The following is a 219,371-nucleotide window of genomic DNA, read 5'->3' as shown; positions in this document are numbered from 1 at the left end:
GGTGGTGTTGGTGGCGATCAGCCCGTCCACGCCGCTGTCCAGCACCACGGAGGCAAGTTCGGCCAGCGCCGCGTCGTCCATGTCGGGGGCGATCTTGACGAAGACGGGCGGACGCGCGCCCGATCGTTCGCGCGCCGTCAGGACGCCCGAAAGCAGCGCGGCGAGCGCCTGCGCGCCCTGCAGGTCGCGCAGCTTTTCGGTGTTGGGCGAGCTGACGTTCACCGTCAGGAAATCGGCGACCGGGGCGCAAAGGCGCGTCACCTCGGCGAAGTCGGCGGCGCGGTCGGTGCTGTCCTTGTTGGCGCCTATGTTGAGGCCGACGGGCACGCCGCCGCGCTTGCGGGCGGCGAGGCGGTCACGGATCGCGGCCGCGCCTTCGTTGTTGAAGCCGAAGCGGTTGATGATCGCGCGGTCGCCGGGCAGCCGGAACAGGCGCGGCTGGGGGTTGCCGGGCTGCGGGCGCGGGGTGGCGGCCCCAACCTCGACAAACCCGAACCCGGCGCGGGCGAGCGTGTCGACCGCGCGCGCGTTCTTGTCGTAGCCCGCCGCAAGGCCCACCGGGTTCGGCAGGTGCAGCCCGGCGAGGCTGGTGGACAGGCGGGGCGAGGTCACGGGCGCGTTCGGCAGCGGCACCAGCCCGCGCGCCAGCAGCGTCAGCGACAGGTCGTGCGCGCGTTCGGGCGGCAGGCGGTGCAGGGCGGCAAGCCCCAGGCGTTCGACCACGCTCATGCCAGGGGTCCGGTGTCGTGGGTGCCCTCGGCGGCCATCGTCACGGGGCGGTCGAAGCGCACGTCGGACAGCCGGAGCGGGCGGTAAAGGTGGGGAAAGAGCGCGCCGCCGCGCGACGGCTCCCACCTGAGGGCGTCGCCCATCGCGTCCGCGTCGCATGCCAGCAGGTGCAGGCCGGCCTCGCCCGCGAAATGACGGCGCAGGGTTTCGTGCACCTGCGGCGCGGTCGAGAAGTGGACGAAGCCGTCCGCCACGTCCACCGGCGCGCCGGCGGTTTCGCCCTGTGCGCGAAGGTCGGCCCATTCGTCGGCCCGCAGGATCTTGTAGATCATCATCGCGCGGTTGTGCGGTGCATCGCCGAGGCGGTCAAGCGGGCAGGACGGCGGCTGTCACAAACGGTTCGCGGCCACTATGGTAGGAGGTGCCTTTCAGCCGGATTGGAGCGAACCATGTCCCCCACCCTGTTCCGCACCCCAACGCAGTTTCGCACCGCCGCCCCGTCTCGCACGGCCGCCCCGTCGTGCACGCGGGTCGGCCTGCGCCGCGCGGTCGGCGCGCTGTCGAGCGGCGCGGCCGCGCTGGCGCTGTCGGCCGGGCTTGCCCATGCGGACGTCACGCTGCACGTCCTTCACACCAACGACTTTCACAGCCGTGTCGAGCCGGTGAACAAGTACGACAGCACCTGCGACGCCGAGACCCAGGCCAAGAACGAGTGCTTCGGCGGGTCGGCCCGCCTTGCGACCGCCATCGCGCAGATCCGCAAGGACGCCGAGGCCAAGGGCGAGCCGGTGATCCTGCTGGACGCGGGCGACCAGTACCAGGGGTCGCTGTTCTACACGACCTACAAGGGCAAGGACACGGTACAGCTGATGACCCTGCTGGGCTATGACGCGATGACCGTGGGCAACCACGAGTTCGACGACGGCCCCGAGGGGCTGGCCGTGCTGCTGGACGGGGTCGAGTTCCCGGTCGTGTCGGCCAACATCGACGTGTCGCAGTCGAACGTGCTGAAGGGCAAGCTGCCCAAGACCGCGGTAATCGAGGTGGGGGGCGAGAAGATAGGGATCGTGGGCCTGACCACGACCGAGACGGCCGAGATCGCCTCGCCCGGGCCGACGGTGGTCTTTCAGGACGAGGCCGAAAGCCTTGCCGCCGGCGCGGCCGAACTGGCCGAGCAGGGCGTGGACAAGGTCATCGCGCTGACGCATGTGGGCTACGACCGGGACCAGGAGCTTGCGAAGGTCGCGGGCATCGACGCGGTCGTGGGCGGGCATTCGCACACCTATCTTAAGACCGGGGACGAGGACGCGGCGGGCGATTATCCGACGATGATCGCGGGCGCGGACGGGGCGAAGGTTCCGGTGGTGCAGGCGGGAACGGCGGGGCGCTATCTCGGCCATCTCGTCCTGACGTTCGACGACAAGGGGCGGGTGACGGCGGCCACTGGCGAGCCGGTGCTGCTGGACGCCAGCGTCCCCGAGGACGAGGCGATCAAGGGGCGCGTCGCGGAGCTTGCCAAGCCGCTCGAGGAGCTGCGCCAGAAGCAGGTCGCCGAGACATCGGCGCCGATCGGGGCGGACCGCGATCAGTGCCGCGCCCGCGAATGCGAAATGGGCGACGTCGTGACCGACGCCATGCTCGAGCGGGTTCGCGAGCAGGGCGTTTCCATCGCGATCCAGAACGGCGGCGGGCTGCGCGCCGCGATAGACGCAGGTCCGGTCACGATGGGCGAGGTCATCAGCGTCCTGCCGTTCCAGAACACGCTCGCCACCTTCCGCCTGAAGGGTGCCGACGTGGTCGCGGCGCTGGAAAACGGTGCAAGCCAGTACGAGGAAGGCGCGGGCCGGTTCGCGCAGGTGTCGGGGCTGAAATACACCGTTGATCCGGCGGCGGTGGCGGGCGGACGCATTTCCGACGTGATGGTGAAGGACGGCGACAACTGGGTGCCGATCGACCCGGCCGCAACCTATGGCGTGGTGTCAAACAACTACATGCGCAACGGCGGCGACGGCTACACCGCGTTCGAGGCGAACGCGACCGACGTCTACGACTTCGGACCGGACCTTGCCGACGTGCTGGCCGAATACCTGGCCGGCAAGGGTCCGGGCTTCGCGCCTGCGCTGGACGGGCGCATCACGGTTCGCTGAGCCATCCATCCTGAGCCATCCGTCCGGGGCGAGGGGCCGGGACAACCGGCCCCGACCTTCGGGCGATACGGTCGTCAGTCCCACGCCCCGATCAGCGACGCGTTGGTCCGGGCGTGGTGGCGCGCGATCCGCCGCCCCTCGCGGCCCGTGACGAACGGGCGGGCGGGGACGTTGCGGGACGTGTCCGACTGCGCCAGCTCGGGGAACAGGCGCAGGATCTCGCGCTGCGCGCCGCTGTCAAGCGACTTCATCGCCTCGGGCCCGGCATAGAGCGATTCGGTCCATGCGCCGTTCGACCGCACCAGCTCGTGCCCGTCGAACAGCATGTGCCAGTAGGTCACGGTGGTGGCGTCGCGCACCACGTCGATCCCGTCCAAGTCGGTCAGGTGCTTGGCCGCGACGAGGACCTGCCATTCGCCGCTCAGCTTGCGGGTCAGGTCGGACTGCACCAGCACCCGGTGCTGCGGCGAGACGATCAGGTCGGCTTCCGGCAGGCCGTTCCCGAGCGCGCCGGCGCGGATGCGGATCGGGCGGAAGGCGGGGTTCAGGTCCAGGTCGGCGGCGTCGAGCGTGCGCGATCCGATCCAGCGGATGCGGCGCATGCCGTTGTCGCGGGTGCAGACGAGATCGTCGCGCTCGAGCGTCTCGATCGCCCGGTAGCCGCTGTCGCAGGCGATGAGCGTGCCGGTGGTGAAGCAGGTCGGGGCGGCAAGCTGGGCGTTGCTGCGATAGGGAATCCAGGGCTGCACGCTGTAGATCGGCGCGTTGTCGACCCACTTGTAGTTCGCTTCGGTATCGAACTTCGGGAAGTACGTGTTGCCCTCGGCATCGGTGCGTTCGACAGCGAACAGGAACACCGTGCTGTTGTCGCCCATGACATCCGCATCGAAGTCCTTCATCGTGTGCGGTGCGTGGATGCGGAAGAAGTTCCCTGTCTTTTCGCCGTTCGGTCCAAGCTGTTCGAACAGTCCGCCGTGATACACCGAGATGCTTTGCCCGGCCGAATAGGGCACCCCGCCGATCGTCGTGTCCTCGCCGAGCCGCTGCGTCAGTTCATGGCGGTAGTTGTATTCCGGGTCGTCGACGCCGCTTTCGGTGAACTCGTACTCACCGTCATCGTCGACGATGGCCGTCTTGGAGTAGCTGGCGATCTTGGCCGAGAAGCTCGAACGGTAGAACGGCGTGCTTTCCGCCAGATCGCCGCTCCACGATCCCAGCTTGAGAGGATGGGGAAAGGTGAGGGTGGTGATGTAGTAGGTGGTGTCTGCCATGTCTCTGCCCCTTGCCAGCGGCCGTTCTGACCGCGTTTGGGGGCACGCTAGGAACGATGTGGTTAATCACTCCTTAACGGCAGCAAGATTTGTCTAAAGTTCTCGGCGCCTTATGTCGTTCTGTCCACAGATTCGCCCACAGACAGGCGGGCGACGGCGGCAGCGACGGCGCGGTCATGGTCCGATTCAGGGCCCGACGCTCCCGGCCGGAACCGCAGGCGGAACGCGGACAGCCGCGTTTCGGGATCGACAGGCGGGTAGCCGATAAGGTCCAGGCTGGCGGCAAGCGGCAGGTCGTTGTCGCCCGGGCTGATCCGGTCCGCCCACAACGCCAGCCCGGCAAATCCGAGCCGGCGCCAGTCGAAGCGCGGGCCGGGGTCGATCTTGCGGCCGGGCGCCATGTCCGAATGGGCGATCACGCCCGCCGGCCCGATCCCCCAGCGCGCCATGACCCCGCGCAGCAGATCCTCAAGCACCGTCATCTGCGCCGCGGCGAAGGGGCGGTCGCCGGGGTTCGCGATCTCGATCCCGATGGAATGCGAGTTCACGTCCTCGCGCCCGCGCCACGACCCCGCGCCGGCGTGCCAGGCGCGGCGATCCTCGGCGACCAGCGCCTCGGCGGTGCCATCCTCCAGAATCAGCCAGTGGGCCGACACCTCGGACGACGGGTCGCACAGCCGCGCGCGGGCGGACGCGCCATCGGCCATGCCGGTGTAGTGCAGGACGATCAGGTCCGGGCGCTGCGTCCCCCGGCGCTCCCCGTGGTTCGGGGAGGGCGGGATCACCTCGCGGCGGCGCGGTAGGGCGCGGGGTCCCAGCCGCAGACGAAGCCGTCGCCGTCGGGGTCGAGGCCAAGCGGATCGACCGCCGGGCCGCCCCTGGCGATGAACGCGGCCTGAGCGGCGGCCGGGTCGGCGTAGGACGCGCAAAGCTGCGGGTCGGCGGCGACGCGGCCGTAGCCCACCGGGCGGGCATAGACCCGCGTGCCGGGGCGGTGGGCGTTCGCGACCGCATAGGCCTGAAGCGTCGTGCCCCCAGGGGCGGCGACGACGGCGACGGGGGCCACCACCACCGCGCCCGCCGCGACCGTCTTTCTGGAGGCCAGCACCGGCTCGCTCGGGTAGGGGTCGATCGACGGCGCGCCCGCGGGCTTGCGGGTCCGCGCCAGCGTCGCCTCGGGCACCGGGCGCATCGAGTGGCCGCTGATCTGTTCGGGCGTCGGTGCCTTGACCGGCAGCGTCACCGGGACGATCCGCGGCGGATCCTCGCGCCGGCCCATCAGCGCGCTTTCGCGGGCGCGCAGGTAGTCGCCGTAGGGTGTGGCCTTGGCGCGGTAGTTCGGGTTCCAGCCCGCGTTTTCCCCGCAGGCCGCAAGCGCCAGCAGCGCACCCATCACCATGATCTGTCGACGCATCACTCTCTCCTCGCGCGGCGCGCGGTTATGGACGCTTCAGCCTACCACCAGCGCGACGGTTTGGCCGCAAAGCCCGCCGCCCGTTCAAGGACGGCGCCGTGGTTCAGAAGATTGCCTTCGTCCCACGGGCGCCCGATCAGTTGCAGCCCCAGCGGCAGGCCGTCCCCGTTCAGCCCCACCGGCACGGCAAGGCCCGGCAGCCCGGCCAGGTTCACCGTCACCGTGAACACGTCGTTGAGATACATCTCGACCGGGTCGGCGTCCTGCATCGAGCCCAGCGGGAATGCCGGCGAGGGCGTGGCGGGGGTCAGGATCGTGTCGATCCCGTCCGCGAACGCCTGGTCGAAGTCGCGCTTGATCAGCGCGCGGACCTTGCGGGCGCGGTTGTAATAGGCGTCGTAAAAGCCCGCCGACAGGACGTAGGTGCCGACCATCACGCGGCGCTGCACCTCGGGGCCGAAGCCCTCGGCGCGGGTGCGCTCATACATCTCGGTCACGCCGTCGCCCGCGGCTAGCGCGGCGCGGCGCCCGTAGCGGACCCCGTCGTAGCGGGCGAGGTTCGAGGACGCCTCGGCCGGGGCGATGACGTAATAGGCCGGCAGCGCGTATTTCGTGTGCGGCAGGCTGATGTCCACGATCTCGGCGCCGGCATCGCGCAGCATCTCGGCGCCCCGTTTCCACAGCGCGTCGATTTCGGGCGACATGCCGTCCATCCGGTATTCGCGCGGGATGCCGACGCGCTTGCCCCGGATGTCGCCGGTCAGCGCCGCCTCGTAGTCGGGCACCGGACGGTCGGCGCTGGTCGAATCCTTGGGATCGACCGATGCCATCGCGCCCAGCATGATCGCGGCGTCGCGCACGCTGCGCGTCATCGGACCGGCCTGGTCCAGCGAGGATGCGAAGGCGATCGTTCCCCAGCGCGACACCCGGCCGTAGGTCGGTTTCAGCCCGACGATGCCGGTAAAGGCGGCGGGCTGACGGATCGAGCCGCCGGTGTCGGTGCCGGTCGCGGCAAGGCACAGGTCGGCCGCCACGGCGGCGGACGACCCGCCCGACGATCCGCCCGGCGTCAGCGGCGCGTCGCCCGACTTCCACGGGTTCACGGCGTTGCCATAGACGCTGGTCTCGTTCGACGAGCCCATCGCGAACTCGTCCATGTTCAGCTTGCCCAGCATCACCGCGCCCGCGTCGAACAGGTTCTGGGTGACGGTGGATTCGTATTCGGGCAAGAACCCTTCAAGGATCCGGGACGCCGCCTGCGACGGCACGCCCCGCGTGCAGAACAGGTCCTTGATCCCGACCGGAATCCCGCACATCGACGGCGCGTCGCCCGCGCGCAGGCGCTTGTCGGCGGCTTCCGCCTGCGCCAGCGCGATGTCGGGCGTATGGTGGACGAAAGCGTTCAGCGGTGACCCTGCGTCGATCGCCGACAGGCAGGCGTGGGTCAGGTCGGTCGCGGTCACGTCGCCCGCGCGCAAGGCGTCCCGCGCCTCGGCGATCGTCAGCTGGTTCAGGGTCATTCCACCACCTTGGGCACGGCAAAGAACCCCTCGCGCGCGTCCGGCGCGTTGCGCAGCACCCGGTCCTGCATGTCGCCGTCGGTGACGACATCCTCGCGCCGCTTCAGGCGCATCGGCTCGACCCCGGTCATGGGTTCGATCCCGGTCACGTCGACCTCGTTCAGCTGTTCCATGAAATGCAGGATGCCGTTCAGCTCGGCGGCAAGCGCCGGCAGCGCCTCGTCGCGAACCGCGATCCGCGCCAGATGCGCGACCTTGCGGGCCTCGGAGGGGTCAATCGACATTCGGTTTTCCTTTCGCTTGGCCCGCGTTTACCGTCCGGGGCGAGACCCTGCAAGCCGCGCGGACCCGCGACCGTGAACGCCCGCCGCGCCCCGAAAAGGACCGGACGATGAAACTGACCTGGCTTGGCCACGGCAGCTGGCGGATCGAGATCGAAAAGGCGGTGATCCTGGTGGACCCCGCGCTGGATGCGAACCCGTCCTTTCCCGAGGACCGGCGCGACGAGGCGGTCGCGGGCACGACCCACATCCTGATCACCCACGGGCACGGCGACCACACCTCGGGCGTCCCGGCGCTTGCCAAGCGGCTGGGGGTGCCGGTGGTGGGGATCGCGGACCTCGTCACCTTCTGGTCCGAAAGCGAGGGGCTGGACGGCACCGGCTTCAACAAGGGCGGGACCGTGGACCTGAACGGCGCGAAGGTGACGATGGTCGCGGCCAGCCATTCCTCGGCGATGGAAGGGCGGGGCGGCCAGCCCATCTATGCCGGTCACGAGTCGGGCTACATGATCGCGGGCGAGGGGCACGTCGTCTATTTCAGCGGCGACACCGACATCATGGCCGACATGGACTGGATGGGCGACCTGCACAAACCCGACATCGGCATCCTGTGCGCGGGCGGGCACTACACCATGGACATGGCGCGCGCGGGCTATGCCGCCAGACGGTATTTCGACTTCAAGACCGTGATCCCCAGCCACTACCGCAGCTTCGCCGTGCTGGCGACGGACGCGGCCCCCCTGCGCGTCGCGCTGCCCGGCGTCGAGGTGATCGAGCCCGAGGTGCTGAACCCGATCGAGATCGCGCCCCGGACCGGAGCCACAGCATGAGCGAGCCACAGGTCTTTCCCACCGGCCCCGACCCCGACATGACCGAGGTGGACGCCGCCTGCCACTGCGGCGCCGTGCGAATGCGGGTGCGGCTGTCGGACGGGCTGCGCACCGCCCGGCGCTGCGACTGTTCGTTCTGCCGGATGCGCGGGGCCGTCGCGGTCAGCGCGCCGCTGGACGGGATCGAGATCCTGTCGGGGCAGGACGCCTTGGGCGAATACCGCTTCAACACCGGCACGGCGGTCCACCACTTCTGCAAGGTCTGCGGCATCTACACCCACCACCAGCGCCGCTCGAACCCCAGCCAGTACGGGGTCAACGTCGCCTGCCTGGACGGGGTGAGCCCGTTCGACTTCGCCGAGGTGCCGGTGATGAACGGCCGCGTACACCCCGGGGACGGCGGCGGCGGGCAGGCGGGCACGCTGGTTTATCGCCCCGACGCATGAGGGGCGCGGTGCCTGACGGCGCGCGCATGATTTCACGCGACGCCGCGCATGACGAGCTGTCCCGCGTGCTGGGGCTGCCCGCGTTCTATGGGCGCAACCTCGACGCCTTGGCCGACTGCCTGCGCGACGCGCGGCCCGACGCCGTGACGTGGCGCGACTTTGACGCCGCGGAACGTTCCCTGGGGGACCATGCGGCCGGGATCGCGCGGGTGCTGCGGGACGCGGGCGTGGCGCTGACGGTCGCCTGAGCGTCAGGCCGCGAACAGGCGGGCCAGCCGCGCCGCCTCGTCGGCAAGGCCGAAGGGCGGGTTGATCACGAACATCCCCGAGCCGGCCATGCCGTGCCCCGCCCGCGCGGGCGGAAACCGCACCTCGGACGCCAGCGCCCCGGCGCCCGCCGTTTCTGTCAGCTCACGCGCCATCGCCGCCTGCCGGTCGTCGCCGAGGATCGGATACCAGACGGCGATCACCCCCACGTTCCACTTGCGCGCCAGCCTGCCGACGATGCCCGGAATGCGGTCGTAGTCGGCCTTGACCTCGTAGCTGGGGTCGATCAGCAGCATGCCCCGGCGCGGCGTGGGCGGCAGGATCGCGTTCGCCATCTCGAAGCCGTCCTGACGGTGCAGATGCGCGAACCCCGCCACGTCGGCCAGCGCCGCGTGTTCCTGCGGGTGCAGTTCGGCCAGATGCGCCACGTCGCCGGGCCGCAGGAAGTGGCGCGCGATCAGCGGCGATCCGGGATAGGTGTCGGGTCCGTGGCGCGTCCGCGTCGCCGCCAGCGCGGCGCGGAGCGGATGGTCGTAGGGAAACCAGCCCCGGTCCAGCGCCCGGACGATGCCCGCGCGCGCCTCGCCGGTGCGCGCCGCCTCGGGCGCGGTCAGGTCGTAAAGGCCGCGCCCGGCGTGGGTTTCGGCGTAGGTGAAGGGCTTGTCCTTGCCCGCCAGCCGCGCCAGCGCCACCGCCAGCAGCGCATGCTTGTGGACGTCGGCCGCGTTTCCGGCGTGAAAACTGTGCTGGTAGGACAACATCCCCGACCCATAGCGCGCGCGGATGCCGTGCGGAAGCGGGGCGAAAGGACGCGGCGGCGCCAAGGGGGGAGGGGAGGAGGCGCCGCCGCACAACGCTGGCCCGGGGGAGGAGGAGGGCCGCGTATGAGGTGCGATGCAGACCGGGGAGGAGTGGCCGGCACCGCTGACGAACGACCCCGGGGAGGAGGAGGGGCCGCCGTGTTCCGTCGTGACCTTCGCCGCCCCGGGGGGCGGAAAGGTAGGCGGCGGCCCCAGGGAGGAGGAGTGGGCCGCCGCCTGATCCGCGTCGATCCGGGGAGGAGGATCGGATCGTCGCGTAACTGGTTGGCGGCACCCCAGGGGAGGGGAGGAGGGGTGCCGCCCAAGCCTGATCCCCAGGGAGGAGGAAGGGGTCAGGATCCGTGCTGCCCTTGCGGGGCCCGTTCGCTTCGTGTGCCAGACGCGGCACCGTGGCGTTCGTCTTGTCCCGAACATGGGCCAAATGCTGCAGCTGCACAATGGCGGAAAAGGTCTATGAGCCATGCGTCTGTTGCATGGAACGGATCCGCTCGCTGCCCCGCAAATGGCAGCGTCATAACGGCAACTGCTCGCACACAGCGAATGTTCAAGGTCTCTCCGGCGCGTCAGTCATGCAAATGACGCAACGTCCGTCGCTGCGCTCGCGCGCTTTACGCCACGTTCCCCGCCTGCGATGCTGCAATGCAACCCTGCCAGGACCGGAGCCCGCCCCATGACCATCGACGACCGTGTTCGTGACGTTCTTGCGACGATTTCGGTTCCGGGCGGCAAGACCCTGATCTCCGCCGATCTGGTTCGCGCCTTGCAGGTGACCGACGGCGCGGTCCGATTCGTGATCGAGGCGCCGGACGCGCAGTTCGCCCGCGCGCTGGAACCGGCGCGCGCACAGGCCGAGGCGCTTCTCAAGGCGCTTCCCGGCGTCAGCTCGGTCCAGATCGTGACAACCGCGCCCGCCGGACGCGCATCGCCCGTCGCGGCCCAAAGCGGCGCTTCGCCGTCAGCACCCGGCGCCGCGCCGAACCTCAAGATCGGCCGCCACCCAACGCCGCAGGCGGGTCCGCTCGCCATCCCCGGCGTGGACCGGATCGTCGCCATCGGGTCGGGCAAGGGCGGGGTCGGCAAATCCACCCTCACCACCAACCTCGCCGTCGCGCTGGCGCGCGAGGGGCGGCGCGTGGGCGTGCTGGACGCCGACATCTACGGCCCCAGCCAGCCGCGCATGCTGGGCGTGACCCAGCGCCCGACGAGCGAGGGCGACCGCATCCAGCCGGTGCGCGCGCATGGTCTGGTGATGATGTCGATCGGGTTGATGATGAAGGAAGGCGAGGCGCTGGTCTGGCGCGGGCCGATGCTGATGGGCGCGCTGCAGCAGATGCTGAACCAGGTGGACTGGGGAGATCTGGACGTCTTGCTGGTGGACCTGCCGCCCGGCACCGGCGACGTGCAGCTGAGCCTGTGCCAGAAGGCGCAGGTCACGGGCGCGATCATCGTCTCCACGCCCCAGGACGTGGCGATGATCGACGCGCGGCGCGCGATCGACATGTTCGACAAGCTGCGGACCCCGGTGCTGGGGCTGGTCGAGAACATGTCCGTCCATGTCTGCCGCAATTGCGGCCACGAGGAACATCTGTTCGGCCACGGCGGCGTCGCGGCCGAGGCGCAGGCGCGCGGCCTGCCGTTCCTGGGCGAGATCCCGCTGGACCTGTCGGTGCGGCTGGGCGGGGACGAGGGACGCCCGGTCGCGGCCGGACAGGGGCCGGTCGCCGACGCCTATATCCGCCTTGCCCGCCGGCTGGTCGCGGGCGGCATGGGCTGAACGGTTCTTTTCTGGTGGCTGATGTGGCGGGCGGTCCTGGTGGGCCGCCCGTTGTGACTCAAAGGCTGGGAAAAGGCGGGAACAGGCAGCCATCCTGCGAATCAACCCCCCGTGAATGGGCGTGAGGACGGCCGCTATTCTGTCCATCGCCCGACCGCTTTCCCGTGAGTCGGCGGAACGCCTCGGCGGATTTCTGCAACTTTGGGAATTGGTGGCACCGATCTGCCACAGCTCGCCCACGCACCACATATGGTGCTGGCGATATCCTCAGTCTCTACAGGTTCCATCTCTTCCGCAGCGCATCAGCTATGTTCTTGATCGGTTCTAACAACCGCACCGCCTGTCACCCGTTTTCACTCTCAACAATTCCGTTGCTTCCCATGAAATCCCATGGCATCCCTTTACTCACGGAAGGCGGATCAAGGGGCACCCAAGACCCCACGCCATAGGCAGGCTTCATACAGGCAGCCGTTCTTCCGAAAAACGACCCGGTCGCGTGCGAGCAGCATCTTCCCCAGGTGGCGCGACGAGCCGGGCGATCCCCGAAACTTCGGGGCCCAGGAATGGGAACGAGGGCGGCGGATCGGGCAGTGGCAGCGGCCCGATCCGCCCTTTCCCGTTTGGTGGCCCGGTACGGGTGGCCAGGCGGGCGGACAGTGGAAGGACGCGGGCTTGGCGCGCAGGTTCAGAGGCTCGGAAGAGGTCAAGGTCGACGCCAAGGGGCGCGTCTCGATCCCGGCCAAGTTCCGCCGCGTGTTCGAAAGCTGCGATCCCGACTGGGAAACCGGCAAGCGCCCGCAACTCGTCATTGTCTACGGCCGCACCGACTGGCGCCATCTCGAATTGTACACGCTGGAAGCGATCGAGGAAATCGACGCCCAGATCGACCAGATGCAGCGCGGCAGCCCGGAACGGCGACTGCTCGAATCCATCATGCACGGCGCCGCCGAGGAAGCCGAGATCGACCCCGACGGGCGGCTCGTCCTGCCGCAGAAGCTGCGCGAAAAGATCGGGCTGGACGAGCGCGCGTTCTTCGTGGCCGCGGGCGACTATCTCAAGGTCTGGCGCCCCGAAACCTATGACGAGGCCGAGGGCGACGAGGTCGAGGCGCTGGTGGCCGAGCTTGGCGAAGGCTTCGACCCCCGTTCGCTTCTGCCGCCAATCGCCCCCGTGCGCCGGATCGAATCGAGGGCCGACGACTGATGCCGGTCGCGGCACCCCATGTGCCGGTGCTGCTCGGTCCGTTGCTCGCGGCCGTGGCACCCGTGCGCGGCACCTGGATCGACGGCACCTTTGGCGCGGGCGGCTATGCGCGCGGCCTGCTGGACGCGGGCGCGGACCGGGTGATCGGCATCGACCGCGATCCGTCGGTGTTCCGCATGGCGCAGGCCTGGGCGGACGATCACGGCGACCGGCTGCGGCTGGTAGAAGGCACGTTTTCCGACCTCGACACCCTCGCGGGCGGGCCGGTGGACGGCGTGGTGCTGGATCTCGGCGTCAGCTCCATGCAGCTTGACCAGGCCGAGCGCGGCTTTTCCTTCCTGCGCGACGGTCCGCTGGACATGCGGATGGGCGGCGACGGGCCCTCCGCGGCGGACCTGCTGAACACGTCGGACGAAGGCCGCATCGCCGACGTGCTGTATCACTATGGCGAGGAACGCGCGGCCCGCCGGATCGCCCGCGCGATCGTCAAGGCACGCCCGCTGACCCGCACCGCCCAGCTGGCCGACGTGGTCCAGTCCTGCCTGCCGCGCCCGAAACCGGGACAAAGCCACCCCGCCACCCGCGCCTTCCAGGCGATCCGCATCTGGGTCAACGACGAGTTCGGTCAGCTTGTCGCGGGCCTTGCCGCCGCCGAACGCGCGCTGGTGCCGGGGGGCAGGCTGGCTGTCGTCAGCTTCCATTCGCTCGAGGACCGGATCGTCAAGCGCTTCATGCAGGGCCGCGCCAATGCGGCGGGCGGCGGCAGCCGCTACGCGCCCGAGGCGCCGCAGGACGCGCCCGCCTTCACGCTGCCCTTCCGCCGCGCGATCGGCGCGGACGAGGACGAGCTTGCCGCGAACCCCCGCGCCCGCTCGGCCTATCTGCGCGTCGCCGTGCGGACGGACGCACCGGCGGGCGAGGCCGACGACCGCACGCTGGGCCTGCCGCAACTGCCGGGGGGCGGCTGATGCGCGCGCTTCTGTATGTGATGACCGTCGCGGCGGTGATGGGTCTCGCCTTCTGGGCCTACCGCGAGAATTACCGCACCCAGGCCGCCATCGACGAGATGAACGGGATCCAGAACGAGATCGGGGGCCTGCGCGAGCAGCTGGGCGTCCTGCGCGCCGAATGGGCCTATCTGAACCGGCCCGAGCGGCTGCGCGACCTGGTGGACCTGAACTTCGAGCGGTTGCAGCTGGTGCCGGTGCAGTCGGGCCAGTTCGTGGACGTGGACCACGTCGATTACCCGAAGATCCGCGAGTTCCAGGGCCCGCCCGCGCCCGACGCCTTCACCGACCCCCAACCCGGGACGCCGACCGGGACACCCCCCGGAACGCAGCCCGGCGCCGCAGCACCCGCCGCCGCCGCACCCATCGCCCGCCCCGCATCCCGCCCCGCCGAAAGGGAGACTCAGCCGTGATCCGCACCCCCCTGCGCCCGCTGGCCCGCATCCTCCGCGCCCGCGAGGCGGGCGAGAACCCCGACGACATCGAGGCGGAAAACCGCGCCCGCCGCCATGCCGAGATCCAGGACAAGTCGCGCAAGCGGGCGTCGTTCCGGCTGTGGCTGATGGCATTCGCTTTTACCGCCGCGTTCGGCGCGGTCGGCATGCGGATGGGCGCGCTCGCGTCGTCAGACCCCACCGAGCCGCGGGCGCAGGCGACCGGCGCGCGCATCATCTCGCAGCGCGCCGACATCGTGGACCGGCGGGGGCGGGTGCTGGCCACGAACCTGTCCACCCACGCGCTGTACGCCCACCCCCACCAGATGGTCGATCCGCGCCGCGCGGCGACCGAGCTGGCGGCGATCTTTCCCGACCTCGACGAAAAGCAGCTGACCAAGGACTTCACCGGCAAGCGCACCTTCGTCTGGATCAAGAAGAAGCTCTCGCCCGAGCAGATGCAGGCCGTCCACGACATTGGCGAGCCCGGCCTTCTGTTCGGCCCGCGCGAGATGCGGCTTTATCCGAACGGCCAGCTGGCGAGCCACATCCTTGGCGGTTCGACCTTTGGCGCCGAGGGCGTGAGCAGCGCCGAGGTGCTGGGCATGGCGGGCGTGGAAAAGGCCTTCGACAACTGGCTGCGCGATCCCGCGAACGCGGGCGCGCCCCTGACGCTGTCGATCGACCTGACCGCGCAGGCCGCGATGGAGGAGGTGCTGTCCAACGGCATGAAGGTGATGAGCGCCAAGGGCGCCGCCGGCGTGCTGATGGAGGTTTCGACCGGCGAGGTGCTGGCGATGGCGAGCCTGCCCGACTTCGACCCGAACGACCGCCCGCGCCCGGCGCTCAAGGGCGATCCGTCCGACAGCCCGCTTTTCAACCGCGCGGTGCAGGGGCAGTACGAGCTGGGATCGACCTTCAAGCTGTTCCCGGTCGCGCAGGCGCTGGACGAAAAGCTCATCAACCCCAACACGATGATCAACGCCAGCTCGCCGATGAAGATCGGCAAGTACCTTATCCACGACTTCCACAACTACGGCGGCAGCCTGTCGGTCGCCGACATCCTGGCCAAGTCGTCGAACGTCGGCACGGTGCGGATCGCGCAGATGCTGGGCCCCGAGCGGCAGCAGAAGTTCCTCAAGGACCTCGGCCTCTTCGAGGCGACGCAGATCGAGATGACCGAGGCGCCGACCGGCAAGCCGCTGGTCCCGCAGCGCTGGCCCGCCGTCACGGCGGCGACGGTCGCGTTCGGCCACGGCCTTGCGGCGAGCCCGCTGCACCTCGCCTCGGCCTACGCCACCATCGCCAATGATGGGCACCGGGTGCGCCCGACGCTGGTCCATCGCCGCGACCATCCGCAGGGCGAACAGATCCTGTCGGCGCAGGCGGCGCAGACCGCGCGCATGATGCTGCGCGGCGTCGTCACCCGCGGCACCGCGCGCGCGGCCGAGGTCGAAGGCTATGACGTGGCCGGCAAGACCGGGACCGCCGACAAGCCCCGCCCCGGCGGCGGCTATTACGAAAGCAAGGTGATCTCGAACTTTGCCGCGATGTTCCCGGTCGAATCCCCGAAATACGTGCTGGTCGTGACGCTGGACGAACCCTCGGTCACCAACGCGGGCGGGGGAACCGCGCGGACCGCCGGCCTGACGGCCGCCCCGGTCGCGGCCGAGATGGTGCGCCGCCTTGCGCCCATCGTGGGCCTGCGGCCCGCCGCCGACGCGGACCTGCCCGTCATTGAAAACCGGACCCCGGCTGATCTAAAGCTCGTGACGAACTGAAGATGCGACGGTCCCGCGAAGGGACCGGCGCGCGAACAAGGGCGAGGTGACGGGTGACGGCGACGGGTGACGGCAAGCTTCTGTCCCGGCTGGGATTGCGGGCAAGGGACGGGCGCGACCCGACCATCACCGGCCTGTCGGTCGACAGCCGCTCGGTGCGCGACGGCCATCTGTTCGCCGCGCTGCCCGGATCGACCGCCCACGGGGGGGAGTTCATCACCTATGCGCTGCGCCAGGGCGCGGGCGCGATCCTGACCGACCGCCGCGGCGCGCAGATCGCCGCCGACGCGCTTGCGGCGTCGGACGCGGCCGTTGTGGTGGCCGAGGATCCGCGCGCCGCGCTTGCCGGCGCCGCCGCGCTGTGGTTCGCGGCCCAGCCCGAAACGGTCGTCGCGGTCACGGGCACGTCGGGCAAGACCTCGGTCGCGACCTTTACCCGCCAGATCTGGCAGGCGCTCGGCCACAAGGCGATCAGCCTTGGCACCATGGGCGTGCAGGGCGACTATGCCGCGAAGCTCGCCCACACCACGCCCGAGCCGGTGACGCTGCACCGCGTGCTGGCCGAGGCGGCTGCGGCCGGCGTCACCCACGCGGCGATGGAGGCGTCGTCCCACGGCCTTGACCAGCGGCGGCTGGACGGGGTGCGGGTGCGCGCCGGGGCGTTCACGAACTTCAGCCAGGACCACCTGGACTACCACGCGGATTTCGACGACTACTTTGCCGCCAAGGCGCTGCTGTTCGACCGCATCCTGCAGCCGGGCGACTCGGCCGTCATCAACATCGACGGCGATCGCGGCCAGCAGATGGCCGAAATCGCGGTGGACGGCGACCTGCGCCTGACGGCCGTAGGCCACGGCGACGCCTGCGACCTGCGCATCCTCGGCCAGCGCTACGACGCGACGGGCCAGGACCTGCGCTTTTCGCTGGACGGGCGCACGCATCTGGTGCGCCTGAACCTGATCGGCGGCTTTCAGGCGGAAAACGTGCTGGCGGCGGCGGGCCTCTGCATCGCCTCGGGCGACGCGCCCGACCGGGTGCTTGCGACCCTGCCGGGCCTGACCACCGTGCGCGGCCGGATGGAGCTTGCGGCGATGCGCGAGAACGGCGCGGCGGTGTTCGTGGACTATGCCCACAAGCCCGGCGCGGTGGTGGCCGCGCTGCAGTCGCTGCGCCCGCACGTCATGGGGCGGATCGTCATCGTGCTGGGCGCGGGCGGCGACCGCGACCGCGGCAAGCGCCCGCTGATGGGCGAGGCCGCGCGCGACTTTGCCGACGTGGTCTATATCACCGACGACAACCCCCGGACCGAGGATCCGGCCGCGATCCGGGCCGAGGTCATGGCGGGCGCCGGCCCCGAGGCGATCGAGGTCGCCGACCGGGCCGAGGCGATCCTGCGTGCGGTCGATGCGCTGCAACCCGGCGACGCGCTGCTGATCGCGGGCAAGGGGCACGAGACGGGGCAGATCGTCGGCAGCGACGTGTTCCCCTTTGACGACGCCGAACAGGCCTCGGTCGCGGTGGCCGCGCTGGACGGCCGCATATGACGCTGTGGACATCGACCGACGCCGCCACGGCCACCGGCGGGCGCGCCAGCGCCGACTGGGCCGCCACCGGCATTTCCATCGACACCCGCACGATCCGCCCCGGCGACCTGTTCGTCGCGCTGACCGACGTCCGCGACGGCCACGACTTCGTGGCGCAGGCGCTGGACAAGGGCGCGGCCGCCGCGCTGGTCAGCCGGGTGCCGGACGGCGTGGGCGATGACGCGCCGCTGCTGATCGTCCCGGACGTGCTGCCCGCGCTGGAAGCCCTGGGTCGCGCCGGCCGGGCGCGCACGGCTGCGCGGGTGCTGGCGATCACCGGCAGCGTCGGCAAGACCTCGACCAAGGACATGGCCGCCGCCGCGCTTGCGGACCAGGGCCGCGTCCACGCGGCCGAAGCCAGCCTCAACAACCACTGGGGCGTGCCGCTGACGCTGGCGCGGATGCCGCAGGACACCGACTTCGCGATCCTCGAACTGGGCATGAACCACCCCGGCGAGATCGCGCCCCTGTCGCGCATGGCCCGGCCCCACGTCGCGATGATCACCACCGTCGCCCCCGCGCATATGGAGGCGTTCGGCAGCCTTGACGGGATCGCCCGCGAGAAGGGGTCGATCATGGACGGCCTCGCCCCCGCCGGCCACGCGATCCTGCCCGAGGACCTGGACGTGACCCCGATCCTGCGCGACGCGGCCGACGCGGCGGCGGCCATCGTCGTGGGCTTCGGCCGCGACGGCGCGGCGAAGCCCTTGAAGTCCGAGGTGACGGCGGACGGACGGACGCAGGTCCGCGCCCGCATACTGGGAGAGACGGTCGATTTCACGCTGGCGAGCGCGGGCGCGCATTTCGTGATGAACGCCGTGGGCGTCCTCGCCGCCATCGCGGCGCTTGGCGCCGACCTGAAGCGCGCCGCGGCCGACCTTGCCCGCTGGCAGCCCTACAAGGGCCGCGGCGGGGTGGAACGGATCGGCGGCATCACCATCCTTGACGACAGCTACAACGCCAATCCCACCAGCCTCGCGGCGGGGCTGGAGACGCTGGCCCGGCTGGACGGTGCCCGCAAGGTCGCGATCCTGGGCGACATGCTGGAACTCGGCCCCGACGAGAACCGCCTGCACGCCGAGATCGCAGCGTATCCCGCGCTGCGGGACGTGGCGCTGGTCCATGCCTGCGGACCGCGCATGCGCCACCTGATGGACGCGCTGCCGCAAGCGAAACGCGGCATCTGGTCCGACAGCGCCGACGATCTGTGCGCGCGCGCGGCCGACCTCGTGCGCGCGGGGGACGTGGTGTTCGTCAAGGGCTCCAAGGGGTCGCGCGTCGCCCGCGTGGTTGACGCGATCCGCGAAACCCGCCAGACGCCGCCGCTCGACGCCCACAAGGGCGACCATTCCGCACCGCCCCCCGCCGCACCGCCCGCCACCGCGACCCCGGCCGAAACGAGAGCGACCACACCAAGGTCGCCCGCACCGAAAGGTTAATCCATGCTTTACTGGCTCACCAACCTGTCGCCCGATGGCAGCGGCGGCCTGTTCAACCTTTTCCGCTATATCACCTTTCGCGCGGGCGCCGCGTTCTTCACCGCCCTCGTGTTCGGCTTCATCTTCGGCCGCCCGCTCATCAACTGGCTGCGCCTGAAGCAGAAAAAGGGCCAGCCCCTGCGCGAGATCGGTCCCGACCACGTCCACAAGGGCGGCACCCCCACGATGGGCGGGATCCTGATCCTGTCGTCGCTCGGCATCTCGACGCTGCTGTGGGCGCGGCTCGACAACGCCTATGTCTGGATCGTGCTGCTGGTGACGATGGCCTTCGCCGCGATCGGGTTCGCGGACGACTACGCCAAGGTCAAGAAATACACCCACGCCGGCGTCTCGGGCCGGGTGCGGATGCTGCTGGGCATCGGCGTGGGGGTGCTGGCCGCGCTGGCGGTGATGTGGGTCAACCCGCCCGAGCTGTCGGGCCAGCTGGCGCTGCCGTTCTTCAAGCGGGCGCTCATCGACATGGGGCTGTTCTTCATCCCCTTCGCGATGCTCGTGATCGTGGGCGCGGCCAACGCAGTGAACCTGACCGACGGGCTGGACGGGCTGGCGATCGGGCCGGTGATGATCGCGGCCGGCACCTTCGGCGTCATCGCCTATCTGGTCGGCAACAAGGTCTTTGCCGACTACCTCGGCGTCCACTTCGTGCCGGGCACGGGGGAGCTTCTGGTGTTCGTCTCGGCGCTGATCGGCGGGGGGCTGGGATTTCTGTGGTACAACGCGCCGCCCGCGGCGGTGTTCATGGGCGACACCGGCTCGCTCGCGCTCGGCGGCGCGCTGGGGGCAATCGCGATCTGCGTCAAGCACGAGGTCGTGCTGGCCATCGTCGGCGGCCTGTTCGTGGTCGAGGCGCTGAGCGTCATGATCCAGGTCTTCTACTTCAAGCGCACCGGAAAGCGGGTGTTCCTGATGGCCCCGATTCACCACCACTTCGAAAAGAAGGGCTGGGCCGAGCCGCAAATCGTGATCCGCTTCTGGATCATCGCGCTGATCCTGGCGCTGATCGGGTTGAGCACGCTGAAGTTGAGGTGATGCGATGAGATTGCATGATCGACCAGCTTTTCGAGCATTTGCTGATTACGTTTATCGGGCGCTAAGTTGCGCGGCGATCGTTGTTGTAGTAGCTGTTATCGTCGCTCGTGTGCCGTTTGCGTGGTCCGGGACTTATCCTCTGACCATCGGTTGCTTGGTCGCGGCGGCCTTAGTGTCCCTTTTCGATGCCATCTCCACCTTGGCTGACGTTGTGAAGCTCAATTGGCCGACGGCTGTCATTGCCGCCATGATGACGCTTTCGCTAGTGGTGATGGTCGTAGTAGCGACATTGCACTCATGATCCCCGTCCAAGGCGTCACCGGTCAGACCATCGCCGTCCTTGGCCTCGGCCGCTCCGGGCGGGCCACCGCCGCTGCGCTCGCCGCCGGCGGGGCGGACGTCGTTGCCTGGGATGACAGCGCCGACACCCGCGCCGCGGCCGAGGGCGAGGGGCTGGCGCTCGTCGATCTGACCCGCGACCGGGGGTGGGAGCGGGCGATCGACGCGCTCGTCACCTCGCCCGGAATCCCGCATCTCTATCCCGCGCCGCACCCCGCGATCGCGCAGGCGTATGCGCGCGGCGTGCCGGTGGACAACGACATCGGCCTGTTCTTCCGCAGCTTCGCGAGCGAGGGGTGGGACGCGTTCGACACGCCCCCGCGCGTGATCTGCGTCACCGGGTCGAACGGCAAGTCCACCACCACCGCGCTGATCCATCACATCCTGACGCAAGCCGGGCGGCCGTCGCAGATGGGGGGCAACATCGGCACCGGGGTCCTGTCGCTCGATCCGCCGCAGGACGGCGAGGTGGTGGTGCTGGAACTGTCGAGCTACCAGACCGACCTGGCCCGCGCGCTGACCCCGGACGTCGCGGTGTTCACCAACCTTTCGCCCGACCATCTGGACCGGCACGGCGGAATGGGCGGCTATTTCGCGGCCAAGCGGCGGCTTTTTTCCGAGGGCGGGCCGGATCGCTGCGTGATCGGCGTGGACGAGGCCGAGGGGCGCTACCTTGCGGGCCAGATGGCGCAGTCGCCGCAGGATGACCGGGTGATCCGCATTTCCGTGGACGAGAAGCTCGAGCGTTTCGGCTGGTCGGTGTTCGCGCTAAAGGGCTTCCTGTCCGAATACCGCAAGGGGCGGCAGGTCACCTCGATCGACCTGCGGGGGGTGCGCGGCCTGCCCGGCGCGCATAACCACCAGAATGCCTGCGCCGCCTATGCCGCCGCCCGCGCGGTGGGCATCGCCCCGCGCGAGATCGAGGCCGCGTTCGCCAGCTTCGCGGGTCTGCCGCATCGCAGCCAGACGGTGGCCGAGATCGGCGGCGTGGCTTTCGTCAACGACAGCAAGGCCACCAACGCCGACGCCGCCGAAAAGGCGCTGCTGGCGTTCGACAACATCCGCTGGATCGCGGGCGGGATGGGCAAGGAGGGCGGGATCGCCGCGCTGTCGCCGCTGTTTTCCCGGGTGAAGAAGGCCTATCTCATCGGCCATTCGGCCCGCGACTTTGCGTTGCAGTTGTCGGGAACGCCGCACGAGGTGGTGGAGACGATGGACGCGGCCGTCGCCCGCGCCGCGGCCGAGGCCGAGCCTGGCGACACGGTGCTGCTGGCGCCTGCGTCCGCCAGCTTCGACCAGTATCCGAACTTCGAAAAGCGCGGCGAGCATTTCGCGGCGCTGGTGGCGGCGTTGCAGGGGTGAGCGGCGCGCCCGCCGATCCGCCCGGCATGGTGCCCCCGGACCTGCATCCCGATCCCCGCCGCCAACAGGCGGTCCTTGTCGAGAGCCTGCGCCGGTACGGGGCGGTCCACGCCGACCTGATGCGGTCCTTCGCCGAGCATCTGACGCTTCATCCGATCGACGCGACGGCGCTGAGCGAGATCCTGTTCGCCGAGGACGGGGGTGCGCCGCTGACGCCCGCCGCGCTTGCCCGCCGGATCGGGCGATCGCGCCCGGCCACCACGGCGCTGGTCGGCCGGCTCGTGGCGCAGGGATATGTCGAGCGGGTGCCGCACCCCGACGACGGCCGCGCGGTGATCCTGAAAGGCGCCGCCCGCGTGGGCGAGGCGACGGCCACGTTCTTCATCCCCTATGCGGCCGCGCTGGACCGTGTTCTGGCGGCGCACGACCCGGCGGCGGTGGACCGGTCGGTCGCGCTGCTGGACGAGGTGACGGCGGCGATCCGCGATCTGGTGAAAAGATAGTTCCATCATGGAACCATTCGTGCGATGATCGCGGGGCCAAACGAAATTGTTCCCACATGGCCGACTTCACGTCCATCGTCATCGACCACCTCAACATCGGCGTGTCCGACCTCGACCGGGCCCTGCCGATCTACGAGGCGGCGCTGGCGCCGCTGGGGCTGGTCGTGCAGTTCCGGCCGCGTGCCGAGGACGCCCAGTCCCGCACGCGGATGATCGGGTTCGGACGGACGAAAGATCGCCCCGTCCTGTGGCTGGTGGACGCACAGCCCGTCGGCGGCCACACCCACGTCGCCTTCGCGGCCGAGACCCGCGCGCAGGTGGATGCCTTCCACCGCGCCGCGCTTGCCGCCGGGGCGCGCGACAACGGCGCGCCGGGCCTGCGCCCCTATCACCCCGATTACTACGGAGCGTTCGTCCACGACCCCGAAGGGATCAACCTGGAAGCGGTCTGCCACCGCCCGGTCGCCGCGCCGCACACCGGGTCCTGATCGGGGCGGCGTCAAGCCGGTCGGCCCTGCATGCTCAGGGCGCGCGACCACCCTCCCACGATGCGAGGTCGGACAGAAGCCGGGCCAGCGCCGCTCCGTCCGCCGTCAGCGCATAAAGCGGTCGCGCCTCCGGCCCGCGCCGTTCGACCAGGCGGTCCGCCTCGAGCTCGCGCAGGGCGCGCACCAGCACCCGCTTGGCCGGGGCGGTCAGAGCCGCCCGCAGGTCGGACATCGGGCGCGGGCCGTCGGTCAACGCCATCAGGATCGACGGCTTCCACCGCGCGCGGAACGATTCCACCGCCCGCGACAGGTCGCACCACGCGGCCAGCGCCTCGCGATTGGCGGCGTGGATCGTCGGACGGTCGGCCGCCCCCACAGCACCCGGCCCCCCAGCACCCGGCCCCCCTGCACCTGCGTCCGCGCGGGCGGGCGGGGTGTCAACATTGTCAGCCTTGGTCACGGACACGACGTGGACCATCCTTTCCCCATGAACAGGAGCCGACACATGAATACCCCAGTTTCCGGGCTACACCACATCGCCCTTCGCACGCCGGACGTGGACCGCACGGTCGCCTTCTACGAGGCGCTCGGCTACACCCGCGTCCACGGCTGGTCGCTGCCGCAGATCGACCTCAGGCGCGCGGTGATGATCCAGTCGCCCGACGCCGCCAGCTGGATCGAGATCTTCGACGACCGCGCCCGGGTTCCGATGCAGGGCGATCCGGCGCTGGATGGCCCGGTCGCCACCGGCGCGCTGGTCCATCTGTGCCTGCAGGTGCGCGACGTGACCGCCGCCATCGAAGCGGCGACGGCGGCTGGCGGCAGCCTGCGGTTCGGGCCGGAACGGCTTGACCTCGGGCAGCCGCCGGTTCGGGTCGAGAACGCGATCATCGACGGCACGGCGGGCGAGGTGATCGAACTGCTGGCCCCGCTCCGGTTCCCGGGCGACCGCGACGCCGGGGGCTGATGCCGGCAGGACGGGGCGGTCAGGGGGCTGGGCCAGGCGGTCCGATCAACTGTCCCGGAACGGCGCAATCGCTTGTAGCACCGCCGCCCCATCCACGTTATCCTGCCCCGCAGACCCGGACCAAACCGGGCAGTCCCGTGCGCGGGAACGTGGCAGAGGCAGTGACGGCGGTGATCCCATGACCGAGATGGTCTTCGGCTCGACGCGTGTGCGTTCGGGCGACCCTATCCTTCCGCGCTGGTGGCGCACGCTCGACAAGTGGACGCTGGCCTGCGTGGTCGGGCTGTTCGCGATCGGCATCCTGCTCGGCCTTGCCGCGTCCGTGCCGCTGGCCGAAAAGAACGGGCTGCCTCGGTTCTACTATGTCAACCGGCAGGGGATCTTCGGCGGCGTCGCGCTGGTCGTGATGTTGGTGATCTCCATGATGTCGCCGCGCCAGGTCCGCAGGCTGGGGGTCGTGATCTTCGCCGTCTCGTTCCTGACCGTGCTGGCGCTGCCGGTGATCGGCACCGACTTCGGCAAGGGCGCGACGCGCTGGCTGAGCCTCGGCTTCACCTCGATCCAGCCGTCCGAGTTCCTGAAGCCCGGCTTCGTGGCGCTGGTGGGCTGGTTCATGGCCGCAAGCCAGGAGGTCGGCGGCCCGCCCGGCAAGACGCTGGCGGCAGGCGCCACGATGGTGGTCGTGGTGCTGCTGGCGCTGCAGCCGGACTTCGGGCAGGCGTCGCTGGTGCTGTTTTCGTGGGGCGTGATGTATTTCGTGGCGGGCGCGCCGCTGGTCTATCTGCTGGGCGCCGCGGGCGTGGCGGTGGCGGGCGGCACCTTCGCCTATGCCAATTCCGAACACTTCGCGCGCCGGATCGACGGCTTCCTGTCGCCCGACATCGATCCGCGCACCCAGATCGGCTATGCCACCAACGCGATCCAGGAAGGCGGCTTCTTCGGCGTGGGCGTGGGCGAGGGGTCGGTCAAGTGGTCGCTTCCCGACGCGCATACCGACTTCATCATCGCGGTCGCGGCCGAGGAATACGGCTTCATCATGGTCCTGGCGATCATCCTTCTTTACGCGACCGTCGTGGGGCGCTCGCTGGTGCGGCTGACGGGGGAGCGCGATCCCTTCGTGCGGATCGCGGGCACCGGGCTTGCCTGCGCGTTCGGGGTGCAGGCGCTCATCAACATGGGGGTCGCGGTGCGGCTGCTGCCCGCCAAGGGGATGACGCTGCCGTTCGTGAGCTACGGCGGCTCGTCCATCGTCGCCTCGGCCATCGCGGTGGGGATGCTGCTGGCGCTGACCCGGACCCGGCCGCAGGGCAACATCGCCGACGTGCTGGGGCGGTCCGGGCGGTGAGCGGGCAGCCGGCGCACGGGCGCGGAAGGCTCGCGCTGATCGCCGCGGGCGGCACCGGCGGGCACATGTTCCCCGCCCAGGCGCTGGCCGAGCGGCTGCTGGCCGGGGGCTGGCGCGTCAAGCTGTCCACCGACGATCGCGGCGCGCGCTACGCGGGCGGCTTCCCGGCCGAGGTCGCGCGCGAGATCGTGCCGTCCGCCACCACCGCGCGGGGCGGGGTCGCGGGCAAGCTGGCCGCGCCGTTCAGGATCGGCGCGGGCGTCACCCGAGCGCTGTCGGACCTGCGCCACGACCGGCCCGCGATCGTCGTGGGCTTCGGCGGCTATCCCACCATTCCCGCGATGGGCGCGGCGCTGACGCTGCGGATCCCGCGCATGATCCACGAACAGAACGGCGTGATGGGGCGGGTGAACCGCCTGTTCGCCGCCCGCGTGGACAAGGTCGCCTGCGGGACCTGGCCCACCGTGCTGCCGGACGGCGTGGACGCGGTCCATGTCGGCAACCCGGTGCGGCAGGCGATCCTTGACCGCGCGGCCGCGCCCTACGCGGCCCCCGACGGCGGGCCGCTGCGGCTGCTGGTGATCGGCGGCAGCCAGGGCGCGCGCGTCCTGTCACAGACCGTTCCCGCCGCCGTCGCCGAACTGCCCCGCGACATCCGCGCCCGCCTGCAGGTCAGCCACCAGGCGCGGGCCGAGGACGTGGCCGCCGTCGCCGCCGCCTATGCCGCCGCGGGCGTCGTGGCCGAGGTGCAGCCGTTCTTTTCCGACGTGCCCGAACGCATGGCCCGCTGCCACGTGATCGTCAGCCGCGCGGGCGCATCGTCCCTGGCCGAGATCACCGTGATCGGCCGCCCGGCGATCCTGATCCCCTTCGCGGCGGCGACCGGCGACCACCAGTCCGCGAACGCGCGCGCGCTGGCCGAATCCGACGCCGCCGTGGTGTTGCCCGAATCGGTGCTGGACATTTCCAGCCTGACGCGCGACCTCAACGCGATTCTCACCGACGCCGCCCGTGCAAGCGCGATGGCGTCTGCCGCACTGTCGATGGGCCGCCCCGATGCGGCGGCCCGCCTGTACGACCTCGTCACGGAAATCAGCTCATGAACGCAGCCACCAAGCTTCCCGGGGAACTGGGCCCCATCCACTTCGTCGGGATCGGCGGCATCGGCATGTCGGGGATCGCCGAGGTGCTGATGACGCTGGGCTACGACGTGCAGGGGTCGGACGCCAGGCGGTCCAAGATCACCGACCGGCTGGAAAGCCTGGGCGCGCGCGTGTTCGAGGGGCAGCGGGCGGAAAACATCGGCGACGCGGGCGTGGTCGTCATCTCGACCGCGATCAAGAAGGGCAACCCGGAACTGGAAGAGGCGCGCCTGCGCGGCCTGCCCGTCGTTCGCCGGGCCGAGATGCTGGCCGAGCTGATGCGCCTGAAATCCAACATCGCCATCGCCGGGACCCACGGCAAGACCACCACGACGACGATGGTGGCCACGCTGCTGGACGCGGGCGGGTTCGACCCGACCGTCATCAACGGCGGCGTCATCCACGCCTATGGGTCGAACGCGCGGGCGGGCGCGGGCGAGTGGATGGTGGTCGAGGCCGACGAATCCGACGGCAGCTTCAACCGCCTGCCCGCGACCATCGCCATCGTCACCAACATCGACCCCGAGCACATGGACCACTGGGGCAGCTTCGACCGGCTGCGGCAGGGGTTCCTGGACTTCGCGTCGGGCATCCCGTTCTACGGCCTCGCCGTCTGCTGCACCGACGACGCCGAGGTGCAGGCGCTGGTCGGCAAGCTGACCGACCGCCGGGTGGTGACCTTCGGCTTCAACGCCCAGGCCGACGTGCGCGCGGTGAACCTGCGCTACGAGGCCGGAACCTCGCGCTTCGACGTGGCCTTGCAGGCGGAACGCGGCGACGACGGTGTCGTCCCGCTGATCGAGGGCTGCACCCTGCCGATGCCGGGCGACCACAACGTTTCCAACGCTCTGTCCGCCGTCGCTGTTGCGCGGCACCTGGGAATGAAGAAGGATGAGATTCGCGCGGCCCTCGCCAAGTTCGGCGGGGTCGGGCGGCGGTTCACCAAGGTGGCGGAAATCGACGGCGTGACGATCATCGACGATTACGGCCACCATCCGGTGGAAATCGCCGCCGTCCTCAAGGCGGCCCGGCAGGCCACAAAGGGCCGCGTCATCGCCGTTCACCAGCCGCACCGGTATTCGCGGCTCGCGAACCTCTTCGACGACTTCTGCACCTGCTTCAACGAGGCCGACGTGGTCGCCATCGCCGATGTCTATTCGGCGGGCGAGGAGCCGATCCCCGGCGCCAGCCGCGACGACCTCGTGCAGGGGCTGATCGCCCACGGCCACCGCCACGCCCGCGCGCTTCTGGACGAATCCGAGCTCGCGCGCCTCGTGCGCGAGCAGGCGCGGCCGGGCGACATGGTCGTCTGCCTTGGCGCGGGCACGATCTCGGCCTGGGCCAACGCGCTGCCCGAGCGCCTGCAGGTCAAGGCGGCATGATCGGCCCGCACCCCGAGCTGTGCGCGCTGGCGGCCCTCATGTGGGTGATCGCGGCGGTCACGGCGGCGCGGCTGCGCGGCGACCGGCGCGGGCGGGCGCTGTGGGCGCTGGTGGTGGCGGGGGTGCCGATGCTGGGCTGGCTGACGCTGGCCTGGGGGCCAATCGCGGGGCTTGCGGGCTTCGTCGCGGGCGGCGCGATCCTTGCCCGGCCGCTGCAACGGCTCAACGACACTTGACCCGTTAAGCCTGCCGCCGCTTCCGCCCGGGCCGCCCGCGCCGCGCGGCGGCCTGTCCCTTCGGGCCGGTTGCAAGCGCCCGCCACCTCGACTACGGCCTGCGGCGCGAAGGAGACATCCGCATGACCGACCTGCCCACCGTTCGCGGCACCCTGACCCCGGGGCGCCCGCTTGCCGATTTGACGTGGCTGCGCGTGGGCGGCCCGGCCGACTGGCTGTTCCAGCCCGCCGACATCGAGGACCTGGCCCTGTTCCTGCGCGCCCTCGACCCGCGCGTCGAGGTGTTCCCGATGGGGGTGGGGTCGAACCTGATCGTGCGCGACGGCGGCATCCGCGGCGTCGTGGTCCGGCTGGGGCGCGGTTTCAACGCGATCTCGGTGGACGGCGACCGGGTGACGGCGGGGGCGGGGGCGCTTGGCGCCCATGTCGCCCGCCGCGCGGCCGAGGCGGGGGTGGACCTGACGTTCCTGCGGACCATCCCCGGCAGCGTCGGCGGCGCGGTGCGGATGAACGCGGGCTGCTACGGAACCTATGTCGCCGACGCGCTGTGCGAGGTGCAGGTCGTGGCCCGCGACGGCGCGGTGCTGACGCTGACGCCCGGCGATCTCGACTTTGCCTACCGCTCGACCTCGCTGCCCGAGGGCTGGGTGCTGACATGCGCGACCTTCAGCGGCCCCGCCGGCGATCCGGCCGAACTTCAGGCGCGCATGGACGACCAGCTCGCCCGCCGCGACGCGACCCAGCCGACGAAGGACCGCACCGCCGGATCGACCTTCCGCAACCCGGCCGGCTACAGCTCGACCGGGCGGGCCGACGACACCCACGACCTGAAGGCGTGGAAGCTGATCGACGACGCGGGCCTGCGCGGCCACACCCTGGGCGGCGCGCAGATGAGCGAAAAGCATCCGAACTTCCTCATCAACACCGGGACCGCGACAGCGGCCGACCTCGAGGGCTTGGGCGAGCTGGTCCGCGCGCGGGTGCGCGAGAGGTCGGGGCACAAGCTGACGTGGGAAGTGATCCGGGTAGGCGATCCCCTGCCGCGCTGAGGGGGTCACGGGGCGCACGGCCACAGATGGGCGGACGCCGGTTCGGACCCGACCGTTCCCGAACTAGCCGGCGGGACGGGCCTCGGTAAACCGCGGCGCGGTGCCTTCGCATTCGACGGCGTAGTGCGCGGAAGCCGGCTTTCCGGCCTGCCCGTCGCCTGCGCCCGGCGCGATGTCGCCGATTCCGCCGTCCACGGTATCCAGCAGCGCCATGTCGGCCCGCCGAAGCGCGGCGGTCCGCAGCAGCGGATCGTGGAAATCAGCCTGCGGCGGAGGCTCGAAGCTCAGCGTCACCAGCACGACCCCGGTGCCGCAATATTGCCGTCGCTCCCAGCCTTCGATCTCGGGCGTGATGCCGCCCTCGCTCTCCATCCGGTGCGCGACGGGCGTGCCGCCGGGAGGCGTTGCCGTCAGGACGAAGTGGTCAGACCCGTCCGGCTCGACCATGACCGTCAGGTCCTGGCTCAGAACCGCCGTGCCGCCGGTGCCGTTGCTCAGCAACTGCTCGAGTATGTCGGAACCGGTCTGGGCCATCGCGCCGCTTCCCGCGAGCGCCAGAACCAGCGCCGCGGCAAGCCCGGCGGCGTTCGTCCCGCGCCTCATTTCCCGGCCACTCTGGGCGCCGCGCATTCGCCCCCGAACAACCCGTCCCGCGCGATCCGCTGGACGTGGCCCCAGCGGGCGGCATAGCTGTCGGTGTGGAAATTCACGACCGCCGTGATGCTGTTGGCGGCGGCGCGGGTGATGCCTGCGTCGGCCTTGGCGGGCAGGCCGTTGTCCAGCCAGAATGCCAGCGCCGAGCGGACTGCGTAGGGCGGTTCGGACAGCTTTTCGGGGTGTTTTTCAAAGTCGATCCGCTCGCCGAACAGGCGGGCGTGCGTCTGGGTGAAGGCGCGATAGTTCGCGCGGCCCGTCAGCTGCTTCAGCCCCCGGCCGCGGAACAGCCAGCCGTCGCCGCTTGCCACGTCGCCGTTGCCGTTGCGGTTGGCATAGGCGCGGTTCGCGATCGCCTCGGGATTGGCGGGGTGCTTGTCCGTGCGGCCGTAAAGCTCCGCCTCGGCCGGGTGCTTCGCGAAATAGGAAAACAGCGCCTTGAGCCCGGCGGGCGAGTAGTTCAGGTTCTCGTCCAGGCGGCCGTCGCTGCCGACCTCCTGCCGGACCTGGCCGAAGAAATGCGCGCGCCGGGCCGGGGTGTCGATCTTGCCGGTAAGCTGCCGCGCGGTCAGTTCGGCCGCAAGCCCATCCAGCCGCCGCAGGGGCGCGTCGGGAAACAGCTTGCCGAGATCGGCGGCAGTGATCGGCCCGCAGCCGTGCGGGTCAAGGGTCCTCGCCGCCCCTTGCAGCGGTCCTGCGAGCGCCGCGAGGTGCAGCGCGCCCCGGGGCGCTGCCTGACCGCCACGGCCAAGGGCCGGCGCGGTCGCGCGCGGGGCGCCGGAAGGTGCCGTGTCGGCATATGCGCGAAGCGCGGTTGCTGTCATGTCGCCTGCTCCCTTCCCGTCATCCGATCGCCGGTCGCGTCGTCCCAGCGTTGCAACCTTGATCCTACGGGTCAACCGTGACGTGCAGGTTAAAGCCGGGCGGGGCAGGCGATCGGCGGATTTCCGGCCGCGTCGGGGCAGGGCGCTATTCGCGAGGGGCGCGATAAACACCCTTTCGCGCTGGCCTTCTTTGCGGCTATCATCCGGCCACAAGCGTCGAAAACGGCGCAAGCGACAGGGGGCATGACGCCCCCGGTGCGGAACCCGGATCAACCGGGGGTGAACGAGGCGAAGACGTGGCGGGCGAGTCGAGCAGGACAGCCCACACCGTAGCAGTTCTGATGGGCGGACCCTCGGCCGAGCGCGAGGTGTCGCTGTCGTCGGGGCGCGAATGCGCGCAGGCGCTGCGGGTGGCGGGATATGAGGTCGTCGAGATCATTCTCGGCGCGGATCAGGGCGCGACCCTGCCCGCGCGACTGGCCGACGCACGCGCCGACGTGGTCTTCAACGCGCTGCACGGCAAGATGGGTGAGGATGGCCGCGTCCAGGGGCTGATGGACTGGCTGGGCGTGCGCTACACCCATTCGGGCGTCCTCGCCTCGGCCCTCGCGATGGACAAGACCCGCGCCAAGCAGGTGTTCCGCGACGCGGGCCTGCCGGTGGTGGAAAGCCGCCTTGCCACCGCAGCCGAGGTCCGCGCGCGCCACGTCATGCCCGCGCCCTACGTCGTGAAGCCGAACGACGAGGGCTCGTCGGTCGGCGTCTACATCGTACGCGAGGAAAACAACGGGCCGCCGCAGCTGTCCGGGGACATGCCCGAGCAGGTGATGGTCGAAACCTACGCGCCGGGCCGCGAGCTGACGACCGCCGTGCTGGGCGACCGCGCGCTCGGCGTGACCGAGATCGTCACCGAGGGCTGGTACGACTATGACGCCAAGTATCGCGCCGGCGGGTCGCGCCACGTCATCCCGGCCGCGATCCCGGACGACATCGCCGCCGCCTGCCTCGACTACGCCGTCCGTGCCCACAGGGCGCTGGGGTGCCGGGGCCTCAGCCGCACCGACTTCCGCTGGGACGACTCGCGCGGGCTCGCCGGGCTCGTGCTGCTGGAAACGAACACCCAGCCGGGCATGACGCCCACCTCGCTCGCGCCCGAGCAGGCGGCGCACGCGGGCATGGACTTCCCGGCGCTCTGCCGCTGGATCGTGGAGGATGCGCTGTGCAACAGCTGACCCGCCCCGGCGACCGCCACGCCATGCTGGGCCGCCCGGCGCCCGCGCGCCCCGCGCCCGCCCGCCCGCAGGCGCAGCCTCGCCCCGCGCGCCGCGATCCTGCACCGTCGCGGCTGGCCTATCGCCTGAACCGGATCTGGCTCACGCCGCTTTACCGCCGCATCCTGCGCGTGGGCCTGCCCGCTTTTGCGCTGGCGATGGTCGTGGGGCTGTACCTGTCGGACGAGACCCGCCGGGCCGAGATCAGCGGCGGCGTCACGGCGATGGTCGAAAAGGTCCAGACCCGCGACGAGTTCATGGTCCATTCGATGCGGATCGAGGGCGCGTCGCCGGTCGTGGACAAGGGCCTGCGGGCGATGCTGCCGGTGACGCTGCCCGCCTCCAGCTTCGACATCGACCTTGAGGCGCTGCGGGTCGCGGTCCTGAACCTTGATGCCGTCGAAAAGATCGAACTGCGGATCGAGCCGGGCGGCGTCCTGTCGGCGGTCGTGACCGAGCGCACGCCCGCGATGCTGTGGCGTCACGCGCGCGGGATCGAGCTTCTGGACAAGACCGGCCACCGCGTCGCCTCGGCCACGTCGCGCGACGTGCGCCCGGACCTGCCGATGATCGCGGGCGAGGGCGCGAACGCCGCCGCCGCCGAGGCGATGACGCTGATCGACGCCGCCGGCCCGATCCTGCCCCGCGTGCGCGGCCTGGAACGGATGGGCGCGCGGCGCTGGGATCTGGTGCTGGATCGCGGCCAGCGGATCATGCTGCCCGAGGATCGCGCGGTGCAGGCGCTGGAACACGCCATCGCGCTGGACCGCACCCGCACGCTTCTGTCGCGCGACGTGGCGGTGGTGGACCTTCGCAACGGCGACCGTCCCATCGTGCGGATGGGGCTGACCGCGCAGAACACGCTGCGCCGCGCGCGCGGCGAGCCCGAGATCGGCGCCGACGGCCGCATCATCGAGCCGCCGGAGGACGCGGCCAAGGCCGCCGCCAAGAAAGCGACGACGAAGAAAAACACGACGAACAAATCCACGGCCGCGACGAAGAAGCCTTCGAAGAAGGGCTGAGCGTCGCGGGCGGCACGACCGGCACGGGCAACAGGGACAGGCAGGGGCGACAAGGGCGATGGGCGATCTTTACCACGAGCAACGGGCGATGCGGCAGATGCGCCGGGCGGCGCTGGCGCGCGGGGTGATGGCGGTGCTGGACATCGGCACCTCGAAGATGTCGTGCATCGTCCTGCAGTTCGACGGCCCCGGCCAGTTCCGCGAGGAGGACGGCGTGGGCCCGATGGCCGGGCAGTCGAACTTTCGCGTGATCGGCGCCGCCACCACCCAGTCGCGCGGCATGCGCTACGGCGAGATCGAGACGATGGCCGAGACCGAGCGCGCGGTCCGCACCGTCGTGTCCTCGGCCCAGAAGCGCGCGGGCGTCCGCGTCGATCACGTCATCGCCTGCCTGTCCGGCGCGCGCCCCTCGTCCTACGGGCTTGCGGGCGAGGTCACGCTGGCCAGCGGCAAATGCGCCGACCATGACATCGGCGCGGTGCTGGCGTCCTGCGACGTGCCCGATTTCGGGCGCGGCCGCGAGGTGCTGCACGCGCAGCCCGTGAACTTCGCCGTGGACAGCCGTTCGGGCCTGTCGGACCCGCGCGACCACGTCGGCAACAAGCTGGCGGTCGATGTCCATGCCCTGACGATCGACGGCGACGCCGCCGGCAACCTCGTCCACTGCATCCGCCGCTGTGACCTGGAACTGGCGGGCGTCGCCTCGGCCGCCTATGTCGCGGGGCGCGCGGCGCTGGTCGAGGATGAACAGGAACTGGGCAGCGCCTGCATCGACATGGGCGGCGGCGTCACCGGCGTCTCTATCTTCGTCCGCAAGCACATGATCTTCGCCGACGCCGTGCGGATGGGGGGCGAGCTTGTGACCCAGGACATCGCGCGCGGGCTGCGCGTGTCCACGCAGATGGCCGAATGGCTCAAGACGCGCCACGGCGGCATCGAGGCCACCGGCCGCGACGACCGCGAGATGATCCAGGTCGATGGCGGCGCGGGCGGCCCCGCCCACGAGACCGGCGACTGGGATCACGACCGCCGCACCGTCAGCCGCGCCGACCTGATCGGGATCATGCGCCCGCGTGTCGAAGAGATTCTTGACGAGGTGCGCGCCGTGCTGGACGCCGCAGGCTTCGACTACATGCCCAGCCGCCAGATCGTGCTGACCGGCGGCGGCAGCCAGATCCCCGGTCTGGAAACGCTGGCCGCCCGCATCCTGGGCCAGAACGTGCGGATCGGCCGCCCGCTGCGGATCCAGGGGCTGGCGCAGAACATGACGACGCCGGGACACGCGGCGACGGTGGGCCTCGCGCTGTTCGCGGCGCATCCGCAGGACGAATGGTGGGACTTCGACATGCCCGTCAGCAGCCACGGCGCGCGCAGCGTCCGGCGCGTCGCTCGGTGGTTCCGCAACCACTGGTAAGTCGCCCGCCGCGCTTGGTTGGGGTGGATCACGAACATTCCACCAGATGATGGGGCGTGGGCAACATACCGCCCAAGCACGCCTGCGACCACGCCATATTTTGTGGATAACGCCCGTTTGAAGGTGACGCTGGCCGAGAATCGGACTACGCTGAACCTCGAGATTGGGATTCGACCGGGCGCCCAGACCCGGCGGCAGCGGAAAGGGCAGCGGGGATGTCACTGAACCTCATGATGAACGACGACGACGAGCTTCGTCCGCGCATCACCGTCTTCGGCGTCGGCGGCGCGGGCGGCAACGCGGTCAACAACATGATCGAGAAGCAGCTGGACGGCGTCACCTTCGTCGTCGCCAACACCGACGCGCAGGCGCTGGCGCAAAGCCGGTCGGAATCGCGCGTGCAGCTTGGCCCGAAAGTGACCGAGGGTCTTGGTGCGGGCGCGAAACCGTCGATCGGCGCGAAAGCCGCCGAGGAAACGATCGAGGATATCGTCGATCACCTGATGGGCGCGCACATGTGCTTCATCACCGCGGGCATGGGCGGCGGCACCGGCACCGGCGCCGCCCCGATCATCGCCCAGGCCGCACGCGAGATGGGGATCCTGACAGTCGGCGTGGTCACGAAGCCCTTCCAGTTCGAGGGCAGCAAGCGGATGCGGCAGGCCGACGAAGGCGTCGAGGCGCTGCAGAAGGTCGTCGATACCCTCATCATCATCCCGAACCAGAACCTGTTCCGGCTCGCGAACGAAAAGACCACCTTCACCGAAGCCTTCGCGATGGCCGACGACGTGCTCTACCAGGGCGTTAAGGGCGTGACCGACCTGATGGTCCGTCCGGGCCTCATCAACCTCGACTTCGCCGACGTGCGCGCGGTGATGGACGAGATGGGCAAGGCCATGATGGGCACGGGCGAAGGCACCGGCGACAACCGCGCCGTGGAAGCCGCCGAAAAGGCGATCGCCAACCCGCTGCTGGACGAGATCAGCCTGAACGGCGCCAAGGGCGTTCTCATCAATATCACCGGCGGCTACGACCTGACCCTGTTCGAGATGGACGAGGCGGCCGAGAAGATCCGCGAAAAGGTCGATGCCGACGCCAACATCATCGTCGGCTCGACCCTGGATCCGACCATGGAAGGCGCGGTCCGCGTATCCGTCGTCGCGACCGGCATCGACATGGCCAAGGCCGAGGCGAACCCCCGTCGCGGACTGTCCGAGCCGGTGTCGCGCGTGGCGCCCGCCGCGCACAAGCATGACGACGACCTGCCGGTGCCCGCGCGCCGCAGCCCGATCGTGTCCGAGCAGGCCCCGGCCCGCCCGGCCGTGCGCCATGACGCCGACGCCGAACACGACATGCCTGCGCCGGCCTACAGCCCGCGCGACGCCGAGCCGCGTTCGGAAGCGCGCCCCGATGTTCGGGCCGACGTTCGGGCCGAACCGCGTCACGAGCCGCGTCCCGAGCCCCGGCTTGCGGACCGGCTGAACGAACCGGCCGGCGGCTTCACCGCGCCGACCCGCGCGGCCGGCGGCCAGCGTCCCGAGGTGCAGGACCGCCTGGCCGGCATCCTCGCGCGCGCCGAAAAGGCCCGCGCCGAAAAGGGCGCCGCCCCGCAGCCGCGCGCCGCGGCCGAGCCGCAGCCCGAAGCGCCGCGCGGCCCCTCGCGCATCGCGGGGCTGGGCCGGATGCTGGAACGGATGACCCACCACGGCGACGCGGCCCCCGCCGCGCCCCGCGCCGGTGCCGGGTCGATCGCCGAACGCGTGAGCGACCGCATGAATCGCGCCCGCCCCGCCGAGACCGACTTCGACGACCTCGCGTCGCCCGACTCGGCCTCGGACAACGTGGAAATCCCGGCTTTCCTGCGCCGCCAGGCGAACTGAGACCGCTCTCGCGCGCGGAACACGCGCCGACGCCCGATCACCGATCCGGCACCCGAACGACGCGAAAAGGCCGCTTTCGAGCGGCCTTTCTTTTTGCAAAACAGCGAGTTGCGGCAGCAGCACCCGCGGAACGCCGCCGAGGCCGGGCGTTTGTTACATGCGGTTACAAATCGTTAATTGTTGCAGGACCTTCGCCGTCCTACCTCGGATGCAGACCGGCGTCAGACCGGTCGGCCCTCATCTTGCCCGTTCGGGCGGCCGGGCCACGACGGACGGGACGGACTCGGGAATTGACGGCGATGCAGACGACACTTGCAAGGACGGTGGATTTCAAGGGCGTCGGGCTTCACTCCGGCGCGCCCGCGCGCATGTCGCTGCGTCCGGCCCCGGCGGGGCACGGGATCGTCTTCGTCCGCGTGGACCTGCGCGACGCGGCCCCGGTGCCGGCGCTGTGGGACGCGGTCGTGCCGTCGCAGCTGTGCACGCTGCTGCGCGGCCCCGACGGCACCACGATCTCGACCATCGAACACATCATGGCCGCGCTGGCGGGCACGGGCGTCCATAACGTCCGGATCGAACTGGACGGCCCCGAGGTTCCGATCCTCGACGGCTCGTCCGCGGCCTTCGTGTCGGGCATCCTGGGCGCCGGGCTGGCGCAGCAGGACGCGCCGCTGCGCGCGATCCGCGTCCTGAAACCCGTCGAGGTGCGGCAGGGCGAGGCATTCGCCCGCCTCGTTCCCGCCGATCACCTGGAAATGGAGTTCGCGATCGACTTCGCCGACCCGGCGATCGGGGCGCAGACGAAGCGGCTGGACCTCGCCAACGGCGCTTTCGTGCGCGAGCTGATGGACAGCCGCACCTTCTGCCGCCGCGCCGATGTCGAGGCGATGCAGTCGAACGGGCTGGCGCTCGGCGGCACCTACTTCAACGCGGTCGTGTTTGACGGCGACCGGGTGCTGTCGCCGGGCGGGCTGCGCCACGACGACGAGCCGGTGCGCCACAAGATGCTGGACGCGGTGGGCGACCTTGCGCTGGCCGGCGCGCCGCTGCTGGCGCGCTATGTCGGCAACCGCGCGGGTCATAGCATGACCAACCGGCTGCTGCGGGCGCTGTTCGCGGACCCCACCGCGTGGGAATGGACCGACTGTTCCCCCGATCTCGCGGGGCGACTTCCGGGGGCGGGCGTGATCGCCCATGCCGCCCCCGCGCAGTCCCGGGCGGCGGTCGCCTGATCCCGGCCGGGTTCGGTGCCGACCTGATCGCGTGACACGATTGCAAGAGCGGATTGCGCGGCCCGATCGCGTGGACGACCCCGCCGCGCAGCCGCGTCGCGGGGCCGCCAGCCATTTGCCCGCAAACAGGAAATCGCCAAGCGGTTTGCGCTTTTGCGCCCCCTTGGTATGTGTGCTAGGGACAGCCGAGCCGCGCCTTCGACGCGTCGGCGGTGAATGTCCAGCGGCAGGCAGGAGCGGTATGGCAGGCTTGAAATCGGCAGCCCGGCGCGGGGCTTTGATCCTGACGGTCGCAACGCTGGTCGCCTGCGGCAACGGCTCGCGCCCCGGCAACGGCACCCGCCCGCCGGTCGAGGACTTCACGGCCGAACAGATCTACAAGCGCGGCGAATACGAGCTTGAGAACACCCGCCAGCCGGAATCCGCGATCTACTATTTCAGCGAGATCGAGCGGCTGTATCCCTATTCAGAATGGGCCAAGCGCGCGCTCATCATGCAGGCGTTCAGCCACCACCGCGCCAAGCAGTACGAGGAAGCGCGCGGCGCGGCGCAACGCTTCATCGACACCTATCCGGGCGACCAGGACGAGGCTTATGCCAAGTACCTGCTGGCGCTCAGCTATTACGACCAGATCGACGAGGTCGGCCGCGACCAGGGCCTGACCTTCCAGGCCCTGCAGGCGCTGCGCGAGGTGATCGAGGGCTATCCCGACACCGAATACGCGCGCTCGTCGATCCTCAAGTTCGACCTTGCCTTCGACCATCTCGCGGCCAAGGAGATGGAGATCGGGCGCTACTACCTGAAGCGCGGCAACTACGCGTCGGCCATCAACCGCTTCCGCGTCGTGGTCGAGGATTACCAGACCACGACCCACACGCCCGAGGCGCTGATGCGGCTGGTCGAGGCATATCTCGCCCTCGGCCTGACCGACGAGGCGCAGACCGCCGGCGCGATCCTCGGCCACAACTTCCAGTCGTCGCCGTTCTATCAGGACGCCTATGCGCAGCTGCGCGGGCGCGGCCTCTCGGCGACCCCGGCGGGGGACAACTGGCTGACGACGGTCTATCGGCAGGTCATCCAGGGCAAGTGGCTGTAGGCCGCGCGGCGGCGCGCGCGGCCTTGCCGATCGGGGGCGTCTGACATGCTGCGCGCGATGGACATCCGCGACATGCTGCTGATCGACCGGCTGTCGCTGGATTTCGCGCCCGGGCTGAACGTGCTGACGGGCGAGACCGGGGCGGGCAAGTCGATCCTGCTGGACTGCCTGGGCTTTGTCCTGGGCTGGCGCGGCCGGGCCGAGCTGGTCCGCGCGGGCGCGGCGCAGGGCGAGGTGACGGCGGTGTTCGACCTGCCGCCCGGCCACCCTGCGCGCGCCGTGCTGGCGGATGCGGGGATCGAGGTCGAGGACGACCTGATCCTGCGCCGCGTCAACGCCGCCGACGGCCGCAAGACCGGCTGGGTCAACGACCGCCGCGTGTCGGGCGAGGTGCTGCGGGCGCTGTCGGACAGCCTGGTGGAACTGCACGGCCAGCACGACGACCGGGGCCTGCTGAACCCCCGCGGCCACCGGGCGCTGCTGGACGCCTTTGCCGGGATCGACCTTGCGCCGCTGCGCGAGGCATGGACCGCCCGCCGCCGCGCCGCCGCCGCGCTGGCCGAGGCGGAAGCGGCGCTGGACGCCGCCCGCAAGGAAGAGGATTTCCTGCGCCACGCCGTGGCCGAACTGGAAAAGCTGTCGCCCGAGGCCGGCGAGGACGTGAAGCTGGACACCGAGCGGCGGCAGATGCAGGCGGCCGAGCGCATCCGCAGCGACGTGGACCGGGCGCTGCAGATCCTGTCGGGCGATGGCGCCGAGGGCGCGATGGTCGAGGCGGTGCGCTGGCTGGAAGGCGCGGTCGAGACCGCCGAGGGGCGGCTGGACCAGCCGCTCGAGGCGCTGGCGCGCGCGCTGGTGGAACTGGGCGAGGCGACGGGCGGGATCGAGGACGCGCTGTCGGCGATGTCCTACGACCCCGCCACGCTCGAGGCGACCGAGGAGCGGCTGTTCGCGCTGCGCGCGCTTGCCCGCAAGCACGACGTGCTGCCCGACGATCTGGCGACGTTGGCGGGGGAGTTGTCGGAGCGGCTCGCCGCGCTCGACGCGGGCGAGGCGCGGCTGGACGGGCTGACGCGCGCGGTCCGCGACGCCGATGCCGCCTATGACGCCGCCGCCGCCGCCGTGACCGCCGCGCGGACCGAGGCGGCGGGCCGGCTGGACCAGTCGATGGCCGCCGAACTCGCGCCGCTGAAGATGGAGCGGGCGGTGTTCGAGACCCGGCTGAGCGACGGCGAACCCGGCCCCGAAGGCCGCGACACCGTGGCTTTCACCGTCGCCACCAACCCCGGCGCGCCGTCGGGTCCGCTGGACCGGATCGCGTCGGGGGGCGAGCTGTCGCGGTTCCTGCTGGCGCTCAAGGTCAGCCTTGCGCGCGGCAGCGACACGCTGGTGATGATCTTCGACGAGATCGACCGCGGCGTCGGCGGCGCGACCGCCGACGCGGTGGGGCGGAGGCTGGCGCGGCTGGCCGAGGGCGCGCAGGTGCTGGTCGTCACCCACTCGCCGCAGGTCGCGGCGCTGGGAAGCCGGCATTTCCGGGTGGCGAAGTCGGTGGCGGACGGGATGACCACCTCGCGCGTCGAGGACCTGCCCGAGGCCGAGCGGGTCGAGGAACTGGCGCGGATGCTGGCGGGCGAGCAGGTGACCCCCGCCGCCCGCGACGCCGCGCGGTCGCTGCTGGGGCGGGGGTAGGCGGCGGGCTTGGACCGTCCTCCGCCATTCAGCTTGCGCTCTCAGCCCGCGTTGCGCCCCCGCGCCGCAAGTCGCGGCAGCATCGCCGAGAAATCGCGCCCGCGCCCGTCCTCGGTTTCTACGAAGCTGGTGTAAAGCTCGGTCGCGAGCTGCCCCATCGGCGTGTCCGCATCGACCGAGGTCGCGGCCTGCTGCGACAGGCGCAGGTCCTTCAGCATCAGCTCGGCTGCGAAGCCGGGGCGATAGCCGTTGTCGGCCGGCGACTTCGGCCCCACTCCCGGCACCGGGCAATAGGCGTTGGTGGACCACGACGACCCCGACGAGGTGGACACCACGTCGAACAGCTTTTGCGCGTCGAGATCAAGCTTCTGCGCCAGCGCGAACGCCTCGCAGGTGGCGACCATCGTCGCGCCCAGGATCATGTTGTTGCAGATCTTGGCCGCCTGACCCGCGCCCGCCTCGCCGCAATGGACCGCCTTCTGGCCCATGATCTCGAACAGCGGGCGCACGGTCGCGAACGCATCGTCGCTGCCGCCCGCCATGAAGGTCAGCGTGCCCGCCGCCGCCCCGCCGATGCCGCCCGAGACGGGCGCGTCCAGCGACCCCAGCCCGGCCGCCGCCGCCTGCGCCGCGACCTCGCGCGCGCTGTCCACGTCCACGGTCGAGCAGTCGCACAGGATCGCGCCCGGCTTCATCGCCGGGATCACCTGCGCCGCGACCGACTTCAGGATCTGCCCGTTCGGCAGCATGGTGATGACCACGTCCGCGCCCGCCACAGCCTCGGCCGCGCCGGTCGCCGGGGTCACGCCGTCCACATCCGCCGCTGCCGGATCGAAGCCCGACACCTCGTGCCCGGCCGCCGCCAGGTTGCGCGCCATCGGCGCCCCCATGTTCCCCAGCCCGATGAAGCCGATCTTCATGCCCGATCCTCCCATTCCAGTTCGTCCGCCCCCAGCGGCGCCAGCATCGCATCGACCGCCGCCGGCCCCGCATCCGCCGCCCAGACCGGCAAGCGGTCCTTGTCGATGATCTGCGCCCGCACCCCTTCAAGGAAGTCCGACTGCGCCGTCGCGCGGCGGGTGAAGCGGTATTCGCGGCTCACCGCGTCCTGCATTCGCTGGTCGCCCCGCGCCGCCCGCACCATCGCCAGCGTCGCCGCCATCGACAGGGGGGAGTTCCGGCGCAGCGGCTTCAGCGCCCCCTCGTCGCCCTGCTGTTCCAGCGCGGCCACGATGTCATCGACACCGCGGCCGCCGAAGGCCGACAGGTCGCGGTCTGCCAGCGCCGACGCGGGCGCGGGGCGGCCCTTCAGGCGCGTCACGTCGCCAGTGTCGGCCAGCATCTCCTTGGCCGCGTCCCATTCGGCCTCGGGCAGGTAGATGTCCGCAAACCCCGCGTGGATCGCGTCGCCCGCATCCATCCGCGCGCCGGTCAGGCCCAGATATTCCCCGATCCGCCCCGGCGCGCGGGACAGAAGCCAGGTCCCGCCCACGTCCGGGATCAGCCCGATCCCCGATTCCGGCATCGCCACCTGCGTCGTGTCGCCGACGACCCGGTGCCCGGCATGGCCGCCCACGCCCACGCCCCCGCCCATGACGAAGCCCTGCATAAACGCCACGATGGGCTTGGCAAAATCCGCGATCTCCGCGTTCATCCGGTATTCGTCGGCGAAGAAGTCCTGCCCCACCGCATGATCGCCCGCGCGCCCGGCATGATAGACCGCCGCGATGTCGCCGCCGGCGCAGAACGCGCGGTCCCCCTCGGCGTCGATGATGACCAGCGCCACGCCCGGATCGCCGCGCCAGTCGTCCAGCGCGCGGTGGATCGCCACCGCCATTTCATGCGTCAGCGCATTCAGCGCCTGCGGGCGGGTGAAGGTGATCCGGCCCGCGCGCCGGTCCTTGCGGATGGAAAGATCGCTCATGCCTGCCCCCGCTCGGCCAGAAGCGCGCGGCTGACGATCAGGCGCATGATCTCGTTGGTGCCTTCCAGGATCTGGTGGACGCGCAGGTCGCGCACGATCTTTTCCACCCCGAAATCGGCGAGGTAGCCATAGCCGCCGTGCAGTTGCAGGCAGTCGTTCGCGACCTCGAAGCTGCGGTCGGTGACGTAGAGCTTGGCCATCGCGCAGAACTTGGTGGCGTCCGGCGCCTTCCGGTCCAGCTTCCACGCCGCCTGGCGGAGAAAGACGCGGGCCGATTGCAGGGCGGTTTCCAGCTCGGCCAGCTTGAACTGCAGCGCCTGGAACTGGTCGAGCGTCTTGCCGAAGGCGCGCCGCTCGCCCATGTAGGCGACGGTCCGGTCCAGCGCCGCCTGCGCGCCGCCCAACGCGCTTGCCGCGATGTTCAGCCGCCCGCCGTCCAGCCCCGCCATGGCGTAGCTGAAGCCGCGCCCTTCCTCGCCGATCAGGTTCTCGGCCGGCACGTCGCAGTCGTCGAACTGAACCTCGCTCGTCGGCTGCGCGCGCCAGCCCATCTTGTCCTCGAGCGCGCCGAAGGACAGGCCCGCGGCCCCGTCCTCGACCACCACTGTCGAAATCCCCTTGGGCCCGTCCTCGCCCGTCCGCACCATGCAGACATAGGCGTCCGAATAGCCCCCGCCCGAGATGAAGGCCTTGGTCCCGTTCAATCGCCAGCCTTCGTTCGTGCGCTGTGCGCGCGTCCGCAGCGCGGCCGCGTCCGATCCGCTGCCGGGTTCGGTCAGGCAGTAGGAGAACACCTTTTCCATGCTGCACAGGTCGGGCAGCCAGCGCGCCTTGTCCTCGGGCTTGCCGAACTTGTCGATCATGCCGCCGCACATGTTGTGGATCGACAGGAACGCGCCGACGGCCGGGTCGGCCATCGCCAGCGCCTCGAACACCAGCGTCGCGTCAAGGCGGGTAAGGCCCGAGCCGCCGAAGTCCTCGGACACATACAGGCCGCCGAAGCCCAGCTGCGCGATCCGCGGCCACAGATCCTTCGGGATCGTGCCCGCGCGTTCCCAGTCGCGCGAATGGGGGGCGATATGCTCGGCCCCGAAATCGCGGGCCATGTCGAAGATGGCCTGCTGTTCCTCGGTCAACGCGAAATCCACGGGCGCCCCCTCCATTCGTCCGGCTTCTTCTGCCACGAAGTCATTGCCGAAATGTCACGCGCGGGCCAAGGCCTGCGCGCATCTTCTGTCCACACGTATCCTGCGCTATCCGGGGCGCAAGGCGCCCGGTGCCTGGCGCGCGCCCGGCGGTCCCGTCAGTCCATCGCCTTGAAGTTGAAGGCCGATCCTTCCTTGATCCCCGACGGCCAGCGGCTCGTGACCGTCTTGGTCCGGGTGTAGAAGCGGAAGGCGTCGGGGCCGTGCTGGTTCAGGTCGCCGAAGCCCGACTTCTTCCAGCCGCCAAAGGTGAAATACGCCAGCGGCACCGGGATCGGCACGTTGATCCCGATCATGCCGACGTTGACGCGGCTGGCGAAGTCGCGCGCGGTGTCGCCGTCGCGGGTGAACATGGCGATGCCGTTGCCGTATTCGTGGTCCATCGCCAGCTTCAGCGCCTCTTCGTAGGACGCCGCGCGGACGGTGGACAGGACCGGGCCGAAGATCTCTTTCCGGTAGATGTCCATGTCAGGGGTCACGCGGTCGAAGAGGTGCGGGCCCACGAAGAACCCGTCCTCGTAGCCCTGCAGGCTGAAGTCGCGGCCGTCCACGACCAGCTCGGCCCCCTGGGCCACGCCGGTTTCCACCAGCCGCAGGATGTTTTCCTGCGCGGCCCTGGTCACCACGGGCCCGTAGTCCACGTCGTCGCCGGCCGTCCACGGCCCGACCTTCAGCTTCTCGATCCGGGGCACCAGCTTCTCGATCAGGCGGTCGGCGGTTTCCTCGCCCACCGGCACGGCGACCGAGATCGCCATGCAGCGTTCGCCCGCCGCGCCGTAGCCCGCGCCCACCAGCGCGTCGGCGGCCTGGTCGAGATCGGCGTCGGGCATGATGATCATGTGGTTCTTGGCGCCGCCGAAGCACTGCGCGCGCTTGCCGGTCTGGGCCGCGCGTTCATAGATGTACTGCGCGATCGGGGTCGAGCCGACGAAGCCCACCGCCTGGATCACGTCGCTGTCCAGCAGCGCGTCCACCGCTTCCTTGTCGCCGTGGATGACCTGCAGCACGCCGTCGGGCAGGCCCGCTTCCTTGAACAGCTCGGCGATCATGTTGGGCACGGTCGGGTCGCGCTCGGACGGCTTCAGGATCACGGCGTTCCCGGCCGCGAGGGCGGGTCCCAGCTTCCACAGCGGGATCATGGCCGGGAAGTTGAAGGGCGTGATCGCGGCCACGACGCCCAGGGGCTGGCGCATCGAATACATGTCGATGCCGGGGCCGGCGCCGTCGATGAACTCGCCCTTCATAAAGTGCGGCGCACCGATCGAGAACTCGATCACCTCAAGGCCGCGCTGGATGTCGCCCTTGGCGTCGGGAAAGGTCTTGCCGTGTTCGGACGACAGCATCTCGGCCATCTTGTCCATGTCGCGGTTGATGAGATCGACCATCTTCATCATCACGCGCGCGCGGCGCTGGGGGTTGGTGGCGCCCCAGGCGACCTGCGCCTGCGCGGCCCGCGCGATCGCCGCGTCGATTTCCGCGCGCGAGGCGAGATCGACCCGCGCCTGCACCTCGCCCGTGGCGGGGTTGAAGACGTCGGCGGTGCGGCCCGAGGTGCCGGGCGTGGCCTTGCCGTCGATCCAGTGGTGAATGGCGCGCATGGCGGCCCCCTTGGTTTATGCGATGTCGCGCGGATCATGGCCTTGCGGAACTGCCGGGGTAAAGCGACGATCCGGCAAAAGCGTTTTGCAGGATTGCAGCGGTAGAATGGACTGGGACGACCTGCGCGTGTTTCTGGCGGTGGCGCGGACGGAAAGCCTGTCGCGGGCAGGCGCGCGGCTGGGCATGAACGCATCCACGGTCGGCCGGCGTATCGCCCGGCTGGAAGGCGGTCTGGGACGCGTCCTGTTCGCCAAGACGCCGCAGGGCTACGCCCTTACGCCCGAGGGGCAGCGGCTGGTGCCCCCGGCCGAAGCCGCCGAGCGCGCCGCGCAGGACGCGGGCGAGGCGCTGGCGCTGGCCGGCGGCCTGACCGGGCAACTGCGGATCGGGGCGCCGGACGGTTGCGCGAACTACCTGCTGCCGCAGGTCGCGGCCGGGCTCTGCCGCGATCATCCGGGGCTCGAGGTGCAGATCGTGGCGCTGCCGCGCGTCTTCAACCTGACCCGGCGCGAGGCGGACATGGCGATCGCCGTCAGTCCGCCGCAGACGGGGCGCGCTGTGGTCCAGAAGATCACCGACTACCGCCTGCATCTTGCCGCGCATGACGACTACCTTGCCCGTCACCCGCCCATCACCCGGCGCGCGGACCTGCGCGGGCACCGGATGATCGGCTATATCGCCGACATGATCTTCGACCGGGAACTGGACTACCTGGCCGAGACCGGGGCCGAGGCGGCGGCGCTGACGTCGAACTCGGTCAGCGTGCAGATGCAGGCGATCCGGGCGGGCGGGGGGATCGGCATCGTCCACGACTTCGCCATCCCCTTCGCGCCCGGCGTCCGGCGGGTGCTGGCGGACGAGGTGTCGCTCGGCCGCGCCTTCTGGCTGATCCGCCACGCCGACGACAAGCGGTCGGGCCGACTGTCCCGCCTGACCGAAGAGGTCACGACCGCCATTCGCCGCGAGGTTGCGCGGCTGGAAGCCGAGGTCGCGCGGGCCGAGGCGGGCAGGCCGCCCACCGCTGGGGACTTGACGCAGGGAAAACTCGCGTCAAGCTGAGGGGAACACGCCAATCCCGCCCGCGAGCAAGGAACGCCGCCATGATCGTCAAGCAGATCCTCGCGATGAAGTCCGGCCCGGATCATGTCGAGACGGTGTCGCCCGACGATCCGGTGTCGCGCGCGATCGAACTGCTGGCCAACCGCCGGATCGGGGCGGTGGTGGTGACGTCGGACGGCATCGCGCCCGAGGGGATCCTGTCGGAACGCGACATCGTGCGCGACCTTGCCCGCGGCGGCGACACGCTGTCGCGCAAGGTAAGCGACCTGATGACGCGCGAGGTCGCGACCTGCATCTGCGCCGACGACGCGCTCGCGGTGCTGGAACGCATGACCGAAGGGCGCTTTCGCCACCTGCCGGTCGTCGATGCCGACGGCCGCCTGATCGGCGTGGTGTCGATCGGCGACGCGGTGTCGGCGCGGCTGAAGGAGCTCGCGTCGGAAAAGGACGCGCTGACCGGGATGATCATGGGGGCCTGACGCCCTCGCCGACCTTGGGCCGATCCGCGCCGCGCTGCGGCATCACGCTTGCATGATCGGCGGGTTTGTGGTGCCACTTCGTCCCGGACGACATGGGGAACAGTGATGCGCATCGGCCTTTATCCCGGGACCTTCGACCCGATCACGCTGGGGCATGTCGACATCATCCAGCGCGCGCTGGCGCTCGTGGACCGGCTGGTGATCGGCGTTGCGATCAACCGCGACAAGGGGCCGCTGTTCTCGCTGGAAGAGCGGGTGGACATGGTGCAGGCCGAATGCACCGCCATCACCGCGAAGTTCGGCGGCGAGATCGTCGTCCACCCGTTCGAGAACCTGCTGATCGACTGCGCCCGCGACGTGGGCGCGCAGCTGATCGTGCGCGGGCTGCGCGCGGTCGCGGATTTCGAATACGAGTTCCAGATGGTCGGCATGAACCGGGCGCTCGATGCCAGCGTCGAGACGGTGTTCCTGATGGCCGATGCGCGGCGGCAGGCGATCGCGTCTAAGCTGGTCAAGGAAATTGCCCGGCTCGGCGGCGACGTCAGCAAGTTCGTGACGCCCGCCGTCAACAACGCGATGCGCGCGCGCTTCGACCCGCAGCGCGCCTGATCCCGCCCGTGGGGGCGACCGGAAGGATGTGCCAGATGACGCGCCAGACAAACGGCTACATGATGCCCGGTAACGCGCCCGGTAACGCGCCCAATAACGCGTCCGGTAACGCCCGGACAGGTGCCGCCCCCCTGCGCGAGCCGATGCCGATCCCCGATCCGACCCGCCCGCCGTTGCCCGATCCCGCCCCCGACCCGGGCCCCGGCCCTCGGCCCGCGCCGGCACCACGTCCCGGCGTCTGAAGGGATCGCCGAAAGCGTAAAAGGGCGCCCGAGGGCGCCCTGTGTCGTGGTTCGTGATGACGATACGCGGCGGGCGTCGCTCAGACGTTCTCGTCGGCCGCTTCGTCGCGATAGACGGGTGCGGCGAGCTTCGGCGTCTGGCCGGCGCCCAGCGGGTCTTCCTGGCGCTGGACCGAACCTTCGAAATGCGCGCCGGACTCGATAGCGATGGTCTTGTGGACGATGTCGCCCTCGACCCGCGCGGTAGCCGACAGGCGCACCTTGAGGCCGCGGACCCGGCCGACGACGCGGCCGTTCACAATGATTTCCTCGGCCACGATCTCGCCGCGGATGGTGGCGCTTTCGCCGACCGTCAGCTGGTGGGCGCGGATGTCGCCTTCGACGGTGCCTTCGATCTGGACGTCGCCCTGGGTGTGGATGTCGCCCTTGACCGTCAGGTCGGACGACAGGACCGAGGGTCCGGTGCGGCGGGTCTGGGCAGGCAGGTCGTATCCGGTATCCATCGTGCGGCTGCTTTCCGTTTCGTAGGTGTTCGTCGGTTGGCTACGGGGGCCGGGCTCGGTCACGCGGGTCTTAGAAAACATTCTCTGCAGCCTTGATGAAGCTCATGGGGTTCACGGCCTTCCCGTCCACACGCACCTCGTAGTGCAGATGCGGCCCGGTCGAGCGGCCAGTGTTGCCCATATCACCGATGAGGCTGTTGCGCGACACCTTTTGCCCGACCTTGACCCGAATCTTGGATAGGTGGCCGTAGCGGGTCTCGGTCCCAAGCTCGTGCTTGATCTTGATGAGATTGCCGTAACCGTTCATCCAGCCGGCATAGACGATGACCCCGTCGCCCGTGGCATAGATCGGCGTGCCGACCGGGCCCGCCATGTCGATGCCTTCGTGCTTGCGGTTCCAGCGCGCCCCGAAGCCCGAGGTATAGCGGAACGCCGACTTGATCGGCATCGCCAGCGGCAGCTTGCTGACCGCGATGCGGTAGCGGTTCACCTTGTCCAGCGAGACGACGATTTCCTGCGCCCGCGCCTCGGATTCCGAGATTTCGGCGTTGCCGCGCGACGAATAGCCCATCGGCGTCAGCGGACCGCCCTGGCCCGAATAGCCCTCGCGCACGGTTTCCAGCAGCTTGTCGCCATCGACGCCGACGTTCTGGAACATTTCGTCCAGCGGCTTGACCGACATCTCGACCGCGTCTTCCAGCTGGGCGAAGATCTCGTCGTTGCGGGCGACCAGCTCGTCGCGCTCGGTCGTGGCGGCGTCGGCCAGGCGCTGCGCCTCGGCGGCCTTGTCCTCGGCCTCGGTGCGGCGGACGGCGGCGGATTTCAGCTCGCCCGACAGGATGTCGAGCGCGGCGGTGACTTCCTCGGCGCGGTCGGCCGCGGGGGCGGCACCCGGGGCGGTCGCCTCGTCCGACAGCGCGGCCACGTCGCGGGCCTGTTCCTGCCCCGCCAGCACGTTGTGAAGCGACGCCTGCATGACGCCAAGCCCGGCTTCCAGTTCGCGGCGCTGTTCTTCGGACGCGAGCAGCTGGGTCTGCATCTGCGACACCTGGTCCAGGGCCGCGGCAAAGCGTTCCTGCGCGGCCAGCGCCTCGGCGGCGCGGGCGTCACGTTCGGTCGCAAGCGCGTTCAGCCGGTCCTCGAAGGCGCTGCGGGTGCGGGCGGCCGGATCGGCGGTGGTGCCGACGCTGACCGCGTCGGTCACGAGGATCGAGCTTGCGACGATGGCCCAGGACAGCACGATCGCGGTCCCGCCAAGGGCTGCGGCCTGCGTCATGGGCGAAAGGCGGACGAAGCGGGTGGTCTGGTCGGACTTCAGGAACAGCCGTTGTTCGGGGAGCAGACGCCCGAGGGCGGCGTTCATGCGGTTCGAAAGACTTTGCAGCACGTGTCCTACCTTCCAGAAGGGACGGGAACCGAGCCGCGGAAGGCCGTTCCGATGCCCCGGAATGCAGGCAACCGTGCCCTGTGAGCAACAAAGATTCCTCGCCGGGTCGGACTGTGCGCGATATGTCGCCGGAACCGGCGATATATTGCCGACGCGCGGGAACCAAACCGCATCTAGCGGCGCGCTGTTCCGTCCGGACCGCATGTGGACGTCACGTGCGACTTGACGCGGGTTGCAGGTCGCCCCGACGCGGCGCGGCGTCGGGGCAGCGATTCCGGTGTTGCCGCGACCGGGTCAGACGTGAATCGCGCCGTCGCCGCAGGCCAGCGCCGCCTCGCGCACCGCCTCGCTGACGGTGGGGTGGGCGTGGCAGGTCAGCGCGATGTCCTGCGCGGCCGCGCCGAATTCCATCGCCACGCAGATCTCGTGGATCATCTCGCCCGCGCCCGGCCCGATGATGTGGGCGCCCAGCACGCGGTCGGTCTCGGCGTCCACGACCAGCTTCACGAAGCCCTCGGCCTCAAGCATCGCCTTGGCGCGCGCGTTGCCCATCAGGGGGAACTTGCCGGTCTTGATCTTGCGCCCCGTGGCCTTGGCCGCGGCTTCCGTCAGGCCCACGTTCGCGACCTCGGGCGTGGTGTAGATGACGCCCGGGATCACGTCGTAGTTCACGTGCCCGTGCTTGCCGGCGATCACCTCGGCCACGGCCATGCCCTCGTCCTCGGCCTTGTGGGCGAGCATCGGCCCGGGGATCGCGTCGCCGATGGCGTAGATGCCGGGCACGCTGGTCGCCCAGTGACCGTCCACGTCGATCTGCCCGCGTTCGGTCAGCCTGACCCCCAGCGCGTCGAGCCCGAGCCCGTCGTGATAGGCGCGCCGACCCGTGGCGACCAGCACCACGTCGGTGTCGAGGGCAAAGTCCTCGCCCTTCTTGTTCTTGTAGATCACGCGCGGCCGCTCGCCCGAGGTATCCACGCCCTGCACGGCCGAACCCAGCTGGAAGCCCAGGCCCTGCTTGGACAGGATCTTCTGGAACGCCTTCTGCACCTCGGCGTCCATGCCGGGGGTGATCGCGTCCAGGTATTCCAGCACCGTCACCTGCGTCCCGAGCCGCGCATAGACCGAGCCGAGTTCCAGCCCGATCACGCCCGCGCCGATCACGACCATGGTGTTGGGGATCGCGGGCAGCGCCAGCGCGCCGGTCGAATCGACGACCACCCCGCCGGGGTTGTCGATCTCGATCCCCTTGAGCGCGGTCGGGACCGAGCCGGTGGCGACGACGATGTTTTTGGCCTCGTGTTCGGTGTCGCCCACCATGACCTTGCCCGGCGCGGTGATCCGGGCCCAGCCCTTGATCCAGTCGATCTTGTTCTTCTTGAACAGGAACTCGATGCCCTTGGTGTTGGTGGCGACCGTATCGGCCTTGTAGGACTGCATCTTTTCCCAGTCCACGTCGGCGGTCGCGTTCATCAGGCCCAGCGTGGCGAAGTTCTCGTGCATCTCGTGCAGCATGTGGCTGGAATGCAGCAGCGCCTTGGACGGGATGCAGCCCACGTTGAGGCAGGTGCCGCCCAGCGTCTCGCGCCCCTCGACGCAGGCGACCTTGAGGCCAAGCTGCGCCGCGCGGATCGAGCAGACATAACCGCCGGGGCCGGCGCCGATCACGATGAGGTCATACATCACTTGGTCCTTCGTTCCAGATACGACCGGGAAGCGGCCCCCGGATCATGGCTTCGCTTGGCCGCGCGGGGTCAGATCAGCGCGGCGATTGTCATCGTCATCGTGGCTATCATACCCGCCGCGAAGATCACCGAACGCCACGGCGTCCAGCCAAGCGCATAGGCGGGGACGTACAGCACCCGCGCGCCAAGGTAGATCCAGGCGCAGATGGCGGTCAGAAGGTTGTTCGACAGCGTGAACTCGACCAGCACGACGGCGATGATGAAGAACACCAGCGCCTCGAAGTGGTTGTCCACGGCGCGCCGAAGCCGCCCGGTCAGGTCCGAGAACTGCGGCGGCGCGTCGCGCGGCCCGGCGTTCCACTTCGACATGCCGTCGCGGTTCATCGACCACGCCGCCAGCCCGATCTGCAGCCCCTGCAGGATCGCGGCAAGGCCGAGGGCCAGAAGCTCGGGCGACGGGGCGACCGTCATGCCGTTTTAACCATGTGGAACTCGGACCCCGTGACCCCGCCGGCGGAGGCAAAGACCTGCTGCGCGCCGTCGAGATACGCCCTGGCGCGCGCCGGGTCGGCGACCTGGTACAGCACCCACGCGGTCCCCGCCCCCTCGCGCCAGACCTGAAGCACCGACAGCGAGGCGTGGCCCCGATCCTCGGCATCGGCGTCGAAGGCCGCGCGGAACGTGGCGTCGTCGGCGAAGTCGTAGCGGGCGATGATCTGGTCGGTCATGGGATTATCCTTTCGGTTGCCAAGGAAAACGGGTTCCGCCCGATCCGCTCCCGAGCGCAACAATGACAGCGAACGCAGGAAGCAGCAGGACCAGTTCCGGGGGCAATTTCAACACCACGGTTAGGAGAACAACATCCATCCTGTCGAACCACGCTGCGACAGCGCTTTCAGCAAAGGCACTTTGAGCGATCAAGCCTGCCAGCACGTAGAGCGCCATGATCTGCGTCACGATGTTCAAGAGGCGCGACACCCGGCCGGATTGTACAGGCGCCACCCCCACCTCGCTGGCGAAAACGAAGGCAGCGATGATTGCCAGGATTGCGACGATTGGGGCCCAAGTGCCGGGACGAAGGGGCATTCCGAAAAGGCCGAACAACGGGACCAGTGCCCCCGCGCCGATCAGCGCAAGGGCGATGGTCAACCGGAATGCCAAACGCGGCGTCACCTTGGGATCACAGGTCCATCAGCAGCCGGCGCGGGTCCTCCAGCGCATCCTTCACGCGCACGAGGAACGTCACCGCGCCCTTGCCGTCCACGATCCGGTGGTCGTAGCTGAGCGCCAGATACATCATCGGCCGGATCACGATCTCGCCCTTCACCACGACCGGGCGGTCCTGGATCTTGTGCATCCCGAGGATCCCCGACTGCGGCGGGTTCAGGATCGGCGAGGACATGAGCGAGCCGTAGACGCCCCCGTTCGAGATCGTGAAGGTGCCGCCCTGCATGTCGGCCATGGTCAGCTTGCCGTCGCGCGCCCGCGCGCCAAGCTCGCCGATTTCCTTTTCGATCTGTGCGAACGACTTCTGGTCGGCGTCGCGCACGATCGGCACCACCAGCCCGGTCGGCGTGCCCACCGCGACGCCCATGTGGACGAAGTTCTTGTAGACCACGTCCTGGCCGTCGATCTCGGCGTTGACCTCGGGGACTTCCTTCAGCGCGTGGGTGCAGGCCTTCACGAAGAACGACATGAAGCCGAGCTTCACCTTGTGCTTCTTCTCGAAGGCGTCCTTGTACTCGCCGCGCAGGTCCATGATCGCCGACATGTCCACCTCGTTATAGGTGGTCAGCATCGCGGCGGTGTTCTGGGCGTCTTTCAGGCGGCGGGCGATGGTGGCGCGGAGCCGGGTCATCTTCACCCGCTCCTCGCGCCGGGCATCCTCGGCGCTGGACGGCGCGCGGGGCGCCTGCGCCGGGGCGGCGGTCGGGGCCGGTGAAGCCTGCTGCGCGGCGGGGGCGGGGGCCTGGGTGCCCGCGCGCGCCACGTCTTCCTTCATCACCCGGCCGTCCTTGCCCGATCCCTGCACCTGGTCGCGCGAGACGCCCTTTTCGGCCATCGCCTTCTTCGCCGACGGCGCGTCCTCGATATCGGTGCGCCCGCCCGCGCGCGGCAGCATCTGTTCGGGACCGGCGCCGGGGGATTCGACCTCGCCCGCGGTTACGCCATCCTCGGCCCCTGCGGCCGAGCCGACGGGGTTGCCGCCCTGACGGCCCTCTTCGTAGGACCCGCCGACACCTGCTTCGACGGCCTTGCCCCCGGCGGCCTTGCCCTCAGCGGCCTTTCCAGTGTCGGAGGCGCCGGCGTCAGCGGACTGGCCGCCCGCCGCGCCCTCGGTGATGACGGCGAGCTTGGCCTTGGCGTCCACGGTCGCGCCTTCCTCGGCCAGGATTTCGGCCAGGATGCCGGATGCGGGCGCCGGAACCTCGACCGATACCTTGTCGGTTTCCAGCTCGCACAGCATCTCGTCTTGGGTGACGCTGTCGCCGGCCTTCTTGAACCAGGTGGCCACCGTCGCCTCGGTCACGCTTTCGCCGAGCGAGGGGACCATGACGTCAACCGACTTGCCGGACCCGGCCGCGCCAGATGCAGCAGGCTGGGTGGCAGGTTGCGCGGCCGCCTGCGGGGCAGGCTGGGCCGCCGCGGCCGCCGCCTTGCCCGGCGTCGCTGCGGGTTGCGGGTCGGCCGCGGGTTCTGCCGCAGGGGCGGCAGAAGCGGCGGCGGGGGCGGGGGCGGTTTCGGCACCCGCCTCGCCGATCTGCGCCAGAAGCCCGTTCGGGCCCACGGTCGTGCCTTCGGCCGCGACGATCTCGGCCAGGACGCCGGCGGCGGGCGAGGGGACCTCGACCGTCACCTTGTCGGTTTCCAGCTCGCACAGCATCTCGTCCACGGCGACGCTGTCGCCCGGCTTCTTGAACCAGGTCGCCACGGTGGCTTCGGTAACGCTTTCACCCAGGGCGGGGACGCGGACTTCGGTGGTCATGCTTGCTTCTCCAGTCCGAGCGCGGCGGTCACCAGCGCTTCTTGTTCAGCCTTGTGGCGCGACGCGAGCCCGGTCGCGGGCGATGCCATCGCGCTGCGCCCGGCATAGACGGCGCGCTTGCAGCGCGCGCCGATGCGGTCCAGCACCCATTCAAGGTTCGGCTCGACGAACGACCAGCCGCCCTGGTTCTTGGGCTCTTCCTGGCACCAGATCATGTCGGCGTCCTTGAACCGGTCCAGTTCCTTCGACAGCGTCTGGTTCGGGAACGGGTAGAACTGTTCCAGCCGCAGCAGATAGACGTCGCTCAAGCCCGCTTCGTTCCGTGCCGCCAGCAGATCGTAATAGACCTTGCCCGAGCAGATCACGACGCGGCGGATCCTGTCGTCGGGCGCCAGCTCGAAGTCCGACTTGCCGCGTTCGGCGTCGTCCGGCAGCACCCGGTGGAAGGTCGAGCCGGTCGCGAACTCGTCCACGGTGCTGACGGCGGCCGGGTGGCGCAGCAGCGACTTGGGCGTCATCAGCACCAGCGGCTTCCTGAACTTGCGCAGCAGCTGGCGGCGCAGGATGTGGAAATAGTTGGCGGGCGTCGTCAGGTTGGCGACGATCCAGTTGTCCTCGGCCGACATCTGCAGCCAGCGTTCCAGACGCGCGCTCGAGTGTTCCGGCCCCTGACCCTCGTACCCGTGCGGCATCAGCATCACGAGGCCCGACATCCGCAGCCATTTCTTCTCGCCCGACGAAATGAACTGGTCGAACATGATCTGCGCGCCGTTGGCGAAGTCGCCGAACTGCGCCTCCCACAGGGTCAGGGCGTTCGGTTCGGCCATCGAATAGCCGTATTCGAAGCCCAGCACCGCGTATTCCGACAGCATCGAGTCGATGACTTCGTAGCGCGCCTGCCCCTCGCGGATGGCGTTGAGCGGGTAGTACCGTTCCTCGGTCGTCTGGTCCACGAAGGCGGAATGGCGGTGGCTGAAGGTGCCGCGGGTGGAATCCTGGCCCGACAGGCGCACCGCGTGCCCTTCGACCAGCAGCGACCCGAAGGCCAGCGCCTCGCCGGTGGACCAGTCGAAGCCCGCGCCGCTGTCGAACATGCCGCGCTTGGCCTCCAGAAGCCGCGTCACGGTCTTGTGCATGTCCATGCCGTCGGGCACGCGGGTCAGCGCCGCGCCGATCTGGGCCAGCGTCTCGGGCGCGATGCCGGTGTCGCCCGGCACGTATTCCTTGCTTTCCGGCCCCAGCCCCGACCACTTGCCGTCCAGCCAGTCGGCCTTGTTGGGCTTGAAGTTCTTGCCGGTCTCGAACTCCTCGTTCAGGTGGGCCTGGAACGCGGCCTTCATGTCCTCGATCTCGCCCTCGGGGATCAGGCCGTCCTTGACCAGCCGGTCGGTGTAAAGCTGCAGCGTGGTCTTGTGACCCTTGATCTGCTTGTACATCGCCGGGTTGGTGAACATCGGCTCGTCGCCTTCGTTGTGACCGAAGCGGCGGTAGCAGATGATGTCCAGCACCACGTCCTTGTGGAACTTCTGCCGGAACTCGGTCGCGACGCGCGCGGCGTGCACGACCGCCTCGGGGTCGTCGCCGTTCACGTGGAAGATCGGCGCCTCGACCATCAGCGCGATGTCGGTGCAATAGGGCGAGGTGCGGCTGAAGCTCGGCGCGGTGGTGAAGCCGATCTGGTTGTTCACGACGATGTGGATGCAGCCGCCGGTGCGGTGCCCGCGGATGCCCGACAGCTGCAGGCATTCGGCGACCACGCCCTGGCCCGCGAAGGCCGCGTCGCCATGCAGCAGGATCGGCAGGACCGAGGTGCGGTCGGCGGTGTCGTTCAGCTGGTCCTGCTTGGCGCGGACCTTGCCCAGCACGACCGGGTTCACCGCCTCGAGGTGGCTGGGGTTCGCGGTCAGCGACAGGTGGACGGTGTTGTCGTCGAACTCACGGTCCGACGACGCGCCCAAGTGGTATTTCACGTCGCCCGACCCGTCCACGTCCTCGGGCTTGTAGCTGCCGCCCTGGAACTCGTGAAAGATCGCGCGGAACGGCTTGCCCATGACGTTGGCCAGCACCGACAGGCGGCCGCGGTGGGGCATGCCGATGGTGACTTCCTTGACCCCCAGCGCGCCGCCGCGCTTGATGATCTGTTCCATCGCCGGGATCAGCGCCTCGCCGCCGTCCAGCCCGAAGCGCTTGGTGCCCATGTACTTGACGTGCAGAAACTTCTCGAAGCCCTCGGCCTCGACCAGCTTGTTCAGGATCGCCTTGCGGCCTTCCTGGGTGAAGCCGATCTCCTTGCCGTAGCCTTCGATCCGCTCCTTCAGCCACGATGCCTGCTCGGGGTCCGAGATGTGCATGAATTGCAGCGCGAAGGTGCCGCAATAGGTGCGCTTCATCAGCTCGACGATCTGGCGGATCGAGGCGACCTGCAGGCCCAGCACGTTGTCGATGAAGATCGGCCGGTCCATGTCCGAGGCGTTGAAGCCGTAGGTCGCGGGGTCAAGCTCGCCCAGGGGCGGCATCTCGCGCATCCCCAGCGGGTCGAGATCCGCGAACAGGTGGCCCCGGATCCGGTAGGCGCGGATCAGCATGATCGCGCGGATGCTGTCGAGGACCGCGCGGCGCAGCTGTTCCTCGGTCGCGGTGACGCCCTTTTCGTCGGCCTTTTCGGTGATCTTCTTGATCGCCTCCTTGGCGACGGCCTCGGACGCCATCGGCCATTCGCCGGTCAGCGCGGCGGTGTTTTCATCCGATGGCATCGGCGGCCAGTCGGCCCGCGCCCAGCTCGCCCCCGACGCCTCGCGCGTGACGGCCGTCTGCTCGTCGCCCAGACCCCGGAAGAACTCGTCCCAGGCGGCATCAACCGCCGCCGGATCGTTCGCCCACTGGCCGTAGAGCTGCTCGACATAGGCCGCGTTCGCGCCCTGCAGGAAGGAGCTGTCGCGGAAAGCGTCGTTGGGGGATTGGTCGTTCATTGGGTGACCTCGAGGGGATTGGGTTCGAAGCGGTTCGGGGCGGGCTGGGATGGCGCGGCAAGCATCAGCCCGAGGATAAGTGGCGGTGCGAAGAACACGAGAAGGAGCAGCGATAAAGGCGGCGCCGTTCCGAGAACCAAGCCGACGCCCCCGCTCGCCAGGAGAAGGAGCGGTGGGGCGACGGTCAGCGACAGCCACAAGGCGGAGAAGCCAGCATCGTGAAGCCTGCGCGCCGCAGCCGAAAGAACAGGCATGAAGAAGATGATCGTCACCAGCGCGGAGGCGAAGCCGGGGACCATGAACACGAAGCTGGTGCGAGGAAACTCCATGACGAAGCGGAACAGAGGTGTGTCCCGCACGGACCTGTCCATCCAGACCGCGAGCCAGAATGCGACCAGCCCTACAAGAACAAACTTCCAGAACTCGGCCCGCGGCGCGCGGCCCGAGAACTTTACATAGCTCCGCAGGCAGCGCCGCACCGCATCCGCCATGCTGATGCGCGGGGGCAACCGATAGGGGCGTGCGAAGTCCGTCATGTTCTCATCGTTTTCCGCCTCGCGCCGCCCCGGACCCGCCCGGAAGCGGCGCGCGGTCATCACCTTACCGGCCCATCGCCTTCAGCACGGCCTCGCCGAGACCCGCCGGGCTGTCGGCGACGACGATGCCCGCGGCCTTCATCGCCTCGATCTTGCTTTCCGCGTCGCCCTTGCCGCCCGACACGATCGCGCCGGCATGGCCCATGCGGCGGCCGGGTGGGGCGGTGCGGCCCGCGATGAAGCCCGCGGTGGGCTTCCAGCGCCCGGCCTTCTTCTCGTCGGCCAGGAACTGCGCCGCCATTTCCTCGGCCGCGCCGCCGATCTCGCCGATCATGATGATCGACTCGGTTTCAGGGTCGGCCAGGAACATCTCGAGGACGTCGATATGTTCCATCCCCTTGATCGGGTCGCCGCCGATGCCGACGGCCGACGATTGGCCCAGGCCCACGTCCGAGGTCTGCTTCACCGCCTCGTAGGTCAGCGTGCCCGACCGCGAGACCACGCCGACGCGGCCGCGCTTGAAGATCGAACCGGGCATGATCCCGATCTTGCATTCGTCCGGCGTCATGATGCCGGGGCAGTTCGGCCCGATCAGGCGCGAGGACGACCCTTCGAGCGCGCGCTTGACCTTCATCATGTCAAGGACCGGGATCCCTTCGGTGATGCAGACGATCAGCGGCACCTGGGCGTCGATCGCTTCCAGGATCGAGTCCGCGGCGAAGGGCGGGGGGACGTAGATGACGGAGGCGTTGGCGCCGGTCTTTTCCACCGCCTCGTGGACCGAGTTGTAGACCGGCAGGTCCAGATGCGTCGTGCCGCCCTTGCCGGGGGTCACGCCGCCGACCATCTGCGTGCCGTAGGCGATCGCCTGTTCGGTATGGAAGGTCCCCTGCGAGCCGGTGATGCCCTGGGTGATGACCTTGGTGTTCTTGTCGACGAGAATGGCCATGTGCGGCGTCTCCTTGGCTTGCTTGGTTCCGTCAGTGGATCGTCGCGGCACAGGCGGCGACAACCAGAATGCTTCCGATCGCGGCGATCTTCCAAATTGTCTATATGATGCCCTTCACGACACCATGTCTGTGCCAAGGCGCCGTTGGACCTTGACGATTAGCTTACCGGCCACGTCGACATCTTCCCACAGAACGATCATCCCCGTTTCCCCACCTTCGGTTTCGAAGGTGTAAACGGCGAGCGGGACAGGGGTTCCGGGCGTAACGCTGACCTCGGCCGGAGCGATCGTGCCGTCAGATGCCGCGACAAAATCGTCGAAGGTCTGGACCGCGCGCTTCGCGTCGGCGCCGGACATGTAGACGGCACAGACCGGGTCGTTCGGATCCTCGCGCTCCACGACAATGGCGATATCGGCCTTTTCCTCGAACCATACGTTCGGTTCGACCTCAGGGATGCCTACGGCGTCGGTCACCATATGGATTTCGCCGATGTCGCCGAGATCGACAAACCCGCCGCACGCCACGAACACGTATGTGACGAACTTGCCCAACCGCGTATCCTCTGCCGCAGCGGCAGCCGGGGCAGCCCCCAAGGCGACGGACGACAGAGCCGCCATGGCCACGGCACCTCCGAGGCGATGGAAGGATGTCCTTTTCTTCATTGGTGATGCGCCTTCACGGCTCTGTTCATCCCTTCACCGCCTTCACGATACTGCCTCGCCGCCGGTTTGGTGTCGAAGGTTCCCTGCGAGCCGGTGATGCTCTGGGTGATGACCTTGGTTTTTTTGTCGCCGAGAATGGTCATTACGGCTCCTGTTCGCTGGAAACGTTCACGGCGCGATCCTCAGGACGCGACGGACGATATTGTCTTGACCCCGCGCGCCCGTCGCGCGCGTCGATCTGCAATGAGGGACGATATCAGAACGGCACCTAGCAGGAACGTTCCCAGGTATCCGCCTAGATACACGCCCACGTCGCCCGCGGATTCGCAGCCTTCGGGGATTCTGGTTCCGTCGCCGGCGTCAATGCATTCCGCCAAGCGCTGATGAAACCAGACGGCGTAAATCATCAGGAAGACCGGCAACGCACAAGCAACCGCGACAGCGAGAACAAAGGTTTTCTGACCTTTCCGCGCAGCCCAGGCAGGCGCAAGCACGCTCGCAACTGCAAAAAGCAGAATGGCAGCAAGGATCAGAAAACCTGTCACCGGTCGTTACCCCTTGACCGCCTTCACGATCTTCTCGGCCCCGTCGCGCAGGTCGTCCGCCGCGATCACGTTCAGGCCGCTTTCGGCGATGATCTTCTTGCCCAGCTCGACGTTCGTCCCCTCAAGCCGCACGACCAGCGGGACCTGCAGCCCGACCTCCTTCACCGCGGCGATGATGCCTTCGGCGATGATGTCGCAGCGCATGATGCCGCCGAAGATGTTGACCAGGATGCCCTTCACGTTCGGATCGCTGGTGATGATCTTGAACGCCTCGGTGACCTTTTCCTTGGTCGCGCCGCCGCCGACGTCCAGGAAGTTCGCGGGCTCGGCGCCGTACAGCTTGATGATGTCCATCGTGGCCATCGCAAGGCCCGCGCCGTTCACCATGCAGCCGATCTCGCCGTCCAGCGCGATGTAGTTCAGGTCGTATTTCGACGCCTCGAGTTCCTTGGGGTCTTCCTCGGTCTCGTCGCGCAGCGCGGACACGTCCTTCTGGCGGTACAGCGCGTTGTTGTCGAAGCTGACCTTGGCGTCCAGAACCTTCAGCTGGCCCTGCGTGGTCACGATCAGCGGGTTGATCTCGAGCATCTCCATGTCCTTCTCGACGAAGGCCTTGAAGAGCAGCTTGACCAGCGCGACGCACTGCTTGACCAGGTCGCCTTCCAGCCCGAGGGCGAAGGCCACCCGGCGGCCGTGGAAGTCCGACAGGCCGGACGCGGGATCGACCGAGAAATCGACGATCTTCTCGGGGGTGGCGTGGGCCACTTCCTCGATGTCCATGCCGCCTTCGGTCGAGGCGACGAAGCTGATCCGCGACGAGGCGCGATCGACCAGCAGCGCAAGATACAGCTCGCGCTCGATGTCCGAGCCGTCCTCGACGTAGATGCGGTTCACCTGCTTGCCGGCGGGGCCGGTCTGGTGGGTGACGAGGGTCGCGCCCAGCATCTGGCGCACGTTCTCGGCCACGTCCTCGACCGACTTGGCAAGGCGGACGCCGCCCTTTTCGCCGGCTTCCGCTTCCTTGAACTTGCCCTTGCCGCGACCGCCCGCGTGAATCTGCGATTTCACGACCCAGAGCGGGCCGGGCAGCTCGCGCGCCTTGGCTTCGGCTTCGTCCGCGTTCAGGACGGCACGCCCTTCCGAGACCGGGGCGCCATACTGCTGGAGCAGCGCCTTGGCCTGATATTCATGGATGTTCATCCCGAACCCTCGCTGGAAAATCTGCCGCGACATCGCACATTACGCAACGAAAGCAAACCGCGAAGCGGGATCGCCGGTGGCAGCGGGTGCAAAAACCCGGGCTTGTGATCACGCCATTCAGTGGCGTGATCACAGCGGCTGCGAGCGGCTGCGTTTCGTCTTGCGCGCGGTGCAGGGGGGGCTGAAACGCAAAAGGGCGCCCCGCGGGGCGCCCTCGTCAGCCAGCTTCGGCCGTGTCAGGCCAAGTCAGGCCAAGTCAGGCCAGCGAGTTGTCGATGCCCTTGCAGGCTTCGACCAGGCCCTTGACCGAGTCGATCGACTTCTGCAGCATCGCCTGCTCGTCGTCGTTCAGCGTGATCTCGATCACCTTTTCGATCCCGTTGGCGCCGATGACGGTGGGCACGCCCACATACATCCCGTCAAGCCCGTAGGCGCCCTTCACGAAGGCCGCGCAGGGCAGGACGCGCTTCTGGTCGCGCAGATAGGATTCGGCCATCTCGATCGCCGAGGTGGCGGGGGCGTAGAACGCGCTGCCGGTTTTCAGCAGGCCCACGATCTCGGCGCCGCCGTCGCGGGTGCGCTGGACGATCGCGTCCAGTTTCTCCTGCGTGGTCCAGCCCATCTTGACCAGATCCGGCAGCGGGATTCCGGCAACGGTCGAATACCGGACCAGCGGGACCATCGTGTCGCCGTGGCCGCCCAGCACGAACGCGGTCACGTCGCGCATCGACACGCCGAACTCGAGGCTCAGGAAGTGGCGGAAGCGCGCGCTGTCCAGCACGCCGGCCATGCCCACAACCTTTTCATGCGGCAGGCCCGAGAACTCGCGCAGCGCCCAGACCATCGCGTCGAGCGGGTTGGTGATGCAGATGACGAATGCGTCGGGCGCGTGCGCCTTGATCCCTTCGCCGACCGACTTCATCACCTTCAGGTTGATGCCCAGCAGGTCGTCGCGGCTCATGCCCGGCTTGCGCGGCACGCCGGCGGTCACGATGCACACGTCGGCGCCCGCGATGTCGGCATAGTCGCTGGTGCCCTTGAAGCTACCGTCGAAGCCCTCGGACGGGCCCGACTGCGCAAGGTCGAGCGCCTTGCCCTGCGGCGTGCCCTCGGCGATGTCGAACAGGACGACGTCGCCCAGTTCCTTGATGGCGGCGAGATGCGCCAGCGTGCCGCCGATCTGACCGGCGCCGATCAGGGCAATCTTGGGACGAGCCATTGAAACCTCCGATGGTTGGCTTTGGGTCGCGGGTTAGTCGTTTGCCGGGCCGTCCGCAAGCGACGCGTTACGGACATGCGCGGGGCCTGCCACGGCGAACGGCCCGCCGGGTGGGGCGGGCCGTCGCGTCGGCTGGACAGTCAGGCAGGCGCCGCGATCAGGCGTCCGCTTCTTCCTCGTCCTCGTCGGTGTCGGCCTCGTCCACCTCGCCCGCCGCATCCTCGTTGATGCGGTCCTCGGCCAGGTCCGACAGGGTCTCGTCGGCCGCGACTTCCTGTTCCAGGATGTCGTTGAGCATGTCGGCCACGTCCTCCAGCCCCAGCAGCTCGGCATAGCTGCGCAGGCTGCCGTAGCGCGTGATCTCGTAATGCTCGACCGCCTGCGAGGCGAAGATGATCGCCGCGTCGCCCGCCGCCGTGCCGCCGAACTCCTTCAGCAGCGAGTCGCCTTCTTTCAGGATCCCGTCGATGGCGTCGCATTTCTCGCCCGAGGGCTTCTTGCCCATCGCCTCGAACACGCGTTCCAGCGTCTCGATCTGGCCTTCGGTCTCGTCGCGGTGGCTGGCGATGGCGTCGCGCAGTTCCTCGTCGGCGGCGGCCTCGATCATCTTGGGCAGGGCTTTGTAGATCGCCTTTTCGGCGTAGTAGATGTCTTTCAGGCCGTGTTCGAGAAGATCGGAAAGATCTTTGTCCTGCTGTGCCATGGTCCGGGTTCCTTCGGGGTCAGGGTCAGATTGGGGGACCGCCGTGGCGGCCGCGCGGTCATCAACGGCTCGCCCGCGGCTTCGTTGCAGCGTTGAACAAATATTCGCTGTCGCAAGGGGGCGGTGCCGCGGGATCGGGCAACGTTCCGCCGCTTGCCGCTCGGGGCGATTTCGGCAAGCGTTGGCGCGATCACCAGCGGGATTACCCATGAACCAGTCACGACCCTGCCGCTCGGCACCCTACCGCTCGGCGCTATATCTGCCGGCGTCGAACGCGCGGGCGCTGGACAAGGCGCGCGACCTGCCCGCCGACGCCATCATCTTCGATCTGGAGGATGCGGTCGCGCCCGCCGAAAAGGCGGCGGCGCGGGGTGCGCTGCGGGATGCGCTGGCGCGGGATTACGGCAACCGTGCGCGGATCGTGCGGATCAACGGGTTCGACAGTGAATGGGGCCGCGACGACGCGGCCGCCTTCGCGACCGGGGCCGATGCGGTGCTGGTTCCCAAGGTGAACGGCCCGGCCGATCTGGACGCGGTCGCGGCGGTGGTGCCGGGCACGCCGCTGTGGGCGATGCTCGAGACGGCGGCGGGCGTCCTGAACGCGGCCGCGATCGCGGCCCATCCCCGGCTGGGCGGGCTGGTCATGGGGACGAACGATCTCGCCCGCGAGCTTGGCTGCCGCGACCGCGCCGACCGGCTGCCCTTGCTGCCGGCGCTGGGGATGTGCCTGCTGGCGGCGCGCGCGCGGGGCCGGGTGATCCTCGACGGGGTTTACAACGCCTTTCGCGACGCGGACGGGCTGCGCGCCGAATGCGCGCAGGGGCGCGACATGGGGTTCGACGGCAAGACCCTGATCCACCCGGCGCAGATCGACATCGCGAACGCGGTGTTCGCGCCGACCGAGGACGAGATCGCGCTGTCGCGCCGCCGGATCGAGGCGTTCGACGCGGCCCTGGCCGAGGGGTGGGGCATAGCCGTGCTGGACGGCCGCATCGTCGAGAACCTTCACGTCGAAACCGCGCGCGCGACACTGGACCGCGCGGCCGCGATCGGCGCATTGTCGGGGTAGGGACCGCATCGGCCCCACCCTTCGACCAGTCGCCTTTGACCAGTCGCCCAAACCAGTCGCCTTTTGCCGTCGCCCGAACCAGTCGCCGCAGCCCGCAACAGCCACGGAAAGACCCGCCCATGTTTCTGCTGATCCTCGGAGTCGCGCTTTGGTGGGGCGCGCATCTGTTCAAGCGCATCGCGCCGCATGCCCGCGCCGGAATGGGGCAGGGCGGCAAGGGGGCCGTCGCCGCCGCGCTGATCCTGTCGGTGATCCTGATGGTGATCGGCTACCGCGCCGCCGACCCCGGCACGATCTGGTGGGGTCCGTCGCCGATGCTCAAGGGCATCAACAACCTGATGGTGCTGGTTGCGTTCTACCTGTTCGCGTCGTCGGGGTCGAAGAACCGGATCGGCACGCGGTTCCGGCATCCGCAGCTGACCGGCTTCTCGCTGTGGGCCGCCGCGCACCTGCTGGTGAACGGCGACCTGCCGTCGCTGATCCTGTTCGGCGGGCTGCTGCTGTGGGCTCTGGTCGAGATCGTCGTCATCAACCGCACCGCCCCCTGGGCCGCGCCCGCGCACCCGATCCCGATCCGCAAGGAATGGACGTCGGCGCTGGCGACGCTGGTGGTGTTCGTCGTCGTGGGCCTGATCCACGGCTGGCTCGGCCCCAACCCGTTCGGCATGTAGGGACCCGCGATGGCCACGATCTATCGCCTGCTGACCGAGGACGACACCCCGGATTTCTGCCACAAGGTCAGCCTTGCGCTGTCGAAGGGGTGGGCGCTTCACGGTCCGCCGACGATGGCGTTCGACGCGGCGCGCGGCGTGATGCGCTGCGGGCAGGCCGTTACGAAAGAAACCGCGGCCGAATACGCCCCCGACATGAAGCTGGGCCAGCAGTAGCGCCGGCCCGTGATCACGGGCGGCGGCGGTGCGCGCGGACCTTGTGATCGCAATGGTGGCACCGGTGATCACGCCGCGATCCAATCCGACGGATTTGCCGCATTCCTCTGGCGCAGGGCCGTGACAGCCGCCATAAGACCGCGTTAAGACCGACCGCAATCCCAGCCAGCCCGTACCGCCGCCTCGCGCCGCGCGACCCGGGCGCCAACGACAGGAGCGCCCCATGGGTGACATCCCCCGCGGCAACCGACCGCTGTCCCCGCATCTGCAGGTGTACCGGCTGCCGATCTCGGCGGTGACCTCGATCATGAACCGGATCACCGGGCACGCCATGCTCGCAGGCGTGATCCTGATCGTCTGGTGGCTGGTGGCCGCCGTCACCTCGGACCACGCCTTCGGCTGGGCCGACTGGGTGATGCGGTCGTGGTTCGGCTTCCTCGTGCTGGCGCTGTCGATGTGGGCGCTGTGGTTCCACTTTCTCGCCGGCATCCGCCACTTCTTCTACGACGCCGGCCACATGCTGGAAATCGACGAGGGGCAGAAGTCGAGCTGGGCGATCATCTGGGGGTCGGTGATCCTCACGCTCATCAGCCTGCTGCTGTTCTTCCTGGCCTGAGACCCGAGGTTCCCATGCGCTACATCACCCCCTTGAAGGCCGCCCGGGGCACCGGGGCCGCGGGCCCGTCCACCGGCACGCTGCACCACTGGGTCCTGACCGTGACCTCGGTCGCGCTGGCGATCCTGACGCCCGCGTTCCTGCTGGTCATGAGCCGCGCCGTCGGCCTGCCCCGCGAGGGCGTGCTTGCGTATTTCAGCAAGCCCTATCCCGCCATCGTCACCGCGCTGTTCCTGATCGTGGGCATGTACCACTTCGTGAAGGGCACCCGGAACATGATCGACGACTACCTGAGCCATACCGAGCGCAAGGTCGCGATCATCTTTTCCGAAATCTTCGCGTGGGCCGTCATCGCCGCCGCCGGCTACGCGCTGGCGCGGATGGCGTTGACCGCCGTCATCGTCTGAGGGGCCTTTCATGTCCGCAAACGCCGCATATCCGTACGAAACGCACGACTACGACGTTGTCGTGGTCGGGGCCGGGGGCGCCGGCCTTCGCGCCACGCTGGGCATGGCCGAGCAGGGGCTCAAGACCGCCTGCGTGACCAAGCTGTTCCCGACCCGCAGCCACACCGTCGCGGCCCAGGGCGGCATCGCCGCGAGCCTTGGCAACATGGGCCCCGACAGCTGGCAGTGGCATCTTTACGATACCGTCAAGGGGTCCGACTGGCTGGGCGACACCGACGCGATGGAATACCTGGCGCGCGAGGCGCCGAAGGCCGTGTACGAGCTGGAACACTACGGTGTGCCCTTCTCGCGCACCGAGGAAGGCAAGATCTACCAGCGCCCGTTCGGCGGCCACACGACCCAGTTCGGCGAGGGCCCGCCCGTGCAGCGCACCTGCGCCGCGGCCGACCGGACCGGCCACGCGATCCTGCACACGCTCTACGGCCAAAGCCTCAAGGAAAAGGCCGAGTTCTTCATCGAATACTTCGCGATCGACCTGATCGTCACCGACGGCGCCTGCACCGGCGTCGTCTGCTGGAAGCTCGACGACGGCACGATCCACGTCTTCAACGCCAAGATGGTGGTGCTGGCGACCGGCGGCTACGGCCGCGCCTATTTCAGCGCGACCAGCGCCCACAGCTGCACCGGCGACGGCGGCGGCATGGTGGCGCGCGCGGGCCTGCCCCTGCAGGACATGGAGTTCGTGCAGTTCCACCCGACCGGCATCTACGGCTCGGGCTGCCTCATCACCGAAGGGGCGCGGGGCGAGGGCGGGTACCTGACCAACTCGGAAGGCGAGCGGTTCATGGAACGCTACGCCCCCACCTACAAGGACCTGGCCTCGCGCGACGTGGTCAGCCGCTGCATGACGCTGGAAATCCGCGAGGGGCGCGGCGTCGGCGACGAAAAGGACCACATCTTCCTGCACCTGTCGCACCTGCCGCCCGAGACGCTGCACGAGCGGCTGCCGGGCATCAGCGAAAGCGCGCGGATCTTCGCGGGCGTGGACCTGACGCGCGAGCCGATCCCGGTGCTGCCGACCGTCCACTACAACATGGGGGGCGTGCCCACGAACTACTGGGGCGAGGTGCTAGCGCCGACGCCCGACGACCCCGACCGCATCTTCCCCGGCCTGATGGCGGTGGGCGAGGCGGGCTGCGCGTCGGTCCACGGCGCGAACCGGCTGGGATCGAACAGCCTCATCGACCTGGTGGTGTTCGGCCGCGCCGCGGCGATCCGCGCGGGCGAGGTGATCGACCGCGCGGCATCCATCCCCGGCACCAACATGGCCGAGGTGGATCGGGCGCTGTCGCGCTTTGACGCGCTGCGCCACGCGAACGGCGGCACGCCCGCGGCCAAGCTGCGCAACGACATGCAGCGCACCATGCAGGCGGACGCTGCGGTGTTCCGCACCGACAAGACGCTGGCCGAGGGCGTCGAGAAGATGTCGCGGATCGCGGCGCAGATGGCCGACCTGCGCGTCACCGACCGGACGATGATCTGGAACAGCGACCTGATGGAAACGCTGGAGCTGACGAACCTCATGCCCAATGCGCTTGCGACCATCGTCGCAGCCGAGGCGCGCAAGGAATCGCGCGGCGCCCACGCGCACGAGGACTATCCCGAGCGGGACGACGCCAACTGGCGCAAGCATTCGCTTGCGTGGGTCGAAGGAAATGAAGTCAAACTGGCCTACCGCCCCGTCCACCTCGAGCCGCTGACCACGCTCGACGAAGGCGGGATCGATCCGAAGAAGATAGCTCCCAAAGCGAGGGTTTACTGATGCGCCATTCCTTCCTTGCCGTGACCGCGGCCGCGCTTGCCCTGTCGGGCTGCGTCGCCGCCGTTCCCGTCGCGCCGACGCCGGTCCCGACCGCCCCGATCGTCGTCGCCCCGCCGGCCCCCAGCGTCGCCAGCGGCTCGCGTGCCGCCGCGACCCGCGTCGTCAACATCGAGATGGCCAAGCGCCTGCCGGGCCGCAACGTCGCGCCCTACACCTCGTGCGTGCTGGACAACGCGACCGACGCCGAGATCGCGGACCTGTCCACGCTGTCGGGCCAGGCCAGCGCCGCCGACGCGGTCGCTAACATCGTCCGCCGTTCGGGCACGACCGCCTGCATCGGCCGGGTGGCCGTCGCCTGACATGGGCGCGCGGGCCATCCTCGCCGCGGCATCCCTGTCGCTTGCAGGGTTGGCCGCATGCGCGCCGCCGGTCCCGGTGCCGGTCGAACAGGCGGAACGCGACTGCCTCTACGACGCGGTGTCGGCCCGGTCGCCCCGGACCTCGATCGCGATCGGCATCGGCTCGGGCGGCCGCACGGGCCTGGGCGTGTCGACCGAGTTCTCGCCCGACTACCTGTCGGGCCGCACGCCGTCGCAGGCATTCGACGCCTGCGTCCGGCGGCGGTCGGGGCGGGCGCCCGTGACGCCGCTTGCCGGCCAGCCCGGCTGGGGCGGCTGACGATTTCCACGGCCGGCGGGGTGTCCGCCGGTCGCCTCACCCGAACCGGCGGCCGGTCCGCCGGGCCGCGACCCACGTGATGTCGGACGGGCGCCCGTGCCCGGCCCCCGCAGACCGAAGGACAGGATCATGGTCCAGTTTACGCTTCCCAAGAACAGCCGCATCACGGTCGGCAAGACCTGGCCCAAGCCCGAGGGCGCGACCCGGCTGAAGCGGTTCAACATCTACCGCTACGACCCGGAAAGCGGCCTGAACCCGCGGCTCGACACCTACTGGATCGACCTCGACCGCTGCGGGCCGATGGTTCTGGACGCGCTCATCAAGATCAAGAACGAGATCGACCCGACGCTGACCTTCCGCCGGTCCTGCCGCGAGGGGATCTGCGGGTCCTGCGCCATGGTCATCGGCGGCGGCAACCACCTCGCCTGCATCTACGGCATCGACGAGGTGAAGGGCGACATCAGCATCTACCCGCTGCCGCACATGCCGGTGGTCAAGGACCTGGTGCCGGACCTGACCCATTTCTACGCCCAGCACGCCAGCGTGAACCCGTACCTTATGACGGAAACACCGACGCCGACCAAGGAATGGCGCCAGTCGATCGAGGACCGCAAGAAGCTCGACGGGCTTTACGAATGCATCCTGTGCGCGTCCTGCTCGACGGCGTGCCCGTCCTATTGGTGGAACGGCGACAAGTATCTTGGCCCGGCGGCCCTGCTGCACGCCTATCGCTGGATCATCGATTCGCGCGACGAGGCGACGGGCGACCGGCTGGACGCGCTTGAAGATCCGTTCAAGCTGTATCGCTGCCACACGATCATGAACTGCACCAACACCTGCCCCAAGGGCCTGAACCCGGCCAAGGCGATCGGTGCGATCAAGCACATGATGGTGGACCGCGCGGTCTGAGGGTCGTCGGGCCGCGCGCGGCCCGATTGCGGACGCGGCGCGCTCCATGCAACCTGCGGGTGCCGGTCGGGGTTTTCGTCCCGACGGCACCCGGCTCAGCAAAGGAACACGCCATGTCCAAGCTTTCGCGTCATCTTTTCGGCACGGCACCCGGCCTGGCTCTTGGCATGGTCCTGACGGCCGCCTCGCCGGGATTCGCCCAGACGGCCGCCCAGACGGCCGCACCGGCGCCCGCCGCGCCCGCGGCCCCGGCGCCCGTCGCCGCAGCTGCGGGCGGGTGCGCGGGACTTGCGGCGCTGCAGGCCCGCCGCGCCGACATCGACAAGGTGACGTCGCTGCTGCGCGACGGGCTCGCGCCGGCAACCACCCTCAACTCGCTTTACAGCGACACGGCGGATGAAATGGACACGGCGCTGGCCGGGGCCGATTACGACGCCGCCTGCTACCGCAGCATCGCGGCCGAGGTGACGGCGATGGACGCGGCCGACGGCGACGACGCCTCGCCCGCCGCCTCGGTCGGATCGACGCTGTCGTCGTCGATCGCCAAGTCCTGCGAAAAGCAGACCACGGTCGAGGGGATCAAGACCTGCCTGTCGGACACGGTCGCGTCCGTCGCCGACGGCACCTACCCCGAGGGCTATCTGCTCCGCGTCCTGCGCGCGCTGCCGATCGAGACGGTCAAGCCCGACGACGCCCAGACCCGCGAGATCCTGGAATACGTCAAGGGCGAGGTCGCGGCCGAGCGGATGACGACGAGCCAGCAGGGCGACCTGACCAAGCGGCTTCTGGGGCTTTAAGCGCCCGTTCCGCGCCTAAGCCGCCGGGTCGGGGTCGAACCCCAGCCCGCGCAGCTCGGCCGCCAGGAACCGCTCGAAATCGTCGAGGTCCACCGGGTCGAACTGCCCGAACCCGCGCATCCAGACCGAGGCCGCGCGCATCCCGTCCGGGTCCAGCTTGCACCAGGTGATCCGCCCGCGCCGTTCCTGCACGATCAGCCCGGCGGCCGCCAGCGTGGCCAGATGCTTCGAGATCGCGGCAAGGCTGATCCCGAACGGCTCGGCCACGTCGGTCACGGCCATGTCGTCCTCGAGCAGCATGCCCAGGATCGCGCGGCGGGTCGGATCGGCCAACGCCGAAAAGACGGCGTCAAGCTCGGCCGCGCGGTGGGGCGGGGTGTCGGGGCCGGGGTCGGGATCGGACAGGGCGGGGCCTTCACGTTCAACTGTGCGGTTGAATGATGACGGCTCGGCGGCCGGTCCGCAAGCGGATGCGGCATTGGCCGTTTACGCCGATCCAACGAAATCAGCCACTTACGAGATCGTCCGTTCCGGTTGACTCGTGCGCGCAGCACCCCTATCAGCACCGCAACCGACAGGGGATGCCGCGCGTGGCAGAGGATCGCCAGCACGACGCCGAACGCCGCCGCGACGCCGAGCGCCTGCGCGCGCTCGAGGATCGGCTGGCCCGGACGCGCGGCGTGGAACCGATGTCGCGGGAAGGCGAGAAATACCAGCAGGCCAACCAGGCCTGGCGGATGGTGATCGAGCTGGTGGCCGGTCTGGGGATCGGCTTCGGCATCGGTTACGGGCTTGACCAGCTGTTCGGCACCACGCCGATCCTGCTGGTCCTGTTCATCCTTCTGGGCTTTGCGGCCGGGGTGAAGACGATGATGCGGACGGCGGCCGAGATGACGGGCGCGCCGAAACCCGCGCCGGGACAGCCGGCAGAGATTGCGCCGGCACCGCCGGCAGGGACAACGCCGGCAGAGCCGGCAGGGACAACGCCGGCAGAGCCGGAAGGGACGAAGGGGACGCAGCGTGGCGACTGAAGCGCATGGCGAAGCAACGGGCCTGGTTTTCCACCCGATGGACCAGTTCATCGTCCGGCCGCTGTTCCGCGACATCGTGCCCGGCACCTGCGACGCCGCGACGGGTGTGACCGACGGCTGCCTGCGCTGGTTCGAGCCGACGAACGTGACCCTGTGGCTGATGCTCGCGGTGCTGGCCATCACGGCGCTGTTCGTGCTGGGCACCCGCGGCCGCGCGCTGATCCCGTCGCGGGTCCAGTCGATGGCCGAGCTGAGCTACGGCATGGTCCACAAGATCGTCGAGGACGTGGCGGGCCGCGACGGCCTGAAATACTTCCCCTACGTCTTTACCCTGTTCTGCTTTGTCCTGTTTGCGAACCTGCTCGGCCTGCTGCCGATGTCGTTCTCGACCACCTCGCACATCGCGGTGACGGCGGTGCTGGCGCTGCTGGTGTTCTTCGGCGTGACGATCCTGGGCTTCGTTAAGAACGGGTCGGACTTCCTGGGCCTCTTCTGGGTCAAGTCCGCGCCGCTGGCGATGCGCCCGCTGCTCGCGGTGATCGAGGTGATCTCGTACTTCGTGCGCCCCGTCAGCCACTCGATCCGACTTGCGGGCAACGTCATGGCCGGCCACGCCGTCATCAAGGTGTTCGCCGCCTTTGCCGCGATCGCCGCCGTGTCGCCGGTCACCATCGTCGCCATCACCGGGATGTACGCGCTGGAAGTGCTGGTCGCCGTCATCCAGGCCTATGTGTTCACCATGCTGACCTGCGTCTACCTGAAGGACGCGCTGCATCCCGCCCACTGACGGGCCGCGGTCCGCATCAGTCCACCAATTTCCTTTCCATACCCTCAAGGAGCTTTACGCATGGAAAACGAAGTCGTCGCCGCCGTGGCATCCGCCGACTGGGGCAAGTACATCGGCGCGGGCCTGGCCTGCATCGGCATGGCCGGCGCCGCGATGGGTGTGGGCAACGTTGCCGGCAACTACCTGTCGGGCGCGCTGCGCAACCCGTCGGCCGCCGCCTCGCAGACCGCGACGCTGTTCATCGGCATGGCCTTTGCCGAAGCGCTCGGCATCTTCTCGTTCCTCGTCGCGCTGCTGCTGCTGTTCGCAGCCTGATCCCCGCGCCAACTCCTTGCTTTTGGGTGGGGGCGTCGAAAGACCCCTCACCCGATTGTAATCTGCAGGCCACAACCGCCGGCTAGGGACAGGACATGATCAGCCTTTTGCAGCAGACCGCCCCAGCCGCGGTCGGAACGACCCCCCCGGGTCCGGTCAGCACGTACACCGTGCCCCTGACCGAAGCCCCCGCGGACGCGCCCCCGGCGTCGCCCGTGACCATCACCTATGACTCCACCCCGGCCACGGACGCGGCTGCCGGGTCCGACGCGCCGATCGCCGAGGTTCCCGCACCCGACCTGCCTGCGGCGAACCTGTCCACGACGGGCGCGCCTGTCGTCGTCGACGCACCGGTCGTCGACGCACCGGTCGTCGAAGCGCCTGTCGTCGAAACGCCCGTCGTCGAAGCGCCTGTCGCCGAAGCGCCCGCCGCCGTCGTCACGACCGACCCGCAGGCGCATGCCACCGACGCGATCGTCGTCCCGGACGCGACCGGCGCCGCGACTGCCCCCGCCGTCCCCGAGGTCGGGATGGGCCACGCGCCCGTGGCCGCCGATCACGCCACGACCGCCGTCGTCGACGGCGCGCACGGCGCCGCGACCCACGTCGTGGCTGGCGCCGACGCGCACGGCGCGGCCGCGGCCGGTGCCCACGACGCGGCCGCGTCGGCCGGGATGCCGCAGCTCGACTTCTCGACCTTCGGCAACCAGATCTTCTGGCTGCTGGTCGCGCTGGCGCTGATCTACTTTGCGCTGTCGCGGGTGGCGCTGCCGCGCATCAACCGCATCCTCGCCGACCGGCAGGGGTTGATGACCAACGACCTGATGGCCGCCGAGGACTTCAAGCAGAAGGCCAAGGACGCCGAGGCCGCCTATGACAAGGCGCTGGCCGACGCCCGGGCCGAGGCGAACAAGATCGTCGCCGCGAACCGGGCCGAGATGCAGGGCGAACTGGACGCGGCGATCGCCAAGGCCGATGCCGAAATCTCTGCCCGCACGGTCGAATCCGAACGTCGCATCGGCGAGATCCGCGCGTCCGCCGAAACCGACGCCCGCACGGTGGCTTCGGACGTCGCGGCGGAACTGGTCCGCACCTTCGGCGGCCAGCCCGACGCGGGCACGCTGGGCCAGGCCGTGGACAAACGCATGAAGGGAGCCTCGCAATGATCGCCCGTTCCACCCTGTTGCTGGGCGCTCTCGGCGCGGTTCTCGCGTCGCCGGCGGTTGCGGCGACCGGCCCCTTCGTCTCGCTTCGCAACACCGACTTCGTGGTGCTGCTGGGGTTCCTGCTGTTCGTGGGCATCCTGCTGTATTTCCGCGTCCCCTCGCGGATCGGCAAGATGCTGGACACCCGGGCTGAGGGCATCCGCGCCGACCTGGCCGAGGCGCGCCGCCTGCGCGACGAGGCGCAGGAGATCTATGCCAGCTACGAGCGCCGGCAGCGCGACGTCGCGGGGCAGGCCGACGAGATCGTCGCGAACGCCAAGCGCGAGGCGACGGCCCACGCCGCCAAGGCCAAGACCGACCTCGAGGATTCGATCCAGCGCCGCCTGAAGGCTGCCGAGGATCAGATCGCCTCGGCGGAATCGGACGCGGTCCGCGCGGTGCGCGACCGTGCCGTGCAGGTGGCGATCGCCGCCGCGTCCGAGGTGCTGGCCGCGCAGTCGGGCGCATCCGACCGCAGCGCCGGCATCGACCGGGCCATCGACAACCTCTCGCACCAGCTGAACTGACGTCCTTCGCGCCGACGCGACCGGCGGCGCTGCACGACAAGGAAACCCCGGGCCAGCGGTCCGGGGTTTTCTTGTCGTGCGTAGGCGAACGGGGGCGAACGGGGGCCGGGCGATCCGGCCCCCCGCAGCCGCGTCAGCGGTTCGGGCGGATGATGATTTCCACCCGGCGGTTCTGCGACCGTCCGGCGGGGGTGTCGTTCGACGCGACCGGCTGGCTTTCGCCCTGGCCGCCCGCCGCGATCCGCTGCGACTGCACGCCGCCCGCGATCAGGATGTTGGCGACCGACTGCGCGCGGCGCTGCGACAGCTGCAGGTTATAGGCGGCCTCGCCGGTGCTGTCGGTGTGGCCGATGACCTGCACGGTCGAGTTCGGGTACTGGCGCAGGTTCTGGGCGACGGCCAGCAGGTCCGACTGGGCCGGCCCCGACACGGCGGCGCTGTCGGTGGCGAACAGCACGCCCTCGGGCAGGACCACGTTCAGCGTGGTGCCGGTGTTGACGACCTGCACGCCCGGCGTTGCGATCTGCGACTGCAGCGCGCGCTGCTGCGCATCCAGCGTCGCACCGACCGCCGCGCCGGCCAGACCGCCGACGATGGCGCCCCGCGCCGCGTCGCGCGCCTTGTTGTTGCCGTCGCTGTCGCGCACGGCGCCCAGGATCGCGCCGGTCGCGGCACCCGCGATCGCGCCCTGCTGCGCGCGCGACATGCCGCCGGGGGGCGTGCCCACGGCAGCGGTGCCGCCCGTGGTTCCCATCGGGGTCGTACAGGCGCCGAGCGCAACCATGCTGGCACCTGCGGCCAGAAGCGAGAGGCGAGACATCATGTGGTGGTTCCTTTCCATCCTGCCGCGGCGCATGGCCGCACCATTCCGGACTGAAACTGTGGCCCGGCGATAAGGTTTCGTCACGAAAACAGGATCGGCGGAAATCCGGCCGTCGCGTCAAGGTGTTGGCCCCGGCGCGGTGGCTCCGCGCTTGCGCGGGCGCGCCGCGCGGGGCATCACCGGCAGATGGCCAGCCCCACCCCCGCAAGCCCGCCGTCACCCACCCCGCCGCCGCGCAAGCCGCGCAAGCCGCGCCAGACGCCCGGGGCGCGCCTGCCCGCGCCGCTGCCCTATCCATTGCAGGTCCGCGCGTTCCAGCTGCTGCGCGACACCAACCCGCAGCCGGAAACCGAGCTTCTCTACCATGACGCCTTCACGCTGCTGGTTGCGGTGGCGCTGTCGGCGCAGGCCACGGATGCAGGCGTGAACCGCGCGACGCCCGCGCTTTTCGACGCGGCGCCCGACCCCGCGGCGATGGTGCAGCTGGGCGTCGAGGGCGTGACCGAGCACATCAAGACCATCGGCCTGTTCCGCCAAAAGGCGCGCAACGTCGTCGCACTGTCGCAGCGCCTGCTGGACGACTTCGGCGGGCAGGTGCCATCGTCGCGCGCGGCGCTGATGTCGCTGCCGGGCGTGGGCCGCAAGACGGCGAACGTGGTCCTCAACTGCATCTGGGCAATCCCCGCGCAGGCGGTGGACACCCACATCTTCCGCGTGGGCAATCGCACCCGCCTTGCCCCCGGACGCGACGAGGTCGAGGTCGAGCGCGCGATCGAGGACAACGTGCCGGCCGAGTTCCAGGGCAACGCCCATCACTGGCTGATCCTGCACGGCCGCTACATCTGCCAGGCCCGCCGCCCGCGCTGCCCGATCTGCCCGATCCGCGACATCTGCCCCTACGAGCCCAAGACGACCGACCCCTGACCCGCTTGCCGCGGGGCGCCGCACGCTGCAAAGGTCGGTCGGACACAGCAGGGGTTCATCATGGCGGCACATCAGGTCATCGGCATCGGCAACGCGGTCATGGACGTGATCGGCCCGGCGGACGACGCGAGCCTCGCGGCGCTCGGCGTCCAGAAGGGCATCATGCAGCTGATCGACCAGGCGCGGGCCGAGGTGCTGACCGCCGCGCTCGACGCTGGCCGCGATGCGTCGCGGCTGGTGCCGGGCGGGTCGGTGGCGAACACCTTGGCCGGAATCGGCCGGCTGGGGCAGACGACGGCCTTCATCGGCCGGGTCGCCGACGACGACCTCGGCCGCGGCTATGCCGACGCGACGGCCGCCGACGGCACCGACTTCGTGAACGCCCCGGTGAGCGGGGCGGAGCTTCCGACCTCGCGCTCGATCATCCTCGTCACGGCGGACGGCGAGCGGTCGATGAACACCTATCTCGGCATTTCGGCCGAACTGGACGAGGGGGACGTGGACCCGGCGCTGTTCGCGGGCGGGAGCTGGCTCTTTCTCGAAGGCTACCTGTTCGACAAGCCCAAGGGAAAGGCTGCGTTCCTCAAGGCGGCGTCAGCCTGCCACGCGGCGGGCGGGCAGGCGGGGATCGCGCTCAGCGATCCGTTCTGCGTCGACCGCCACCGCGCCGACTTCCGCCGGCTGGTCGCGGGGCCGATGGACTACGTCATCGGCAACATCCACGAATGGCAGGCGCTCTACCAGGTCGAGGATCTGGACACCGCGCTGGCGCTGGCCGCCGCCGATTGCGGCACGGTGATCTGCACCCGCTCGGGCGAGGACGCGATCCTGATCCGCGAGGGCGAGCGCGTCACCGCCCCGGTCCACCGCATCACGCCGGTGGACGCAACCGGGGCGGGGGACCAGTTCGCGGCGGGGCTGATCTACGGCCTTGCCACCGGCAAGCCGCTGGCGGTCGCGGGCCGCATGGGCTGCATCGCGGCGGCCGAGGTCATCTCCCATCTCGGCGCCCGGCCCGACCGCGACGTGATGGCGCTGTTCCGGGACGAGGGCCTCGTCTGACCCGCAAACGAAAAGCGCGCCCCGGACAACCGCGGCGCGCTTCTTCTTTGCCGAAATATCCCCGCCGGAGGCAGGCCGGGCCGCAGGGCCCGGCCTTTTCCGTAGGGCGGCCTTCGGGGTCAGGCGGCCTGCTTCGCCTGCGGCCCGAAGCGGCCGTAGAAGCTTTCGCCCTTTTCCGCCATCTCGCGCAGCAGCGCCGGCGGGGTGAAGCGGTCGCCGTAGGTGGCGGCCAGCCGTTCGGTCACTTCCACCGCGCGTTCGGCGCCCAGGATGTCCAGCCAGCCGAACGGGCCGCCCGACCACGGCGCGAAGCCCCAGCCCAGGATCGCGCCCACGTCGCCCTCGCGGATGTCGGTCAGCACGCCCTGTTCCAGCGCCCGCACCGCCTCCAGCGCCTGCACGAACATCAGCCGCTGCTGCACATCGGTCAGGTCCGGCTGGCCGTCGGCGCGCGGGAACTGCGCGTCCAGCCCTTCCCACAGGTCCTGCCGCTTGCCGGCCTCGTCATAGGCATAGAAGCCCGACTTGGACTTCTTGCCCATCCGGCCCTGGTCGGCCATCCAGAAGATGACGTCGTCCACGTCCGCATCGACATACTCGCCGCCCATCGCCGCCTTGGTCGCCTTGGCGATCTTCACGCCGAGGTCGATCGAGGTCTCGTCGATCAGTTGCAGCGGCCCCAGCGGCATCCCCATCATCTTGGCCGCGTTCTCGATCAGCGTGGGGTTCACCCCCTCGCCGACCATCCGCACGCCCTCGTTGATGTAGGGGATGATGCAGCGGTTGGCATAGAAGAACCGGGCGTCGTTGACGACGATCGGGGTCTTGCGGATCTGGCGCACGAAGTCGAGCGCCTTGGCCACCGCCACGTCGCCGGTCTGGGCGCCGCGGATGATTTCCACCAGCAGCATCTTGTCGACCGGGCTGAAGAAGTGGATGCCGATGAACTGGTCGGGGCGCGACGACGCCTTGGCCAGCTCGCCGATCGGCAGGGTCGAGGTGTTGGTGGCGAAGATCGCGTCCGCCGGGATCACCGCCTCGGCCTTTTTCGTCACGTCGGCCTTGATGCCCACGTCCTCGAACACGGCTTCCACGATCAGGTCGCAGCCTTCCAGCGCAGCGTAATCGGTCGTCGCGTTGATGCGGCCGAGGACCTGGGCCTTCTTCTCTTCGGTGACCTTCTTGCGGCTGACGCCCTTGTCGAGCAGCCCTTCGGAATAGGCCTTGCCGCGGTCGGCCGCATCCTGGGCCGCGTCGATCAGCACGACCTCGATCCCGGCATTCGCGCTGACATAGGCGATCCCGGCGCCCATCATGCCCGCGCCCAGGATCCCGACTTTTCGCACGGTCTGGTCGGGCACGGAGGGACGGTTCGCGCCTTTTTCCAGCGCGCCCTTGTTGATGAACAGGCTGCGGATCATGTTGCCCGAGGACGGGTTCATCAGCACGTGGGTGAACCAGCGCGCCTCGATCTTCAGCGCGGTGTCGAACGGCACCAGCGAGCCTTCGTAGACCGCGCTCAGCAGCGCGCGGGCCGCCGGATAGACGCCCAGCGTCTTGCCGTGGACCATCGCCGCGGCGCCGAGGAAGGTGGTGAAGCCCGCCGGGTGATAGGGCGTGCCGCCGGGCATCTTGAAGCCCTTGGCGTCCCACGGCTTGACGATGTCGGCGTCGGTCGCCTTCAGCACCCACTCCTTGGCCGCGGCGACCGGATCGTCCGCCACCTCGTCGATCAGCCCCGCCGACTTCGCGGCGGCCGGATCGCTCAGCTTGCCTTCCAGCAGGAACGGCGCGGCCGCCAGCACGCCCAGCTTGCGCGCAAGGCGGGTGGTGCCGCCGCCGCCGGGGAAGATGCCGACGTTGATCTCGGGCAGGCCGATCTTGCCCTTGGGCGCGGCGAAGATGCGGTGCGTGGCCAGCGGCAGTTCCAGCCCGATCCCCAGCGCCGTCCCGGTCAGCGCGGCGGCGACGGGCTTGCCGCCCTTGAGCGTCTTGGGGTCCATGCCCGCGCGCTCGATCTTGCGCAGCAGCGCGTGCAGGCTCATGACCCCGTCGAACACGCCCTGCGCGCCGCCCGCGTCCTTCATGTCGGCGATGGCGTTCAGGTCCATCCCGCCGGCGAAGTCGTCCTTGCCGCTGGTGATGACGATCCCCTTGACGGCATCGTCGGCCAGCGCGTCGTCCATCAGGCGGTCAAGCTCGCCCGCGCCGTCGAAGGACAGCACGTTCATCGACTTGCCGGACACGTCCCAGGTGATGACGGCGACGCCGTCGTCGCCCTTCTGCATGGTGAAATCGGTCATTCGTTCTCTCCCTTCGGCGCGAGGTTCCGGGGTCCGGCCCAGTCGCTGCCGTCATGATAGGTCAGGCGGATCGCGCCGCCCGAAAGGTGCATCTGCATGTCCACGTCGCTGTAGGTCGCGGTCTCCTGCGGGGCGCGGGTGCCCACGACAAGGAAGACGGCCCTAGCGCCCGAGCGGTTGACGAAGCGGTGGCCGTTCGCCACCCCCGCCTTCCACGCGGCGCAATCGCCGGGCCGCATGGGCGTCTCGCCCTCGTCCTCGACCAGCACCAGCTCGCCCTCGGTCACGATGGCGAACTCGTCCTCGTTGAGGTGCCAGTGCCGCAGCGAGGCCGCGGCCCCCGGCTCCAGCGTGACGAGGTTCGCCCCGAACTGCGTGAGCCCGGCAAGATCGCCGAGGCGGCGCGATGAGCGGCCGGCGACCTCGGCCCTGTAGGGGTCGGGATAGCTCGACTCCGTCCGCAGCGGCGCCGCCTCGATGTCGAGCTTCGGCATCAGGCGCCCCCCCGTTTCGGGTAGGGCGTTCCGTCGACATGGGTGTAGCCTTGGGGCGTGGCCAGCATGTCGCAGCCCGGATAGGTGGTGACGTTCTGCGGATCGCGGGTGCCGACGATCAGGTAGGTCGCGGGCTCGGCGGTGTGGTTCTTCAGCGTGTGCGCGACCGGCGTGCCCGCCTTCCAGCAGCAGGCGTCGCCGGGGCCGATCACCGTGCCCTCGCCGTCCTCGATGACGGTGATGCTGCCCGAAAGCATGTAGAGGAACTCGTCCTCATGGCTTTCCCAGTGCATCTGAGAGCTGTGCCCGCCCGGGTGCAGCGTCTCGAACGCGGCGCCGAACTGGGTCAGCCCGCCGGCATCGCCGAGCGCGTGATAGGACAGCTGCCCCGACCCCTGGTTGTAGGGGTCGGGATAGCCCGACACCGCGTCCGTCCGCGCAACGCTGTCCTTGCGGAGGATCGCCATCGTCACACCCGCTCGATGATCGTGCCCGCGCCCATGCCGGACGCGACGCACAGCGTGGCGTAGCCGACCTGCTTGTCCTGGCGTTCCAGCTCGTCCAGCAGCGTCCCGATCAGGATCGCGCCGGTCGCGCCCAGCGGATGGCCCATCGCCATCGCGCCGCCGTTCACGTTGACGATCGCCGGGTCCACGTCGAACGCCTGCATGAAGCGCAGCACGACCGAGGCGAAGGCCTCGTTCACCTCGAACAGGTCGATGTCCGAGATCGCCATGCCGCTTTGGCGCAGGATGCGTTCGGTCACCGGGACCGGGCCGGTCAGCATGATCGTCGGATCGGTGCCGATCCGGGCGGTCGCGCGGATGCGGGCGCGGGGCTTCAGCCCCATCTGCTCGCCCCATTCCTTGGTCCCGATCAGCACCGCCGCCGCGCCGTCCACGATCCCCGACGAGTTGCCCGCATGGTGGATGTGGTTGATGCGGGGCAGGTGCGGGTATTTCAGCATCGCGACCTTGTCGAAGCCCGGCATGACCTCGCCCATGTCCTTGAAGCTGGGCTTCAGCGCCGACAGGCTGTCCATCGTCGTGTCGGGCCGCATGAACTCGTCGCGGTCGAGGATGGTTAGGCCGTTCTGGTCCACCGCCGGGACGATGGACTTGGCGAACCGCCCCTCGTCCCACGCCTGCTTGGCGCGGCGCTGCGATTCCACGGCCAGCGCGTCGGCCTGTTCGCGGGTGAAGCCGTATTCGGTCGCGATGATGTCGGCCGAGATGCCCTGCGGCACGAAATAGGTCTTCATCGCGACGGAGGGATCGACGGCGATGGCGAAACCGTCGCTGCCCATGGCGACGCGGCCCATCATCTCGACCCCGCCGGCAAGGTAGGCCTGGCCCGACCCGCCCTTCAGCTGGTTGGCTGCCATGTTCACGGCCTCGAGGCCGCTGGCGCAGAACCGGTTGATCGAAACGCCGGGGATCGCCTGGTCGAGATCGGACGCGAGCACGGCCGACCGCGCAAGGCAGCCGCCCTGTTCCATGACCTGGGTGACGTTGCCCCAGATCAGGTCCTCGACCGCGTGGCCTTCAAGGCCGTTGCGCTGCTTCATGGCATTGAGCAGCCGCGCCGACAGCGCCATCGAGGTGACCTCGTGCAGGCTGCCGTCGGGGCGGCCCTTGCCGCGCGGGGTGCGGGCGGCGTCAAAGATGTAGGCTTCGGTCATGCGTCCTCTCCTTCACGCCCGGTCGGCAGGGCTGCCGGGCATCAGATCATAGGGATGTTTCCAGCCGGGCAGGGCCGCGATGCGGTCCAGCCAGGCGTCGATATGCGGCCAGTGGGCCCGGTCGAACCCGAAGGGTTCGGGGTAGTACAGATAGCCGCAGCAGGCGAAATCGGCGATCGTGGGGGCGTCGCCTGCGACCCAGTCGCGGGTGGAAAGGCGTCCGTCGAGCAGCTTGTAGGCGGATTTCAGGCGCGCTTGCTGGAACGCGATCACTTCGTCTGGCCGCTTTTCGGCCGGCACGAAGTTGGCGAGAAAGCGCGTCGTTCCCGCCTGGCCCGACAGCTTGTGGTTGTCCCACATCAGCCAGCGCAGCACCTCGTCCGGGTCGGTGCCGCCGAAGCGGCCGGTGCGCCGTGCCACGTGCAGCTGGATCACCGCCGACTGGCTCAGCGTCAGGTCGCCGTCGCGCAGAACCGGCACTTCGCCCATCGGGTTGATCGCCCGGAACTCGGGCGTGCGGGTCTCACCGTTGAAGAAGTCGACGTGGACCGGTTCCCAGTCGAAGCCCGACAGTTCCATCGTCAGCGCCGCCTTGTAGGCGTTGCCGGATTCGCCGAAGCACCAAAGCTGCGCGGTCATCCATCCCTCCCCTGCCGCAAGCCGGGGGCTGCGCGCCCCCGGACCCTGCGGGATATTTTCACAAAGAAGAACGGGCGCGGTAACGCTTCCTCAACCATTCCGCGCGAGGATCGGCGGGCGGGACAGGCTGGGAAGCCGATGGCCGCCAAAGGAGAAAGCCCCGGTTCCGCCACTGATGCCCACGGGCCGCGCGGGATCGGGGCCGCGCCGCTTCTTCTTTGCCCAAATATCCCCGCCGGAGGCGTCGGCACGGTGCCGCAAGCGCGGCGCCGACGCCCTGCGGGGGGGACGATCGCCATGGATCAGAACCGGTCGGCGGCCAGCGCCATCACCGGTTCGGACCCCGACCGGATCCGCGCAAGGTGGGTCGTCGTCATCGGCAGGTGCCGCGCCATGTAGTAGCGCCCCGTGACCAGCTTGTCGCGCAGGAACTCCGCGTCGCCCTCGCCCGCGGTAAGCGCCGCCTGCGCCGCGACCGCCATCCGCGACCACATCAGCCCCAGCGCGGTGTGGCCGAACAGGTGCATGAAATCGTAGCTGCCCGACAGCGCGTCGTTCGGGTTCGACATGCCGCGTTCCATGAAATACGTGGCCGCCGCCTGCAGGTCCTTCGAGGCCGCCTTTAGCGGATCGAGGAACTGCGCCTTCAGCGTCTCGTCGCCCTCGTTTTCCTTGATGAACGACCGGACCATCTCGAAGAAGGCCATGACGTGCTTGCCGCCGTCCTGCGCCAGCTTGCGGCCCACCAGGTCCAGCGCCTGCACGCCGTTCGCGCCCTCGTAGATCATGGTGATGCGGGCGTCGCGGACGAACTGCGACATGCCCCATTCCTCGATGTAGCCGTGGCCGCCATAGACCTGCTGCGCCTGCACCGCGCCGTCGAAGCCCTTGTCGGTCAGGAAGCCCTTGATGACGGGGGTCAGCAGCGAGATCAGCCCGTCCGCGTCCTTGTCGCCGTTATGCGACTTGTCGATCATGTGCGCGGCCCAGAGCGCGAGCGCCCGCGCCCCTTCCAGGAACGAACGCTGGTCCATCAGCATCCGCCGCACGTCCGGGTGGACGATGATCGGGTCGGCCGGGCCCGCCTTGTTCTCGGCCCCGGTGACGGCGCGGCCCTGCAGGCGGTCGCGGGCATAGTCCACCGCGTTCTGATAGGCCGCCTCGGCCGCGGCGTAGCCTTGCAGCCCCACGCCCAGCCGCGCCTCGTTCATCATGGTGAACATCGCGCGCATGCCCTTGTGCAGGTCGCCCAGCAGCCACCCCTTCGCCCCGTCGAAGTTCATGACGCAGGTGGCGTTGCCGTGGATCCCCATCTTTTCTTCAAGCTTGCCGACCGACACCGCCTGGCGGTCGCCCAGCGAGCCGTCGTCGTTGACGAGGAACTTCGGCACGATGAAAAGGCTGATCCCCTTGGTGCTTTCCCCGCCGCCCGGCGCCTTGGCCAGCACCAGGTGGATGACGTTGTCCGACATGTCGTGGTCGCCGGCCGAGATGAAGATCTTCTGGCCGGTGATGGCGTAGCTGCCGTCGTCCTGCGGTTCGGCGCGGGTGCGCAGCATGCCCAGGTCGGTGCCGCAATGCGGCTCGGTCAGATTCATGGTGCCGGTCCATTCGCACGACACCATCTTGGGCAGGTAGGTCTGCTTCTGCTCGGGCGTGCCGTGGGCGTGGATCGCCGAATAGGCGCCGTGGGTCAGGCCCTGGTACATGTTGAAGGCGAGGTTGGCTGACACGAACATCTCGCCAGTGGCCAGCCCGATGATGTGGGGCATGCCCTGGCCGCCGTATTCCGGGTCGCAGTCGAGGCCGGTCCAGCCGCCCTCGCGGACCTGGTCGAACGCGGCCTTGAAGCCCGCGGGCGTGCGGACCACGCCGTTTTCAAGCACGCAGCCCTGCGCGTCGCCGACCTTGTTCAGCGGCTCCAGCACGTCCGAGGCAAGCTGGCCGGCGGCGTCCAGGATCGCGGCGGTGAAGTCGCGGTCCAGCTCGTCATGGCCGGGCAGGCCGGACTGCGACAGCTTGAGGACGTCGTGAAGCAGGAACTGCATGTCCTGGACGGGGGCAACGTAACGGGTCAAGGCGTTCTCCTTCATCGGCGGGGAAGGCGGCGGACCTTGCGCGGCAAATCCCGCGACACCCCCCGCAACGTCCCCGCACGTTCCGATCTCGGGCGGGAATATAAGCACCCGTTCCGCAGCGCCCACCGCAGACGTGGCGTCATCGAACGCGCCGGCCGCGTGCCGTCGCGTCAGCTTCGCAGGCGGGGCGCGCCGCGGCCGCGGGCGGTCACTCGTGCCGCCGCCCTTGCCAGCGTTTTCAGCCGGCCGCCGATCCCTGCGCCGATCCTTGCGCCGACCCTTGCGCCGCGCGCGCGTCGATGTCCGTCACGATCACGGCCGCTTCCTCGCGCAGGCTGCGCAGGTCGGCCATCGCGGCCTCGAGTTCCTGGCGCTGCTTGTCCAGCAGGCCCAGCTGCCGGTCGGCCTGCTCGATCCAGACCGTGTACTGCTCGCGCGTGCCCTTCTGCTGGTAGATCAGCAGCCACTGGCGGATGTCCTCGAGCGAAAAGCCGAAGCGCCGGCCGCGCATGATGAGTTTCATGCGCGCGATCTCGCGCGGCCCGTAAAAGCGGGACCGGCCTTCGCGGCGCGGGTTCAGCAGTTCGATGTATTCGTAATAGCGAAGGGTGCGCGGCGTGACGTCGAAACGCGCGCACATCTCCTTGAAGCTGATGAAGGTTTCTTCGGTCATGCACACTCCACCCGTTCTGGCAAGGATAGTGCGGGCGCGGCCCGGCTTCAACCGCGCTTCAAGCGTGCTTCGACCGCGCTTCAACCGCGCGCGTGCCGGGGGGACGCTGCGCGGTGCGGCTTGCCAGCGTCGGCCACGCGGCGCAAGTTCGGCCCGGATCAACGATACCGGAAGGAACGGGTGGATGGCGCAGGACGACGGGCGCACCAAGGCGGCGCATGATTTCCTGACGGCGCTGCCGCATGTCAAGGCGCTGGGCGGCCGCCTGATCGCGTTCGGCGAGGCGAGCGCCGAGATCGAGATGGACTGGCGCGAGGAACTGGTGGGCGACCCGCGCACCGGCGTCATCCACGGCGGAGTCGTGTCGGCGCTGATGGACACCTGCGGCGGCGCGGCGGTCATGGCCCATCCCGAGAAACCCGTGGGGACCGCGACCATCTCGCTGCGCATCGACTACATGCGGGCGGCGACGCCGCGCCAGAAGCTCAGGGCGCGGGCCGAGTGCTTTCACATGACCCGCAACGTGGCGTTCGTGCGCGCGCTGGCGCTCGACGACGACGAGACGCGGCCGGTGGCCACCGCGACCGGGTCCTTCACGGTGGAGCGCTGAGATGGCCGACCGCAACGAACCGCTGGCGCTGGTCAAGACCCGCCGCGACGCCGCCGTGTCCGCGATCGTCGCGGCGGTGCCCTATATCGCCTGGCTGGGGATCCGCTTCGACCGGCGCGGGGACGAATTGACGGCGGTCATGCCGTTCGCCGACAAGCTGATCGGCAACCCGGTGCTGCCCGCAATCCACGGCGGCGTCACGGCCGCGTTCCTGGAAATCGCGGCCACGGTCGAACTGACCTTCGTGTCGCTGTGGGACGATCTCGAGGCGGGGCGGATGGTGCCCGACGCGGCGGTGCCGATCGCGATCCCGCGGCTCGCCAAGACGATCGACTTCTCGGTGGACTACCTGCGCTCGGGCCTGCCGCGCGACAGCTATGCGCGCGCCCGCGTGGTGCGGCTGGGGCGGCGCTATTCCAGCGTGCAGGTCGAGGCGTGGCAGGACAACCGCGACCGGCCCTTCGCGCAGGCGAACGGCCATTTCCTGATGCCGCAGAGAAGCTGAGCGAATGGCCGAAGCCACCACCCCGGCGGCGGAGCGCGGTTCGGGCCGCAAGGCCATGGGCGAGATCACCAGCCGACGCGTGCTTGCCATCGCGCTGCCGATCGTGCTGTCGAACGCCACCATCCCGCTGCTGGGCATGGTCGATACCGGTGTCGTGGGCCAGCTTGGCCGGGCCGAGCCGATCGGCGCGGTGGCGATCGGCGCGGTGATCCTGACCTCGCTCTACTGGGTGTTCAGTTTTCTGCGGATGGGCACGTCGGGGCTGGTCGCGCAGGCCCACGGCGCGGGCGACGCCCGGGCATCGGGCGCGCATCTGCTGCGCGCGCTCGCCATCGCCGGGGTGGCGGGGGTCGTCCTGATCGCGTTGCAGGGGCCGCTGGTCGGGATCGCCTTCCGGCTGTCGCCCGCGTCGGCCGAGGTCGAGGCGCTGGCCCGCGACTACCTGTCGATCCGCATCTGGGGTGCGCCCGCGACCATCGCCATGTACGCGCTGACCGGCTGGTTGATCGCGGTCGAACGGACGCGGTCGATCCTGGCGGTGCAGATGCTCATCAACCTCGTCAACATCGGGCTGGACCTGTGGTTCGTGATGGGGCTGGGCTGGGGCGTGCCGGGCGTTGCCTGGGCGACGCTGGCAGCGGAATGGTCGGGGGCGATGCTGGCCCTGTGGCTGGCGCGGGCCGCGATCCGCGAGGGGATCGGCGCGGGCGGATTGTGGGCGCGGGCCCACGTCATGCGGCTGCTGCGCGTCAACAGCGACATCATGGTGCGGTCGGTCCTGCTGCAGGCGTCGTTCACCAGCTTCATGTTCCTGGGCGCGGGGCAGGGCGACGTGCCGCTTGCCGCAAACCAGGTGCTGCTGCAGTTCTTGGGCATCATCGCCTATGCGCTGGATGGGCTGGCCTTCGCGGCCGAGTCGCTGGTGGGGCAGGCGGTCGGCGCGCGCCGCCCCGACCTGGTCCGGCGCGCGTCGATCGTGGCGAGCGCCTGGGCCTGCGGCGCCGCCGTGGTGATGGCGGTGCTGTTCGCGGTCGCGGGCGGCGCGCTGATCGACGTGCTGACGACCGCGCCCGAGGTCCGCGAGGTCGCGCGGCGCTATCTGCCCTGGCTGGTCCTGATGCCCGTCGTGGGGGTCGCAAGCTGGATGCTGGACGGCATCTTCATCGGCGCCACCCTGACGCGCGAGATGCGCAACGCCATGCTGCCCGCGGTCGCGATCTTCGGGGTCGCCGCGCTGACGCTGCCGCCGCTGTGGGGCAATCACGGGTTGTGGGTGGCGCTGGGGCTGCTGAACATCGCCCGCGCGGTGATGCTGGGCCGGCAGTATCACCGGGCCGAGGCCGCCGCCGCCTGAGACGGGGGCCTCCGGCGGGGATATTTTCCGGACAGAAGATCGGCCGCGCGGGGTGGCGCGGCCGTGGGGGCGTGGTTCGGCCGTATGGGCGGGGCGGGGCTTACGCCTCGTCGATGACCTGGCGGCGGGCGAGGGCGCGCATTTCCGCCATCTTGGCGCGGATCGCGGCCGCGTCGGTCTTGCCGGCCAGATCCGCCTCGAGCTTGCGGAACACGTCTTCCTCGCCCGGTTCCTCGAAGTCCGAGGTCACGACCGTCAGCGCGTAGGTCCGCGCGTCGTCGCCGGTCTTGCCCAGAAGCCCCGCCGCCCATTCGCCGAGCAGGCGGTTGCGCCGCGCCTCGGCCCGGAAGCGCAGGTCGGCGTCGTGGGCGAACTTCGTCTCGTAGGCGTGCTCGCGGTCGTCGAAGGTGGTCATCTTTGGCCTCCATCAAGGGTCGTGCATGGTATGGCCAGCCGCGCGCCCGCCCGCAACCCTGCTGTTGGCGCGCGCCCCACCGGACCATTGCCCCGGATGGCGCTTCTGGCCTATAGCGCGCATGAAAAGGGGGATCCCGCCATGGCACCACGCCGCAAGAAGATCTACGAAGGCAAGGCCAAGATCCTGTACGAAGGGACCGAGCCCGGCACCCTGATCCAGTATTTCAAGGACGACGCGACCGCGTTCAACGCCCAGAAGAAGGCGGTGATCGAAGGCAAGGGCGTGCTGAACAACCGCCTGAGCGAGTTCTTCATGCAGGGCCTGACCAACATCGGCGTCCCCAACCACTTCATCCGCCGCATCAACATGCGCGAGCAATTGATCCGCCAGGTCGAGATCATCCCGCTGGAGGTGATCGTGCGGAACTTCGCCGCGGGCTCGATCTCGAAGCGGCTGGGGCTGGACGAGGGGACGGCGCTGCCGCGCCCGATCGTCGAATACAGCTACAAGAACGACGAACTCGGCGACCCGATGGTCAGCGAGGAATACATCATCGCCTTCGGCTGGGCCAGCCAGCAGGACATGGACGACATCGTCAGCCTTGCGCTGCGCGTCAACGACTTCCTGTCGGGCGTGTTCTACGGCGTGGGCATCAAGCTGGTGGACTTCAAGATCGAGATCGGGCGGATCTGGGACGGCGACTTCATGCGGCTGATCGTGGCCGACGAAATCTCCCCCGACAGCTGCCGCCTGTGGGACGTCAAGACCGAGCAGAAGCTGGACAAGGACGTGTTCCGCCGCGATCTGGGCAGCCTGACCGACGCCTATACCGAGGTCGCGCGCCGCCTGGGCGTGATGCCCGCCGCGCCGACCCCCAAGCCCACGCTCATCAACTGAAGGGACCGCCGATGAAAGCCCGCGTCACGATCATGCCCAAGGCCGGCGTCCTCGACCCCCAGGGCGAGGCGATCCGCCACGCGCTGGGCGGCCTTGGCTTTCAGGGCGTGGACGGCGTGCGGCAGGGCAAGGTGATCGAGCTGGACCTGGCCGCGACCGACCGCGCCGCGGCCGAGGCGGAGGTCGCGCGCATGTGCGAGCGGCTGCTGGCCAACACCGTCATCGAAAGCTGGCGGGTCGAGCTGGCTTGACCCGTCCCGGCGCCCATTTGCAGACGGGCGCGGCGGGATACCCGGCTTTCCGGCCGACCTACCCGGCAGGGCTTGCCGCCGGACTGGCGGCGCTGGCGCCCGACCGGGCGCTGGCCGTCGATGTGGGGCGCGCCGTGTGACCGGCGTCCCGCTGCGGCGCTGGGACGGGGCCGCGTGGGGTGCGGCGGACGCGCGGCCGATCCCCGAGGAAGCGGCGGTCGCGATCGTCATCGACGGGGCGAGCCAGGCGGTGCTGATGGCGACGCCACACGACCTGCGGGACTTCGCCACCGGCTTCGCGCTGACCGAGGGGCTGATCGCCGCGCCCGCCGACATCACCGGGTTCGAGGAGGTGGCGGTCGCGCCCGCCACGGACCTTGCGTTGGCGGCGGTCGAGGCGCGGCTGTGGCTGCGCCCGGGCCTTGCGGCGGGCCTGGCAGAGCGGCGGCGGGCGATGGTGGGGCCGGTCGGCTGCGGGCTGTGCGGCGTGGACAGCATCGCGGCGGCGCTGCCGGCGGTGGTGCCGGTGCAGTCCGACGCGCGGTTCGGCCCGGGCGACGTGGCGGCGGCGATGGACGCGCTCGCGGCCGGTCAGGTCCTGTGGCGCGCGACGCCCTCGATCCACGCGGCCTGCCTGTGGACCCCCGGCGGGGCGCTGGTGCGCGAGGACGTAGGGCGGCACAACGCGCTCGACAAGCTTGCGGGGGCGGCGGCGCGGGCCGGGGCGGATGCACGCGCGGGGATCGTCGCGATGACCTCGCGCATCTCGGTCGATCTGGTCCAGAAGGCCGCGCGGATGGGCGCGCCGGTGCTGGCCGGGGCCGGGGTGCCGACGCGGCTCGCGGTCGCCTGGGCCGATGCGGCCGGGATGACGCTCATCGGGCGGGCGCGGGACGGCGCGTTCGATCTTTTCACCCATCCCGCCCGCATCGAACCCTGATCGCCCCGGCGCCGTTTGTCCCTGCCGCTTGACCTGCGGGCATGATAGGACCGCGCCATGAACCAGTTGCCCACCCGCCAGCAGATCCTTGACTGGATCGCCGACAATCCCGACGCCACCGCCAAGCGCGACATCGCCAAGGCCTTTGACATCAAGGGCGCCGCGCGGATCGAGCTGAAGCGCATGCTGAAGGACCTTGAGGGCGAGGGGCTGCTTGGCCGCCGCCGCGGGGCCTATCGCGACGCGGGCAAGCTGCCGCCGGTCACGGCGGTCCAGATCCTGCCGCCCGACGCCGACGGCGACATCTTCGCAAAGCCGGTGGAATGGCAGGGCGAGGGCGCTGCGCCGCGCATCCTGTTCGCGCCCCGCGACGGCGACCCGGCCGTGGGTGCGGGCGAGCGCATCCTGGCCCGGCTGGTCGAGACCGGGGGAGAGGATCATCAGTATCAGGCGCGGCTGATCCGCCGGATCGGGACCGTGGCCCACAAGATCGTCGGCATCTTCCGCAAGGAAGCCGAGGGCGGGCGCATCCTGCCCATCGACAAGGGGCAGGACCGGACCTGGCGCGTGCGCGGGGACGCGACGCAGGGCGCGCAGGACGGCGAGCTGGTCGAGGCGGAACAGGCCGGCCCCCGCGACCGCATGGGGTCCGCGCCTTGGGCGCGCGTCACCGACCGGCTGGGCGATCCGTCGGCGCCGCGCGCGGTCAGCCTGATCGCGATCCACCAGCACGGCATCCCCGACGATTTCCCCGACGAGGTGATCGCCGAAGCCGACGCCGCCAAGCCCGCGACCATGACGGGGCGCGAGGACCTGCGCCCGCTGCCCCTGGTCACGATCGACCCGGCCGATGCGCGCGACCATGACGACGCGGTCGCGGCGATGCCCGACGACGATCCGCGCAACGAAGGCGGGATGGTGATCTGGGTCGCCATCGCCGACGTCGCGCATTACGTCCGGCCCGGCACCCCGCTTGACCGCGAGGCGCGGCATCGCGGGAACTCCAGCTATTTTCCCGACCGCGTGGTGCCGATGCTGCCGGACGTGCTGTCGGGCGATCTGTGTTCACTGCACGAGGGCGTGGACCGGCCCGTCATCGCGGTGCGGATGCGGCTGGACGCGAGCGGCGAAAAGATCGCCCACGACTTTCATCGCGGCATGATGCGAAGCGCGGCCTCGCTGTCCTACGAACAGGCGCAGGCGGCGGCGGACGGCAGCCCGGACGCGCAGGCGGCGCCCCTGATGGACGACGTGATCCGCCCGCTTTTCGCCGCCTACGAGCTGCTGAAAAAGGCACGCGCCCGCCGCCAGCCGCTGGACCTCGACCTGCCGGAACGCAAGATCGTCCTGACCGAGGACGGGCGGGTGCAGTCAGTGAACTTCCGCGACCGCTTCGACGCGCACCGGCTGATCGAGGAGTTCATGATCCTCGCCAACGTCGCCGCCGCCGAGGAGCTGACGCGCCTGCGCCGCCCGCTGCTGTTCCGCATTCATGAGGAGCCCAGCCCCGAAAAGCTGGACGCGCTGCGCGAGGTGGCGGAGGCGTCGGGGTTCTCGCTCGCGCGGGGGCAGGTCCTGCAGACAAGCCAGTTGAACCGGCTGCTGGGACAGGCCGAGGGGACGGATTTCGACGAGCTCATCAACATCTCGACCCTGCGGTCGATGACGCAGGCCTACTACCACCCGGCGAACTTCGGGCATTTCGGGCTGGCGCTGAAAAGCTACGCGCATTTCACCTCGCCCATCCGCCGCTATTCGGACCTGATCGTCCACCGGGCGCTGATCTCGGGGCATGACTGGGCGAAATCGGACGGGCTGTCCGCGGCCGACATCGAGATGCTGGAACAGACGGCCGAGCAGATCAGCAACACCGAACGGCGCAGCATGGCGGCCGAACGCGACACGACCGACCGCTACCTCGCCGCCTTTCTGTCGGAACGGATCGGGGCCGAGTTCACGGGCCGGATCAGCGGCATCCAGCGCTTCGGCGCCTTCGTGAAGCTGGACGAGACAGGGGCCGACGGGCTGCTGCCGATCCGCGAGATCGGGAACGAATATTTCCACTATGACCGCGACGCGCAGACGTTGGTGGGGTCCGAAACCGGCACCCGGCTGGGCGTGGGCCAGCGCGTCAAGGTGCGGCTGGCCGAGGCGATCCCGCTGACCGGCGGCCTGACGCTGGAGCTGGTCGAGCTTGACGGCAAGGGGATCGTAGCGGGCGCGAAGGGCAAGCGCGGCAAGGGTCCGCGCCGCAAGCCCGCGCGCGCCGCCCGCGAGGGCGAGGCGCGCGCCCGCAAGCTGCGCCGCATCCGGCACTAGGACGGCGGCGCGGCTGCAGGGTCAGTAGTTCCCGGGCGGGTCGCTGGCGGGGAAGGATTCGTCCAGTTCCTCGTCAAGCCTGGTCCAGCGGCGCGGCCGGTCGCGCATTTCCTCAGGTCCGGCGGCGCGGACGTAGTCGCTGGGGCGCGGGGCGGGCGTAGTTGCAGGGTTGCGGTCGGGGACATCCGGGTCCGCCGCCTCGGCCCGGCTGGCGGCGCCGCTGGCGCAGACCGCGGACCAGACCAGCCATGCGGCCCCCGCGACGACGATCAGGGGCAGAACGGATGGGCTGCGGCGGTATCTGCGATGGCGGTGAGATTGCATCTAGGGTGCGTCCTTGCATGGGCCCGGCGGGCGTTGATCGCTTTCGCAACGCCCGCGCCGCGCCCCGGGTTGCCCGTGCCGCCATGCAGGATAGGATGCGTCGATGCAGCAATCCCTTTCCATGACGACCCCGGCCCCACCCGCCGGCCCCGAGCTGTCCGCCGACCAGGCGGATGCGTGGGATGCCTTGGCCGAGGCGCTGGCGCAGGCGGGCGTGGACCTTGTATCCCAGGAACTCGCGCCGCCGCAGCCGGGCCGCGCGCGGGTCATGGCGGTTCTGGGCAAGGCCGGATCGGGCAAGACGCTGCTGCTGGCGGAACTGACCCGCGCGCTGGTCGCGGCGGGCGTCCATGTCGTCAGCGGCGACTACGAATCCAAGCGCCGCAAGGATGCGCGCACGGTGGCGATCCTCGCCCCCACCAACAAGGCGGCGTTCGTGCTGCGGACGCGCGGCGTGCCCGCGACCACGATCCACCGCATCCTCTACACGCCCGTCTATGACCCGGAATACGAGCGGCTAGCGGAATGGCTGGCCGGCAACGGCGAGCGCCCCGTGATCGAGGGGTTGAGCGACGCGGCGCTGGACCGCGCGCTCGCCTTTTACCAAAGCCACGGCTCGATCCCCGGCGCGCTGGCGGCGGCGGGGTTGCGCGGGTCGGACTTCATCCAGGGCTGGAAGCGGCGCGAGGATGCGCTGGACATCGGCCTGATCGACGAGGCGTCGATGCTGGACCAGCGCCAGTTCGACGACCTGCGCGAGATATTCCCGCTGCTCGTCCTGTTCGGCGACCCCGCGCAGCTGGCCCCCGTGGGGCAGTCGGGCGACATGGTGTTCGACACCTTGGCCGCGCCGCAAAAGCGGATGCTGAGCCGCATCCATCGGCAGGCCGAGGGGAACCCGATCCTCGACCTCGCCCACGCGCTGTCCGATCCGGCGGTGGATTTTGCGGCGTTCGAGCGGCTGGTCCGCGATGCCTCGACCCGCGATCCGCGCGTGGTCTGGGCGGAACGCGTCGAAAGCGACCTGATGGCGCGCAGCCCGGTGCTGGTCTGGCGCAACGCGACCCGGGTGCGGCTGATCTCGGCGTTCCGCGCGGCCCACGGCGCGCCGGGCGACGCGCTGCTGCCGGGCGAGCCGCTGATCTGCGACGGGATCGAACTGCCGCTGAAGCACCGCAAGAAGCGCATCGACCTTGAGGCGCGAGGCCTCATCAAGGGGGCGCAGGTGGTCTATCTGGGGGCGGGCAAGAAGCCGGGCTTCGCGCGGCTGCACGTGATCGGCGCGCCCGAGCCGCGCATCTCGGCCGCGTCGATCATCAAGATCGAGACGCCGGACGTGGACGAGCCGTTCATCCCGTCGGCCGCGCATATGGGGGCCACGTTCCTGCACGGGGCGGCGGTCACCATCCACAAGGCGCAGGGGTCGCAGTGGCCCGACGTGCAGGTGTTCGCCCCCGACATCAGCGCCGCCGCCTGGGCCAACCGGACCGAAGCCGGGCTGCCGCTGTGGAAGCGCCTTGCTTATGTCGCGATCACGCGGGCGCAGGACCGACTTCTGTGGGTGACGAAGGCGCGGCTGGCGCGGCCGCAGGCGGGGCTTGGGACCGAGGACCTGACGGTCGATGCGGCGCCGCTGACGCTGGAAGCGCAGGCCGGGGACGAAACCGCCTGAGCGTTACATGAACCCCAGTTCCAGCCGGGCCTCGTCTGACATCATGTCCATGCCCCATTGCGGCTGGAACGTCATTTCGACGTCCACCTGCCGGACGCCCGGCAGCGGCTCGACCGCGTCGGCGACCCAGCCCGGCATCTCGCCCGCGACGGGGCAGCCGGGGGCGGTCAGGGTCATCACGATGCGGACGGCGTTCCCGGCGTCGATCTGGATCGTGTAGATCAACCCAAGGTCGTAGATGTTGACCGGGATTTCCGGGTCATAGACGGTCCGGCACGCCTCGACCACGCTGTCGTACAGCGGATGGTCGGTCGTCGAGGGCGCGATCAGCGGCGCGCCTTCGGGCAGGGCGGTCGGGGCCGTCTGCGGGGTGTTGGTCGCGTCGTCCATGGTGGCCTTGATCCCGTCGAACTCGACCAAGGATATAGGGTGTCGAACCCGTCAGGAAAAGCCTGACCGCGCCGGGTACTGGGCGAGGTGGCGCCGGGCGGGCCGCTCAGCTCTTCTTGCGGCGTGCGGGCGCGGGGCGAACGCGGCGTTCGATTTCCAGATACACCAGTTCGGCGATGTTGCGGTCCGTCGCGGCCTCGATCCCCTCGAACCCGGGCGAGGAGTTCACTTCCAGGATCTTCGGCCCGTGGGCCGAGCGCAGCATGTCCACGCCCGCCAGCCCTAGCCGGAAGGCGCGGGCGGCGCGGGTGGCGATGTCGCGTTCGGCCGGTTTCAGCTTCACCGCCTCGGCCGTGCCGCCCAGATGCAGGTTCGACCGGAACTCGCCCGCCCGCGCGGTGCGGCGCATGGCGGCCACCACCTTGCCGCCGATGACCAGCGCGCGCACGTCCTCGCCCGCGGCTTCCTTCACGAACTCCTGCACAAGAAACTCGGCCTTGAGGCCGCGGAACGCGGTGATGACCGACGCGGCCGCCTTGCTGGTTTCCGCCAGCACCACGCCCTTGCCTTGCGTCGATTCCAGCAGCTTGAGGACCAGCGGCGCGCCGCCGCCAAGCTCGATCAGGTCCTCGGTGTCGCGGGGGGACGAGGCGACGGCGGTCGTCGGCATCGGCAGGCGGTGGCGGGCGAGCAGCTGGTGGGCGTGCAGCTTGTCGCGGCTGGCCATGATCCCGTCGGCGGGGTTCAGGACAAATGTGCCCATCGCCTCGAACTGGCGCAGGATCGCGGTGCCGTAGCTGGTGACGCTGACGCCGATGCGGGGGATCACGGCGTCGTAGCGCGCCAGCCGCTTGCCGTCATAGAACACCGCCGGTTCCGCCGTGGTGATCGCCATGTACAGCCGGGTCGTGTCCAGCACCTCGACCACGTGGCCGCGCGCCTCGCCTTCTTCGACGATGCGAAGGGTCGAATAGGCGCTTTCCTCCCGCGACAGGACCGCGATCCGCAGGCTGCGGCGGGGGGCGTCGGTGCGGACGGCGGCGCTGGAATAGATCTCGTAGCCGAGCGTCGGTTGCAGGAAGCTGTCGAGCGGCGACACGATCATGTCGGGCGTCAGCGCCTGCCGGCCGATGAGCATCCGGTAAGCCATCTGGCCGCGATCGGTCAACGTCATCTCGACCGGCCAGCGGCGGTCGCCGATCGCGATGTCCGAGCGGATGACGAAGCGGTATTCCATGTCGCCGTTGGACGAGATCACCTCGCGCCGGTCCACGATCTTGGCCGAGCAGGGGATCACGAGGTCCTCGCGCCCCGGGATCGGGTGGATCGCGAAGCGGACGCGGGGGGCGTTGGCTGGGCCGAACGGCTCGATGTCAAAGGCGTGCAGCGCCGAGGTGCGCGCGCCGGTGTCCACCTTGGCCTTGAGCGCGGGCAGGCCGAGGTCGGGCAGGGATACCCATTCTTCCCAGCCAAGGCGGAATGTCATCGCGGTTTTTTCCGTTGGTGGCGGTTGCGGGGCGTCGTCTGGCGATGGGTTTTCGTCGGGCGGGGGGGGGGCGTCTGCCCGGGCAGTTTCTCGCGCCGGGGTGTCTGGCACGGGGCCGTGTCACCAACGCGACAGGTCGGGCAGGCTGCGGCGATCATTGCAGGGAAGTGGCCGACCCGGGGTGCGGCCGATCACCGCACGTCAAGCCGGCGGTTCTGCCCGCGCCGCCGGGAAACGTCGCCGTTCCCGCCGGGCGGCCCTGAGCGGATCAGAAGCGGAAGTTGAAGCGGTGGACGATGCCCAGCCGGACCGAGGGCTGGGTCTCATCCTCGACGATGGGCGAGTCCGCCGCATCGCCGGTCAGCTTGGTGTAGCGCGCCTCGCCCAGCAGCGCGAGGCTGTCGGTCAGGGCGTAGCGCCCTTCCAGCGACAGCGACTGGGCGTAGATGCCGCCGTCAGGCGAATAGGGGACATAGCCGCTGGTGATCGATTCCGCGGGCGAAATGCCGAAATAGGTGTCCACGAACTCCTCGTTCGCGAAATCGGCCTCGGCCCCCGCCCACATGGTCAGGCGTTCGGACGGCTTGAAGCGGTACTTCGCCCCGAACTCGCCCACGACGCCCTCGTGGCCGCCAAAGCCCCGGCGCGCCGCGACGTAGCCCACGGCGTCGCCCATCGAATATTTCAGCCGCAGCCCGACCTCGCCCGAGGCATCGATGTCGTCGAGGCCCGCAAGGCTGTCGCTGTCATCCGCCTCGCGGTCGCCGCGATAGTTCAGCGACGGCAGGATCGCCAGCCCGTCCGCCGACCCGTCCGTGGTCAGCGACTGGCCCGGGCGAACGACGTCGATGTTGCGGAAGATGACCCACGGCGAGGTGTCCATGTCTTCCGAGCCGAGGTAGTCGGGCGCGTGGCTGGCGCCCAGGCCCACATCGGCGCCGACGCCCCAGCCGTCCTGCGCGGCGGCGGGGAGCGCTGCGAAAGCGGCGGCGGCCGCGACAGTTGCGAGGACAAGCGATTTCATGGGCGCGCGACCTTTCCGGCGATTCCCGAGACACATGGACCCGGCGGGCCCGCATGACAACCCGCGGACCGCGCCAATGTTGCACCGAGTTCCACGATTTTCGCCGCCTGTGGCGAAAGCGGAACGATCAGGCTTTTTCGGCCGCTTCCAGCCGCTCAAGCGCCTCCATCCACAGCGCCTCGGCGCGGGGCAGGGCGGCGGTTGCCTCGGCGTGCTTGCGGCCCAGAAGCTTGGCCTCGTGCGGGTCGTTGTATAGCGCGGGATCGGCCATCTTTCTGGCGATCCGGTCCAGCATGTCCGAGATCTTTTCGACCCGCTCCTCGCTGCGGCGCACCTCGGCCCGCAGGTCCAGGATGGCGTCACGGCTGAGGCGCTTGGGCGCGGGCTTCGCCGCCGGCGCGGGCTCGGCCGGCGCGGCCGCCGTGTCCCCCGCCAACAGCGAGCGGCGATAGGTTTCCAGGTCCTCGGCATAGGGCCTCACCGCCCCGTCAGCGACCAGCCAAAGCCGGTCCGCCACCAGTTCCAGCAGGTGCATGTCGTGGCTGACCAGCACCACCGCGCCGGTATAGTCGTTCAGCGCCTCGGTCAGCGCCTCGCGGCTTTCGATGTCCAGGTGGTTGGTCGGCTCGTCGAGGATCAGCAAGTGCGGCGCGTCGATGGTGGCGAGCAGCAGCGACAGCCGCGCCTTCTGCCCGCCCGAGAGCGCGCCGACCCTGGTTTCGGCCTGCGCCTCCATCAGGCCGAAGCCCGCCAGCCGCGCGCGCAGCCGCGCCGGGTTCTCGTCGGGCCTGAGACGGCGGACATGGGCCAGCGGTGTTTCGTCCAGATGCAGCTCGTCCACCTGGTGCTGGGCGAAATAGCCCACGCGCAGCTTGGAGGATCGCGTCACCCGCCCCTCCATCACCGGCAGGCGGTCGGCCAGCAGCTTGGACAGCGTGGACTTGCCCTGCCCGTTGCGGCCCAGAAGGGCGATCCGGTCGTCCTGGTCGATCCGCAGTTCCAGCCGCCGCAGCACGGCGCGGTCGCCGTACCCCACCGCGACGTTGTCGAGCGACAGGATCGGCGGCGACAGCTGGTCGGGCTGGGGAAAGGTGAAGCGGTGGAACTTCGCCTCTTCCGGGGCGGTGATCGGCTCCATCTTGGCCAGGGCCTTGATCCGCGACTGCGCCTGCACGGCCTTGCTGGCCTTGGCGCGAAAGCGGTCCACGAAGCTTTGCAGGTGGGCGCGCCGCGCTTCCTGCTTTTTCGCCTCGGCCGCCTGCAGCGCGCGACGCTCGGCCCGGGCGCGGGCAAAGGCGTCGTAGCCGCCCGAATACAGCGTCAGCTTGCGGTCATCGAGATGCATGATCGCGCCGACGGCGCGGTTCAGCAGGCCGCGATCGTGGCTGATGATGATGACGGTGTGGGGATACCGGGCAAGATAGCCTTCCAGCCACAGCGCCCCTTCGAGATCCAGGTAGTTGGTCGGTTCGTCCAGCAGCAGCAGGTCGGGCTGCGCGAACAGGACGCCCGCGAGCGCCATCCGCATCCGCCAGCCGCCCGAAAAGTCGCCGGTGGGGCGGGCCTGATCCTCGGGCGGGAAGCCAAGGCCCTGAAGGATCGCCGAGGCGCGGCCTTCGGCCGACCAGGCGTCGATGTCGGCGAGCCGGGTCTGGATTTCGGCGATCCGATGCGGGTCGGTCGCGGTCTCGGATTCCGACAGCAGTGCGTGGCGTTCGGTGTCGGCGGCCAGCACCGTGTCCAGCACGCTGCGGTCGGTCGCGGCCGATTCCTGCGCGACGCCGCCGATGCGGGCGCGCGAGGGCAGGGTGATCGACCCGCCGTCCAGCGCCAGTTCGCCCCGGATCAGCTTGAACAGCGTCGTCTTGCCGGCCCCGTTGGGACCGACGAGGCCGACCTTGTGGCCGCCCGGGATCGCCGCCGAGGCGTGTTCGAACAGGGGCCGTCCGGCGATGGAATATGAAAGGACGTCGATGCGCAGCATGGCGGGGGGCTTGCCTCAACCGGGCTGGCGGGTCAATCGCGGGCCGCGTGGAAAGATCGCGCGCCGCGCGGAAACGGTGTCCGACAAAAGACTTGATCGGAAAGGTCGGGCGCACTACATTGCGTCGGCAACGTTTTTCTATCTGCTCTGTCTCCGTCATCGGCTTCAGTATGCTGCTATGACTGACTGCGCCGGGTCATCGCACTTCCGCGGATGACGTTTGAAGGAGAAATCACGATGGCCAACGGCACCGTGAAATGGTTCAACTCGACCAAAGGCTTCGGCTTCATCCAGCCGGAAAACGGCAACCGCGACGTGTTCCTGCACATCTCGGCGCTGGAACGCGCCGGCCTGCAGGCCCCGGCTGACGGTCAGAAAGTCAGCTTCGACCTGGAAACCGGCCGCGACGGCCGCGAATCGGCGTCGAACATCAAGTTCGTCTGAGCCTTCAGTCGATCCGATGACGAAGGGCGGCCCAAGCGGCCGCCCTTTTGCGTTTCGGAGCGTCGGCCGGCAGGCGCCCGGGCGAAGAAGGGGCGGCCGCACGGGCCGCCCCACGTCGTTCCGCCGGCGGGCGCTGCCGCCCGGGCCGGGGTCACATGTTCATGCAGTTGGCATAGTAGGTGACGGTCGCGGGCCAGTCCGAGAAGATGCCCTTCACGCCCACTTCCTGCGCCAGCGTGTCCACGATCTCGTAGACCGCGCCGTCGTCGGTGGCGACGTCGCCGACCGAGCCGTAGTACCAGCCGCCCTTGTTCTCGGCCGTGATCGGGCCCGAACGTTCAAGCGACCAGGTGATCGTGTCCATGCCCGCGGCCTTGATCGCGTCGGCAAAGGCCGACGGAACCATGTCGCGGCCGGTGCCCGGCGTCACCAGCGCGAACAGCGGCGGGGCGACGGTCTTGATGCCCTTGTCGGCCAGCGGCTGCGGCGCGTATTCGCCCCAGGTTTCCGGCTTCTGCACGTCGAAGCCTTCGACGCGGTCGGTGTCGATCAGGTAGACGGCGGTCGCGGCAAACTCGGGCTCGGCCTTGAGCCAGTGGTCCATGTGCTCGATCTCGAACGTCTGCAGATGCACGTCAGAGGCGGGGATGCCCGCAGCCTTGTATTCGTCCACGATCGCCTGAGCGTACATTTCGGTCGTGTAGCCGTCGAACGGCATGTCCACGATCGCTTCCTTCAGCTCGGGCGTGAACTTCGCGTCCAGCGCCTTGAACAGTTGGATCGATTCGGCGTGCGTCATCAGATGCGCGCCGTTGGTGTAAAGATCGGTGCGGAAGGCGGCATTGCCCTTCATGTAGTCCTCGACCGTGGTCGCGGTCGGGTCAGAGCTGTCCATCTTGGGCTTGAGCGTGCGGAACTCGGCCAGCGTCAGGTCCGAGGTGCGGCACTCGGCCGCCGCCTTTTCGCCGCTCGCGGCGGGCGCGAAGGGGGTGGTGCATTTCGCGGCCAGCGGCGTGGACAGGATGTTGGTGGTGGTGTGCAGGTCGTTCTGCGCGTGGCGGCAGACGAGCTGCTTGTCGGCGGTGAAGCTGACGTCGCATTCCAGCACGCCCGCACCCATCGCGGCGGCGGCGAGGTTCGATTCGACCGTGTGTTCGGGGAACATCAGGGGCGCGCCGCGGTGGCCGATCGAGAACGCGGTGACCTTGGGGGTCTGGTCCTTGCAGGACATCAGCTTGTCCTTGAGCGCGCCGGCGGGCAGCTGGTCGATCAGGTAGAACGGGCGCGGACCGTAGGTCGGCGCGGGCCGGGTCGCGCCGGCGAAGTCGTAGGCGGCGGTATTCTCGGCGGTGCCGGCGGCGGCGGCGGTATCGGCGGCCGGGGCGGTCGCCTGCGCGGCGGCGAGGCCGGGCAGCAGGGCGATCAGCGCGGCACCGCGCAGAAGGGCGAGGGACATGGAAGCTCCGGTGACAGGTTGCAGGGACGCGCGCAGGGTATGGCGGTCGTGCAACGGCGCGATCACGGTCCCGTGACAGACGGGCGACAGACGGGCGACGACCGGTTTGCGGGCCGCGTCCCCGGTCGGGCCGGGGTTTCCATCGCCCCGGTCGCGTGATACCGGCCCGGCCAATCGCAATCCGCACCTGACAACACCAAGGACATCATCATGGCCGTCGAACGCACGCTGTCGATCATCAAGCCCGACGCGACCCGCCGCAACCTGACCGGCAAGATCAACCAGAAGTTCGAGGATGCGGGCCTGCGCATCGTCGCGCAAAAGCGCATCCAGCTGTCGCCCGCGCAGGCCGGCAAGTTCTACGAGGTCCACAAGGACCGTCCGTTCTATGGCGAACTGGTCGAGTCGATGGTGTCGGCCCCGGTCGTCGTGCAGGTGCTGGAAGGCGAAGGCGCGATCGCCAAGAACCGCGAAGTGATGGGCGCGACCAACCCGGCCAACGCCGACGAGGGCACCATCCGCAAGGAGTTCGCGGTGTCCGTGGGCGAGAACTCGGTCCACGGCTCGGACGCCGCCGAGACGGCCAAGGAAGAGATCGCGTTCTTCTTCTCGGGGCTCGAACTGGTCGGCTGACCGGGTTCGCCCGCTGGAATGAACAAAGGCGCACCGCCGACGGGCGGTGCGCCTTTTCGTTTGCGGAAGGGGTCGCGTCACATCATCCGCGCGACCATCCACACCGCCATCCCGATCATGACGAGGTTTTCCGTCAGCGACACGAACCCCAGCGGCACGTTCGACTGCCCGCCGACGCAGGCGCATTTCAGTTCGCGCCTGTCCAGATAGACCGCCTTGAACACCGACACCGCGCCGATCCCGCCGATCACCAGCGCCAGCGGCGCCATCAGCCAGACCGCCGCGCCCGAGATCATCAGCAGGCCGACCAGCGCCTCGGCCCACGGATAGACGCGGGCGTAGCGGGGGACGCGCTGCGCGAGCATGTCGTAGCCCAGAAAGCCGTTCACGAAGCCTTCGATGTCGCGCAGTTTCTGCAGCGCGAGCAGCGCCGTCGCAAAGCCCAGGAACAGCTGGACCGCGTGGGCGGTGGCCAGCGCGGCCGCCCCGCCCGTCCCCCAGGCGACGGCCACGGCCAGCGCCGCCGCCATGCCGAAGATCGCGATCACCGGGGCGTAGGTCAGCGCCCTGGGGTCGTGGACCCTGAGGCCGAGATGGCGGCGCAGGTCGTCGTGGCCGCCGATGCGCTCGCCGCCGATCCACACCTGCGGGGTGGTGGGCACGCCGTGGCGGGCCTTGAAGGCGTCGGTTTCCTCGCGGGTGCGAAGGGGCCGGTCCTCGACCTGAAACCCGTTCCGGCGCAGCAGGTCCAAGGCCTTCAGCCCGGACGGGCAGATGTGCTGGGGCGTGACCATGCGGTAGATCACGGCGCGGCGGTCCCCGGTCGTCGCGGCGCTCGGGTCGGCAAGGGTGGTCATTTCAAGATTCCTCTTCTTCAGCGGCGGGCGCGGTCGAACAGCGCGACCAGCTCGTCCACCTTGGCCTGCGTCTCGGTCGCGTCGCCGCCCGTGATCGCGTCGCGGACGCAATGGGCGGCGTGGTCGCGCAGGATCTCGGCCTCGGCCCGCGCCAGGGCGGACTTGACCGCCTGCATCTGCGTCAGGATGTCGATGCAGTAGCGATCCTCGGCCACCATGCGCGAGATGCCCTGCACCTGCCCCGCGATCCGGTTCAGGCGCTTCACCTTGGCCTCGCGGCGTTCCGGGGAATGGTCGTGGTTCATGCCAATACCTACGGGGGGTATATGGCGGCGCGGCGGCGCCGGTTCAAGGGCGGCCCCGCGTCGGTTGCCTGCCGTCACGTCAGGCGGTATCGGATGAACGGACCAAGGGGGAACAGCATCATGCGCGCATTCGTCTTTCCGGGGCAGGGCGCCCAGACCATCGGCATGGGCCGCGAACTGGCCGAGGCCTATCCGGCCGCCAAGGCTGTCTTCGACGAGGTGGACGAGGCGCTGGGCGAAAAGCTGTCGGCGCTGATCTGGTCAGGCGACATCGAGACGCTGACGCTGACCCGCAACGCCCAGCCGGCGCTGATGGCGACCTCGATCGCCGCGCTGCGCGCGCTTGAGGCCGAGGGGTTTTCCATCGCCGACGCGGACTTCGTGGCGGGCCACAGCCTTGGCGAATATTCGGCCTTGTGCGCGGCCGGCGCGATCAGCCTGCCCGACACCGCGCGGCTGTTGCAGATCCGCGGGACCGCGATGCAGGAGGCTGTGCCGGTCGGCGTGGGCGCGATGGCCGCGGTGCTGGGACTGGACTTCGCCGCCGTGGACGAGATCGCCCGCGAGGCGGCCGCTGACGAGGTCTGCGAGGCCGCCAACGACAACGATCCGGCGCAGGTCGTGATCTCCGGGCACAAGGCGGCGGTCGAGCGCGCGGCGGCGCTGGCGAAGGAACGCGGCGCCAAGCGCGCGCTCATGCTGCCGGTGTCGGCGCCGTTCCACTGCGCGCTGATGCAGCCCGCCGCGACCATGATGGCCGACGCGCTGGCGGGGGTCGAGATCGCCGAGCCCGCCGTGCCGCTGGTCGCCAACGTCCGGGCCGAGCCGGTGACGATGCCCGGCGCGATCCGGCAGTTCCTGGTCGAGCAGGTGACCGGCGCCGTGCGCTGGCGCGAATCGGTGGGCTTCATGGCCGCGCAGGGCGTGACCGAGTTCTGGGAGATCGGCGCGGGCAAGGCCCTGTCGGGCATGATCCGGCGCATCGCGCCGGACGCGGCCACCCGCAACGTCGGCGCGCCCGCGGACATTGCGGCGCTGAAGGGCTGAGGACAGGCAGGGGCGCGGCCCCTGACCCCCGGGATATTTCCAGACAGAAGATGAGGCACTGATGTTCGACCTTACGGGAAAGACCGCGCTGATCACCGGCGCCTCGGGCGGGATCGGGGGCGCCGTGGCTGCGGCGCTGCATGCGGCGGGGGCGAGCGTCGCCCTGTCGGGCACGCGCGAGGCGCCGCTGCGCGAACTGGCCGAGAGCCTGGGCGAGCGCGCGCATGTCGTGACCGCGAACCTGGGCGACGCGGCGGCCGTCGAGGCGCTGCCGAAGCAGGCGGCCGAGGCGATGGGGTCCGTGGACATCCTCGTCAACAACGCGGGCATCACCCGCGACAACCTGTTCATGCGGATGTCGGACGAGGAATGGGCGCAGGTCATCGACGTGAACCTGACCTCGTCTTTTCGGCTGGCAAGGGGCGTGCTGCGCGGGATGATGAAGGCGCGCTGGGGCCGGATCGTGACGATCACCAGCGTCGTCGGCACCACCGGCAACCCGGGGCAGGCGAACTATGCCGCCGCCAAGGCGGGTCTGGTCGGAATGTCGAAGAGCCTCGCCTACGAGGTCGCGTCGCGCGGGATCACCGTCAACTGCGTGGCCCCCGGCTTCATCGAGACGGCGATGACCGACAAGCTGAACGACGATCAGAAGGGCCGGATCCTGACCCAGATTCCCGCCGGGCGGATGGGCGGGCCCGACGATATCGCGGCCGCCGTCCTGTATCTGGCAAGCCCGCAGGCGGGCTACGTCACCGGTGCCACGCTGCACGTCAACGGCGGCATGGCGATGATCTGACGCGGCTTCCCGCACGCCTGCGCCCTCGCCCCGAGCGCCGTGACGGCACGGCGCGGAGCGCACGGGAAAGCAGTTGCAGAACGCGCGGCCGTTGCTATATCCCCGGACCAAGGCCGCAGGGGAACCGCCCGCGGCTGTCGTCGGCGACAGCCGGCAACACTGGGCGGATGCCCGCAACTGAGGATGGAACATGAGCGACATCTCTGATCGCGTGAAGAAGATCGTTGTCGAGCACCTGGGCGTCGACGAGGAAAAGGTGACCGAATCCGCGTCGTTCATCGACGACCTGGGCGCGGACTCGCTGGACACGGTCGAGCTGGTCATGGCGTTCGAGGAAGAATTCGGGATCGAGATCCCGGACGACGCCGCCGAGACGATCCAGACCTTCGGCGACGCGGTGAAGTTCATCTCGGGCGCGACCGCCTGATCGGACGAACCTGACTTCGCGCGGTCCCCGGATCGCGTCGGAACGGCGCCCCAAGCGGGCGCCGTTCGCGTTTGCGCGGCCACCGGCCGCCGACTTGCGCCCCGTGCAGGGTCGCGTTGCGCGGCGGAACCCCGACCGTCCCCGCCCGTTGTTCCGACAATGATTTCAGACAGGAGAAGACGCATGTCCGTCAATCTGCAGGGGCTGGAAGACAACGCCCGCAAGACCTCGATCACCGAGCTTCAGGCCGCGATGGCGGACGGCACGTCGCTGTCGATGGCGCTGAAGCAGGCGCACTGGAACATGAAGGGCGCGACCTTCATCGCCGTCCACGAACTGATGGACGAGGTGAAGGACCGGCTGGACGAACAGCTCGACAACATGGCCGAACGGATCCAGCAGCTGGACGGCGTGGCGGTCGGCACGGTCGAGGAGGTCGCGCGCACGACGCAGCTGAAGCCCTATCCGACGGACCTGACCAAGGTCTCGGACCACGTGCGCGAGATCGCGGACCGCCTTCGCAGCTACGGCGTGCGGGTCCGCCACGCGATCGACGCGACCGACGGGGCGGGCGACACGTCCACCGCCGACGTGCTGACCGAAGCGTCGCGCCAGGCCGACAAGGACCTGTGGTTCGTGCAGAGTCACCTGGATTGAGCCGCCTGCATTGAGCCACCTGGACTGACGAACTGAACGCTCAGCGGTGGCCGTCTCGTCGCGGCCGCCGCCTGCGCGTCAGGCCCCAAGCCATCGCCCAGACAACCGCCAGCAGTGGCGCGGTCAGGACGATCCCGGCCATGGCCCACAGCCGCGCGCCGGGCAGCAGCGCCAGCAGCCACAGCGCCGCCGGCAGCATCAGGACCACCCCGGTCAGGGTGCCCGGCAGCACCCGCCGCTGCACGGCCGACGCGACCGCCTGCACGACCGCGTTGGCGGCCAGCGCGCCCGCGATCATCGCCAGCAGCGCCTGCCGCCACCGGGTGTCAGCGGGCCAGGCCACAGCCAGCGCGGCGCACACCACGACCGAGGCGAGGGCGACTGCCACGACCTTCGTCCGGGCCGTCAGTCCGGGCAGGCGCGCGGCGACCGGGGCGGGCAGGTCCGGTCCGCCGCCCCTGACCTCGGCCGCGTTCTGCAGCAGGAACGCCGCCGCGAGCAGCGCGGCCGCAAAGCCGGTCGGGCCGCCAGTCATGCCGCCGTTCCCGCCAAGCCGTCCGAACTGGCGATTGCGCCCACGCGCGGCGCGACTATGTTCCGGTCCATGCCCGACACCTCCCCCCAGTTCATCCATCTTCGCTGCCATTCCGAGCACTCGCTGCTGGAAGGCGCGATCCCGGTCAAGAAGCTCGCGTCCCTCGCCGCCGCCGAAGGGATGCCCGCTGTCGCGCTGACCGACACCAACGCCCTGTTCGCGGCGCTGGAGTTTTCGGTCAAGGCGATGGACGAGGGAGTGCAGCCCATCGTCGGGTGCCAGGTCACGCTGGACGCGGGTCCGGCCTGCGGGCCGGTGGTGCTGCTGGCGCAGGACCAGGGCGGCTGGATGAACCTGATGGCGCTTTCCACGTGCCTATATGTCACCCCGGTCAAGGACGCGCCGCATGTCACGATGGACGAACTTGCCCGCCATGCCGCCGGGCTGATCTGCCTGACCGGCGGGGCGACCGGCCCCTTGGGCCAGCTGGCGGCCGCGGGCAAGCTGGATGACGCCCGCGCCCATGCGGCCGCGCTGCACGCGATCTTCGGCGACCGGGTGTATGTGGAGTTGCAGCGCCACATGCAGGACAACGGCCAGCCGGTCCCGGCCGAGGCCGCGTCCGAAGGGCCGATGATCGACATCGCCTATGACCTGGGCCTGCCGCTGGTCGCCACCAACGACGTGTATTTTCCCAAGCCCGAGATGTTCGGCGCCCACGACGCGCTCATCTGCATCCGCGAACGGGCGATGGTGGACCAGCCGGGGCCGCGCCGCCGCCTGACCGCGCAGCACCACTTCAAGTCCGCCCGCGACATGGCCATGCTGTTCGCGGACCTGCCCGAGGCGGTGGAAAACACCGTCGAGATCGCCCGCCGCTGCGCCTTTGCCGTGGCCAAGCACAAGCCGATCCTGCCCCGCTTTGCCGATGACGAGGTGGACGAGCTGCGCCGGCAGGCGCGCGCGGGCCTTGACGCGCGGCTTGCCGTCATCCCGCACGCCGTCAGCGTCGAGGAATACGGCGCAAGGCTCGACTTCGAGCTGGGGATCATCGAGCAGATGGGGTTCCCCGGCTATTTCCTGATCGTCGCCGACTTCATCAAGTGGGCCAAGACGAACGGGATCCCTGTCGGTCCGGGCCGGGGGTCGGGCGCGGGGTCGCTGGTGGCCTATGCGCTGACGATCACCGACCTCGATCCCCTGCGCTATTCCCTTCTGTTCGAGCGGTTCCTGAACCCCGAGCGGGTGTCGATGCCCGACTTCGACATCGACTTCTGCATGGACCGGCGGGAAGAGGTCATCGACTACGTCTGCCAGAAATACGGGCGCGAGAAGGTGGGGCAGATCATCACCTTCGGCGCGCTTCTGTCCAAGGCGGCGGTTCACGACGTGGGGCGCGTGCTGGGCATGGGCTTCAGCCAGCGCGACAAGCTGTCGAAGATGATCCCGCTGGAAGGGGTCAAGCCCGTCAGCATCGCCAAGGCGCTGGCCGACGAGCCGCGCCTGCGCGAGGCGCGCGACGCCGACGAGAACACCCGACGGATGCTGGAATTCGCGGAAAAGGTCGAAGGGCTGCTGCGCAACGCCTCGACCCACGCCGCCGGGGTGGTGATCGGGGACAGGCCGCTGGACCAGCTGGTGCCGCTGTATCGCGACCCCGGGTCCGACATGCCGGCCACGCAATTCAACATGAAATGGGTGGAACAGGCCGGGCTGGTCAAGTTCGACTTCCTGGGCCTCAAGACCCTGACTGTCATCCAGAATGCGGTGGACCTGATCCGCGCCGGCGGGCGGCACCTTCACATCGCCGCCGACGGGCGGCAGCTGTACGATCCGCCCGCCGGTGCGGTGGACGAGATCAACCTGATTCCGCTGGACGACAAGCGGACCTACGACCTGTTCGCCTCGGCCCGCACGGTAGCGGTGTTCCAGGTGGAATCCTCGGGGATGATGGACGCGCTGCGCCGGATGCGCCCGACCTGCATCGAGGATATCGTCGCGCTGGTGGCCCTGTATCGCCCCGGCCCGATGGAGAACATCCCGACCTATTGCGAGGTCAAGAACGGCCTGCGCCCTCTGGAATCCATCCACCCGACCATCGACCACATCCTGGCCGAAACCCAGGGCATCATCGTCTATCAGGAACAGGTGATGCAGATCGCGCAGGTCATGGCGGGCTATTCGTTGGGCGGCGCGGACCTGCTGCGCCGCGCCATGGGCAAGAAGATCGCCGAAGAAATGGCCAAGGAGCGGCCCAAGTTCGTGGACGGCTGCGTCGCGCAGGGCGTGGACGCGAAGAAGGCCGGCGAGGTCTTCGACCTGCTGGAAAAATTCGCCAACTATGGCTTCAACAAGTCGCACGCGGCGGCCTATGCGGTGGTCAGCTATCAGACCGCCTGGCTCAAGGCGAACCACCCGGTCGAATTCATGGCCGCCGTCATGAACTGCGACATCCACCTGACCGAAAAGCTCGCCGTCTATCGCCGCGAGGTGGACAAGATGGGGATAGAGGTGATCGCGCCATCGGTCAACCGCTCGCAGCCGATGTTCAGCGTGGATCAGGGGCGGATCGTCTATGCGCTCGGCGCGCTCAAGAACGTGGGCGTCGAGGCGATGAAGACGCTGGTCGCGGCCCGGGGGGACCGTCCGTTCTGCGACCTCACCGACTTCGCCCGCCGGGTGCCGCTGCGCCAGGTCGGCAAGCGTGCGCTTGAGATGCTGGCCCGCGCGGGCGCCTTTGACGAGCTGGACGCGAACCGGGCGCGGGTGCTGAAATCGCTCGACACGCTGGTCGCGTGGTCGGCTGCGGTGCAGGACGCGGCGCGGTCCAGCCAGTCCTCGCTCTTTGGCGGCGGCGAGGATCTGCCGCCGCCGCGCCCGGCGCTCGCCAGCGTCTGGATGCCGGCCGAGAAGCTGGCCGAGGAACGTGCCGCGATCGGCTTTTATCTGTCGGGGCACCCGCTCGACGATTACCTTCCCGCGCTGCGGCGCAAGGGCGCGATGACGCTGGCCGAGGTGCAGGCGGCCTCGCTTGGCGGACCCTTGGTCGCGCAGATCGCGGGCACGGTGGCGGCGCGGGCGGAAAAGAAATCCGCCAAGGGCACGCGCTACGCCTTTGTCACGCTGTCGGACCCGACCGGGCTTTACGAGGTGACGGTGTTTTCCGACCTGCTGGACGCCGCGCGCCAGCATCTGGAACCCGGCGAGAACGTGCTGCTGACCGTCAACGTCGAGCCGTCGGGCGAGCAGGTGAAGATGCTTGCCCGCATGGCCCAGCCGCTGGAAGAGGCGGTGGCCGACGCGGGCTCCGGCAAGCTGGCGGTCGAGATCGCGGATGCGGGCACGGCGGTCGCGGTGCTGGACCGGCTGCGCGTGGTCAGCACGGAAATCAGCGCCTCGTCGCGCGGGCGCGGGCCCTTGCTGATGCGGGTGCGCGAGGGGACGGCGGTCTACGACATCGAGGTGGGCCAGAACGTCCCCGTCACCCCGAAGATGCGGCAGGCGCTGCGCGCGGTCGAAGGGGTGATCGACGTGACCGAGGAATAGCGCGGGCCGCCCGCCGAACGGGCCGCCCTTGCGAAATCCGTTGCCCGTTGCGGTTGCGCTTGGCACTGTGGCCGCCACCGCGCCCTTCCCGACGGAGCATGCCGATGAACCGCGCCCCCGCCTGCCTCGACTGCCTGCCTCTCGCCTGCCGCGTCCTGTTGCCCGTGATCGTCCTGTCCCTTGCGGCCTGCGGCGGGTCGTCCCAGCCGGCGGCGCGGTCGGGGGGCGCCAGCGGCGCGCTGGTCGATCCGGCGGCGCTTTATTGCAGCGGCATGGGCGGGTCGGTCATCCAGCGCGTGTCGGGCGGGCGCCGCGCCGATCTGTGCCGGCTGCCCGACGGCCGGACGGTCACGACCGCCGACCTCATCAACAGCCACAACGACCTCTGACGCCGCTTCTTCTTTGCCGAAATATCCCGGGGTCCGGGGCAGCGCCCCGGTTCGGCGACCCGGCTCGGCGCCCCGGTTCACCGTTGTCAGGGCCGATGCCCCGCCCCGTCGAACCCCGCCCCGGTGGCGTCCCGTGTCCGCATAGGTCACAGTCGGCGCGAACCCACGCCGCAACCACCTGGCCGCACAGCAGATGACCGTCACCTCTCAGGTCCAGCCGCCGACGCAGGGCGCGGTCCGCGCGCTTCTCGCCGGGACCGCGCCGCGCGCGGCGTCGTTCATCGTCACTATTTATGGCGACGTGGTCGAGCCGCGCGGCGGGACGCTGGCGATGGCGACGCTTATCGACACCTGCGCCCGGCACGGGATCAGCGAAAGCCTGGTCCGCACCGCCGTCTCGCGCCTCGTGGGCGCGGGGCGGCTGGTGGGCGAGCGGATCGGGCGGCGCAGCTTTTACCGCCTGTCGGACCCCGCTCGGGCGGAGTTCCGGCAGGCGTCGCGGATCATCTTCGCGCCGCCGCCCCCGTCGCAGGGCTGGCTCGTCGCGCTGGTGCAGGCGGGCGCGGTCGCGCCGCCGGGGTGGGTGACGCTGGGGCCGAACGTGATGATCGCGCCGCAGGGCGACGGCGCGGCGCTGCCTGCGGGCGCGGTGATGGCCGCGCACGGGATCGCCGGGCTGGACGCGCTGCCGGGCGTCGCCGCGCAGCACTGGCCGCTGGCCGAGGTCGCCCGCAGCTACCGCGCCTTCGCCGACCGCTTCGCCCGCCACGCGGCGCGGGGGCTGGCCGAGGTGCTGGCAGACGAGGACGCGCTGGCGCTGCGGCTGCGGCTGATCGACGAATACCGCCACGCCGCGCTGGCCGATCCGCGCCTGCCGCGCGACGCGCTCGGCCCCGACTGGCCGGGCGACCGCGCGCGCGACATCTTCCGCCGCATCTACCTTGACCTGTCGCCCGGCGCCGACCGCTTCGTCGGCCGTAGCTTCACCGACGCGACCGGCCTTCTGCCGCAAGCGACGCCCGAGACCGAGCGCCGCGCCGCCGTCATGCGAGCAGACCCGTGAAGCGTCACAAGATTTCTGACCTCGGTCCTTTTCTCGTGACGTTTCCTGCGCTATATTGACCGCACCGGATCAGGGGGAACGCGCCCATGTACGCTCAGATGGTCAAATCCGAAGGCACCGCCGCGGCCGAGATGTCGCCCGAGGAGCGCGCCTTTCAGGACCGCATCGACCGCGGCGAAAAGATCGAGCCGCGCGACTGGATGCCCGACGGCTACCGCAAGACGCTGGTCCGCCAGATGGGCCAGCACGCCCACAGCGAGATCGTGGGCCAGCTGCCCGAAGGCAACTGGATCACCCGCGCCCCCACGCTGGAACGCAAGGCGATCCTGCTGGCCAAGGTGCAGGACGAGGCCGGGCACGGGCTTTACCTTTACAGCGCGGCCGAGACGCTGGGGATCAGCCGCGACGAGCTGTTCGACCGGCTGCATTCCGGGGCGATGAAATACAGCTCGATCTTCAACTATCCGACGCTGACCTGGGCCGACATGGGCGCGGTCGGCTGGCTGGTCGATGGCGCCGCGATCATGAACCAGGTGCCGTTGCAGCGCACCTCGTACGGTCCCTACGCCCGGGCGATGGTCCGCATCTGCAAGGAAGAAAGCTTCCACCAGCGGCAGGGCTACGCGATCATGATGAAGATGGCGCAGGGCATGCCCGAGCAGAAGGAAATGGCGCAGGACGCGCTCAACCGCTTCTGGGGGCCGGCGCTGATGATGTTCGGGCCGTCCGACAAGGACTCGGTCCACTCCGCGCAGTCGATGGCGTGGCGCATCAAGATGAACACCAACGACGAGCTGCGCCAGAAGTTCGTGGACGAGACGGTGCCGCAGGCGGAATACCTTGGCCTGACCGTCCCGGACGAAACCTGCATCTGGAACGCCGGGCGCGGCCATTACGACTTCGCCGAGCCCGACTGGGAGGAGTTCTTCGAGGTGCTGAAGGGGAACGGCCCCTGCAACGCCGAGCGGCTGGAGGCGCGGCGGACCGCGTGGGATCGCGGCGCGTGGTTCCGCGACGGGCTCAACGCTTACGCCGAGAAATCGGCCGCCCGGCGCGCGGCCGCCGCTGTCGCGGCAGAGTGAGGGGGGCGACGATGACCCGCAAGGAATGGCCCCTCTGGGAAGTGTTCATCCGCGGCCAGCACGGGCTGAACCACCGCCATGTCGGCAGCCTGCACGCGCCCGACGCCGAGATGGCGATCAACAACGCCCGCGACGTCTATACGCGGCGCAAGGAAGGCGTCTCGATCTGGGTGGTGCGGTCCGTGGACATCGCCGCATCCAGCCCGTCCGAAAAAGGGCCGCTGTTCGACCCGGCGGAAAGCAAGGTCTATCGCCACCCGACCTTCTACGACATCCCCGACGAAGTGGGCCACATGTAATGCCGTCGCTGCCCGATATGGGGACGCCGGACGTGATGGCGCTGGCCCGCGCCGCCGCCGACGCCCAGCCGCACCACGACGACCCGCACGTCGCCGACCCGCATCTGGCCGACGTGGCGCTGCGGCCCGCGTTCTTCGACTGGCTGTGCCGGATGGGCGACAACGCCCTGATCCTCGGCCACCGCCTGTCGGAATGGTGCGGCCACGGCCCCGCGCTGGAAGAGGACATCGCGATCGCCAACACCGCGCTGGACCTGATCGGCCACGCCCAGCTATGGCTGGGACTGGCGGCCGAGGTCGAGGGGCAGGGGCGCACGGCCGACGACCTCGCCTTTTTGCGCGACACGCTCAGGTTTCGCAACGTGAAGCTGGTCGAGCTGCCGAACGGCGACATGGCCGTGACGCTGGTGCGGCAGTTCCTGTTCGACGCCTGGGCGTTCGGGATGCTGAGGGGGCTGACGGCATCGACAAGCCCGCGCGTGGCCGGGATCGCGGCCAAGGCGCTGAAGGAAGTCAGCTACCACCTCGAACGCTCGTCGGACCTGGTGGTGCGCCTGGGCGACGGGACCGATGAAAGCCACGCCCGGATGCAGGATGCGCTGGACCGGCTGTGGCCCTATGCGGGCGAGCTGTTCGCCGCCGACGCGGTGGACGACGCGGTCGCGGCGGCCGGGATCGCGCCCGCGCTTTCGGACCTGAAGCCCGACTGGCAGCGCACCGTGGACGAGGTGCTGGCCGAGGCGACGCTGACCCGGCCCGAGGTCCGCTTCGACGTTCATCTTGGCGGCAAGCAGGGGCGGCACACCGAGCATCTGGGCTTCATCCTTGCGCCAATGCAGTTCCTGCAGCGCGCCTATCCCGGCGCAAGCTGGTAGGATGCAGACGACCCTGCCTTCCATAGCCGAGGTCTGGGGCTGGCTCGCAGCCGTCCCTGACCCCGAGATCCCGGTGGTGTCCGTCACCGACCTCGGCATCGTCCGCGACGTGCGCTGGCATGACGGCACGCTGGTCGTCGCGGTGACGCCGACCTATTCCGGCTGCCCCGCCACCGCCTTCATCGACCTTGCCATCGAAACCAGCCTGCGCGCCCGCGGGGTGGAACATGTCCGGCTGGAACGCCGCCTGTCGCCGCCCTGGACGACCGACTGGGTGACGCCCGAGGGGCGCGAGAAGCTGCGCGCCTATGGCATCGCCCCGCCCATCGACGGCACCGCGTCGGACGGCGGCACCGCCGCCCGCGCGGCGCGGCTGTCGGGGCGGTCGAACCTGACCGTCGCCTGCCCGCGCTGCGGATCGGGCGCGACGGAACGCATCAGCCAGTTCGGATCGACCCCCTGCAAGGCCAGCTACCGCTGCACCGACTGCCTTGAGCCCTTCGACTATTTCAAGTGCCACTGAAAAGGGCCGAGAACCGCCAATGCCCCGTTTCCACCCCCTTGAAGTGACCGACATCCGTCGCGAGACGCGCGACGCCGTCGTCCTGACCCTGCGCCCCCGGGCCGAGGACGCGGCGGCGTTCGCGTTCACCCAAGGGCAATACCTCACCTTCCGCCGCGACTTCGACGGCGACGAGCTGCGCCGGTCCTATTCGATCTGCGCGGGTCTGGACGAAGGCTGCCTGCGCGTGGGCATCAAGCGGGTCGAGGGCGGCGCGTTCTCGACCTGGGCCAACGAGATGCTGCGCCCCGGCGACACGCTGGACGCGATGCCGCCGCAGGGCCGCTTTCACACCCCGCTCGCCCCCGACGCGGCGCGCAGCTATCTGGGCTTTGCGGGCGGATCGGGGATCACGCCGCTGCTGTCGATCATCAAGACGGTGCTGTCGCGCGAGCCGAGATCCAGCTTCACGCTGGTCTATGCGAACCGGCAGACCGGCTCGATCATGTTCCGCGAGGAGCTGGAGGATCTCAAGAACCTTCACCTCGGCCGCCTGTCCATCGTCCACATCCTGGAAAGCGAGGGGCAGGAGATCGACCTGTTCACCGGCCGCATCGACGCCGAAAAGATGGACATGCTGTTCCGCATGTGGATCGACGCGGACAGCGTGGACACCGCCTTCATCTGCGGGCCCGAGCCGATGATGCTGACCATCGCCGACAGCCTGCGCCGCCACGGCCTTGCCGACGAACAGATCAGGTTCGAGCTGTTCGCGTCGGGCCAGCCCGGCCGCGCCAAGGCCCGCGCCGCCTCGCGCGTGGCGGACGCCGCCGCCCATGCCTGCGAGGTGTCGGTGACGCTGGACGGCACGACGCGGACCTTCACCATGCCGAAGGACGGCACCTTCGTCCTCGACGCCGCCATCGCCCACCACATGGACGCGCCCTATTCCTGCAAGGCGGGCGTCTGTTCGACCTGCCGCGCCAAGGTGCTGGAAGGGCAGGTCGAGATGGAGGTGAACCACGCGCTCGAGGACTACGAGGTGCGCGCGGGCTATGTCCTGTCGTGCCAGTGCATCCCGCTGTCGGACCGTCTGGTGCTCAGCTATGACGAATGAGATGCCGATCGGCGACTACCTCGCGCAGGGCGGGCGGCTGACCTCGCCCGAGAACGCGCCGCCGCGCTACCGGGCGGAACTGCTGCGGCTGATGTCGTCCTTCGTGGACAGCGAGCTTGCCGGGTCGGCCGGATTCGCCGCCGCGATCAACTGGGCGCCGGGGATCAGGGAACGCATCGCCGCCAGCCGGATCACGCTGGAAAAGGCGGACCACGCTGAGCGGGTGCTGGACCTGATGGAAGGCTTCGGTACCGACAAGGCGCTGTACGAACGCGCCCACGACTGGGCCGCCCGCGGCCCGCGCGAAGGCCACGTGGACCCGCGACGGCAGGGCGGCGACATGCGGCTGTCGGTGTTCCACTATCCGCTGACCGGCTGGACCGACGCGGTGGTGATGAACGTGCTGATGGGGTCCGCCACGCTGCATGCCGTGGGCGAACTCGCCGCCTGTTCCTACCAGCCGCTGGCCGAGGTGCTGCGGGGCGTTCTGCCGCGCGAGCGGCGGCACATGGAGCTGGGGCTGGAGGGGCTGGAACGTCTTGCCGCGACCGAACGCGGCGCGGCGGCGGCGTCCGTCGCCTACTGGATGCCGCGCGTGGCCGAGACGTTCGGCCCGGCAGGGTCCGACCGCTTCGACCGGTTGCGGGCGATGGGCCTGCGCCACACCGACAACGAGACATTGCGCCAGCGGTGGCGGGCCGAGACGGCGGCGACGCTTTCCGCGCTGAAGCTGGCCTGAGGAAAGGGACGGACATGCTGGATCGGGCGCACACCGCGCGGCAACTCGAAAGCTACGTGCTGGGCGGCTGGCGCCGCGGCGCGGGCGAGGGCAAGCCGCTGCTCAATGCCGCCACGGGCGAGACGCACGCGACCATCACCTCGGACGGGCTCGACTTCGCGGGTGCGCTCGACTGGGGGCGCGACGTGGGCGGCGCGGCGCTGCGCCGCCACACGATCCACGAACGCGCGCTGATGCTCAAGGCGGTCGGCACCGCGCTGATGGAGATGAAGGACGACTTCCACGCCGAAAGCCTGGCCACCGGCGCGACGCCCAAGGACGCCTGGCCGGACATCGAGGGCGGGATCGGGACGCTTCTGACCTTCGCCAGCCGGGCGCGGCGGGAACTGCCGAACGCCCGGGTCCTGACCGAAGGGCCGGTTGAGCCGTTGTCGAAAGACGGCAGCTTCGCGGCGCAGCACGTCCTGACGCCCCTTCGCGGCGTCGCGATCCATATCAACGCCTTCAACTTTCCCGTCTGGGGAATGCTGGAAAAGATCGCGCCCGCGCTGATCGCGGGCATGCCCTGCCTTGTGAAGCCCGCCTCGCAGACCGCCTACCTCACGGAACTGGTGGTGCGCCGGATCATCGACCTTGGCATCCTGCCGGACGGCGCGCTGCAGCTTGTCTGCGGCGGCGTGGGCGACCTGCTGGACCACGTGATCGGGCAGGACGTGGTGACCTTCACCGGCTCGGCCCACACCGGGCGCAAGCTGCGGACCCACAAGGCGATCGTGGAAAACTCCGTCCGCTTCACGATGGAGGCGGACAGTTTGAACGCCGCGATCCTCGGCCCCGACGCGGGTCCGGGCACGCCCGAGTTCGACCTGTTCGTGCGCGAGGTGCATCGCGAGATGACGTCCAAAGCGGGGCAGAAATGCACCGCGATCCGGCGCGTGCTGGTGCCCGCCGCGCACGAGCGGGCGCTGATCGCGGCGCTGTCGGAAAGGCTGGGGCAGACCGCGATCGGCCTGCCCGGCGACGAGCGTTCGCGGATGGGGGCGCTGGCGTCCGTGGGCGACCGCGACGGCGTGCGCGACATGATCGCCCGCATCGCGGTCGAGGCCGAGATCGTCTTCGGCGATCCCGCGCAGGTCTCGCTTGTGTCGGGCGAAGCCGGGCGCGGCGCGTTCATGGCGCCCGTCCTGCTGCGTTGCGAGAACGCGCTGGACGCGACCGCGCCGCATGATGTCGAGGCGTTCGGCCCGGTCGCCACGGTCATGGCCTACCGCGACCTCGACGAGGCGGCGGAGCTTGCGCGGCGCGGCAAGGGGTCGCTGGTGTCGTCGGTCTTTACCAACGACGGCGACGTCGCCGCCGAACTGGTCGGCGCGATCGCGTCGTTCCACGGCCGGGTGATGATCGGCAACCGCGACAGCGCGAAATCCTCGACCGGCCACGGCGCGCCGCTGGCGCCCCTGGTCCACGGCGGCCCGGGGCGCGCGGGCGGGGGTGAGGAGATGGGGGGCATGCGGGGGGTCAAGCACTTCATGCAACGCACCGCCGTGCAGGGCGCGCCGCGGCTTCTGGCGGCCGTGACCGGCCAGTGGACCGACGGCGCCCCCGTCCGCGCCGACCGGCATCCGTTCCGCAAGTCGCTGGCCGAGCTGCGGATCGGCGACCAGATCGTGACCGCCGCCCGCGAGGTGACGCAGGACGACGTGGAACACTTCGCCCGGTTCACCGGCGACACCTTCTACGCCCACATGGACAGCGCCGCCGCAAAGGCGAACCCGTTCTTCGAGGATCGCGTCGCCCACGGCTACCTGATCGCTTCATTTGCGGCGGGGCTGTTCGTTGACCCCGAACCCGGCCCGGTCCTCGCAAATTACGGCGTTGATGACCTGCGCTTCCTGACGCCGGTCTATTTCGGCAACAGCCTGAAAGTGCGGCTGACCTGCAAGCAGATCAACCCTCGCGAGAACGCGACCTACGGCGAGGTGCGCTGGGACTGCCGCGTGACGAACCAGCGGGACGAGGTGGTGGCGCAGTACGACGTGCTGACGATGGTCGCGAAGACGTGGCCCTTGCCCGCAGCCGACTGATCCGCCCAAAGGCCGGGGGCCGTCCGCCCCCGGACCCCCGGAGGATATTTCGGCCCGCCCGAGTGCGGACGCGCGGCCCTCGGGCGGTCCAAATATCCATCTTCGGGCGGGCCGGCGCCGTCAGCGCGGGCGGTTGTCCACGACGCGCCGGGCCTTGCCGTCGGACCGCGCGACGCCGTTCGGGTCGTGGACCTGGACCGTCGTCGAGATGCCGACCACCGACTTGATCCGGTGGATCAGGTCGCGCTGCGATGCCGCGCGGGCGTCGTCGGACGCATGGTCGGGGGTGCATTCGCAGTGCACGACCAGCGCGGCCATGCGGTCGCGCCGCAGCAGCTCAATCTGGAAATGCGGGGCGAGGCCCGGGCATTTCAGGATCTGTTCCTCGATCTGGGTCGGGAACACGTTGACGCCGCGCAGGATGATCATGTCGTCGCTGCGGCCGGTGATCTTTTCGATCCGCCGCATCGACCGGGCGGTGCCGGGCAGGATGCGGGTCAGGTCGCGGGTCCGGTAGCGGACCATCGGCAGCCCTTCCTTGGTCAGCGTGGTGAACACCAGCTCGCCCATCTGCCCGTCGGGCAGCACCGCGCCGGTGGTCGGGTCGATCACCTCGGGGTAGAAGTGATCTTCCCATACGTGAAGGCCGTCCTTCGTTTCCACGCATTCGTTGGCGACGCCGGGGCCCATGATCTCGCTCAGGCCGTAGATGTCGACCGCGTGCATGTCGAAGGCCTGCTCGATCTCCTCCCGCAGCGCGTTCGTCCAGGGTTCCGCCCCGAAGATCCCGACTTGAAGCGAGCTTTGCCGCGGGTCGAGGCCTTGGCGGTGGAACTCGTCGAGGATCGACAGCATGTAGGACGGCGTCACCATGATGATGCGCGGGCGAAAGTCGTTGATGAGCGTGACCTGCCGTTCCGTCATCCCGCCCGACACGGGGACGACCGTGCAGCCCAGCCGCTCGGCCCCGTAATGCGCGCCCAGGCCGCCAGTGAACAGGCCGTAGCCATAGGCGATGTGGGCGACGTCGCCGGGGCGCCCTCCGCTGGCACGGATCGAGCGGGCGACGAGGTTGGCCCAGTTGTCGATGTCGGTTTTCGTGTAGCCGACGACGGTCGGCTTGCCGGTGGTGCCGGACGAGGCGTGGATGCGGGCCAGCCGTTCGCGCGGGACGGCGAACATGCCGAAGGGGTAGCTGTCGCGCAGGTCCTGCTTCAGCGTGAAGGGGAACTTCGCCAAATCCGCCAGCGTGCGGAAGTCGTCGGGGTGCGCGCCGTGTTCGTCGAAGCGGCGGCGATAGAAGGGCGAGTTGTCGTAGGCGTTGCGCAGCGACCACGCCATCCGGCGCTGCTGAAGGTCGGCGATCTCGTCCCGGCTCGCGGTTTCGATCGGGTCGAGCGTGGCGGGGTCGGGGGTGAGGTCCTTCATTCCGCCCCCTCTGCCGCGGCGGGCAGGAAGGTGCGGTCGATGGTGCGGGAATGGCCGCGGAACTCGGCGATGGTCGTGCCGTCGTCCCGCGTCACCCGCACGTCGTAGATGCCCGAGCGGCCCTTGCGCGTCACCTCGCGCGCGGTGGCGGTCAGGCGGTCGCCCAGCGTGCCGGGCGCGACGTAGGTGACGGAACAGTGCTGCGCCACGGTCATCTGGTTGTAGGTGTTGCAGGCGAAGGCGAATGCGCTGTCGGCCAGCGCGAACAGGTAGCCGCCATGCGCGTTGCCTTGCCCGTTCGTCATGGCGCGGGTCAGGGTCATCGCCAGCGTCGCCTCGCCGGGCGCGACGTGCAGCAGGTCGATCCCAAGCCCCTGCGAGGCGTGGTCGTCCCGCCACATCGCGCGGGCGCAGGCCTCGGCCAGCATCTGCGGGCTCATGGGGCGCGCGTCCTGCACGTCATTCGCCCCGGAACTCGGGCGCGCGCTTGTCGAGAAAGGCGGCGACCCCCTCGGCATAGTCGGCGCTGTTCCCGGCCTGCCGCTGGGCGTCGCGTTCGCGGTCCAGATGCGCGTCGAGGTCGTTGGCCTGCGCGTCCTGGATCAGCCGCTTGGTCAGGGCAAGGCCCAGCGTCGCCCCGGCGGCGAGGCGGTGGGCCAGCGCGGTGGCCTCGGCCATCAGCGCGTCGTCGTCCACGGCCTTCCAGATCAGGCCCCAGTCTGCGGCGGTCTGCGCGGGCAGGGGTTCGGCCGTCATCGTCAGCGCCTTGGCGCGCGGCTCGCCCAGGATGCGGGTCAGCGACCAGCTGCCGCCCGCGTCGGGGATCAGCCCGACCTTCGAGAATGCCTGGACGAAGCGCGCGGATTTCGCGGCCAGCACGATGTCGCAGCCAAAGGCGATGTTCGCGCCCGCGCCCGCCGCGACGCCGTTCACCGCGCAGATCACCGGCTTGTCCAGCGACCGGATCAGCCGCAGCAGGGGGTTGTAGTACGTGTCGATCGTGTGGCCCAGATCGACCTTCGCCCCCTTGCGCGGATCGCGGTCGCCAAGGTCCTGCCCCGCGCAGAAGCCCCGTCCCGCGCCCGTCAGCAGCACCGCGCGCACCGTGCGGTCGTCGCGCGCACGCTCGAACCCGGCGCGCAGCGCGACATGCATTTCCTCGTTGAACGAGTTCAGCTTGTCGGGGCGGTTCAGCGTCAGCTTCAGCACGCCCCGGTCCAGCGCCACCAGCACGGTGTCGGATGTCGTCATTGTTCCCCCGTCCCCCCGGATCGGCCTTGCGGCCTGATGATGCACAAGCGGCCCGGGTGGTCAATGATCGGGCCGTCAGTCCTTGATCGTCCTCAGCACCAGGTGGGTCTGGGCGCTGGCGACGGCGGGAATGGTAAACAGGAAATCCTCGAGAAAGCGGTTGTAGGCGTCGAGGTCTGGGCAGACGACGTGCAGGTGATAGTCCGACCCGCCGGTGGTGGCGTAGCAGGCGCGCACCTCGTCCTTGGTGCGGATCATGCGGACGAAATCCTTGACCAGGCCGCGGTCGTGGCGGGTCATCTGCACGTGGACGATGGCCTTGAACGCCAGCCCCATCGCCGCGTCGTTCACGTCCACGGTGTAGCGCCGGATGACGCCCGCGTCCTCAAGCGCCCTCACCCTTCGCCAGCAGGACGATGCCGACAGGCCCATCCGGGTGGCAAGATCGGCGTTCGAGATGCGGGAGTCGTCGCGCAGGGCCGCGATGATCCTTTGGTCTAACTGGTCGTCGTCCGGCATGTCGTTACAGTATTGGCGATGATGGTGACAGGATCATCCGCACATCGCGCCTAGCAGCGCAAGTTTGAACAAACATTTCATCCGCAAGGGTCCACACTGGCGGGAAAGCCAGATCCTTGGGCAAGGGGACCAGCCATGACCCGTCACGACGCCAGCTTCGCGACCTATCAGCTGTCGGACCGCTACGACCGCGAGGACGGGCGCGTGTTCCTGACCGGCACCCAGGCGCTGGTGCGGATCATGCTGGATCAGGCGCGGCGCGACCGGAAGGCGGGGCTGAACACCGCGGGCTTCGTGTCGGGCTATCGCGGATCGCCGCTGGGCGGGGTCGATCAGGAGCTGTGGCGCATCGGCAAACGCCTTGCGGCCGACCGGATCGAGTTCCTGCCGGCGGTGAACGAGGATCTGGGCGCGACCGCCGTCCTTGGCGCGCAGCAGGCGACGCTGGACCCCGACTGTTCGGTCGAGGGCGTGTTTTCGATGTGGTACGGCAAGGGGCCGGGCGTGGACCGGTCGGGCGACGCGCTCAAGCACGGGAACGCCTATGGCTCGTCGCCGAAAGGGGGCGTGCTGGTGGTCGCGGGCGACGACCATGGCTGCGTGTCGTCGTCGATGCCGCACCAGTCGGACGTGGCCTTCATGGCGTGGTTCATGCCGACGCTGAACCCGGCCTCGATCCGCGAATACCTCGAGTTCGGGGAATACGGCTTTGCCCTGTCGCGCTTTTCGGGCGCATGGGTCGGGTTCAAGGCGATCTCGGAAACGGTCGAGGCGGGGCAGTCGGTCGAGCTGCCGTCCGACCGCAGCTTCGTCCTGCCCGACTTCGCAGGACCCGAGGGCGGGATGCATGTCCGCCGCAGCGACCCGCCCAGTCCGACGATCGAAACCCGGCTTGAACACAAGCTGCGCGCGGTCGAGGCGTTCGTCGAGGCGAACCCGATCGACCGCCGCATCTACGACCTGCCGGAGGCGCGCTTCGGGATCGTCACCACCGGCAAGGCGCATCTCGACACGATGGAGGCGCTGCGGCTGCTGGGCCTTGGCGACGACGACTGCCGGCGTCTGGGCATCGACATCTACAAGGTCGGGATGGTCTGGCCGCTGGCGCGCCGCGATGCGCTGGCCTTCGTCACCGGCAAGGACGAGGTGCTGGTGATCGAGGAAAAGCGCGGCATCATCGAAAGCCAGTTCAAGGAATATTTCTACGACTGGCCCGGCGCGAAGCCCCGCAAGATGGTCGGCAAGCATCGCGCGGCGGGCGATCCGCTGCTGCCGTGGACGGGCGAGATCACGCCCCTGATGCTGGTGTCGGTGCTGGCCGAGCGGCTGGGCCGTTTCTTCCCGGACGAGGGGCTTGAGGACCGGGCGCGCGCGCTGACCGCGACGCCCTCGCCGGTGTTGCAGGTGCCGGGCGCGTCGCGGACGCCGTTCTTCTGTTCGGGCTGTCCGCACAACACCTCGACCAAGATTCCCGACGGATCGGTCGCGGCCAGCGGGATCGGCTGCCACGTCATGTCGGGCTGGATGGGCCGCAGCGACATCGGGTTCGCGCAGATGGGCGCCGAAGGCGTGCCGGTCGCGGTCGGGCAGCGCTGGAACGGCGGCAAGCACGTGTTCCAGAATCTCGGCGACGGGACGTGGTATCACTCGGGCTCGATGGCGATCCGGCAGGCGGTCGCCGCGGGCGCGAACATCACCTACAAGATCCTTTACAACGACGCCGTGGCGATGACCGGCGGGCAGTCGGTCGATGGCCCGGTGAGCGTCGCGGGCATCGCCCACAACTGCCGGGCCGAGGGGATCGCGCGCATCGCGCTGGTGTCGGACGGGCCGGAAAAGTTCGACCTGCGCGACTTTCCCGCCGGCACGACGCTGCATCCGCGCGCCGATCTCGACACCGTGCAGCGCGAGCTGCGCGGGATCGCGGGCGTCACGATCCTGATCTACGAACAGACCTGCGCGACCGAAAAGCGCCGTCGCCGCAAGCGCGGCAAGCTTGCCGACCCGCCCCGCTTTGCGATGATAAACAGCCTCGTCTGCGAGGGGTGCGGCGACTGTTCGGTGGAATCGAACTGCCTCAGCGTCGAGCCGGTGGAAACCCCACTCGGCCGCAAGCGCCGGATCAACCTGTCCAGCTGCAACAAGGACTTCACCTGCCTGAACGGCTTCTGCCCCAGCTTCGTCACGATCGAAGGCGGGCAGCGCCGCAAGCCCAAGCCCGCCGGGCTGGACATCGAGGCGCTGCGCCGCGCCCTGCCGCACCCGGCCGTCCCGGAGCTCGCCCGTCCGTTCGACCTGCTGGTCGCGGGCGTCGGCGGCACCGGGGTCGTCACGGTGAGCCAGCTCATCACAATGGCCGCGCATCTGGAAGGGAAGGGGTCGAGCGTCCTCGACTTCACCGGCTTCGCGCAGAAGTTCGGGACCGTGCTGGGTTACGTCCGCATCGGCCGCACGCCCGACGCGATCAACCAGGTCCGCATCGAACGCGGCCACGCCGACGCCGTGATCGGCTGCGACGCGGTGGTGTGTTCGTCGCCGAAGGCGTCGATTCACTATCGCGACGGCACCCGGATCGTGCTGAACCGGGCCGAGATGCCGACTGGCGATCTGGTCCTGCACCGCGACGCCGACCTTCGCATCGCGGGGCGCGAGGCGCTGATCCGCCGCACCGTGGGCGACGGCAACGTGCTGGGGTTCGACGCCAACGTCGCCTCGGAACGGCTGATGGGGGACGCGGTCTTTGCCAACATCATGCTGATGGGCGCGGCCTGGCAGATGGGTCTCGTGCCGGTCAGCGAGGTGGCGCTGAAACAGGCTATCCTGCTGAACGGCATGGCGGTCGAGAAGAACGGGTTGGCCTTCGACATCGGTCGGGTGCTGGCGGCGGATCCGGCGGCGCTCGACGCGCATCTTCGGGATGCGGCGCCGCCCGCGCCGCAGACGCTGGACGACCTGATCGCGCATCGCGCGCGCTTCCTGACCGGGTATCAGGACGCAGCCTACGCCCGCCGCTTCACCGACCGGATCGCGCGGTTCCGCGCGGCGCTGCCCGCCGGGTCGGACGACACGGTCGCCGAGGCGGCGAAGTCGCTGTTCCGGCTGATGGCCTACAAGGACGAATACGAGGTCGGCCGCCTGTTCACCGACCCCGCCTTCCAGGCCGAGATCGAGAGCCGGTTTGAAGGCGACTATACCGTCCACTACCACCTTGCCCCGCCGATGCTGCCGACCGGCACCGACACGCGCGGCCGCCCGCTCAAGCGGTCGTTCGGGCCGTGGATGGGGCGGGGGATGAAGGCGCTGGCGCGGATGAAAAGGCTGCGCGGCACGATCCTGGACCCGTTCGCACGCAGCGGCGACCGCAAGCTCGACCGCGAGCTGCTGGCGTGGTTCGAAAGCGTGCTGGACCGCGTGGAACGGGACGCCGCCGCGCTGGGGCCCGAACGGGCGATGAAGGCCGTCGCGCTGCCGCAGGAGATCCGCGGCTACGGCCCGGTGCGCCATCAGGCTGCCGACCGCGCGCGGGCGGACATGGCGGCGCTGCTGGGCTGACCCGGGCCCCCGCCGCGCGGATCAGGCCGGGATGCGCGCCCTCTGCGCCAGCACGTTCAGCGCGAACCGCACGAGATAGTCGTTCAGCGCCAGCGACGCGTCGCGCGCCTGCTTGAAGTCGCGGGCCGCGATGGTGGTCAGCACCTGCCGGTGCAGCGCCCGGCCGGTCGCGATCTCTTGCGCCTCGTCGCGCACGTTCATGATCCAGAACCGCCGCGACAGGGTCTGCAGCGGCTTCATCAGCGCCTCGAGATAGGGGTTGTGCGCGGCGCGGATGATGATCCCGTGCGTCAGCCGCACCTCGTCCGAATAGCTGAGCAGGGACGGCGCTGGCTGGGGCTCGGCCTCGGGCTGGGCCACCAGGCCGCGCATCTCGGCGATGTCGCGCGCGCTTGCACGCTCGCACGCCAGCGTCACCGCCAGCACCTCGAGCGAGCGGCGAACCTCGAGCCGGCTCAGCTGATCCTCGACCGAGACCGGCGGGATCTCGACCCCGCGGCCCGGATGGATCCGCAGCATGTGGCTGAGCGCGAGCCGCTGCACCGCCTCGCGCACCGGGGTGCGGCCGAAGCCCGTCAGGTCCATCAACCGCCGCTCGGACAGCATCGCGCCGGGCAGCAGTTCCCCGCGTTCGATCAGGTCCTGCAGGATCGCCACGGTCTGGTCGGATTGGCTTGTCATTCGTCGCGTCCCTGCTCGCTGCCCGGCCCATCGTCAGGCTTATCGGTGGCGTTGCGCCGATTAGCGCAAGAATAGTTTGACACACAGCCGATATATCGGTCGTATACGAATGTTGCCTGTTTGTCACAGAAGAAGCGCCCCATGAAGTATTCACCTCATCTTGAGCCGAGCCCGCTCCCCTTCTCGCCGTTCAAGAGCTGCACCGTCCCGCGCCCGATCGGCTGGCTGTCCAGCGTCAGCACCGAAGGGGTCGAGAATATCGCCCCCTACAGCCAGTGGCAGAACCTGACCTTCGATCCGCCGATGGTCATGTTCTCGGCCAACCAGTACCCGGACGGCCGCCGCAAGGACACGGTGCTGAACGCCGAGGAAACCGGCTGGTTCGTCTGGAACATGGCCACTTACGACCTGCGCGAGGCGGTCAACATCAGCGCGATGGCGCTGCCGCCGAACGAAAGCGAATTCGACCACCTGCCCAACGTGAACCGCGAATACGCCGACAACGCGCGCGTGCCGATGGTCAAGGAAAGCCCGGTCAAGTTCGAGTGCCGCTATCTCAGCACCCACCGGATGAAGGGCGCGTCGCCCATGGGCACGATCGATATCGTGTTCGCGCAGGTCGAAAAGATCCACATCGACGACCGCTTCATCCTGCCCGACGGGCGGCTCGACATCCCCACCATCCGTCCGATCGCCCGGCTGGGCTACTTCGACTACACGGTCGTCGAAAAGACGTTCGAGATGCGCGTGCCCGGATCGGACGGCGACGCGCAGCAGGGACTGGAGGGCCGCGCCTCGCTTACCTGAACCGCAAGAAGAACGGCCATCGCCTTGGGGATGAACCCGCAAGGCAGCTCAACAGGGAAATGCAATGTCAGCGACAACGAACGCGCACCAACCACACGGCGAAAGCCGCAGGCTGAAGGACATCATCGCCGTCAACTTCGGCAACACGCTCGAATGGTTCGACTGGACCATCTACACGATCTTCGCACCCTACTTCGCGGGGCAGTTCTTCCCCTCGGACGACCCCTCGGCGGCGCTGCTGGCGGCGCTGGCCGTGTTCGCGGCCGGGTTCCTCACCCGGCCACTTGGCGGGTTCCTGTTCGGCCTTTATGCCGACCGGGTCGGGCGCAAGCGGGCGCTGACGCTCGCCATGCTCATCACCGCCGGCGGCAGCCTCGTCATCGCGCTGACGCCCACCTTCGCCAGCATCGGCATCCTCGCTTCGGTGGTGCTGTTGCTGGCGCGGCTCCTGCAGGGCATCTCGCATGGCGGCGAGATGGGAACGTCGATCACCTATCTGGTTGAACGCGCGCCCCAGGATCGCCGCGCGCTGTTCGGCAGCACCTCGTGGGTCAGCGTGGTGCTGGGCACGATGCTGGCGACGATCACGGGGCTGGCGCTGAACAGCGTTCTCGACAAGGCGGCGATCGGTGAATGGGGCTGGCGGATCCCGTTTGCCATGGGCGGGCTGCTGGGCCTTTACGGCCTTTACCTGCGCCGCCAGCTGACCGAGAGCGAGACGTTCCACGAAAACAAGGCCAAGGCGCCGATGCAGGAAAGCCGGCTGCGGGCGCTCGCGCGCAACTGGCGCGGGATCGCGGTCGTGTTCGGGCTGTCCGCGGGCGGGTCGATCATGTTCTACACCTGGCTGATCTACAGCCCCACCTTCGCCCAAGTGGGTCGCGGGCTGGACGCCGGATCGGCGCTGTCTGCCAGCCTGATCGCGCAATGCGTGTTCCTGGTGGCGATCCCGGTCGTGGGTTATCTGGCCGACCGGTTCGGGCGGCGGCCGTTCATCATCCTGTTCGGGGTCGGCTTCGTCTGTCTGACCTTCTTCCTCGACGGCACGATCGACGACAGCTTCCGCGGGCTGCTGACCGCGATGGTCATCGCGCTGCTGTTCATCGCCTGCCTGTTCGGCGTGAACACCGCCGTCTGGACCGAGGTGTTCCCGACCGACATCCGCGCCACCGGGGTCGCGGGCACGCTGTCGCTCGCCACCGCGATCTTCGGCGGCACGGCGCCCTACATCAACACGTGGCTTTCGACCCGCGGGCACCACGACTGGTTCCTGATCTACCTGATGGTCGTCGCGGGCATCACGCTGGCAACCGGGCTTCTGATCCCGGAAACGCGGGACCTGCGGCTGAACCGCCCCGACACCGGCCGCCTGAGCAACGACTGAGCGCGCCCCCGACCACGAAAAAGGGCCGGCGCTTCATCGCGCCGGCCCTTCCCGTTCCGTGTGGATCCCGTTCCGTGTGGATCCCGTTCCGTGTGGGTCCCGGTCAGTTGCGGGCGCGGTCCACCATCTTGCCCTTGGAAATCCACGGCATCATCGCCCGCAGCCGCTCGCCCACTTGTTCGATCTGGTGTTCGTCGTTCAGGCGGCGCGTCGCCTTGAAGGACGGCTGGCCGACCGCGTTTTCCTGCATGAAGTCCCGCACGAACTTGCCCGACTGGATGTCGCGCAGCACCGCCTTCATCCGCGCCTTGGTCTCGTCATAGGGCAGGATGCGCGGGCCGCTGACATATTCCCCGTACTCGGCCGTATTCGAGATCGAGTAGTTCATGTTCGCGATCCCGCCCTCGTAGATCAGGTCCACGATCAGCTTCACCTCGTGCAGGCACTCGAAATAGGCCATCTCGGGCTCGTAGCCGGCTTCGACCAGCGTCTCGAACCCCATGCGGATCAGCTCGACAAGGCCGCCGCACAGCACCGCCTGCTCGCCGAACAGGTCCGTCTCGCATTCCTCGCGGAAGTTCGTCTCGATGATGCCCGACCGGCCGCCGCCGATGGCCGAGCAATAGGACAGCCCCAGGTCCATCGCCCGGCCCGACGCGTCCTGGTGAACGGCGACAAGGCAGGGCACGCCGCCGCCCTTGACGTATTCGCCGCGCACGGTGTGGCCCGGACCCTTGGGCGCCATCATGATGACATCGACGCCCTTCTTGGGCTCGATCAGGCCGAAGTGGACGTTGAGCCCGTGCGCGAACGCGATCGCCGCGCCGTCGCGCAGGTTGTCGTGGACGTATTTGCGATAGGTCTCGGCCTGCAGCTCGTCGGGCATGGTGAACATGATGAGGTCGGCCCACTTCGCCGCGTCCGCGATGTCCATGACCTGCAGCCCCTCGGCCTCGGCCTTTGCGCGGCTGGCCGATCCCTCGCGCAGCGCGACGACAAGGTTCCTGGCCCCGCTGTCGCGCAGGTTCAGCGCATGGGCGTGCCCCTGGCTGCCATAGCCGAGGATCGCGATCTTCTTGTCCTTGATCAGGTTCACGTCGCAGTCGCGATCGTAGTAAACGCGCATCGGATTCTCCTTCTCTGCTGAAGGAAAGATAGTCGCCGCCATGCCGGTGGACTTTGCAAACCGATCATGCAAACGAACTTTTCTACGACGATCATGCGCCGAAATCATGCCGAATGAAAAATCCATGCTCGATGACGCCGACCGGCGCATCCTGCGCCAGATGCTGGCTGACCCGGAACTGGACCCCACAACCCTCGCGTCCCGCGCGGGCGTCACCCCGGCCACGCTGTGGCGCAGGCTCGACCGATTGCGCCAGCGCGGCATCCTGCAGGGGATCGAGGCGCGGGTGAACTGGCGCGCGCTCGGCTACGAGGTCGAGGTGTCGCTGCGCTTCACCCTCGACAAGACCGAGCCGCGCGCCTTCGACGCCTTCACCGCCGCCGCGCGCGAGGTGCCCGAGGTGACGGAGATCCAGACCTTCCTCGGGTCGGTCGACATCCGCCTGTCGGTGATCGCGCGCGACATGGCGCACTGGCAGCAGATCTACCGCGACCGCATCCTGCCCCTGCCGCACGTCACCGACATCGAGCCGCTGATGCTGGTGGCGACCCTCAAGGACAGCGCGGAGCTACCGCTGTGACGGACCCCTTTGCCCCCGACGCGACCGACATCGCGATCCTGAAGCTTCTGGCGCGCAACGCCGAACTCAGCGCAGCCGAAGTCGGGCGCGCGGTCGGCCTGACCCAGCCCGCCGCATGGCGGCGGATCAGGCGGCTGAAGGAATCCGGTGCGATCGCCGGGCGCCGTGTGGTCGTGGACCGCGCCGCGCTGGGGTTCGGCGTGACGGTTTTTCTCGGCATCCGCCTTGCCGCCCGCGGCCGCCCCGCGCTCGAGGATTTCGAGCGCGCCGCCGCCGCCGTGCCCGAGGTGCAGACGGTCCAGCACGTCCTTGGCCGCTTCGACTACCGGCTGCGGATCGTGGCCCGCGACATCCCCGACTTCGAGCGCATCCTGCGCCGGCGGATCATGACCCTGCCCGGCGTGGGCCAGGTCGAGGCGAACGTGGTCCTGTCCGAAGAACGCCGTCCCGGGCCGCTGGGCTGAGCGCCCGAAGGACGGGGGCTGTCTGCCCCCGGACCCCCGAGGATACTTGTGCCCGCCCGAGGCGGCGTCGGTCTCGGGCGGGCTGAAATATCCCGCGGGGGTCCGGGGGCGCGAAGCCCCCGGCTGTCCCTTCGCGTGTCTTCAGCGCGTGCCGAGCCCCGCGCGCATCAGCGTCCGCCGCACCGGCGACAGCGCGTAAAGCCCGCCAAGCGCCGCGGCGCGGATGTCGCGCAGCGGGCGCAGGCCCACCATACTGGCGCGGTTCAGCGCGTCGATGCCCATGACGCGCAGCAGCGCCTCGGGGCGGCGGGCGCGGTCGAAGCGGTCCAGCGCGGCCGCGTTGCCGGGATCGTCCTGCATCAGCTCGGCCAGCGCGGCGATGTCGGCCAGGCTCATGTTCAGCCCCTGCGCGCCGATCGGCGGGACGACGTGCGCCGCCTCGGCCACCAGCGCGGTGCGGGGGCCGGTGAAGCGGTCGGCGATCTGGCTGATGATGGGCCATTCGGTCAGCCCCGTCGCCTGCGTCAGCTGCCCGAGGACCCCGGCGGAGCGGGCGTTCAGTTCGGCCTGGAACACGTCTCGGGGAAGGGCGCGCAGGCGCGCGATTTCGGGGCCCCGTTCCATCCATACGACGGCCGAGGCGTGCCGCCCTTCGCGGTCGGGCAGGGGGACCAGCGTGAACGGCCCGCCGGATCGGTGAACCTCGGTCGAGACGTTGTCGTGCGGGCGGTCGTGGGTGACGGCGAAGGCGAGTGCCTTTTGCCCGTAGCGGATCGTGCGCGCGCCGATCCCCAGCATCTCGCGCACCGGCGAGTTGCGGCCGTCGGCCGCCACCACCAGCCGCGCCGCGACCGTCTGCGCGCCGCCGCTGCCGTTGACGTTGCCGGAGGCGAGGCGCACCAGCGCTGCATCCTCACGCACGGTCAGGCCGACCGTGGCGGTGCCGGGGCGGAACTCGACCCCAGGCAGTTCGGCCAGCCGCGCCGCGATCTCGCGCCGCAGAAGCCAGTTGGGCAGGTTCCATCCGAACGGGCGGTCGGAAATGTCGGCGGCGTCAAAGGCGCGGGTCAGGCGCGGCGTGGGCTCGGCCCCGCCCGCATCCACGATCTTCATCACCTGCAGGGGCGTCGCGAAGGGCGCGAGCCGGTCCCACAGGCCGATCCGCGCCAGCAGGTCGGCCGAGGGTTGCAGGAACGCCGTGGTCCTGAGGTCGGCGCCTGCCGCGCCTTCGTCGGTCACCGGCGGGGCGGGGTCCACGCAGAGGACGCGGTGGCCCCCGGCGCCGAACGCCGCCGCCGCGATCAGCCCGGCGATGCCGCCGCCCGAGACGAGGATGTCGATATCGCGGTCGGCCATGATGTTTCGGTCCTCGCGGGGGTCGGCTTTAGCTACGCAGCGCTCAGACTGCCACGTCCGCCAGCGCGGCGGCAAGCCGCGCCAGGAACGCGGGCAGGTCGTCCGTGCGCCAGCCCACATGCGGCCCGTGGACGTGGTCGGGGCCAAGTTCGTCGGGTCCGTGCCGGCCGGCCCCCACCAGAACCGTCCGCATCCCCAGCCTGTGGGGCACCTCGAGGTTGCGGGGGTCGTCCTCGAACATCGCGGCGCGGGCCGGGTCGATCCCGTGCGCGTCCAGCACCGCGGCGAAGGATCGCGGGTCGGGCTTGGGGTGAAAGCCGCATTCCTCGATTCCGTACACCGCCTCGAAGCAGCCAAGCCCGCGCCGGGCGAGGACCTTGGCCGCATAGCCCGCGTCGGCGTTGGTGTGGACGATGCGGCGGCCGGGCAGGGCGAGGATCGCGGCCGACAGCGCCTCGTCGGGGGTGAGCGCGGAAAAGTCGATGTCGTGGACATCCAGCAGATAGCCTGCCGGGTCGATGGCGTGTTCGGCCATCAGCCCGGCCAGCGTGGTGCCGTGGTCGCGCCAGTACTGCGCCCGCAGCGCGTCCGCCGCGTCACGGTCAAGTCCCAGTTCGCGCGCGACCCAAGCCGTCATCCGCAGCTGGATCTGGTCGAACAGCCGCATGTCGGGGGAATATAGCGTGTTGTCGAGATCGAAGATCCACGTGTCCACGCCCGCAAAGGCGCGGCGAAGCGCGCCGGGGGTGGGGCCGGGGTCATGATCGGGCTTGTGCGCGGTGGCGTCCATGCGGGCCACGCTAGCACGGGGTGCGCGGGTTGTCAGGACGAGGGGCGTTCGACGATCACCACGCCGGGCGCGTCCGGCACGGTCATCACCGCCGCGTCCATGAACCCCTGCACACGGTGGTGGCGGATGACCTGGATGGTGCGGCCCGGACCCGCTGCCTTCGGGAACCACGCCGGGGCAAGGTAGTCCGCCGCCTCGGTCGGGCCGTCGCCCATGAGGGCTGCGACCTCTCCCGCCGAGCCGTAGGTCAGCACCGCGCGCAGAAGATAGTCGGTGGGGCCGGGCGGGAAGCTGTCGGGGTTTTCCGGGCCGACAGGTTCCATCGCCCACAGCACCGATCGCGGTTCGCCTGCGATCCGGACGATGCGGCGCAGGTCGTCGATCGAGCGGCTGGTCGCCTGCAAGGAAGCCGTTTCCGCAAGCGACGCCGCAGGGACCGGCAGCGCCATGCAGAGCGCCAGCGCGACCGCCTGAAGGCGGCGTTTGGGCGGCGTGCGCCCGCGTCCGGTCGGTCGGTTGCTCGGCATGATCGGGCGGCCTTTCATCGGGATCACGGCAGTTCTGGCCGGACCGGCGGGCGCCATCAATCCGCCCGCGCGCCCGTCTGCTTGCAAACGCCGCCCGGCAAGGCCAACTCTGCCGCCATGAAGGACGCCTATTCCCTGATCCTGTCGGCGATCGACAACGGCACCTACCGCCCCGGCGACCGGCTGGTCGAATCCGAGCTGGCGGAGCGGTTCGGCGTCAGCCGCACCCCCGTGCGCGAGGCGCTGCAGCGGCTGGAAACGCAGTCGATGCTGACCCGCGACGGGCGCAGCCTTATCGTGTCGGCGCTGGACCACAACCAGCTGACTGAACTTTACGCCGTCCGCACCGAGCTTGAGGCGCTGGCCGCCCGCCTCGCCGCCCGCCACGCCAGCCGCGAAGAGGTGCGCGTCCTTGGCGCGATGGTCGAAGAGGACCGGGAGATCCTTGACGATCCGCACGCGCTCGCCCGCGCGAACCGGCGGTTCCATCACCAGATCCACCTCGCCTCGCACAACCGCTATCTCGTCCAGCAGCTCGACATCGTCCACCGGACGATGGCGCTGATGGCGCATTCCTCGCTTGCGGTGCCGGGGCGGGGCGAGGATTCGCTGGACGAGCACCGCGCGATCGTGAAATCCATCGCCGCCGGCAACCCGGACGAGGCTGACGCGGCGCTGCGCGCGCATATTTCGCTCGCCTACGAGACGCGGCTGCGGCAGGGCGCGCGGGACTGGGCCGCGACCGTGGAACAGGAACGGCAATGACGGGGCTTGCCACGCTGCGGGTGATCGACGCGGATGCCGACATTCAGGAAGGGCTGGCGCATCTGGCCGCCACCGATCCGGTCTGGGCGGCCGTCCTGCCGGAAATCGGCCCGCTGCCGCTGAGGCGGCGCGAGGACGGGTTTGCCGCGATCCTGGGCGCGGTCGTCTCGCAGCAGCTTTCCACCCACGCGGCCGACGCGATCGCGCGCAAGCTTCAGGCGGCGGGGCTGACCGATCCGGTGGCCATCGCCGCCGCCAGCGACGAGGCGCTGCGGGCCTGCGGGCTGTCCGCGCAGAAGATCCGCTACCTGCGCGGGATCGCGGCGGCGTCCCCCGACTGGGCCGCGCTGCGCGCCATGCCCGACGACGAGGTGCTGGACACCCTGGTCGCGCTGCCCGGGATCGGCCGCTGGACGGCGGAAATCTATCTCAAGTTCGCGCTGGGCCGGGCGGATGCGTTCGCGGCGGGCGACCTTGCCCTGCAGGAAGCGGCGCGCATCCTTTACGGGCTGGACGCGCGCCCCACGCCCGCCGCGCTGATCGAGATGGCGGAACCGTGGCGGCCATGGCGGTCGGTCGCGGCGCGGGCGCTGTGGGCGTATTACCGCATCGCGAAAGGGCGCGAGGGCGTCAGGTAGGGCGCGGCGGACGGCTTGGGCGGCCGCGTCGCACAGCAGGAAGGGAACGGACATGGCACGGAAACTGCAATCGGATCGGCGCGGGCCGGACAAGGCGACCTCGGTCGTGGTGCTGCTGCACGGCTACGGCGCGGACAGGGCGGACCTGCTTGGGCTGGCCGATCCGCTGTCGCCGCATCTGCCCGGCACCGCCTTTCACGCCCCCGACGCGCCCGAGCCCTGCGCCAACAATCCGATGGGGCGGCAGTGGTTTCCGATCCCGTGGCTCGACGGATCGACCGAGGACATGGCGCGGGCGTCCATGGCGCAGTCGCTCGACGACCTGAACGCCTTCATTGACGAGGTGCTTGCGCGCGAGGGGGTGGGGCCCGAGCGGCTGGTGCTGGTCGGGTTCTCGCAAGGGACGATGATGGCGCTGCACCTCGCGCCCCGGCGGGACAAGCAGGTGGCGGGGGTCGTCGGCTTCTCGGGCCGGCTGCTTGCGCCCGAACTGCTGCACGAGGCGCGGGTGAAACCGCCGGTGCTGCTCATCCACGGCGACCAGGACCAGATGGTGCCGTTCGCGGACATGGGGCTGGCGGGCGACGCGCTGGTGGGCGCGGGCTTCACCGTCTACAGCCACGTGATGAAGAACACCGGCCACGGCATATCGCCCGACGGTCTTGGCGTCGCGCTGTCCTTTGTGCGCGAGGTGCTGAAGGACGGCTGAGCGCCGCCCTTCGAACCTGATCGCCCGGCTCTGGTCGCTTCGTCCCTGACCGCTTCGGGTCCGACCGTTACTTCGCGACGTGCCAGACGCCGCCGACGCCGTCGCCGGTCGTCTCGCCCGGGGCGGTGTCCTCGGCCCAGGTGTACAGGGGCTTTCCGTCCATCGCCCACTGCATCGACCCGTCGCTGCGGGCGATGGGTGCGAAGGAGCCTTCGGCGGTCGCGCCCTCGGGCGCCATCAGCGGCGGCCACTTGACCGCGCAGTCGCCGTCGCAGTTCGAGGTGCCGGCGCTGTCCTTGTCAAAGGTGTAAAGCGTCATGCCGCGCTGGTCGGCATAGACCTCGCCGCCCGGCGTCTGGACGCGGGTAATGCCCGTATCGGCCAGGGCCGCCGTCGCGCCCGTGCCCAGCAGCGCGCAGGCCAGCATCACGCGGGCAAACATCGCGCGGCCGCGGCCGTGGTGGTGGTGTCTCGTCATGGTAACCTCCCCCGTCGCCCGCCCGTGCCGTACGGGGACGACACAGCTATCCTATCACAGGTGGTGCCGCCGCAAAACTCCGGCGCGGGGGCGGGCGGGGGCCGGCCTGTCATTCGCGCGTCACGATCCGGGCGTATTCGCTGGGGCGAACCATATGCACGGGACTTGCCACCTTGCGACGACCACATATAGTGATCGCAGATGGTGGACCCAGTTGCTGAACGACCGGGCGGGGGCTGCGACGCGCATGCTTGACGACCACAGCGTAGATACCGACTTCCGCACCCAGTTCGTGCGCGATCCCGGCTCGCTTCGCCGCAACCCGGCGCTGGTGCTGAACGCGGACTTCCGGCCGCTGTCCTATTACCCGCTGTCGCTCTGGCCGTGGCAGGAAGCGGTCAAGGCCGTGTTCCTGGACCGGGTGACGATCCTGGCCGAATACGACGACGTGGTCCGAAGCCAGCGATCCGCGATACGGATCCCCTCGGTCGTGGTGCTGAAAGAATTCGTCAAACCCCAGAAGCGCGTGGCATTCACGCGCTTCAATCTTTTTCTGCGGGACGAGTTCTGCTGCCAGTACTGCGGCGCCAAGGGCGACCTGACTTTCGACCACGTGGTCCCGCGCTCGCGCGGCGGGGTGACGAGCTGGGAAAACGTGGTCGCCGCCTGCTCGCCCTGCAACCTGAAGAAGGCCAACAAGAGCCTGCGGAACTCCGGCCTGAAACTGCGCCGCTCGCCCGAACGGCCGACGGCCGAGGAGATGCATGCCGTGGGCCGCCGCTTCCCGCCGAACCACCTGCATCACAGCTGGATGGATTTCCTTTACTGGGATGCCGAGCTGGAAAGCTGACCGGCGGCCCTGTCGCGTCAGCTTCACCACCGAGATTCCTTGCGAGAATCACGCGTCCGTGATCTTATTCGCGGCAGGCACCCGACCCGCCCAAGGCGGCGATCGCCCTGCCGCGCGATGGGGCGCGCAGATAGTCCCCATGTCATCTCGACGGCCCTGACCGTCTTGCCGGGACCGTTTCATCAACGCTCCATCCATCGGTGAACGACATGCCACTTACGTATCACAGCTATTCGGTGGGGACCGGCCCGCGGGTCGCGCTTGCCGCCGGCTACAACGCCGTGGTCACGAACAACGCCACGATCATCTCGACCGACAACTACGCCGTCACCGCGAACAACTCGACCGGCACGAACAGGCTGCAGGTCGATGGCTACGTCGCGGGGTTCTATGGCGCGATCAGCATCTCCGACGCGGCCTCGGCCGTCAGCACCCACTATATCGACCTGGGCAGCGCGGCGATGCTGCGCGGCAGCACCATCGTGACCGCCTCGTATCTTTACTTCAACAACTACGGGGATATGAGCGCCGGCACCAACTACTACGGGATCTACGCGTCGGTCGACGACTTCGCGCAGATCAGGAACTTCGGTGTCATCAACGCCTATTACGGGATCGTTCAATTCGGCACGGCCAACGTGCTGAACATGGGCAGCATCAACTCGGTCGGAGGCTACGCGCTGTATTCCAGCGGCAGCACGGTGCAGAACGTCACCAATGGCGGCGAGATGTACGGCGACGTCCTTCTAGGCAGCGGAAACGACAGCTATACCGCCATGGGCAACGGCTTCGTGATGGGGTCGATCCTGGGCGACACCGGTGACGACAGCTTCACCATCGGCGCGGCCGCGGAAACCATCTTCGGCGGCGACGGGCGCGACCGCATCTATGTCAGCGGACCCGCTGGCGTCCGGCTGACGCTGGGCAACAGCGACGGCACCGGCCTTGCCGCCGGCGACAGCTACACCGGGGTCGAGATCGTGTTCGGCTCGCAGGGGGGCAACGACTACCTGACCGGCGACGAGTTCGCGAACACGCTTCTGGGCCGCGCGGGCGCCGACACGCTGATCGGCGGCGCGGGCGACGACGTGCTGTCGGGCGGGATCGGCCTCGACATGCTTTACGGCAATGCGGGCAACGATTCCTTCGTGTTCAACACGCTGGCCGAGATCGGCGACCGGATCATGGATTTCGGCGCGGCCGCGGGCAACAACGACACGATCCTGGTGTCGGCCGCGGGCTTCGGGGCCGGACTGGTCGCGGGGGCGCTGGGCGCGAACCGCTTCTGGGCCAGCGCGACGGGCCTGTCCCACGACGCCGACGACCGGTTCATGCTGCGCCTGACCGACCGGACGGTGTGGTTCGACGCGGACGGCACCGGGGCTGGCGGCCGGGTGCTGGTGGCCGACCTGCAGGACGGCGCCGCGTTCGGCGTTTCGGACATCTTCATCACCTGACGCGCGGGGCGAAGGCGAACCCCCGGCCTGTCACGGGTCGGGGGTGTGCGATGTCAGAAGGTCGAAAAGTCTAGGCGCCCGGGTTCCGGCGCGAATCGTCGCCGGGGCTCGCGAAATGCAGGACCGCCGCGGCGATCAGCACGACCAGCGCCATCGCCTGCAACGGCACGCCGACCGAAAGGGCAAGGCACAGCGTCACGGCAGCGGCCGCGACCACGGCGGCGAGCATCCAGAGGAAATGCGGCAGGGGCATCGATTCGCTCCTTGGTCTTCCACCGTTCAATATGGGGGCGGAAGGGTGATGAGGAAAGACCCGTCGCCGCGCGCCGAGCTTGCGGAATGTTCCGCATTTGTTCTAAACTGCATCCATGCTTCCCGCCCGTGACCCAGACGAGATCCTGAAAGCGCGTGGCGCCGCGAACCGCCCGGCCGCCCGGTTCGAGCCCTATACGACCCAGATCGAGCACGACGGCTGGGACGGCGAGCCGGACGAGCGCGTCCTGCGGACCGACGTCACGACCGAACAGCCGCGCCGGATCATCACCCGCAACCAGTCGCCCGACGTGCCGTTCGACCGCTCGGTCAACCCCTATCGCGGCTGCGAGCATGGCTGCATCTATTGCTTCGCCCGCCCGACCCACGCCTATCTGGGCCTGTCGCCGGGCCTGGACTTCGAGACGCGGATCACCGCCAAGCCGGACGCCGCCCGCCTGCTCGCGGCCGAGATCGCGCGCCCGGGCTACGCGGTCGGGCCGATCGCCTTCGGCACCAACACCGACCCCTATCAGCCGACCGAGGCGAAGATGGGGATCATGCGCGCCTGCCTGCAGGTGCTGCACGACTGGAACCATCCGGTCAGCATCGTGACGCGCGGCCGCACGATCCTGCGCGACCTCGACCTGATCGGGGCGATGGCGGCGCGGCGGCAGGTCTTCGTTGGCGTGTCGATCACCACGCTGGACCCCGAACTGTCGCGGCAGATGGAGCCGCGCGCGCCCGCACCCGCCACCCGCCTTGCCATGATCCGCGGGCTGGCCCAGGCCGGGGTGCCGGTGCGGGTCATGTGCGCGCCGATGATCCCGGTGCTGACCGCGCACGAGGTCGAAAACATCCTTGCCGCCGCGCGCGACGCGGGCGCCCACACCGCCAGCATGATCCCGGTGCGCCTGCCGCTCGAGGTGGCGCCCCTGTTCCGCGACTGGCTCGCGCGCCACCATCCGGGCAAGGCCGATCACGTCATGACCCGGATCCAGGCGATGCGCGGGGGGCGCGACAACGACCCCCGCTTCGGCACCCGGATGAAGGGCGAGGGGGTCGAGGCCGAGTTGCTGCACCAGCGGTTCCGGCTGGCCCGCAAGCGGCTGGGCTATGCGAGCGAAAGCCCGGCGCTGGACGCCAGCCGCTTCGCGCCGCCGCCGCGCGCGGGCGACCAGCTGTCGCTGTTCTGACGCCTTGCCCGCGCCGAACCGCCTGCTACGGTCGCGGCCATGAAGATCGCCAGTTTCAACATCAACGGCATCAAGGCGCGGCTGCACCAGCTGACCGCCTGGCTGCCCGACGCGCAGCCCGACGTGGTGGTGCTGCAGGAAATCAAGTCGGTGGACGAGGGCTTCCCGTCCGGGGCGATCGAGGATCTCGGCTGGACCGTCCACACCCACGGCCAGAAAAGCTGGAACGGCGTCGCGATCCTGTCGCGCCTGCCGGTCGAGGACGTGAGCCGCGGCCTGCCCGGCGACGACGCCGACGAACAGTCCCGCTTCATCGAGGGCACGGTGATCGGCGCGCGGGGGGCGGTGCGGGTGTCGGGGCTGTATCTGCCCAACGGCAACCCCGCGCCGGGGCCGAAATACGACTACAAGCTTGCGTGGATGGAACGGTTGCGGGTCCATGCGGCGGGCATCCTTGCCGCCGAGCAACCGGCGGTGATGCTGGGCGACTTCAACGTCATTCCCGAACACCGCGACGCCGCCCACCCCGAACGCTGGGTCGAGGACGCGCTGTTCCTACCCGATACCCGCGCCGCCTATCGGCGGATCGTGAACCAGGGTTGGACCGACGCGATCCGCATCCGCACGCCGAACGCGGAACGGGGGCCGTTCACCTTCTGGGACTATCAGCGCCAAGGCTGGGAACGCGACAACGGCATCCGCATCGACCACGCGCTGCTGTCGCCGCAGGCCGCCGATCTGCTGCGCGACGCGGGCATCGACCGCGACCAGCGCGGCACCGAAAAGCCCAGCGACCACGTCCCGATCTGGATCGAACTGGACGCCTGAGGGGCGCGGGGCCGCGGCCGGGATCACGGGACGTGGCGGCGCGGCGCGTTTCGCGCTTGCAGCATCGCGCCCCCGGTGCATAGGCTTTTCGCCATCATGGAACGATCACCCGCCCCGCCAACCTCCCCTGCCTCCGTTTCCGGCCCGGTCACGTCGGCCGCGTCCGGCGCGTCCTTCGACGACATCGTCGAGATCACGCCGACCGCACCGGTCGCGATCCTGGGTCACGGCTGGCGCGCCAAGTGCCTGCAGCGCCTGATCCGCATGGACCTGCCGGTGCCGCGCAGCCATGCGGTGTCGGTGGGCGCGGTGCGGGCGATCGCGGCCGGACGGATGCTGGACCGCGCGGCGCTGAACCGGCTGATCGGCGAAGGCGCGGGCATGGTGGGCGTGCGCCCGTCGCCGGTCGATCCGGGCTGGGGCGGGCCGGGGACGGTCCTCAACATCGGGATCAACGCCGCCTGCCATCAGCACCTGGCCGAGACGCGCGGGCAAGAGGCGGCGGACGCGATCTATCGCGGCTTCGTGCAGTCCTACGCGGTCCACGTCGCGCGACTCGACCCCGACATGTTCTCGGACCCCGACGCGAGCCTTGCCGACGCGCTGGCCGCCTATCGCCATGAAACGGACGAGGAGTTTCCGCAGGATCCGACCCGGCAGCTGGCCGAGGTGCTGCGCTCGATGGCGCGGGCGTGGGACGGGCCGACCGCGCGGCTTCTGCGGCAGGCGAACGGGGCCCCGTCGGACGCGCCACTGGGGCTGATCGTGCAGGACATGGCGCTGGCGCTCGGGCCCGGCGTCACCGGGTCGGGGACGATCCGCTACGTGGACGCCTCGACCGGGTTGCCGGGCATCACCGGGCGCTTTCGCGGCCAGTCGCAGGGGCGCGCGCGCGCGCCGTCGAAGGTCAGGGACGGTGAGCTGTACCTGACGCGCGACCCGCGCGGCCCCTCGCTTGAAGAAGCGGCGCCTGCGGTGTTCGCCGATCTCGTCCGGTTCGGCGCGGCCGCGCGCCAGCGCCTGCGCGAGGAAATGCAGATCGAGTTCGTCGTGTCCGACAGCCAGCTGTCGCTGATCGACGCCACCAAGGTCGAACGGTCGTCGCGCGCCGCCGTGCGGATCGCGGTGGCGCTGGCGCGGGACGGCGTGATCTCGCACGAGGACGCGGTGATGCGGATCCAGCCGCGCACCCTGTCGGACCTGCTGCACCGGCAGGTCGATCCGGGCGCCCGCCGCGACGTGGTCGTGCGCGGCATCGCCGCGAGCCCCGGCGCCGCGACCGGCCGCATCGTCTTCACCCCCGCGGCCGCGCAAGCCTGCGCCGCGCGGGGCGAGCCCTGCATCCTCGTGCGCCGCGAGACCGCGCCCGAGGACGTGCGCGGCATGCACGCGGCCGTCGCCGTGGTGACCGAGCGCGGCGGCATGACCAGCCACGCGGCGGTGATCGCGCGCGGCCTGGGCCTGCCCTGCATCGTGGGCGCGAACGGGCTGGCGATCGACGCCCGCGCGGGCACGATCCGCGCCGGCACCCGCACGCTTCAGGAAGGCGACGAGATCACGGTCGACGGCACCTCGGGCGACGTGCTGATGGGCGCGGCCGAGATGCTGGAACCCGCGCTGGACGAGGGGTTCACCCAGCTTCTCGACTGGGCCGACGGCGCCTGCGCGATCGGCGTGCGCGCCAACGCCGACACGCCCGAGGACGCGCGCACCGCGCGGATGTTCAACGCCCAGGGTATCGGCCTTTGCCGGACCGAGCACATGTTCTTCGACGAGGCGCGGCTGCCCGCCATGCGCGAGATGATCTTCGCCGACCGGGCCGAGGATCGCCGCCTTGCGCTGGACCGGCTGCTGCCGATGCAGCGCGCCGACTTCACCACGCTGTTCCAGATCATGGACGGGCTGCCGGTCACGATCCGCCTGTTCGACCCGCCCCTGCACGAGTTCCTGCCCCACGACCGAGAGGGGATGCGCGAGCTTGCGGAATCGCTCGACCTGCCGCTGTCAGACGTGGTCCGCCGGATCGAGGCGCTGGACGAGTTCAACCCGATGCTGGGCATGCGCGGCGTGCGCCTTGGCATCGTCATCCCGGAAATCTACGACATGCAGGCCCGCGCCATCTTCGAGGCGACGATCGCCGTCGGTCGGCAGGGGATGGGCGTCACCCCGGAAATCATGATCCCGCTGGTCAGCGCCATGCGCGAGGTCGAGCTGGTCCGCAACCGGGTCGAGGCGGTGGCCGCCGCCGTCCGCACGGAAACGCGGTCGAGCTTCGACTATCGGTTGGGTGTGATGGTCGAAACGCCGCGCGCGGCGCTGCGGGCGGGCGACATCGCCGAGCATTGCGCCTTCATGTCGTTCGGCACCAACGACCTGACCCAGATGACCTTCGGCCTGTCGCGCGACGACGCCGGCCGCTTCATGGGCAGCTACGTGGGGCAGGGCGTCTATGACGAGGACCCGTTCCACATCCTCGACCAGGAAGGGGTGGGGGAACTGGTGCTGACGGGCGTCCGCCGCGCGCGCGAGGTCAAGCCCGACATCACCATGTCGGTCTGCGGCGAACATGGTGGCAACGCCGATTCCATCGACTTCTGCCTGCGCGCGGGCGTGGATTACGTGTCCTGCTCGCCCTTCCGGGTGCCGCTGGCGCGGCTGGCGGCGGCGCGGGCGTCGATCGCCATGCGCGCGGAACGGTAAGGCGGGACAATCCAGCGGGCACGACCGGACGGGGAAAGGGGCCGCACGCGCGGCCCCACCGTCATCGCCTTGGCCCGCTCAGTCGTTCGCGTAGGGCTTGCGATACCCCTTGGCGTCCAGATAGGTGATCAGCGCCTCCGGCTCGTCGGTCTGGAAGATCGTGGCGCCGTTCTCGACCCAGTAGCCCCAGCCTTCCTCGGTCAGGCCCGGACCCACGGCGATGGGGTCGCCCCGCCCGCCCGAGATGTTCGCGTCGCCGCCCTGGAACAGCACGTTGATCCACAGATGCGTGTCGTTGGCGTAGGCCAGGGCCCTGGCTTCCGGCGTGAAGTTCAGCCCGCCGTCCACGGTCATCGGCGTGCCCGGCTCCCACCGGTTCAGGACCTCGACCGCCTCGGGCGAAAAGGCGTCGTAGGCCGCGGCGAGGTCGGCCAGCTTGGTGATCTTGCGGTCGTCGAGGATCGGCATGAACAGGACCGGCGCGCCGATCGCCCGAAGCGTTGCGCGCGCGGCCTCGATCTCGTCGGGGGTGCCGGTGCCGTTCTTGATGACCAGCTGGTCGGCACGCCCATGTCGGCGGCGATCCGCATGACGTTGGCCAGTTCCTCGACGCCCAGCTTGATGTCGACGTTCATCAGGATGCGGCCGTCGATGGCCTTGAACGCCTCCTCCAGCGTGGGGACCACCTCGGCGGTCTCTTCGCCCGTGCCCTCGATGACGAGATGGCAGGCCCGCACCGCGTCGAGGGTGGTTTCCGCGACCGTGCCCCGGCACGTCGTGGTGCGGTCGAGCGTCTTGTCGTGCAGGATCACGTAGGCGCCGTCCGAGGTCTTCTGCACGTCCAGTTCGACCATTTCCGCACCGATCCCTACCGCGCGGTCGATGGCGGAGATCGAGTTTTCCGCCAGCACGATCTTGCCATCGTCCCACCAGCTGCCGCGATGCGCCACGACCATGACATGGTCGCGGTTGGCGTTGGCGTTGACGAAGCGCTCGACGATCTCGTCCACCCGCGTCGCGGGCGCGGTGGATGTGGGCGGGGTCGGGACTTGCGCCGTGTCCTGGGCCAGCGCGGCAGACGTCGTGGTGGCGACGGCGACGATGGTGGCGGCGATGGAAACAACGGCCGCTCGGATCGACTTGGGCACCGTGATGTCCTTTCGGGTGAAGGCAGGGCCGGGTTCGCCCGGTGCGGTGCTGCATGAGTTTTGCGCGCGACCACGGCGTGACGCCGCGGTGAAGATTGCCTGACAGCGGCGGCGCGAATCTGTCTCGTAGCTGCGAGTATTTCGCGTTTTGACGGGCAGGCCACCTACGCCGAGCAGCCGCGTTCGGGCCGGATGCCGCCGAAACGCCCGACTCCGTTCGGCGGGTTCCTGCCGGAAAGTGGCGGATTCATGACAAACACGGCCGCTCACGCCCATGCGACTGGCGGCTCCGGTCCCGGTTCCGCATCCAGCCTGCATCTGCCCGGCCACGCCGGGTGTCAGTTTACAGGAACACCATGCCTCAATCTGCTTCGTGGCTGGCGCGCCTTTGTGTGTGTGCAGTTGTGACCGTTCCCCTGTTTTCCGCCCCGGCCGTGGCCGAACCGGGCGACTCCGCCTCCTACCAGGCGCGCGTCGCGCAGTTCCAAAGCCGCAACGCCGAGCGGCTGAACCAGAACCGGGCGGTCACCGGCGGCCCCGAGCGGATCATCAAGACGCGCGCCACCGCAACCGTGTCGGGCCAGGGCGCGGCGGCCACCGCCGGCAAGAACGCGGCGGGCAAGAAGACGGCCAAGGCGACGGACCACGCCGCCCTCGAATGCCTAACCGAGGCGGTCTATTTCGAATCGCGCGGCGAGCCGCTGTCGGGCCAGAAGGCCGTGGCCGAGGTCATCATGAACCGCGTGGACGACCCGCGCTTTCCGAAATCGGTCTGCGGCGTCGTGAACCAGAGCGGGCAGTTCAGCTATCGCGGCAACGTGGGCAAGATGCGCAAGGGCGCGGCCTTCACCACCGCGCAGCGCGTGGCGCAGGAAGCGCTGTCGGGTGCCCCCCGCGCGCTGACCGACGGCGCGACCTATTTCCACACCACCAAGGTCCGCCCGTCGTGGTCCAAGCGGTTCACCCGCACCACGAAGATCGGCGCGCACGTCTTCTACCGCCAGGGCGGCCGCCGCGTGGCGTCGAACTGAGGGCGCACCGAGGGCCATCCGGTCCGCGCGCCCATGCCTTTCCGGCCCCGCATCGTTGCGGGGCCGTTATCGTTTCGACCCCCCGTCAGTCCCACGCGCCATGGGCCTTGCGAAGCCGCGGTTTGTTTTCCATGAGGGGGCGATGGACCAGCCCGACCGCATCCACCTGCGCGATCACGTCGCCCTGACCGAGATCGGCGCCTTCCAGACCGAGCGCGGCGTGACCCAGCGCCTGCGCTTCAACGTGACGGCGGATCTCGCCGCGCCCGTCGGCGGCAGCGGCGATCAGGTGGACCGGATCCTCAGCTACGACGTGCTGACCGGCGCGGTGGCCGCAGGGCTTGCCGATCGCCGCTACGACCTGCTGGAGACGCTGGCGGAACGCATCGCGGCCGAGGTGCTGGCGCATCCGGCCGCCGCGCGGGTCGAGGTATCGGTCGAAAAGCTTGACCGGGTGCCGGGCGCGCTTGGCGTCACCATCGTCCGGCGCGCGGGCGAGGTGGCGGTCGCGGACCGGGCCGGGTCGCCGGGGCCGGTGATCGTGCTGCGGCTGGATGGCGCGCGGCCGGATGCTTCGAACGTCGGGACCGGGCAGGGCGCGGTCGTGATCGTCCCCGACGCGCCGGGGCTGCCCTTGCCGCCGGGCGGCGACGCGCGGCGGGTGGCGCTGCTGGCGCTGGACCAGGCGGCGTGGACGCTGGCCGGGCCGCTGGGGATCACCGTCGCGGACAGCCGGACCGAGCTTGACTGGGCCGTGGCCGAACGCCGCGCGGTCGTCTGGGCGCCCGCGCGGCTGGTGGCCGACGACCCCGGCCTGCCCGCCGATCCGCTGGCGCTGGCGCTGTGGCTTGCCGACAAGCTGCAGGCCGCGCGGCTCGACCTGACGGAGGCGCCGGGCCGGGCGGCGGCGATCCCGGCAGATTTCCGCATCCCCGTCCGCCGGCACGGCGCGTGACGCTTGCCTTGCGCCCCGCCGGGGCAGAAGGTGCCGCCGACATGCCGGCCCGACCATGACCCAGCGCGCCTATTATCGCCCGATCCCCGACCCACAGGGCGGCCGCTGGCCGCTCGCTGGCGGGTGGACGCGGTTCTCCCGCCTCGAACTCCTGGCCCGCGACGCCCCGCCGCGGATCGTGGACGAGGCACCGGACGACGTCATGGCCGCGCTGACCGCGCCCTGCGCGCCGCTGCTGGGCCTTGCGCTGGACCGGCCCCGGCTGATGGGGATCGTCAACGTCACCCCCGACAGCTTTTCCGACGGCGGCCGCCACGACACCGCGCCCGCCGCCATCGCCCACGGCCGGGCGCTGGCCCGTGCAGGCGCAGACCTGATCGACATCGGCGGCGAATCCACCCGTCCCGGCGCGGCCGAGGTCGGCGTCGCGGCCGAGATCGCGCGCGTCGTCCCGGTGATCGAGGGGCTGCCCGGCACGCGTCGCAGCGTGGACACCCGCAAGGCAGATGTGGCGCGCGCGGCCGTCGCGGCAGGCGCGGGGTTCGTCAACGACGTCTCGGGCCTCGACTTCGATCCCGGCATGGCGGCCGAGGTCGCGCGCTCGGGCGCCGCGATCTGCCTGATGCACGCGCAGGGCCTGCCCGCGACCATGCAGGACGACCCGCGCTATGGCGACGTGCTGCTGGACGTCTTTGACGCGCTCGCCGCGCGCATCGCCCGCGCCGTCGCGGCGGGCATCCCGCGCGACCGGATCGTCGTCGATCCGGGCATCGGCTTCGGCAAGACGCAGGCGCACAACCTGGCGATCCTGCGCCGGATCTCGGTCTATCACGGCCTGGGCTGCGGGGTGCTGCTGGGCCTGTCGCGCAAGCGCTTCATCGGCGCGATTGGAGGAACCGACGCGGCGGTGCCGCCTGACGCCCGCGATCCCGGCACGCTTGCGCTGACGCTCGCGGCGGTGGCACAGGGCATCCAGATCCACCGCGTCCACGACGTGGCGGGCGCGCGGCAGGGCCTCGCCCTGTGGCGCGCGATCTTTGACGAGGACACGAGGGCAGAGCGATGACACGAAAACTGTTCGGGACCGACGGCGTGCGTGGCCGCGCCAACACCCATCCGATGACGGCCGAGATGGCGCTGCGCCTGGGCGCCGCCGCCGGGCGATATTTCCGCCGCGACGGGACCAACGGGCACCGGGTGGTGATCGGCAAGGACACGCGGCTGTCGGGCTACATGCTGGAAAACGCGCTGACCGCCGGGCTGACCAGCACCGGAATGAACGTCCTTCTGCTAGGGCCGGTGCCGACGCCTGCGGTCGGGTTCCTGACCCGGTCGATGCGGGCGGATCTGGGCATCATGATCTCGGCCAGCCACAATCCGGCCGAGGATAACGGCATCAAGTTCTTCGGCCCCGACGGCTTCAAGCTGTCGGACGATGCCGAGGCCGAGATCGAGGCGATGGCCTTTGCCGATCCGGTGCTGGCCGCGCCCGGAAACATCGGCCGCGCGCGCCGGATCGACGACGGCCGCGGCCGCTATGTCGAATACGCCAAGACCACCTTCCCGCAGGGGCAGCGGCTCGACGGCCTCAAGGTCGTGATCGACTGCGCCAACGGCGCCGCCTACCGCGCCGCGCCCGACGTGCTGTGGGAGCTTGGGGCCGAGGTGATCCCGCTGGGCGTGGACCCCGACGGGACCAACATCAACGACGGTGTCGGCTCGACCTATCCCGATGCCTGCGCGGCCGCGGTGCGGGCGAACGGGGCGCATCTGGGGATCAGCCTCGACGGCGACGCCGATCGGGTGATGATCGTGGACGAGACCGGCGCGGTCGCCGATGGCGACCAGATCATGGCGCTGCTGGCGGGCCGCTGGGCGTCCGAGGGGCGGCTGCGCGGCGGCGCTCTGGTCGCGACCGTGATGTCGAACCTGGGGCTGGAACGCTATCTGGGCGAGCGCGGGCTGCGGCTGGAACGCACGGCGGTCGGCGACCGCTACGTGGTCGAGCGGATGCGCGGGCAGGGCTTCAACCTGGGCGGCGAGCAGTCGGGCCACATCGTGATGACCGACTATGCCACCACCGGCGACGGGCTCATCGCGGGTCTGCAGTTCCTGGCGGCCATGGCCGACACGGGCCGCCCGGCCAGCGAGCTGGTGCGCCAGTTCACGCCGGTGCCGCAGCTTCTCAAGAACGTGCGCTACGGCGCGGGCGCGGACCCGCTGTCCACCGACGCCGTGCGGGCCGAGATCGCGGCGGCCGAAGTCCGGCTTGCCGGCAGCGGCCGGGTCCTGATCCGCAAGTCCGGCACCGAACCCCTGATCCGCGTCATGGCCGAGGCCGAGGACGAGGCGACGCTGCGCGAGGTCGTGGACGGGATCGTCGCGGCGGTCGAACGGGCGGCCTGAGCGACGGGTGGCCTTAGGGACGCAGGTCCGTCGCGTCGTGGTCGAACACCCAGGCGACCCGGCGGAACAGAAGCGCCGGGGCGAGGGCTGATCCGGCCCTGAGCGCCGCGTGGGCCCCGACCCGTGCGGGCCCGCCCAGATGATAGTTCCGGGCGTTCGCGTTCGACGCCGCGACCACGCGGGCCGCGCGCGAATGGCGCAGCGCCTGATAGCGTTCCAGCGCCGCGCGCTGATCGGCCCTTGCGTCAAGACACGCGGCCAGCACCCACGCATCCTCGATCGCAAGCGCCGCCCCCTGGGCGAGGAACGGCAGCGTCGGATGCGCCGCGTCGCCGAGGATCGCGCGCGTGCCGTCATGCCAGCGCGGCGCGACCTCATGCCGGAAGAGGCCCCACAGCCCGCAGTCGCGGACCTGATCCAGCCAGCCGGGCACCGGCCCGCCGAAGCCCGCAAAGGCCGCGCGCAGCTTGGCCGGGTCGTCGGTCAGCGACCAGCTTTCGGCGGTCCAGCCGCTGCGTTCCTCGACCGCGACGATGTTGCGAAGCCCGTCCGCCAGCGGATAGCTGACGAGGTGCCGCCCCTTGCCCATGAACAGTTGCGCCACCGGGGCGGCGCCCGCTTCCAGCGGAACCAGCGCCCGCCACGCGACCTGGCCGGTGAAGAACGGCGTCTCGGCCCCGTTCAGCGCCGCGCGGACGCGCGAATGCAGCCCGTCCGCGCCGATCAGCAGGGGGGCGGGGGGCAGGTCGGTGACCTGCTGGCCAAGCTCGATCCCGACGCCCAGCTCGCGCGCGGCGCGGGCGAGCGCCTCGATCAGGCGGGAGCGGTGGATCACGCGGAAGGGCGCGGCCGGACGGTGGCGGGCATAGTCGATCCGGGCGACCAGCGCGCCGGTCCTGCCCGAGCGCAGTTCGACGCCGCGCGACGGGGCCGATACCTCGGCGATCCGGTCCCCGATCCCCAGCGCGTCCAGGACGCGCAGCGCGTTGGGGCTGATCTGGATGCCCGCGCCGACCTCGCGCAGCGCGCCCGCGCGTTCCAGCACGGTCACCCGCGCCCCGCGCCGGGCCAAGGCCAGCGCCGCCGTCAGCCCGCCGATCCCCGCGCCGACGATGGTGACGGGCCGTCCCGCCAGATGGTTGCCGGATTGGTCGCTCAGATGGTCGCTCGGATCAACGCTCAGGCGGCTGGCCCCGGCTGACGGCGGGCCCCGTGCTCGGCGCCCAGATAGCCGCGGAACTTGTCCGCATGCGCGGCGGGCAGGCCCGCGACGGCCAGCACCTCGGCGGCGAAGCTGACCGGGGCGGTTCCGGGGGCGGTGACGGTGTCGCCGTCGCGCAGCGCCTGCGGCTGGTCCACGTGCAGGTCAGACCCCGCATAGCCGGGCGCAACGGCGTTCAGCCAGTCGCTGTTGTTGCTGGTGTGGCGCTTGCCGTCCAGAAGGCCCGCGTCGGCCAGAACCCGGACCCCGGCGCAGATGCCGGCGATCGCGGCCCCGTCTGCGCGCGCCTGTCGCAGCGGCGGTCCCATGCGCGCGATCAGTTGCGGCCCGTCTTGGGCCTCGAACCCGACGCCGCCGCAGACGACCACCACCTCGGTGCCGGTGGGCGCAAAACGGTCAACCCCGGTGACGCGCAGGCCGCCCATCGACGTCACCTCGCCGCCGTCAAGCGAGGACAGGCGGACATCGGCGCCGTAATAGTCGGGGGCGGCGGCGGTCAGCAGCGCGATTTCCCAGTCGGCGAACCCATCGGCCACCAGAATCAGGATTGGCCGTGAAAGGCGGATTTCGCCGGCGGGGTCGTGGTCGGTGTCAGTCATCTCGATCCCTCCGCCCGCCTGCACGCCCGCCCGCCGCTGCGATCAGTCGTCGCGGTGCACGCGCTCGCGACGCTCGTGGCGTTCCTGCGCTTCAAGCGTCAGGGTGGCGATGGGGCGCGCGTCCAGCCGCTTGAGGCTGATCGGCTCGCCCGTCATCTCGCAATAGCCGTAGTCGCCGGTCTCGATCCGGCGCAGCGCCGCGTCGATCTTGCTGACCAGCTTGCGCTGGCGGTCGCGGGTGCGAAGCTCGATCGAGCGGTCGGTTTCCTCGGACGCGCGGTCGGCGATGTCGGGAACGTTGCGGGCGCTGTCCTGAAGCACTTCCAGCGTCTCGGCGGACTGGTCCAGAAGTTCCTGTTTCCAGGCGACGAGCTTGCGGCGGAAATATTCGAGCTGCCGGTCGTTCATGAAGGGCTCGTCCTCGGCCGGACGATAGTCTTCGGGCAGGAAAGTCTGGCGCTTCATGGCTCCTCCAGCCTGACGGGGCGTGCCCCGTCTCCAGTTGGCGCCGCAATAGCGGAGATGCCCCTAAATGGGAAGCACTTCTGTCGCATCCGGCAGCTACATTCATGCGACCGGCGTGACCGTGGGGCGTGGACCCGCCGCCGCCATCAACTTGCGGGTGCCCGCCCCCGGCCCTAGTTTGCGCACGCGCCGGTGCCGGTTCGCGCACCCGCCAAGGAGATCCCGCATGCAGTTCAGGTCCACCGATACCTACGTCGCCCCGCCGGATCTGGCGCTTGCGGTGAACGCCGCCGTCACGCTGGAACGGCCGCTGCTGGTCAAGGGCGAGCCCGGCACCGGCAAGACCGAGCTGGCGCGGCAGGTGGCGGCGAGCCTTGGCTTGCCGATGATCGAGTGGAACGTGAAGTCCACCACCAAGGCGCAGCAGGGCCTGTACGAATACGACGCCGTCAGCCGCCTGCGCGACAGCCAGCTGGGCGAGGCGCGCGTCCACGATGTCGCCAACTACATCCGCCGCGGCAAGCTGTGGCAGGCGTTCGACGCGCCCGGAAAGGTCGTCCTGCTGATCGACGAGATCGACAAGGCCGACATCGAGTTCCCGAACGACCTGCTGCAGGAACTCGACCGGATGGAGTTCCACGTCTACGAAACCGGCGAGACGGTCGTGGCACGGCACCGCCCGGTCGTCATCATCACCTCGAACAACGAAAAGGAGCTGCCGGACGCCTTCCTTCGCCGCTGCTTCTTCCACTACATCCGTTTCCCCGACGCCGAGACGCTGAAGAAGATCGTGGACGTGCATTATCCGGGCCTCAAGCCGCGCCTGCTGGACGAGGCGCTGCACCAGTTCTTCGAACTGCGCGAGGCGCCGGGGCTGAAGAAGAAGCCTTCGACCAGCGAGCTCTTGGACTGGCTGAAGCTGATCCTGGCCGAGGACCTGTCGCCCGAGGACCTGAAGAAGCCCGCGGGCGAGGCGCTGCCGAAGCTGCACGGGGCGCTGCTGAAGAACGAACAGGACGTGGCGCTGTTCGAGCGGCTCGCGTTCATGGCGCGGCGGCAGGGGCGCTGACGCCCCGCGCGACCGCCACACACATCGAAGGAGTGACCCGATGAAACTTTACTACAAGCCCGGCGCCTGCTCGCTCGCCTCGCACATCGTCCTGCAGCAGCTGGGCCAGCCTTTCGACCTCGACAAGGTCGATACCGCCGCCAAGAAGACCGAAGCGGGCGACGATTACCTGGCGATCAACCCCAAGGGCGTCGTGCCTGCGATCGAATACGCCGACGGCGAATACCTGACCGAAGGCCCGGCGATCCTGCAGTACCTCGCCGACAGCGCAGGTGACACCACGCTTGCGCCCAAGGCAGGCACGATCGAGCGCGCGCGCGTGCAGGAGATCCTGAACTTCACCGGCACCGGGCTGCACGCGGCGTTCAAGCCGATGTTCAAGCCGGGCACCAGCGACGCCGACAAGGACAAGGCGCGCGAGAACATCGGCCGCAACATGGACTGGCTGGAAGGTCTGCTGGCGGACGGGCGGCCGTTCCTGACCGGCAAGGACTTCACCGTGGCCGACGCCTATGCCTTTGTCGTCGCGGGCTGGTCGCCCCGCGTGAGCGTGGACCTGTCGCGCTGGCCCAACGTCGCGGCCTTCGTCGCGCGGGTGGCCGAGCGTCCGGCCGTGGTCGCGGCGATGAAATCCGAAGGGCTGATTTGAGCGCGCCGGTCCCGGCGCGGAACCGCCCGGCCGTGACGACGCGGCCGGTCGAGCCCGGCGACAGGGCCGGCTGGCAGGCGCTCTACGAGGCCTATCAGCTGTTCTACGACCGCCCCGGGCTGCCGCAGGGTTTCTACGACACCGCCTTCGCGCGCCTCATGTCGGGCGACGCGAAGGACTTTCGCGGGCTGGTCGCCGAGGATGGCGGCCGGATCGTCGGGCTGACGCACTATGTCTTTCACCCCAACCTGTGGCGGCCCGAGGGGGTGTGCTATCTGCAGGACCTGTTCACCGCGCCCGAGGCGCGCGGTCAGGGGGTGGCGCGGGCGCTGATCGAGGCGGTCTATGCGGCGGCCGACGCGGCGGGGGCGCCCAACGTCTATTGGCTGACGGCCGAGGACAACTATGCGGGCCGGATGCTGTACGACCGGGTGGCGGCGAAAACGCCGTTCATCCGCTACAGCCGCAAGGTCTGAAGCTCAGCGCTCAGCGCAGCCCGGTGGCCTTCAGCAGGCCCTTGCGCTTGGCTTCGTAGTAGTAGCCCTTTGAGTACCACTTGACGCTGTCGTTGAAGTCGCCGTCCGCAACCATGTAGGCGCCGCGCAGGTACTTGACGCCGTATTTCAGGTTGGTCTCGGCATCCAGCAGCCCCTCGGCCGGGCCGCGATACCCCATGCCCCGCGCCGTCGCGGGCGAGATCTGCATCAGGCCCATGTATTGGCCGTTGCGGGCCGTGGGCCGGTGCCGGCTTTCGCGGATCACGACGCGGTGGACCAGCGCCTCGGGGACGCCATAGGTGGCGGAGTACTTGTGGATCAGGCGGCGCAGCTCGGGCGTCTCGTTCGGGTGCAGGGCCGCTTGCGACACCGAGGGCGAGCGCAGGTTCATGCGCGGGGTGTTGTTGCCGCCGCCGCACGCGGCCAGGGCCATCAGGACGGCAAGCGCGCCTGCGCGGGAAAGAGCGGTCATCATCACTGCCTCGTCTGGTTGCCGTTGCCGGTTCTTCGTTGTCGTTGAAGTCGACGATAGCGCATCCCGGCCGTTCGCGGCACAGGGACGCGGGATCTCGCCGGTCAGTCGGCGGACAATCGCCGACCGCCGGCGGGCTCGCGGGGCGACCGCATGATCGCCGCGATCGAGACCAGCGATCCCACCGCAGACGCCAGCATGATGACCAAAAGCGGCAGCGCCCCCGCGCCGGGCACCAGGAACACGCCCGCGATGGCCGACAGCCCCGCGCCGCCCGCCAGCGCCATCGCGCCGCCCAGGCCGCTGGCGGTGCCGGCGAGATGCGGAACGACGCCCATCATGCCCGCCGCGCTGTTGGGAAGCACCATGCCGTTCCCCATCCCCATTACCGCGATCGCGCCGAAGAACACGAGGGGGCGGTGGATACCCGCCAGATCGCCCACCGTCGCCACCGCAAGCACCAGCGCGGTCAGGACCGCACCGGCAAGGATCATGTTGTTCGTCCCCACCTTCACCGACAGGCGCCCGGCTAGGAAGTTGCCCAGCATGTAGCCGATCGACGGCGCCGCGAACCAGTAGCCGACCTCGGCCGGGCTCATGTGGAACACCTGCTCGCCCACAAAGGGCGCGCCGCCCACATAGGCGAAGAACGCGCCCGACGCGAAGGTCATGGCCAGCGCGTAGCCCCAGAACCGGCCCGACCGCGCCAGCACGGGGTAATTGGCGACCTGGGTCCGCAGGCTGGTGCCGCCGCCCGCCGCCGTCTCGCCCATGTCGGCGTAGGTCAGCCACAGCATTCCCGCGCCCGCCGCGCCCAGAACCACGAACACCGCGCGCCAGCCCGCCGCCTCGTCGATGAGACCGCCGAGGATCGGGGCGATCATCGGCACGACCGACATGCCCATCGTCACGTATCCGATCCGGCTGGCTGCCGCGTCGCCCGCCACCATGTCGCGCACGACCGCGCGCGACAGCGCAAGCCCCGTCGCCACCGCCGCCTGCGCCATGCGGAACACCAGGAACCACCCGGCGGTCGGCGCCGCGATCGTCCCCACGGTCGCGGCGACGAAGATCGCGAGCGCGCCCAGCATCACCGGCCGCCGGCCCCAGCGGTCGCTCAGCGGGCCGACCAGCAGCTGCACGATGGCCGAGGCGACCAGATAGGCCGACACCGACAGCTGCATGGTGCCGTAATCCACGCCGAAATCCCGCGCCATGCCGGGAAGCGACGGCAGGAACACGTTCATGCTGAGCGCGCCGATCCCCGACAGCAGGATCAGCGTAAGGGTATGCGGCGGGGTGCGGGCCGCGCCGCTAGTTCCAGTCGTGAAAGACAAACCAGGCCCCAAGACAGATGAGCGAAAAGCCGACCGCGTGCTGCCAGCCCAGCCGCTCGCCAAGGTAGAACCACGAGAACCCGGCGAAGATGGTCAGGCTGATGACCTCCTGGATCGTTTTAAGCTGCGCTGCGCTGAAATGGCCGTAGCCGATCCGGTTGGCGGGCACCTGCATGATGTATTCTAAAAGCGCGATCCCCCAGCTGACGGCGATCACCGTGATAAGCGGCGCGGACTTGAACTTGAGATGGCCGTACCACGCCACCGTCATGAACAGGTTGGACAGGATCAAAAGGCCGATGGTCGTGACCGGGACCGGAACCGGCGGCATGGCGCGGATCAGCCCCAACCCTGGGTGTGGTGGGTTTCCAGGTTGCCGAAGCGGGTGAAGCGCCCCTCGAAGCTCAGCTCGACCGTCCCGATCGGGCCGTGTCGCTGCTTGCCCAGGATCACCTCGGCCTTGCCGTGGCAGGCTTCCATGACCTGCTGCCAGGCGGCCATCTTGTCCAGCTCGTGGTCGGCGGGCTTTTCGCGTTCCTTGTAGTATTCCTCGCGGAACACGAACATCACGATGTCGGCGTCCTGTTCGATCGAGCCGGATTCGCGCAGGTCGGACAGCTGCGGGCGCTTGTCCTCGCGGCTTTCGACCTGGCGCGACAGCTGCGACAGGGCGATGACCGGGATGTTGAGCTCCTTAGCGACGGCCTTCAGCCCCTGGGTGATTTCCGACACCTCGTTCACGCGGCTGTCCTTGGCGGACGCGGCGCGCAGAAGCTGCAGGTAGTCCACGATCAGCAGGTCCAGCCCCCGCGTCCGCTTCAGCTTCCTTGCCCGGGCGGCAAGCTGGTTGATCGGCAGCGCGGGCGTGTCGTCGATATACAGCGGGCAGTTCTGCAGGTCGTGGGCGGCGGTGACGAAGCGGCGGAACTCCTCTTCCGTCATGTCGCCGCGGCGGATCAGTTCGCTGGGCACTTCGGACGCTTCCGACAGGATCCGCGCGGCCAGCTGCTCGGCCGACATCTCGAGCGAGAAGAAGCCGACGACGCCACCGTCCACGGTGCCGTGGGTGCCATCGGGCAGTTCGCCCATGCGGTGGGCGCGGGCGATGTTGAAGGCGATGTTGGTGGCAAGCGAGGTCTTTCCCATCGACGGGCGCCCGGCCAGGATGATGAGGTCCGAGTTGTTGAGCCCGCCCATCTTCTGGTCGAGGTCCTTGAGCCCGGTCGAGATCCCCGACAGCTTGCCGCCGCGCTGGAACGCCGCGTTCGCGGTGTGAAGCGCGCCGGTCACCGCCTGCAGGAACGACTGGAAGCCGCGTTCGGCCACGCCCTGTTCGGCCAGCTTGTACAGCGTCTGCTCGGCCGCCTTGATCTGGTCCTCGGCGTTCTCGTGCACGGCGACGGTGGCCGCGCGGGCCGAGATGTCGTTGCCCAGCCCGATCAGTTCGCGGCGCAGCGCGAATTCGCGGATCATCTGCGCGTAATCGCGCGCGGCATAGGACGACACCGCCGCGCCTGCGAGCCGCGCGAGATAGGGTGGCCCGCCCAGTTCCTTCAGCCCCGCGTCCTGTTCCATGAACGCCTTGATCGTCACCGGGCTCGCCAGCGCGTTCCGGGTGATGCGCTCGGCGCAAAGTTCGTAGATGCGGCGGTGGACCGGGTCGAAGAAATGCTCGGCCTTGATGATCCGGGTGATCGAATCGAACACGTCGTTGTTGGTCAGGAGCGCGCCCAGAAGCTGCTGCTCCGCCTCGATCGAGAACGGGATGGAAGGCGTGTCGGCATCGTCACCCTGCGCCGCCTGCAGGGCGGGGCGGGGGGCGAGCGCGCGAAGCTCGGTCATGGGCACGGGTCCGATTCTGGTCTGGCGGCGACTATCTCACGCGGGCGGGGGCGGGGTCCATCTGGATAAGCTGTGGATAACCCGCGATGCGCCAGCCGCCGCCGATGCCGTGGTCAGGCGGTCAGGTGTGAGGCGGGGTTCAGGGATGCGCCGCCTGCCAGGCGCGGGGGTCGGTCAGGAACAGCTCCACCTCGGCCAGCGTCGCGTCGTCGAAGCTGCCCTGCGCGCGCGCCTCGGCCAGCACGTCCCACCAGGTGCAGAGATGATGCAGCCGGACGCCGTGGTCGGCCAGGCGCTGGATCGTGTCGGGGAAGATGCCGTAGTAAAACACCACCGCCGTGTCGGCGCAGGTGGCGCCCGTGTCGCGGATCGCGTCCACGAAGCTCAGCTTGCTGCCGCCGTCCGTCGTCAGATCCTCGACCAGCAGCACCCGCTGGCCTTCGGTCATCGCGCCCTCGATCCGGGCGTTGCGGCCGTAGCCCTTGGGCTTCTTGCGGACATAGGTCATCGGCAGGCCCATCCGTTCGGCCATGAAGGCGGCGAAGGGGATGCCCGCCGTCTCGCCGCCCGCGACGTTGTCGAACGCCTCGAATCCTGCGTCCCGCATGACGGTGGCGGCAAGGAAATCCATCAGCGTGCCCCGGATGCGCGGGTACGAGATAAGCTTGCGGCAGTCGATATAGGTCGGCCCCTTCAGGCCCGAGGCGTAGGTGTAGGGTTCGGCCGCGTTGAAGTGGACGGCCCCGATCTCCAGCAGCATCCGGGCGGTCAGGCGGGCGATTTCCTCGGCCGGGGGGAAGGGAAGCGTCATGCGTCGTCCTCGACATGCCAGTGGATCGGAAAGCCGGGCTCGAAGACGGTGACGGTTTCGTCGCCGGCGGTGATGTGGGTGGGCGCGCTCACGGGTTGGTCGCGGCGGGTGAGCGTGATCCGGCCCTCGGCCGGCGGCAGGCCGTAGAAGGCGGCGCCGTTCAGGCTGACGAAGCCTTCCAGCCGGTCCAGCGCGCCCTCGTCCTGGAACACCTGCGCGACGATCGGCAGCCAGTTCGGCGCGGTGAAGCAGCCCGCGCAGCCGCAGGCGCTTTCCTTGGCGCGGTCGGGGTGCGGGGCGCTGTCGGTGCCGGAAAAGAAGCGCGGATCGCCGCTGGTGGCCGCCCGCCGCAGCGCAAGGCGGTGGCTTTCGCGCTTGGCGACCGGCAGGCAGTAGTAATGCGGCCGGATCCCGCCGACCAGCAGGTGGTTGCGGTTGATGACGAGGTGGTGGGTCGTGATCGTGGCGCCGATGCCGTCGTTGCCGCTGACGTAATCGACGCCGTCGCTGGTGGTCACGTGCTCCATGATGACGCGCAGCCCCGGCGTCGCCCGGCGCACCGGGTCCAGAACGCGGTCGATGAAGACCGCCTCGCGGTCGAAGATGTCGATCCCGGGGTCGGTGACCTCGCCGTGGACGCAGAGCGGAATGCCCGCCTCGGCCATTGCGTCCAGTACCGGGCGCACGCGGTCGAAATCGCGCACCCCGCTGGCGGAGTTCGTGGTGGCCCCGGCGGGATACAGCTTGACCGCCGCGATGATGCCGGCGCGGTGCGCGGCCACGACATCGGCGGGATCGGTCGCCTCGGTCAGGTACAGCGTCATCAGCGGCGTCAGCGTGGCACCCGCGGGCAGCGCCGCGCGGATGCGGTCGCGGTAGGCTGCGGCATCGGCGCCGGTCACCACCGGCGGGACCAGGTTCGGCATGATGATCGCGCGGCCCAGCCGGGCGGACGCGGGCGCAACGGCCGCCAGCATCGCGCCGTCGCGCAGGTGCAGGTGCCAGTCGTCGGGACGGCGGAGCGTAAGCTTTTCGTTCATGCGACGGGTCTATAGTCGCAAGCGGCGCGTTCACCAAGACGGGATCGGACGTGACGCCGGACGTAACGGCATTTCACCCGGCGGTGGTTGGAATTGCTGCGCTGCAGCATGATTATCGTCGATTGCGCCCGTGGCGAAAGGATGAACGATGACGAACGCAGCTTTCGACCCGATGTTCGGCCTGCGACTGTGGGCCGACATGGCCCGCATGGGGATGGAATCGCAATTCGTGATGGGGATGCGCGTGGCCGGGATGATGGGGCTGATGCCCCACGCCGCGGCCGAGAACGCGCGCATGGTGACCGAAAAAGGGGACGCCGCGACCGAATCGATCGGCGCGGCGCTGGCCCAGGTCGCGCGCGGCGCGCGGCCCGACCAGATCATGGCGGCGGCGCTGAAACCCTATGGACGGCGGACCCGCGCGAACGCGCTGCGGCTTTACCGCGCCGTCTGAGGCGCGGGCAGGGCCCATGAAAAAGGCCCGGCGCGATGCCGGGCCTTTCGTCGTCCTGCGACCGGGTGTCCGGTCAGATCAGCTTGCCGATGGCGACGGCGGTGTCGGCCATGCGGTTCGAGAAGCCCCATTCGTTGTCGTACCACGACAGGATGCGGACCATGCGGCTTTCCATGACCTTGGTCTGGTCCATGTGGAACACCGACGAATGCGGATCGTGGTTGAAGTCCGACGAGACGAGCTTTTCGTCGGTATAGCCGAGGATGCTCTTGAGCTTGCCGTCGGCGGCCGAGCGGATCGCGTCGTTGATTTCCTCGACCGAGGTGTCGCGCGCGGCCTCGAACACCAGGTCCACGACCGAGACGTTCGGCGTGGGAACGCGGATCGACACGCCGTCGAGCTTGCCCTTGAGGTCGGGCAGCACCAGCCCCACCGCCTTGGCCGCGCCGGTCGAGGTCGGGATCATCGACAGCGCCGCGGCGCGGGCGCGGTACAGGTCCTTGTGCATCGTGTCCAGCGTCGGCTGGTCGCCGGTGTAGCTGTGGATCGTGGTCATGAAGCCGCGGCTGATGCCCACGGCCTGGTGCAGGACATGCGCGACCGGGGCAAGGCAGTTCGTCGTGCAGGACGCGTTCGAGACGACGTGATCCTCGGCTTCCAGGGTGTCGTGGTTCACGCCGTAGACGATGGTCTTGAGCGCGCGGTCGGTGCTCCACTCGCCCGAGACGGGGGCCGAGACGAGGACCCGTTTGGACCCGTTCTTGAGATGGATGGCGGCCTTCGCGCCTTCGGTGAAGATGCCGGTGCATTCCAGCGCCACGTCCACGTCCTGCCAGGGCAGGGCGGCCGGGTCGCGCTCGGACGTGACGCGGATCGGGCCGCGGCCCGCGTCGATACTGTCGCCGGTGGTCGTCACGGTGCCCGGGAAGCGGCCGTGGACCGAATCGTAGCGCAGCAGGTGGGCGTTGGTTTCCACCGGGCCGAGATCGTTGATCGCGACCACCTCGATGTCGGTGCGGCCGGACTCGATGATCCCGCGCAGCACGTTCCGCCCGATCCGGCCGAAGCCGTTGATTGCAACCTTGACAGCCATCTTCATACTCCCGCTTGAAACTCGCCCGTTCCTTGCCGGAAAGCAGCGGCGACTGCAATTCTGTGAGCGCTACCGGCCGGCAAACGGTCTCGTGTCCGGGGTTGCGGCGGGGCGGTGGGGGTGATCGGCCTGCGCGACGGGGTGGGGCTTGTCCGCGGATGCGGCGTCAGCGCCAGAAGCTCAGCCACTCGACGAACTGCGCGAAGCCGCGCGCGGCCTGCAGGGGCAGGTTCATGTGCAGCACGGTCGCGTCCAGAAGGAAAATGCCCGCGATCAGCACCACCAGCGCCACGGTGATCGAGTTGGTCATCGGCCCGTCCTCCGGTCGCCTTTGTCTGTTGCGCGTGAGCGCGAAGCCCAGCAGCGCGCGTGTCTTCCCTTACCGCTCGCGGATATCCAAGGCGCCCCTGTCGGGCAAGGGCGGGATCGCACGCCTGAGCCGATGGGCGCCACGTCGCGCCGCTTCGCCTGTCGGCGCGGGGACCGGCTGACGCATCAAGGCCGCCTGCCACCGTCACGCCGCCGCCGGCTTCGCGTCGTCTGCACCCCCCGCCGCGCCTCCCGCGTCGTCATCGTCGGCTTCGGGGGCGATCAGGAACAGCTCGCCATCCGCCTCCATCCTGCGGATCGCGGCCACCACCTCGTTCATCGCCTCTTCGGCATCCTTGGCCGCGACCTTGCCCGCCGTCCCGATCTCCTCGCGCATCGTCTCGGCCATGCGCGACGACAGCCCGGCAAGCAGAAACTCCACCGTCGCCGCGTTCTCGCCGTGCGAACCCGCCATCGCCTTGGTGACGGCCCCCGCCTCGGCCGCGCGCATGATCCGCGGCACGTCGCGCGGGTCGATCCGGCGCGGGATGTTGGCCCAGGTGAAGATCGCGCGCCGCACCTCGCCCGCAAAGGCGGCGTCGTCCTGGTCGAGCCCCGCCAGCACCGTGTCGCGGGTGGCCGAGGGCGAATGGTTCAGGATCGCGCCCACGCGTTCCACCGGCGCCTGGTCGATCGCGGGCTGGGGCAGGGCGTCCATCGTCCGCATCATCGCAAGGCCGATCCGGCGCAGTGCGGGCGCCTCGATCGCGCCGGTCATCGACATCGCATAGGCGATCCGGCGGCTGAGTTCGGGATCGAGCAGGCCGAACACCTCGGCCGCGCGGGCGACCGGCAGGCGCTGGAACATCACCGCCGCGATCTCGATCGCTTCGGCGCGGGCGAGGTCGGCCAGCTGCGGCGCGGGCAGCGAGGCGATCCGATCCCACGGGTCGGATGCGCCCGACAGCGCCGCCATCCGGCGCAGGCGGCTCGTGGTGTCATGGGACAGATGCGCGCCCAGGATGTCGAGCGCGCCGTCGATGGTGCCGGGAAAGGCCAGCCCCACCGCTTCCAGCCGGTCGCAGAACTCGTCGACCACGGCGTCGCGCGTGTCGCGGTCGATCAGGTCCATCGATGCCATGTCCTGCGCCAGCCGGGCCTGCGCCTCGACCGGCAGCGACGACAGCTTGAGATCCGCCCCCTCGGCCAGCATCAGCCGCACGATCACCGCCGCCTTCTGGCGCGAGGTCAGCGCCGCCGCGACGCCGACCGGCACCGCCACCCCCGCGGCCATGCCCGCGGCCACCCCCGGCCCCATCCCTGCGGCCATTGTGTTCATCATCATCGACCCGCGCCCGATTCCCTGTCCCGGGCGACCATGGCAGGGCCGGATTAAGAACGGGTTAGCGGTCCCCCTCGGGGCCGAAGACGCGGGCGAAGATCGTGTCCACGTGCTTGGTGTGATAGCCAAGATCGAACTTGTCCTCGATCTCGGAGGGCGACAGCGCGGCCGTCACCTCGGCGTCGGCCAGCAGCTCGGTCTTGAAGTCCGCGCCCTGTTCCCAGACCTTCATCGCGTTGCGCTGGACCAGCCGATAGGCGTCCTCGCGGCTGACGCCTGCCTGCGTTAGCGCCAGCAGCACCCGCTGCGACATCACGAGGCCGCGAAACTTGTTCATGTTCTTCAGCATGTTGTCGGGATAGATCACCAGCTTGTCGATCACCCCGGCAAGGCGGTTCAGCGCGAAGTCCAGCGTGACCGTCGCGTCCGGGCCGATCCCGCGTTCGACCGAGGAATGGCTGATGTCGCGCTCGTGCCACAGCGCCACGTTTTCCATCGCGGGGACCACCGCCATGCGGACCAGCCGGGCAAGCCCGGTCAGGTTTTCCGTCAGCACCGGGTTGCGCTTGTGGGGCATGGCGCTGGACCCCTTCTGGCCGGGGCTGAAGAACTCCTCGGCCTCAAGCACCTCGGTGCGCTGCATGTGGCGGATCTCGATCGCGACGTTCTCGATCGAGCTGGCGATGACGCCCAGCGTGGCGAAGAACATCGCGTGGCGGTCGCGGGGGATGACCTGGGTGCTGATCGGCTCGGGGCGCAGGCCCAGCTTGTCGCAGACATGCGCCTCGACCGCGGGGTCGATGTTGGCGAAGGTGCCGACCGCGCCCGATATCGCGCCGGTCGCGACTTCCTCGCGCGCGGCGTCCAGCCGGCGGCGGTTGCGCGCCATCTCGGCGTAGAAGCGGGCGAAGGTCAGGCCCATCGTGGTGGGTTCGGCGTGGATGCCGTGGCTGCGGCCGATCCGCACGGTGTCCTTGTGCTCGTAGGCGCGGCGTTTCAGCGCGTCGAGCAGGCGGTCCATGTCGCCCAGCAGGATGTCGGCGGCGCGGACCAGCTGGATGTTCAGCGTGGTGTCCAGCACGTCCGACGAGGTCATGCCCTGGTGGACGAAGCGGGCCTGGTCGCTGCCGACATGCTCGGCCAAGTGGGTGAGAAAGGCGATCACGTCGTGCTTGGTCACCGCCTCGATCTCGTCGATGCGGGCCACGTCGAACTCGACGTCGCGCGCCTTCCACACCGTTTCGGCATTCTCGCGCGGGATCACGCCAAGGTCGGCCTGCGCGTCGCAGGCATGCGCCTCGATCTCGTACCAGATGCGGAACTTCGTCTCGGGCGACCAGATGGCCACCATCTCGGGGCGGGAATAGCGGGGGATCATGGCGGGCCTCGGGCTGCGGGGTGGGTCGGGGGTCGTTTAGGCCGGGGCGGGCAGGGGAGCAACCGGTGCGTCGTGCGAGGGCGCTTGCGGTGCCTTCTTGCGGCAGGGGGCTTTGACGGACGTAATCGCGCGGGACCGACCACGGGGGATTTCATGACGCGCTGCCTGATCGTCCTTGCCCATCCGCTGGACCGAAGCCTGTGCAGCTGGCTGACCGACCGGGCACAGGCTGCGGCCGAGGCGCGAGGCTGGGTCGTGGACCGGCTGGATCTTCATGCCGAACGGTTCGACCCCGTCCTGACCGCGGGCGAGCGGGCCGGCTACTACGGCCCGCCCGCTGCGGCGACGGGCGACCCCTTGGCGGCGCGGCTGGCCGAGGCTGACGTGCTGATCCTCGTCTTTCCGACCTGGTGGTTCGGGTTTCCCGCCATTCTCAAGGGATGGTTCGATCGCGTCTGGCGTCCCGGCGTGGCGTTCGACCACGCGCCGGATCTTGGCCGCATGATCCCGCGATTGCAGCGCCTGCAGCGCGTGATCGCGGTCACGACGATGGGCGCGCCGTGGTGGATCGACCGGCTGGTGATGGGCCGGCCGCTGCGGCGGGTCCTGAAACGGGCGATCGTCGGGCCTTGCGCGCCGGCGGCGAAGCTGGACTGGATCGTGCTTTACGGCGCCGAGACCGTGAGCGCCGGGCGGGCGGCATCCTTCGCGAACCGCGTCGATCGCCGGATCGCGGGCGCGGCCCTGCGCTGAGACGGCATCAGGCTGGCGCCGAAGATGATGGAAGCGCCCGCGAGGGGCGCTTCCGTCGGGTTGTGTGACGGCGGCCTCAGCAGCTGTAATACATCGCGTACTCGATCGGGTGCGGGGTGTGTTCAAAGGCGTACACCTCGTCCCACTTCAGCCGGATGTAGCTTTGCAGCTGGTCGCGGGTGAACACGTCGCCCTGCAGGAGGAAGTCCATGTCCTTCTCCAGCTCCTCCAGCGCCTCGCGCAACGAACCGCAGACGGTCGGGATCTCGGCCAGTTCTTCGGGCGGCAGGTCGTAAAGATCCTTGTCCGAGGCGGGGCCGGGGTCGATCTTGTTGCGGATGCCGTCGAGCCCGGCCATCAGCAGCGCCGCGAACGCCAGATAGGGGTTCGCCGCCGGGTCGGGGAAGCGGGCCTCGACGCGCTTGGCTTTCGGCGACTCGGTCCACGGGATGCGGACGCAGCCCGAGCGGTTGCGCGCCGAATAGGCCCGCAGCACCGGCGCCTCGAACCCCGGGATCAGCCGCTTGTAGCTGTTGGTCGAGGGGTTGGTGATGGCGTTCAGCGCCTTGGCGTGCTTCAGGATGCCGCCGATGAAATACAGCGCCTCCTGGCTGAGATCGGCGTATTTGTCGCCCGCGAACAGGGGCTTGCCGTCCTTCCAGATCGACATGTTGACGTGCATGCCCGAGCCGTTGTCGCCCTTCATCGGCTTCGGCATGAAGGTCGCCGACTTGCCGTAGGCGTGGGCCACGTTGTGGATCACGTACTTGTATTTCTGGATGTTGTCGGCCTGCTCGACCAGCCCGCCGAAGATCAGCCCCAGCTCGTGCTGGCCCGACGCCACCTCGTGGTGGTGCTTGTCGGTCCGCATCCCCATGCGCTTCATGGTAGTCAGCATCTCGCCGCGCAGGTCCTGGCCCGCGTCGATCGGGTTCACCGGAAAATAGCCGCCCTTGTGGGCCGCGCGGTGGCCGGTGTTGCCCATCTCGTATTCGGTGTCGGTGTTCCAGGCCGCATCGACGCTGTCGATCTGGAAGCTGACCTTCTGGGGCGAGACGGAATAGCGCACGTCGTCGAAGACGAAGAACTCGGCTTCCGGGCCGCAGTAGAACGCGTCGCCGATGCCGGTCGATTTCAGGTACGCCTCGGCCTTGGTCGCGGTGCCGCGCGGGTCGCGGTCATAGGGCTCGCCGGTGTCGGGCTCGACCACGTTGCAGTGCACGCACAGCGTCTTTTCGGCGTAGAACGGGTCCATGTAGGCCGAGGTCGGATCGGGCATCAGCTTCATGTCGGACTGGTCGATCGACTTCCACCCGGCGATGCTTGATCCATCGAACATGAAGCCTTCCTCGAAGAAGTCGTCGTCGATCAGGTCGACGTCCAGCGTCACGTGCTGCAGCTTGCCTTTCGGATCGGTGAAGCGGACATCGACATAGGCGACGTCTTCCGACTTCAGCAGATCCAGAACCTCGTTGACCGTCATGGTCTCTCCTTCCATCAGGCCGGTGTTCTACCGGCCAGTACCTGATATTTCGTTAAGCCCTACGGCGATCAGACGGCGTCGTCGCCCGTCTCGCCGGTGCGGATGCGGATCGCCTGCTCGACCGGCAGCACGAAGATCTTGCCGTCGCCGATCTTGTCGGTGCGGGCGGCGGCGATGATCGCCTCGACCGCAGCATCCACCTGGTCGTCGGGCAGCACCATCTCGATCTTCACCTTGGGCAGGAAATCGACGACGTATTCGGCGCCGCGATACAGTTCGGTGTGGCCCTTCTGGCGGCCGAAGCCCTTGACCTCGATCACCGACAGGCCCTGCACGCCGACCTCCTGCAGAGCCTCCTTCACGTCGTCCAGCTTGAACGGCTTGATGATCGCTTCGATCTTTTTCATCGCGGGCTCCGGGGTCGGGTTGCGTGGCGGTTGCGTTGTCATCGTGGTGCCGTTTTCGCGGGGCAGGGTAAACGCCAGCCCCGGAACATGGTGGCCAAGGTTTTCCCTGCTTGACGTAGTATGCCTATAATTTGGTCAGGATGCACAGTGATCATGCACGACCCGCGTTCCGCCAGACCCATCCTGTCAGTCGCCGAAATGCGAGAACGCGAATCCGGGTCGGGCATCGATCCGGCCGAACTGATGGAGCGGGCGGGGCGCGGCGTCGTGGCGGCGGTGCGGCGTGAGCGTCCTGACATCCCTTCCGCCGGGCAGACGGCGCTGGTCCTCTGCGGCCCGGGAAACAACGGCGGCGATGGTTATGTCGTGGCGCGGCTGCTGGCGGAGGCGGGGCTGGACGTGACCGTCGTGGCCTATGGCGACCCCGGCGCGCTGCCGGACCCCGCCGCGCAGGCGCACCGGGCCTGGGTCGCGGCGGGCGGCCGGGTCGCGCCCCTGCTGGACCATCAGCCCGACTGGGACCGGCCCCCGCCCGCGCTGCTGGTCGATGCGCTGTTCGGCGGCGGGCTGGACCGGCCGATGCCCGACGATCTGTCCGAGGCGCTGGTCACGATCGACGACCGCGCGCCCTATGCGCTGAGCTACCGGGTGTCGATCGACGCGCCCTCGGGGCTGAACCTCGACACCGGGCGGGTGATGTTCGCCACCGGGCGCGAACGCATCGTGCTCGAGTTCGACCTGACCGTGACCTTCGACGCGCTGCGGCCCGGGCATCTGCTGGCGTCCGGGCCGACCCTGTGTGGCAAGGTCGTGGTCGCAGAGCTGGGGATCGCGGCGCTGGCATGGGGCAAGACCTTCACGATCCCCGTGCCGTCGGATTTCGACCCCGTGCTGAGGCCTGGCGAGGCGCCCAACAAGTACGACCACGGCCACGTCCTCGTGCTGGCGGGCGGGCCGGGCAGGGGCGGGGCTGCGCGGCTGGCGGCGCGGGGGGCGCTGCGGGTGGGGGCGGGGCTCGTCACCGTTGCCTGCCCTTCGGACGCGCTGACCGAGAACGCGGCGCGGCTGGACGCGATCATGCTGCGGACGGTGGACGGGGCGGACGACCTGCGGGCGCTGCTGACGGACGCGCGGATCAACGTGCTGGTGCTTGGCCCGGGGCTCGGGCTCGAGCGGGCGCGCGAACTGGTGCCGGTCGCGCTGGCAAGCGGGCGGGCCTGCGTGCTGGACGCGGACGCGCTGACCGCGTTCGCGGACGATTCCGCTGCGCTGTTCGCGCAACTGAACCAGAACGTCGTCCTGACCCCGCATGGCGGCGAGTTCGCGCGGCTGTTCCCTGATCTGGCCGACCACCCCTCGGTGATCGAGGCGGCGCGGGAAGCCGGGCGGCGCTGCAACGCGACCGTGGTGCTAAAGGGGCCGGTCACGGTGATTTCCGGCGGCGGCACCGCGCATGTCCTTGCCAGCGGCACCGACCCCCGGACGCCGGCGATCCCCGGCATCCCGTGGCTCGCGACCGCCGGCAGCGGCGACGTGCTGGCCGGGATGATCGCCGGGCTCATCGCGCGGGGCGGGCGGGCCTGGACGTCGCCCCGGAAAGCCGTCTGGCTGCACGCGGAGGCGGCAAGGCGGTTCGGGCGGGGGCTGATCGCCGAGGACCTGCCCGACCTTTTGCCGGCGGTGTTCCGCGACCTGTAGGGGCGAAAGAATCCCCTCGCACGCCCCGCCCGGCTTTGCTAGAACGCCCCGGATTTGCCGGCGGGCCGTGGCCCGCCCGGCTTTGCATTGCGGGTGTGGCGAAACTGGTAGACGCACCAGATTTAGGTTCTGGCGCCGCAAGGCGTGGGGGTTCAAGTCCCTCCACCCGCACCAGGATGAACAAAGGATGGAAGATGCAGGTCAAGGAAACCCTGAACGAAGGTCTCAAGCGCGGCTACCAGTTCACGCTGCCCGCCGCCGATCTGGCGGCCGAGGTTGACCGCCAGCTGGCCGAGGCGCAGCCGAACGTCGAGATGAAGGGCTTCCGCAAGGGCAAGGTGCCGATGGCGCTGCTGAAAAAGCAGTACGGCCCCCGCGTCCTGGGTGATGCGATGCAGAAGTCGATCGACGATGCGATCCGCACCCATCTGGACGACACCAAGGCCCGTCCGGCGATGCAGCCGAAGGTCGAGATGGAAGGCGGCGAAAGCTGGAAGGAAGGCGACGACGTGGTCGTCAACATCAGCTACGAGAACCTGCCCGAGATTCCGGCGGCCGACCTGAGCGGCCTGACGCTGGAACGCCTGACCGTGCGCGCCGAGGATGCGGCCGTGACCGAGGCGCTGGAAAACCTGGCCAAGAATGCGCAGTCCTTCGACGACAAGGCCGAAGGCGAAGCGGCGGCCAACGGCGATCAGGTCACGATCGACTTCAAGGGTTTCGTCGACGGCGAGGCGTTCGAGGGCGGCGAGGCGCAGGCCTATCCGCTCGTTCTCGGCAGCGGCAGCTTCATCCCCGGCTTCGAGGAACAGTTGGTCGGCGCGAAGGCGGGCGACGCGGTCAAGGTCAACGTGACCTTCCCGGAAAACTACGGCGCCCCGAACCTCAAGGGCAAGGACGCGCTGTTCGAGACGACCGTCCATTCGGTCAAGTCGCCGAAGGCGGCCGAGCTTGACGACGAGCTGGCCAAGCGCTTCGGCGCCGACAGCCTGGACGCGCTGAAAGGCCAGATCCGCGACCGGCTGGAAGCCGAATACAAGGGCGCGAGCCGCGCGATCATGAAGCGCGCGCTGCTGGACCAGCTGGACGAGCGCGTGAAGTTCGACCTGCCGTCGTCGCTGGTGGATGCCGAGGCCGCGCAGATCGCGCACCAGCTTTACCACGAGGAACATCCCGACGATCACGGCCACGACCACGGCCATATCGAGGCGACGGACGAACACCGCACGCTCGCCGAGCGCCGCGTGCGCCTTGGCCTGCTGCTGGCCGAGATCGGCCAGAAGAACGACGTGACCATCTCGGACCAGGAAATGACCCAGGCGGTGCTGCAGCAGGCCCGCCAGTTCCCCGGCCAGGAAAAGGCGTTCTTCGAGTTCATCCAGCAGAACCCGCAGGCCCAGCAGCAACTGCGCGCCCCGATCTTCGAGGACAAGGTCGTGGACTACATTTTCGAGCAGGCCAACGTCACCGACCGCGACGTCACCAAGGAAGAGCTTGAGCAGGCGGTCGAGAAACTCGACGAGATCTGATCCGGGCCCTTGGCGCGGAACACGGGCCGTCCCCTTGGGGCGGCCCTTTTCATTGCTCCCTTACCGCTTTGCAGCCTCATGCGAGTCGATCTGCTTTTGCAGGTTCTTCTCGTCTTGCGGCTGAACGCCGTTCTCGATCTTGATCTGCCGCTCGACTTCCGAGTTCAGCTCGGCCCCGACCAGCACCACCACGGCCGACAGCCACAGCCACACCATCAGCACGATCGCGGCGCTGAGCGAGCCGTAGGTTTCGTTGTAGTTGCCGAAGTTCGCCGCGTACCACGAAAACAGGAGCGAGCCGAGGATCAGTCCGACCGCCGCCAGCAGCGCCCCGGGCGAGATCCACTGCCAGTTCGGGTCGTTCTTGCTGGGCCCGAAACGGTAAAGCACCGCGAGAGCCATCAGCAGCACGCCGAACAGGATCGGCCAGCGCACCACGTTGACCAGCGTTCCGGTAAGCGATCCCTCGTGCGTGACGAAGCCCACGACGGCGGGCAGCACGGTCACCGTCGCGATCATCAGGATGATGAGGATGATTGCTCCGATCGTCAGCGTCAGCGACAGCAGGTTCAGCGCGATGATGCCGCGCTTTTCGGTCTCGAACCAGGCGACGTTCAGGGCGCTGATCATCGCCTTCATGCCGCCGTTCGCGGTCCACAGCGCGAACAGGATGCTGACGATCCCCGCCAGCGTCAGCGCCGATCCGGGCGCCTGCACGATGGCCGCGATCTGGCCCGCGATCAGTTCGACCGCGCTTTCGGGCAGGATGCGGTTCAGCAGGACGATGCTGTCGACGATCGTGTTCTCGTCCGCGACCCAGCCGTAGATCGACACCAGCGCGGTGATCGCTGGAAACAGCGACAGCAGCCCGAAATAGGACACGCCGCCCGCGACCGAGGTCACGCGGTCGTTGGCGCTTTCGACCGCGGTCCGGCGCAGGACCTTGAACCAGCTTGACCGCCGCATGTGCCAGGGCGAGGCAGGGTCGCCCGGGCGGCGCGGCGGTCTGCCGGGTGTGTCGGGCGCGCTGGCCTTGCTGTCTGTACTGTCGGAGGTGCTGTCGCTTTGGGCCGGGGCGCGCCGATCCGGGCCGGTGACAGCTTCCGACGCGGGCGGGGTGCCGTGCCGTTCCCTCCAACCTTCGGGCAGTTTGCCGAACAGGGCGTCGATCACGCCGGGCGCGGGGGGGTGCGCGGGTCGGGGGGCGGGCATCCAAGGCGTCCTTTCAGGGCAGAACCCCCGCGCGAGACTGCGCGGGGGCAAGAAGGTCGTGGCCGCGCCGCGATGGCGGCGGGGTGCGTGGTCGCTCAAAGGCGGTGGGTGCGCGCCTCATCGGCGGGATGGTCGCCGAAGCTGTCGCCGTCGGCGTTCGCGCGGGGCTTGGGTGCGGCCGCGTCGTCGCGCAGGTCGACCATGTCGCGGCGCGATGCACGGCGATAGGCGTTGGCGTCGCGCACGTCGTCGGCCGGGCCGCTGCGTGCGCCGGGACGATGGTCGCCACCTTGCCCGCGCGCCGACCCGCGCGCCGACCCGACGATCGGACCGGCGGTGTCGATGAAGCCGCGGATCTGGTCGGCGGTGCTGTGGAACTGGCGCAGCACGTCGTCGGCCTGCCCCGCGACCTGCTTGAACCCGGCCATCGCCGCCGAGATCGACCCGATCAGGCTTTCCGCGCCGCCGGTCAGACGGGCGGCGGTCTGCTCGACCTCTTGCAGCAGGCCCAGCTTGCGGGGTGCGCGCGGGCGGGGCCGCGAGGGGCGGTAGTCGTCGTCGCGGCGGGGGCGTTCGTGGCCGCGATTCCGCCGCTCGTCATCTTCGTCGCGGCTGCGCCCGGCGCCGTCCCGGATAGCACTGGCCCGGACGGCGCGGGAATGGGCGTCCATTTCGGCCTCGCGGGCGCGCTGGCGCGCGCGCATGCGGTCGCGTTCCTGTTCGGACATGTCGGCGAAGCGCGGGGCAAGCGGGCGGTCGCCGCGCGATCCCTGCCCGCGCGAGGTGGCATAGTAGCTGTTGCGTGCCCGGTCCTCCGCCCGGTCGGCATCGCGGTCGGGTTCGTCGTCGCCGCCGCTCACCAGATCGGCGACCTTGCGGACCGCCAGTACACCGCCTGCGGTGACCGCCGCCGCCGCGACCGCCGCGCCGCCCCAAAGCAGCAGGCGCGTCGTCAGCGACGAGTAAGGCTCGGCCGACATGCCGTCGCGCGACACGTCGCCGTGCGGCAGCGTGCGCTGCGCCGCGTAGGGCGAGGGGCGGTAGGTTTCCTGCGCCCGGTCGACCGGCGCGCCAAGGCGCTGGTGGTCGGGGCGGCCGTCACCCGTCGCCGCGCCCGTGGTTGGGCCGGTCGCTGCGCCGGACGTGCGGTCGGGATTGTCGTTGGGCCAGTCGGACATGGGCGTGTTCTTTCCTGTTTCGACGCGCACAGGGAAAGTTGTGCGCTCGCGCGGTGTTCCGGGGGCGAAACCCGGCAGGGGCGGGGAATGTTCCCGCCCGGCCGGGTCGGGACGCGCCTTTGGGCGCGGGTTCCGGCAGGGTTCGGGCGAGGGGCGGTGCGGGCGTCACGGCCCGGCCCGTCCGCCCGTCCCCCTCTCCGCCCGACTGCCTCAGCGGTCGTCCCGTTTCGCGTCGGGGTTCCCGGCCGCGCCGTGACGGCTGTCGCCGCCGCCGACGGTGTTGCGCGGGCGGGCGCTGCCATCCTCGCCTTCGTTCTGCGACGGGGGAATCGACAGGTCGGTCTCGTGGTCGGTCACCGGCGTGTCCGATCCAAGGACCGCGAGATCCCGTTCGACGTTGAGAGAGGTGTCGCCGGACTTGTCGTCCGTCATCTCGGTCTTGACGGCAGAGGACAGGATGCGGGGGTCGGTGGCCATGGCGTGGTCCTTTCCAGGGGGCTGGTATCGCGGATCAACCCGTGCCCCGCGCCTTCGTTCCCACCCCGTCAACGCGTCGCCACGGCACCGCCGCCCGCAAACGAAAAGGGCCGCGCCAGTGCGGCGCGGCCCGTCGTTGCGGTGCGTATCGGATCAGAGGTCGCTGTCGCGCGAGGGCGCGGGGCCCTCGTCGTCGTCGCGGCCGGCAGAACCCAGGTCGTCGAACAGCTCGGCGATCTCGAACTCGGCGGCGGCGTCTTCCTCGGCGGCCAGGTCCTGGATCGACTTGCCCGAAGCCTGAAGCTCGGCTTCCTCGGCCGAACGGGCCACGTTCAGCGTGATCTGCGCGTCCACTTCGGGGTGCAGGTGCACGTTGACCGTGTGCAGGCCCAGATCCTTGATCGGCGCGGTCAGCACGACCTGGCGACGCTCGACGGCATAACCCTCGGCGGTCGCGGCCTCGGCCACGTCGCGCGGCGTGACCGAGCCATACAGCGCGCCGGCGTCGGACGCCGAGCGGATGATGACGAAGGTCGCGCCGTCCAGGCGCTCGGCGATCGCCTGCGCTTCGGTCCGGGTCTCGTCGTTGCGGGTCGCAAGCTCGGACTTGCGGGCCTCGAACGCCGCGATGTTGGCGTCGTTGGCGCGCATGGCCTTGCCCTGGGGCAGAAGGTAGTTGCGGGCGAAGCCTTCTTTGACCTTCACGACTTCGCCCATCTGGCCAAGCTTGGCCACACGTTCCAGCAGGATGACTTGCATCGGTCTCTCCTTACTTCACGGCGTAGGGCAGCAGGGCGAGGAAGCGGGCGCGCTTGATCGCCTGCGCCAGCTTGCGCTGGTTCTTCGCGGAAACTGCGGTGATGCGGGACGGGACGATCTTGCCGCGTTCGCTGATGTAGCGCTGCAGCAGGCGGGTGTCCTTGTAGTCGATCGCGGGTGCGTTGTCGCCCCCGAACGGATCGACTTTCCGGCGGCGGAAAAACGGTTTGGTCGCCATTGGTGTGTGTCTCCCTGCGCTCAGCTGCGGTCTTCGCGGCGTTCGCCGCCACGGTCGCCACTACGATCGTCGCGGTCGAAGCGCGGACGATCACCCCGGTCGCCACCACGATCACCACGGTCGCCGCCGCGGTCACCACGGTCGCCGCGATCACCACGGTCACCACCACGATCACCGCGGGGGCCCCGGTCGCGGCCGTCACGCCCGTCGCGGTCGTCGCGGCGCTGCATCTGGACCGAGGGGCCTTCCTGGTGCTCGTCGACCTTGATGGTCAGCACGCGCATGACGTCGTCGTGCAGACGGGCCAGACGCTCCATCTCCTGCACGGCGGCCGAGGGCGCGTCGGTGCGCAGCAGGGCGTAGTGGCCCTTGCGGTTCTTGTTGATCTTGTAGGCGAGCGTCCGCACGCCCCAGTATTCGCTATCCTTCACGGTGCCGCCGTTGTCGGTCAGCACGGTGGAGAAATGTTCGACCAGCCCTTCGGCCTGCGTGTTCGACAGGTCCTGGCGGGCGATCAGCACATGCTCGTAAAGCGGCATGCTATCCCTTTCGTCTCGGGCGCGCTTCATAGGCGGGAAATCCCTTCCGCGCCCCGCCACGAGAGGCTGCGCCGGTTTCGCATCGTTGCGGAAGGATGCGGTCTTATACAGGCGCGCGCCCGCCGCGCAAGGCGATTCGCGGGTCGGGGCCTGAGTCGGGGCACTCGCGGGCCGGGGGCCGCGGGGCCGCGGGGCATGGCCTTGCCTGCCGGTGGGCGCGCGGCTAGCGTCGGGATGTCAGACCGATCCAGCAGGGGATGGCCCAGCAATGCGCCTTGCGTCCGCCTTCGTCTTACTGTCCGCGCTCGCCGCGCCGGCGCTTGCCCAGGACGCGGCGCCGCCCGCCGGGGCGCCTGCGGCTGACGCGTCCGCTCCGGCGGCGGATGCGCCCCCTGCCGCCACTGCCGCCCCTGCCGCCCCTGCCGCCCCGGCTATCGACCCCGAAGCCCCCGCCGGCGACTATGTCCTGGACCAGGAACACAGCGCCATCGTGTTCAGCTACGACCACCTGGGATCGTCCACCAGCCGCGGCACCATCCGGGGCGTTTCGGGCACGATCACGCTGGACCCGGCCGCGCCCGCGAACAGCAAGGTCGATATCGCGTTTCCGCTGTCGGCGATACAGACCGTGTCGCGCCAGCTCGACGAGCACCTGTTCGGCCCCGACCTGTTCGACGGCGCCGCGCCCGCGACGGCCGTCACCTTCACCTCGACCGCCGTCGAGCCGACCGGCCCCGACACCGCCCGCGTGACGGGCGACCTGCTTTTGAACGACGTCACGGCGCCCGTGACGCTCGACGTGACGCTGCGGCGGCTGGGCAAGCACCCGATGACCGGCCAGCCATCGGCCGGGTTCGACATCACCGGGTCGCTGAAGCGGTCGGACTTCGGTCTTGGCGCCTTTGCCCCGGCGATCGGCGACGAGGTCGGGCTGGAAATCTCGGTCGAGGCGGCGAAGGGCTGAGGCGGCGGCGCATTTCCGTTGCGGCCGCAGGCGCGCGGCGGCTTGCCGCGCAGGGTGGCGGCGGCTAATGCCGAGCCATGCTGCCCGTCGAGCGCCTGTCCCAGATCACCCAGCGGTTCGAGTTTCTCGAGGCGCGGCTGAATGCCGGCCCGGCGCCGGACGAGATCGCGCGGATCAGCCGTGAATATGCCGAGCTGAAGCCGGTCGTCGCCCAGATCGCCGCCTACACCGAGGCGCAGGACGCGCTGGCCGAGGCGCAGGCGATGCTCGCCGACCCCGAGATGCGCGAACTGGCCGAGGACGAGCTGTCGCGCCTGCGCGGCGCGCTGCCGGGGCAGGAACAGGCGCTGCGGCTGGCGCTTCTGCCGCGTGACGCGGCCGACGCCCGCCCCGCCATCATCGAGATCCGCCCCGGCACCGGCGGCGACGAGGCGGCGCTGTTCGCGGGCGACCTGTTGCGGATGTACCAGCGCCACGCGGAAACGCAGGGGTGGACGTTCCAGAACCTCGAACTGGCCCTGTCCGAGCTTGGCGGCGTCCGCGAGGCGACCGTGCGGGTCGAGGGCGAGGGGGTGTTCGCGCGCCTCAAGTTCGAATCCGGCGTCCACCGGGTGCAGCGGGTGCCGGAAACCGAATCCGGCGGCCGCATCCACACCAGCGCCGCGACCGTCGCCGTCCTGCCCGAGGCAGAGGAGGTCGATATCGACATCCCCGCCGCCGACATCCGCATCGACACCATGCGCGCGTCGGGCGCCGGCGGGCAGCACGTCAACACCACCGACTCGGCGGTGCGGATCACCCACCTGCCCACCGGCATCATCGTCACCTCGTCGGAAAAGTCGCAGCACCAGAACCGCGCCAACGCGATGGCCGTGCTGCGCGCCCGGCTTTACGACATGGAACGCGCGCGCGCCGATGCCGAACGCTCCGCCGACCGCCGCAGCCAGGTCGGCAGCGGCGACCGCAGCGAGCGCATCCGCACCTACAACTTCCCCCAAGGGCGCGTGACCGACCACCGCATCAACCTGACGCTCTATTCGCTGGACCGGGTGATGCAGGGCGACCTGGCCGAGATCATCGACGCGCTCGTCGCCCATGACCAGGCCGCGAAGCTGGCCGAGGCCGAGGGGTGACGCCCGCCGCGCTGCTGGCTCAGGTGGCCGACAGGCTGTCCCGCGCCGGCATCCCCGATCCGCAAAGCGACGCGCGGCGTCTTGTCGCGCATGCGCTGGGGATCGCGCCCGAGCGGGTGCGGCTGTCGGACCGCGAGGCTTCGGACGCCGAACTGCGCGCGCTGGACGCGGCGATCGCCGCGCGGATGGCGCGCCAGCCGGTCGCGCAGATCGTCGGCTGGCGCGACTTTTGGAAGCACCGCTTCACCGTCACCCGCGACACGCTGGACCCCCGCCCCGACACCGAAACGCTGGTCGCGGCCGCGCTCGACCTGCCGTGGCGGTCGGTCCTTGACCTTGGCACCGGCACCGGCGCAATCCTTCTGTCGCTGCTGGGCGACCGGCCGAGCGCGCGGGGCACCGGCACCGATCTGTCCGATGCGGCGCTTGCGGTCGCGCGCGGCAATGCCGACCGACTGGGGATCGCGGCGGCCTTCCTGCGCTCGGACTGGTTCGCGGCTGTCGAGGGCCGGTTCGACCTGATCGTTTCGAACCCGCCCTATATCGCGGCCGACGAGATGGCGGGGCTTGGGCCCGAGGTCCGCGACTGGGAACCCCGCGCGGCGCTGACGGACGAGGGGGACGGGCTTTCCGCCTATCGCGCCATCGCCGCGGGAGCGCCCGCGCATCTGACGCCGGGCGGCTGGCTCGCGGTCGAGATCGGGCCGTCGCAAGCATCGGCGGTCGCCGGGCTGATGGAGGCTGCGGGGTTCGGGTCGGTGCGGGTGTTGCCCGACCTTGACGGGCGCGACCGCGTGGTGACGGGTCGGGCCGGGTGAAAACCGCCGAAAGTCACCGCCATTTTCAGCATTCACGGAGTTTTCGCTTGTGCGTCCGTCCGCTGCATGCTTATTCGCCCATGTGACGGGTCAATGAAATCCGCACGGGTCAGCCTTACACCATTCGCTTGACCGGCGCGCTTCGTGCGCCAATCACGAATACGCCTGCTTTGGAGCCACCGTTCCAGCCCGGCACGCTGCGGCCCTGACTCGAACCCATCGACGCGCGCTTGAAGCCCGCTCGGACGAAATCAACCGAAAAAAAGCTGATGAGATCATCCAAATCCCGTTCGCGTAACAAGTCCCGCGGCCAGCGCACGCTTGGCAATGTCGTCAACCGCGTCTTCGACAGCTCCGGCCCCGAAGGCAAGGTCCGCGGCACCCCCCAGCAGATCATCGAGAAATACCTCGCGCTCGCCCGCGACGCCCAGCTTTCGGGCGACCGCGTGGCCGAGCAGAGCTTCTTCCAGCACGCCGAGCATTACACCCGCATGCTGGCCGAGGCGACGCGCGAACAGAACGAGCGCCAGCAGCAGCCGGGCCAGAACTACGGCGACGACCGCGACGACCGTCAGGGTCAGGGTCAGGGTCAGGGGTCCGGGCAGGGCGGCCAGATGAACGGCCATCACGGCTACGACCGTCAGCAGAACGGTCAGCAATCGGGTCAGCAGGCGCGTGGCGACCGCGATAACCGGGATAACCGTGACGGGCGCCGAGACGACCGCCAGAACGATCGCCAGAACGATCGCCGCGATGACCGCCAGGGCGGCCGCCGCGAAGATCGGCGTGACGACCGCGCGGGCGATCGGCCGGGCGACAATCGCACTGAAAACCGCTTCGACAATCGCGCCGACAGCCGGCCCGACACGCGGCCCGAAAGCCGCCCCGATCCGCAGTCCGACGGCCGCGCCGATCCGTTCGAGGATCGCGACGACGCCATCGAGGAGGTGGTCGCCGCCCCCGTCGACGCACCTGCGGAAACCTCGCGCACGACGTCCACTGACGTGTCGGACGACCTTGCCGGGACCGCCGGGCGCGACGACGCCTTGCGGATGCGCGACGAGGATTCCGCGCCCGCCTTCCTGCGCTCGGCCCGCCGGTCGCGCGACGCCGACGAGGACGGGCTGTCGATCCCCGAGGCGATCTCGACCGACGCCGACGAGGGGTTGGTGGCCACGCCCGAGACGCAGGCCGAACAGCCCCGTCCGCGCGCGCCCCGTGCCCCCCGCGCCCCGCGTGCTGCCGGAACCGCGGGTGGCACTGCGGCCGACACCGGCGCAGCGCCCCGCGCGCGGCGCCGCAAGGCCGACGAGCCCGCACCGGAAAGCGCGCCGGAAACCGCGCCGGAAACCGCGCCGGAAACCGCATCCGAGGAATGACGTGCAGGCGGCGGGCCGCTGCGTCCGCCGCCATGCCGCTGCATTGCCCGCGTTGAAGCCTCAGCCTCAGCTCAAGTCTTGCCGCGCGCCTGCGCAAGGTTGCGGGCCAGCGTGCAGAACCCTTCCAGCCCGATCTCCTCGGCGCGCGCGGTGGGCGGAATGCCCGACGCGACCAGCAGCGCCTCGATGTCCGGGTGCAGGCCGCGCAACGCCGCCCGCAGCATCTTCCGGCGCTGGTTGAACGCGGCGGCGGTCAGTTCAGACAGCACCGCCGGGTCGGCCGGAAAGCGCGGCGCGGGCAGCGCGGTCAGCTGCACCACGGCGGATTCCACCTTGGGCGCGGGCACGAAGGCCTGCGGCGGCAGCGTCAGCACGATCTGCGCGTCGCAGCGCCACTGCGCCAGCAGCGCGAGGCGGCCGTAAGCCTTGCCGCCCGGCTTCGCCACGATCCGCTGCGCGACCTCTTTCTGGAACATCAGCGTCAGCGACTGCCAGAACGGCGGCCACGCGGGCGGCGTCAGCCAGCGGATCAGCAGTTCCGTCCCGATGTTGTAGGGCAGGTTCGCGGCGATCCGTATCGGCGGCGTTAGCTGCGCCAGCGGATCGACTTGCAGCGCATCCCCCTGCACGATCGTCAGCCGACCCGGATAGGCATCCGCGATTTCCTGCAAGGCGGGGATCGCGCGCGCGTCCTTTTCGATTGCAAGGACATGGCGCGCGCCTTCGGCCAGCAGGCCGCGCGTCAGGCCGCCGGGGCCGGGGCCGATCTCCAGCACGTCGCAGCTTGAAAGGTCGCCCGCCGCGCGCGCGATCCGGGCGGTCAGGTTCAGGTCCAGCAGGAAGTTCTGGCCCAACTGCTTTCTTGCGCGCAGGTCGTGGCGCGCGATCACGTCGCGCAGGGGCGGCAGCGCGTCGATCCCGCTCATGCGATGGCGGCTTCGCCCGAGATGCGGACGGACGCCATGTTCCACGCCAGCCGCAGCGCGGCGATGGTCGAGGAGGGATCGGCGATCCCGCGCCCGGCGATGTCGAAGGCGGTGCCGTGGTCGGGCGAGGTCCGCACGAACGGCAGGCCCAGCGTCACGTTGACCCCGCCTGCGAAATCCAGTGTCTTGACCGGGATCAGCGCCTGGTCGTGATAGGCGCAGATCGCCGCGTCCCATGCGGCGCGCGCGGGCGCGTGGAACATGGTGTCGGCGGGCAGGGGGCCGATCAGGTCCAGCCCGCGCTGGCGCAGCGCGCCCAGCAGGGGGGCCATCCACTCGGTCTCGGCCCGGCCCATGGCGCCGCCCTCGCCCGCGTGGGGGTTCAGGCCCGCCACCGCGATCCGGGGGGCGGCAATGCCGAAATCGCGGACCAGCGCGTCGTGGGTGGTCAGGATCGCGCGCGTCAGCGCGTCGGGGGTAAAGGCCGCCGGCACCTGGTCCAGCGCGATGTGGATCGTGGCCGGGACCACCCGGCAGGGCGGGTTCACGGTGGTCGAACACAGCATCATCGCCACGTCCACGCCGCCCGCGAGATGGGCGAGGTATTCGGTGTGGCCCGGGAAGGCGAAGCCCGCGCCCTCGATCAGCGCGTGCTTGCTGATGGGCAGCGTGCAGATCCCGCCCGCCTCGCCCGACTGGGCAAGGGCCACGGCGCGGGCGATGACCTCGATCACCGCGGGCGCGTTCGCGGGGTCGGGCGCGCCCGGAACCGCGGCGGCGGGGAAGGGGTGGACCAGCACCGGCAGCACGCCCACGCCGACGGGGTCGGACGGCCGCTCGACCGGTTGCCAGGGGGTGCCCGTGGGCAGGTGCGCGGGATCGCCCATCCAGACGACCGGGACGCCCGCGCCAAGCGCCTGCGGGGCGAGTTCGGGGCCGATCCCGGCGGGTTCGCCACAGGTTAGGATGATGGGCTGCGGCATCACGCGGCCTGCGCTGTTCGGGCGGTTCGCCGGGGCAGGCGGCGCGTCACGGCTGGCGCACCATCGCGTCGGCGCGCAGTTCGGCCAGATAGGCGTCGGCGGCCGCGTTGATCTTGTCGTTGAAGATCTCGGCCCGGATATCCTCGCGCGATGCGACGGGCGTCTGCTCGGGTGCCACGGCTTCTGCCGGTGCCTCGGCGGCGGGATCCGCCTCAGCCTCGGCCGGGGCGGGCTGTGACGGGGCGGGCGCGTCGGCGGCGGCATCGACCTCGGCGGGAACGCCGGCCGAGGGCTGGTCGGCGATCGGCGCGCCGGTGGCGGGCGACAGGCCCGTGGACCTGCGCGGCGCGCCTGCGGCGGGTGCCGGGGAATTGTCGCGGGTGGCGGTCGCCGCAACGCCGGGCGGGGTGATCCACGCGGGCTCGGGTTCGGCCAGCGCCGTCACCGTGCGCTTGCACAGCATGACCAGCCGCGCGCCGCTGCCATAGTCGATGACCGTCCCCTCGTTGTCGTCAAGGCTCGCCAGCCGCTGCGCCACGTCGGCGGGCACGGCGCCCAGGGGCGCGGTCTCGCGCCGGGCGGGGTCGGGGGTGAAGCGGTTCGCCTCGGCCCGCGCGTCGGTGCAGGACTGCGCCACGGCGAGGATGCGGGCGCCGTCGGCGACGGTCGGCAGGTCCATCGTCAGGTAATCCACGGTCTGGTCGGTCGCGCCCGCGCGCAGCGTGCCCTGGGTGTCGCGCAAGAAGAACATGACGACCGCGCCCGGCACCGTCAGCGGGGCCGAGGCCGTGCCGGGCCTGAGCTGCAGCACCACCTGGCGCAGCGACGGCGGAAGGTTGCCGACGGCAAGCCAGTCGATCCGCCCGCCGTTGGGGGCCGAGGGGGTGGCCGACAGGCGGCGCGCGGCGGCGGCGAACTCGGCCTCGGACCCGACCGCGCGGGCGACCTCTTCGGCCTGGGCCAGCGCGCGTTCCTCGGACCCCGGGGGGGCGGGGATCACCAGTTCGGACAGCAGCACCTGCGTCACGATCGGGGTCTGGACGGCGCGGGTCTGCGCCTGCTCGATCTCGCGGTCGGTGATGTTGACCTGTGGCACGATCCGCGCGCGCACGACCTCGCGCCAGGCGATCCCGGCGCGCACGAAGTCGATGAACGACTGTTCCTCGACGCCCGCCTGCGCCAGCGCGGCGATGAACTGCTCGGTCCCCATGTTGGCGCGCCCGGCGAACTCGGATGCGCCCTGGGCCAGCGCCTCGTCGGTGATCTCGACCCCGATCTGGCGAGCGGCCTGCATCTTGAGACGGTCGTTCACCAGCTCGCGCAGGACGCTTTCGCGGTCGCTGTCGGGGCCGTTCAGCAGCTGGATGAAGCGGGTCCGCTGGTCCACCTCGAACGCGGTCACGGCCGAGTCGTTGACGTAGATGACGGGTGCGAAGGGGCCTTGCGCCAGCGCCGGCAGCGCCGATCCGCCAAGCATCATCGCCAAGGCCGTTACCTGAATGATCCGCCGCATTGGTGTTCCCCTGAAAATCGAACGCGAGCCTAGCGCACGCAGGCGCGCCGCGCCACCTGTCCCGGACCGTCCGCCTGCCGCCCGAACCCGCCCAGCCGGACCGACAGCCCGAAGCTCGTGTCGGGCGAGACGTTGTCGGACGAGGTGAAGCGGCGGTCCAGCGACAGGTCCACGGTCACGCATTCGTTGCGGTATTGCAGCCCAAGCTCGGTCTTCTGCGCGCGGTCGGCCACGAAGTCGTAGCGGGAATCGGTCGTGGCCCACCAGCCGGCGGCAAGCTGGATCCCGGTGCGGGCCGACAGTTCCGACACGTCGCGGTCGCGGCCGGGTTCGTTGCCCGCGTCGATCCACAGGTAGCCCGCGCTGATCTGCCGCCCCGGTCGGGCAAGGCCCACGCGCAGCTCGTTGCTGGACAGGTCGAACCCGTCGTCGAACAGCGCCCGGTTCGATACCGCCAATCCGCGCGGATCGGCGAAATGCGCGGCCAGCAGCCAGTCCGAGCGGCGCCCCGACACCGGCCCGACCAGCCCGCCGTCCTCGTCCCCCGACCGCACGACGCGGCCGCCGGTGAGACCCAGCGACCAGCCGGTCGGGTCGATCCGGGTCCAGGTCAGTCCGAGATTGGCGCGCAGGCCCCCCTCGCGCCGGTCCCAGCCGGGCGAGCGGTTGAACGAGAACAGGTTCCCCTCGTCGAACTCGGCCAGGGTGCTGTCCTCGTTCGGGACGTCGTCATCGTCGTCGTCGAGGTCGCCATCGTCGTCGTCGTCATCGTCGCGGCGCGGCGACCAGACCAGCTGCGCCACCGGTTCCAGCATGTGGGTCGCGCCAGCCGTTCCGCCAGCCGTTCCGCCAGCAGTGCCGCGCGAGATCAGCGGCCAGCGCAGTTCCACCCCCGCGGCGGGATGCGCGCGGGCGACGGTGTCGTCATAGCGGCTGTCCTGCCCGATCTCGTAGACGTCGCCATCGACCCGGACCTGCGCCGCGCCCAGGAACCCGCCCGCCAACAGTTCCTGCCGCCGCCAGTCCACCGCGACCGAGGCGCGGACCACGTCGCGCCCCACCCGGTCCTCGTCCGATGATCGCTGATGCGCGTGGACCGACCATTCCAGCCAGCCGCGCCCGCCTATGGGCGCGGGCGGGCGGAACGCATGGCTCCACATCGCGTCGGCGACGAGCCCGGGAGAGGTCGAATCGTCCTCGTCCTCGCGCAGCGTCTGGTAGTTGCCGATCCGGGCGCTCAGGCTGCGGTCGCGGCGATAGCGTTCCAGGGTCAGCCCGCTCCACAGGCGGTCTGCCTCGGTGATGTCGTAGTTCAGCAGATAGGCGCGGTCGGACGCGGTCTGCACCTGCGCCGTCAGCGTGTAGTCGCGCGGCAGCGCGAACCGCGCCGCGCCAAAGACGTAGCCCCGCGTCTCGCCGGGGCGGATGTCGTCGCGCGAGATGGCGCCGTTCCATTCGGTGGCGCCGTTCTCGAACGCCTGCCGGTAGCGCAGCTCCATCGTCGAGGTGCGGTTGGCGGCGAGATAGGGGGTGAGCGTCACGTCGGCGTGTTCGCCCAGCGTGACGAAGTAGGGCAGCTTGATCCCGAACCCCAGCGCGGTGGTGGTGCGGAAGCGCGGGCGCAGGAAGCCGGTCATCCGCTCGACCGTCGGGTCGGGGGTGGTCAGCGCGGGCAGCGTCGCCACCGGCAGGCCGAAGGCGCGGAACTCGGGCCGGTCAAAGTGAAGCTGGCGGGTTTCGCTGTCGTGAATGATGCGGCGGGCGCGGATCTCCCACAGCGGCGTCGGGTTGTCGGCGCAGACCTGGCATGACGACGCGACCACGTGCGTCAGCGTCGTCATCCGGCCCTGCCCGGTGCGGCGCACCTCCTCGGCGGCAAGCTGCAGTTCGCGCGCGAGGACCAGCCGGGCGCCGCGCAGGATCCCGTCCTGCAGGTCCTCGTCCAGCTGCGCCTGGTCGGCGATCAGGATCGTGTCGTCGGGTGTGCCGGCAAGGTCCGGGCGCGTGAGGTGGATCGGCCCCTCGATCGCAAGCTGGCCCGACGCGCCGTCATAGACGACCCGCGACGCCACCAGCCGCGCGCCGTCATACCACACCACCACCCCGCCCGAGGCGGTCAGCACCCGGTCGCCCGACACCTCGACCCGGTCGGCCAGCAGCGTGGCGGCGCCGTCGTCCTGGGGTGCGGCGGGCTGGCGCGGGGCCCCGCCTTCGATGGTCCCGCCGTCGATTGTCCCCCCGTCGATGGTGACAGCGGCGCTGTCGTCCAGCGTGGGCAGGACGGCGGCGGCGGTGCCGTCGGCCAGGGGCGCGTCGGTGACGTTTTCCTCGGTCGGCGCCAGCGCCGGGCCGTCCAGCCAGTCGGGCGTCATCTCGGCATCAAGGATCGTCTGCGCGCGGGCGGCGCCGTGGGCGGGCATCCCCAGGCGTGCGGCCGCATCGGGCAGCACCAGGTCCGCCAGCGCCAGGTCGGCGGCGGCCCCGAGCGTCAGGGCGGCGAGGGTCAGGGCCGCGCGTCTCATCCTTCCTCCAGCTTCAGAAGCAGCGCGAGCGCCAGCATGACCGCGACCGCGATCGGCGCGAACGCGGCCATGGCGGGCGGCACCTGCCCGGTCTCGCCCAGCACCTGCGCCAGGTTGCGCAGGAAGAACAGCCCCAGCCCCGCGCCAAAGCCGCCCAGCACCATCGCGGCGATCCGGCGGCCCCGGCTGGGGCGCATGGCAAAGGCCGCCGCGATCAGCACCATCGCGCCCATCAGGAACGGGCGCGCCAGTTCCATCTGCAGCCACACCCGGTGCCGCATCGCCGAGAACCCGGCCCGTTCCAGCCCGTCGATGAAGGTCGCGAGCTGCCAGACCGGCACCGCCTCGGGTGCGCCGAAGCCGTCGCGGATGCGGGCGGCGGTCAGTTCGGTCGGCAGCCGCAGCATCGGCAGGTCGCGGGCCGCGACTTCGGGGTTGTCGGCGTCGAGCGGCCATTCCTTGACCCCGCGCAGCAGCCACGCGCCGGGTTCAAGCTGGGCCGAGTCCGCCTCGTAGCGCAGGGTGGGGCCGTCGGTGGGGGTGAAGACGACGAAGGTCGCGTCGTAAAGCGTGGTCGCGTCGGTGCTGGCGCGGTTGGCGCGGATGACGATCTGGCCGGTTTCGGACAGGGTGTCCGGGGTGGGTCCGCGGCGCATGGCGGGCATCCCCTGCCGCAGCCAGACCGCGCCCTCGCCCAGGCTCACCGTCTGCTCGCCCTGCCGGTCGATCCGGGCCACCGCCGCGTCGTAACGGCGCGACGTTCCCGCGACGATGGGGTTGAGGACCGCGACCGCCGCCGCGCCTGCCAGCGTCGCCGCGATGACCGGCGCCGACAACGCCCGCAGCCCCGACCGCCCCGAGGCGCGGACCGCGACCAGCTCGGACGACCGCGACATCGACAGGAACAGCGCAAGCCCCGCCAGCAGCGCGATCAGCGGCAGGATCGCGTAAAAGCTGCTCACCACGTTCAGCGCGGCCACGGCAGCGGTGCCGCGCAGCCCGATCCCGGCGCCGGCGAAGCGGCGGATCTGTTCGACGAGGTCGATCAGGAACAGGATCGCGAGGAACGCGCCGCCGACGATCAGGAACTGCCGAAACCAGCGGCGCGCGAGGTAGAGATGCAGGATCATGCCGCGCCCCCCGTGTCCGGTGTTGCGCCGGCCCCGCGCGCGCGGGCCGTCCGGCGCGGCCGCGCGACCCAGGCCAGCACCAGCGCCACCACGGCCGCGCCCGCGACCGGCGGCAGGTAGAGGATCGGCCATTGCCCGGGCGATCCGGCGACGGCGCTCGCCGCCGCCGTGGCCAGCATCTGGACGAGGATCAGCGCCACGACCGCGCCGGTGACCTGCCGCCAGACCCCGAACCGCGAATAGCCGCCCAGCAGCAGGACCGCGAACCCCAGAAGCGCGCTCACCGGGGCCATGAAGGGCTTGGTGATCCGTTCGTGCGCCTCGGCCCGCGCCTCGGCGGGCGAGGCGCCGGTCGCGCGCAGAAGGTCCGCGTCGGGGGACAGCAGGCGCGCGGTCGAATAGCTGCGAAGGTCGCGTTCATCCTCGTCGGCGGGCATCAGGTTGCCCAGGTCGTAGGTCAGATCCTCGAACCGGGTCACCGACAGCTGCCGCTGCTCGCCGTCGCGCATCAGCGACTGCACCATCCCCTGCAGCATGACGATCCGCGGCCCGGTGTCGGCGCGCACGACCAGCGCCTGCGAGGCGGTATAGTCGGTGATCCGCGCCGGATCGCGCGCGTCCTGCAGGAACACGTCCAGCAGCCGCCCGTCGTCGGCGATGTCGCGGATGAACACGGTGATGCCCGCGCCCGGATACTGGAACTGGCCCGCGCGCAGGAACCGCGCGGTGATGTCCTCGGCCACCTCGGCCTGGCGGTCGGCCAGCCGCGACCGCGTCATCGGCACCAGCCCGTGGACGAGGATCGCGACCATGACGCCCGCGACGATCCCGAAGACCAGGACCGGGCGCGCCAGCCGCCACGGCGACATGCCGGCCGCCTGCATCGCCGCCATCTCGGATTCCGAGGTCAGCCGGTTGGTCCCGAACGCCGCGGCCGCGAACGCCGCGACCGGCAGCACGACCGAGATCACGAGCGGCAGCGTCAGCGCCGTGAACTCCAGCACCACCAGCGCGGTCTGCCCGTCCTGGATCAGCTGCTCGAACAGGCTCACGGCGCGGTTGATCCAGTAGACCGATACCAGTACCAGCCCGAAGAAGCCGAACAGGCCCAGGAACTGCGACAGGATGTATTTGTCGATGCGCGTCATTGGCGCCCTTGTTCGGGCCCTGACCGGCCTCGTCCCCCGTTGACCCTGATTAGCCGCAGACGCGCGTTGGCGAAAGCCCGCCCGGGGCCCCGGCGCGAGCTTCGCCGCCGACCGTGTCCCGGCTGCGCCGGTCGGGGCTTTTCCGCCGCGCCCAAGCGACCGCGGCCCGCGGCTCTGGCCATCCCCGGGCGGCGGGTCTAGGTTTCGCCGGGCTTGCCAGAAGGAATGCCCGACCATGTCCCAACCCGTCGAAATCCGCTTCGTCGCCGCCGCCGACGCGCCCGATCTGAAGACCGCGCGCGGCCGGATCGCGCTTATGGTCGGCGATCAGGGACGCCCGCCCTCGGGCCTGCCCGCAGCCGCCCGGCAGGCGCTGGCGCGGGCGATGGCGTCGGACGCCTGGCGCAAGGTGAAGCCGGGCGAGGCAATGGAGCTCGCCTTCCCCGCGGGGCTGGAAGCCGATGCGATCCAGCTCGTGAACCTGCCCCGGCGCGCGGACGCGCTGGTGGCGCGCAAGGCGGGGGCGGCGATCGGGGCGAAGATCGGCACCGGCGAGGTGACGGTCGTCGCGGCGAACCACCCGCAGGCGGCCGAGATCGCGCTGGGGCTGGCGCTGCGCGGTTATGACTTTTCGGTCCACAAGACGCGCAAGAAGGATGCGGCGGACGGCGTGGAAGATGTGGCGGACAACACGACGGACGGCGCGGCGGACGCGCCGCTGAACCCGCCGCAGGGCGTCAGTCGCACCGGGTCCGGTGCCGACGCGCTGCTGGCCGACGCGACCGGCGGCACTGCGGACGCCGGCGCAGACGCCGGCGATGACGGCGCGGCCACCCCCGCCCCCCAGCCCCGGCGCGCCAGCGTCACCATGATCGTCGCCGATGCCGAAGCGACCGCCCGGAACGCCCGCGACGGCGCGGCGGTGGCCGAGGGCGTGTTCTTCACCCGCGACCTCGTGAACGAACCCGCCAACATCCTGACCACCACCGACTTCGCCGACCGCCTGCTCGCCATGCGCGAACTGGGGCTCGAGGTCGAAGTGCTGGACGAGGGCGAGCTTGCGCGCCTTGGCATGCGCGCGCTTCTGGCCGTGGGGCAGGGCAGCGAGGCGCCCAGCAAGGTCGTCGTGATGCGCTGGCAGAACGGCGGCGACGAGCCGCCTTTGGCGCTGGTCGGCAAGGGCGTGGTGTTCGACACCGGCGGCATCTCGATCAAGCCCGCGCAGGGCATGGAGGAGATGACGATGGACATGGGCGGCGCGGGCGTCGTCGCGGGCGTGATGCGGACGCTCGCGCTGCGCGGCGCGCGGGCCAACGTCGTGGGGCTGGTCGGCCTGGTCGAGAACATGCCCGACGGCCGCGCGCAGCGCCCGGGCGACATCGTGCGTTCGATGAAGGGCGACACGATCGAGGTCATCAACACCGACGCCGAGGGGCGCTTGGTGCTGGCCGACGTTCTCTGGTACGCGCAGGACCGGTTCCAGCCGTCGGCGGTGATCGACCTCGCCACCCTGACCGGCGCCGTCATCGTCGCGCTGGGGCACGAACATGCGGGCGTCTTTTCCAACGACGACCGGCTTGCCGGGCAGGTCCTCGCCGCCGCCAAGGCCGAGGGCGAGGGCGCGTGGCGGCTGCCGCTGGGGCAGGCCTATGACGACCTGATCGATTCCCGGCTTGCCGACGTCAAGAACTCCGCCGGGCGTCCGGCCGGGTCGATCACGGCGGCGCAGTTCCTGCAGCGCTTCGTGCGCGAGGGCACGCCCTGGGCCCATATCGACATCGCCGGGGTCGCGCTGCCGCCGGGCGCCACGACGCTTGCGCCCAAGGGCGCGACCGGCTGGGGCGTGATGACGCTGGACCGGATGATCCGCGACGGGTTCGAGGCCGGGGCCGACGCGCCCCGCAAGGCCTGAAGCGCAGGACCGGGACAGTGTTCAAGGCAGGACCGGAGGCACGGGCGTGGGCGCCGCGATGTTCTATCACCTGACCCGCACCCCCGCCGAGGGGCTGGTGCCGACGCTGATCGGCAAGAGCCAGTCGGCGGGCTGGCGGATCGAGCTGCGCGGCACCGACGCCGACCGGATGGCGCGTCTGGACGAGCATCTGTGGCAGGGCGACGGGTTCATGGCCCACGGCATCGCCGGCGGGCCGCACGACGCGCGTCAGCCGGTGCTGCTGACCGTGACGGGCAGGAACGGCCAGACGGCTGTCGAGGCCGCCGCCAACGATCCCCAGTGCGTCATCGCCGTAGATGGGGCGGACGTCGAGGCGGCGGAATGCGACAGGCTCGCCCGCGTCTGCATCCTGTTCGACGGCAACGACGAGGCCGCGGTGACCCATGCCCGGGCGCAGTGGCGGGCGCTGACCGGCGCGGGCGTGGCGGCCGAATACTGGTCCGAGGGCGGCGGCAAGTGGGAACGCAAGGCCTGAACGCCCGCGCGGGCCGCAGTCAGCGTTCCAGCACCAGCCTGTCGCCCTCGATCCCCACGCGGGCGAAGCGGCGCAGGTAGCTCATTCCCAGCAGCGACTGGTCCAGATCGCCGCCGATGACCACGGCGGGCACGTCGTCGTCCACGATGTCGCCGATCTTTATCCGGTCGATAACGACCGAGGCGGTTTTGACGCTGCCGTTCGCCGTCTGCGCCTCGCCCGCATAAACAAGGCCGTCGAGGTCGATCCCGATCCGCCGTGCGTCCTTTCGCCCCAGCGCGATAGTCGAGGCGCCGGTATCGACGACGAAGCGCACCGTGGTGCCGTTCAGGTCCGTGTTCAGGTGGTAATGCCCGTCGGCCGAGGCCGGGATCTCGATCCGGCCGCCGCCCGCGATCTCCTGCCGCGGGGCCACCCTGTCGCGCACGTCGCCCCACAGGCCCGCGGCCGCGATCACGGCCACGAAGATCAGCACCCACGCCAGCGCCTGCCGGCTGGTCTGGCCGGGGCGGTTGCGGAAATCGGTGACGAGAAAGCCGCCAAGCGCCACCAGCAGCACCACGAGGTAGGCAAGGCGCATGTAGTCGTCGCCGATCATGGCGCGCGCCCGGCGGCAAGGGGCCGACTGCGCGTTCCGGGGACCAAGGGGCGCGGCGCGGGCGTGCAGCAAGGGTGCGGGGCGGTGCGGGTCATGGAACGGTTATGCCCAATCCGCGCGCGCTGGCCAAGCGCACCTCGCCGTGATGGGACTTTGCAAAGGCGTGTGGGGGGAATAGACATGACGCGACCCGGGGCCATCGTGGCCCGACGAAGGAGCTTGAGATGCTGAACAACATCGGCCTTCCCGGCCTCCTCCTCATCGCCGTCGTGGTCCTTGTCCTGTTCGGCCGGGGCAAGGTGTCGTCGCTGATGGGCGAGGTCGGCAAGGGGATCACCGCGTTCAAGCACGGCGTGAAGGACGGCGAGGACGAAGTGCGTCGCGGCGCGGGCGACGCCCGCCTGAGCAACGACCGACTTGCCAGCGACCGCCTGAGCAACGAACGGCCGCTGGACCGGCCCCTTGATCGGCCGCTGGACCGCGCGCTCGACCGCACCGCCGACGACGTGCAGGCGGCCGCCGACCGCGCCCGCGCCCGCGCCGACGAGCATTTGCGCGACGTGACCCCCCGGTCCGAGCCGCGCGTGGAATCCGGCCTGGGCACCCACCCGCGCCACGACACCACCCCGCGCAGCTGAGCCGGAACGACCTATGTTCGACGTCGGCTGGAGCGAGCTGCTGCTGATCGGCATCGTCGCGCTGATCGTCATCGGCCCCGAGGACCTGCCGCGCATGTTCCGCGCCTTGGGCCGCATCACGGCCAAGGCGCGGGGAATGGCGCGGGAGTTCTCGATGGCGATGGACGACGCCGCCCGTTCGAGCGGGATCGAGGACGCGGCCAAGTCGCTGCGCGACGTCAAGTCGATGACGTCGAGCAAGGCGCTGGGCCTGGACGCGCTTGACCGCGCTGCCGACAAGTTCGAGAAATGGGACCCCAAGCTGCCCCGCCGCACCAGCGGCGCGCTGCCCGACCCGTCGAGCCCCGTGGGTCCGGCGGATACGCAAGGCCCGGCCGCGGCCGCCGTCCCTGCGCCCTATCCCACTGCCCCGGCCACGCCCGGCCCCGACCACGGCGCCGACGACGACCACGCGACCGCCGCCCGCCGCCTCGTTCCGGGCAGCAGCCCCGCCACGCCGCCCGCCGCCGAGGCGCATGGCCGCCGCCGCCTGCACGCCGTCCGCCGCGCCGAACCGAAAGACAGCTGAGTGCCCGCCACCCCGACCCGCAAGAACGAGATCGAGGACAGCTCGGCCCCGCTGATCGAACACCTGCGCGAGCTTCGGACCCGGCTCATCTGGTCGGTGCTGGCCTTCGTCGTCGCGATGGTCGCCTGCTATTCCTTCGCCAACCCGATCCGCGACTTCATGACCCACCCGATCTGCGACGCGCTGGCGCGGCGCAACCAGGATTGCGGGCTGGTGCTGCTGAAGCCGCAGGAAGGGTTCTTCGTCGCGTTGCAGATATCTTTCATGGGCGGCTTCGCGCTGGCGTTCCCGGTGATCGGGTTCCAGCTGTGGCGGTTCGTGGCGCCGGGGCTTTACCGGTCGGAAAAGAACGCGCTGCTGCCGTTCCTGCTGGCCTCGCCGCTGATGTTCATGCTGGGCGGGGCGTTCGCCTATTACGCGGTGCTGCCGCAGATGTTCGACTTCTTCCTTGGCTTCCAGACCGGGCCGATGGTGACCCCGGTGGCCGAGGTCGCGGCCGACGCCGCGCAGGCCACCGCAAAGGCCACGCCGGTGGGCCCGGCCGCCGGGATCGTGTTCCAGGGGTCGCTTGGCGATTACCTGTCGCTCACCATCCGGCTCATCATGGCGTTCGGGATCTGCTTCCAGCTGCCGGTGCTGCTGACGCTGCTGGGCAAGGCCGGGATCGTGACGGCGGCGGGGCTGGCGGGCGTGCGGAAGTTCGCGCTGGTGGCGATGCTGGTCGTCGCGGCGGTCGTTACGCCCGGCCCCGACATGACCAGCCAGATCATCATGTTCATGGCGGTCTATCCGCTTTACGAAATCTCCATCCTGCTCGTGCGCCGGATCGAGCGGCGGCGCGAGGCGCGGCTGCGCGCCGAGGGGCTGTGGGTGGATGACTGACCTGCCCGCCGAACGCTCGGCTTACGGCGAAGACGGCGCGGCCCTGACCCGGATCGCCGCCGCGCTGGACCGGATGGCCCCGCCGCCGGTGCCCGCGCCCGACTTCACGCAGGCCGACGCCTATGTCTGGCACCCCGACCCAGACCGGCTGCAACCCGTGGCGCAGGTGTCGCGGGTGCCGCTGTCGGCGCTGTTGGGCATCGACCGCGCCCGCGACACGCTTCTGGCCAACACGCTGCAGTTCGCGCGCGGGCATGCGGCGAACAACGCGCTGTTGTGGGGCGCGCGGGGGATGGGCAAGTCGTCCCTCGTCAAGGCCGTCCACGCCGAGGTGCTGGCCCGCGGCCTGCCGCTCGCGCTGGTCGAGATCGCGCGTGAGGATCTCGGCTCGGTCGGGCGGCTCTTGGCGATGCTGGGCGACGTGGACCGGCGGTTCGTCCTGTTCGCGGACGATCTGTCCTTCAGCCACGACGACACGCAATACAAGTCGCTCAAGGCCGTGCTTGACGGCGGCATCGCCGGGCGGCCTGTGAACGTGGTGCTGTACGCGACCTCGAACCGCCGCCACCTGATGCCGCGCGACATGATCGACAACGAGCGCGCGACCGCGATCATCCCCGGCGAGGCGGTCGAGGAAAAGGTCTCGCTTTCGGACCGCTTCGGGCTGTGGCTGGGGTTCCACGCCTGCGGGCAGGACGAATATCTTGCGATGGTGCAGGGGTACTGCGCGGCCTACGGGCTGGCGGTGGACCCCGATGTCCTGCGGGCCGAGGCGATCGAGTGGCAGGCCACGCGCGGCGCCCGGTCGGGGCGGGTGGCGTGGCAGTTCTTCACCGATCTTGCCGGGCGGCACGGGCTTTCGGCCTAGAGGTAGGCGGCTTGGGGGCTGGCGGCTTGGGGCTGTCGGCTTGGCGGCTAACGGATTGGCAAGACTTGTCTGCGATGGTCCGGGGAACGGGACGATTCGGGACGGATCATGCAGGCCACGGCAGAGCGACGACCAGACGACCGCGCCGACGCGACCGCGCGCGCGCCCGGCAACGTGCTGCGCGGCATGCTGGTCAAACTGCGCCGCGACCCCGCGCCCGCGACGCCCGCGCCGGGGCCGCGCAATCCCGAACGGGTGATCGCGGCGGCCGTGTCGCGCGCGGCCGACCGGGTGCATCAGCTGCCGGTCTATTTCGACCGGGTGGAAACCTCGCTGGCGAGCCTGGCCGAGATCACCGAATGCCTGCCCGACCAGGCGCTCCTGTCGCTGATCGAGGGGCCGGGGGATGCGATCGGCGTGGTCTCGATCTCGCCCGCGCTTCTGGGGTCCTTGATCGAAATGCAGGCGATCGGGCGGGTGTCGTCGCGCGCCCCCGTCGCGCGCAGGCCCACCGCCACCGACGCCGCCGTGTGCGCCGACTTCGTGAACGCCTGCCTAGGGGAACTGGCGGCCGAGCTGTCCACGATGCCGGGCCACGAGGCGGTGGCGGGCTATCGCTACGCCAGTTTCCTGGGCGATCCGCGCCCGCTCGACCTGCTGCTCGAGGATGTGGTCTATCGCCGCCTTCACGTCGAGCTGCGCGCGGGCGGCGCGGGCCAGCGCGACGGCGCGCTGACGATCCTGCTGCCGGCGAACGGCGGACACAGGGCGCTGCCCGACCTGACGGACCCGGCCGCCGTTGCGCCGGCGCCTGAAGCCCTGCCGGGCGCACCGGACCCGGTTCCCGATCTGAGCGCCGTCGTGGCCACCGCCGGCGTGCGGCTGAACGCCGTCCTCGCGCGGCGCAAGCTGAGCCTGGGCGAATTGAAGGCGCTGGCGCCGGGGCAGATGCTGACCCTGCCGCGCAGCTGCCTTGACGGCGCGACGCTGGAAACTGCGGCGGGGCAGGTCATCGCCACCGGCAAGGCCGGCGAATCCGCGGGCTGCCACGCGCTTCGCCTGCACGCGGCGGGTGCTGCATATGGCGGCGCCGCGGCGGACTGGACGCCGGGCGACGCGCGGGGCGTCGGCCATGAGCCGGCTGCGGCCGTCGAAGGCCGGTTGGCGGGGGCGGATGCGACACCCCCAGCCGACCTCGACGTGCCGGACCCGTTCCGGGCAGAAGCGGCGGGCACGATGGGAGAAAAGACCTTGGACACAGGCCGCGTGCGGGTTGGCGCCGGAGGATAGGACCGGCTGAGCGAGCTGGCAGGACTGGCTGAGGCGAGCGGGCAGGATTACAAGAGCAAACTTCCCACAACCCGCTCGGCGGCCGGCGCGCTTGCAATAGGCTGGCCGGTTCGTCCGTTGGGTGGGGGAGCGGCAAGGACTTTCATCTCCCGGCATCCCGGCGTTCCGTCCCGGGTCGCCAATCAGGCCCGTGCAATCGCATGCCCAGAATGCGCCGGTGAGCGCCTAAAGGATACGGACGCATGCGGGTGCGGCGGCAGGGTCCGCCAGCAGTCCGCTGTCTGCCGACCGACACGGAACGCCAACAACTCCCTGTTGCGCGGCGGCCGTGGCGTCCCAGGGACTCTGGGGTGCGCGGCCCATCCTTCCCCTGCCACCGCAGGTCACGTCAATGCCACGCGCCCCCCGGGGACCCGGATTACGCGGCCGGCCAGTTCCAGGTTCAGGATCGCCGCGCCGACGGCGGCGGGGGTCAGGCCGAGGTCTCGGATCAGCAGGTTCTCATCGGTGGGGCTGGGGCCAAGCAGGCCGAGGATTCGTGTTTCGACCGCGACCGGCCCGCCCGCTGCGGGCGACGGGCCGGGGCGCGTGGCGCGGGCGTGGTCGAGTGCTGCTTGGCGCAGACGGGTCTGGTCGGTTGTGTCGTCGGGGTAGGGGTGCGGACCGCGCGCCGGGCCGCCGGATTGGGGTCCGCGCTGAGCAGCCTTAGACGCGGGCGGTCCAGTGCGGACCGGCGCGGGTGCGCGGGAAGCGCGACTCGTGCCCGATGCGATGTAGCAGGAAGCTATGCCCGCTCCGTGCCCCCCGGATGCGCCGGTCCCGCAGACAGCGGTGCCGGACGCGGGCGCACTCTGGCTTTCAGCCGCCGCAGACGTATCTCTCATCCGCATCCCATCCTGCCCAACGACCCGCGCAGCCTCCGCCCGCGCCTCTGCCTTGTCCGGCGCCGCATCTCCTCGCCCGTCCCCCCGCTCGCGCACCGGCGCGTTCTCCAGCGCCGCGATCACGTCGTCGGCGTTGCGCACCAGCGTCGCGCCGTCGCGGATCAGGGCGTTGCAGCCCGAGGCGCGGGCGTCCATGGGGTGGCCCGGCACGGCCATGACCTCGCGCCCCTGATCCAGCGCCTGCCGCGCCGTGATCAGGCTGCCCGACCGATGCGCGGCCTCGACCACCACCACCCCGCTTGCGAGGCCCGAGATGATGCGGTTGCGCAGCGGAAAGTGGCGCGCCATCGGCTGGGTCCCCGGCGGCTGTTCCGACATGAGGGCGCCGGTCTCGCGGATCCGGTCCGCGAGCTTCGCGTTCTCGGCCGGGTAGATCACGTCGATGCCGCCCGCCATCACGGCGATCGTGCCGGGGGCGCAGGCCGCCTCGTGCGCGGCGGTGTCGATGCCCCGGGCAAGGCCCGCCGTCACGACCAGCCCCGTCTCGGCCAGCGCCCGCGACATGCCGGCCGCCATCCGCAGCCCCAGGGACGACGCGTTCCGCGCCCCCACCAGCGCGATCCGCGGCCGGGCAAGGCAGCGCGGGTCGCCATGGACCCAGATCACGGGCGGGGCGTCGTCGATGTCGCGCAAGAGGTCGGGATAGTCCGCGTGGTCGCAGCGGATCAGGCGCGCGCCGGCGCGCCGGCCCGAGCGCAACTCGGCCTCGGCCGCGGCCTGCGTGCAGGGGGCGTAGTCGCGCACCCCGGTCGCAGCGGCGATGCGGGGCAGAGCGTCCAGCGCGGCGTCGGCGCTGCCGTGTTCGGCCATCAGCCGGTGAAACGTCGCGGGCCCGACCCGGCGCGACCGGATCAGGCGCAGGAACGCGAGATCGCGGGCCTCGTCGTCGTCCGCGACCGGGCGAGACCGCTTGGGCCTGTCGAATGAAAGCAATCCGGTCAGCATCGCGGGGCCTTTCGCGTGGTCTGCCGGACCGTTCTGCCGCACGAGTCGTTAACGGCGGGTTAGCGCGCAACCCGGCGACGGGACGCGGCGTCCGCGATTACGCCGCCGAGCCGCCCACCGTCAGCCCGCCGATGCGGATCGTGGGCAGCCCCACGCCCACGGGCACCCATTGCCCCTGCTTGCCGCAATTGCCGATCCCCGGGTCCAGCTTCAGGTCGTTCCCGATCGCCCGCACGTGCTGCAGCGCGGTCGCGCCGTCGCCGATCAGGGTCGCGCCGCGAATCGGATCGCCGACCTGGCCGTTCTTCACCCGGTAGGCCTCGGTGCAGGAAAAGACGAACTTGCCCGAGGTGATGTCGACCTGGCCCCCGCCGAAGCCCACCGCGTGGATTCCGTCGTCCAGACCCGCAAGGATAGACGCCGGATCGTCGGACCCCGCCAGCATGAAGGTGTTGGTCATCCGCGGCATCGGCGCGTGGGAGAAGCTCTCGCGTCGTCCGTTGCCGGTGGGCTCCACCCCCATCAGGCGCGCGTTCTGGCGGTCCTGCAGATAGCCCAGCAGCATTCCGTCCTCGATCAGGACGTTGCGCGCGGGCGCGGTGCCCTCGTCGTCCACGGTGATCGAGCCGCGCCGGTCGGGGATGGTGCCGTCGTCGATGACGGTCACGCCCGGGGCCGCGACGCGGGTGCCCGTGAGGCCGGCGAAGGCCGAGGCGCCCTTGCGGTTGAAGTCGCCTTCCAGCCCGTGGCCCACCGCCTCGTGCAGCAGGATGCCGGGCCAGCCGGGGCCAAGCACCACGTCCATGACACCGGCGGGCGCGGGCACCGCGCGCAGGTTCACCAGCGCGATCCGCAGCGCCTCGGCCACGCAGGCCTGCCAGTGGGCCGGGTCCATCAGCGACGACAGGCCGAAGCGCCCGCCGCCGCCCGCACTGCCGCTTTCGCGCCGCGCGTTCGATTCCACGATGACCGACACGTTCAGCCGCGCCATCGGCCGGACGTCGGCGACGATCCCGCCCTCGGGGCGCAGGATGGCGATTTCCTGCAGCGACGACGCGATCGAGGCGGTCACCTGCACGACCCGCGGGTCGAGGTCGCGGGCGTATGCGTCAATATCGCGCAGGGTGGCGACGCGGGCCGCGAACTCGATCCCCTCGACCGGGTCGATCCCGCCGTAAAGCGCGGGTCCGGGACCCGCCGGCGCGGGCGCGAGGATGCCGCCGCCCGCGCCCACGGCCAGCCGCGCGGTGTCGGCGGCGTCGCGCAGCGCATCCTCGGCGATGCGGGTCGAATGGGCGTAGCCCGTGACCTCGCCACGCACCGCACGCAGGCCAAAGCCCTGCGCTGCGCCATAGCCCGCGTTGCGCAGGCGGCGGTCGTCGAAGACCAGCGACTCGGACCGGGTGCGTTCCAGGAAAAGCTCGCCGTCGTCGGCCCCGTCGGTTGCGCCGCGCAGGATGCGAAGCGCGCGGTCGGGGTCGATCAGGTGCTGAAAAGGCAGGAAACTGTCGGTCATGATCGCCGAGCGGTATGGGGTTTCAGGGGTCTTGTCGATAGGTTTGGCTTGTCGGGCGCATGCAAGTATGCTTTTCGAGGCGCTGAATCGCGCAGGCCCTTTCGCGGCGGCGCGACCCGGGACGACAGGACACGAGGACGACGATGGCAGGATGGGCAACGCGCCGTAAGGCGGCTTTCGGCGCGGTTTTTGGCGGGGTTCCGGGTCTGGCGATCGGGGCCGTGGCCGCGCTGCCCGCGGCGGCGCAGGACGTGCTGGGCGACCTGCCCGTCATCGGCAAGCCCGTCAACGGCGGCATGGGCTTCCAGCCCGCGGTCACGCCGCTTGCCGTCGAACAGCAGGCGCTGGACCACATGCTGCTGATCATCATCGCCGTGATCACCGCCTTCGTCTGCGCGCTGCTGCTGTGGAGCATCGTCCGCTTCAACCGCCGCATGAACCCGGTGCCCGCGCGCTTCACCCACAACACCCCGGTCGAGGTGCTGTGGACGCTGGTCCCGGTGCTGATCCTGATCGTGATCGGCGCCTATTCGCTGCCGGCGCTGTTCCGGTCGCAGGTCATGCCGAACAACCCCGACCTCGTCATCAAGGCGGTCGGGCACCAGTGGTACTGGTCCTACGAATACCCCAACGACGCGGTCGCGTTCGACGCGCTGCTGCTGGAACGCAAGGACCTGGCCGCCGCGGGCTACCAGGACGACGCCTATCTGCTGGCGACCGACAACGCCGTGGTGGTGCCGGTCGGCAAGACGGTCCTGCTGCAGGTGACCTCGGCCGACGTGATCCATTCCTGGGCGATGCCCGCCTTCGCGATCAAGCAGGACGGCGTTCCCGGCCGGATCGCGCAGGCGTGGTTCCGCGTCGATCAGGAGGGCGTCTATTTCGGCCAGTGTTCCGAGCTGTGCGGGATCAACCACGCCTACATGCCGATCACCGTCAAGGCGGTCAGCCAAGAGAAATACGACGCCTGGATGGCGCAGGCCAAGACGACCTTCGCCGCCGACGCGGGCGACGTGATCGCGCCCGCCGCTGACGCGCCGCGCGTCAAGCTGGCGCTGGCGAACTGAGCCGGAAGGGACGAACGGGCGTGACCGACATCCGCGCATACGACGAAGGCGGCGATGCGGAGTTCCGCGACTATGTCGCGCTTCTCAAGCCGCGCGTCATGTCGCTGGTCGTGTTCACGGCCTTCGTCGGGCTGTGGATCGCGCCGATCGACGTGAACCCGTTCGTGGCCTTCTGCGCGGTCCTGTTTATCGCCCTGGGCGGCGGCGCGTCGGGCGCGCTGAACATGTGGTACGACGCAGACATCGACGCGGTGATGCGCCGCACGCAGGGCCGCCCTATCCCCTCGGGCCGGATCGCGGGACACGAGGCGCTGGGCGTCGGGCTGTTCCTGTCGGGCCTGTCGGTGATGATGCTGGGGCTTGCCGCGAACTGGTTCGCGGCCGCGTTCCTCGCCTTCACGATCTTCTTCTATGCCGTCGTCTATACGATGTGGCTCAAGCGCTGGACGCCGCAGAACATCGTCATCGGCGGCGCGGCGGGCGCCTTCCCGCCCATGATCGGCTGGGCCTGTGCGACCGGCGGTATCGGGATCGAGTCGCTGTTGATGTTCGCGCTGATCTTCTTCTGGACGCCGCCGCATTTCTGGGCGCTCGCGCTGTTCATGAAGGACGACTATTCGGACGCGGGCGTGCCGATGCTGACCGTAACCCACGGACGCACCGTGACCCGCCGCCACATCTTCGCCTATACGCTGGTGCTGGCGCCGTTCGCGTTGGCGCTGGGGCTGACCTCGGTCGGGGGGCCGATCTACCTGGCGGTGTCGGCGGTCCTGAACGTCCTGTTCATCGCCGGCGGCTGGCGCATCCTGCGCCGGACCGAAGGTCAGGCGCAGGCCGACAACTATGCGGTCGAGCGGTGGTTCTTCAAGCTGTCGTTGTATTACACCTTCCTGCATTTCGCGGCGCTGCTGGCGCAGCATGCGGCGGGGGCGTGGTGATGGTGTTCCACCCCGAACACGACCTGCACCGCCGCCGCCGCGGCCGCAACATAGCCCTTGGCGTGGTGCTTGCGCTGTTCGTGGCGCTGGTGTTCGGCCTGTCGATCGCCAAGATCGAAAACGGCGACATGATGGAGGCGTTCGACCACACGCAGCGCAGTTCGGCCCTGCCGCTGGACCCCGATGCGGCGCTGCCCGCGCCGGGCCCGGCGCCCGCCGCCGCGACGCTTCCCGGCCCCGGCCCGGCACCCGCCGCGACAGGCCCTGCGGCGGCGACTGCCCCGGCGCCGCAGGTGGTCGAATGACCGGCAACACTCGCATCCTCGTGCGCCTGATGGCGCTGGTCGTGACCATGGGCGCGCTGTCCTGGGCCGCGGTCCCGTTCTATTCGTGGTTCTGCCGCGTCACCGGCTTTGCCGGGACGACCAGCGTCGCTACCGCCGCCCCCGGCCAGGTGCTGGACGAGACGGTGCGCGTCCGCTTCGACAGCAACGTGGCCCCCGGCATGGGCTGGACCTTCCGCCCGGTCGAACGCGAGATGACCGTGCGGATCGGCGAGACCGCGCTTGCGTTCTACGAGGCCGTGAACACCACCGACCGCACCATCACCGGCACGGCGTCCTACAATGTCTCGCCCGACGCGGTGGGCTACTACTTCGACAAGATCGACTGCTTCTGCTTCACCGAACAGACGCTAAAGCCCGGCGAGCGGGTCGAGATGCCCGTGACCTTCTTCGTCGATCCCGAGATGGTCGCGGACCGCGACGCCAAGACCATCCGCGACATCACCTTGTCCTATACATTCTTCCCCAAGGATGAACCCGCGCAGCGGTCGGCCAGCGCCGCCACCGCCGATGCGCCGGCCGCCCTGGGCGTGAACTGACACCGACCAAAGCAGGGAGCCCGCGCCATGGCGCACGCCAAGAACCACGACTACCACATCCTCCCGCCCTCGCTGTGGCCGTTCCTCGCCGCGGTCGGCGTGTTCGCCATGCTGTCCGGCGCCGTGTTCTGGATGAAGGGCACCTCGGTCGTCGCCGGGCTGCCGCACTGGTCGCAGTTCGCGCTGGGTCTGCTGATCGTGCTGTACTGCATGTACGGCTGGTGGGCCGACGTCGTTCACGAAGGCAACACCGGCGACCACACCCCGGTCGTCCGCATCGGCCTGCAATACGGCATGATCCTGTTCATCATGTCCGAGGTGATGCTGTTCGCCGCCGCCTTCTGGGCATTCTTCAAGCACGCCATGTACCCGATGGGCGAGCAGAGCCCGATCAAGGACGGCGTCTGGCCGCCCGAGGGGATCGAGACGTTCGACCCCTGGCACCTGCCGCTCATCAACACGCTGATCCTGCTTCTGTCGGGCGTCGCTGTGACCTGGGCGCACCACGCCTTCGTCCACGAGGGCGACCGCAAGACCACCATCCGCGGCCTCGTCATCGCCGTCGTGCTGGGTGTCTTCTTCAGCGTGCTGCAGGCCTATGAATACAGCCACTCGCAGTTCGGCCTGGCGGACACCGCCTATGGCGGGGTCTTCTTCCTTGCCACCGGGCTGCACGGATTCCACGTCATTATCGGGACGATCTTCCTGCTGGTCTGCGCAATCCGCTTCTCGCGCGGGCAGATGACGCAGGACGCCCATGTCGGGTTCGAGGCCGCGGCCTGGTACTGGCACTTCGTCGACGTGGTGTGGCTGTTCCTGTTCGCCGCCATCTACATCTGGGGCCGCTGATCCGGCCTTGACGGTTCGGGCGCGCGACGGGCAACCTCGCGCGCTTTTCGCATTCGCCCCAATCCGCCGAGGTTCGCCATGCTGACCGGAGGATGCCAGTGCGCCGGCGTGCGCTACGCCGTCGATGCCGTGCCGTCCCGCATCTATGTCTGCCACTGCACCGAATGCCGCGCGCAGTCATCGTCGGCGTTCGGGATCTCGGTCATCGTGCCGACCGCCGCGCTGCGGCTGGTCCGGGGCGAGCCGCGGGTCTGGTCGCGCGCGACCGACAGCGGAAAGCTGATGGACTGCGCCTTCTGCCCCGATTGCGGCAGCCGCCTGTGGCACGTCAACGACCCCGCCGAGGCCGAGATGTCGATCAAGGGCGGCTCGCTGGACGACGGCCCGGACCTGAGCGCCGCGATCCATATCTGGACCTCAAGCAAGCTGCCGGGCGTGGTGATCCCGCCGGACGCGCCGCAGTTCGCGCAGGACGACGACAGCTGATGCGGCGCGTCGTCGTGCCCTTGGTGCTGGGGATCGCGGGGTTCGCCATCCTCGTGAGCCTTGGGTTCTGGCAGCTGCGCCGGCTCGAGTGGAAGGAAGCAATGGTGGCCGAGATCGCGCGCGGCATCGACGCGGACCCGGTGCCGCTGCCCGCCGGCGTCGATCCGTCGATGAAATACCTGCCCGTGACGATGACCGGCACCACGACCGGGGACGAGATCCTGGTCTTGTCGGGCACGCGAGAGTCGGGCGGCGGCTACAACGTCGTGTCCGGCTTCGTGACGGACGACGGGCGGCGGATCATGGTTGATCGCGGGTTCGTTTCGCAGGACGCCCGCCGCGCCCCGCGCCCGCCCGTGCGCCTGCGCGTGAACGGCAACCTGCACTGGCCCGACGAAAAGGGATCGTCCACCCCCGCCCCGAACCTGGCCGAGGGCGTCTGGTTCGCCCGCGACGTGCCCGCCATGGCGGCGCAGCTGAAAACCGACCCGGTGCTGGTCGTGGCAAGCGCCGTAGGAGGCGATCCGCAGGGGGTGGCGCCGATCCCGATCTCGGTCGCGGGCATCCCGAACAGCCACCTGTCCTATGCCGTCCAGTGGTTCCTGCTGGCGGTCGTCTGGGCAGGGATGACAGCCGGTCTGATCTGGCGTATCACGCGGCGCCCGGTCTAAGGTCGCAAACCCGGCCCCGGCACGGGCCGGCAGGGCGACCTGCCGGTGATCGCCCGCCCGACCGCCCTTACTGCCCCCGAGCCAGGAACACCGATGCGCTACATTTCGACCCGCGGCGCCGCGCCCGTCCTTTCCTTCGCCGAGGCGATGATGACCGGGCTCGCGCGCGATGGCGGGCTGTACGTGCCCGAGCGGGTGCCGCAGATGGATGCGGCCGCGATCGCCGCGCTGGACGGCCTGCCCTACGAGGAGGTGGCCTTCCGCGTCATGCAGCCCTTCGTCGCGGAAAGTTTCTCCCACGACGAGCTGCGCGCCGCCATCGACCGCGCCCATGCCGGTTTCCGCCACGCCGCCCGCGCGCCGCTGGTCCAGCTTGGCCCCGGGCACTTCCTGCTGGAACTGTTCCACGGCCCGACGCTCGCGTTCAAGGACTTCGCGATGCAGCTGATCGGGCAGCTGTTCCAGATCGCGCTGTCGCGCGAGGATCGCCGCATCACCATCGTCGGCGCGACCTCGGGCGACACCGGGTCGGCCGCGATCGAGGCGTTTCGCGGCCTGCCCAACGTGGACGTGTTCATCCTGTATCCGCACGGCCGCGTCAGCGAGGTGCAGCGCCGGCAGATGACGACGCCGGGGGAATCGAACGTCCACGCGCTCGCCATCGACGGCACCTTCGACGACGCGCAGGCGCGGCTGAAGGACTTGTTCAACGACCACGACTTCCGCGACCGCGTGGGCCTTGCAGGCGTCAACAGCATCAACTGGGCGCGGGTGCTGGCGCAGGTCGTCTATTACTTCACCGCCGCCGCGAGCCTCGGGTCGCCCGCGCGGCCCGTCAGGTTCACCGTGCCGACCGGCAATTTCGGCGACATCTTCGCGGGCACCATCGCGCGCCAGATGGGCCTGCCCATCGACCGGCTGGTGGTGGCCACCAACCAGAACGACATCCTGGACCGCGCGCTCACCTCTGGCGAATACCGGGTCGGGCGGGTCCAGCCGTCGATCTCGCCGTCGATGGACATACAGGTCAGTTCCAACTTCGAACGCGCGCTGTTCTACGCCCACGGGGGCGAGGGCGCGGCGGTCGCGCAGCTGATGGACGAGCTGAAATCCTCGGGCGGGTTCAGGATCGCCCAAGGGGCACTGGAACACCTGCGCGAGCTGTACGAGTCCGGCCGCGTGTCCGAGGCCGAGACGCTGGCCACCATCGCCCGCATCCGCGCCGAAAGCGGCGAGGTCGTCTGCCCGCACAGCGCCGTGGGGATCGCGGTGGCCGAACGCCACCTGAAGCCCGGCACGCCGATGATCACGCTGGCGACCGCGCATCCGGCCAAGTTCCCCGACGCCGTGGAACAGGCGATCGGCATCCGCCCCGACCTGCCGCCGCACATGGCCGGGCTGTTCGACCTGCCCGAGCGGGTGACGCGGGTTGAAAACGACAACGAGGCGCTTAAGTCCTTGATCCTTGAACGGAGAGTTGATTGAGCGACATTCGGATCACCACCCTTCCCAACGGGTTGCGCGTGGTCACGCGGGCGATGCCCGGCCTTCATTCCGCCAGCATCGGCGTCTGGGTAGGCGCGGGCGGGCGCGACGAGCGCCCCGAACAGAACGGCGTCGCGCATTTTCTTGAGCACATGGCCTTCAAGGGCACCGCGCGCCGCACGGCCCTGCAGATCGCCGAGACGATCGAGGATGTGGGCGGCTACATCAACGCCTATACCTCGCGCGACGTGACGGCCTATTACGCGCGGGTCCTGTCGGCCGACGTACCGCTGGCGCTGGACGTGATCGGCGACATCCTTCTGAACTCCACCTTCGACCCGCGCGAGATCGAGGTCGAGCGCGGCGTCATCCTGCAGGAGATCGGGCAGTCGCTCGACACGCCCGACGACGTGATCTTCGACTGGCTGCAGGAAGCGGCCTATCCCGACCAGCCGATGGGCCGCACGATCCTTGGTCCCGCCGAGCGGGTCGCGGGCTTCGCGCGCGACGACCTGTCGCGGTTCGTGGCCGAACATTACGGCCCCGGCCAGATGATCGTGGCGGCCGCCGGCGCCGTCGATCACGACCGCGTCGTGGCGCAGGCGGGCGAGATCTTCGGCCACCTGGCACCGGTGATCGGCACGACGCGTGAGGCGGCGCGCTGGCAGGGCGCGGAATCGCGCCGCGTGAAGCGGCTGGAACAGGCGCATTTCGCGCTGGGGTTCGAGGGGCCGGGCTACCGCTCGCCCGACTTCTATCCCGCGCAGATCTGGACCGCGGCGCTTGGCGGCGGAATGTCGTCGCGGCTGTTCCAGAAGATCCGCGAGGAACGCGGGCTGTGCTACACGATCTTCGCGCAGTCGGGGTTCCACGACGACACCGGGATGACCACGATCTACGCGGGCACGTCCGGCGACCAGGTCGCGGATCTTGCCCAGCTGACCATCGACGAGCTGCGCCGCTCGGCCGACGATCTGTCCGAGGCCGAGGTCGCGCGCGCCCGCGCGCAGCTGAAAGCCGGGCTGCTGATGGGCCTTGAAAGCCCGTCGTCGCAGGCCGAGCGGATGGCACGGTCGCTCGCCATCTGGGGCCGCGTGCCGGACCCGGCCGAGGTCGCGGCGCGGATCGACGCCGTCACAGCCGCCGACGTGCGCGACCATGCCGCCCGCGCCATCGCCGCCGCGCGCCCCGCGCTTGCCCTTTACGGGCCGGTGCGCAAGGCGCCTGCGCTGGATATCCTGGCCGAGCGGCTCGCCGCCTGATGTTCCTGCTGCGCCGCGCACCGCGTCTGGTCACCCAACGCATGGTGCTGCGGCTGCCGGCACATGGCGACTTTGCCGCCTGGACCGCGCTGCGCGACGAAAGCCGCGCCTTCCTGACGCCATGGGAACCCGTCTGGCACCACGACCACCTGACCCGCAAGTCCTTCACGAACCGGGTCTACTGGGCGCAGCGGGCGACGCGGGGGCAGACCTCGCTGCCGCTTTTCATGGTGCGCCACGACGGGGTGCTGGTGGGCGCGATCACGCTTGACAACATCCGCCGGGGCCCGGCGCAGACCGGCACGCTGGGCTACTGGATCGGCGCACCCTTCGCGCGGCAGGGCTATATGGGCGAGGCGATCGGGGCGGTCGTCGCGCACGCCTTCGACACGATGGAACTGAGCCGGATCGAGGCCGCCTGCCTGCCCGAGAACGTCGCCTCGCGCGGGGTGCTGGAAAAATCGGGCTTCAAGTACGAGGGCGTGGCTCAGAGCTATCTTCAGATCCACGGGCGCTGGCGCAACCACGTCCTGTATTCGATCCTGCGGAACGACCGGCGCGGCCGCACCGGCGCGGGCTGACGGATGGGGCGGCCGATGCTCAACGATGCGGACGACCGTCTTTCGGCGGCGCTGCCCCCGGGCGTGCTGCGCGCGGCCGAGCCGCGTCACCTGGACGAGCCGCGCGGGCGCTATGCCGGCACCGGGCGGATGGTGGCCGCGCCGCGCAACCTGGACGAGGTCGCGGCGGTCGTGCGGGCCTGCAACGCCGCCCGAGTGGGGATCGTCCCGCGCGGCGGCGGCACCGGGCTGGTCGCCGGCTCGGTCTTGCCCGCCGGCCCCCTGCCGCTACCGCTGCCGCTGATCCTGTCTCTGGAGCGCATGGCGGCGATCCGCGCCGTCTGGCCCGACGAGGACGTGCTGGTGGCCGAGGCGGGCGCGACGCTGCAGCAGGTGCGCGATGCGGCGAACGCCGCCGGGCGGCTGTTCCCGCTGGCGCTGGCAAGCCAGGGTACGGCGCAGATGGGGGGGATCCTTGGCGCGAACGCGGGCGGGGTCGCGGTGCTGCGCTGGGGGAACGCGCGGGCGCTGTGCCTGGGGATCGAGGCGGTGCTGCCCGACGGAAGCGTGATCCGCGACCTCAAGCGCCTGCGCAAGGACAACACCGGCTACGACATCCGCGACCTGCTGATCGGGGCCGAAGGGACGCTGGGCGTCATCACCGCCGCCTCGCTGCGTCTGGCGCCGCTGCCCGCCGAGGTGGCGACCGCGATGCTTGAGGTGCCGTCCCCCGCCGCCGCGCTGGCGCTGCTGGGCGTGGCGAACGCGCGGCTCGCGGGCAACGTCACCGCGTTCGAGCTGATCTCGGGGCAGGGGCTTGCCTTCATGGCCGAGGTGCTGCCGCAGGTGCGCCAGCCGCTGCCGGGCGCGCGCTGGTCGGTGCTGGTCGAACTGTCCCTGCCGGTCGGACTGCCGGCGGCGGCGGCGCTGGACGGGCTGCTGGCCGATGCGATGGACGCGGGCCTCGTCACCGACGGCGCGGTCGCGCAGTCGGGCGCGCAGGCGGCCGAGATGTGGTCCCTGCGCGAACATCTGCCCGAGGCGAACCGGGCCATCGGCGCGATCGTCAGCCACGACATCAGCCTGCCGCTGTCGGAAATCGCCCGCTTCATCGACGATGCGGGGGCGATGCTGGCGCGGATGGGCGACATGCGGATCAACTGCTTCGGCCATCTGGGCGACGGGAACCTGCACTACAACCTGTTCCCGGCCGCAGGGCGCACCCGCGACGACTACGACGTCCTGCGCGGCCCCGTTCAGGAGGCTGTGCACGAGATGGTCGTGGCGCGCGGCGGATCGTTCTCGGCCGAGCACGGGGTCGGGCGGATGAAGGTCGCGGACCTCGCCCGCTGGGGCGATCCGGGCAAGCTTGCGGCGATGCGGGCGATCAAGGCCGCGCTGGACCCCATGGGGATCATGAACCCGGGCGCGGTGCTGGGCTGAGGGCTTGCGGCCGGGCACCGCGCTGACTACCTTTCGCGGCGAAAGGACGACCTTTACCCATCATGGGTGCAGCGATCGGGACGGCCCGCCATGACGGACATTCCCATGCGCACCACCCCCGACCGCATCCGCCACGCGATCCTGTTCGAGATCTTCGGCCTGATCCTGATGATCGGCGGCGCGACTCTTCTGACCGGCTTCGACGTCCACGCCCTGGGCGTGATCGGCATCGTGTCGTCGGTGGTCGCGACGCTGTGGAACTATGCCTACAACTGGATGTTCGACCGGGCGATGCTGCGCCTGCGCGGCAGCACGCTCAAGACTCACCCGATCCGCGCGCTCCACGCCGTCCTGTTCGAGGCGGGGCTGCTGGTCATCCTGCTGCCATTCGTCGCGTGGATGCTCGACGTGTCGCTGTGGCAGGCGTTCCTGTTCGACGCGGCCATCGCGGCGTTCTACGTCTGCTACGGCTACGCCTTCAACTGGGCCTACGACCGCGTCTTTCCGCCGCCGGAGGCGCGCGCGCGGGGGCTGGCGTGACGGGCGCGTGCACTCATAAGGACAACAGATGCCTACGATAAAGTCTCGCTCTGCAATCGGTACGAGAGCGGTATTTAGCGCATTCGCGATTTCAGGATTGGTGACCTGCGGCCCTGCGCCGGAAAACGACCCTGTCTATCTCGCTTTGAAGGCAAATCCACCTAGCTCAGTCCCGCAACGGCACATAGATAAACTCCGACATAGTGCGGTATCGTGTGACGTGTTCAACGAGGGGCAGTCACGAGAGTATATGACGTGCTGGTTAGCTGTAAATCCAGACTACGCTCAGCTTAGCTATTTTGGTCCGGGTCTAATTAAGCCACCGAAAGATATGCTGATTGAACATGGTGGCACCCCGTTAACTGGATTCTTGCCCATTAAGTAGGAGGGTATTGATGACAGTGACTGCCGCCGCGCAGCTAGCAGTTTACGCTCGCGTTCCTTCCTATGCCCCCTCGAACTCGCACAGCACGTGGACATCGACCCCCGCCGCTTCCAGCAGGCGGCGGCCGCCGAGTTCCGGCAGGTCCACCACGAAGGCCGTGCCCACGACCTCGGCGCCCAGGCGCTTGCACAGGCTGATGCTCGCCTCGGCCGTGCCGCCGGTGGCCAGCAGGTCGTCCACGATCAGCACCCGCTCGCCCGGCGACAGCGCGTCGTCGTGGATCTCCATCACCGCCTCGCCGTATTCCAGCACGTAGGCCTGGCTCACCACGCCGCCCGGCAGCTTGCCCGCCTTGCGGATCGGCACGAACCCGGTGGACAGCTGGTGCGCCACCGCGCCCCCCAGGATGAAGCCCCGCGCCTCGAGCCCCACGACCTTGTCGATCCGCATCCCGGCATAGGGCGCGAGCAGCTGGTCCACCGCCATGCGGAAGCCGCGCGCGTCGGCGAACAGCGTCGTCACGTCGCGGAACACGATCCCCGGATGGGGAAAGTCGGGGATGCTGCGGATATAGTCCTTGACCGTCTTCTGGACGGGGCGGGGGGCGACGCTCATGGGCGGATCATCTCGAATGTTTCGGTCACGCGGGCGTAATCGCCGCGATAGCCCATGCGCGCAAGCCAGCCGGTCGCGCGCAGGTCGAACGCACCGTCCGCGTTGATGCAGTCGTCGCGGATGTGGATGCCCGTGACGACGCCCAGCACCATCCAGTTCGCCTCGCCCGCAAGCCGCATGACGCGGGTCGCCCGGCATTCCAGCGACGCGGGCGCGCCCGCCACGCGCGGGCAGTCGATGCTGTCGCATTCGGCCGACGCGATGCCCGCCGCCTGGAACTCGCTGATACCGGCGGCGTGAACGGCGGTCGAGGCGTTCATCTCGTCCTTCATCGCGAAGTCCGCGATGTTGACGCAGAAGACGCGCGATTCCGCGATCTGCGCCACGCTGTCCTTGGTGCCGTCGCGGTCGGCCTTCGCCCCGGTCGAGGCGAACATCACCTGCGGCGGGACATAGGCGGTGGCGTTGAAGAACGAATAGGGCGCAAGGTTGTCGCCCTGCGTTCCACGGGTCGAGATCCAGCCGATCGGGCGGGGCGCCACGATCGCGTTCCACGGGTCGTGCGGCAGGCCGTGGCCGTTTTCCGGTCGATAGAACATCTTTCCGCCCCGCGTTCGTGATCCGGCGCCCATGATGGCCGGGCATCGGTCCGGCAACAACCTGCCCCATCGCGGTCTGGCGGATTTTTCCCGTTCAAACCGGATGCCGCGGGTGCTAACCACCCCCCCGACCCGAGGAAAGAGGGGCGATGTACGAGCTTTGCCCGGAAACGGACGACGATACGCCCGAGATCGAGGCCCTGATGGACCTGTGCTTCGCGCCCGGCCGCACGGCGCTGAGCAGCTATCGCCTGCGCGACGGCGTGCCCAAGGTCGCGCCCCTGTGCCTGTGCCTGCGCGACGAAACCGACGCGGTGGTGGCCGCGATCCGCTACTGGCCAGTCCGGGTCGGCGAGCGGCCCGTGCTGCTGCTGGGTCCGGTCGCCGTGCATCCGACCGCGCAGGGCGAGGGGCTGGGCGCGTTTCTGATGCGCGAAAGCCTGGCCCGCGCGGGCGAGATGGGGTGGGCGCGGGTCATGCTGGTGGGCGACGCGCCCTATTACGGCCGCTTCGGTTTTGCCCGGCTTGATGGCGTTGTGATGCCGCCGCCCACCAATCCCGACCGGGTGCTGGGGCTGGAACTCGTTTCCGGGGCGTGGGTTGGTGTGCGCGGCGACGTCCTGCGAGAGGATTCGCCCGACGTTCGCGCCGCGCTGGCCGAAATCGAGGCATCCGTCGATCTGCGGCAGGCCTGCATCGAGGTCGAGGCGCCGAACCAGCACTGACGACACCGCGGACCCCGCCGCTCATCCCCGCCGCCCATGAAGGAGCCCGCACCATGACCTCCCCCGACCTTCCCAGCCGGCAGGCCGTCCTGCCGCCGATCAACGACCCCACCGTCCATATCGAGATCGACCGCCTCGCGCGGCGCTACGTGGACGCGGGCGGGCTGGGGATGGACATCCTGTCGGCGATCGGCGGCAGCGCCGAGATCGTGCTAGACCGCCTGCCGGGCTTTGCCCGCAAGCGGCTGGACCGGCTGACGCTGTCGGCGCTGACCCGCGCGGTAGATGCCGCCGGGCGGACGCGGCGCGTGGTGCGCGACCGGGGCGACTGGTTCAACCGCCTCGCCTCGACCGTGTCGGGGGCGGCGGGCGGCTTTGGCGGCCTGCCGGGCGCAATGATCGAGATGCCGGTGACGATCACGATGCTTCTGCGCGGCATCCTCGACATCGCGGCCGAACACGGCTTCGACCCCGACAGCGAGGACACGCGCATGGACGCGCTGCGGGTATTCGCTGCCGCGGGGCCTATGGCTGCCGACGACGGCACCGACCTTGGCCTGCTGGCCGCGAAGCTGTCGATCACGGGGCAGACGCTGCAGGGGCTGATCGCCCGCGTCGCGCCGCGCCTGTCGGCGGTGCTGGGGCAAAAGCTCGCCGCGCAGGCGACGCCGGTGTTCGGCGCGCTGGCGGGGGCGTCGATCAACTATACTTTCGCGCGTTACTACCAGGAACTCGCCCGCGTCCAGTTCGGGCTGCTGCGGCTGTCGCGCGAAAGCGGCCTGCCGCGCGAGGCGCTGGTCGAGGCGCTGCAGCTTCGGATCGACGAGCTGCGCGACAAGCGCCCGGCACGCCCCGCGCGCTGAGGGATCGGGGCGGGGCCGGGACGGGGGGCGGAATCGCGGCGCCTTGTCAGCGCCGCGCGTTCGACCACCAGCGCCGCAGGCCGGACGTGCCGGCTGGCCCGGCATAGTCCCGCGCCAGCCGGCGTTCGTCCCGTCGCGCGTGACGGCGGTCCAGATAGCTGTTCCACGCCCGCCAGATGACCGCCAGCACCGCCGCCATGACGCCCAGGACGACGAGCGCCGGCCAGTTCAGCGGCCGGTCGTCCGGCCCCGCGACCGGCTGCACGCCCACCGCGTTCGGATAAACCGACCACCACGGGATGCGCCAGCCATAGGCCGTCACGCTGACCCACGTGGGGTTGGCGGCGGTCGAGACCTGGTCGGCCGCGATCGCGTGCAGGTTCGAGCTGTCGTATTTGAAGTAGGGCGGCCAGATCAGGCCGGTATCCTCGTTGCGATAGACGAAGGGCTTGCCGCCCGGCCGCACGGTCGAGATGAAGCGCACGTCGCGCCGCCCGTCCGCCGTCTCGACCGTCCCGGTCTCGCGCGAGGCGTAGAAGATCGCGTTCGCGCCCACGTTCGTCAGCCGGTTCGACACGTCGATGATCCGCACGGTGTTGCGCGACGGCAGGATGTAGTCGAGGCCAAGGAACACCACGACCCCGAACAGCACCCCCGCCACGACCTGAAGAATACGCATGATGACCTCTTGGAAACGGGCGGGGCAGGTGGGGATAGCAGCGGGCGCGATCCGGCAGCGAACGCGGCAGGCGGGGGCGGCGTTCCGTCGCCGGGACCGCGCCCGCCTACCAGTGCGGCGGACGCTGGTCGGTCAGGGGGATCGCGCCCTCGGCCGCCTCGCGGTCGGCCTCTCGTTCCATCAGCAGGCCGACGTGGCGGGCAAGGCGGCGGATCTCGGCGTCCTGCCGCGCGACCACGTCGGACAGGTCGTCCACCATGCGCTGCAGATGCGCCACCCGTTCCTCGACCGTCTGCAACTTGTCCATGCCGCCCCCTTCCGCTAATCCGGCCCGGCATCAGCAGGATACCGTCATGGCCAAGGACCAGAAACCGCGCCGTCCGCGCGCCGAGACGCCGAAGGGCTTCCGGGACTATTTCGGCGCCGAGGTGTCGGAACGCAAGGCGATGCTGGACCGGATCGCCGAGGTCTATCACCGCCACGGCTTCGACGCGCTGGAAACCAGCGGGATCGAGACGGTCGAGGCGCTGGGCAAGTTCCTGCCCGACGTGGACCGCCCCAACGCGGGCGTGTTCGCCTGGCAGGAAGAGGCGGTGCCCGGCGGCGGTTCCGGCGACTGGCTGGCGCTGCGCTACGACCTGACCGCGCCCTTGGCGCGCGTCGCGGCGCAGTACCGCAATGACCTGCCTTCGCCTTACCGGCGCTATGCGATGGGTCCGGTGTGGCGCAACGAGAAGCCGGGTCCGGGGCGGTTCCGGCAGTTCTATCAGTGCGACGCGGACACGGTGGGTTCGTCCAGCGTCGTGGCGGATGCCGAGATCATCGCGATGCTCGCCGACGCGCTGGAAGCGGCCGGGATCGCGCGCGGCGATTATCTGGTGCGGGTGAACAACCGCAAGGTCCTGAACGGCGTGCTGGACGCGATGGGCGTGACCGATGGGGCCCAGGCCGCGGACGTGCTGCGGACCATCGACAAGTTCGACAAGATCGGCGAGGCGGGCGTGCGCGACCTGCTGACCACCGGCCGCACCGACGCCTCGGGCGCGGAAATCGAGGGCGTGGGGCTTGAGCCCGCGCAGGCAGAGCCGGTGATCTCGTTCCTGACCTCGCGCGGGGCCAGCAACGACGCGACGCTGGCGAACCTGCGGGCGGCGGTCGGCGCATCGGCGATGGGGGCCGAGGGCGTGGACGAGCTGGCCGAGATCGCGGCGGTGCTGGACGCGATCGGCATGGGCGCGGACCGGGTCGTGATCGACCCCTCGATCGTGCGGGGGCTTGGCTATTACACCGGCCCGGTGTTCGAGGCGGAGCTTACGTTCGAGATCCTCGACGACAAGGGCCGCAAGCGGCAGTTCGGGTCGGTCGCGGGCGGCGGGCGCTATGACGATCTGGTCGAACGGTTCACGGGCCAGAAGGTGCCCGCGACCGGGCTTTCCATCGGCGTGGACCGGCTGCTCGCCGCGCTGCGCGAGAAGGGCCTGGCGCGGTTGGACGAGGTCGGGCCGGTGGTCGTCACGGTGATGGACCGAGACCGGATGACCGACTATCAGGCGATGGCCGCCGATCTGCGGTCGGCGGGCATCCGGGCCGAGGTTTATCTCGGCAACCCCAAGAACTTCGGCAACCAGCTGAAATACGCGGACAAGCGCGCCTCGCCGGCGGCGATCATACAGGGCGCGGACGAGGCGGCGCGGGGCGTGGTGCAGGTGAAAGACCTCATCCTCGGCGCGATGATCGCGGCGGAAGCGACGGTCGAGGAATGGAAATCCCAGCCCGCGCAGGTCGAGGTCGCGCGCGACGCGCTGGTCGCCACGGTCCGCGAAATGCTGGCGCGCGGGCGTCCCGCCGGATGATTCCCCGCACCGCCAAGGCGGCGGTGGGGCGCCGCATCCTCGATGCGTTCACGGCGGCGGGCGCGGCCGAGGTCGCGCCAGACGTGCTGCTGCCGTCGGCCACGCTGCTCGACCTTTACGGCGAGGATATCCGCGCCCGCGCCTATCTCACCACCGACCCGGTGCGGGGCGAGGTCGTGCTGCGCCCCGACTTCACCGTGCCGGTGGTGCAGATGCACATGGCGGGCGGCGCCGACCCCGCGCGCTACTGCTATCTGGGCGAGGTGTTCCGCAAGCAGGATCACGGCGACACCCGCCCCGCGCAGCCGCGCGACAACGAATACCTGCAAGCGGGGTTTGAGCTGTTTTCGCGCGACCGCCGCGCCGATGCCGAGGTGTTCGCGCTGTTTCACGGCATCCTCGCGCCCTATCGGCTGTCGGCCACCATCGGCGACATGGACCTGATCCTCGACGCGGTCGCGGGGCTGCCGCTGTCGGACGCGCGGCGCGCGATCCTCGCCCACCACATCTGGCGGCCCACGCGGTTCGCGCGCCTGCTCGACCGGTTCTCCGCCCCGGTCGCGCCCCGCCACTTCGCGGTCAACGACGCGCCGTGGACGGGCCTACGCGGCGTCCCCGAGATGGATGCCCGGATCGAGCGGCTGGAAAGCCACCGGGCCGAGCCGACGCTGCCCGCGATCTGGCACAAGCGGCTGCAGCGCCTGTTCGCCGTCGCCGGCCCCGCGCCCGAGGCGCTGGACGAGTTGCGCGTGCTGGCGGACCACATGCCCGCGATCGCGGAGGCCACCGAGCGTCTGGCGGCGCGCCTGCGCGACCTCGGCGCGCTTGGCGTCGATCCCGGAACGATCCACTTCGACGCGAGCCACGGCCGGCAGACGATGGAATATTACGACGGCTTCACCTTCAGCTTCACCGCGCCGGGCCGGGCCGACTGGCCGCCGGTCGCGTCGGGCGGGCGCTACGACGCGCTGACGGCGGTGCTGGGGCAGGGGGCGGCGATCCCCGCCGTGGGGGGCATCATCCGCCCCGGCCTTCTGGCCGAGCTTGATCGATGCTGAAGCTGGGCGTGCCGTCGAAAGGGCGGCTGATGGAACAGACCTTCGACTGGTTCGCCGCGCGCGGCGTGCGCCTGTCGCGGAACGGGTCGGACCGCGAATACGCGGGCGCGGTCGAGGGGGCGGAGGGCGTGTCGCTGGTCATGTTGTCGGCGGGCGAGATCCCGCGCGAACTTGCGGCGGGCCGGATCCAGCTGGGCGTCACCGGCACGGACCTGGTGCGCGAAAAGCTGGCGGGCTGGCGTTCGGACGTGGTCGAGCTCGCGCCGATGGGTTTCGGCCACGCCGACCTGGTGTTGGCGGTCCCGGCCTGCTGGCGCGACTGCGAGGACCTGGACGACCTTGCGTCCATCGCGCGCGACTTTCGCCTGTCGCACGGTTTCCGGCTGCGCATCGCGACCAAGTACCACCGCCTCGTCCGCGCGTTCCTGTCGGCGCACGAGGTCGCGGACTATCAGCTGGTGGACAGCCAGGGCGCGACCGAGGGCACGGTACTGAACCACTCCGCCGAGGCGATCGCCGACATCACCAGTTCCGGCGAGACGCTGCGCGCCAACCATCTCAAGGTCCTGTCGGACGGGCTGATCCACGCCAGCCAGGCGACGCTGCTGGCGGGGCGCGCGGCGGCCGAGACGCCCGACCTGCGCGCATTCGCGGACCGGCTTGGCATCCCCCGCGATCTGCACGCCGTCTGACCCCGCGGCGCTTCCGCCGGGATCGAAACCCATCCTCGCGCGTTGGGCGACGAAGCTGCAACAAGGGAGACCGTGATGGTCAACGCAAGCGAGATCAAGGAACACATGGAAGTCGTCGGCGCCGACGGGGTCCATGTCGGCAAGGTCGATCACGTCCAGGGCGACCGCATCAAGCTGGTCCGCAAGGACGAGGAGCACGGCCAGAACGACGAGCACCACCACTATGTGCAGCTGTCGGCCGTGGCGTCGTGCGACGGCGGCAAGGTGTGGCTGTCGGCGGATGCCGCCAACGCCCAGCAGCTGCTGGAAGAAGAGGACGGATCGTCCGTCCGCCTGGACGAGAAGAACGCGCAGCGCTGAGCGCCAGCGACCTTCTGGACGGCCGCTGTCCCGACCGGGACGGCGGCCTTTCCCTACCCCGACCGGCCTAGATCCCGTCCAGCGTAAGCCCCGACCCGCCTAAATCCCGACCAGCGCCCGCGCGAACTCGCCCGCGTCGAAGGCGTCGAGGTCGTCGATCTGCTCGCCCACGCCGATCGCGTGGATCGGCAGCCCGAACTTGTCGGCCAGCGCCACCAGCACCCCGCCCCGCGCGGTGCCGTCGAGCTTGGTCATCACCAGCCCCGACACGTCGGCGAGCTTGCGGAAGGTTTCGACCTGCGAAAGCGCGTTCTGGCCGGTGGTCGCGTCCAGCACCAGCAGGGTGTTGTGCGGCGCGGTCGGGTCCTTCTTGCGGATCACGCGGACGATCTTGGCAAGCTCCTCCATCAGGTCGGCGCGGTTCTGAAGCCGGCCCGCGGTGTCGATCATCAGCAGGTCCGCGCCCTCCGCCTCGGCCCGGGTCATGGCGTCGAAGGCGAGGCTTGCCGGGTCCGACCCGTGCGCGGCGACCATGACGGGCACGCCCGCGCGCTGGCCCCAGACCTGCAACTGCTCGACGGCGGCGGCGCGGAAGGTGTCGCCAGCGGCGATCACGACCTTCTTGCCGGCGGCGCGGAACTGGCTCGCGAGCTTGCCGATGGTGGTGGTCTTGCCCGATCCGTTGACGCCCACGACCAGCACGACCTGCGGCTTTTTCGGGTAAAGCGGCAGCGGCCGCGCGACGGGGGTCATGATCCGCGTGACCTCGTCGGCCAGCGCCTGCTTCAGCTCGGTCGCGCCGATGCGGCGGCCCATGCGGCCCTCGGCGATGTTGGCGGTGACGCGCAGCGCGGTGTCGGTGCCCATGTCGGCCGCGATCAGCATGTCCTCCAGGTCTTCCAGCATCGCGTCGTCCAGTTCCCGCCGCGGCTCGGCCGGGGCCGTCTCGCGGCCAAGCAGGCGGTCGACGAGGCCGGGGCGGTCGGGGGCAGGGCGGGGGACGGCAGGCGTCGGCGGGTGCGGCACTCCCGGGGTCTGCGGGGCCGGGGCGGGGGCGGCTTGAGGGGGCGCGGCCGGGGCGGGCGCGTCGCCGATCACCTCATCCAGACCGGCGCTGATCCGGGACGATGACTTGGTCAGACGGTCGCGCAGCTTGGACAGAAAGGACATGGCCACCTCGGGTTTTCGCTGCGGGAACCTAGGGTCTTTGCGGCCGAAGTGAAAGCCGCAGCTGTCAGCGGCCTTCGGGGACGTGCCGCGCCAGCGCCGCGATCAGGTCGGTCTGCGTCACGATCCCGACTAGCCGCCCGGCATCCAGGATCGGCACCGCGTCGGTTCCGCTGATCGCCAGCGGCACCAGCAGGGCCGCCACCGGCGTCGCGGGGGCGGCTGTCACGGGCGCCGCGTCCATGATGTCGCGCGCAAGGGCGCGGTCGGGCGCGGGGGTCAGCCGACGACGCCGCTGCGGGGCGGCCGCCTGCCGCGCGATCAGGTGCAGTTGGAAGATGACGCCGCGGAACGCCCCGTCCGCGTCCACCACCGGCAACGAGGTGAAGCCGTGGCGCACGAACAGGCCCGCGATCTCGTCCAGTGGCGTGTCGGGGGCGACGGTGACCAAGTCGCGCGACATGATCGAGGCGACGGTGCCGGTGCCGATCCGGTTGCCGGCGGCCTCGACCTCGGCGGCGGCGATCAGCCGGGCGAGATCCTCGACCCCGAGGTTCAGCGACTGGCGATAGCGCGTAAGGATGCCGGCAAGCTCGTCCTCGGACAGGCCCGTGCGTTCCACCGGGTCGGGGTCGCCGGTGCCGACGGCGTTGGCGTCGCCGACATGCCGGAACGGGTAGCGCCGGCCCGTGGCGCGGGCGAACAGGACGCCGATCCCGATCAGCAGCAAGGTGCCTGTAGCCAGCGGCAGGAACGGCCAGGCGGGGTCCGCATGGGCCGGCCCGGCCAGCGGCACCATCAGCGCGACCGCGCCACCGGGCGGGTGGGTCGCGCGGCACAGCGCCATGACAAAGATCGCCAGCGCCACCGCCAGCGGCGCCGCGACGACCGTCTGCGGCACCGCCATGCTGACCGCCACCGCCACCAGCGCGGACACCAGCGTGCCGACGAACACCGGCCAGGGCTGAGCGAGCGGACTGTTCGGCGCCGCAAAGATAAGCGTCGCCGTCGCGCCGAACGGTGCCATCAGGACGAAGTGCCAAAGGAACAGCCCATCCGTCGCGGCAGTGGCCAGAAGCGCGGCGATGCCGATCCCCAGCATCGCCCCCAGCGCCGCGCGACCGGATTCCGTCAGCGGAACGGTTGCGACGGGGCCAAGGCTGCGCAGCGCGCGCCGGATCGGGGAAGGCAGACGGGACAAGAGGCACCTGGCGGTGGGTGGTCGGCTAACGCTGCGATCGCGCCGGGCCGCCGCATCGGCGCCGGCCGGCCGGTCAGTCAGGGATTGGTCGTGAAAACGGGCGGCGGAAACCCCGCCGCCCGCGTCGTCGTTCAGACCCTGAAATCAGGCCTTGCCGAGATAGATGTCCACCAGCTTGCCCAGCATCTCAAGCGCGTCCTCGCGCGAGCGCTGGAAGCTGTTGCGGCCGATGATCGAGCCGTTGCCGCCGCCGTCGCGGATCGCGATCGCGTCCTCGAAGACCGCGTCCGAGCCCTTGGCCGCGCCGCCCGAGAACACCACGATCCGGCGTCCGCCAAAGGCCGCCTGCATGCAGTGTTCCACGCGCTTGGCCTGGGTCGAGACGTCGATCCCCTGTTCCTCGTAGACCTTCTTGGCGTCCTTGTTCTCAAGCACGTCGGTGGACAGCTTGATCTTGATGATGTGGGCGCCCAATAGCGCCGCGATTTGGGCCGCGTAGGCGGCGATGTCGATCGCGGTCTCGCCTTCCTTGGTGATCGCCTCGCCGCGCGGATAGGACCAGATCACCGTCGGGATGCCGACCGAGGCCGCCTCGGCCCGCATTTCCGAGATTTCCTCGAACATGTCGAGCGCCAGGTCCGAACCCGGGTAGATGGTGAAGCCGATGGCGGCGCAGCCGAGCCGCAGCGCGTCCTGCACGGTCGCGGTCACAGCCTGGTTCTTGCCCGCGGTGTCCGACATCAGGCTGTTGGCGCTGTTGCACTTCAGGATCGTCGGGATCTGGCCGGCATAGGTGTCGGCGCCCGCCTCGATCATGCCCAGGGGAGCCGCATAGGCGCTCAGCCCCGCGTCAATCGCCAGCTGATAGTGATAGTGGGGGTCGTAGCCCAGCGGGTTCTTGGCGAACGACCGCGCGGGGCCATGCTCGAAGCCCTGGTCCACGGGCAGGATGACCATCTTGCCGGTGCCGGCAAGCTTGCCCTGCATCAGCATGCGGGCGAGGTTGGCTTTGACGCCGGGGTTCTCGCCTTCGTAGTTGGCCAGGATCTTCTTGACGGTATCGGTCATCTGCATGGGATGCGGGCTCCGCGACTGGAAAGGGTGCCGTTCCCTTAGCAGACCGTGGCACGGGTGAAAGGCCGGTTGCGCTAACGGCGCGGACCCGCCGTGCCGCTTGGGCGTTATGGGGCACGAACCGCCATGACCCAAAAGGGGATGCAGATGACCCGGACGATGATCCTTGCCGCCGCGCTGCTTGCCGCAGGCCCGCTGCACGCGCAGACCGCCGCCCCGCAACCTGCGCCGGAGGCCGCGCCGGCGGCTGCGCCGGACACCGCCTCCGGTTCAGGGCCGACCGACGCCACGATCCCGCCCGCGCCGCCCCCCGTCACCACGGCCGAGCCCGCGCCCACCGACATGCCCGGCACCGCGCCATCCGAGGGCGACACGATCGAGCGGATCGCCTATTCCTGCGACGGCGGGAAGATGATGGACGCGATCTTCGTCAACACGGCCTCGGGTTCGTCCTTCGCCGTCGTGTCGCACAACGACGAGCTGATCCCGATGCAGGTCGCGGTGTCCGCATCGGGCGCGCGCTACGTGCCCGTCAACGTCAACCAGACCTACGAGCTGCTGACCAAGGGCGACGACGCGACCCTGTACGAAGACCAGGACACCGTGATCGCCGAGAACTGCGCCGCCCAACGCTGAGACGCGACGCGTGCGGTCTGCGGGACCGGGCCGCACGGGCGTTCCTGCGCGCGCGCCCTGCCATTCCCCTGAAAGCGCGCCGCGCGCCCCTTTCAAATTGACCGGCCGCGCTTTCCCGCGCATATCCGCGTCATCATGACAGAGCTCAATCTCATCCGCAATTTTTCGATCGTGGCCCATATCGACCACGGCAAATCCACGCTGGCCGACCGGCTGATCCAGTCGACGGGCACGGTCGCCGACCGCGACATGAAGGAACAGCTGCTCGACAGCATGGATATCGAGCGTGAGCGCGGCATCACCATCAAGGCCAACACCGTCCGCATCACCTATCCGGCGAAGGACGGGCAGACCTATGTCCTGAACCTGATCGACACCCCCGGCCACGTCGATTTCGCCTATGAGGTCAGCCGCTCGATGCGCGCGGTCGAAGGCTCGCTGCTGGTGGTGGACGCGACCCAAGGGGTCGAGGCGCAGACGCTCGCCAACGTCTATCAGGCGATCGACGCGGGCCACGAGATCGTGCCGGTGCTGAACAAGATCGACCTGCCCGCCGCCGAGCCCGAGCGCGTGAAGGAGCAGATCGAGGACGTGATCGGCATCGACGCCGCCGACGCGGTGCTGATCTCCGCCAAGACGGGCTTGGGCATCCCCGACGTGCTTGAGGCGATCGTGACCCGCCTTCCCGCGCCCCAGGGCACCCGCGACGCGGCGTTGAAGGCGATGCTGGTGGACAGCTGGTACGACCCCTATCTGGGCGTCGTCGTCATGATCCGGGTCATGGACGGGGTGATCCGCCGCGGCGACCGCGTCAAGATGATGCAGACCGGCGCCGTCTACGGCATCGACAAGCTGGCGGTCCTGACGCCCGCCATGAAGGACATCGCGGAACTGGGGCCGGGCGAGATCGGCGTCTTCACCGCGTCGATCAAGCAGGTCCGCGACACCCGCGTCGGCGACACCATCACCCACGAACGCCGCGGCACCGACGCGCCGCTGCCGGGCTTCAAGCCCGCGCAGCCGGTGGTGTTCTGCGGCCTTTTCCCGGTCGATGCCGCCGACTTCGACGCCCTGCGCGACGCGATCGAGAAGCTGGCGCTGAACGACGCGAGCTTCAGCTACGAGATGGAAACCTCGGCCGCGCTCGGCTTCGGCTTCCGCTGCGGGTTCCTGGGGCTCTTGCACCTCGAGGTGATCCGCGACCGGCTGGAGCGGGAATACGACCTCGACCTCATCACCACCGCGCCGAGCGTGGTGTTCCGCCTGTTCATGCGCGACGGCGAGATGCGCGAACTGCACAACCCCGCCGACATGCCCGACCTGACGCTGGTGGACCATATCGAGGAGCCGCGGATCAAGGCCACGATCATGGTCCCGGACGAATACTTGGGCGACGTCTTGAAGCTGTGCCAGGACCGGCGCGGAATCCAGATGGACCTGACCTACGCGGGCAGCCGGGCGATGGCGGTCTATGACCTGCCGCTGGCAGAGGTCGTGTTCGACTTCTACGACCGGCTGAAGTCGGTGACCAAGGGCTACGCCTCGTTCGACTACCAGATCTCGGAATACCGCGAGGACAACCTGGTCAAGATGTCGATCCTGGTGAACGACGAGCCGGTGGACGCCCTGTCGATCATGGTCCATCGCGACCGCGCCGAGGCGCGCGGCCGGGTGATGGTGGAAAAGCTGAAGGAGCTGATCCCCCGCCACATGTTCAAGATCCCGATCCAGGCGGCGATCGGCGGGCGGGTCATCGCGCGGGAAACTCTGGCGGCGCTGCGCAAGGACGTGACGGCGAAGTGCTACGGCGGGGACGCCACGCGGAAGAAGAAGCTGCTGGAGAAGCAGAAGGCGGGCAAGAAGAAGATGCGCCAGTTCGGGAAGGTGGAGATCCCGCAGTCGGCGTTTATTTCGGCGTTGAAGATGGATGGGTGAGGCTTACGCCTCACCTTCCAACGCTTCGTCACCTAGTTCATCAATGATTTCCTGCCAAGGCCAATTTACAGTGGCGTATTTTCTGTAGAATAGCACTGCGCGGTCCACTACAGCGACAGCATTTGATTGTTCGACGTAAGTTAGAACAAGGCCCTTGCCCCTGTCATCGATTTGCAAGCGATCTATGTTCCGAATGACCTGCCCCCCTCGGGTCCCTCGTTCATAACGAGAGTCTGCGGGTTTGAGATTGGTAGTCGGGTCGGCCGTTCTG

At 69.9% G+C, this 219,371-nt stretch carries 225 protein-coding genes, 1 tRNA gene and 4 pseudogenes (1 of these 230 running past the window's edge); 129 read left to right on the top strand and 101 right to left on the bottom strand.

Annotation, left to right across the window (positions count from 1 at the left end):
- Together FNF32_RS01835 and FNF32_RS01830 are read right to left on the bottom strand one after the other, a co-directional pair.
- A protein-coding gene (locus tag FNF32_RS01835; RefSeq protein WP_131673902.1) for a quinone-dependent dihydroorotate dehydrogenase crosses the window boundary here: on the bottom strand, nt 1–729 show its 5' portion. Its footprint begins 351 nt before the window's first position; only the first 729 of its 1,080 coding nucleotides appear in the window; its start codon is at nt 727–729; its stop codon lies beyond the left edge, outside the window.
- Nucleotides 726–1,064, bottom strand: coding sequence for a DUF952 domain-containing protein (locus FNF32_RS01830; RefSeq protein WP_131673901.1), 339 nt, complete (start codon nt 1,062–1,064; stop codon nt 726–728). The genes FNF32_RS01835 and FNF32_RS01830 overlap by 4 nt, the downstream gene beginning before the upstream one ends.
- Nucleotides 1,065–1,178: 114 nt before the next feature.
- Between FNF32_RS01830 and FNF32_RS01825 the strand changes: the two genes are divergently transcribed.
- Nucleotides 1,179–2,876, top strand: coding sequence for a bifunctional metallophosphatase/5'-nucleotidase (locus FNF32_RS01825; protein WP_131673900.1), 1,698 nt, complete (start codon nt 1,179–1,181; stop codon nt 2,874–2,876).
- A gap of 74 nt (nt 2,877–2,950) precedes the next feature.
- Here FNF32_RS01825 and FNF32_RS01820 read toward each other — a convergent pair whose 3' ends face one another.
- The 5 genes from FNF32_RS01820 to gatC form a co-directional block, all read right to left on the bottom strand.
- Nucleotides 2,951–4,147 carry a Hint domain-containing protein gene (locus tag FNF32_RS01820; protein WP_246087630.1) on the bottom strand — a complete coding sequence of 399 codons (1,197 nt, stop codon included), beginning with the start codon at nt 4,145–4,147 and terminating at the stop codon, nt 2,951–2,953.
- Nucleotides 4,148–4,257: 110 nt separating this feature from the next.
- Complete coding sequence (locus FNF32_RS01815) at nt 4,258–4,929, bottom strand: N-acetylmuramoyl-L-alanine amidase (protein WP_131673927.1); 672 nt, start codon at nt 4,927–4,929, stop codon at nt 4,258–4,260.
- Nucleotides 4,929–5,561 carry a hypothetical protein gene (locus FNF32_RS01810; protein WP_131673899.1) on the bottom strand — a complete coding sequence of 211 codons (633 nt, stop codon included), beginning with the start codon at nt 5,559–5,561 and terminating at the stop codon, nt 4,929–4,931. Before FNF32_RS01810 ends, FNF32_RS01815 begins: the two co-directional genes overlap by 1 nt.
- Nucleotides 5,562–5,602: 41 nt before the next feature.
- On the bottom strand, nt 5,603–7,081 hold the full coding sequence (gatA, locus tag FNF32_RS01805; RefSeq protein ID WP_131673898.1) for an Asp-tRNA(Asn)/Glu-tRNA(Gln) amidotransferase subunit GatA: 1,479 nt from the start codon (nt 7,079–7,081) through the stop codon (nt 5,603–5,605).
- Nucleotides 7,078–7,365, bottom strand: coding sequence for an Asp-tRNA(Asn)/Glu-tRNA(Gln) amidotransferase subunit GatC (gene gatC / locus FNF32_RS01800; RefSeq protein WP_131673897.1), 288 nt, complete (start codon nt 7,363–7,365; stop codon nt 7,078–7,080). Before gatC ends, gatA begins: the two co-directional genes overlap by 4 nt.
- Nucleotides 7,366–7,472: 107 nt before the next feature.
- On the opposite strand from gatC, the gene FNF32_RS01795 reads away from it, so the two are divergent.
- Genes FNF32_RS01795 through FNF32_RS01785 form a run of 3 tightly spaced genes read left to right on the top strand, consistent with a single transcriptional unit; the run spans nt 7,473 to nt 8,886 of the window.
- Complete coding sequence (locus tag FNF32_RS01795; RefSeq protein ID WP_131673896.1) at nt 7,473–8,192, top strand: metal-dependent hydrolase; 720 nt, start codon at nt 7,473–7,475, stop codon at nt 8,190–8,192.
- On the top strand, nt 8,189–8,638 hold the full coding sequence (locus tag FNF32_RS01790; RefSeq protein WP_425467869.1) for a GFA family protein: 450 nt from the start codon (nt 8,189–8,191) through the stop codon (nt 8,636–8,638). Before FNF32_RS01795 ends, FNF32_RS01790 begins: the two co-directional genes overlap by 4 nt.
- A 26-nt stretch (nt 8,639–8,664) precedes the next feature.
- On the top strand, nt 8,665–8,886 hold the full coding sequence (locus tag FNF32_RS01785) for a barstar family protein (RefSeq protein ID WP_185961820.1): 222 nt from the start codon (nt 8,665–8,667) through the stop codon (nt 8,884–8,886).
- A gap of 3 nt (nt 8,887–8,889) precedes the next feature.
- On the opposite strand, the gene rlmJ is transcribed toward FNF32_RS01785, so the two are convergent.
- Entirely contained in the window at nt 8,890–9,666 is a 777-nt protein-coding gene (rlmJ, locus tag FNF32_RS01780; RefSeq protein ID WP_131673894.1) for a 23S rRNA (adenine(2030)-N(6))-methyltransferase RlmJ, read from the bottom strand.
- Nucleotides 9,667–10,396: 730 nt separating this feature from the next.
- Between rlmJ and FNF32_RS01775 the strand changes: the two genes are divergently transcribed.
- The 11 genes and pseudogenes from FNF32_RS01775 (at nt 10,397) to FNF32_RS01725 (ending at nt 22,728) form a co-directional block, all read left to right on the top strand.
- Nucleotides 10,397–11,500, top strand: a complete 1,104-nt coding sequence (locus tag FNF32_RS01775; protein ID WP_131673893.1) for an Mrp/NBP35 family ATP-binding protein — start codon at nt 10,397–10,399, stop codon at nt 11,498–11,500.
- 672 nt (nt 11,501–12,172) lie between these two features.
- Nucleotides 12,173–12,703 (top strand): division/cell wall cluster transcriptional repressor MraZ, encoded by a 531-nt coding sequence (gene mraZ / locus FNF32_RS01770; protein WP_185961819.1) that lies wholly within the window; start codon nt 12,173–12,175, stop codon nt 12,701–12,703.
- Nucleotides 12,703–13,671 carry a 16S rRNA (cytosine(1402)-N(4))-methyltransferase RsmH gene (gene rsmH / locus FNF32_RS01765; RefSeq protein ID WP_131673891.1) on the top strand — a complete coding sequence of 323 codons (969 nt, stop codon included), beginning with the start codon at nt 12,703–12,705 and terminating at the stop codon, nt 13,669–13,671. Before mraZ ends, rsmH begins: the two co-directional genes overlap by 1 nt.
- Nucleotides 13,671–14,024, top strand: a pseudogene (ftsL, locus tag FNF32_RS15790) (cell division protein FtsL); the annotation flags it as partial. The gene rsmH and the pseudogene ftsL, both read left to right, overlap by 1 nt.
- A 95-nt stretch (nt 14,025–14,119) precedes the next feature.
- The gene (locus FNF32_RS01755) at nt 14,120–15,925 is read left to right on the top strand and encodes a peptidoglycan D,D-transpeptidase FtsI family protein (RefSeq protein WP_131673890.1); all 1,806 of its coding nucleotides are present in this window, start codon (nt 14,120–14,122) and stop codon (nt 15,923–15,925) included.
- A gap of 53 nt (nt 15,926–15,978) precedes the next feature.
- Nucleotides 15,979–17,469: a UDP-N-acetylmuramoyl-L-alanyl-D-glutamate--2,6-diaminopimelate ligase gene (locus FNF32_RS01750; protein ID WP_185961818.1), complete on the top strand. Its 1,491-nt coding sequence runs from the start codon at nt 15,979–15,981 to the stop codon at nt 17,467–17,469.
- On the top strand, nt 17,466–18,947 hold the full coding sequence (locus tag FNF32_RS01745) for a UDP-N-acetylmuramoyl-tripeptide--D-alanyl-D-alanine ligase (protein WP_131673889.1): 1,482 nt from the start codon (nt 17,466–17,468) through the stop codon (nt 18,945–18,947). Before FNF32_RS01750 ends, FNF32_RS01745 begins: the two co-directional genes overlap by 4 nt.
- Nucleotides 18,948–18,950: 3 nt before the next feature.
- Nucleotides 18,951–20,036: a phospho-N-acetylmuramoyl-pentapeptide-transferase gene (gene mraY / locus FNF32_RS01740; RefSeq protein WP_131673888.1), complete on the top strand. Its 1,086-nt coding sequence runs from the start codon at nt 18,951–18,953 to the stop codon at nt 20,034–20,036.
- A 297-nt stretch (nt 20,037–20,333) separates the two neighbouring features.
- Entirely contained in the window at nt 20,334–21,737 is a 1,404-nt protein-coding gene (gene murD, locus FNF32_RS01735) for a UDP-N-acetylmuramoyl-L-alanine--D-glutamate ligase (RefSeq protein ID WP_131673887.1), read from the top strand.
- Entirely contained in the window at nt 21,734–22,240 is a 507-nt protein-coding gene (locus FNF32_RS01730; protein ID WP_131673886.1) for a MarR family winged helix-turn-helix transcriptional regulator, read from the top strand. The genes murD and FNF32_RS01730 overlap by 4 nt, the downstream gene beginning before the upstream one ends.
- Nucleotides 22,241–22,296: 56 nt before the next feature.
- Nucleotides 22,297–22,728 (top strand): VOC family protein, encoded by a 432-nt coding sequence (locus tag FNF32_RS01725; RefSeq protein WP_143796450.1) that lies wholly within the window; start codon nt 22,297–22,299, stop codon nt 22,726–22,728.
- 34 nt (nt 22,729–22,762) lie between these two features.
- Here FNF32_RS01725 and FNF32_RS01720 read toward each other — a convergent pair whose 3' ends face one another.
- Complete coding sequence (locus FNF32_RS01720) at nt 22,763–23,194, bottom strand: winged helix-turn-helix transcriptional regulator (RefSeq protein WP_185961817.1); 432 nt, start codon at nt 23,192–23,194, stop codon at nt 22,763–22,765.
- Between the two features lie 39 nt (nt 23,195–23,233).
- On the opposite strand from FNF32_RS01720, the gene FNF32_RS01715 reads away from it, so the two are divergent.
- The 6 genes from FNF32_RS01715 (at nt 23,234) to murB (ending at nt 28,849) form a co-directional block, all read left to right on the top strand.
- The gene (locus tag FNF32_RS01715; RefSeq protein WP_131673883.1) at nt 23,234–23,695 is read left to right on the top strand and encodes a VOC family protein; all 462 of its coding nucleotides are present in this window, start codon (nt 23,234–23,236) and stop codon (nt 23,693–23,695) included.
- Between the two features lie 178 nt (nt 23,696–23,873).
- Nucleotides 23,874–25,040 (top strand): putative lipid II flippase FtsW, encoded by a 1,167-nt coding sequence (gene ftsW / locus FNF32_RS01710; protein ID WP_131673882.1) that lies wholly within the window; start codon nt 23,874–23,876, stop codon nt 25,038–25,040.
- Entirely contained in the window at nt 25,037–26,143 is a 1,107-nt protein-coding gene (locus FNF32_RS01705) for a UDP-N-acetylglucosamine--N-acetylmuramyl-(pentapeptide) pyrophosphoryl-undecaprenol N-acetylglucosamine transferase (protein ID WP_281285633.1), read from the top strand. Before ftsW ends, FNF32_RS01705 begins: the two co-directional genes overlap by 4 nt.
- A complete protein-coding gene (gene murC / locus FNF32_RS01700; RefSeq protein WP_131673881.1) occupies nt 26,140–27,564 on the top strand; it encodes a UDP-N-acetylmuramate--L-alanine ligase in 1,425 nt (474 codons plus the stop codon). Before FNF32_RS01705 ends, murC begins: the two co-directional genes overlap by 4 nt.
- Nucleotides 27,561–27,800: a DUF2484 family protein gene (locus FNF32_RS01695; RefSeq protein WP_131673880.1), complete on the top strand. Its 240-nt coding sequence runs from the start codon at nt 27,561–27,563 to the stop codon at nt 27,798–27,800. The genes murC and FNF32_RS01695 overlap by 4 nt, the downstream gene beginning before the upstream one ends.
- A 122-nt stretch (nt 27,801–27,922) precedes the next feature.
- Nucleotides 27,923–28,849 (top strand): UDP-N-acetylmuramate dehydrogenase, encoded by a 927-nt coding sequence (gene murB, locus FNF32_RS01690; RefSeq protein ID WP_131673879.1) that lies wholly within the window; start codon nt 27,923–27,925, stop codon nt 28,847–28,849.
- A gap of 63 nt (nt 28,850–28,912) precedes the next feature.
- Here the strand turns inward: murB and FNF32_RS01685 are convergent, their stop codons facing one another.
- Both FNF32_RS01685 and FNF32_RS01680 read right to left on the bottom strand, forming a co-directional pair.
- Nucleotides 28,913–29,452, bottom strand: coding sequence for a hypothetical protein (locus FNF32_RS01685; protein WP_131673878.1), 540 nt, complete (start codon nt 29,450–29,452; stop codon nt 28,913–28,915).
- Entirely contained in the window at nt 29,449–30,327 is an 879-nt protein-coding gene (locus FNF32_RS01680; RefSeq protein ID WP_131673877.1) for a glycoside hydrolase family 19 protein, read from the bottom strand. The genes FNF32_RS01685 and FNF32_RS01680 overlap by 4 nt, the downstream gene beginning before the upstream one ends.
- 296 nt (nt 30,328–30,623) lie before the next feature.
- On the opposite strand from FNF32_RS01680, the gene FNF32_RS01675 reads away from it, so the two are divergent.
- The 7 genes from FNF32_RS01675 to recN all read left to right on the top strand — a co-directional run bounded on the left by FNF32_RS01675 (nt 30,624) and on the right by recN (nt 39,934).
- Nucleotides 30,624–31,559: a D-alanine--D-alanine ligase gene (locus tag FNF32_RS01675; RefSeq protein WP_131673876.1), complete on the top strand. Its 936-nt coding sequence runs from the start codon at nt 30,624–30,626 to the stop codon at nt 31,557–31,559.
- Between the two features lie 23 nt (nt 31,560–31,582).
- Nucleotides 31,583–32,620, top strand: coding sequence for a cell division protein FtsQ/DivIB (locus tag FNF32_RS01670; RefSeq protein ID WP_143796461.1), 1,038 nt, complete (start codon nt 31,583–31,585; stop codon nt 32,618–32,620).
- 58 nt (nt 32,621–32,678) lie between these two features.
- Entirely contained in the window at nt 32,679–34,034 is a 1,356-nt protein-coding gene (gene ftsA / locus FNF32_RS01665; protein WP_131675470.1) for a cell division protein FtsA, read from the top strand.
- A 215-nt stretch (nt 34,035–34,249) separates the two neighbouring features.
- A complete protein-coding gene (gene ftsZ, locus FNF32_RS01660) occupies nt 34,250–35,914 on the top strand; it encodes a cell division protein FtsZ (RefSeq protein WP_143796449.1) in 1,665 nt (554 codons plus the stop codon).
- Nucleotides 35,915–36,213: 299 nt separating this feature from the next.
- Nucleotides 36,214–37,146 (top strand): UDP-3-O-acyl-N-acetylglucosamine deacetylase, encoded by a 933-nt coding sequence (lpxC, locus tag FNF32_RS01655; protein WP_131674663.1) that lies wholly within the window; start codon nt 36,214–36,216, stop codon nt 37,144–37,146.
- Nucleotides 37,147–37,387: 241 nt separating this feature from the next.
- Complete coding sequence (locus tag FNF32_RS01650; RefSeq protein ID WP_131674662.1) at nt 37,388–38,242, top strand: outer membrane protein assembly factor BamD; 855 nt, start codon at nt 37,388–37,390, stop codon at nt 38,240–38,242.
- Nucleotides 38,243–38,287: 45 nt separating this feature from the next.
- On the top strand, nt 38,288–39,934 hold the full coding sequence (recN, locus tag FNF32_RS01645) for a DNA repair protein RecN (RefSeq protein WP_131674661.1): 1,647 nt from the start codon (nt 38,288–38,290) through the stop codon (nt 39,932–39,934).
- A 41-nt stretch (nt 39,935–39,975) separates the two neighbouring features.
- Here recN and mmsB read toward each other — a convergent pair whose 3' ends face one another.
- The 4 genes from mmsB to FNF32_RS01625 all read right to left on the bottom strand — a co-directional run bounded on the left by mmsB (nt 39,976) and on the right by FNF32_RS01625 (nt 44,661).
- Nucleotides 39,976–40,854: a 3-hydroxyisobutyrate dehydrogenase gene (gene mmsB / locus FNF32_RS01640; RefSeq protein ID WP_131674660.1), complete on the bottom strand. Its 879-nt coding sequence runs from the start codon at nt 40,852–40,854 to the stop codon at nt 39,976–39,978.
- The gene (locus FNF32_RS01635) at nt 40,851–41,858 is read right to left on the bottom strand and encodes an enoyl-CoA hydratase/isomerase family protein (protein WP_131674659.1); all 1,008 of its coding nucleotides are present in this window, start codon (nt 41,856–41,858) and stop codon (nt 40,851–40,853) included. The genes mmsB and FNF32_RS01635 overlap by 4 nt, the downstream gene beginning before the upstream one ends.
- Nucleotides 41,855–43,006, bottom strand: a complete 1,152-nt coding sequence (locus FNF32_RS01630) for an acyl-CoA dehydrogenase family protein (RefSeq protein ID WP_131674658.1) — start codon at nt 43,004–43,006, stop codon at nt 41,855–41,857. Before FNF32_RS01630 ends, FNF32_RS01635 begins: the two co-directional genes overlap by 4 nt.
- A gap of 155 nt (nt 43,007–43,161) precedes the next feature.
- On the bottom strand, nt 43,162–44,661 hold the full coding sequence (locus FNF32_RS01625) for a CoA-acylating methylmalonate-semialdehyde dehydrogenase (protein ID WP_131674657.1): 1,500 nt from the start codon (nt 44,659–44,661) through the stop codon (nt 43,162–43,164).
- A 106-nt stretch (nt 44,662–44,767) separates the two neighbouring features.
- Here FNF32_RS01625 and FNF32_RS01620 point away from each other — a divergent pair, with 106 nt between their 5' ends.
- From FNF32_RS01620 to coaD, 3 genes are all read left to right on the top strand, one after another.
- Complete coding sequence (locus tag FNF32_RS01620; protein WP_131674656.1) at nt 44,768–45,721, top strand: LysR family transcriptional regulator; 954 nt, start codon at nt 44,768–44,770, stop codon at nt 45,719–45,721.
- A 41-nt stretch (nt 45,722–45,762) separates the two neighbouring features.
- Nucleotides 45,763–46,200, top strand: coding sequence for a CBS domain-containing protein (locus FNF32_RS01615; protein WP_131674655.1), 438 nt, complete (start codon nt 45,763–45,765; stop codon nt 46,198–46,200).
- 105 nt (nt 46,201–46,305) lie between these two features.
- Complete coding sequence (gene coaD, locus FNF32_RS01610) at nt 46,306–46,809, top strand: pantetheine-phosphate adenylyltransferase (protein ID WP_131674654.1); 504 nt, start codon at nt 46,306–46,308, stop codon at nt 46,807–46,809.
- A gap of 322 nt (nt 46,810–47,131) precedes the next feature.
- Here the strand turns inward: coaD and FNF32_RS01605 are convergent, their stop codons facing one another.
- The 16 genes from FNF32_RS01605 to FNF32_RS01535 all read right to left on the bottom strand — a co-directional run bounded on the left by FNF32_RS01605 (nt 47,132) and on the right by FNF32_RS01535 (nt 62,393).
- Nucleotides 47,132–47,635: a bactofilin family protein gene (locus FNF32_RS01605; RefSeq protein WP_131674652.1), complete on the bottom strand. Its 504-nt coding sequence runs from the start codon at nt 47,633–47,635 to the stop codon at nt 47,132–47,134.
- The gene (locus tag FNF32_RS01600) at nt 47,625–48,941 is read right to left on the bottom strand and encodes a DUF5930 domain-containing protein (protein WP_246087628.1); all 1,317 of its coding nucleotides are present in this window, start codon (nt 48,939–48,941) and stop codon (nt 47,625–47,627) included. Before FNF32_RS01600 ends, FNF32_RS01605 begins: the two co-directional genes overlap by 11 nt.
- 294 nt (nt 48,942–49,235) lie before the next feature.
- Nucleotides 49,236–50,621: a dihydrolipoyl dehydrogenase gene (gene lpdA / locus FNF32_RS01595; protein ID WP_131674651.1), complete on the bottom strand. Its 1,386-nt coding sequence runs from the start codon at nt 50,619–50,621 to the stop codon at nt 49,236–49,238.
- Nucleotides 50,622–50,692: 71 nt separating this feature from the next.
- Nucleotides 50,693–51,094: an MAPEG family protein gene (locus FNF32_RS01590; protein ID WP_131674650.1), complete on the bottom strand. Its 402-nt coding sequence runs from the start codon at nt 51,092–51,094 to the stop codon at nt 50,693–50,695.
- Entirely contained in the window at nt 51,091–51,351 is a 261-nt protein-coding gene (locus tag FNF32_RS01585) for a hypothetical protein (protein ID WP_131674649.1), read from the bottom strand. Before FNF32_RS01585 ends, FNF32_RS01590 begins: the two co-directional genes overlap by 4 nt.
- Nucleotides 51,352–51,355: 4 nt before the next feature.
- Nucleotides 51,356–51,772, bottom strand: a complete 417-nt coding sequence (locus tag FNF32_RS01580) for a hypothetical protein (protein WP_131674648.1) — start codon at nt 51,770–51,772, stop codon at nt 51,356–51,358.
- Between the two features lie 31 nt (nt 51,773–51,803).
- A complete protein-coding gene (gene odhB, locus FNF32_RS01575; protein WP_131674647.1) occupies nt 51,804–53,609 on the bottom strand; it encodes a 2-oxoglutarate dehydrogenase complex dihydrolipoyllysine-residue succinyltransferase in 1,806 nt (601 codons plus the stop codon).
- Entirely contained in the window at nt 53,606–56,578 is a 2,973-nt protein-coding gene (locus FNF32_RS01570) for a 2-oxoglutarate dehydrogenase E1 component (RefSeq protein ID WP_131674646.1), read from the bottom strand. Before FNF32_RS01570 ends, odhB begins: the two co-directional genes overlap by 4 nt.
- Nucleotides 56,575–57,174, bottom strand: coding sequence for a DUF805 domain-containing protein (locus tag FNF32_RS01565; protein WP_131674645.1), 600 nt, complete (start codon nt 57,172–57,174; stop codon nt 56,575–56,577). The genes FNF32_RS01570 and FNF32_RS01565 overlap by 4 nt, the downstream gene beginning before the upstream one ends.
- A gap of 4 nt (nt 57,175–57,178) precedes the next feature.
- The gene (gene sucD / locus FNF32_RS01560; protein ID WP_131674644.1) at nt 57,179–58,063 is read right to left on the bottom strand and encodes a succinate--CoA ligase subunit alpha; all 885 of its coding nucleotides are present in this window, start codon (nt 58,061–58,063) and stop codon (nt 57,179–57,181) included.
- A gap of 114 nt (nt 58,064–58,177) precedes the next feature.
- Nucleotides 58,178–58,681, bottom strand: a complete 504-nt coding sequence (locus FNF32_RS01555) for a hypothetical protein (RefSeq protein WP_143796448.1) — start codon at nt 58,679–58,681, stop codon at nt 58,178–58,180.
- A 41-nt stretch (nt 58,682–58,722) separates the two neighbouring features.
- On the bottom strand, nt 58,723–58,869 hold the full coding sequence (locus tag FNF32_RS15230; protein ID WP_185961816.1) for a hypothetical protein: 147 nt from the start codon (nt 58,867–58,869) through the stop codon (nt 58,723–58,725).
- Between the two features lie 39 nt (nt 58,870–58,908).
- A complete protein-coding gene (locus FNF32_RS01550) occupies nt 58,909–59,271 on the bottom strand; it encodes a hypothetical protein (protein ID WP_131674642.1) in 363 nt (120 codons plus the stop codon).
- A 6-nt stretch (nt 59,272–59,277) separates the two neighbouring features.
- Nucleotides 59,278–60,471 carry an ADP-forming succinate--CoA ligase subunit beta gene (sucC, locus tag FNF32_RS01545; RefSeq protein ID WP_131674641.1) on the bottom strand — a complete coding sequence of 398 codons (1,194 nt, stop codon included), beginning with the start codon at nt 60,469–60,471 and terminating at the stop codon, nt 59,278–59,280.
- A gap of 256 nt (nt 60,472–60,727) precedes the next feature.
- The gene (mdh, locus tag FNF32_RS01540) at nt 60,728–61,690 is read right to left on the bottom strand and encodes a malate dehydrogenase (RefSeq protein ID WP_131674640.1); all 963 of its coding nucleotides are present in this window, start codon (nt 61,688–61,690) and stop codon (nt 60,728–60,730) included.
- 157 nt (nt 61,691–61,847) lie between these two features.
- Nucleotides 61,848–62,393 carry a YciE/YciF ferroxidase family protein gene (locus FNF32_RS01535; RefSeq protein WP_143796447.1) on the bottom strand — a complete coding sequence of 182 codons (546 nt, stop codon included), beginning with the start codon at nt 62,391–62,393 and terminating at the stop codon, nt 61,848–61,850.
- Nucleotides 62,394–62,601: 208 nt separating this feature from the next.
- Here FNF32_RS01535 and FNF32_RS01530 point away from each other — a divergent pair, with 208 nt between their 5' ends.
- The 10 genes from FNF32_RS01530 to FNF32_RS01485 all read left to right on the top strand — a co-directional run bounded on the left by FNF32_RS01530 (nt 62,602) and on the right by FNF32_RS01485 (nt 69,578).
- On the top strand, nt 62,602–63,462 hold the full coding sequence (locus FNF32_RS01530; RefSeq protein ID WP_131674638.1) for an HpcH/HpaI aldolase/citrate lyase family protein: 861 nt from the start codon (nt 62,602–62,604) through the stop codon (nt 63,460–63,462).
- A 119-nt stretch (nt 63,463–63,581) separates the two neighbouring features.
- The gene (locus FNF32_RS01525) at nt 63,582–64,133 is read left to right on the top strand and encodes an NnrU family protein (protein WP_131674637.1); all 552 of its coding nucleotides are present in this window, start codon (nt 63,582–63,584) and stop codon (nt 64,131–64,133) included.
- A 9-nt stretch (nt 64,134–64,142) separates the two neighbouring features.
- On the top strand, nt 64,143–64,349 hold the full coding sequence (locus FNF32_RS01520; RefSeq protein WP_131674636.1) for a DUF1737 domain-containing protein: 207 nt from the start codon (nt 64,143–64,145) through the stop codon (nt 64,347–64,349).
- Nucleotides 64,350–64,572: 223 nt separating this feature from the next.
- Entirely contained in the window at nt 64,573–64,965 is a 393-nt protein-coding gene (sdhC, locus tag FNF32_RS01515) for a succinate dehydrogenase, cytochrome b556 subunit (RefSeq protein ID WP_131674635.1), read from the top strand.
- 14 nt (nt 64,966–64,979) lie between these two features.
- Nucleotides 64,980–65,372: a succinate dehydrogenase, hydrophobic membrane anchor protein gene (gene sdhD, locus FNF32_RS01510; RefSeq protein ID WP_131674634.1), complete on the top strand. Its 393-nt coding sequence runs from the start codon at nt 64,980–64,982 to the stop codon at nt 65,370–65,372.
- 10 nt (nt 65,373–65,382) lie between these two features.
- A complete protein-coding gene (gene sdhA, locus FNF32_RS01505) occupies nt 65,383–67,194 on the top strand; it encodes a succinate dehydrogenase flavoprotein subunit (protein WP_131674633.1) in 1,812 nt (603 codons plus the stop codon).
- Nucleotides 67,194–67,553 (top strand): hypothetical protein, encoded by a 360-nt coding sequence (locus tag FNF32_RS01500; RefSeq protein ID WP_131674632.1) that lies wholly within the window; start codon nt 67,194–67,196, stop codon nt 67,551–67,553. Before sdhA ends, FNF32_RS01500 begins: the two co-directional genes overlap by 1 nt.
- Nucleotide 67,554: 1 nt before the next feature.
- Complete coding sequence (locus FNF32_RS01495; protein ID WP_131674631.1) at nt 67,555–67,872, top strand: hypothetical protein; 318 nt, start codon at nt 67,555–67,557, stop codon at nt 67,870–67,872.
- Nucleotides 67,873–68,001: 129 nt separating this feature from the next.
- Nucleotides 68,002–68,781 (top strand): succinate dehydrogenase iron-sulfur subunit, encoded by a 780-nt coding sequence (locus FNF32_RS01490; RefSeq protein ID WP_131674630.1) that lies wholly within the window; start codon nt 68,002–68,004, stop codon nt 68,779–68,781.
- Between the two features lie 113 nt (nt 68,782–68,894).
- Complete coding sequence (locus FNF32_RS01485) at nt 68,895–69,578, top strand: hypothetical protein (protein WP_143796446.1); 684 nt, start codon at nt 68,895–68,897, stop codon at nt 69,576–69,578.
- 15 nt (nt 69,579–69,593) lie between these two features.
- On the opposite strand, the gene FNF32_RS01480 is transcribed toward FNF32_RS01485, so the two are convergent.
- Complete coding sequence (locus FNF32_RS01480; RefSeq protein ID WP_131675476.1) at nt 69,594–69,983, bottom strand: ArsR/SmtB family transcription factor; 390 nt, start codon at nt 69,981–69,983, stop codon at nt 69,594–69,596.
- 176 nt (nt 69,984–70,159) lie between these two features.
- Between FNF32_RS01480 and FNF32_RS01475 the strand changes: the two genes are divergently transcribed.
- From FNF32_RS01475 to FNF32_RS01450, 5 genes are all read left to right on the top strand, one after another.
- The gene (locus FNF32_RS01475) at nt 70,160–70,609 is read left to right on the top strand and encodes an AtpZ/AtpI family protein (RefSeq protein ID WP_185961815.1); all 450 of its coding nucleotides are present in this window, start codon (nt 70,160–70,162) and stop codon (nt 70,607–70,609) included.
- Nucleotides 70,610–70,646: 37 nt separating this feature from the next.
- Nucleotides 70,647–71,396, top strand: a complete 750-nt coding sequence (locus FNF32_RS01470; RefSeq protein ID WP_131675475.1) for a F0F1 ATP synthase subunit A — start codon at nt 70,647–70,649, stop codon at nt 71,394–71,396.
- Between the two features lie 60 nt (nt 71,397–71,456).
- The gene (locus FNF32_RS01465) at nt 71,457–71,711 is read left to right on the top strand and encodes a F0F1 ATP synthase subunit C (protein WP_131675473.1); all 255 of its coding nucleotides are present in this window, start codon (nt 71,457–71,459) and stop codon (nt 71,709–71,711) included.
- Between the two features lie 530 nt (nt 71,712–72,241).
- The gene (locus FNF32_RS01455) at nt 72,242–72,877 is read left to right on the top strand and encodes a F0F1 ATP synthase subunit B' (RefSeq protein WP_143796444.1); all 636 of its coding nucleotides are present in this window, start codon (nt 72,242–72,244) and stop codon (nt 72,875–72,877) included.
- Nucleotides 72,874–73,443: a F0F1 ATP synthase subunit B gene (locus tag FNF32_RS01450; RefSeq protein WP_131672730.1), complete on the top strand. Its 570-nt coding sequence runs from the start codon at nt 72,874–72,876 to the stop codon at nt 73,441–73,443. The genes FNF32_RS01455 and FNF32_RS01450 overlap by 4 nt, the downstream gene beginning before the upstream one ends.
- A 133-nt stretch (nt 73,444–73,576) precedes the next feature.
- Here the strand turns inward: FNF32_RS01450 and FNF32_RS01445 are convergent, their stop codons facing one another.
- Nucleotides 73,577–74,266 (bottom strand): YiaD family glycine zipper/OmpA-like lipoprotein, encoded by a 690-nt coding sequence (locus FNF32_RS01445; RefSeq protein ID WP_131672731.1) that lies wholly within the window; start codon nt 74,264–74,266, stop codon nt 73,577–73,579.
- A 273-nt stretch (nt 74,267–74,539) separates the two neighbouring features.
- On the opposite strand from FNF32_RS01445, the gene nth reads away from it, so the two are divergent.
- Nucleotides 74,540–75,190, top strand: coding sequence for an endonuclease III (gene nth, locus FNF32_RS01440; RefSeq protein WP_425467876.1), 651 nt, complete (start codon nt 74,540–74,542; stop codon nt 75,188–75,190).
- A gap of 60 nt (nt 75,191–75,250) precedes the next feature.
- On the top strand, nt 75,251–76,252 hold the full coding sequence (locus FNF32_RS01435) for an adenosine kinase (RefSeq protein WP_143796443.1): 1,002 nt from the start codon (nt 75,251–75,253) through the stop codon (nt 76,250–76,252).
- A 119-nt stretch (nt 76,253–76,371) separates the two neighbouring features.
- Here the strand turns inward: FNF32_RS01435 and FNF32_RS01430 are convergent, their stop codons facing one another.
- The 7 genes from FNF32_RS01430 to FNF32_RS01400 form a co-directional block, all read right to left on the bottom strand.
- Nucleotides 76,372–78,555 carry a 3-hydroxyacyl-CoA dehydrogenase NAD-binding domain-containing protein gene (locus FNF32_RS01430; protein WP_131672734.1) on the bottom strand — a complete coding sequence of 728 codons (2,184 nt, stop codon included), beginning with the start codon at nt 78,553–78,555 and terminating at the stop codon, nt 76,372–76,374.
- Nucleotides 78,552–79,049, bottom strand: a complete 498-nt coding sequence (locus FNF32_RS01425) for a cupin domain-containing protein (protein ID WP_131672735.1) — start codon at nt 79,047–79,049, stop codon at nt 78,552–78,554. Before FNF32_RS01425 ends, FNF32_RS01430 begins: the two co-directional genes overlap by 4 nt.
- On the bottom strand, nt 79,049–79,516 hold the full coding sequence (locus FNF32_RS01420) for a cupin domain-containing protein (protein WP_131672736.1): 468 nt from the start codon (nt 79,514–79,516) through the stop codon (nt 79,049–79,051). Before FNF32_RS01420 ends, FNF32_RS01425 begins: the two co-directional genes overlap by 1 nt.
- Nucleotides 79,517–79,518: 2 nt before the next feature.
- Nucleotides 79,519–80,730: an acetyl-CoA C-acetyltransferase gene (locus FNF32_RS01415; protein ID WP_131672737.1), complete on the bottom strand. Its 1,212-nt coding sequence runs from the start codon at nt 80,728–80,730 to the stop codon at nt 79,519–79,521.
- A gap of 12 nt (nt 80,731–80,742) precedes the next feature.
- Complete coding sequence (locus FNF32_RS01410; protein WP_131672738.1) at nt 80,743–81,369, bottom strand: glutathione S-transferase family protein; 627 nt, start codon at nt 81,367–81,369, stop codon at nt 80,743–80,745.
- Between the two features lie 302 nt (nt 81,370–81,671).
- The gene (locus FNF32_RS01405) at nt 81,672–83,447 is read right to left on the bottom strand and encodes an acyl-CoA dehydrogenase C-terminal domain-containing protein (RefSeq protein ID WP_131672739.1); all 1,776 of its coding nucleotides are present in this window, start codon (nt 83,445–83,447) and stop codon (nt 81,672–81,674) included.
- 238 nt (nt 83,448–83,685) lie between these two features.
- Nucleotides 83,686–84,120 (bottom strand): MerR family transcriptional regulator, encoded by a 435-nt coding sequence (locus FNF32_RS01400; RefSeq protein WP_131672740.1) that lies wholly within the window; start codon nt 84,118–84,120, stop codon nt 83,686–83,688.
- 184 nt (nt 84,121–84,304) lie between these two features.
- Between FNF32_RS01400 and FNF32_RS01395 the strand changes: the two genes are divergently transcribed.
- The 3 genes from FNF32_RS01395 to FNF32_RS01385 are packed head-to-tail and all read left to right on the top strand — an operon-like array spanning nt 84,305 to nt 86,589.
- Nucleotides 84,305–84,730, top strand: a complete 426-nt coding sequence (locus FNF32_RS01395; protein ID WP_131672741.1) for a PaaI family thioesterase — start codon at nt 84,305–84,307, stop codon at nt 84,728–84,730.
- 1 nt (nt 84,731) lies between these two features.
- On the top strand, nt 84,732–85,235 hold the full coding sequence (locus FNF32_RS01390) for a PaaI family thioesterase (RefSeq protein ID WP_131672742.1): 504 nt from the start codon (nt 84,732–84,734) through the stop codon (nt 85,233–85,235).
- A gap of 4 nt (nt 85,236–85,239) precedes the next feature.
- Entirely contained in the window at nt 85,240–86,589 is a 1,350-nt protein-coding gene (locus FNF32_RS01385) for an MATE family efflux transporter (RefSeq protein WP_246087627.1), read from the top strand.
- 100 nt (nt 86,590–86,689) lie between these two features.
- On the opposite strand, the gene FNF32_RS01380 is transcribed toward FNF32_RS01385, so the two are convergent.
- Nucleotides 86,690–87,004 (bottom strand): DUF1476 domain-containing protein, encoded by a 315-nt coding sequence (locus FNF32_RS01380; protein WP_131672743.1) that lies wholly within the window; start codon nt 87,002–87,004, stop codon nt 86,690–86,692.
- A gap of 141 nt (nt 87,005–87,145) precedes the next feature.
- Here FNF32_RS01380 and purC point away from each other — a divergent pair, with 141 nt between their 5' ends.
- The 5 genes from purC to rnr are packed head-to-tail and all read left to right on the top strand — an operon-like array spanning nt 87,146 to nt 91,414.
- Nucleotides 87,146–87,904 carry a phosphoribosylaminoimidazolesuccinocarboxamide synthase gene (gene purC / locus FNF32_RS01375; protein WP_131672744.1) on the top strand — a complete coding sequence of 253 codons (759 nt, stop codon included), beginning with the start codon at nt 87,146–87,148 and terminating at the stop codon, nt 87,902–87,904.
- Between the two features lie 11 nt (nt 87,905–87,915).
- A complete protein-coding gene (gene purS / locus FNF32_RS01370; protein WP_131672745.1) occupies nt 87,916–88,155 on the top strand; it encodes a phosphoribosylformylglycinamidine synthase subunit PurS in 240 nt (79 codons plus the stop codon).
- Nucleotides 88,152–88,295: a hypothetical protein gene (locus tag FNF32_RS01365; RefSeq protein WP_221930635.1), complete on the top strand. Its 144-nt coding sequence runs from the start codon at nt 88,152–88,154 to the stop codon at nt 88,293–88,295. Before purS ends, FNF32_RS01365 begins: the two co-directional genes overlap by 4 nt.
- Nucleotides 88,292–89,095: a formate dehydrogenase accessory sulfurtransferase FdhD gene (gene fdhD / locus FNF32_RS01360; RefSeq protein WP_221930634.1), complete on the top strand. Its 804-nt coding sequence runs from the start codon at nt 88,292–88,294 to the stop codon at nt 89,093–89,095. Before FNF32_RS01365 ends, fdhD begins: the two co-directional genes overlap by 4 nt.
- Nucleotides 89,096–89,152: 57 nt before the next feature.
- Nucleotides 89,153–91,414 (top strand): ribonuclease R, encoded by a 2,262-nt coding sequence (gene rnr / locus FNF32_RS01355; RefSeq protein WP_131672746.1) that lies wholly within the window; start codon nt 89,153–89,155, stop codon nt 91,412–91,414.
- 21 nt (nt 91,415–91,435) lie between these two features.
- Here rnr and FNF32_RS01350 read toward each other — a convergent pair whose 3' ends face one another.
- Nucleotides 91,436–91,738: a hypothetical protein gene (locus tag FNF32_RS01350; protein ID WP_131672747.1), complete on the bottom strand. Its 303-nt coding sequence runs from the start codon at nt 91,736–91,738 to the stop codon at nt 91,436–91,438.
- A gap of 103 nt (nt 91,739–91,841) precedes the next feature.
- Here FNF32_RS01350 and FNF32_RS01345 point away from each other — a divergent pair, with 103 nt between their 5' ends.
- On the top strand, nt 91,842–93,410 hold the full coding sequence (locus FNF32_RS01345; protein WP_246087626.1) for an ATP-dependent DNA helicase: 1,569 nt from the start codon (nt 91,842–91,844) through the stop codon (nt 93,408–93,410).
- Nucleotides 93,411–93,413: 3 nt separating this feature from the next.
- Here FNF32_RS01345 and FNF32_RS01340 read toward each other — a convergent pair whose 3' ends face one another.
- The 4 genes from FNF32_RS01340 to FNF32_RS01325 form a co-directional block, all read right to left on the bottom strand.
- Nucleotides 93,414–93,800, bottom strand: coding sequence for an SUF system Fe-S cluster assembly protein (locus tag FNF32_RS01340; RefSeq protein WP_131672842.1), 387 nt, complete (start codon nt 93,798–93,800; stop codon nt 93,414–93,416).
- 106 nt (nt 93,801–93,906) lie between these two features.
- Entirely contained in the window at nt 93,907–95,286 is a 1,380-nt protein-coding gene (rimK, locus tag FNF32_RS01335; protein ID WP_131672748.1) for a 30S ribosomal protein S6--L-glutamate ligase, read from the bottom strand.
- Between the two features lie 268 nt (nt 95,287–95,554).
- The gene (locus FNF32_RS01330; protein ID WP_131672749.1) at nt 95,555–96,310 is read right to left on the bottom strand and encodes a MipA/OmpV family protein; all 756 of its coding nucleotides are present in this window, start codon (nt 96,308–96,310) and stop codon (nt 95,555–95,557) included.
- A gap of 127 nt (nt 96,311–96,437) precedes the next feature.
- Nucleotides 96,438–98,294, bottom strand: a complete 1,857-nt coding sequence (locus FNF32_RS01325) for an ABC-F family ATP-binding cassette domain-containing protein (RefSeq protein WP_143796442.1) — start codon at nt 98,292–98,294, stop codon at nt 96,438–96,440.
- 237 nt (nt 98,295–98,531) lie between these two features.
- Between FNF32_RS01325 and FNF32_RS01320 the strand changes: the two genes are divergently transcribed.
- Nucleotides 98,532–98,738, top strand: a complete 207-nt coding sequence (locus tag FNF32_RS01320; protein WP_131672751.1) for a cold-shock protein — start codon at nt 98,532–98,534, stop codon at nt 98,736–98,738.
- A gap of 151 nt (nt 98,739–98,889) precedes the next feature.
- Here the strand turns inward: FNF32_RS01320 and FNF32_RS01315 are convergent, their stop codons facing one another.
- Nucleotides 98,890–100,194 carry a glycerophosphodiester phosphodiesterase family protein gene (locus tag FNF32_RS01315; protein ID WP_131672843.1) on the bottom strand — a complete coding sequence of 435 codons (1,305 nt, stop codon included), beginning with the start codon at nt 100,192–100,194 and terminating at the stop codon, nt 98,890–98,892.
- Between the two features lie 210 nt (nt 100,195–100,404).
- On the opposite strand from FNF32_RS01315, the gene ndk reads away from it, so the two are divergent.
- Nucleotides 100,405–100,827 carry a nucleoside-diphosphate kinase gene (gene ndk, locus FNF32_RS01310; RefSeq protein WP_131672752.1) on the top strand — a complete coding sequence of 141 codons (423 nt, stop codon included), beginning with the start codon at nt 100,405–100,407 and terminating at the stop codon, nt 100,825–100,827.
- A 77-nt stretch (nt 100,828–100,904) separates the two neighbouring features.
- Here ndk and FNF32_RS01305 read toward each other — a convergent pair whose 3' ends face one another.
- Both FNF32_RS01305 and FNF32_RS01300 read right to left on the bottom strand, forming a co-directional pair.
- On the bottom strand, nt 100,905–101,684 hold the full coding sequence (locus FNF32_RS01305; protein WP_221930633.1) for a MauE/DoxX family redox-associated membrane protein: 780 nt from the start codon (nt 101,682–101,684) through the stop codon (nt 100,905–100,907).
- A gap of 17 nt (nt 101,685–101,701) precedes the next feature.
- Entirely contained in the window at nt 101,702–101,989 is a 288-nt protein-coding gene (locus FNF32_RS01300) for a metal-sensitive transcriptional regulator (RefSeq protein ID WP_131672753.1), read from the bottom strand.
- Nucleotides 101,990–102,109: 120 nt separating this feature from the next.
- Here FNF32_RS01300 and fabD point away from each other — a divergent pair, with 120 nt between their 5' ends.
- The 4 genes from fabD to dps all read left to right on the top strand — a co-directional run bounded on the left by fabD (nt 102,110) and on the right by dps (nt 104,919).
- Nucleotides 102,110–103,036 (top strand): ACP S-malonyltransferase, encoded by a 927-nt coding sequence (gene fabD, locus FNF32_RS01295; protein WP_131672754.1) that lies wholly within the window; start codon nt 102,110–102,112, stop codon nt 103,034–103,036.
- Between the two features lie 61 nt (nt 103,037–103,097).
- On the top strand, nt 103,098–103,835 hold the full coding sequence (gene fabG / locus FNF32_RS01290; protein ID WP_131672755.1) for a 3-oxoacyl-ACP reductase FabG: 738 nt from the start codon (nt 103,098–103,100) through the stop codon (nt 103,833–103,835).
- A gap of 190 nt (nt 103,836–104,025) precedes the next feature.
- A complete protein-coding gene (locus FNF32_RS01285) occupies nt 104,026–104,262 on the top strand; it encodes an acyl carrier protein (RefSeq protein ID WP_131672756.1) in 237 nt (78 codons plus the stop codon).
- A gap of 183 nt (nt 104,263–104,445) precedes the next feature.
- Nucleotides 104,446–104,919, top strand: coding sequence for a DNA starvation/stationary phase protection protein Dps (dps, locus tag FNF32_RS01280; RefSeq protein ID WP_131672757.1), 474 nt, complete (start codon nt 104,446–104,448; stop codon nt 104,917–104,919).
- Nucleotides 104,920–104,959: 40 nt separating this feature from the next.
- Here dps and FNF32_RS01275 read toward each other — a convergent pair whose 3' ends face one another.
- Nucleotides 104,960–105,454, bottom strand: a complete 495-nt coding sequence (locus FNF32_RS01275) for an HXXEE domain-containing protein (protein WP_185961814.1) — start codon at nt 105,452–105,454, stop codon at nt 104,960–104,962.
- Between the two features lie 69 nt (nt 105,455–105,523).
- Here FNF32_RS01275 and dnaE point away from each other — a divergent pair, with 69 nt between their 5' ends.
- From dnaE to paaZ, 10 genes are all read left to right on the top strand, one after another.
- Complete coding sequence (dnaE, locus tag FNF32_RS01270) at nt 105,524–109,000, top strand: DNA polymerase III subunit alpha (protein WP_131672759.1); 3,477 nt, start codon at nt 105,524–105,526, stop codon at nt 108,998–109,000.
- A 104-nt stretch (nt 109,001–109,104) separates the two neighbouring features.
- Nucleotides 109,105–109,389: a DUF333 domain-containing protein gene (locus FNF32_RS01265; protein WP_131672760.1), complete on the top strand. Its 285-nt coding sequence runs from the start codon at nt 109,105–109,107 to the stop codon at nt 109,387–109,389.
- Nucleotides 109,390–109,582: 193 nt separating this feature from the next.
- The gene (locus FNF32_RS01260) at nt 109,583–110,452 is read left to right on the top strand and encodes a PaaX family transcriptional regulator (RefSeq protein ID WP_131672761.1); all 870 of its coding nucleotides are present in this window, start codon (nt 109,583–109,585) and stop codon (nt 110,450–110,452) included.
- 86 nt (nt 110,453–110,538) lie between these two features.
- On the top strand, nt 110,539–111,534 hold the full coding sequence (gene paaA / locus FNF32_RS01255; protein WP_131672762.1) for a 1,2-phenylacetyl-CoA epoxidase subunit PaaA: 996 nt from the start codon (nt 110,539–110,541) through the stop codon (nt 111,532–111,534).
- A gap of 11 nt (nt 111,535–111,545) precedes the next feature.
- Nucleotides 111,546–111,833 carry a 1,2-phenylacetyl-CoA epoxidase subunit PaaB gene (gene paaB / locus FNF32_RS01250; RefSeq protein ID WP_131672763.1) on the top strand — a complete coding sequence of 96 codons (288 nt, stop codon included), beginning with the start codon at nt 111,546–111,548 and terminating at the stop codon, nt 111,831–111,833.
- The gene (gene paaC, locus FNF32_RS01245; protein ID WP_131672764.1) at nt 111,833–112,708 is read left to right on the top strand and encodes a 1,2-phenylacetyl-CoA epoxidase subunit PaaC; all 876 of its coding nucleotides are present in this window, start codon (nt 111,833–111,835) and stop codon (nt 112,706–112,708) included. The genes paaB and paaC overlap by 1 nt, the downstream gene beginning before the upstream one ends.
- Before the next feature lies 1 nt (nt 112,709).
- The gene (gene paaD / locus FNF32_RS01240; protein WP_131672765.1) at nt 112,710–113,231 is read left to right on the top strand and encodes a 1,2-phenylacetyl-CoA epoxidase subunit PaaD; all 522 of its coding nucleotides are present in this window, start codon (nt 112,710–112,712) and stop codon (nt 113,229–113,231) included.
- 19 nt (nt 113,232–113,250) lie between these two features.
- A complete protein-coding gene (gene paaE / locus FNF32_RS01235) occupies nt 113,251–114,327 on the top strand; it encodes a 1,2-phenylacetyl-CoA epoxidase subunit PaaE (RefSeq protein WP_131672766.1) in 1,077 nt (358 codons plus the stop codon).
- On the top strand, nt 114,317–115,066 hold the full coding sequence (locus FNF32_RS01230; RefSeq protein ID WP_131672767.1) for a Phenylacetic acid catabolic protein: 750 nt from the start codon (nt 114,317–114,319) through the stop codon (nt 115,064–115,066). The genes paaE and FNF32_RS01230 overlap by 11 nt, the downstream gene beginning before the upstream one ends.
- Nucleotides 115,067–115,080: 14 nt before the next feature.
- Nucleotides 115,081–117,150 carry a phenylacetic acid degradation bifunctional protein PaaZ gene (gene paaZ / locus FNF32_RS01225; protein WP_131672768.1) on the top strand — a complete coding sequence of 690 codons (2,070 nt, stop codon included), beginning with the start codon at nt 115,081–115,083 and terminating at the stop codon, nt 117,148–117,150.
- 120 nt (nt 117,151–117,270) lie between these two features.
- On the opposite strand, the gene paaK is transcribed toward paaZ, so the two are convergent.
- The 4 genes from paaK to FNF32_RS01205 all read right to left on the bottom strand — a co-directional run bounded on the left by paaK (nt 117,271) and on the right by FNF32_RS01205 (nt 120,348).
- Nucleotides 117,271–118,578, bottom strand: a complete 1,308-nt coding sequence (gene paaK, locus FNF32_RS01220) for a phenylacetate--CoA ligase PaaK (RefSeq protein ID WP_131672769.1) — start codon at nt 118,576–118,578, stop codon at nt 117,271–117,273.
- The gene (paaI, locus tag FNF32_RS01215) at nt 118,575–119,018 is read right to left on the bottom strand and encodes a hydroxyphenylacetyl-CoA thioesterase PaaI (protein ID WP_131672770.1); all 444 of its coding nucleotides are present in this window, start codon (nt 119,016–119,018) and stop codon (nt 118,575–118,577) included. Before paaI ends, paaK begins: the two co-directional genes overlap by 4 nt.
- Before the next feature lie 19 nt (nt 119,019–119,037).
- Nucleotides 119,038–119,829 (bottom strand): 2-(1,2-epoxy-1,2-dihydrophenyl)acetyl-CoA isomerase PaaG, encoded by a 792-nt coding sequence (paaG, locus tag FNF32_RS01210; protein WP_131672771.1) that lies wholly within the window; start codon nt 119,827–119,829, stop codon nt 119,038–119,040.
- Between the two features lie 75 nt (nt 119,830–119,904).
- Nucleotides 119,905–120,348, bottom strand: coding sequence for an Lrp/AsnC family transcriptional regulator (locus FNF32_RS01205; protein WP_131672772.1), 444 nt, complete (start codon nt 120,346–120,348; stop codon nt 119,905–119,907).
- A gap of 135 nt (nt 120,349–120,483) precedes the next feature.
- On the opposite strand from FNF32_RS01205, the gene FNF32_RS01200 reads away from it, so the two are divergent.
- Nucleotides 120,484–123,900, top strand: a complete 3,417-nt coding sequence (locus FNF32_RS01200) for an indolepyruvate ferredoxin oxidoreductase family protein (RefSeq protein ID WP_131672773.1) — start codon at nt 120,484–120,486, stop codon at nt 123,898–123,900.
- A 21-nt stretch (nt 123,901–123,921) separates the two neighbouring features.
- Here FNF32_RS01200 and FNF32_RS01195 read toward each other — a convergent pair whose 3' ends face one another.
- On the bottom strand, nt 123,922–124,581 hold the full coding sequence (locus FNF32_RS01195) for a GntR family transcriptional regulator (RefSeq protein WP_131672774.1): 660 nt from the start codon (nt 124,579–124,581) through the stop codon (nt 123,922–123,924).
- 141 nt (nt 124,582–124,722) lie between these two features.
- On the opposite strand from FNF32_RS01195, the gene FNF32_RS01190 reads away from it, so the two are divergent.
- Together FNF32_RS01190 and FNF32_RS01185 are read left to right on the top strand one after the other, a co-directional pair.
- Nucleotides 124,723–125,388 carry a flavin reductase family protein gene (locus FNF32_RS01190; protein WP_143796441.1) on the top strand — a complete coding sequence of 222 codons (666 nt, stop codon included), beginning with the start codon at nt 124,723–124,725 and terminating at the stop codon, nt 125,386–125,388.
- A 64-nt stretch (nt 125,389–125,452) separates the two neighbouring features.
- Nucleotides 125,453–126,772, top strand: coding sequence for an MFS transporter (locus tag FNF32_RS01185; RefSeq protein ID WP_131672776.1), 1,320 nt, complete (start codon nt 125,453–125,455; stop codon nt 126,770–126,772).
- 103 nt (nt 126,773–126,875) lie between these two features.
- On the opposite strand, the gene ilvC is transcribed toward FNF32_RS01185, so the two are convergent.
- Entirely contained in the window at nt 126,876–127,898 is a 1,023-nt protein-coding gene (gene ilvC / locus FNF32_RS01180; protein WP_131672777.1) for a ketol-acid reductoisomerase, read from the bottom strand.
- 124 nt (nt 127,899–128,022) lie between these two features.
- Between ilvC and FNF32_RS01175 the strand changes: the two genes are divergently transcribed.
- On the top strand, nt 128,023–128,478 hold the full coding sequence (locus tag FNF32_RS01175; protein WP_131672778.1) for an Lrp/AsnC family transcriptional regulator: 456 nt from the start codon (nt 128,023–128,025) through the stop codon (nt 128,476–128,478).
- The gene (locus FNF32_RS01170) at nt 128,475–128,942 is read left to right on the top strand and encodes an Lrp/AsnC family transcriptional regulator (RefSeq protein WP_131672779.1); all 468 of its coding nucleotides are present in this window, start codon (nt 128,475–128,477) and stop codon (nt 128,940–128,942) included. The genes FNF32_RS01175 and FNF32_RS01170 overlap by 4 nt, the downstream gene beginning before the upstream one ends.
- Before the next feature lie 141 nt (nt 128,943–129,083).
- Here FNF32_RS01170 and FNF32_RS01165 read toward each other — a convergent pair whose 3' ends face one another.
- Genes FNF32_RS01165 through FNF32_RS01155 form a run of 3 tightly spaced genes read right to left on the bottom strand, consistent with a single transcriptional unit; the run spans nt 129,084 to nt 131,615 of the window.
- On the bottom strand, nt 129,084–130,298 hold the full coding sequence (locus FNF32_RS01165; RefSeq protein ID WP_131672780.1) for a UbiH/UbiF family hydroxylase: 1,215 nt from the start codon (nt 130,296–130,298) through the stop codon (nt 129,084–129,086).
- A 43-nt stretch (nt 130,299–130,341) separates the two neighbouring features.
- Nucleotides 130,342–131,088: a pyrimidine 5'-nucleotidase gene (locus tag FNF32_RS01160; RefSeq protein WP_131672781.1), complete on the bottom strand. Its 747-nt coding sequence runs from the start codon at nt 131,086–131,088 to the stop codon at nt 130,342–130,344.
- A 32-nt stretch (nt 131,089–131,120) separates the two neighbouring features.
- Nucleotides 131,121–131,615: a hypothetical protein gene (locus FNF32_RS01155; RefSeq protein ID WP_131672782.1), complete on the bottom strand. Its 495-nt coding sequence runs from the start codon at nt 131,613–131,615 to the stop codon at nt 131,121–131,123.
- A gap of 117 nt (nt 131,616–131,732) precedes the next feature.
- Between FNF32_RS01155 and FNF32_RS01150 the strand changes: the two genes are divergently transcribed.
- Genes FNF32_RS01150 through FNF32_RS01140 form a run of 3 tightly spaced genes read left to right on the top strand, consistent with a single transcriptional unit; the run spans nt 131,733 to nt 133,727 of the window.
- Nucleotides 131,733–132,380, top strand: a complete 648-nt coding sequence (locus FNF32_RS01150) for a GntR family transcriptional regulator (RefSeq protein WP_131672845.1) — start codon at nt 131,733–131,735, stop codon at nt 132,378–132,380.
- Entirely contained in the window at nt 132,377–133,018 is a 642-nt protein-coding gene (locus tag FNF32_RS01145) for a DNA-3-methyladenine glycosylase family protein (protein ID WP_185961813.1), read from the top strand. The genes FNF32_RS01150 and FNF32_RS01145 overlap by 4 nt, the downstream gene beginning before the upstream one ends.
- A gap of 52 nt (nt 133,019–133,070) precedes the next feature.
- Nucleotides 133,071–133,727, top strand: a complete 657-nt coding sequence (locus FNF32_RS01140; RefSeq protein WP_131672783.1) for an alpha/beta hydrolase — start codon at nt 133,071–133,073, stop codon at nt 133,725–133,727.
- A 67-nt stretch (nt 133,728–133,794) separates the two neighbouring features.
- On the opposite strand, the gene FNF32_RS01135 is transcribed toward FNF32_RS01140, so the two are convergent.
- Nucleotides 133,795–134,205, bottom strand: coding sequence for a COG4315 family predicted lipoprotein (locus tag FNF32_RS01135; protein WP_246087625.1), 411 nt, complete (start codon nt 134,203–134,205; stop codon nt 133,795–133,797).
- 247 nt (nt 134,206–134,452) lie between these two features.
- Between FNF32_RS01135 and FNF32_RS01130 the strand changes: the two genes are divergently transcribed.
- A complete protein-coding gene (locus FNF32_RS01130; RefSeq protein WP_131672784.1) occupies nt 134,453–135,055 on the top strand; it encodes an HNH endonuclease in 603 nt (200 codons plus the stop codon).
- A 209-nt stretch (nt 135,056–135,264) separates the two neighbouring features.
- Nucleotides 135,265–136,512: a calcium-binding protein gene (locus tag FNF32_RS01125; protein WP_131672785.1), complete on the top strand. Its 1,248-nt coding sequence runs from the start codon at nt 135,265–135,267 to the stop codon at nt 136,510–136,512.
- 70 nt (nt 136,513–136,582) lie between these two features.
- Here FNF32_RS01125 and FNF32_RS01120 read toward each other — a convergent pair whose 3' ends face one another.
- Nucleotides 136,583–136,765 carry a hypothetical protein gene (locus tag FNF32_RS01120; RefSeq protein WP_131672786.1) on the bottom strand — a complete coding sequence of 61 codons (183 nt, stop codon included), beginning with the start codon at nt 136,763–136,765 and terminating at the stop codon, nt 136,583–136,585.
- A gap of 115 nt (nt 136,766–136,880) precedes the next feature.
- On the opposite strand from FNF32_RS01120, the gene FNF32_RS01115 reads away from it, so the two are divergent.
- From FNF32_RS01115 to FNF32_RS01105, 3 genes are all read left to right on the top strand, one after another.
- Entirely contained in the window at nt 136,881–137,960 is a 1,080-nt protein-coding gene (locus tag FNF32_RS01115; RefSeq protein WP_131672787.1) for a PA0069 family radical SAM protein, read from the top strand.
- 39 nt (nt 137,961–137,999) lie between these two features.
- Nucleotides 138,000–138,788: an exodeoxyribonuclease III gene (gene xth, locus FNF32_RS01110; protein WP_131672788.1), complete on the top strand. Its 789-nt coding sequence runs from the start codon at nt 138,000–138,002 to the stop codon at nt 138,786–138,788.
- 96 nt (nt 138,789–138,884) lie between these two features.
- A complete protein-coding gene (locus tag FNF32_RS01105; RefSeq protein WP_131672789.1) occupies nt 138,885–141,488 on the top strand; it encodes a putative PEP-binding protein in 2,604 nt (867 codons plus the stop codon).
- Nucleotides 141,489–141,566: 78 nt separating this feature from the next.
- Here the strand turns inward: FNF32_RS01105 and FNF32_RS01100 are convergent, their stop codons facing one another.
- Nucleotides 141,567–141,956 carry a hypothetical protein gene (locus FNF32_RS01100; RefSeq protein ID WP_131672790.1) on the bottom strand — a complete coding sequence of 130 codons (390 nt, stop codon included), beginning with the start codon at nt 141,954–141,956 and terminating at the stop codon, nt 141,567–141,569.
- Entirely contained in the window at nt 141,866–142,636 is a 771-nt protein-coding gene (locus tag FNF32_RS01095; RefSeq protein WP_131672791.1) for a glycerophosphodiester phosphodiesterase family protein, read from the bottom strand. Before FNF32_RS01095 ends, FNF32_RS01100 begins: the two co-directional genes overlap by 91 nt.
- A gap of 404 nt (nt 142,637–143,040) precedes the next feature.
- Between FNF32_RS01095 and FNF32_RS15225 the strand changes: the two genes are divergently transcribed.
- The 4 genes from FNF32_RS15225 (at nt 143,041) to glmM (ending at nt 147,028) form a co-directional block, all read left to right on the top strand.
- Nucleotides 143,041–143,667, top strand: a complete 627-nt coding sequence (locus FNF32_RS15225; protein WP_246087624.1) for a cell wall hydrolase — start codon at nt 143,041–143,043, stop codon at nt 143,665–143,667.
- 142 nt (nt 143,668–143,809) lie between these two features.
- The gene (locus FNF32_RS01085; protein ID WP_131672792.1) at nt 143,810–144,622 is read left to right on the top strand and encodes a dihydroneopterin aldolase; all 813 of its coding nucleotides are present in this window, start codon (nt 143,810–143,812) and stop codon (nt 144,620–144,622) included.
- Nucleotides 144,623–144,677: 55 nt separating this feature from the next.
- Nucleotides 144,678–145,688, top strand: coding sequence for a dihydropteroate synthase (folP, locus tag FNF32_RS01080; RefSeq protein WP_131672793.1), 1,011 nt, complete (start codon nt 144,678–144,680; stop codon nt 145,686–145,688).
- Complete coding sequence (gene glmM, locus FNF32_RS01075; protein ID WP_143796440.1) at nt 145,685–147,028, top strand: phosphoglucosamine mutase; 1,344 nt, start codon at nt 145,685–145,687, stop codon at nt 147,026–147,028. The genes folP and glmM overlap by 4 nt, the downstream gene beginning before the upstream one ends.
- Before the next feature lie 13 nt (nt 147,029–147,041).
- Here the strand turns inward: glmM and FNF32_RS01070 are convergent, their stop codons facing one another.
- The 3 genes from FNF32_RS01070 to dksA are packed head-to-tail and all read right to left on the bottom strand — an operon-like array spanning nt 147,042 to nt 149,314.
- Entirely contained in the window at nt 147,042–148,187 is a 1,146-nt protein-coding gene (locus FNF32_RS01070; RefSeq protein WP_425467874.1) for an FAD-dependent monooxygenase, read from the bottom strand.
- 20 nt (nt 148,188–148,207) lie between these two features.
- A complete protein-coding gene (locus FNF32_RS01065; RefSeq protein ID WP_131672796.1) occupies nt 148,208–148,849 on the bottom strand; it encodes a DJ-1/PfpI family protein in 642 nt (213 codons plus the stop codon).
- Between the two features lie 42 nt (nt 148,850–148,891).
- Entirely contained in the window at nt 148,892–149,314 is a 423-nt protein-coding gene (gene dksA, locus FNF32_RS01060) for an RNA polymerase-binding protein DksA (RefSeq protein WP_131672797.1), read from the bottom strand.
- Nucleotides 149,315–149,540: 226 nt separating this feature from the next.
- On the opposite strand from dksA, the gene FNF32_RS01055 reads away from it, so the two are divergent.
- The 3 genes from FNF32_RS01055 to FNF32_RS01045 are packed head-to-tail and all read left to right on the top strand — an operon-like array spanning nt 149,541 to nt 151,508.
- Complete coding sequence (locus tag FNF32_RS01055; RefSeq protein ID WP_131672798.1) at nt 149,541–150,383, top strand: AAA family ATPase; 843 nt, start codon at nt 149,541–149,543, stop codon at nt 150,381–150,383.
- Between the two features lie 40 nt (nt 150,384–150,423).
- Nucleotides 150,424–151,032, top strand: a complete 609-nt coding sequence (gene gstA / locus FNF32_RS01050) for a glutathione transferase GstA (RefSeq protein WP_131672799.1) — start codon at nt 150,424–150,426, stop codon at nt 151,030–151,032.
- A 32-nt stretch (nt 151,033–151,064) separates the two neighbouring features.
- Nucleotides 151,065–151,508, top strand: coding sequence for a GNAT family N-acetyltransferase (locus tag FNF32_RS01045; RefSeq protein WP_185961811.1), 444 nt, complete (start codon nt 151,065–151,067; stop codon nt 151,506–151,508).
- Nucleotides 151,509–151,518: 10 nt separating this feature from the next.
- On the opposite strand, the gene FNF32_RS01040 is transcribed toward FNF32_RS01045, so the two are convergent.
- The 6 genes from FNF32_RS01040 to pyrC all read right to left on the bottom strand — a co-directional run bounded on the left by FNF32_RS01040 (nt 151,519) and on the right by pyrC (nt 157,031).
- On the bottom strand, nt 151,519–152,001 hold the full coding sequence (locus FNF32_RS01040) for a lytic transglycosylase domain-containing protein (RefSeq protein WP_131672801.1): 483 nt from the start codon (nt 151,999–152,001) through the stop codon (nt 151,519–151,521).
- A 104-nt stretch (nt 152,002–152,105) separates the two neighbouring features.
- Nucleotides 152,106–153,338: a multidrug effflux MFS transporter gene (locus FNF32_RS01035; RefSeq protein WP_246087623.1), complete on the bottom strand. Its 1,233-nt coding sequence runs from the start codon at nt 153,336–153,338 to the stop codon at nt 152,106–152,108.
- Nucleotides 153,316–153,669 (bottom strand): DMT family protein, encoded by a 354-nt coding sequence (locus FNF32_RS01030; protein ID WP_131672802.1) that lies wholly within the window; start codon nt 153,667–153,669, stop codon nt 153,316–153,318. Before FNF32_RS01030 ends, FNF32_RS01035 begins: the two co-directional genes overlap by 23 nt.
- A gap of 8 nt (nt 153,670–153,677) precedes the next feature.
- Nucleotides 153,678–155,180, bottom strand: coding sequence for a replicative DNA helicase (locus FNF32_RS01025; protein WP_131672803.1), 1,503 nt, complete (start codon nt 155,178–155,180; stop codon nt 153,678–153,680).
- Nucleotides 155,181–155,319: 139 nt separating this feature from the next.
- A complete protein-coding gene (locus tag FNF32_RS01020; RefSeq protein WP_131672804.1) occupies nt 155,320–155,991 on the bottom strand; it encodes an orotate phosphoribosyltransferase in 672 nt (223 codons plus the stop codon).
- Entirely contained in the window at nt 155,988–157,031 is a 1,044-nt protein-coding gene (gene pyrC / locus FNF32_RS01015; RefSeq protein WP_131672805.1) for a dihydroorotase, read from the bottom strand. The genes FNF32_RS01020 and pyrC overlap by 4 nt, the downstream gene beginning before the upstream one ends.
- 148 nt (nt 157,032–157,179) lie before the next feature.
- Here pyrC and FNF32_RS01010 point away from each other — a divergent pair, with 148 nt between their 5' ends.
- Complete coding sequence (locus FNF32_RS01010; RefSeq protein ID WP_131672806.1) at nt 157,180–157,485, top strand: antibiotic ABC transporter; 306 nt, start codon at nt 157,180–157,182, stop codon at nt 157,483–157,485.
- A gap of 73 nt (nt 157,486–157,558) precedes the next feature.
- Here FNF32_RS01010 and gap read toward each other — a convergent pair whose 3' ends face one another.
- The 4 genes from gap to purB form a co-directional block, all read right to left on the bottom strand.
- A complete protein-coding gene (gene gap / locus FNF32_RS01005; protein WP_131672807.1) occupies nt 157,559–158,578 on the bottom strand; it encodes a type I glyceraldehyde-3-phosphate dehydrogenase in 1,020 nt (339 codons plus the stop codon).
- A gap of 166 nt (nt 158,579–158,744) precedes the next feature.
- Nucleotides 158,745–158,888 carry a hypothetical protein gene (locus tag FNF32_RS15220; RefSeq protein WP_185961810.1) on the bottom strand — a complete coding sequence of 48 codons (144 nt, stop codon included), beginning with the start codon at nt 158,886–158,888 and terminating at the stop codon, nt 158,745–158,747.
- 204 nt (nt 158,889–159,092) lie between these two features.
- Nucleotides 159,093–160,232, bottom strand: coding sequence for a FliG C-terminal domain-containing protein (locus tag FNF32_RS01000; RefSeq protein WP_342778006.1), 1,140 nt, complete (start codon nt 160,230–160,232; stop codon nt 159,093–159,095).
- 58 nt (nt 160,233–160,290) lie between these two features.
- A complete protein-coding gene (purB, locus tag FNF32_RS00995) occupies nt 160,291–161,607 on the bottom strand; it encodes an adenylosuccinate lyase (RefSeq protein WP_131672808.1) in 1,317 nt (438 codons plus the stop codon).
- Nucleotides 161,608–161,760: 153 nt separating this feature from the next.
- On the opposite strand from purB, the gene FNF32_RS00990 reads away from it, so the two are divergent.
- On the top strand, nt 161,761–162,360 hold the full coding sequence (locus FNF32_RS00990; protein WP_131672809.1) for an NAD(P)H-dependent oxidoreductase: 600 nt from the start codon (nt 161,761–161,763) through the stop codon (nt 162,358–162,360).
- Nucleotides 162,361–162,436: 76 nt separating this feature from the next.
- On the opposite strand, the gene glnA is transcribed toward FNF32_RS00990, so the two are convergent.
- Together glnA and FNF32_RS00980 are read right to left on the bottom strand one after the other, a co-directional pair.
- Nucleotides 162,437–163,843 (bottom strand): type I glutamate--ammonia ligase, encoded by a 1,407-nt coding sequence (gene glnA, locus FNF32_RS00985; protein WP_131672810.1) that lies wholly within the window; start codon nt 163,841–163,843, stop codon nt 162,437–162,439.
- 68 nt (nt 163,844–163,911) lie between these two features.
- Entirely contained in the window at nt 163,912–164,250 is a 339-nt protein-coding gene (locus tag FNF32_RS00980; RefSeq protein WP_131672811.1) for a P-II family nitrogen regulator, read from the bottom strand.
- Nucleotides 164,251–164,448: 198 nt separating this feature from the next.
- Here FNF32_RS00980 and FNF32_RS00975 point away from each other — a divergent pair, with 198 nt between their 5' ends.
- The 3 genes from FNF32_RS00975 to tig all read left to right on the top strand — a co-directional run bounded on the left by FNF32_RS00975 (nt 164,449) and on the right by tig (nt 167,477).
- On the top strand, nt 164,449–165,948 hold the full coding sequence (locus tag FNF32_RS00975; RefSeq protein ID WP_246087622.1) for an NAD(P)H-hydrate dehydratase: 1,500 nt from the start codon (nt 164,449–164,451) through the stop codon (nt 165,946–165,948).
- 89 nt (nt 165,949–166,037) lie between these two features.
- Nucleotides 166,038–166,122 (top strand) — tRNA-Leu (locus tag FNF32_RS00970).
- 20 nt (nt 166,123–166,142) lie between these two features.
- Nucleotides 166,143–167,477, top strand: coding sequence for a trigger factor (gene tig / locus FNF32_RS00965; protein WP_131672812.1), 1,335 nt, complete (start codon nt 166,143–166,145; stop codon nt 167,475–167,477).
- Nucleotides 167,478–167,537: 60 nt separating this feature from the next.
- On the opposite strand, the gene FNF32_RS00960 is transcribed toward tig, so the two are convergent.
- The 6 genes from FNF32_RS00960 to rpsF all read right to left on the bottom strand — a co-directional run bounded on the left by FNF32_RS00960 (nt 167,538) and on the right by rpsF (nt 171,880).
- On the bottom strand, nt 167,538–168,689 hold the full coding sequence (locus tag FNF32_RS00960; RefSeq protein WP_131672813.1) for a YihY/virulence factor BrkB family protein: 1,152 nt from the start codon (nt 168,687–168,689) through the stop codon (nt 167,538–167,540).
- A 95-nt stretch (nt 168,690–168,784) separates the two neighbouring features.
- The gene (locus FNF32_RS00955) at nt 168,785–169,867 is read right to left on the bottom strand and encodes a hypothetical protein (RefSeq protein WP_131672814.1); all 1,083 of its coding nucleotides are present in this window, start codon (nt 169,865–169,867) and stop codon (nt 168,785–168,787) included.
- Nucleotides 169,868–170,077: 210 nt separating this feature from the next.
- Nucleotides 170,078–170,344 (bottom strand): hypothetical protein, encoded by a 267-nt coding sequence (locus FNF32_RS00950; RefSeq protein WP_131672815.1) that lies wholly within the window; start codon nt 170,342–170,344, stop codon nt 170,078–170,080.
- Nucleotides 170,345–170,497: 153 nt separating this feature from the next.
- A complete protein-coding gene (gene rplI, locus FNF32_RS00945; protein ID WP_131672816.1) occupies nt 170,498–171,103 on the bottom strand; it encodes a 50S ribosomal protein L9 in 606 nt (201 codons plus the stop codon).
- Nucleotides 171,104–171,113: 10 nt separating this feature from the next.
- Nucleotides 171,114–171,341, bottom strand: coding sequence for a 30S ribosomal protein S18 (gene rpsR / locus FNF32_RS00940; RefSeq protein ID WP_073060981.1), 228 nt, complete (start codon nt 171,339–171,341; stop codon nt 171,114–171,116).
- A 20-nt stretch (nt 171,342–171,361) separates the two neighbouring features.
- On the bottom strand, nt 171,362–171,880 hold the full coding sequence (gene rpsF, locus FNF32_RS00935; RefSeq protein ID WP_131672852.1) for a 30S ribosomal protein S6: 519 nt from the start codon (nt 171,878–171,880) through the stop codon (nt 171,362–171,364).
- A 268-nt stretch (nt 171,881–172,148) separates the two neighbouring features.
- Here rpsF and FNF32_RS00930 point away from each other — a divergent pair, with 268 nt between their 5' ends.
- The 4 genes and pseudogenes from FNF32_RS00930 to FNF32_RS15515 all read left to right on the top strand — a co-directional run.
- A complete protein-coding gene (locus FNF32_RS00930; RefSeq protein ID WP_131672817.1) occupies nt 172,149–172,844 on the top strand; it encodes a YceI family protein in 696 nt (231 codons plus the stop codon).
- 77 nt (nt 172,845–172,921) lie between these two features.
- A complete protein-coding gene (prfA, locus tag FNF32_RS00925; protein WP_131672818.1) occupies nt 172,922–173,977 on the top strand; it encodes a peptide chain release factor 1 in 1,056 nt (351 codons plus the stop codon).
- Nucleotides 173,974–174,795, top strand: a complete 822-nt coding sequence (prmC, locus tag FNF32_RS00920) for a peptide chain release factor N(5)-glutamine methyltransferase (protein ID WP_131672819.1) — start codon at nt 173,974–173,976, stop codon at nt 174,793–174,795. The genes prfA and prmC overlap by 4 nt, the downstream gene beginning before the upstream one ends.
- Before the next feature lie 269 nt (nt 174,796–175,064).
- Nucleotides 175,065–175,317, top strand: a pseudogene (locus tag FNF32_RS15515) (DUF4167 domain-containing protein); the annotation flags it as partial.
- Nucleotides 175,318–176,245: 928 nt separating this feature from the next.
- Here FNF32_RS15515 and rsmA read toward each other — a convergent pair.
- Genes rsmA through lptF form a run of 6 tightly spaced genes read right to left on the bottom strand, consistent with a single transcriptional unit; the run spans nt 176,246 to nt 184,396 of the window.
- A complete protein-coding gene (gene rsmA / locus FNF32_RS00910) occupies nt 176,246–177,100 on the bottom strand; it encodes a 16S rRNA (adenine(1518)-N(6)/adenine(1519)-N(6))-dimethyltransferase RsmA (RefSeq protein ID WP_131672820.1) in 855 nt (284 codons plus the stop codon).
- Nucleotides 177,097–178,083, bottom strand: a complete 987-nt coding sequence (gene pdxA / locus FNF32_RS00905; protein ID WP_131672821.1) for a 4-hydroxythreonine-4-phosphate dehydrogenase PdxA — start codon at nt 178,081–178,083, stop codon at nt 177,097–177,099. Before pdxA ends, rsmA begins: the two co-directional genes overlap by 4 nt.
- Before the next feature lie 46 nt (nt 178,084–178,129).
- Nucleotides 178,130–179,596, bottom strand: coding sequence for a peptidylprolyl isomerase (locus FNF32_RS00900; RefSeq protein WP_131672822.1), 1,467 nt, complete (start codon nt 179,594–179,596; stop codon nt 178,130–178,132).
- A 29-nt stretch (nt 179,597–179,625) separates the two neighbouring features.
- The gene (locus FNF32_RS00895; protein ID WP_131672823.1) at nt 179,626–182,118 is read right to left on the bottom strand and encodes an LPS-assembly protein LptD; all 2,493 of its coding nucleotides are present in this window, start codon (nt 182,116–182,118) and stop codon (nt 179,626–179,628) included.
- Nucleotides 182,115–183,248, bottom strand: a complete 1,134-nt coding sequence (gene lptG / locus FNF32_RS00890; protein ID WP_131672824.1) for an LPS export ABC transporter permease LptG — start codon at nt 183,246–183,248, stop codon at nt 182,115–182,117. The genes FNF32_RS00895 and lptG overlap by 4 nt, the downstream gene beginning before the upstream one ends.
- The gene (gene lptF / locus FNF32_RS00885) at nt 183,245–184,396 is read right to left on the bottom strand and encodes an LPS export ABC transporter permease LptF (RefSeq protein ID WP_131672825.1); all 1,152 of its coding nucleotides are present in this window, start codon (nt 184,394–184,396) and stop codon (nt 183,245–183,247) included. Before lptF ends, lptG begins: the two co-directional genes overlap by 4 nt.
- A gap of 235 nt (nt 184,397–184,631) precedes the next feature.
- On the opposite strand from lptF, the gene FNF32_RS00880 reads away from it, so the two are divergent.
- Nucleotides 184,632–186,308, top strand: coding sequence for a leucyl aminopeptidase (locus FNF32_RS00880; RefSeq protein ID WP_131672826.1), 1,677 nt, complete (start codon nt 184,632–184,634; stop codon nt 186,306–186,308).
- A 46-nt stretch (nt 186,309–186,354) separates the two neighbouring features.
- Complete coding sequence (locus FNF32_RS00875) at nt 186,355–186,825, top strand: DNA polymerase III subunit chi (RefSeq protein WP_131672827.1); 471 nt, start codon at nt 186,355–186,357, stop codon at nt 186,823–186,825.
- A gap of 19 nt (nt 186,826–186,844) precedes the next feature.
- Here the strand turns inward: FNF32_RS00875 and FNF32_RS00870 are convergent, their stop codons facing one another.
- Nucleotides 186,845–187,423, bottom strand: coding sequence for a retropepsin-like aspartic protease family protein (locus FNF32_RS00870; RefSeq protein ID WP_131672828.1), 579 nt, complete (start codon nt 187,421–187,423; stop codon nt 186,845–186,847).
- Between the two features lie 224 nt (nt 187,424–187,647).
- On the opposite strand from FNF32_RS00870, the pseudogene tatA reads away from it, so the two are divergent.
- The 5 genes and pseudogenes from tatA to FNF32_RS00845 all read left to right on the top strand — a co-directional run.
- Nucleotides 187,648–187,818: pseudogene (gene tatA, locus FNF32_RS15510) on the top strand (twin-arginine translocase TatA/TatE family subunit); the annotation flags it as partial.
- Nucleotides 187,819–188,074: 256 nt separating this feature from the next.
- Nucleotides 188,075–188,629 (top strand): Sec-independent protein translocase protein TatB, encoded by a 555-nt coding sequence (gene tatB, locus FNF32_RS00860; RefSeq protein WP_131672830.1) that lies wholly within the window; start codon nt 188,075–188,077, stop codon nt 188,627–188,629.
- Nucleotides 188,630–189,511, top strand: a complete 882-nt coding sequence (gene tatC, locus FNF32_RS00855) for a twin-arginine translocase subunit TatC (RefSeq protein WP_131672831.1) — start codon at nt 188,630–188,632, stop codon at nt 189,509–189,511.
- On the top strand, nt 189,504–190,379 hold the full coding sequence (locus FNF32_RS00850; RefSeq protein WP_131672832.1) for an ATP-binding protein: 876 nt from the start codon (nt 189,504–189,506) through the stop codon (nt 190,377–190,379). The genes tatC and FNF32_RS00850 overlap by 8 nt, the downstream gene beginning before the upstream one ends.
- Before the next feature lie 108 nt (nt 190,380–190,487).
- Nucleotides 190,488–191,669 (top strand): FliM/FliN family flagellar motor C-terminal domain-containing protein, encoded by a 1,182-nt coding sequence (locus FNF32_RS00845; RefSeq protein WP_131672833.1) that lies wholly within the window; start codon nt 190,488–190,490, stop codon nt 191,667–191,669.
- A gap of 383 nt (nt 191,670–192,052) precedes the next feature.
- On the opposite strand, the gene dprA is transcribed toward FNF32_RS00845, so the two are convergent.
- Together dprA and tldD are read right to left on the bottom strand one after the other, a co-directional pair.
- Nucleotides 192,053–193,558, bottom strand: coding sequence for a DNA-processing protein DprA (gene dprA / locus FNF32_RS15875; RefSeq protein ID WP_342778005.1), 1,506 nt, complete (start codon nt 193,556–193,558; stop codon nt 192,053–192,055).
- 97 nt (nt 193,559–193,655) lie between these two features.
- The gene (gene tldD, locus FNF32_RS00835; protein ID WP_131672834.1) at nt 193,656–195,074 is read right to left on the bottom strand and encodes a metalloprotease TldD; all 1,419 of its coding nucleotides are present in this window, start codon (nt 195,072–195,074) and stop codon (nt 193,656–193,658) included.
- Nucleotides 195,075–195,217: 143 nt separating this feature from the next.
- On the opposite strand from tldD, the gene coxB reads away from it, so the two are divergent.
- The 12 genes from coxB (at nt 195,218) to FNF32_RS00775 (ending at nt 205,258) form a co-directional block, all read left to right on the top strand.
- Nucleotides 195,218–196,141 (top strand): cytochrome c oxidase subunit II, encoded by a 924-nt coding sequence (gene coxB, locus FNF32_RS00830; protein ID WP_131672835.1) that lies wholly within the window; start codon nt 195,218–195,220, stop codon nt 196,139–196,141.
- 20 nt (nt 196,142–196,161) lie between these two features.
- Nucleotides 196,162–197,079 (top strand): heme o synthase, encoded by a 918-nt coding sequence (cyoE, locus tag FNF32_RS00825; protein ID WP_131672836.1) that lies wholly within the window; start codon nt 196,162–196,164, stop codon nt 197,077–197,079.
- Entirely contained in the window at nt 197,079–197,384 is a 306-nt protein-coding gene (locus tag FNF32_RS00820) for a hypothetical protein (protein ID WP_143796439.1), read from the top strand. Before cyoE ends, FNF32_RS00820 begins: the two co-directional genes overlap by 1 nt.
- On the top strand, nt 197,381–197,962 hold the full coding sequence (locus FNF32_RS00815; RefSeq protein ID WP_131672954.1) for a cytochrome c oxidase assembly protein: 582 nt from the start codon (nt 197,381–197,383) through the stop codon (nt 197,960–197,962). The genes FNF32_RS00820 and FNF32_RS00815 overlap by 4 nt, the downstream gene beginning before the upstream one ends.
- A 27-nt stretch (nt 197,963–197,989) precedes the next feature.
- Nucleotides 197,990–198,811, top strand: a complete 822-nt coding sequence (locus FNF32_RS00810) for a cytochrome c oxidase subunit 3 (protein WP_143796438.1) — start codon at nt 197,990–197,992, stop codon at nt 198,809–198,811.
- 78 nt (nt 198,812–198,889) lie between these two features.
- Nucleotides 198,890–199,297 carry a GFA family protein gene (locus tag FNF32_RS00805; protein WP_131672956.1) on the top strand — a complete coding sequence of 136 codons (408 nt, stop codon included), beginning with the start codon at nt 198,890–198,892 and terminating at the stop codon, nt 199,295–199,297.
- Nucleotides 199,297–199,968: an SURF1 family protein gene (locus FNF32_RS00800; RefSeq protein ID WP_131672957.1), complete on the top strand. Its 672-nt coding sequence runs from the start codon at nt 199,297–199,299 to the stop codon at nt 199,966–199,968. Before FNF32_RS00805 ends, FNF32_RS00800 begins: the two co-directional genes overlap by 1 nt.
- A gap of 93 nt (nt 199,969–200,061) precedes the next feature.
- Nucleotides 200,062–201,453, top strand: coding sequence for a threonine synthase (gene thrC, locus FNF32_RS00795; protein WP_131672958.1), 1,392 nt, complete (start codon nt 200,062–200,064; stop codon nt 201,451–201,453).
- On the top strand, nt 201,450–202,715 hold the full coding sequence (locus FNF32_RS00790; protein ID WP_131672959.1) for a M16 family metallopeptidase: 1,266 nt from the start codon (nt 201,450–201,452) through the stop codon (nt 202,713–202,715). Before thrC ends, FNF32_RS00790 begins: the two co-directional genes overlap by 4 nt.
- Nucleotides 202,715–203,296, top strand: coding sequence for a GNAT family N-acetyltransferase (locus tag FNF32_RS00785; RefSeq protein WP_131672960.1), 582 nt, complete (start codon nt 202,715–202,717; stop codon nt 203,294–203,296). The genes FNF32_RS00790 and FNF32_RS00785 overlap by 1 nt, the downstream gene beginning before the upstream one ends.
- 15 nt (nt 203,297–203,311) lie before the next feature.
- On the top strand, nt 203,312–204,718 hold the full coding sequence (locus FNF32_RS00780; protein ID WP_131672961.1) for an FAD-binding oxidoreductase: 1,407 nt from the start codon (nt 203,312–203,314) through the stop codon (nt 204,716–204,718).
- A gap of 90 nt (nt 204,719–204,808) precedes the next feature.
- Nucleotides 204,809–205,258 carry a PACE efflux transporter gene (locus FNF32_RS00775; RefSeq protein ID WP_342778004.1) on the top strand — a complete coding sequence of 150 codons (450 nt, stop codon included), beginning with the start codon at nt 204,809–204,811 and terminating at the stop codon, nt 205,256–205,258.
- 445 nt (nt 205,259–205,703) lie between these two features.
- On the opposite strand, the gene FNF32_RS00770 is transcribed toward FNF32_RS00775, so the two are convergent.
- A complete protein-coding gene (locus FNF32_RS00770) occupies nt 205,704–206,258 on the bottom strand; it encodes an adenine phosphoribosyltransferase (RefSeq protein WP_131672962.1) in 555 nt (184 codons plus the stop codon).
- Nucleotides 206,255–206,857 carry a flavin reductase family protein gene (locus tag FNF32_RS00765; protein WP_131672963.1) on the bottom strand — a complete coding sequence of 201 codons (603 nt, stop codon included), beginning with the start codon at nt 206,855–206,857 and terminating at the stop codon, nt 206,255–206,257. The genes FNF32_RS00770 and FNF32_RS00765 overlap by 4 nt, the downstream gene beginning before the upstream one ends.
- Before the next feature lie 149 nt (nt 206,858–207,006).
- Here FNF32_RS00765 and FNF32_RS00760 point away from each other — a divergent pair, with 149 nt between their 5' ends.
- Nucleotides 207,007–207,582, top strand: coding sequence for a GNAT family N-acetyltransferase (locus FNF32_RS00760; RefSeq protein WP_131672964.1), 576 nt, complete (start codon nt 207,007–207,009; stop codon nt 207,580–207,582).
- Nucleotides 207,583–207,635: 53 nt separating this feature from the next.
- On the top strand, nt 207,636–208,445 hold the full coding sequence (locus FNF32_RS00755; RefSeq protein ID WP_131672965.1) for an EcsC family protein: 810 nt from the start codon (nt 207,636–207,638) through the stop codon (nt 208,443–208,445).
- Nucleotides 208,446–208,491: 46 nt separating this feature from the next.
- On the opposite strand, the gene FNF32_RS00750 is transcribed toward FNF32_RS00755, so the two are convergent.
- Both FNF32_RS00750 and FNF32_RS00745 read right to left on the bottom strand, forming a co-directional pair.
- Complete coding sequence (locus FNF32_RS00750) at nt 208,492–209,124, bottom strand: DUF1523 family protein (RefSeq protein ID WP_131672966.1); 633 nt, start codon at nt 209,122–209,124, stop codon at nt 208,492–208,494.
- Nucleotides 209,125–209,230: 106 nt separating this feature from the next.
- A complete protein-coding gene (locus FNF32_RS00745) occupies nt 209,231–209,431 on the bottom strand; it encodes a SlyX family protein (protein ID WP_131672967.1) in 201 nt (66 codons plus the stop codon).
- A gap of 46 nt (nt 209,432–209,477) precedes the next feature.
- Here FNF32_RS00745 and hisS point away from each other — a divergent pair, with 46 nt between their 5' ends.
- From hisS to FNF32_RS00725, 4 genes are all read left to right on the top strand, one after another.
- Nucleotides 209,478–210,977 (top strand): histidine--tRNA ligase, encoded by a 1,500-nt coding sequence (hisS, locus tag FNF32_RS00740; RefSeq protein WP_131672968.1) that lies wholly within the window; start codon nt 209,478–209,480, stop codon nt 210,975–210,977.
- Nucleotides 210,974–212,035, top strand: coding sequence for an ATP phosphoribosyltransferase regulatory subunit (locus FNF32_RS00735; RefSeq protein ID WP_131672969.1), 1,062 nt, complete (start codon nt 210,974–210,976; stop codon nt 212,033–212,035). The genes hisS and FNF32_RS00735 overlap by 4 nt, the downstream gene beginning before the upstream one ends.
- Complete coding sequence (gene hisG / locus FNF32_RS00730) at nt 212,029–212,727, top strand: ATP phosphoribosyltransferase (protein ID WP_131672970.1); 699 nt, start codon at nt 212,029–212,031, stop codon at nt 212,725–212,727. Before FNF32_RS00735 ends, hisG begins: the two co-directional genes overlap by 7 nt.
- A 75-nt stretch (nt 212,728–212,802) precedes the next feature.
- Nucleotides 212,803–213,087: a DUF2171 domain-containing protein gene (locus FNF32_RS00725; protein ID WP_131672971.1), complete on the top strand. Its 285-nt coding sequence runs from the start codon at nt 212,803–212,805 to the stop codon at nt 213,085–213,087.
- A gap of 99 nt (nt 213,088–213,186) precedes the next feature.
- Here the strand turns inward: FNF32_RS00725 and ftsY are convergent, their stop codons facing one another.
- The 3 genes from ftsY to FNF32_RS00710 form a co-directional block, all read right to left on the bottom strand.
- The gene (ftsY, locus tag FNF32_RS00720) at nt 213,187–214,257 is read right to left on the bottom strand and encodes a signal recognition particle-docking protein FtsY (protein WP_131672972.1); all 1,071 of its coding nucleotides are present in this window, start codon (nt 214,255–214,257) and stop codon (nt 213,187–213,189) included.
- A gap of 64 nt (nt 214,258–214,321) precedes the next feature.
- Nucleotides 214,322–215,455 (bottom strand): HPP family protein, encoded by a 1,134-nt coding sequence (locus FNF32_RS00715; RefSeq protein ID WP_246087621.1) that lies wholly within the window; start codon nt 215,453–215,455, stop codon nt 214,322–214,324.
- A gap of 144 nt (nt 215,456–215,599) precedes the next feature.
- Nucleotides 215,600–216,529: a class I fructose-bisphosphate aldolase gene (locus FNF32_RS00710; protein ID WP_131672973.1), complete on the bottom strand. Its 930-nt coding sequence runs from the start codon at nt 216,527–216,529 to the stop codon at nt 215,600–215,602.
- Nucleotides 216,530–216,676: 147 nt separating this feature from the next.
- Here FNF32_RS00710 and FNF32_RS00705 point away from each other — a divergent pair, with 147 nt between their 5' ends.
- The gene (locus FNF32_RS00705) at nt 216,677–217,165 is read left to right on the top strand and encodes an MliC family protein (protein ID WP_143796437.1); all 489 of its coding nucleotides are present in this window, start codon (nt 216,677–216,679) and stop codon (nt 217,163–217,165) included.
- Between the two features lie 135 nt (nt 217,166–217,300).
- Entirely contained in the window at nt 217,301–219,100 is a 1,800-nt protein-coding gene (gene lepA / locus FNF32_RS00700; RefSeq protein WP_131672975.1) for a translation elongation factor 4, read from the top strand.
- 3 nt (nt 219,101–219,103) lie between these two features.
- On the opposite strand, the pseudogene FNF32_RS15390 reads toward lepA, so the two are convergent.
- Nucleotides 219,104–219,371 (bottom strand): annotated as a pseudogene (locus FNF32_RS15390) (hypothetical protein); the annotation flags it as partial.

It is taken from the genome of Paracoccus marinus, assembly GCF_007018965.1.
GTDB lineage: Bacteria > Pseudomonadota > Alphaproteobacteria > Rhodobacterales > Rhodobacteraceae > Paracoccus > Paracoccus marinus.
The sequence above is the reverse complement of the archived record's forward strand: the minus strand, read 5'-3'. Positions and strand labels throughout refer to the sequence as shown.

Excerpts from the sequence above, each read along its gene's own strand:
- FNF32_RS01830 (WP_131673901.1), bottom strand. The coding sequence starts at position 1,064 with ATGATGATCTACAAGATCCTGCGGGCCGACGAATGGGCCGACCTTCGC.
- FNF32_RS01825 (WP_131673900.1), top strand. The coding sequence starts at position 1,179 with ATGTCCCCCACCCTGTTCCGCACCCCAACGCAGTTTCGCACCGCCGCC.
- FNF32_RS01820 (WP_246087630.1), bottom strand. The coding sequence starts at position 4,147 with ATGGCAGACACCACCTACTACATCACCACCCTCACCTTTCCCCATCCT.
- FNF32_RS01810 (WP_131673899.1), bottom strand. The coding sequence starts at position 5,561 with ATGCGTCGACAGATCATGGTGATGGGTGCGCTGCTGGCGCTTGCGGCC.
- gatA (WP_131673898.1), bottom strand. The coding sequence starts at position 7,081 with ATGACCCTGAACCAGCTGACGATCGCCGAGGCGCGGGACGCCTTGCGC.
- gatC (WP_131673897.1), bottom strand. The coding sequence starts at position 7,365 with ATGTCGATTGACCCCTCCGAGGCCCGCAAGGTCGCGCATCTGGCGCGG.
- FNF32_RS01795 (WP_131673896.1), top strand. The coding sequence starts at position 7,473 with ATGAAACTGACCTGGCTTGGCCACGGCAGCTGGCGGATCGAGATCGAA.
- FNF32_RS01790 (WP_425467869.1), top strand. The coding sequence starts at position 8,189 with ATGAGCGAGCCACAGGTCTTTCCCACCGGCCCCGACCCCGACATGACC.
- FNF32_RS01785 (WP_185961820.1), top strand. The coding sequence starts at position 8,665 with ATGATTTCACGCGACGCCGCGCATGACGAGCTGTCCCGCGTGCTGGGG.
- rlmJ (WP_131673894.1), bottom strand. The coding sequence starts at position 9,666 with ATGTTGTCCTACCAGCACAGTTTTCACGCCGGAAACGCGGCCGACGTC.
- FNF32_RS01775 (WP_131673893.1), top strand. The coding sequence starts at position 10,397 with ATGACCATCGACGACCGTGTTCGTGACGTTCTTGCGACGATTTCGGTT.
- rsmH (WP_131673891.1), top strand. The coding sequence starts at position 12,703 with ATGCCGGTCGCGGCACCCCATGTGCCGGTGCTGCTCGGTCCGTTGCTC.
- FNF32_RS01745 (WP_131673889.1), top strand. The coding sequence starts at position 17,466 with ATGACGCTGTGGACATCGACCGACGCCGCCACGGCCACCGGCGGGCGC.
- mraY (WP_131673888.1), top strand. The coding sequence starts at position 18,951 with ATGCTTTACTGGCTCACCAACCTGTCGCCCGATGGCAGCGGCGGCCTG.
- murD (WP_131673887.1), top strand. The coding sequence starts at position 20,334 with ATGATCCCCGTCCAAGGCGTCACCGGTCAGACCATCGCCGTCCTTGGC.
- FNF32_RS01725 (WP_143796450.1), top strand. The coding sequence starts at position 22,297 with ATGGCCGACTTCACGTCCATCGTCATCGACCACCTCAACATCGGCGTG.
- FNF32_RS01715 (WP_131673883.1), top strand. The coding sequence starts at position 23,234 with ATGAATACCCCAGTTTCCGGGCTACACCACATCGCCCTTCGCACGCCG.
- ftsW (WP_131673882.1), top strand. The coding sequence starts at position 23,874 with ATGACCGAGATGGTCTTCGGCTCGACGCGTGTGCGTTCGGGCGACCCT.
- murC (WP_131673881.1), top strand. The coding sequence starts at position 26,140 with ATGAACGCAGCCACCAAGCTTCCCGGGGAACTGGGCCCCATCCACTTC.
- FNF32_RS01695 (WP_131673880.1), top strand. The coding sequence starts at position 27,561 with ATGATCGGCCCGCACCCCGAGCTGTGCGCGCTGGCGGCCCTCATGTGG.
- murB (WP_131673879.1), top strand. The coding sequence starts at position 27,923 with ATGACCGACCTGCCCACCGTTCGCGGCACCCTGACCCCGGGGCGCCCG.
- FNF32_RS01685 (WP_131673878.1), bottom strand. The coding sequence starts at position 29,452 with ATGAGGCGCGGGACGAACGCCGCCGGGCTTGCCGCGGCGCTGGTTCTG.
- FNF32_RS01680 (WP_131673877.1), bottom strand. The coding sequence starts at position 30,327 with ATGACAGCAACCGCGCTTCGCGCATATGCCGACACGGCACCTTCCGGC.
- FNF32_RS01670 (WP_143796461.1), top strand. The coding sequence starts at position 31,583 with ATGCTGGGCCGCCCGGCGCCCGCGCGCCCCGCGCCCGCCCGCCCGCAG.
- ftsA (WP_131675470.1), top strand. The coding sequence starts at position 32,679 with ATGGGCGATCTTTACCACGAGCAACGGGCGATGCGGCAGATGCGCCGG.
- ftsZ (WP_143796449.1), top strand. The coding sequence starts at position 34,250 with ATGTCACTGAACCTCATGATGAACGACGACGACGAGCTTCGTCCGCGC.
- lpxC (WP_131674663.1), top strand. The coding sequence starts at position 36,214 with ATGCAGACGACACTTGCAAGGACGGTGGATTTCAAGGGCGTCGGGCTT.
- FNF32_RS01650 (WP_131674662.1), top strand. The coding sequence starts at position 37,388 with ATGGCAGGCTTGAAATCGGCAGCCCGGCGCGGGGCTTTGATCCTGACG.
- recN (WP_131674661.1), top strand. The coding sequence starts at position 38,288 with ATGCTGCGCGCGATGGACATCCGCGACATGCTGCTGATCGACCGGCTG.
- mmsB (WP_131674660.1), bottom strand. The coding sequence starts at position 40,854 with ATGAAGATCGGCTTCATCGGGCTGGGGAACATGGGGGCGCCGATGGCG.
- FNF32_RS01635 (WP_131674659.1), bottom strand. The coding sequence starts at position 41,858 with ATGAGCGATCTTTCCATCCGCAAGGACCGGCGCGCGGGCCGGATCACC.
- FNF32_RS01625 (WP_131674657.1), bottom strand. The coding sequence starts at position 44,661 with ATGCGCGCCATTCACCACTGGATCGACGGCAAGGCCACGCCCGGCACC.
- FNF32_RS01620 (WP_131674656.1), top strand. The coding sequence starts at position 44,768 with ATGGACTGGGACGACCTGCGCGTGTTTCTGGCGGTGGCGCGGACGGAA.
- FNF32_RS01615 (WP_131674655.1), top strand. The coding sequence starts at position 45,763 with ATGATCGTCAAGCAGATCCTCGCGATGAAGTCCGGCCCGGATCATGTC.
- coaD (WP_131674654.1), top strand. The coding sequence starts at position 46,306 with ATGCGCATCGGCCTTTATCCCGGGACCTTCGACCCGATCACGCTGGGG.
- FNF32_RS01605 (WP_131674652.1), bottom strand. The coding sequence starts at position 47,635 with ATGTTTTCTAAGACCCGCGTGACCGAGCCCGGCCCCCGTAGCCAACCG.
- lpdA (WP_131674651.1), bottom strand. The coding sequence starts at position 50,621 with ATGTATGACCTCATCGTGATCGGCGCCGGCCCCGGCGGTTATGTCTGC.
- FNF32_RS01590 (WP_131674650.1), bottom strand. The coding sequence starts at position 51,094 with ATGACGGTCGCCCCGTCGCCCGAGCTTCTGGCCCTCGGCCTTGCCGCG.
- FNF32_RS01585 (WP_131674649.1), bottom strand. The coding sequence starts at position 51,351 with ATGACCGACCAGATCATCGCCCGCTACGACTTCGCCGACGACGCCACG.
- odhB (WP_131674647.1), bottom strand. The coding sequence starts at position 53,609 with ATGACCACCGAAGTCCGCGTCCCCGCCCTGGGTGAAAGCGTTACCGAA.
- FNF32_RS01570 (WP_131674646.1), bottom strand. The coding sequence starts at position 56,578 with ATGAACGACCAATCCCCCAACGACGCTTTCCGCGACAGCTCCTTCCTG.
- FNF32_RS01565 (WP_131674645.1), bottom strand. The coding sequence starts at position 57,174 with ATGACCGCGCGCCGCTTCCGGGCGGGTCCGGGGCGGCGCGAGGCGGAA.
- sucD (WP_131674644.1), bottom strand. The coding sequence starts at position 58,063 with ATGGCCATTCTCGTCGACAAGAACACCAAGGTCATCACCCAGGGCATC.
- FNF32_RS01555 (WP_143796448.1), bottom strand. The coding sequence starts at position 58,681 with ATGGCGGCTCTGTCGTCCGTCGCCTTGGGGGCTGCCCCGGCTGCCGCT.
- FNF32_RS15230 (WP_185961816.1), bottom strand. The coding sequence starts at position 58,869 with ATGACCATTCTCGGCGACAAAAAAACCAAGGTCATCACCCAGAGCATC.
- sucC (WP_131674641.1), bottom strand. The coding sequence starts at position 60,471 with ATGAACATCCATGAATATCAGGCCAAGGCGCTGCTCCAGCAGTATGGC.
- mdh (WP_131674640.1), bottom strand. The coding sequence starts at position 61,690 with ATGGCTCGTCCCAAGATTGCCCTGATCGGCGCCGGTCAGATCGGCGGC.
- FNF32_RS01535 (WP_143796447.1), bottom strand. The coding sequence starts at position 62,393 with ATGGCACAGCAGGACAAAGATCTTTCCGATCTTCTCGAACACGGCCTG.
- FNF32_RS01530 (WP_131674638.1), top strand. The coding sequence starts at position 62,602 with ATGAACCAGTCACGACCCTGCCGCTCGGCACCCTACCGCTCGGCGCTA.
- FNF32_RS01525 (WP_131674637.1), top strand. The coding sequence starts at position 63,582 with ATGTTTCTGCTGATCCTCGGAGTCGCGCTTTGGTGGGGCGCGCATCTG.
- FNF32_RS01520 (WP_131674636.1), top strand. The coding sequence starts at position 64,143 with ATGGCCACGATCTATCGCCTGCTGACCGAGGACGACACCCCGGATTTC.
- sdhC (WP_131674635.1), top strand. The coding sequence starts at position 64,573 with ATGGGTGACATCCCCCGCGGCAACCGACCGCTGTCCCCGCATCTGCAG.
- sdhD (WP_131674634.1), top strand. The coding sequence starts at position 64,980 with ATGCGCTACATCACCCCCTTGAAGGCCGCCCGGGGCACCGGGGCCGCG.
- sdhA (WP_131674633.1), top strand. The coding sequence starts at position 65,383 with ATGTCCGCAAACGCCGCATATCCGTACGAAACGCACGACTACGACGTT.
- FNF32_RS01500 (WP_131674632.1), top strand. The coding sequence starts at position 67,194 with ATGCGCCATTCCTTCCTTGCCGTGACCGCGGCCGCGCTTGCCCTGTCG.
- FNF32_RS01495 (WP_131674631.1), top strand. The coding sequence starts at position 67,555 with ATGGGCGCGCGGGCCATCCTCGCCGCGGCATCCCTGTCGCTTGCAGGG.
- FNF32_RS01490 (WP_131674630.1), top strand. The coding sequence starts at position 68,002 with ATGGTCCAGTTTACGCTTCCCAAGAACAGCCGCATCACGGTCGGCAAG.
- FNF32_RS01485 (WP_143796446.1), top strand. The coding sequence starts at position 68,895 with ATGTCCAAGCTTTCGCGTCATCTTTTCGGCACGGCACCCGGCCTGGCT.
- FNF32_RS01475 (WP_185961815.1), top strand. The coding sequence starts at position 70,160 with ATGCCGCGCGTGGCAGAGGATCGCCAGCACGACGCCGAACGCCGCCGC.
- FNF32_RS01470 (WP_131675475.1), top strand. The coding sequence starts at position 70,647 with ATGGACCAGTTCATCGTCCGGCCGCTGTTCCGCGACATCGTGCCCGGC.
- FNF32_RS01465 (WP_131675473.1), top strand. The coding sequence starts at position 71,457 with ATGGAAAACGAAGTCGTCGCCGCCGTGGCATCCGCCGACTGGGGCAAG.
- FNF32_RS01455 (WP_143796444.1), top strand. The coding sequence starts at position 72,242 with ATGGGCCACGCGCCCGTGGCCGCCGATCACGCCACGACCGCCGTCGTC.
- FNF32_RS01450 (WP_131672730.1), top strand. The coding sequence starts at position 72,874 with ATGATCGCCCGTTCCACCCTGTTGCTGGGCGCTCTCGGCGCGGTTCTC.
- FNF32_RS01445 (WP_131672731.1), bottom strand. The coding sequence starts at position 74,266 with ATGATGTCTCGCCTCTCGCTTCTGGCCGCAGGTGCCAGCATGGTTGCG.
- FNF32_RS01435 (WP_143796443.1), top strand. The coding sequence starts at position 75,251 with ATGGCGGCACATCAGGTCATCGGCATCGGCAACGCGGTCATGGACGTG.
- FNF32_RS01430 (WP_131672734.1), bottom strand. The coding sequence starts at position 78,555 with ATGACCGATTTCACCATGCAGAAGGGCGACGACGGCGTCGCCGTCATC.
- FNF32_RS01425 (WP_131672735.1), bottom strand. The coding sequence starts at position 79,049 with ATGCCGAAGCTCGACATCGAGGCGGCGCCGCTGCGGACGGAGTCGAGC.
- FNF32_RS01420 (WP_131672736.1), bottom strand. The coding sequence starts at position 79,516 with ATGGCGATCCTCCGCAAGGACAGCGTTGCGCGGACGGACGCGGTGTCG.
- FNF32_RS01415 (WP_131672737.1), bottom strand. The coding sequence starts at position 80,730 with ATGACCGAAGCCTACATCTTTGACGCCGCCCGCACCCCGCGCGGCAAG.
- FNF32_RS01410 (WP_131672738.1), bottom strand. The coding sequence starts at position 81,369 with ATGACCGCGCAGCTTTGGTGCTTCGGCGAATCCGGCAACGCCTACAAG.
- FNF32_RS01400 (WP_131672740.1), bottom strand. The coding sequence starts at position 84,120 with ATGACCGAAGAAACCTTCATCAGCTTCAAGGAGATGTGCGCGCGTTTC.
- FNF32_RS01395 (WP_131672741.1), top strand. The coding sequence starts at position 84,305 with ATGGCGCAGGACGACGGGCGCACCAAGGCGGCGCATGATTTCCTGACG.
- FNF32_RS01390 (WP_131672742.1), top strand. The coding sequence starts at position 84,732 with ATGGCCGACCGCAACGAACCGCTGGCGCTGGTCAAGACCCGCCGCGAC.
- FNF32_RS01385 (WP_246087627.1), top strand. The coding sequence starts at position 85,240 with ATGGCCGAAGCCACCACCCCGGCGGCGGAGCGCGGTTCGGGCCGCAAG.
- FNF32_RS01380 (WP_131672743.1), bottom strand. The coding sequence starts at position 87,004 with ATGACCACCTTCGACGACCGCGAGCACGCCTACGAGACGAAGTTCGCC.
- purC (WP_131672744.1), top strand. The coding sequence starts at position 87,146 with ATGGCACCACGCCGCAAGAAGATCTACGAAGGCAAGGCCAAGATCCTG.
- purS (WP_131672745.1), top strand. The coding sequence starts at position 87,916 with ATGAAAGCCCGCGTCACGATCATGCCCAAGGCCGGCGTCCTCGACCCC.
- rnr (WP_131672746.1), top strand. The coding sequence starts at position 89,153 with ATGAACCAGTTGCCCACCCGCCAGCAGATCCTTGACTGGATCGCCGAC.
- FNF32_RS01350 (WP_131672747.1), bottom strand. The coding sequence starts at position 91,738 with ATGCAATCTCACCGCCATCGCAGATACCGCCGCAGCCCATCCGTTCTG.
- FNF32_RS01345 (WP_246087626.1), top strand. The coding sequence starts at position 91,842 with ATGCAGCAATCCCTTTCCATGACGACCCCGGCCCCACCCGCCGGCCCC.
- FNF32_RS01340 (WP_131672842.1), bottom strand. The coding sequence starts at position 93,800 with ATGGACGACGCGACCAACACCCCGCAGACGGCCCCGACCGCCCTGCCC.
- rimK (WP_131672748.1), bottom strand. The coding sequence starts at position 95,286 with ATGACATTCCGCCTTGGCTGGGAAGAATGGGTATCCCTGCCCGACCTC.
- FNF32_RS01330 (WP_131672749.1), bottom strand. The coding sequence starts at position 96,310 with ATGAAATCGCTTGTCCTCGCAACTGTCGCGGCCGCCGCCGCTTTCGCA.
- FNF32_RS01325 (WP_143796442.1), bottom strand. The coding sequence starts at position 98,294 with ATGCTGCGCATCGACGTCCTTTCATATTCCATCGCCGGACGGCCCCTG.
- FNF32_RS01320 (WP_131672751.1), top strand. The coding sequence starts at position 98,532 with ATGGCCAACGGCACCGTGAAATGGTTCAACTCGACCAAAGGCTTCGGC.
- FNF32_RS01315 (WP_131672843.1), bottom strand. The coding sequence starts at position 100,194 with ATGTCCCTCGCCCTTCTGCGCGGTGCCGCGCTGATCGCCCTGCTGCCC.
- ndk (WP_131672752.1), top strand. The coding sequence starts at position 100,405 with ATGGCCGTCGAACGCACGCTGTCGATCATCAAGCCCGACGCGACCCGC.
- FNF32_RS01305 (WP_221930633.1), bottom strand. The coding sequence starts at position 101,684 with ATGACCACCCTTGCCGACCCGAGCGCCGCGACGACCGGGGACCGCCGC.
- FNF32_RS01300 (WP_131672753.1), bottom strand. The coding sequence starts at position 101,989 with ATGAACCACGACCATTCCCCGGAACGCCGCGAGGCCAAGGTGAAGCGC.
- fabD (WP_131672754.1), top strand. The coding sequence starts at position 102,110 with ATGCGCGCATTCGTCTTTCCGGGGCAGGGCGCCCAGACCATCGGCATG.
- fabG (WP_131672755.1), top strand. The coding sequence starts at position 103,098 with ATGTTCGACCTTACGGGAAAGACCGCGCTGATCACCGGCGCCTCGGGC.
- FNF32_RS01285 (WP_131672756.1), top strand. The coding sequence starts at position 104,026 with ATGAGCGACATCTCTGATCGCGTGAAGAAGATCGTTGTCGAGCACCTG.
- dps (WP_131672757.1), top strand. The coding sequence starts at position 104,446 with ATGTCCGTCAATCTGCAGGGGCTGGAAGACAACGCCCGCAAGACCTCG.
- FNF32_RS01275 (WP_185961814.1), bottom strand. The coding sequence starts at position 105,454 with ATGACTGGCGGCCCGACCGGCTTTGCGGCCGCGCTGCTCGCGGCGGCG.
- dnaE (WP_131672759.1), top strand. The coding sequence starts at position 105,524 with ATGCCCGACACCTCCCCCCAGTTCATCCATCTTCGCTGCCATTCCGAG.
- FNF32_RS01265 (WP_131672760.1), top strand. The coding sequence starts at position 109,105 with ATGAACCGCGCCCCCGCCTGCCTCGACTGCCTGCCTCTCGCCTGCCGC.
- FNF32_RS01260 (WP_131672761.1), top strand. The coding sequence starts at position 109,583 with ATGACCGTCACCTCTCAGGTCCAGCCGCCGACGCAGGGCGCGGTCCGC.
- paaA (WP_131672762.1), top strand. The coding sequence starts at position 110,539 with ATGTACGCTCAGATGGTCAAATCCGAAGGCACCGCCGCGGCCGAGATG.
- paaB (WP_131672763.1), top strand. The coding sequence starts at position 111,546 with ATGACCCGCAAGGAATGGCCCCTCTGGGAAGTGTTCATCCGCGGCCAG.
- paaC (WP_131672764.1), top strand. The coding sequence starts at position 111,833 with ATGCCGTCGCTGCCCGATATGGGGACGCCGGACGTGATGGCGCTGGCC.
- paaD (WP_131672765.1), top strand. The coding sequence starts at position 112,710 with ATGCAGACGACCCTGCCTTCCATAGCCGAGGTCTGGGGCTGGCTCGCA.
- paaE (WP_131672766.1), top strand. The coding sequence starts at position 113,251 with ATGCCCCGTTTCCACCCCCTTGAAGTGACCGACATCCGTCGCGAGACG.
- FNF32_RS01230 (WP_131672767.1), top strand. The coding sequence starts at position 114,317 with ATGACGAATGAGATGCCGATCGGCGACTACCTCGCGCAGGGCGGGCGG.
- paaZ (WP_131672768.1), top strand. The coding sequence starts at position 115,081 with ATGCTGGATCGGGCGCACACCGCGCGGCAACTCGAAAGCTACGTGCTG.
- paaK (WP_131672769.1), bottom strand. The coding sequence starts at position 118,578 with ATGAAGGACCTCACCCCCGACCCCGCCACGCTCGACCCGATCGAAACC.
- paaI (WP_131672770.1), bottom strand. The coding sequence starts at position 119,018 with ATGAGCCCGCAGATGCTGGCCGAGGCCTGCGCCCGCGCGATGTGGCGG.
- paaG (WP_131672771.1), bottom strand. The coding sequence starts at position 119,829 with ATGACGACATCCGACACCGTGCTGGTGGCGCTGGACCGGGGCGTGCTG.
- FNF32_RS01205 (WP_131672772.1), bottom strand. The coding sequence starts at position 120,348 with ATGCCGGACGACGACCAGTTAGACCAAAGGATCATCGCGGCCCTGCGC.
- FNF32_RS01200 (WP_131672773.1), top strand. The coding sequence starts at position 120,484 with ATGACCCGTCACGACGCCAGCTTCGCGACCTATCAGCTGTCGGACCGC.
- FNF32_RS01195 (WP_131672774.1), bottom strand. The coding sequence starts at position 124,581 with ATGACAAGCCAATCCGACCAGACCGTGGCGATCCTGCAGGACCTGATC.
- FNF32_RS01190 (WP_143796441.1), top strand. The coding sequence starts at position 124,723 with ATGAAGTATTCACCTCATCTTGAGCCGAGCCCGCTCCCCTTCTCGCCG.
- FNF32_RS01185 (WP_131672776.1), top strand. The coding sequence starts at position 125,453 with ATGTCAGCGACAACGAACGCGCACCAACCACACGGCGAAAGCCGCAGG.
- ilvC (WP_131672777.1), bottom strand. The coding sequence starts at position 127,898 with ATGCGCGTTTACTACGATCGCGACTGCGACGTGAACCTGATCAAGGAC.
- FNF32_RS01175 (WP_131672778.1), top strand. The coding sequence starts at position 128,023 with ATGCTCGATGACGCCGACCGGCGCATCCTGCGCCAGATGCTGGCTGAC.
- FNF32_RS01165 (WP_131672780.1), bottom strand. The coding sequence starts at position 130,298 with ATGGCCGACCGCGATATCGACATCCTCGTCTCGGGCGGCGGCATCGCC.
- FNF32_RS01160 (WP_131672781.1), bottom strand. The coding sequence starts at position 131,088 with ATGGACGCCACCGCGCACAAGCCCGATCATGACCCCGGCCCCACCCCC.
- FNF32_RS01155 (WP_131672782.1), bottom strand. The coding sequence starts at position 131,615 with ATGCCGAGCAACCGACCGACCGGACGCGGGCGCACGCCGCCCAAACGC.
- FNF32_RS01150 (WP_131672845.1), top strand. The coding sequence starts at position 131,733 with ATGAAGGACGCCTATTCCCTGATCCTGTCGGCGATCGACAACGGCACC.
- FNF32_RS01145 (WP_185961813.1), top strand. The coding sequence starts at position 132,377 with ATGACGGGGCTTGCCACGCTGCGGGTGATCGACGCGGATGCCGACATT.
- FNF32_RS01140 (WP_131672783.1), top strand. The coding sequence starts at position 133,071 with ATGGCACGGAAACTGCAATCGGATCGGCGCGGGCCGGACAAGGCGACC.
- FNF32_RS01135 (WP_246087625.1), bottom strand. The coding sequence starts at position 134,205 with ATGACGAGACACCACCACCACGGCCGCGGCCGCGCGATGTTTGCCCGC.
- FNF32_RS01130 (WP_131672784.1), top strand. The coding sequence starts at position 134,453 with ATGCTTGACGACCACAGCGTAGATACCGACTTCCGCACCCAGTTCGTG.
- FNF32_RS01125 (WP_131672785.1), top strand. The coding sequence starts at position 135,265 with ATGCCACTTACGTATCACAGCTATTCGGTGGGGACCGGCCCGCGGGTC.
- FNF32_RS01120 (WP_131672786.1), bottom strand. The coding sequence starts at position 136,765 with ATGCCCCTGCCGCATTTCCTCTGGATGCTCGCCGCCGTGGTCGCGGCC.
- FNF32_RS01115 (WP_131672787.1), top strand. The coding sequence starts at position 136,881 with ATGCTTCCCGCCCGTGACCCAGACGAGATCCTGAAAGCGCGTGGCGCC.
- xth (WP_131672788.1), top strand. The coding sequence starts at position 138,000 with ATGAAGATCGCCAGTTTCAACATCAACGGCATCAAGGCGCGGCTGCAC.
- FNF32_RS01105 (WP_131672789.1), top strand. The coding sequence starts at position 138,885 with ATGGAACGATCACCCGCCCCGCCAACCTCCCCTGCCTCCGTTTCCGGC.
- FNF32_RS01100 (WP_131672790.1), bottom strand. The coding sequence starts at position 141,956 with ATGCCGATCCTCGACGACCGCAAGATCACCAAGCTGGCCGACCTCGCC.
- FNF32_RS01085 (WP_131672792.1), top strand. The coding sequence starts at position 143,810 with ATGGACCAGCCCGACCGCATCCACCTGCGCGATCACGTCGCCCTGACC.
- folP (WP_131672793.1), top strand. The coding sequence starts at position 144,678 with ATGACCCAGCGCGCCTATTATCGCCCGATCCCCGACCCACAGGGCGGC.
- glmM (WP_143796440.1), top strand. The coding sequence starts at position 145,685 with ATGACACGAAAACTGTTCGGGACCGACGGCGTGCGTGGCCGCGCCAAC.
- FNF32_RS01065 (WP_131672796.1), bottom strand. The coding sequence starts at position 148,849 with ATGACTGACACCGACCACGACCCCGCCGGCGAAATCCGCCTTTCACGG.
- dksA (WP_131672797.1), bottom strand. The coding sequence starts at position 149,314 with ATGAAGCGCCAGACTTTCCTGCCCGAAGACTATCGTCCGGCCGAGGAC.
- FNF32_RS01055 (WP_131672798.1), top strand. The coding sequence starts at position 149,541 with ATGCAGTTCAGGTCCACCGATACCTACGTCGCCCCGCCGGATCTGGCG.
- gstA (WP_131672799.1), top strand. The coding sequence starts at position 150,424 with ATGAAACTTTACTACAAGCCCGGCGCCTGCTCGCTCGCCTCGCACATC.
- FNF32_RS01040 (WP_131672801.1), bottom strand. The coding sequence starts at position 152,001 with ATGACCGCTCTTTCCCGCGCAGGCGCGCTTGCCGTCCTGATGGCCCTG.
- FNF32_RS01030 (WP_131672802.1), bottom strand. The coding sequence starts at position 153,669 with ATGCCGCCGGTTCCGGTCCCGGTCACGACCATCGGCCTTTTGATCCTG.
- FNF32_RS01025 (WP_131672803.1), bottom strand. The coding sequence starts at position 155,180 with ATGACCGAGCTTCGCGCGCTCGCCCCCCGCCCCGCCCTGCAGGCGGCG.
- FNF32_RS01020 (WP_131672804.1), bottom strand. The coding sequence starts at position 155,991 with ATGACGCTTCCCTTCCCCCCGGCCGAGGAAATCGCCCGCCTGACCGCC.
- pyrC (WP_131672805.1), bottom strand. The coding sequence starts at position 157,031 with ATGAACGAAAAGCTTACGCTCCGCCGTCCCGACGACTGGCACCTGCAC.
- FNF32_RS01010 (WP_131672806.1), top strand. The coding sequence starts at position 157,180 with ATGACGAACGCAGCTTTCGACCCGATGTTCGGCCTGCGACTGTGGGCC.
- gap (WP_131672807.1), bottom strand. The coding sequence starts at position 158,578 with ATGGCTGTCAAGGTTGCAATCAACGGCTTCGGCCGGATCGGGCGGAAC.
- FNF32_RS15220 (WP_185961810.1), bottom strand. The coding sequence starts at position 158,888 with ATGACCAACTCGATCACCGTGGCGCTGGTGGTGCTGATCGCGGGCATT.
- FNF32_RS01000 (WP_342778006.1), bottom strand. The coding sequence starts at position 160,232 with ATGATGATGAACACAATGGCCGCAGGGATGGGGCCGGGGGTGGCCGCG.
- purB (WP_131672808.1), bottom strand. The coding sequence starts at position 161,607 with ATGATCCCCCGCTATTCCCGCCCCGAGATGGTGGCCATCTGGTCGCCC.
- FNF32_RS00990 (WP_131672809.1), top strand. The coding sequence starts at position 161,761 with ATGACGCGCTGCCTGATCGTCCTTGCCCATCCGCTGGACCGAAGCCTG.
- glnA (WP_131672810.1), bottom strand. The coding sequence starts at position 163,843 with ATGACGGTCAACGAGGTTCTGGATCTGCTGAAGTCGGAAGACGTCGCC.
- FNF32_RS00980 (WP_131672811.1), bottom strand. The coding sequence starts at position 164,250 with ATGAAAAAGATCGAAGCGATCATCAAGCCGTTCAAGCTGGACGACGTG.
- FNF32_RS00975 (WP_246087622.1), top strand. The coding sequence starts at position 164,449 with ATGCGAGAACGCGAATCCGGGTCGGGCATCGATCCGGCCGAACTGATG.
- tig (WP_131672812.1), top strand. The coding sequence starts at position 166,143 with ATGCAGGTCAAGGAAACCCTGAACGAAGGTCTCAAGCGCGGCTACCAG.
- FNF32_RS00960 (WP_131672813.1), bottom strand. The coding sequence starts at position 168,689 with ATGCCCGCCCCCCGACCCGCGCACCCCCCCGCGCCCGGCGTGATCGAC.
- FNF32_RS00955 (WP_131672814.1), bottom strand. The coding sequence starts at position 169,867 with ATGTCCGACTGGCCCAACGACAATCCCGACCGCACGTCCGGCGCAGCG.
- FNF32_RS00950 (WP_131672815.1), bottom strand. The coding sequence starts at position 170,344 with ATGGCCACCGACCCCCGCATCCTGTCCTCTGCCGTCAAGACCGAGATG.
- rplI (WP_131672816.1), bottom strand. The coding sequence starts at position 171,103 with ATGCAAGTCATCCTGCTGGAACGTGTGGCCAAGCTTGGCCAGATGGGC.
- rpsR (WP_073060981.1), bottom strand. The coding sequence starts at position 171,341 with ATGGCGACCAAACCGTTTTTCCGCCGCCGGAAAGTCGATCCGTTCGGG.
- rpsF (WP_131672852.1), bottom strand. The coding sequence starts at position 171,880 with ATGCCGCTTTACGAGCATGTGCTGATCGCCCGCCAGGACCTGTCGAAC.
- FNF32_RS00930 (WP_131672817.1), top strand. The coding sequence starts at position 172,149 with ATGCGCCTTGCGTCCGCCTTCGTCTTACTGTCCGCGCTCGCCGCGCCG.
- prfA (WP_131672818.1), top strand. The coding sequence starts at position 172,922 with ATGCTGCCCGTCGAGCGCCTGTCCCAGATCACCCAGCGGTTCGAGTTT.
- rsmA (WP_131672820.1), bottom strand. The coding sequence starts at position 177,100 with ATGAGCGGGATCGACGCGCTGCCGCCCCTGCGCGACGTGATCGCGCGC.
- pdxA (WP_131672821.1), bottom strand. The coding sequence starts at position 178,083 with ATGCCGCAGCCCATCATCCTAACCTGTGGCGAACCCGCCGGGATCGGC.
- FNF32_RS00900 (WP_131672822.1), bottom strand. The coding sequence starts at position 179,596 with ATGCGGCGGATCATTCAGGTAACGGCCTTGGCGATGATGCTTGGCGGA.
- FNF32_RS00895 (WP_131672823.1), bottom strand. The coding sequence starts at position 182,118 with ATGAGACGCGCGGCCCTGACCCTCGCCGCCCTGACGCTCGGGGCCGCC.
- lptG (WP_131672824.1), bottom strand. The coding sequence starts at position 183,248 with ATGATCCTGCATCTCTACCTCGCGCGCCGCTGGTTTCGGCAGTTCCTG.
- lptF (WP_131672825.1), bottom strand. The coding sequence starts at position 184,396 with ATGACGCGCATCGACAAATACATCCTGTCGCAGTTCCTGGGCCTGTTC.
- FNF32_RS00880 (WP_131672826.1), top strand. The coding sequence starts at position 184,632 with ATGTCCCAACCCGTCGAAATCCGCTTCGTCGCCGCCGCCGACGCGCCC.
- FNF32_RS00870 (WP_131672828.1), bottom strand. The coding sequence starts at position 187,423 with ATGATCGGCGACGACTACATGCGCCTTGCCTACCTCGTGGTGCTGCTG.
- tatB (WP_131672830.1), top strand. The coding sequence starts at position 188,075 with ATGTTCGACGTCGGCTGGAGCGAGCTGCTGCTGATCGGCATCGTCGCG.
- FNF32_RS00850 (WP_131672832.1), top strand. The coding sequence starts at position 189,504 with ATGACTGACCTGCCCGCCGAACGCTCGGCTTACGGCGAAGACGGCGCG.
- FNF32_RS00845 (WP_131672833.1), top strand. The coding sequence starts at position 190,488 with ATGCAGGCCACGGCAGAGCGACGACCAGACGACCGCGCCGACGCGACC.
- dprA (WP_342778005.1), bottom strand. The coding sequence starts at position 193,558 with ATGCTGACCGGATTGCTTTCATTCGACAGGCCCAAGCGGTCTCGCCCG.
- tldD (WP_131672834.1), bottom strand. The coding sequence starts at position 195,074 with ATGACCGACAGTTTCCTGCCTTTTCAGCACCTGATCGACCCCGACCGC.
- coxB (WP_131672835.1), top strand. The coding sequence starts at position 195,218 with ATGGCAGGATGGGCAACGCGCCGTAAGGCGGCTTTCGGCGCGGTTTTT.
- FNF32_RS00820 (WP_143796439.1), top strand. The coding sequence starts at position 197,079 with ATGGTGTTCCACCCCGAACACGACCTGCACCGCCGCCGCCGCGGCCGC.
- FNF32_RS00815 (WP_131672954.1), top strand. The coding sequence starts at position 197,381 with ATGACCGGCAACACTCGCATCCTCGTGCGCCTGATGGCGCTGGTCGTG.
- FNF32_RS00810 (WP_143796438.1), top strand. The coding sequence starts at position 197,990 with ATGGCGCACGCCAAGAACCACGACTACCACATCCTCCCGCCCTCGCTG.
- FNF32_RS00805 (WP_131672956.1), top strand. The coding sequence starts at position 198,890 with ATGCTGACCGGAGGATGCCAGTGCGCCGGCGTGCGCTACGCCGTCGAT.
- FNF32_RS00800 (WP_131672957.1), top strand. The coding sequence starts at position 199,297 with ATGCGGCGCGTCGTCGTGCCCTTGGTGCTGGGGATCGCGGGGTTCGCC.
- thrC (WP_131672958.1), top strand. The coding sequence starts at position 200,062 with ATGCGCTACATTTCGACCCGCGGCGCCGCGCCCGTCCTTTCCTTCGCC.
- FNF32_RS00785 (WP_131672960.1), top strand. The coding sequence starts at position 202,715 with ATGTTCCTGCTGCGCCGCGCACCGCGTCTGGTCACCCAACGCATGGTG.
- FNF32_RS00780 (WP_131672961.1), top strand. The coding sequence starts at position 203,312 with ATGCTCAACGATGCGGACGACCGTCTTTCGGCGGCGCTGCCCCCGGGC.
- FNF32_RS00775 (WP_342778004.1), top strand. The coding sequence starts at position 204,809 with ATGACGGACATTCCCATGCGCACCACCCCCGACCGCATCCGCCACGCG.
- FNF32_RS00770 (WP_131672962.1), bottom strand. The coding sequence starts at position 206,258 with ATGAGCGTCGCCCCCCGCCCCGTCCAGAAGACGGTCAAGGACTATATC.
- FNF32_RS00765 (WP_131672963.1), bottom strand. The coding sequence starts at position 206,857 with ATGTTCTATCGACCGGAAAACGGCCACGGCCTGCCGCACGACCCGTGG.
- FNF32_RS00760 (WP_131672964.1), top strand. The coding sequence starts at position 207,007 with ATGTACGAGCTTTGCCCGGAAACGGACGACGATACGCCCGAGATCGAG.
- FNF32_RS00755 (WP_131672965.1), top strand. The coding sequence starts at position 207,636 with ATGACCTCCCCCGACCTTCCCAGCCGGCAGGCCGTCCTGCCGCCGATC.
- FNF32_RS00750 (WP_131672966.1), bottom strand. The coding sequence starts at position 209,124 with ATGCGTATTCTTCAGGTCGTGGCGGGGGTGCTGTTCGGGGTCGTGGTG.
- FNF32_RS00745 (WP_131672967.1), bottom strand. The coding sequence starts at position 209,431 with ATGGACAAGTTGCAGACGGTCGAGGAACGGGTGGCGCATCTGCAGCGC.
- hisS (WP_131672968.1), top strand. The coding sequence starts at position 209,478 with ATGGCCAAGGACCAGAAACCGCGCCGTCCGCGCGCCGAGACGCCGAAG.
- FNF32_RS00735 (WP_131672969.1), top strand. The coding sequence starts at position 210,974 with ATGATTCCCCGCACCGCCAAGGCGGCGGTGGGGCGCCGCATCCTCGAT.
- hisG (WP_131672970.1), top strand. The coding sequence starts at position 212,029 with ATGCTGAAGCTGGGCGTGCCGTCGAAAGGGCGGCTGATGGAACAGACC.
- FNF32_RS00725 (WP_131672971.1), top strand. The coding sequence starts at position 212,803 with ATGGTCAACGCAAGCGAGATCAAGGAACACATGGAAGTCGTCGGCGCC.
- ftsY (WP_131672972.1), bottom strand. The coding sequence starts at position 214,257 with ATGTCCTTTCTGTCCAAGCTGCGCGACCGTCTGACCAAGTCATCGTCC.
- FNF32_RS00710 (WP_131672973.1), bottom strand. The coding sequence starts at position 216,529 with ATGCAGATGACCGATACCGTCAAGAAGATCCTGGCCAACTACGAAGGC.
- FNF32_RS00705 (WP_143796437.1), top strand. The coding sequence starts at position 216,677 with ATGACCCGGACGATGATCCTTGCCGCCGCGCTGCTTGCCGCAGGCCCG.
- lepA (WP_131672975.1), top strand. The coding sequence starts at position 217,301 with ATGACAGAGCTCAATCTCATCCGCAATTTTTCGATCGTGGCCCATATC.